Consider the following 230,686-nt stretch of genomic DNA (forward strand, 5'->3'; position numbering starts at 1 on the left):
CTATAGCGAAAACGACGATTTAGAACACCCTAAATCGGTTGCTAAACAAGAGGCCGAAATACCTAAATTTGTAAAGTCAAGTATTAAAGATTTTTCAGATTATTTCGGACATAAAATAGATATTAAAGTCGCTAAAAATGGAAAAGGAAAAATTACTATTCCGTTTCATTCTGAAGAAGACTTTAATCGCATAAAAAAACTAGTACAGAGTGCAAAGTAAATTTTTTATAACTACCCTACTCTCACTTTTTTTTTGTTTAAATAGCCTTGCGCAAGACGACGGAAAAGAACCTTCTGCAGAACCTAAAAAAACTGCCGACTCTTTAGTCGTGGACACTCCAAGCCTTACAAAACCAGTTACAGAAGCTGTTATAGCAACAGACTCTGTACAAACAAAAGCTCCAAAAATAGATTCTAGATTTATAGATCCTTTGGCGCCTGCAAGAGCTGCCTTTTACTCGGCTGTACTTCCTGGTTTGGGTCAGGCGTATAACAGAAAATACTGGAAAATACCTATCGTTTATGCCGCCTTAGGTACGGGGATTTATTTCTATATAGATAATAATAAAGCGTATAATAGTTATCGCGATGCCTACAAACGAAGACTGGCCGGTTTTACAGACGATGAATACTACGGCCGAGTGTCTGACGATGGCTTAATAAACGCACAAGACCAATTGCGCCGTAACAAAGAAATGTCACTACTTATTACCTTTGGGTTATATGCCTTAAATATTATTGATGCCAACGTAGACGCGCATTTATTACAGTTTAATATTGATGACAATTTAACGTTATCACCACATTACAAATACAACGAGATGGAAGACACCTCGAATCTCGGACTCACCTTTAACTTTAAATTTTAAAACATGAAAATTGCATTATTAGGATACGGAAAAATGGGTAAAACCATAGAACAAATTGCCCTAAAACGTGGCCATGATATAGTAATTAAAGCCAGTATAGAAGATCCAGAATACGATATTACCCAAGCCGATATTGCTATCGATTTTAGCATGCCAAATGCTGCTGTTGGAAATATTTCAAACTGCTTAAATAATGGTATTCCTGTGGTTTCGGGAACAACGGGTTGGTTAGAAGATTACGATAAAATGACAGCTTTATGTAAGGAGAAACAAGGTGGTTTCATTTATGCGTCAAACTTTAGTTTAGGGGTTAATATCTTTTTTGAATTGAATAAAACACTTGCAAAAATGATGAGTACTCTAGACCAATATAATATTTCTATGGAAGAGGTGCATCATACTCAAAAACTAGATGAACCTAGCGGTACGGCAATTTCATTAGCAAACGATATCATTTCAGAGCATAAAAGTTATGAAAAATGGGCCTTAAACACCCCAGAAACACATACCATTCCTATTGTGGCAAAGCGCGAGCCCGAAGTACCTGGAACTCATGTTGTGACCTACGATAGCGATGTCGATTCTATTACTATTGAACATAAAGCACACAACCGTCAAGGTTTTGCTTTAGGTGCTGTAATCGCTGCCGAATGGTTATTAGGAAAAACAGGTGTTTACAGCATGAAAGATGTGTTAAATATTGGTTAATACCTTAAAACCGTGTTACATTATCCCCTTTATTTATACTTATTTTTATATTCAGTTTAATACGTGTCGTTAAGACAATTAGTAATACAAAGTAGATTATGACTTTAACTCAGTGGTTCATTTTTTTTATAATTATCCAAATCATCCATGGATTAGGAACTTGGAAACTCTACGTAAAAGCAGGTAGACAAGCTTGGGAAGCCTTTATTCCGGTTTACAATGCCGTAGTTTTAATGAAAATTATAAATAGACCGTGGTGGTGGACCATCCTCCTATTTTTACCTATCGTTAACTTAATTATGTTTCCGGTAGTATGGGTAGAAACCGCTAGAAGTTTTGGAAAAAATACGACTCTAGATACCATTTTTGCCATTGTAAGTCTAGGGTTTTACAATTACTATTTAAACTACGCTGCAGATTTAAACTATATTGAAGATCGTAGTTTAGAACCTAGAACCAGTGCTGGAGACTGGATTAGTTCTATACTATTTGCTGTTGTTGCCGCAACCATTGTGCACACGTATATCATTCAACCATTTACCATTCCTACGTCATCTTTAGAAAAAACCTTGCTTATTGGCGATTTCTTATTTGTAAGTAAATTAAATTACGGACCACGAATCCCGCAAACAACCTTGGCCTTACCCATGGTACATGATTCGATTCCGAAAACCAAACTAAAGTCTTATATCGCCGACGATAATTTGGCGACTAAAGATCACTCTTTAAAAAACAAAACCCTTTTACCTTATTTAAGATTACCCGGATTTCAAAAAATTAAACGTAACGATATCGTGGTGTTTAACTGGCCGGTAGATACTGTAAAAGCTTTTTTCCAAACACCAGACCGCAGCTACTGGAAACCAATAGATAAAAAATCTAATTATGTAAAGCGTTGTGTAGGGATGCCTGGCGACTCTTTAGAGGTTAGAGATGGTTACGTGTTTATAAATGGGAAACAAAATGAATTACCAGATCGCGCTAAGCTACAGTTTAGTTATTTAGTACAACCTAAATCTGTGCAATTCAATCCTAAAGAATTAGCAGACCGTTACGGTATTACAGATCGTTTTGGGATTATTAACGACAAAAACACTTATATGTTTATGTCGATTACAGATAAGGCTGTTGCCCAGTTTAAAAACCATCCAAACGTAGAAAGTATCACACCTATTAAGGAAGAAAAAGGCGCTAGAGATTCTAGAATTTTCCCTCACAACCCAAATTATAATTGGAATAACGATTTCTTCGGCCCTTTATATATTCCTGAAGCTGGAAAAACGATAGACATAAATGTAGATGTTTTACCGCTTTACAAACGCGTAATTACAGAATACGAGGGCAACACACTACAAGTAAAAGGAAATCAGATTTATATTAACGATGCTCCTGCAAATACCTATACGTTTAAGCAAGATTATTACTGGATGATGGGAGATAACCGTCATAATTCGCAAGATGCTAGAACTTGGGGATTTGTACCTTTCGATCACGTTGTGGGAAAACCTGTATTTATTTGGATGAGTTGGGATCAGAACGGGAAACCACGTTGGGATCGTTTCTTTACAACTGTTGGAGGTAGCGGAAAACCTGTATCTTATTTAATTCCTGCGCTTGTTATTTTTGCTTTATTATTCGGATTTAACAGCTATAGAAAACGTAAAAAAGCAAACGCTTAAAAGCAATTTATGAGTTTAAATGTTCTTTTACATCCTACCTATTTCCCCAATATAGCACATATGGCAGCCATTGTACAAGCCGATGGGGTGAGTTTTGAAATGGATGATAATTTTGCTAAGCAAACCTATAGAACGCGAACTTATATTTATGCTGCCAACGGAAAATTATTACTGAATATTCCTGTAATTTATACTCAGAAGAACCGTCAGAAATATCGTGATGTAAAAATTTCGAATACCGAAAATTGGCAAAGTTTACACTGGAAATCGTTGCTTTCAGCTTATAAAACATCACCTTTTTTTGAATATTATGAAGATGATTTGCGTCCGCTTTTCGAAATGAAAGCCGAATTTATTTTAGATTTTAATTTGAAATGTTTCGAAGTCATTTCTGATTGCCTTCAACTTGAAAAATCGATTCAAAAAACAGAAGAATTCAAGCACGATATTGCTGATGCTTCAGATTTAAGATCTTTGGTAAACCCGAAAACTGATCTTAATTTTCAAAACGATGCGTATACTCAAGTTTTTGATGATAAACACGGTTTTATAAATAATTTAAGCATTCTAGACCTGTTATTCAACGAAGGTCCAAACGCTTTAGATTATCTAGAAACCCAAGATCTTTCGCTATAAATGCTACAGAGTTTTATACACTATGGCATCCATTTTTTAGGACCATTATGCGTTGCCCTGTTATTTTATAAATCTCGTTGGAAATTCGCGTATGTAATTATGCTTTGTGGCATGCTTATCGATTTAGACCATTTATTAGCCACACCAATATTTAGCCCTGGACGATGTAGTATAAATTATCATCCGCTTCACTCCTATTGGGCCATTGCTCTATATGTAATCTTATTAGTTCCGAAGAAAACCCGACTCATTGGCTTGGGCTTAGTTATCCACATTATTGCCGATACAATAGATTGTAGTATGATGTAAGATTTCTACCGTATTGAAATTAAAATTTTAAAATACATTAATTTGGATCCGGAGATTGTTCTATACCACAATATGTTTATGTTTTTATTTGTAACTTATATTCTATTTGTCGCAATATGAAACGTAAGTGTCTAGCATTTCAGACCAGTGTTTTAGTCTAAACTTACAAGCTACTTTATGTTCTTTGTCGTAAACTAGGGTTTGCCTATATCCAAAATAGGTGGTTATTTTTACCTTTACATTAGAAATGTATGTCAATATATTGTCCTCTTTTTTGAATTAAATTTTACTTCGAACATCATTTCTATAATAACTTATTGACCATAGGCTTGTTTAAACCCTTCATCAAATAAACCTTGATGATCAAATACTTCGTTTTCTTTTACGTAAGCTTGATAAGCATCAATGAGTTCCTTTCTTTTTTTAGGGTTTGTTTCTGATAAATCGTTTAACTCTGAAGGGTCTTCGGCCAAATTGTACAATTGCCAATCTCCGTTTCCAAAAGGAGCTACAAGGCGCAGTATTTTCCAATCATCTTTGATGTAGGCTTTCATTTCAAACAATTCATAACCAATACCTTTATTACGCTGCTTCTGCGTTTCGCTTCCATTCAATACGGTTTTGAAGGATTCGCCAATAGGTGCTTTTACAGGTGTTCCGTTTACTTCCTTTGGATATTCAATACCTGCATAATCAAGAAGGGTTGGCATAATATCGGAAACATGGAGCAAGCTCTTGTTCATGCCCGGAGATGACTTTTTACCTAAAGGTTTAATAATTAAAGGCGATTTGATTCCGCCTTCGGAAGTGAAACTTTTAAACATTCTAAAGTTTGCAGACGAGGCCTGTGCCCATCCAGCACCCATATCGACAAAAGAATTAGGTAAACCTCTATTGTCTAGATCGTTATTGAAGGTAGAAAGATACTTTCCATCGGCATTTCCAGGGTAAGCAGTTGCTGGAGCACCATTGGCGCCATTATCTGAAAAGAATAGAATAATGGTATTGTCATAGAGATTATTAGCTTTTAGATAGTCTATAACGCGACCTACCGAGACATCTATATAATCTACCATAGCGGCATACACTTCCATGTCTCGGGCCTTTTCTTTTTTTGATTGTTCATCTAAAGTCGCCCAAGGTTGCACCATTACATTTTGACTTAGCACTTCTTGAGCAACATCTTCTGAGATAATTCCTTTTCCTAATAAGGCTTTCACTCGTTCTTTGCGAAGTTCATCCCAACCTTTGTCATAACGTCCTTTGTATTTCGCGATATATTCTGCTGGCGCATGCAGCGGGTCGTGTGGAGCGGTAAATGACAAATAGGCCAAAAATGGTTTTTCGTCTATTTTGTTTTTATCGATGAAATGAATAATGGAATCCGTAAAGTTTTTGGTGGAATAGAAATCTTTGGGAAGTGTAGTAACTGGCTTACCATTGCGTCTATAGGTAACAGAGGTTTCAGCACCTAATGCCCGCATGTCACTCCAATGGCTCGCTGCACCTTCGGCAAAGGAGAAAGTTTCCTGAAACCCTCTGGCAAAAGGGCTTTGGTCATCCGTTTCACCCAAATGCCATTTACCTGACATATATGTATTATAGCCTCCTGCAGCTAAAACCTCAGGTAAGGCAGCTACTTGTTTTGAAAGGTGACCAGCATAACCAGGCAAGCCTTCAATTGCTGGGTAAATGGTTTCACTCATAACTCCAAGCCCTGCAACATGATTGTCGTTTCCCGTCATCAATGACGAACGTGTAGGTGAACACGTAGGTAAAACGTGGAAATTAGTAAACTGTAAGCCTTCCTGAGCTAAGCCATCCAATGTTGGAGTATTAATTTCTCCACCAAAAGCACCTAAATCTGTATACCCTAAATCATCAGCTACGATGACTAAAAAATTTGGACTTGTATTTTTGCTTGTTTCTTGTTTCGTATTTTTTTGTTGGTTAGTACAACCTACCATAAATACGGAAAGAATTCCTAAAAGTTGAATTTTTAATTTCATAATAAGCTTTTATGTCTGTTATTATTTTTTCTATGCTCAGTATAAATAATTTCATTCACTATCTTTTTGAGAGATTAAAAAAGTGAATGGTTATTAACCGATATCTAGCAAAAGCGCACATTTTCTCAGAATTAACTTCCTCTATATTTCTTATTTTTTTTGCTTTATATCGTAAAACAAAAGTAAGCTACATAATCATAAAACTGCTTAAACTAATTTAAGAAATCAATGTTCTTTTTTTAGATTACTAAGCCAAACATCTGAAATCCCCAGAAAGCTAGCGATGTGCTTAGAAGGGATGTTTTGAATGATTTCGGGATAATCACTTACTAAAAAGCTGTAAAATTTCTTTGGAGAGTAGGTTAACAATTTTGTTCTAATTTGATTTTCAACAATCAATCCATCAATTATCATTTTATTGTAATGCCTAGCATATTTTTTGTTCTCATCCACTATTTTTTCTAAATCACTCTTAAAAAACCGCATAACAGTGGAGTCGCTAATGGCTTGTATACATTTTTCACTTACTGCATTTGAGAAATAGGATTCTGGATTCGTTAAATAAGGCAGAAAAGAATCGATATTAAAGTTTATTGTTTTTTCAATTTGCTTCTCTTCGTCCCATGCTTTGGTTATAAAAGCACCATTTAGAATAAAATATACTGTATCGCATTTTTGACCGTAATCCAAAATCACCGTTTTAGATTTTACGTGTTCTATTGTTGATAGATCTATTAATTGTTTAACTACCTTTTCAGTAAGATCATTTTCTTTAGCAGTCTCAAGAAAAAAGTCTAAATTTTCCATTCTATATATAGATACTTTTAATTACTTATATCGTGTAGACCTTACAAAACCAAATTTTAAGTGTAATCTGCGTTTTCAGGCAACTTATTTAGTGTTATCGGTATAGTCTTCTAAAATAAGAAATATATCCTTAATATGGAGAAATAGTGGCTCCAAAAGAGAGTCTATAGCATTTATGTTATACTATTAGAAATTGGGAATATTGTAGCAGAGCCCTTGATTTTAAGTAAAAAAAAAGCCCAAACAAGTTGGACTTTAACTTCCTGTTATAAACTTTAATTACCTTTTTTTATTCTTTCAGGTATACAATTTCGTGCAATCCATCTGTATGATAGGTCTTGGTTTCTCCATTTTGAGTAATTATTAACTCTTCATTAGCAATATAGCGATAGGCGTCTTCACCGGGATGTAATTTAGCTTTTTCAGCCATAACAATTTCTTTAAGCTTAATGTTTGCTATAAAACTAATATCTCCTTTTTTGCCTTTTAATGTAAAATCTTTGGCAAACGTATAGCCCATAGTTTCTTCTGTCATTGTATCATTGATAGTCGCTTCAAATTGCGTTGTTTCAGGTGAATCTGTAGGTGTCATTATTGCATTATTTTTATCTGTTACTAATGCACCTGATGAAACTACTTGGTCGTTGAAGTCTATAAAAATACCGTAGTCAATTGAAATATCTGGCGTATGTATTTTCCCCCAGTACCAGTTTTTAAAGGCTCCAGCAAGCGTTTTTTCTCCCCAATTATGGTCGTGATAACCAACACCTTTTACTGTAATTGCTTCCCCACCTTTATACAATTCTCCTTCTATTGGTCCAGATGGTACTGCAACTGTCCAACCCATTGGAGTATTGGTTCCTTCTGTTGTAAATGGATGGTTTTGTTTTTGCAATCTTAATTTTGCACCATAACCATCAACCATAGTATAAAATTCATAATAGTCGCCACAATCTCTACAGTATTCTTCACCAAATGTGGCGTCACATTTTTCGTAACTGGTGGTAACTTCAGCCTCGGTATATTCCTTTATTTTCCAAATTTCTGGCTTTCCTTTTGGATAAATATTTAGTCTTACAGATGGCTTTCTTGGCTTTAATCTAGTGTCGTTAAGCGAGTACATTACCACAAAATGATCTCCATTATCAAAATGCGCATCAAAGTACCACCATTCAAAATTTTCTTCCCGATTAGTTACGGGAAAATGGATATGTGTTGCATCAGCTTTTTTGTAGTCGATTGTTTTGTTTTCTGCTGTTGTCATAATATTTATTTTATAATTATTATTTACGAGAGTTCGGTTTAAGGAACATCTTTTATGTTTTATAATTTGATAAAACAAAGGTAGACTACATAAAAACGATAACGCTTAAACTAATTTAAGAAAGCCATGTACTACTTTTAAATTATTAGACAAAATATTTAAAAGACCAAGAAAACTAGCTATTTTTTTTAAAGGGTGTATTGCATTATTTAAATGTTTAGCGTTGTCCAAATTATATCGCCGTAAAACATCTGTTGATAAGTAGCCTAAAAATTTAAGTTTCGGGAGAGTTAAATTATTTGCTATATCTGTCATACTGTAATAAGGGAAAATTAGGATTAGTTGTTTGGAACTATTATTTGCAGTGAGATAACTTACTATTAATGAACCTAGCAAAACAAGCAAGCAATTAACTCTGCATATGTCAAATACTTTCAGTTTTTTTATGTTGGATTCGCAAGGATTACTTTTTATTTATTTCTCAGATTATAAATAGCATTTATATCCTTTATAATTTTGTTTCTAAATCCACGATTATTCAACTTACCTGATGACTTTCCATAAAAGGCTATTTCATCCTTATTATAGTCAATAATAAATACATAAATATCACTAGATTCTACAACATATGAAGTTGCCAATGGCCCAGAAACTAATGAGCTCGCATATTGTTCACTATACAATTGTAAAGTGGGTCTTATAAGTGTTAGCATTAAAAATTGAGATTCTTTTAAAGCATAACATTCTTTCGGAATCTCTATTTGTTCTACCGAATTTTGAGATTCTATTTGTTCTATAATTTTGTTTAGTTTTGGAATGAGTGTTGAACTAAATTTTTCTTTATCCCTAAAAACAACTTTTTTATTTGTTTTATATTTTATGTTATCTACTGTAAAAATTGAATCTAGAGTTTGATTTGTAATTGCAATGAAATTTTGACCGGATCCAGAGGTTTTTTTTTCCTCTGAAGCAAATTCATATATAGGTTCTGTATAATTAAAATTTGACAAATTACTAAATGATGCATCAAATGTAATTACGCTCGAGCTACTACAAGAAGTAAACAATATGGCTAAATAAAGAATTAAAAATCTTGTTTTCTTATAAGTATTTTAATATTCGCTTACCCGGTACATCTAAAACAATCCTAAGACATAATGCACTATTTAACAATACTTCGCAATTTTGTGAACTCTTAGTTACGGTGTATCCTTGTCTTATTTCAAACTCACTTTCGTCATTATAGGATAATGGTCGGAGTAGACGGCATCGAAGGTTTTAAAACTGTTTACATTAAAATTCTCGTCGGTAAAAATAAAATCGATTCGAACGGGGAAAAATTTAAAATTATAGGTCCTTCCAAAGCTATTTCCTGCTTCCCTAAAGGTATCGTTTAAATTGCCTTTAATCTTCCGGTACACATAAGAGCAGGCTGTATTGTTTAAATCGCCTGTAATTATCATTTTGTAATTGCATTGTGCCTTATGTGCCAAAAACAGTTCGGCTTGAGACTGTTGCAAAGCAAAGGTATGACCAATGCTCTTTAATAATTGCTTGGTTGTTTGTTTTTTTAACGCTCCTACTTCTGTATTTATTCGAAGCGATTGTAAGTGAATATTATACACTCTAATGGTATCTTGCCCTTTTACAATATCGGCAAAAATGGCATTATTTGGTGTATCTGGAAAAGTAACCGAGCCTTTGTTTATTATAGGGTATTGAGAAAAAATGGCCTGCCCAAATTGCTGTTGTGCCCCTGCCAACTGGATATATTGATAATTATAAAATGAAAAATCGGCCCCTTTATTTTTTGGATGATATTCTTGAATACTCAATATATCGGGGTGTTGTTCTTCTACAAAGCGCGAAATATCGATACCAATATCTGGATTAGGAATCCAATTATAAATATTAAATAACCGGACGTTGTAACTCATTACCGATAGGTTTTCTTCGTCTTCTATTTGCGGCGATGACGTAAATTTGAATAAAGATCCTAAATAGAAATACCCGATACCTAAAACTAGCATAGACAAAATCATTTGCCGTTTTACCTTTAACAACCAATATAAGGCAAACAATGCATTGACTATAATGAGCACAGGCACGGTAAGGCTTAAAACCGATAGCGTAGCAAAGTTTTTAGGCGGAAAAAAAGGTAAAATATACGATAAGAGTAATAAGGTAGCGAGAACCGAATTGACGAAAAAGATTAATTTATCAATAACGTTAAGCTTCTTCATTCTTATTTTCCCGCTTTAAAAAGAAATTCCTTTTCTTCTTTAGTCAAACTATCATAGCCACTTTTACTTATTTTATCTAAAATAATATCTATGCGTTTTTGTTTTGTAAAGGCATCAAACTCTTCTTTATTATAACCGGCCATATCTTTTTTAGTACGTTTATGAACCGTTTTAAGTGGCGATTTTTTTGTTTTAGAAAACCATCCTGTAACGGTATCTACTAACGCTTCGAATCCCTTACCTATATCGTTCCCTTTTTTGTATTGTAAAGCATAAAACAGACCTAATAGAGCGCCTCCTATATGTGCTAAATTTCCACCGGAATTAGGGCCAAACAATCCTACAACATCTAGCGCAACTATGGCTGCACCAACAATCCATAATTTTACATTAAACATAAAAAACCGAAGATCCATTTGCGGCATATAGGCACACATAAACACTAAAAGTGCCCGCACAGCAGCCGAGGCACCCACCAATCGATTTCCTGTATAAAATACATTTGGCAACAACGAATAGCCTAAAACAAACATGGCCGCACCCGCAATAGCGCCTAAAAAATAAACATTGATGGCTAATTTTTTATTAAAAAGATTTAAAAACCATTGCGCAATAAAATATAACCACAGCATATTAAATAGCATGTGGATAAAATCGTAATGCACAAAAGCATAAGTAATAATAGACCAAGGTGCCAATAAAACTTCGGAAAACTGACTTGGTAATTCGAACCACAATAAACTAGAATGACTAGGTAAAGTAGAGGTTAATGCTTGCAATATAAACCCAACAAAAAAGACAACAACGTTAATGGCTATTATCTTTTCTAAAACATTTAAATGTGATAATTTTTGTTTTATATCTTGATTTAACGTGTTCATATATTAATCCCAACGGTTTTTGTTAAATTGTGTTTTTTTCCAATACCACATAATTAAAAATCCGGTTAATGCACCTCCAACATGAGCCACATAAGCGGTGTTACTCGGACTAAAAAAGGACTGACCGGTTAATGCAGAAATAAGATCTAAGGCAATAATTCCCGGTATAAAATATTTGGCTTTAATAGGAATTGGTAAAAAAATCATCATCAATTTAGACTCTGGATATAACATACCGAAAGCTACCAAAACCCCCATAATAGCTCCAGAGGCTCCTACCATAGTACCATTAAACACACTTACAAATTTCCCCAATTGCTCTCCATCTAATACCTGAGCCCAACGGGTATCGTACATGGCATAACCCGAACGTAAGGTTGATAAGGTTTCGGTTTGACTAAATCCTGCAGCATTTAATGCAGACATTCCCGAATGAAACTGGAAATAATAATACCCGAGCATTAACAGTGCTGCTCCTAAGCCCGAGGATATATAAAAAAACAAAAACTTTTTAGTTCCAAACTGTTGTTCTACCGGCGAACCAAACATCCAAAGGGCTAGCATATTAAATGCGATGTGCATAAAACCACCGTGCATAAACATATGCGTAAATATTTGCCAGGGCTGAAATGCTTCATTCTTAGGAAAATGCAAAGCAAACCAATCATAAAACAAAGTTCCGCCACCTACGACCATGGTCCCAATAAACATAATAACATTTATGATTATAAGGTGCTTAACTGTATCGGTAATTCTATTCATAAGATCTATATTGCTGTTAATTTACATAAATTTTTTATCTAATTCATCAACCGTCATGGTAATAAATGTAGGTCTGTTTGTTGGCGAAACATTAGGTTCTTTACAAGCAAACAAACTGTTCACTAAATGATCTTGTTCTATTTGCGTTAGAGACTGCCCAGATTTTATGGCCAAACTTTTTGCTAACGATTTTGCTAATAAATCGGCTGCGCTAAAATTAGCATCGGGAACTTCGTGTTCTACATCGCTAATTAACTGCTCTAATATAATACTTACTTCGCTTTCTGGCACATTAATTGGCAATCCAATAATTTCTACCATGTGGTCTTCAAAATTTTGAAACACAAACCCTGCGTGTTCTAAATCGCTTTTAAGCTGAAAAACGATATCGTGTTCTTGCTTAGACAACTGAATTTGTAAGGGAAATAATAACTGCTGACTGACCGTATCTTTTCCTGTAATAAACTTTAAAAAATCTTCGTATAACACACGCTGATGGGCTCGATGCTGATCGATAACCAACATCCCCGATTTAATGGTATTTAATATATATTTATTTTGAAGTTGATAGGTAGTTTGTTTAGGAGCCATCTGGACTTCATCGAACATAGATGCCGTACTTTCTACACTTTCAAATTGAATTTCGCTGAAATCTTGCTTCGATTTAGTGCCTTTCGATTCCATGCCTACATACAAACTTTCCCATCCTGCAGTAGAAGTTTCTTTGCGTCCAGAATAGGACGATGATCTAGAAGGTGCAGCAGCTTTCTCTGTATTAAACGGATTAAAAGATCTATCCACTTCTATGGTTGGCGTACTTGCCGATTTGTTTGAATAATCGTAAGGCGTATCGAGATTTGCATCTCTTTCAAAATCTAAAACTGGAGCAATATTAAATTGCCCTAAACTATGCTTAACAGAAGCTCTTAAAATGGCATATAAGGTATGTTCATCATCAAACTTAATTTCTGTTTTTGTAGGATGTATATTGATATCGATGGTTTGCGGATTCACTTCTAAATTTAAGAAATAACTCGCATGTGTTCCTTCCTTAATCAACCCCTCGAAAGCAGCGGTAATTGCATGGTTTAAATAGGCACTTTTTATAAACCTTTGATTTACAAAAAAGAATTGCTCGCCTCTAGATTTTTTAGCGTATTCCGGTTTTCCAACAAAACCAGATATTTTTAAAACATCGGTATCTTCGTTTACAGGAACTAACTTTTCGTTTGTTTTTGGTCCGAAAATATTAACAATTCGCTGTCTGTAATTACTTTGTGGCAAATTAAACATTTCTGAACCGTTGTGGTACATTACAAAGCTAATGCTTGGATGTGCTAAGGCCACACGCTGAAACTCATCGATAATATGGCGGATTTCTACAGTATTCGACTTTAAGAAATTACGGCGCGCCGGGATATTAAAAAACAAATGCTTAACAGCTATCGATGTACCTGTAGGCGTCACGACCACATCTTGACTCACAATCTCGCTCCCTTCAATAGTAATTGCCGTACCAACTTCGTCTTGTTCTTGTTTGGTTTTTAACTCTACATGAGCAATGGCCGCTATACTGGCTAAAGCTTCCCCGCGAAAACCTTTGGTATTAAGTTGAAATAAATCTTCGGCCGATCGGATTTTAGAGGTTGCATGACGTTCAAAACTTAAACGTGCATCGGTAACACTCATACCAATACCATCATCTATCACTTGTACTAAAGTTTTACCAGCATCTTTAACCAATAATTTTATAGTTGAAGACTTGGCGTCTATAGCATTTTCTAATAATTCTTTAACTACAGAAGCTGGCCGTTGTACTACCTCGCCCGCAGCAATTTGATTCGCTACGTGGTCTGGTAAAAGTTGAATAATATCTGCCATTTTTTATTTTGGAAGGAATATGGATAAATCGAATTCAATAATGAATAAGAATATAATAACAAGAATCGCAACAATAATTAAAATACGTCTATTTGCTGCTCGGTCTGGGGTTTCTTTTAATTCTTGAAAGGCATTTTTAAATTTAGACTTTATGCCCCCTGTTGGCCCAACGGTCTTTCTAAAATCGTCAAATTTATGTTTAATTTCATACGGACTCCCTTCGCCATCATTTTTAAAATGCCGAGGGGTATATGTAAATTTTTTATTTTTTCTGGTTTTAAAAATCCCCATGGTTCTTGCTACAATTCATAATTATTTAATACATACCATAAAATTACAACCAAAATTAAGATGACGATCCAACCCGTTAGCCGAATCCCTCTTTTACCTTGGTGTTTGCGTGTTTGTTTAAGCTCGTCCCATTTCGAAGACATTTCATTTCCAGACGCTTGGTCATTGTCTTGAAATTTAGGCTTATAATTAAACGCTTTATTCTTTCGTTGATTAAATAAACTCACTATTAAAAAACTAGTCTTTGTTATGCTTCAAATGTACTCAAAATTGAGAAGAAACTCGAATCCCAAATCTAAAAAATTGTTAATAAAACCAACCGAATTCTATGTTTTTAAACCTTTGTACTTAATTAAAACGTTCTTAAAATTCATAAAAAAACACCTCGATTGCAACGAAACACATTTTCAATAGTGACTGGAGTTGACCTGTATAAAATCAAAAAGCGTCCCGTTAAGGACGCTTTTATCGCTATCAATCAATACTAGATACTTACAACCTTTCGGTTTAAATATCACGTTTTATTACTTGAAGTAAGTCCGATTTTTGAACTACTCCAGATTGTCTCCATACTTGTTTTCCCGACTTATATAAAATTAAAGTGGGAACGCCTTTTACATGTAATTGCGACGCTAAGGCTTGGTTTTTATCGACATCTATTTTTAAAATTGAAACCGATTCCCCAAGTGCATCTTTTACTTCCTTTAATATCGGGCTCATCGCTTTACAAGGTCCACACCATGTCGCGAAAAAATCGACTAGCACAGGTTTATCTTGCTTTACAAGTTCTGAGAACTTACTCATATTAAATGCTTTATAAAATTAGCGACTGCAAAAGTACGACCTAAATACAGTTTATCAAATTAATTTGTTAAATTTTAACTTTTACCATTTTTTAATGTAGAAGGACACACAAAATCTGTTAACGGAATACCTGCTTCTCGAATGGCCTTCATCCCGCCTGCGACATCTATTAGATTGTGAAATCCGCGACTTTTTAAAATAGACGCTGCTATTACAGAACGATACCCTCCTGCGCAATGCACATAAAACGGAGCTTCTTTAGGTATTTCTGAAAGGTAATCATTTATAAATTCTAAAGAGGCATTTTTAGCATTTTCAATATGCTCTGATGCGTATTCTGAATCTTTTCGCACATCGAAAACATTAAGATTTTCTGTTTCTAAACGCGATTTAAAAGTCTCTGCTGAAATAGATGAAATAGTATCGTATTCTTTCCCTGCTGATTTCCAAGCTTCAAACCCGCCTTTAAGATAGCCTAAGGTATTATCGAAACCAACACGGGACAAGCGTATAACCGCTTCCTCTTCCATACCTGGGTCTGTAATTAATAAAATAGGTTGTTTTACATCTTTAATAAGAGCTCCTACCCATGGGGCAAATCCGCCTTGTAATCCGATAAAAATAGATCTAGGAATATGTCCTTTTATAAAATCGTCTTGATGTCGCACGTCTAAAACCAAAGCTTCAATACTATTCGCTACAGCTTCAAATTCATCTGCTGTTAACGCTTTAGTTCCTTTTTCAATAATGGTATCAATATTATCGTATCCTTCTTTATTCATTTTTACATTCAACGGAAAATATTGAGGAGGTGGAGCTAAACCATCGGTCACTTCTTTTATAAACTCAGATTTAGTCATATTCTCACGCAAGGCATAATTTACCTTTTTTTGATTGCCTAAGGTATCTACCGTTTCTTTCATCATGTTCTTTCCACAAGCAGAACCTGCACCATGACCTGGATACACAATAACATTATTCGCCAAAGGCATAATTTTTGTGCGTAAACTATCGTATAAATAGCCTGCCAAATCATCTTGGGTTACCTCGCCTTTCTGAGCTAGATCTGGGCGGCCAACATCGCCTAAAAACAAAGTATCTCCACTAAAAATAGCATAATCTTTAGCCGATTCGTCTTTAAGTAAATAGGTTGTACTCTCCATGGTATGCCCTGGAGTATGCAAGACTTTTATTACCACATCGCCCAACTTAAACTCTTGTCCATCTTCAGCAATTATAGCTTCAAATGCAGGATGTGCAGTAGGGCCAAACACAATAGGAGCACCTGTTAATTGAGATAGCGTAACATGCCCACTAACAAAATCTGCATGAAAATGCGTTTCAAAAATATATTTAATTTTAGCCCCCTCTTTTTCAGCTTTAGCGATATAGGGATCGACCTCGCGTAACGGATCGATAATAGCTACTTCACCTTTACTTTCTATATAATATGCGCCTTGCGCTAAACATCCTGTATATATTTGCTCTACTTTCATATCTCTATATATTTACAATTCAAATTTAATACTGTTTTAAATACTTTCTAGTAACTCAGGTTACATAATAAGTTCCTTAATTATAATAAAACACCCCATTACCAAAACAAACCAACCGAATCCTTTTTTAAGTTTTTCACCGGGAATATAATTAGATAGATAGCCCCCTAAATAAATCCCAATAACCGCTATGGACGTAAAACTTAATAAGAATACCCAATCGATATCTATGTTACCTATATCTCCTATAAACCCGATTAAAGAATTTACGGCAATAATAAATAAAGAAGTTCCGACAGCTTTTTTCATGGACAGGTTTCCTAAAATTATTAGCGCTGGAATAATTATAAATCCTCCTCCTGCTCCAACAATACCTGTAAAAAAGCCGATAACTATGGCTTGATTAAAAATTAAAAGATTACTTAATTTTTTATGAGTATGCTCTTCGTCTTCATCCTTTTTAGGCTTTAGCATGGTTACCGATGCAATCACCATCATCACGGCAAACATAACCATTATAAACATGTCTTTTGTGACAACAAAATTTCCTATTTCGAAAATAGATTCTGGAATAGCTGGAATTATAAATTTTCGGGTAATATAGACCATTGTAAAAGCCGGAATGGCAAATACGGCTGCAATTTTTAAATCGACTAAACCCTTTTTAAAATTGGTGTAGGTCCCAAAACTAGAAGCCACACCCACTACAAATAACGAATATGCGGTTGCTGTTACTGGGTTAAGCATAAGGAGATACACCAAAATTGGTACTGTTAAAATAGAGCCACCACCGCCTGTTAGTCCTAAAACTAAACCAACAATTAATGCCCCAACATACCCTATAATTTGTGAAATATCCATGCTTACTATTTCGACAAATGTACAGCTATGTTAACGGTCGTCAAGTAACCTAAGTTACATTCGAATTTAAATTACCGATTATGATGATCTAAATAGGAAAATTATAATCACGTTATAAATCTAACATATGAATTTGATTCCGAGAAAGTTTTAATCGGCCATCGTTTTCTAATTTTTTAAGTAGTCTAGAAATTACAACTCTCGAAGTATGAAGATCTTGTGCAATGTCTTGATGTGTGACCGAAATTATCTCATTATGGTTTACCATAGCCTTATCTTTGAGGTATTTTAAAAGACGTTCATCCATTTTTAGGAATGCAATGGTGTCAATAGATTCCAATAATTCTACCGTCCGTTCATGATAACTTTGAAGAATAAAATTTTGCCAGCTAGAATATTTCCCTAACCATTCTCCCATTTTTTCTACGGGCACCATTATTAAGGTTGTTGGTGTTTCTGCAATAGCCCGAATTTCACTCTTTCCATTACCCATACAACACGAGAAACTCATGGTACAAGTATCTCCTTGCTCTATAAAATAAAGGAGTAATTCATCGCCTTTATCATCTTCTCTAAGAATTTTTATTGCGCCGCTAATCAACAATGGCATATGGGTAATAGTTTGTCCAATATCCATAAGTGAAAAGCCTTCGGGAACTTCCTTAAAAAGTCCGCATTGGTTTATATCCTGAAGTAATTCATCTTCAAACAAATACCCGTAATGCTTTTTTAGTACTTCAATCATAACTTGATAAATAAGACTATAAATATACGGATTAACTCTCCATAAACGGAATTCAAATTAATAGGAATTCTGTTTTCGGACACTTAAAAATCGAAACTATTTGATTACTAAAGCCCTTAAAATTGTGTAAATATTTATTTTACTGAAAATTTAAATATCGTTTTAGAATGATAAGTTTCACCCGGATGTAAAACGGTAGAAGGGAAATCTGTCTGATTTGGGGAATCTGGATAATGCTGAGTTTCTAGGCATAACCCCGTTCTGCGGCCATAGGTTCCGCCTTGTTTTGAGGGTAAAGTATTATTTAAATAATTGGCGGTATACAATTGCACCCCTGGTTGGTCTGTAAAAACTTCTAAAAACCGACCATTGGATTGGTCGTAAACAGTGGCTGCCAAACGTACCCCTTGCTCTGGATTATTAATAACAAAACTATGGTCGTAACCCGCTCCATGTTTAATTTGGATATCGTTGGCTTCAATATCTTTCCCGACTAATTTAGGTGACCTAAAATCGAAAGGTGTGCCTTGTACCGGTGCCAATTCTCCTAGCGGAATAGCATCTTCGTTAACAGGTACGTAACGATCCGCATTAATCATTAATTCGGATTCTAAAACTTGTTTTGTAAAATCTCCGGAAATATTAAAATAACTATGTTGTGTTAAATTTACCACAGTCGTTTTATCTGTTTCTGCTTCGTAAGTCACCTCTAAAGCATTATTTGCTGTTAAGGTGTAAAGTACTGTTGTATTTAAATTTCCAGGGTATCCTTCTTCCATATCTGGACTTAAATAATTGAGTTTTAAAGCTACAGAATCATCATTCTCAATTGGCTCTGCCTTCCAAATTACACTATCAAAACCAACAGTACCTCCATGGAGATGGTTTGGTCCGTTATTGATGGCTACATTATAGGTCTTGCCTTCCAAAGAAAATGTTCCGTTTGCAATCCTATTCCCATAACGTCCTATAATCGCCCCAAAATATGTTGGATTGCTTAAATATGGCTCTAGAGTATCAAATCCCAGTACTACATCTTCAAAAATGTTATCTTTATTTGCTACTTTTAATGTGGTAATGATTCCTCCTAAGGTAATCACTTGCACTTCCATGCCGTTCGTATTTTTAAGGGTATAAAGATCTACCTGCTGTCCGTCTGGACTTGTACCAAATTTAGATTTTGTAATTGATGCCTTATTCATTTTCAGAGATTCTAGATTCGTAATCACATTTTAAAAGTAAATTATACTTTTATTATAAATTCCCATAAAAGTATAAAAAACTTAAATAAATAAGTCTTGTTTTTTGTTAGAATTAACGTCTATTAAAAAATAAATTCTAAAGCATCATTTCATAGTTATAAACCTAAGAACATGTAAAAACACTTGAGTGTCCCCTACTTCAAATCTAATTCTTGTTGTTTCTACAGCACTTCTAGAAAGGATAATATGCATTTACCAAATGTTCTTCTAAAGAAGTAAAATAACATCTACTATCAATTATTTCTACCTACCCCCAATCCCAACGTTTGATTTAGTTAACACATATCAACATCATCTTAGAAAATTAAAAAGAGGCTATCTAAAAGATATTTTAATAATGGATAACACAGTTAAATGTGAAATATCTAAATTTAAAATACGTTTAGGATAGCCCCTTAAATTTATTCCCGAATAATTCCGGAAATATTAAACCTTATAAAAAAATTTTATTTATCGTTAATAATAGTTAATTCATCAACAATATGTTTAGCATTAGAATATTTATCGATTAGCCATAACACATATCTAATATCAACATTAATGGTTCGTTGTAAATCTTTATCGAATATTACATCTCCCGCCATAGCTTCAATATTACCGTCGAAGGCTAAACCAATTAATTCACCTTTTCCATTAATAACAGGAGAACCAGAGTTACCTCCAGTAATATCGTTATCTGTTAAGAAGTTAACCGGTAATTGCCCGTATTCATTGGCATAACGACCATAATCTTTAGTTTCGTACATATCAAGCATACGCTGATCTAAATCGAATTCGCTATCGTTAGGTACATACTTATTAATCATCCCCTCTAAAGTGGTATAATTATTAATATTAGCATCGTTTCTAGCATCTTTTGGCAATGCTCTCACCTTTCCGTAAGTTAAACGTAAAGTAGAATTGGCATCTGGATATTGAATTTTAGATAATCCTGATTCTCTTAAACCTTGTACTAATAAACGATAAGATGCTTGGTAATCGTTTTCTGGTTTAACTAAATTATCAGGCATTTCACGATATTTAGTTAATAACTGAGACGATAAAATATATAAAGGATCTTTATGTAAAGCTTCTACATCTGGGTTTTTAATAAAAGCTTCTACCTGTTCTTTCGATGTAAAAATACTTTTATCAAAACTGTCATTTACATAAGACGTAAAATCGTTATTATTCTTTTTCCCTATTTCTGAAACAATACTAGGAATAGGATAGTTGGATTTAGAAGCATATAAACCTAATTGCTTAGCTAGCATCTCTTTTTCTAAGGGTAGATAGAAGTCTTTATAAGAGGCATCGATAGAAGCTTCTAATTTTGGTAAAACTTCGGCCTTCTTCGCTTCATTTTGAGTCGCATAATACTCTAAACTCTGACCTAAACTAAAAGGTAAGGTTGAAAATTTACTAGTACGCAATAAGCTCACTAAATAATTACTTTGTTTAGATTTCTCGTTTGTTAAATCGTAGTAGGCATTAATATTTGAGATAACATCGCCGTACTTGGCTTTATTTTGTTTTTTGTTAGCCCATTTATTGAATTTCTTTTCGGTTTTGCGTTTTGTCTTTACCGTTTTATGAGCGGTCAAGGCATCAATCATTCCCTGACGGTTTTTCCAATAATTGGCAACACCAGCATATTTTGAAGCATACATAAGGTTTACGTCCTCACTTTGATCCATATACTTCTTCATAACATCCATACCTAACTTAGAACCTTCTACCCAAGCAGGATAAGAATAGTTTATATTTTGCTCGACTCCAGAAGCTGGCATCCAACGATTTGTACGTCCAGGATACCCTAATATCATAGCAAAATCGTCCTCATGAACACCATCTATATTTACAGGTAAATGATATTTAGATTGTAATGGGACATTATTTTTTGAATACTCTGCAGGTTCTCCATTTTTATTAGCATATACACGAAATAACGAAAAATCACCCGTATGTCTTGGCCATTCCCAATTGTCTGTATCTCCACCATATTTCCCAACGTTTTCTGGAGGTGTTCCGACTAATCTTACATCGTTATAATCTTCGTAAACGAAATAGTAATACTCGTTACCCTGGTAAAACGAACGAACAGAAACGGTATATTTACCACCTTCATTATTCTCAGCTTCAATTTTAGCAATTTCTTTATTGATAATGGCCTCACGTTCCTTCTCGCTCATAGTATCATTTACTAATGATAAAATACGTTTAGAAACATCGTCCATTCTTACAAAGAACCTTACATATAAACTTTCTGGCTTCATTTCATCGGCTAAAGAATCCGCCCAGAAACCATTTTTAAGGTGGTTTTGTTCTGCAGTAGAAAGTTCTGCAATCGCATTATAACCACAGTGATGATTGGTTAATACCAAACCACTATCAGAAATAATACTAGCCGTACAACCTCCGTTAAATTGTACAATGGCATCCTTTAAACTCTGATTGTTGATACTATAAATTTCATCAGGGGTTAATTGTAAACCCATTTTTTGCATATCGCGATAATTTAATCGCTCTATATGCATTAAAAACCACATCCCCTCATTAGCCAATGCCGAAGGCAAGGACAAAATAAAGGCCATGATTAAAAGACATAATTTCTTCATTTTTAGCTTATTTATTAAATAAAGCACAAAAATAGGGAAATTTTACATGAAATTTTAGTGATAAATCACTTATAAGCGAATAATGATAATCATAATGAAAAATGTAATTTTTTAAGAATTCTTATAAAAAGAAGGAAGATAATATGATGAATATGTAGGCAAATAATTAAATTTTCAAAAGTCCCATTATTCATAGGAAAAAGAAGATAATTATAAACCAAAAAAAAATCCTCAACAAAACTAATTGTTGAGGATTTCTAAAAAAGGCAACGACCTACTCTCCCACAAATGCAGTACCATCGGCGCTAATGGGCTTAACTTCTCTGTTCGGAATGGTAAGAGGTGAGCCCCATCGCTATAATCACCTTAAATTGTTGGTTGTTGGTTTGTAGTTTTTGGTTGTTGGAGCTTTTTCCAACTAATAACCATGAACTAACAACTAGCAACCGCGCTTCTTAGCGCAAATATTTTAACATATTGAAAAATACCCGAAGGTTATATACATATAAATCCTAATAATAAATCTTGTACTCTTTTAAAAAACAGGCGTACAATAAGCCTATGGGTTATTAGTACTACTCGGCTATGACATTACTGCCTTTACACCTATAGCCTATCAACGTGGTCATCTCCCACGACCCTTTAAAGAAATCTCATCTTGTGGTGGGTTTCGCGCTTATATGCTTTCAGCGCTTATCCCTTCCCAACGTAGCTACTCTGCAATGCTCCTGGCGGAACAACAGATACACCAGAGGTTGGTCCAACTCGGTCCTCTCGTACTAGAGTCAGATCCACTCAAATTTCTAACGCCCACAGTAGATAGAGACCGAACTGTCTCACGACGTTCTGAACCCAGCTCGCGTGCCACTTTAATGGGCGAACAGCCCAACCCTTGGGACCTTCTCCAGCCCCAGGATGTGACGAGCCGACATCGAGGTGCCAAACCCCCCCGTCGATATGAGCTCTTGGGGGAGATCAGCCTGTTATCCCCGGCGTACCTTTTATCCTTTGAGCGATGGCCCTTCCATGCGGAACCACCGGATCACTATGCTCTACTTTCGTACCTGATCGACTTGTAGGTCTCTCAGTCAAGCTCCCTTATGCCATTGCACTCTACGCACGGTTACCAAGCGTGCTGAGGGAACCTTTAGAAGCCTCCGTTACTCTTTTGGAGGCGACCACCCCAGTCAAACTACCCACCAAGCACTGTCCCTTCAATGAAGGTTAGACTCTAGATAAGCAAAGGGTGGTATTTCAACAATGACTCCACAACACCTGGCGATGCCGCTTCAAAGTCTCCCACCTATCCTACACATTACTTATCCAAAACCAATACTAAGCTATAGTAAAGGTGCACGGGGTCTTTTCGTCCCACTGCGGGTAATCGGCATCTTCACCGATACTACAATTTCACCGAGCTCATGGTTGAGACAGTGTCCAGATCGTTGCACCATTCGTGCAGGTCGGAACTTACCCGACAAGGAATTTCGCTACCTTAGGACCGTTATAGTTACGGCCGCCGTTTACTGGGGCTTCATTTTAGACCTTCGCATTACTGCTAAGCCCACCACTTAACCTTCCAGCACCGGGCAGGTGTCAGGCCATATACGTCATTTTTCAATTTAGCATAGCCCTGTGTTTTTGATAAACAGTCGCCTGGACCTTTTCACTGCGGCCCATCCGAAGATGGGCGACCCTTCTCCCGAAGTTACGGGTCTATTTTGCCTAGTTCCTTAACCATGAATCTCTCGAGCTCCTTAGAATTCTCATCCCAACTACCTGTGTCGGTTTAGGGTACGGGCTGCTTCTTTTGCTTTTCTTGGAAGTCGCTACTCTGGATTATCACCTTGACCGTAGTCTCAGTGTACTATCGCCGTGTTACCACTGGCTTCAACGAACTATTCCGTCAGTTCGCACCAAATTTACGCCTCCGTCACTTTTAGTAAGAGCAGGTACAGGAATATTAACCTGTTGTCCATCCACTACCCCTTTCGGGTTCGCGTTAGGTCCCGACTAACCCTCAGCTGATTAGCATAGCTGAGGAAACCTTAGTCTTTCGGAGTGCGGGTTTCTCGCCCGCATTATCGTTACTTATGCCTACATTTTCTTTTCTATACGTTCCAGCATGACTCGCATCACACCTTCAACACCTATAGAATGCTCCCCTACCACTTATAACTTTTGTTATAAATCCATAGCTTCGGTAATATGTTTATGCCCGATTATTATCCATGCCGAACCGCTCGACTAGTGAGCTGTTACGCACTCTTTAAATGAATGGCTGCTTCCAAGCCAACATCCTAGCTGTCTGAGCAGTTCAACCGCGTTTTTTCAACTTAACATATATTTGGGGACCTTAGCTGATGGTCTGGGTTCTTTCCCTCTCGGACATGGACCTTAGCACCCATGCCCTCACTGCTGATCAACATTTTATAGCATTCGGAGTTTGTCAGGAATTGGTAGGCGGTGAAGCCCCCGCATCCAATCAGTAGCTCTACCTCTATAAAACTATAAATCAACGCTGCACCTAAATGCATTTCGGGGAGTACGAGCTATTTCCGAGTTTGATTGGCCTTTCACCCCTACCCACAGGTCATCCGAAGACTTTTCAACGTCAACCGGTTCGGTCCTCCACTGTATGTTACTACAGCTTCAACCTGCCCATGGGTAGATCACACGGTTTCGCGTCTACCACTACTAACTAAAACGCCCTATTCAGACTCGCTTTCGCTACGGATCCGGACCTGAAGCCCTTAACCTTGCTAGCAACGGTAACTCGTAGGCTCATTATGCAAAAGGCACGCCGTCACACGTAAACGTGCTCCGACCGCTTGTAAGCGTATGGTTTCAGGATCTTTTTCACTCCCTTATTCAGGGTTCTTTTCACCTTTCCCTCACGGTACTAGTTCACTATCGGTCTCTCAGGAGTATTTAGCCTTAACGGATGGTCCCGCCAAATTCACACAGGGTTTCACGTGCCCCGCACTACTCAGGATACCACTATCTAATTGTTCTTTACCTATACGGGACTATCACCCTCTTTGGTTCCTCTTTCCAAAGGATTCTAATTCATTACACTTCGAATAACGTGGTCCTACAACCCCAATGTTGCCGTAACAACACTGGTTTGGGCTAATCCGCGTTCGCTCGCCACTACTTACGGAATCACTTTTGTTTTCTTCTCCTCCGGGTACTTAGATGTTTCAGTTCTCCGGGTTCGCCTCCTTACGGATACTATATCTTCAATATAGTGGGTTGCCCCATTCGGATATCTGCGGATCATATTGTATGTGCCAATCCCCGCAGCTTTTCGCAGCTTATCACGTCCTTCATCGCCTCTGAGAGCCTAGGCATTCCCCATACGCCCTTATTTAGCTTATTGTACTTTTTGCTTTTTTAATGAGTTTGTTATTAGTTAAAAGCTCGTAAACTTTAACTAACAACGAATTATTATTGTTTAAAATATATCTTATATAGTATGTGCAATACTACATAAGCTAATATCTTAATTATTTTTATGTATCTTTTTCAATATGTCAATGAACGTGTGGCGAATCGCCACTGATAAATTATTATCAGCAGACAACTTTTGCCGTTGTGGAGAATATCGGAGTCGAACCGATGACCTCCTGCGTGCAAGGCAGGCGCTCTAGCCAGCTGAGCTAATCCCCCAATTACTAGTCGTTAGTAATTAGTAGTTAGTAGTTAGTACTGTTAACTACTACTCTAGCTTCTAGAATTTCCTTTTTTATTATATTAGTAGTCTCAGGCAGACTCGAACTGCCGACCTCTACATTATCAGTGTAGCGCTCTAACCAGCTGAGCTATGAGACTCTACTATAATAGATCATTTAAATTAACAGCTTGAGAATAAAGCATCTCTTTTCCTTGTTACTATCTTACTCCAATAGTCGTCTTTCTCTAGAAAGGAGGTGTTCCAGCCGCACCTTCCGGTACGGCTACCTTGTTACGACTTAGCCCTAGTTATCGACTTTACCCTAGGCCGCTCCTTGCGGTGACGGACTTCAGGCACTTCCAACTTCCATGGCTTGACGGGCGGTGTGTACAAGGCCCGGGAACGTATTCACCGCATCATGGCTGATATGCGATTACTAGCGATTCCAGCTTCACGGAGTCGAGTTGCAGACTCCGATCCGAACTGTGATAGGGTTTATAGATTCGCTCCACCTCGCGGTGTGGCTGCTCTCTGTCCCTACCATTGTAGCACGTGTGTAGCCCAGGACGTAAGGGCCGTGATGATTTGACGTCATCCCCACCTTCCTCACAGTTTGCACTGGCAGTCTTGTTAGAGTTCCCGACATCACTCGCTGGCAACTAACAACAGGGGTTGCGCTCGTTATAGGACTTAACCTGACACCTCACGGCACGAGCTGACGACAACCATGCAGCACCTTGTAAATTGTCCGAAGAAAAGTCTATCTCTAAACCTGTCAATCTACATTTAAGCCCTGGTAAGGTTCCTCGCGTATCATCGAATTAAACCACATGCTCCACCGCTTGTGCGGGCCCCCGTCAATTCCTTTGAGTTTCATTCTTGCGAACGTACTCCCCAGGTGGGTTACTTATCACTTTCGCTTAGCCACTCAATCCGAAGATCGAACAGCTAGTAACCATCGTTTACGGCGTGGACTACCAGGGTATCTAATCCTGTTCGCTACCCACGCTTTCGTCCATCAGTGTCAGTGTATTATTAGTAATCTGCCTTCGCAATTGGTATTCTATGTAATATCTATGCATTTCACCGCTACACTACATATTCTAACTACTTCATAATAACTCAAGACAACCAGTATCAAAGGCAATTTTACAGTTGAGCTGCAAGATTTCACCTCTGACTTAATTGTCCACCTACGGACCCTTTAAACCCAATGATTCCGGATAACGCTTGGATCCTCCGTATTACCGCGGCTGCTGGCACGGAGTTAGCCGATCCTTATTCTTACAGTACCGTCAAGCTCCCTCACGAGGGAGTGTTTCTTCCTGTATAAAAGCAGTTTACAACCCATAGGGCAGTCTTCCTGCACGCGGCATGGCTGGATCAGGCTCTCGCCCATTGTCCAATATTCCTCACTGCTGCCTCCCGTAGGAGTCTGGTCCGTGTCTCAGTACCAGTGTGGGGGATCTCCCTCTCAGGACCCCTATCTATCGCAGTCTTGGTAAGCCGTTACCTTACCAACTAACTAATAGAACGCATGCTCATCTTTTACCGATAAATCTTTAATATAAAAATGATGCCATTTCTATATACTATGAGGTATTAATCTTCATTTCTAAAGGCTATCCCTCTGTAAAAGGTAGATTGCATACGCGTTACGCACCCGTGCGCCGGTCGTCATCTGTGCAAGCACAATGTTACCCCTCGACTTGCATGTGTTAGGCCTGCCGCTAGCGTTCATCCTGAGCCAGGATCAAACTCTTCATCGTTAAATTTTTAAGTGTTTCCACTTGTACTTTTAACAACTAATGGAATTAAATTTTGGTACTCAAAATGGTTTATTCTCTTTTTGTGATACTAACCGTTTCCAGTTAATATCTACGCTGTCAATTCAATATGTTAATGAACTTATTTCTCTTCTTTTCTTAACGCGTTTCCTTGTTAAGCGGGTGCAAATATAAAACCCTTTTTTATTCCTTGCAATGTTTTTTTGAAGTTTTTTTTAGATTGTTTTTGCAAACTTTCTAATCTCTATAAAACACTACTCAAAGAACTTCTCTTGTCTAAAAACGTTGCCGTTTTTAGCGGCTGCAAACTTACAACCTTTTTTGTTCCTACAAAGCTTTTTCTAATCTTTTTTAAAACTTATTTTAAATCCGATTTTTTAACCTGTTAATGAACATTTGCTTACTCTTCTATCATACCCTCTCGCCGTAAGCGGGTGCAAATATACAACCTTTCCTTTTTATAAAACTAACTTTTATGAGGTTTTTTTTGATTTGTTTTTAATATGCAGGTTTGCAGAGTATTGAAAGCGCAAATTAATTTTATGTGATTACTATTTCATTCCAATTACAGCTATAAATTACCTAAATATACTTTACCCTGTTTTACTTCTAAGCCTATTCTCTGTCTATAATATTAGATATAGAGATAACTATATATATAATGGACTTAACTATTTACTTAAATACAATAAAGTAATCAACCAGCATTCTGCAACGCAGCTTCATTATTATATAAGTACTCTTTAACCTTACAGCTGGAAACTAATCAATAAAATACTTTCAACTATTTAAAGGTATAAGAAATTCCGTTTAATAATTGAAACTGAGTTGTTGGTATGCCCTCGACCGGTCTCGTATCGAACTGTAGGATGTAACTTATATTCAATTGTAAATTCTTAATAATTTCAACAGAAAAGGTATTATAAGTATTTAACCTGTAATCATTCAATTCATTAACGACTGGCTGATAAAATGTTGTTGTTTTAAAAGATAGTATAGACAGGAAGTGATAATCGAAAGTGAGATACCCACTAAATCGGACGTCATTATGATATCGAGGCGTAATATCTCCGCGTTCCTTTTCGTATTCGTACATTAATAAGGTACCTAAAAACAATTTTTTCTTTGGCTTATCTACCAACCTAAATCGCGGACCAGCCCCTACTAAATGTCTTTCATCAATATTAGAAATCGCATCTGAATGCGCCTGAATAAAAGCTTCTAGAATTAAAACTGGACCTGTTTCATAATTATACCTTAAATGAAAAGTACCTTTATTAATAATGTCCTCCTCATCTATCGTCTTAAAATCTACATTCCCAATTAATAAGTATAAATGTTTCTTATTTTGATATTGCGCAAACAAACTTGTGTTTAGCGTAAATATATTCCGGGTGTTTTTAATGAAATTAATATTCAACTCTGCTCCTCCAGAAAATCCTGTGGTATCAGAATCTACTCTAAGATTTTCAACATTCAATATTTGTGCCGACAAGGAAGTGTTTATTATAAAAAAAAGTAGTAATAAGTTTAATTTCATTTAAATATTTAAAAAAGTGATTTTATATAGGAGTAGCATGTACTAAGCAACTATATGCTTTTAATATACGGGAGGCAAATATAGTAAAAAAGCTGTTTTACTTTAATCGCTTAAAACAGCTAAATTTTGTTAAAGCTTACTAGGCTTATTACTATTCCATAGTGAATAAAACAATTCATCTTAATATTTACAAAGCATTGAACTTAAAACTAAACTCCATTTAAACCACAAACAGCTCACAGACAAAACTTTAATGACTTAAAAACGAAGTTGCGTTAAATAATAATTAAGTGTATTGTATTAACAAGTTTATACTCTTATCTTTGCAAATTCAATTTTAATATATAATATGATACAGATCACATTACCGGATGGTAGTATAAAATCGTTTGAGCAAAATACGACTCCTATGGATGTCGCTAAAAGTATTAGTGAAGGTTTAGCAAGAAATGTAATTTCTGCAAGTTTTAATGGTAAAACTGTAGAAACCGTTACACCTTTAACCACCGATGGATCTTTAGTATTATATACATGGAATAACAACGAAGGAAAAACTGCCTTTTGGCATTCTTCTGCTCACGTTCTTGCACAAGCGCTAGAAGAATTATATCCTGGTGCAAAACTTACTATTGGACCAGCAATTGACAATGGGTTTTATTACGATGTAGATTTTGGAGATCATGTCGTGTCTGATAAAGATTTTAAAACCATAGAAAATAAGATGCTAGAAATTGCTCGTGGAAAACACACGTTTAACATGAGATCTATTTCTAAAGCCGAAGCTCTAGAAACTTATAAAGATAATGAGTACAAAACGGAACTAATTGAAAATTTAGAAGACGGTACCATTACATTTTGCGACCACTCTACGTTTACCGATTTATGCCGCGGCGGACATATTCCGAATACAGGAATTATAAAAGCTGTAAAAATATTATCGGTAGCTGGGGCATATTGGAGAGGAGACGAAAACAATAAGCAATTAACTCGTGTTTACGGAACCTCGTTCCCTAAGCAAAAAGAGCTTACAGAATATCTTGAACTTTTAGAAGAAGCAAAAAAGCGTGACCACAGAAAATTAGGTAAAGAATTAGAGTTGTTCACCTTTTCGTCTAAAGTTGGCCAAGGATTACCTTTATGGTTACCAAAAGGGGCTGCACTTAGAGAACGTCTTGAAAACTTCTTAAAGAAAGCACAAAAGAAAGCGGGTTACGAAATGGTAGTAACACCACATATTGGTCAGAAAGAATTATACGTAACGTCTGGACATTATGCTAAATATGGAGAAGATAGTTTTCAACCTATCCTAACTCCAAAAGAAGGCGAGGAGTTTTTATTAAAGCCAATGAACTGTCCACATCACTGCGAAATTTATAACAGTGCACAATGGTCTTATAAAGATTTACCTAAACGTTTCGCAGAATTTGGTACAGTATACCGCTACGAACAAAGTGGAGAACTTCACGGTTTAACACGTGTTAGAGGGTTTACTCAAGATGATGCACATATTTTTTGTACTCCAGATCAATTAGATGCTGAATTTAAAAATGTAATAGATTTAGTTCTTTATGTATTTGGATCTTTAGGTTTCGAAAATTTTACAGCCCAAGTATCTGTAAGAGATTTAGATAATCCCGACAAATATATAGGTAGCGTAGAAAATTGGGAGAAAGCAGAACAAGCCATTATAAATGCCGCGACAGATAAAGGTCTAGATTTTGTAGTGGAATCTGGAGAAGCTGCTTTTTATGGTCCGAAGTTAGATTTCATGGTGAAAGATGCTTTAGGCAGACAATGGCAATTAGGTACCATACAAGTAGATTACAACTTACCTGAGCGTTTTGAATTGACGTATAAAGGTAGTGATAATGAATCGCATCGTCCAGTAATGATTCACCGTGCTCCTTTTGGAAGTATGGAACGATTTATAGCTATTTTATTAGAACATACCGGAGGTAATTTCCCACTTTGGCTAATGCCAGATCAAGTTATTATTTTATCTATTAGTGAGAAATATGAAAAATACGCCGAAAAAGTTTTAAATTTGCTAGAAAATCACGAAATTCGCGCCCTCGTAGATCATAGAAATGAGACGATTGGTAAGAAGATAAGGGAAGCAGAAATGAAGAAAATCCCTTATATGATTATCGTGGGAGAGAACGAGGAGCAAGAAAATAAAATATCTGTGCGTCAACACGGTGGAGAGGATTTAGGTAGTATTACCGTTGAAGCCTTCGCCGAAATTGTAGAAACAGAAACGAATAAAACATTAAAACAATTTTAAATAAGTTTAACTAAAATTTTACAGCCATAGCAATACGTAGAAAAAAACAAGCCCCAAGAAGGGTTGAAAAAGAAGATCAGCACAGAATTAACTCCAAGATTAGAGTTGAAGAAGTTAGATTAGTAGGAGACAATATTGAAGTTGGTGTCTATCCAATTAAACAAGCCTTAGCCTTTGCCGAAGAACAAGAACTAGACCTTGTCGAGATATCGCCAAAAGCAGTACCTCCTGTTTGTAAGATTATGGATTATAAAAAGTTTCTTTACGAACAAAAGAAACGTGATAAAGCTTTAAAATCCAAGGCTACTAAAGTTATAGTTAAAGAAATTCGTTTTGGACCTCAAACCGATGACCACGATTATGAATTTAAAAAGAAACATGCCGAAAAGTTCTTACAAGAAGGAGCAAAATTAAAAGCATTTGTATTCTTTAAAGGACGTTCTATTGTATTTAAAGAACAAGGTCAGATTTTATTGTTGCGTTTAGCACAAGATCTTGAAGAGTACGGAAAAGTAGAACAAATGCCAAGATTGGAAGGTAAACGTATGACTATGTTTATTGCTCCAAAGAAATCAAAATAAACCCTGAAAAAATCAGGTTTAAAATAATAAGCGAAATAATTAAAAACTAGGAGAACAAGATGCCTAAAATGAAAACAAAATCTAGTGCCAAAAAACGTTTTAAGTTAACAGGTACTGGTAAGATTAAAAGAAAGCACGCTTTTAAGAGTCACATCTTAACAAAGAAGTCTAAAAAGCGTAAGCTAGCGTTGACACACAGTGGATTAGTTCACGATAACGATGTTAACAGCATTAAAGAACAATTACGTTTAAAATAATAAACGGATTCGTTCTGGTTACAATTATTTAATAACCCTGGAGTTAGGCCAAAATTAAAAGTATCAATTATAGTTGATCGCCTACTACAAAAACACATTTAAGAAATGCCAAGATCAGTAAACTCAGTAGCAAAAAGAGCCAGAAGAAAAAAGGTTCTTAAGCAAGCAAAAGGTTACTTCGGACGTCGTAAAAACGTTTGGACAGTAGCAAAAAATGCGGTTGATAAAGCTATGCTTTATTCATACAGAGACCGTAGAAATAAAAAGAGAACATTCCGTGCCCTTTGGATCACGCGTATTAACGCAGGAGCTAGACAATACGGATTATCTTATTCTCAATTCATGGGTAAATTAAAAGCTAGTCAAATTGAATTAAACCGTAAGGTTTTAGCCGATTTAGCGATGAACAACCCTGAAGCTTTTAAAGCAATAGTAGATAAAGTAAAATAAGGCGTTTCGCCTAATTGTATAACATTTCGCTTATAAAATTAAACCGACTTTAAAAGAGTCGGTTTTTTTATGTCTTTAGTTAAGATTATACATGCTTAAAAACATCCCATTAAAACTACAAGATCTCAATATTCTTTACATAATTTAAGGTCGACTTTAAGCTATAAAATACAATCAAGCTCTTAAATAACACCTTCCATAATACATTTTGTAATTAACTCAGGTGTATTTCTACAGCCCGATTTAGCTAAAATATTCTTTTTATGTGTGCGTACCGTATGGGGAGATATGTATAATTTACCTGCAATATCGATAAATTTATTCCCTTCGGAAATCATTTTAATAATCTCCCGCTCTCTTCCTGTAAACAAGCTTTTCGTCTTCTGTAGACTTAATGTTGTTGAAGCTTTAGGTTCTAAAGCATAATAACAAGGCTTTTCGGAACTTATAAAAGATACTTTTTGATGAAACGGAACTCCTAAATTAGTTACATCTGTATGTATCCCCAATACTTGCTGTATTTTCCCGTCTTCAGAAGCACTCAACACCTTTACTTGATGAAGTATGGTTTTATAGGTTCCATCGGTATGCTGAATACGCATCATATACACCGTTTTATAATGGAAAATATCTTCGATAGTAATTTTATTTAAAAAGAAATCAAAAACCAATTCTTCTTTTAAAGGCATGGTTTGCTGATCTTCTGGGTGCAACCTATCAAAGATCTGTTCAACCACAAAATCTTCTGGATTTATACCTAATATGGACTTTACTCCAGCACTAGCTAATTCTATTTTTAGCGTTTCGAAATTAAACACATAATAGTAGTACGGCCCTAATGAAAATAAGGATGCTATTTGTTCAACAATATTTAATAGCAACTCTTGTCGCTTAGGTTTAAGAATTTTGTTTTGAGACTCCCAAACATTTAAAACATTACTAATGTCGTTGTATGCCATATTTAGAACAATTATCTAACTAAATTTAAATTAAAAAATTCATTTACGGTGAGTTCTTCCTTTATTTTATTGCATCTCAACTTCATTGTATCCAATCTTAGCTTAACAAAAAACCCTTCCAACATTCTAGAATACTGGAAAGGTTTTGTTTAAAACACATTATTTTTTTATCAAGACATAAGATTAATCCCCAGTAATTACAACATCTGGAATGGTAAAAAATTCGTAATCATTAATAGAAATCATTGTATTATCGCTTTCCTTATGAGATTTTAAATCTAAACTTGAATCTTTAGCGAACACTTTATCCCCATCGAACATTATAATGCGCTTTGGGCCTCCTGGTGTAGAAACATGTACCTCAGCTTTATTCATACCTGTTCTTACTACTCCAAAATCGCATTGGGCAGAGCCTTTAGCATCGGTAGCCACCGAACAAGGTACTTTTCCTGTGGCATTATATTTTACGCCTCCAACGTCATGTGCCTTTCCCGAAATCCCCATATTTAGGGTGTAGTTTGCCTTTTCATTACGTCTAGCTGCATTTCGCATTAAGTATACACGAACAATATACGTCCCGTCTTTTGGTAAAACACCAGAGTAATTATTTCCATCCATAGATCCGGTGAATATTGCCGTCTCGGAATGTGGCGGTAAGACATTAAAATAATTAGAAGCATTAGTAGATTTTAAAGCAACCGTCATCTCCTGCCCTTCTCTGGCTCCTAAAGTATAGTCTATTATTTGATCGCCAACCAAAGTTCCTGTTTCTATAGCAGAAGAGGTTCCCTTTTTAAAATGAACAGCTTTAGTTTCTATTTGCGATTGTGCAATACCAACGGTAGACATTGTAAAGAACAAAGCTAAAAGTCCGAATTGAATTTGTTTTATTTTCATACGTATTATAATATTAGTTTACTAGATTAAATTTAGTAAAACATTTCAATAAAAATCATCTTCTTTTGAATATTAAACTGAAGACTCAAATATAAAATAATGTTTCCCTAACACTTTGGGTCTCCTTTAATGGCCTTTAATAAGTCGAAAACAAAGCTTACTAGATGTATAAAAGCAAAAAACGCAACCAAATGAATGATTGCGTTTTTTATTATATGTGCTTATTCTAAAAAATTAAATCTTAATTAAAAAAGCATTTTACTACATCTTGTTTAACAAAATGAGAACTCTGTTTACTTAACTTCTTCGAAGTCTACGTCTTCTACGTCGCTTCCTTCGTTAGCATTTCCTCCTGCGTTTGCATCTGGACCTGCTTCTCCTCCTCCTTGTTGAGCATCTGCTTGTGCTTTGTACATTTCTTCGCTAGCTACTTTCCAAGCTTCATTGATTTTCTCTAAAGCAGGATCGATTACTGCGATATCTTTAGATTCGAAAGCTGTTTTTAACTCTGCTAAAGCATCTTCGATTGGCTTCTTCTTATCGTCTGATAATTTATCACCAAATTCTGCAAGTTGACTTTCTGTTTGGAAAATCATAGCATCGGCAGCATTTAATTTATCTGCTTTTTCTTTTGCTACTTTATCTGCTTCTGCATTTGCTTCGGCATCTGCTTTCATTTTTTGGATCTCATCTTCTGTTAATCCTGATGAAGCTTCAATACGAATATCTTGTGTTTTATTAGTCGCTTTATCTGTTGCTGTTACGTGGATAATACCGTTTGCATCAATATCAAAAGTTACTTCAATTTGTGGCGTTCCTCTTTTTGCTGGTGGAATACCATCTAAGTGAAAACGTCCGATAGTTTTGTTATCGCCTGCCATAGCACGCTCTCCTTGTAACACATGGATTTCTACTGAAGGCTGATTATCTGCCGCTGTAGAGAATACTTGCGATTTTTTAGTTGGGATAGTCGTATTTGCTTCAATAAGCTTAGTCATTACATTACCCATAGTTTCAATTCCTAAAGATAATGGTGTAACGTCTAATAATAATACGTCTTTTACATCTCCTGTTAATACCCCACCTTGGATACCTGCTCCTAAAGATACAACCTCATCTGGGTTAACTCCTTTACTTGGTGCTTTTCCGAAGAATTTTTCTACTGCAGATTGTACTGCTGGAATACGTGTAGAACCTCCTACTAAAATTACTTCGTTAATATCTCCAATTGATAAACCTGCTGCTTTTAAAGCTGTTTTACATGGCTCGATAGTACGTTTTACTAAATCGTCGATTAATTGCTCAAATTTAGCTCTTGTTAATGTACGCACTAAGTGTTTTGGTCCGCTAGCAGTCGCTGTTACGTAAGGTAAATTAATTTCTGTTTGTGCAGAAGATGATAATTCAATCTTAGCTTTCTCAGCAGCTTCTTTTAAACGTTGTAAAGCCATTGGGTCTTGACGTAAGTCAATATCTTCATCTGCTTTAAACTCGTCTGCCAACCAGTTAATAATTTTTTGATCTACATCATCACCACCTAAGTGTGTATCACCATCTGTAGATAATACTTCAAATACACCGTCTCCTAATTCAAGGATAGATACGTCATGTGTTCCTCCTCCAAAATCGAATACAACTATTTTTTGGTCTGTACCTTTTTTGTCCATTCCGTAAGCTAAAGCTGCGGCTGTTGGTTCGTTGATAATACGACGAACTTTTAAACCTGCAATTTCTCCTGCTTCTTTAGTTGCTTGACGTTGTGAGTCGTTAAAATATGCTGGTACTGTAATAACCGCTTCAGAAACTGTTGTTCCTAAATAGTCTTCAGCTGTTTTCTTCATTTTTGAAGAATCATTGCCGATAATTCTTGTGGAGAATATAAACGACCATCAATATCTACTCTTGGTGTATCGTTATCTCCTTTTACTACTTTATATGGTACGCGTTCTGCTTCGTTTTTAGATTCAGAATACTTATTACCCATAAAACGTTTAATTGAAGAAACAGTTTTTGTTGGGTTTGTTACGGCTTGTCTTTTTGCTGGGTCACCTACTTTAATTTCACCACCTTCTACAAAAGCAATAACCGATGGAGTTGTACGTTTACCTTCTGCGTTAGGAATAACTACAGGTTCGTTACCTTCCATCACAGATACGCAAGAGTTTGTAGTTCCTAAATCGATTCCAATAATTTTACTCATAATTATTATATATTTTAATATTGTTGAATTTATTTTTAATTTCTCTTAGTCTATTTCAATCATTGTGCCAACACGTTTTAGTATGACAAGCTGTCAGATACTATTTTAAATCGCAACGCCAATCAACGTTTACTTAACATACCTAACCTTAGCTTTAATGTTTAGTAATCTTTAAATGACATTCTCTACACACACCTCCTCCTAAATTTGTGCCAACTAAAAAATCGTACACATGAAAAAACTATTACTCTTATTTACTCTATCTATTGGAGTTTATTTAAATGCACAAATTAACACAGGCGACATGGCTTTTATTGGCATGAATGCCGATGGAGATGATGATTTTGCCTTAGTCACTTTTGTAGACATTCCTGCAAATACTACCATTTATTTTGCAGATAAAGAATGGACCGGCACCGAATTTAATTCTGGTGAAGCCGCTTACGCTTGGATCAGTGGAAACGAAAAAATTAATGCCGGATCTATAATTACATTTAATACTATTAGCGAAATACCTAGCGTAAATTACGGTATTATTGATGGCGAACCAGGCGGATTATCGTCTGGCAGTGAAGCCATATTTGCCTATTTAGGTACAGATGTAAATACACCAACTACCTTTATTGCTGCCGTTGCTAATGCCATAGGTGCCTTTGGAGATTTAACTAATACTGGTTTAACAGAAGGGCTAACTGCAATTACATACAGTCCAGACGGTGTTGATATTGCTGTTTATAACGGACCACGAACTGGGTTAGATCAAGATGGCTATTTACTTGCCTTAAACGACATGTCAAATTACGACGTACAAGATACCGATGAAGATGACCACAATGACGGTATAGCACCGGAATATGTTTTTAATACTACGGCATTCGTAATGTCTACTCAAGATCTTACTGCGCCTTCTGTGGTTACTATTCAAACTACAGCAAGTACTACAACTGAGGTGGTTTTTTCTGAAAACATCACCCAAACTTCTGCAGAGACTATATCTAATTATATCTTTGCTCCAGCTCTGGCCATTTCAAACATTTCTTATGATGCTACTTCTAACACGGCGACTTTAACTCATGAAGCCTTAACCGAAGGTGTTGGCTATATGCTAACTGTAAGTCATATTCAAGATCTAGAAGAAAACACACAAACATCTAGTTTTACTAGCGATTATTTATTTTACAATACCACGACAGAAGGTCTTATAATTACAGAAATAATGTATAATGCCCCTTCTGATGATTCTGATGCTTTAGAATTTTTAGAGATTTACAATACCACAGCAGATCCAATACATTTAGGAGGTGTACAAGTTAAAGATGAAAGTAACTTTATCTTTACGTTTCCTGAAATGACTTTAGCCCCACAAGCCATTGTATTATTGGCAACTGACAAAGCTACAGCAGATGCCTTTTATGGCGTTTCCTTTTTAGACATGCCACAAGGTATTTCTAATGCTTTAGGTAACGGAGGTGAGGTTTTACAAATTTTAAACACACAAGGTGAAACCATTTTCTCTATGGAATATAGCGACGATGAGCCTTGGCCAACCGCTGCCGACGGAGATGGACCTTCTTTAGAACTAGTAAACCCTGAAGCTAATGTTAACGATGGCACAAATTGGGTTGCGGCTTCTACATTTATTGGAGAATCTTTAGGTGAACAGGTACATGCCTCGCCTGGAACATTTAATGCGATTACTAATGTAACACCTCAGCTTACTTTTGCAAAGTCTACTTATAATGTATCGGAAGACGCTACAGAAGTTAGTATTCTGTTAGAATTATCTGCTGCGTCTACAATTGACATCACTGCAGATGTTAATTTAGTTAGCGAATTAATTACTGCGACTCCAGGAACAGATTTTACATTTTCTACGCAAACTATAACTATACCTGCAAACACGACTAGTTACACTTTAAACATTCCGCTTACAGATGATTCTAATGCAGAAATAGACGAATTATTTATTTTAAAATTGTCAAATCTTAGTAATGCCACACTAGGAGGCTTTGATACTACAGGTGTGTATATTATAGATAACGACCAAGAATTACCTTCTACAACCGATCCTTTAAACATAAATTTTAAAACAAGTTACATCGTAGATGCCGCCGGTTCTGCAGAAATTAGTGCTTTCGATTCTGAAACCCAACGTCTGTTTGTGTTAAATTCTATTGGAAAAACCATAGAAGTCTTAAATTTTTCTAATCCAGAAAATATTTCTACAATTAAGACCATCGATTTATCTTCTTACGGAACAGAAGGTCCTACAAGTGTAGCTGTTTATAATGGATTAGTAGCGGCATCTGTTTCTAATGGCCCAGAAGCAGATGGTGTAGTTGTATTTATGGATACTAACGGAGATAACATCTCTCAAGTAACCGTAGGAAATCTACCTGACAATGTGAGCTTTACTCCCGACGGAACCAAAATATTAACGGCTAATGAAGGACAACCAAACTCAGATTATTCTATCGATCCAGAAGGAAGCATTTCCATTATTACTGCCACACCTGGTTTAGGAAACATCACCCAAAACGATGTACTAACCATAAATTTTAATGCTTTCGATTCGCAATTAAATGAATTAAGAGCCAATGGTGTAAGAATAACAGGACCTGGAGCAACAGTTTCTCAAGATTTAGAACCAGAATATATTACGTATTCAGACAATTCTAAAAAGGCTTGGGTGAGTTTGCAAGAAAATAATGCACTTGCCGTAATCAATTTAGAAACGAATACGATTACCGATGTACTTCCTTTAGGTTTAAAAGATTTTAGTTTAGCAGAAAATCCTTTTGATGCATCAGACGAGACCGATTTTATCTTTATGGCAAATTGGCCGGTTAAAGGAATGTATATGCCAGACGCCATTGCCTACTACGAATTAAATGGTGTAGGTTATGTTGTTACAGCAAACGAAGGAGACGCTAGAGAATATGATGCTTTTGAAGAAGAAGTAAAAGTTGGAGATAACGATTATATTTTAGACCCAATCGCATTCCCTAATGCAGATTTACTAAAATTAGAAGAAAACATAGGGCGTCTTGCGATAACAAATGCAACTGGAGATATTGATAATGATGGTGATTTTGATGAAATTCACATGTTTGGGTCACGTTCATTTAGTATCAGAAATGCAACTACAGGAGCTTTAGTTTACGATAGTGCAGACGATTTTGAACGTATTACTGCAGCCGATCCCATGTATGGCGAGTTATTTAATGCCAGCAATAGTAATAACAATTTTAAAAACAGAAGTGATAATAAAGGGCCAGAACCAGAAGGTATTACAGTAGCCAATATTGCAGGTAAATTCTACGCATTCATCACCTTAGAACGTGTAGGAGGATTTATGACTTACGATATTACAGATCCTTCAAACCCAACATTTATAAAATATATCAACAACCGTACTATAGGTGATTCTGAAGGTAGCGATTTAGGGCCAGAAGGGATTATTTATATTGCACCAGAAGACAATTCTTTAGGTACCGGTTTGGTTGTTTTATCAAACGAAGTGAGTTCTACCGTTAGTGTGTATAGTTTAGATAACATTACATTAAGTATAAACGATAACACTAAAAATTCTGAAGCCCTTAACGTTTACCCTAACCCTGTAGAAATAAATAATACCATCTACTTTAACAAACAAGTAAATGTTAGTTTATACGATTTACAAGGAAGATTAATCGTATCTAAACAAAACATTCATACCCTTAACATTCCAAACGTAGCGAGTGGTACTTATGTACTTAGAACAGACCATGGAGATGTAAAAAAGATTATTATAAAATAGTTATATTAAAATTACATAAATCACAAAAAGAGGTTGTCTAAAAAGGCAGCCTCTTTTTTTGGTTTAGATTTTATCAAAAGTTCAGTTTTTCGTATTTTAAAAGTATGAAAAGCAACATTGTATGGAAGACCAATAGTCAGACACAATTGAGTCTTCTTCCTCCGAGTTATGATGATTTTGTTCCAGAACATCACCCTGTGCGTATTGTAAATAGTATTTTAAATCAGATAGACATTCGTTCTATAGAAAACACCTATAAAGGAGGTGGTACTTCTAGCTATCACCCAAGAGATTTACTCAAAATTTTAATCTACGCCTATCTTCGTAATTTATATTCTTCTCGCAAAATAGAACAAGCCTTGGGAGAAAACGTTCATTTTATGTGGCTTAGTGGTTGTATCCAACCCGATCATAATACCATCAGTAATTTTCGTTCAGGAAAACTCAAAGGGAATTTTAAAAAGATATTTAATCAAGTTGTTATTCTCCTTGCTAAGGAAGGTTACTTGAGTTTAAAAGATATTTATGTTGATGGCACCAAAATAGAAGCCAATGCTAATCGCTATACTTTTGTATGGGGCAAAAGCATTAAAACCTCACGCTCACGTATTGAAAAACAACTCAAAGAACTATGGCGTTATGTAGAGACGGTATATGCAGAAGAAGAACAAAAGCCTAACGAGCCAGATAATTTTAAAGCGATAAATCCTGAGCAAGTCTCCCAAACCATAGATAAAATTAATCAAGCACTCCAAGGAAAAGAGATTGATAAAAAAGTGAAGCAAAAGCTTAACTATGCCAAAAAGAACTGGCCTGGGAATATAGCAAAATATAATACCTACCAGCAGCACATGGGGAGTCGCAACTCAATGAGCAAGACAGATCCTGATGCTACTTTTATGAAAATGAAAGAAGACCATATGCTAAATGGACAGCTCAAACCAGGATATAATTTGCAAGCATCTACCAACAATCAGTTTATTACCAATTACACCCTTGCACAAACTACGGCAGATACCACCACACTTATAGAGCATACAGAAGATTTTATTAAGGGATATGGCAAAGCTCCACAAGCCTTAACAGCAGATGCAGGTTATGGTAGTGATGAAAATTACACCTATCTGGAAGATCAGAATATCGAAGCTTTTGTTAAGTACAATTACTTCCATAAAGAACAGTTAGATGAGAAACGAGGTAAGACTAAAAATCCATTTGCAGCAGATAAACTTTTTTATAACCATAATACAGATACGTATTACTGTCCTATGGGACAACCTATGGAAAATATTGGTAGCTACATAAGACAAACAGCTACAGGATATGAACAAAAAATCGATAGATATCAGGCTAAGAATTGCTTCGGATGCCAGCTCCGGAGTCTCTGTCATCAATCAAAATACAACCGCATTATAGAGAGGAATCACAAATTGGTTAGACTCAAAGCAAAAGCCAAACAAAAATTATTAAGCCCAGAAGGAGTTGCTCATAGAAAACAGCGTTGCTGGGATGTTGAAGCTGTTTTTGGTAATATTAAACACAATATGAACTTCAAAAGGTTTATGTTAAGAGGACTTGATAAAGTAATTACCGAAATAGGACTTATTGCAATGGCACATAACCTTAAAAAAGTGAGTTTAGCCATATAAAATCACAGTGCCTATTTTTAACTAGACTCGAATTACTAAGTAAAAAAGAAAATCCTGATTAAACCCAAAATGTTCAAAAAATAAAAGGTCGCCTAATTGGTTTTTAGACGACCTCTTTTTAATTCTTACCTGTTTATAGTTACAATACAAAGAAGTTCTTATGCTATATTTATAGAATATCGTATTTTTAACAGTCTATGTAATGCTATTAAATATGCAATTAAACCTCTGTAAACCAACACTTAAAATTTTCATCGTCACATTACTGCTTTCAATTTATAGTTGTAAGTCTAAAGAAGAAGACCATCCCACCGAAAAACCTATCGCTGTAAACGTATTAAAAATAGTGAAAAACGATGTTTCAAACGCTATATCCTTAAGCGGAAATGTTGAAGCCAATACGACGCTTAGATTAGGTTTTATGGTTGCAGGGAAAGTGAATTATATTGCCATAAATGAAGGAGAATCTATAAAGAAAGGAACCTTATTGGCTAGCCTAGACGATTCTGACTACCAAATTGGATTAAAAGCTGCCAATGGCAAACTCCTGGAAGTCCAAGACAAATACAACCGTTTAAAAATTATGCACGACCGCAATAGTTTAAGCGATGCCGATTTTGTTCAAGTAGAAGCTGGTTTGCAACAAGCAGAAGCTAACAAAGCCATCAATGCTAAAAACATAAGTCATACCAAACTGTACGCACCCATGTCTGGAGTCCTTCTTAAAAAAGGCGTTTCGGAAGGTGAAGTTATAGATAAAGGCTTACCTATTTTTGGATTAGGAGATATAGACCGTGTTAAAATTAACGCTGCTGTTCCCGGGGATGAAATCAATTTAATTAAAATAAATCAACCAGCCCAAGTCACCATTTACGCTTTAGATTCTATATATAACGGAAAAGTTATCGAAGTTGGTTTAGCTGCCGAAGCTAAAACCAGAACCTACAATGCAAAAATTGAGATTGACAATCCAAATCATAAAATACTTCCTGGAATGATTGCTCAAATTGAAATACAATCAAATTCAAAACAACAAAAATTATTAGTGCCTGGGCATGCCATTTTAAAAGGAACAGATAATAAATCGTATGTTTTTGTAGTAGATCATACTACAAATAAAGTTTTTAAACGTGACATCTCCATAGGAAAACTTCATAAAAACAATATTGAAATTACGAGTGGGATTTCTGAAGGCGAGATTATTGTAACCTCTGGAATTCAGAAATTACAAGACGGAACACCTGTAAGCTACAACTAAGCCCATGAATTTAATTCAATCTTCTTTAAAATATAAACAGGTTACTATTGCCATTTTGGCAATTATTTTTGTGGTTGGAATCTTTTCGTTACTCACCATGCCACGAAGAGAAGACCCAAAAATAACGGTAAGAGAAGGACTAATCGTTGCCTATTTCCCTGGTGCAAACTCAGCTCAAGTCGAAGATCAGTTAACAAAAACGATAGAGAAAACCTTATTTCAATTTTCTGAAGTAAGAAAACGAAAAACATTTTCAACCTCTAGAGATGGATTAATGATAATTCAAGTAGAGCTAGAAGAATGGATTAAAGATCCAGATGTTTTTTGGAATAAACTAACCGTCGCGCTACAAGTTACCAAGCAATTAGAACTTCCTAAAGGCATTATTGGACCAATTATAAATTCCGATTTTGGAGATACCGAGGCCATAGTACTAGGAATTACGGCCAAAAATGGAGGCTATTTAGAGCTACAAAACTATGCTCAAAAAATTGAGGATAAACTGCGAAGCATACGGGCCGTATCTAAAATTAAACGCATTGGCGAACAAAAGCAAGAAATAGTTATTACGGCGAGCTCAGAAAAACTGGCGCAATATGGCGTAAAATTTAACGATGTTATAACCATATTACAATCGCAAAACAATATTTATCCCACAGGAAGTTTAGCTACAGACCAAAATCAGGTGCCATTTTACACCACAAGTTTTTATGCCACCGAAGATGAAATTGCCGAACAAGTTGTAGGTACCGCCCTAAATGGAGATATTATTAGAATTGGCGATGTGGCCGATATTAAACGGCAGTACGAAGAACCCGATTCGTATACCAGTGTAAATGGGGCACCCGCAATTATTCTATCAATACAAATGCAGGAAGGCAACAATATCGTCGACTTTGGCGAATCCGTTCAATTGCTCATCGATGAAGCTCGTGCTCAAATGCCCTCCGATGTTAGCATTGAAAAAATAATAGATCAGCCAACCATTGTAGATCATAATGTAGGTAACTTTATCCGCGAATTTTTTATAGCCATTGCGGCTGTAATCATCGTTATTTTATTACTTCTTCCTTTTAGAATCGCCCTCGTAGCAGCCATGGCTATCCCTATGACAGTAGCAATGACCTTTGCCGTACTTCATGCCTTCGGGATAGAATTACACCAAGTGTCTTTAGCGGCATTAATCGTGGTTTTGGGCATGGTTGTAGATGATGCCATTGTGATTGCCGATAATTATGTAGAACTTCTAGATGAAGGCATACCTCCAAGTACCGCTGCTTGGAAAAGTGCCACCGAACTCATTATACCTGTACTTACGGCCACGGCTACAATAATCGCTGCCTTTTTACCCATGGTAATTTTAAGTGGCTCGGTAGGTGAATTTATTATAGCACTTCCTATTACAGTAACCATAGCTTTAGGCTCTTCCTTTTTTGTAGCGATGCTCTTTACTCCTATTTTATGTAATGCTTTCATAAAAAAAGGTTTACATCAAAAAGATACAACCAAAACAAATAAAAAACCTTCTGTTTTAGATCGCATGCAAACTATGTACGACACTTTAATTGACAAATGTGTTGCGGTGCCTAAACTCGTTATTTTTGGAAGTTTACTAATGATTGCTGTTGGGGTTGCCATGTACTTTATCATTCCTCAGAAATTCTTTCCTGCTGCAGAACGCAATCAGTTTGTTGTAGATTTTTGGATGCCAACAGAAACCAAATTAGATAAAACCCATGAAGGCATAAAAAAAATTGAACGACTAATTGCTACAGACAATCGGGTTACTTCTTATGCCACGTTTACTGGAAAAAGTGCACCGCGATTCTATTATAATTTTTCACCAGAAGTCCCGACTTCAAATTTTGCTCAAATTTTAATTAATACCACAGATGAACATACAGCAGAATCTTTAGCACGCGACCTCAACGAAAAAACAAAAAGCCTCATTCCAGAAGGCCAACCCTTAGTACGATTAATGCAACAAGGAACGCCTTATTTAGCACCAATAGAAGTAAGAATTTCTGGAGAAGATATTAATGTAATTCAAAGCATTGGTGAAGACGTTGCAGAAATCCTGAAAAACACAACGGGAAGTTTAAACGTAAGAAATAACTATCATGAAAATTATTACGGCATCGATATTCAGCTTAAACCAGAAGCAAGTCGTTTAGGATTCACCACAGAAAGTATTGCCAAAACCTTGTATGTAGGGTTCTCGGGAGCACCCATTAGTACCATATATGAAGGCAGTACACCTGTAAATTTAGTGTTTCGATTAAACGAAATAAACCGCGAAAATTTCGACAACTTAGCTAATACTTATTTACCATCGCCAGTAACTGGAGCTTCTGTTCCGCTTAGACAAATTGCTACTCTAACCCCTGAATGGCATACAGGTAGAATTGTTAGAAGAAATGGTGTACGAACCCTATCGGTATTAAGCGATGTTCAAGAGCATTATTTACCAGACGATGTTTTACCTCAGGCCATGAAAGCCATAAAAAATATAACCTTACCTCGTGGGTACAATATTACTTATGGTGGTGAATTTGAAAACAAAAATGAAACCTTCAGCCAAATGATGGTTGCGTTAGGTATAAGTATCGTGCTTATTTTCCTCATATTATTATTTCAATTTAAAAATTTAAAAGAAACCTTTTTGGTTATGGTTACTATTCCTCTAAGTCTGTTTGGCGCGTTTTTAGGATTAGTAATTACTGGAAACGATTTTGGTTTTACAGCCTTTGTTGGACTAATAAGCCTATCTGGAGTAGTTGTAAGAAATGCCATTATTTTAATCGACTATACAAATGAATTAATCCGGAAAGGAGACAGCATTTCTGAAGCCGCCGTAGAAGCCGGAAAGCGACGCTTACGACCTATATTCTTAACCGCCATGGCTGCTGCCATTGGTGTGCTTCCTATGATTTTATCGGGCTCTCCTATGTGGAGTCCGCTAGCCAGTGTCTTAGCTGTTGGTGTTATTTGGTCTATGATTATGGCACTACTTAGCATTCCTGTATTATACATTTGGTTTATTAAACCCAACGATATTTCTCACCTAACTGAAACCGAATCTTGATACTATGACTAAGCTGTTCACATATCGCACTATTTTACTGCCTTTTGTAGTACTCTTTAGCTATTTAGGTCATGCACAAACTTCAGAAGTTCTATCATTAGAAGCCGCAAAACAACGCGCTTTATCTCAAAATAAATTACTTGTTGTTCAGCAAGAAAAAGTAAACGAATTAGGTTTCAAAAAAGATGAAATTGCTTCTAAAAACTTACCTATGCTATATCTTGCAGCGAATTATTTACACTCGTTTAACGAAAATAACTTTGTAATTCCTCAAGGCGGTTTAGGCGATATTTTAAATATTCCTATTCCTTGGAACGATTTCACCTTATACGAAGGAAAACAGGATATGTTTGCCGCTGGTTTGTTTGCCTACCAACCAATCTCGCAATTATTCCGAGTAAATAATGGCGTAAAAGCGATGGAAGCTGAAGTGGATGTAGAACGCTTTAAACTAAAAATGGCAGTTTCAGAAATAGAAAATAGCATTGAAAAATTATATTATGCCATTCGTATTCAAGAGAAAAAAATAAAAACCGCCCAAACCAATATTGCATGGGCAGAATCTCAACTTTACGATGCCGAAAGTGCCCTATTAGCTCAAGAAACCCAGCAGGTAAATGTTATGGGGTTAAAAGCCAATCTTGCCGATAAAAAACATGCATATTTAGTAGAGCAAATTGCTCTAGAAAACTATATCGTCGATTTAAAAACCTTACTTATGATTCCCGATAGCACTGCTATCACTCTAGAACATCAACCAGTAAAGACCTATCATTTAAACTCTAAAAATTACTATGCGATTCAATCGCATAACAATAATGAATTGTTGAGTGCAAAAAAACAAATAGAAGCAGCGAATCACGGTAGTGATGCCTCTAAAAATGCTTATATCCCCGATTTAGGGGTGGTTGGTGGTGTGGCTTATCAAGGGATTATTCCAGAACTTCCCGACATGAACTACTTTCTAGGAGTGAACATGACCTGGAATGTTTTAGGATTTGGTAAAAACAGAGCGCAATTGGGTCAGAGCATTGCAAAACAGAATCAGGCCAAGGCCTATGCCGAATATACGATTTCAAACATTTCTGCAAACATAGATAAAGCCTATCGTAATGCAGTGCAAGCACAACAACTAATGGCCGTTGCCCAAGAAGCCTACACTTTTCGGTTAGAAGAATACAGAATTAAAGAAGATGGCGTAAATACAGGTTTATTAACACAAAAGGAACTCTTAGAAACAAAATCTGCCTTAGATAAAGCCGATGAAGATGCCTTTGCCGCACGCCTAAATTTTAATATGGCGGTATTAGATTTAAATGCATTAATTGGAAAGTAAAATAACCCTAAAGGTTTTAAGTTTTATTTAAAATTATACCCGAATCTCGTATAAAATCAAGGTATAATCACAAAATCGTAGTATATTTAATACTTAAAAAACGACCCTTCTCTATGAAAAAAATTATACTCCTAGCTATTTTTTCAGTTTGTTGTCTTGCTTCTAGTATAGCACAAGAAACTATCGAAACCATAGAACAAGCAAATGATACTGCTAAAGTAAAGAAAGTAGAATTCAGTGTTATGCCTTTTTTAAGTTATAATAGAACTCTAGATTTTATGTTTGGAGCCATACCAATGGTCATGTACAAAACCAACCAAAAGGATACCATATCTCCAAAATCTATATCGGGTGTTTCTGCAGTGTATACCACCAATAAATCTTATTTTATAGCTGTATTCAACAAATGGTTTTTTAAAGAAGATACCTGGCGGGCTAAGTTATTTATGTTTACTGGCGATTACAATTCGCAATTTTATATGGATGACGATGCGGTTCCTGGGTTTTACGATTACGGAACAGATGTGTTTGTAATTAGTACTGGGGTACAGCGAAAAATCATTAATCATCTATACGGAGGATTAACATATACGTATGCACATTACGACACCGTTTATGAAGACGAAGTACAGCCAGAAGATATTACGCAAACCAATGGTTTAGAGTTTAATTTGCTTTACGATTCTAGAGACGCCATTTATTACCCTACCACGGGAATTAAATCTATAGTAAAATTTGTAACCTTCCCTACATGGATTGGTAACGACGTAAAAGCTCAAAAATTAACAACCGAATACAACACCTATTTTCCTATGAAAAAAGGCCGCGATGTTTTGGCAGCGCGATTTTCTGGAACTTTCGGTTTAGGAGATATTGCATTTCAACAACAAGAAACCATAGGAAATAAAGATATTAGAGGATATAGCGAAGGAAAATATCGAGGCGATGGTGTTTTGGCTATTCAAGGTGAATATCGTTATAATTTTAATGATAAAATGGGAGTTGTAGGTTTTGCTGGCTTAGCCACCTTATACGGTTCAGATACTGAAGATTTTAACTGGAAAGCCTATCCTGGAGTTGGTGTAGGATATCGTTACCGTGCCTTTAAAAAGGTGAAATTTAATATTGGTTTAGATGGTGCCGTAGGTAAAGACGATTGGAGTATTAATTTTAGAATAGGCGAAGCTTTTTAATTTTATAGAACTACAGAATTTACCAACATCCTTACATGTTAAACTTTATAAAAGACACTATTTTATACTCTGCTTAAAATTAAATGGAGTTTATATCTTGCAATTATCCATAAACTGCCAAAAGATTACATAAAGGATATTAAAATTGTAAGACTATAAAACATTTCAAGACCCAATAAAAAAGCATCTTTTTACATGGTTAAATGTAGAAAGATGCCTTTTTTTTATTATCATGTTATTAGCCTTTTTCAACATTTTATTTTTTTAAGACTATCAGTTCACTAAATATTTATATTTCTTTTTACGAAAAACAGAATGAATCTCTACTCAGAATATCAAATGCACAATACTTATGTAGAGCTTTATCTCCTATACAAATATGTCTTATTTTTACTCAATTCTTATTTGAATACATAAGGTTTAAAAATTATTAATTCCGACAAATAAAAAATAATATATGAGCAATAAAACTCAGGAAGCAGAAAGATTAGACGTTTCTGATGCTTATAAAAATTGGAAGAAATGGGGGCCATATCTTGCCGAAAGACAATGGGGAACTGTAAGGGAAGATTATAGTGAACATGGAAATGCTTGGGATTTTATAGACCACGAAAAAGCACGTAGTAATGCTTACAGATGGGGTGAAGAAGGTATTGCAGGGTTTTGCGATTCTCGCGAAATTTTGTGTATAGCACCTGCGTTTTGGAACGGTAAAGACCCTATCCTAAAAGAACGTTTGTTTGGTTTAACCAACAACCAAGGAAACCATGGTGAAGATGTAAAAGAGCTCTATTTTCATCAAGTGTCATCGCCCACCCACTCGTATTGCAAATACTTATATAAATATCCACATAACGAATTTCCTTACGCCGATTTAGTTAATACACATCGTAGCCGTGAAGAACCAGAATACGAATTATTAGATACCGGAATCTTTAAAGATAATGCCTATTTTGATTGTTATACAGAATACGCAAAAGCCGATGTTGACGATATTTTAATGAAAGTCACGATTGTAAATAGAGGTGATAAAGCTGCCGACATTCATGTGCTTCCGCACTTATGGTATCGAAATTTTTGGAAACATAATAAGCGCTTTAACCGCCCGAGTATAAAATCTATTTCAGACGACTGCGTTGAGGCAAAATGTGGAAGAAATGGACGTTATTTCTTATATCACGAAAACGGAGCTCAACTATTTTGTGAGAATGAAACAAATAACAAACGTATTTATAATGTCCCTAACGAAGTAGAATATGTTAAAGACGGTATAAATAACTTTGTTGTAAACGCTGAACCTACCGTAAATCCTGAAAAAAAGGGGTCTAGAATGGCGGTTTGGCATAAATTTACCTTAAAAGCGGGCGAAGAAAAAAGCATACGAGTGCGTCTTAGCAAAAAACCGATTTCTACCCCTTGGTCTGATTTTGACAAATTATTTGCCACAAGAGTTGAAGAGTGCGAGACGTTCTACCAAGATATAATCAAGAAAGATCTTCCAGAAACACATCAAGAAATTGCAAGAAAAGCATTCTCAGGTTTATTATGGACCAAACAATTCTATTATTACGATGTGTTTAAATGGCTTTTTGGAGGTCCAGGAGAAAAACCTAGTTACCGTGCTTCTGCTAGAAATTACAACTGGCAACATTTAACAAACAGGCATGTAATTTCTATGCCAGATAAATGGGAATATCCGTGGTATGCCGCCTGGGATCTTGCATTTCACATGGTTTCTTTTGTCGAAATAGACCCCTATTTTGCCAAAGAGCAACTGCTGTTGGTATTACAAGAAAATTATATGCATCCTAATGGACAGATTCCTGCTTACGAATGGAATTTTAGCGATGTTAATCCACCGGTACACTCTTCTGCCGTTTGGAGTGTTTACGAAAAAGATAAAGAACGTAAGGGAGAAGGCGACTTGTCCTTTTTAGAAAAATCGTTTCAAAAACTACTCGTTAATTTTACGTGGTGGGTAAACCAAAAAGATAAAAATGGTACCGATTTATTTGAAGGTGGTTTTCTTGGCTTAGATAATATCGGGGTTTTCGACCGAAACCATATGCCAGAAGGAATTACGCGAATGCAGCAGGCAGATGCCACCAGTTGGATGGCCATGTTTACGCTAAATATGCTGCGCATGTCCTTAGAGTTAGCAAAAACCAATAAGAATTACGAAGACTTTGCTGCCAAATTTTTCAGACACTTCTTAAACATTGCTTGGGCTATGCATCATATCGGGCAAAAAGACATCTCGCTATGGGACAACGAGGATAGTTTTTATTATGATGTTGTAGAAATGTCTTCGGGCATGACAGACCGTTTAAAAGTGCGCTCTTTAGTTGGTATTATACCTATGTTTGCTGTAGAAATAATTCATAAAGATTTATTTGATGCTCTTAAAAGTTTTAAATTTAAGGTGGCCGAAATTGTAAGAACACGTCCAGATTTAGCCTCATTAATTTCCAGAATCGAAGAAGCCAACGAAAATGGAGATTATCTATTTTCTATAATGCGAGGTTTCCGGTTAGAGCATCTCTTAAAACGCTTACTTGACGAAGAGGAGTTCCTTTCAGATTATGGTATTCGTTCATTGTCTAAATATCACGAAAAACACCCCTTTGTCTTTCAATATCATGGGCATCATCAAATTCAATACGAACCAGGTGAAAGCCGATCGAATATGTTTGGAGGAAATTCTAATTGGAGAGGTCCAATCTGGATGCCTCTAAATTATATGATTATCCAATCGCTTAGAAAATACTATAAATATTACGGAAAGGAATACACTTACGAATTCCCTACCGGATCTGGCAACAAACTCAACTTAAACGAGATTGCAAACGAACTTACAAAACGATTAGTAAAATTGTTTGAGCCTAATAAAGATGGAAGATTCCAATATCATACAGATGATGAAGACAAGGTGTTTACCACAGACGAGCACTTTAAAAACCAACATTTGTTTTATGAGTTTTTCGATGGTGATAATGGCCGCGGATTAGGAGCATCTCACCAAACAGGATGGACCGCTTTAATCGCGAATTTAATCATGGAAATGGAAGCTCAGAAATAAGCTCTAAAACATACAAAAACTTGACTAATTAGAGCTGTCAGTCTCTCTATTAGTCAAGTTTTTTTTATTCATTTTATTTTACATTTTATACCCCATTCGCCTACTTTTCACCAGAAACTTCTTGTATCTTTGCAGCCATTTTAAAACGTTTTCGTAAATGGAAATAATTTCTGTATTTGACATGTTAAAAATCGGCGTTGGTCCTTCTAGTTCTCACACTTTGGGCCCTTGGCGTGCTGCCGAACGTTGGATTAAAGAACTTAAAGATTCTGGTAAATTTAATAAAGTAGAGAAAGTTACCGTAGACCTTTACGGATCTTTATCGTTAACAGGAAAAGGACACGCTACAGATTTCGCCCTAATTCTGGGTTTAAGTGGCGCCGATCCGGAACGTATTCCTACAGAAGATATTAACGAGATTATTTCAACCATAAAAAACACCAATACCCTTGTTTTTAATGCTGAAAATAGCCTCCCATTTAACGTGCAAACAGACATTGTTTTCAACAGAAAATTTCTTCCGTTTCACTCTAACGGCCTTTCGTTTTCGGCTTTAATAAATGGTAGACAATACAAATCGACATTCTACTCTATTGGTGGTGGTTTTGTTGTAAAAGAGGAGCGTAAAAACTCTAAGGCCAATAAAATTATATTTTACTGTACGCTACCCTATCCTATTGAAACTGGTGTACAACTATTAGAGTTTTGTCATCAGCTTAATTTACCTATTTCGGGAGTTGTGCTAGAAAACGAGAAATCCCTACGCGATGAAGCTACTATCGATTTCGAAATGAAACGCGTTTGGAATACCATGCTAGAATGCATGTACACGGGTTGCCATACAGAAGGGAATTTACCAGGCGGATTAAATGTGCGTCGTCGTGCTTTCGATATGCATAAAAAATTACATGGTGATATTCCGTATAACAATCCGCAAGAATGGTTAGAATCTATCCGAAATACCGAAGTTAAATTCAGACAAATTTTAAAATGGGTAAGTTGTTTTGCTTTAGCGGTTAACGAGGTGAATGCCTCGTTAGGACGAGTAGTAACAGCTCCAACCAATGGAAGTGCCGGTGTAATTCCTGCTGTTTTAATGTATTATTTGGTAATTGAAAATCACGATGCCGGATTCGAGGACATTAAAAAATTCTTATTGGTGGCTGGCGAAATTGGAAGTATTTTTAAAAAAGGAGCTACTATTTCTGCAGCTATGGGTGGTTGTCAGGCCGAAATTGGCGTATCGTCTGCTATGGCGGCCGGTGCATTAACCGAATTATTAGGCGGAACCCCAGAACAAGTTTTAGTAGCTGCCGAAATTGCTATGGAACATCATTTAGGTTTAACCTGCGACCCTATTGGTGGTTTGGTGCAAATCCCGTGTATAGAGCGCAATTCTATGGGGGCTATTAAAGCAATAAATGCCGCAGAACTCGCCATAGAAACAGACCCGAACAACGTAAAAGTGCCTTTAGATAAAGTTGTTTCTACCATGTGGGAAACTGCGAAAGACATGAATTCTAAATATAAAGAAACATCGGAAGGCGGATTAGCCGTAGGTGTACACTTATCCGATTGTTAAACTCCTAACTAAGTTTGATTATCTTTATAGGACGCAATATATTTACAACATATTAGTTGTTATAAAAACGCCCTGCTTAAACCCGTATGAATTATAGTCCCTTAAAAATATGCTTCAGCATTTGCATCACCTTATTAATTTTGTTGGGGATAACGTATTTAAGTTCGTCTAACACTCTACCTAACGGAAAATCTCAGGACGGTTTTGCTGTTTTGGGGACTACCATAAAGTATCCTACTTCAGAATCTTTTTGGAATACAGAATCTACTTCAAAAGAAAAAATAAAAGCGGTAGATAGTATTGTAAATAATATTGAAGTTTTGGTCGAGCCCGAAGAAGACATAGAGAAACTGGTTATAGAAGAGGCGCCTATTGTTGAAGAAAAAAAAGCGTTTGTTCCTAAAATTCCGAATCTATCAAAAATAGATACCTCAAAAATTGAACGCATCACCTACCCTAAAAATAAGGATGAATTTATTTCGCAATTAAAAGCTCACCTTACGGCTTCTAAAAGTCGTATTATTCATTATGGCGATTCTCAAATTGAAGGCGATAGAATGTCATCGTATATCCGAAATAAACTTCAAAATTTATATGGCGGAAATGGTCCTGGCTTCACCCCTATTGCCCAAGTATACGAAAACATAAGTGCTGTAGTAACGACCTCTGAACATTGGACGAGACACGCAGCTTTCGATCCGTCTAAAAAACGATTTGCACATAAAAAATATGGTGCATACACAACCTTATCGCGATTTACACCGTATTACGACATCGTTGCCGATAGTATTAACAGCGATACTTTACAACTGGTTAAAGCTAGTTTTACGGTTAAACCATCTACTAAAACCTATGGTCGTATGCGTAATTATACAACTATAGGATTTCATTACGGCAATGCGCAATTACCTGTAAATTTAAAAGTGTTTAACAGCGGTTCGTTAATAAAAGAAACCGAATTAAATACCGATGGTAATTATCATGAAATAGAAATTAATCTGCCTAACACACCAGCCATACTTACGTTTGAATTGGAATCTAAAATGAGTCCCGATATCTACGGCATTACTTTAGATGGCAATGAAGGTATATCGTTAGACAATGTAGCTATGCGTGGTTCTGCAGGAACTATTTTTGCTGGATTAAATAGTGAGAATTTCGCCCAAATGTATAAGACTTTAGATCCTAAAGTTTTAATTTTTCAATATGGCGGAAATTCGGTGCCTTACGTTAAAGACTCTTTAGAAGTTGAGCAATACACGAGGTATCTTAAAAATCATATCAATTGGGTAAGACGCAAAACCAATAATGCGAGTGTTATTTTTATTGGCCCTACAGATATGACGACAACAGAAAACGGACAAATGAAAACGTACCCGCTATTACCTTATTTAAACCATACTTTACGCGAAATGTGTAACGATAACAACATAGCGTATTGGAGTACTTTTAATGCCATGGGTGGCGAAAACTCGATGCAACATTGGGTAGATCAAAAACTGGCAGGAAGCGATTACACACATTTTTCACTTACGGGAACACGAATAATTTCAGAATTATTCTTTCTCTCTTTATACATGGATTTAATACACGACGAATGAAATTTAAAATTTTAGTACTTTCCCTCATCTTATCACTCCCTGTTTTTGGGCAACATTATGTGTTGGACAGTATTACGCCAGAATACGGCCATTTAATTAATTTTGAAGCCAACACCTTTCAATACGCTTCAGAATCTCCCTATTTTCAAAAATTCTTTGCCGATTTAGATAGTGTTTACCTCGGAAAAAAGAAGAAAATTCACATTTTTCATATTGGAGGGAGTCATATTCAAGCAGACATATATTCAAATAAAATTAGAACCTATCTTCAAAATATAAACGATGTCTCTTTAGGGCAACGTGGTTTTGTATTTCCGTATCATTTGGCACATACCAACAACCCAACAAATTACAGAATTGAAGCCGATAAAAGTCAGTGGAAAGGTTACCGTTGCTCAGTTTCAAAAGACAGCGTAGCTTGGGGATTATCGGGTGTAAGTGCAGCTTTTCGTGGTGTTGAAGACGAAATTTATGTAAAATCTAATTACAGAAACTACACAAAAAAGCCATATACTTTTAATAAACTTCGAGTGTTTTATAATACTTGGTTAGAGGATTACGATATTAATATTGCTGATAGTACTTTAGTGACTTTAGACACCATAAATTATGCGGGCATGTACAGAGAATACCGATTTAATCGAACCTTAGACTCTGTCGCATTAAATCTTAAAATTAAAGATACAGCCTGTGTTTCGCCAGAATTTTTATTGATGGGAATGGAATTTATGAACGACGATCCCGGTATAGAATACACAAGTATTGGTGTTAACGGGGCTAGTTTTGCCTGGTATAATCGCTCGGCATATTTTGAAAAGCAATTACAGCTTTATAAGCCCGATATGTTTATAATTTCGGTAGGTACAAACGATGCCTATATGCCAAAATCCAGTTTTAAACCTGAAGAATTTAGAGCCTATTACGAAGATTTCATTCAGATGATTCAGCGGGCAAATCCAGATTGTGCCATTTTATTAACGGTACCAAACGATGATTATTACAAGAAAAGTTTTCCTAATCCAAATACCGCCGTACAGCAAAAAATAATAATGGAACTAACAAAAAAATACAATATGGCTGTTTGGGATTTATATAGTATTATGGGCGGATTAGGATCGTCTAACAAATGGTACAAAGCAAAACTAATGCCTCGCGACCGCATACATTTTACCAAATTAGGATACAGTATTAAAGCCGATTTATTTTTAAAAGCACTTGTTGATGCATGGGCAGAATCGACCCACCAAGACAAAGATTTGTTATTAACGCATTTTAAAAATTTAGATGAATAGGTTTTACGATATTTTCACCTTTTCGGAAGATTTTCCGTTAATCTTTACCCAAGCCAATTTTTGGATATTTTTTGCGGTAGCCTATTTTATTTTCGCTTTAGTTTATAAAAAGGTCCCGCTTCGTAATTCGTATTTATTCTTTATTTCGTTATTCTTCTATTATAAAACAAGCGGATTATTTATAGGTATTTTAATTTTTAGCACCCTGGTCGATTTCTTTATTGGCCGCACTATTTATAGAAGTGAACATAACAACAAACGCTTAGCTTTAGTTACGCTAAGTGTATGTATTAATCTATTTGTGCTTTGTTATTTTAAATATGCTTATTTCTTTACAGATGCCTTTAACACCCTTTTCAGCACCAACTATCAGGTTTTAAATGTGTTGGCTCAATGGGGAAATAGCTTTAGTAATCAAAATTATTTTACGGTCGATAAAATTATTCTTCCTGTAGGTATTTCGTTTTACACCTTCCAAACTATAAGTTACAGTGTAGATATTTACAGAAAAAAATTAAAGCCTTTAAATTCTATACTAGATTTTGGGTTTTATGTAAGTTTCTTTCCGCAATTAGTGGCAGGACCTATTGTTCGCGCAGAAAGTTTTGTTCCGCAAATATCTAAACCAACATTTTTAACCAAGCATAATTTTGATGCCGGTACCTTTTTAATATTAAAAGGATTAATTAAAAAAATGTTGTTTGCCGATTTTATAGCCATGCATTTTCTTGACCGAGTTTTCGACACTCCCGAAATGTTTTCTGGTTTTGCCAATATTATGGCCATGATTGGATATTCGCTTCAAATTTATGGCGATTTCTCGGGATATACAGATATTGCTATTGGATTAGCCTTACTTATGGGATTCGAATTGCCCGTCAATTTTAATTCGCCATATAAAGCCACTAGTGCTGGCGATTTTTGGAAACGTTGGCACATTTCGCTATCTACTTGGTTGCGCGACTATTTATATATTCCGTTAGGCGGAAATAGAAAAGGAAGTACGGCGTCTTATATTATTCTAGCTGTTATTTTACTAGGTGTAATGCTTGCTTTTAGAGATATGTACATAGTATGTATCATCCTACTAACCTCGCTTACCTTCTTTATTTTATCTATTTACAACCACAATGTAAGAAACCAAATCAATACCAATATCAACTTAATGCTTACCATGTTAATTGGCGGCTTATGGCATGGTGCGTCCTGGAAATTTGTAATTTGGGGAGGTTTAAACGGATTAGGAATTGTGGTTTATAAGTTCTGGCGTAAAATAAGCCCCTACGAATATAAAAACCAGTGGTATGTTCGTTGCTGGAAAATTCTAGTCACTTTTATTTTTATAACATTTACTCGAATTTATTTCCGAGGTGAAAGTATGGGGCACATTTCGCGTTGGTATTCGCAAGTAGCAAATAATATGGATTGGGCACATGCCATAGATATCTTGGTACATTATCAAGCCGTATTTTGGGTGATGCTTGTTGGATATATAACGCACTGGTTACCGCAATCCTTAAAAGATCAAATTGAGAATTTGTATGCTAAAAGTCCGGTGTTTGTAAAAATTACGGCTGCTGTTTGTACAGGTGTTATCTGTTATCAAGCATTTTCTAGCGATTTTCAACCCTTTATTTACTTCCAATTCTAATACAATCAGCGTTCTAAAAGTTACAATTAGATAATTTAGGAAATTTTAACCGTTTAGTTAGTGTGGTTATTGTTCTCCAATTCCTTATTTAACAAGCGTATTATTAAGCTGTTTTTAAGGAATTAATAGCAATATCCTTTATAAGTTCTTAAAAACTCAGTATTTTTGCAGCCTAAATTCTATAAGATATGTCTGTCGCACAGAAAGATTACAAAAAAGTTACTGTAAAAACATTGCAAGATATGAAGGTTAATGGTGAAAAAATATCGATGCTTACCGCATACGATTACACCATGGCCAGGATTGTAGATGGAGCTGGCGTAGACGTTATACTTGTGGGCGATTCTGCTAGTAATGTTATGGCGGGGCATTTAACAACCTTACCCATTACTTTAGATCAGATGATTTATCATGCATCTTCTGTTGTTCGTGGTGTTTCTCGAGCTTTAATAGTTGTTGATTTACCTTTTGGAAGTTATCAAAGCGACCCTAAAGAAGCCTTGCGTTCTGCTATTAGAATTATGAAAGAAAGTGGTGCGCACTCTATAAAAGTAGAAGGTGGTAAAGAAATAAAAGAATCTATAAAACGAATTTTAAATGCTGGAATACCTGTTATGGGGCATTTAGGATTAACACCACAATCTATTTATAAATTTGGAACATTTACCGTTCGTGCTAAAGAAGAAGAAGAAGCTAAAAAATTAATTTCTGATGCGTTAATGCTTCAAAAAGCAGGATGTTTTGCCGTTGTTTTAGAAAAAATCCCTGCAAAACTGGCTAAAAAAGTTGCCGAAAAATTAACCATTCCGGTAATAGGTATTGGAGCTGGAAACGGTGTAGATGGTCAAGTTTTAGTATTGCATGATATGATTGGAATGACCCATGAATTTAATCCGCGTTTTTTACGTCGCTATTTAAATTTATATGATGAAATGACAACCGCCTTATCACAGTATGTAACCGATGTAAAATCGTTAGATTTCCCTTCTGAAGATGAGCAATATTAATTTAAACCCCTTGGCTTAGTTAGATATTGAAAACTTTAGAACGTCAATGATAATTTCATAGAATTAGAGATTTGAAAAAACAGGAGCCTTTCTCCTGCCGTACACGCATCTACTTCTAAAAGCTCTTGATTTTGAAACATTTTATTGATATCTTCTTATAATCCGCTAACGATCTAGATATAATGAAAATACTTTCCAACAAATCTAACCTGCAAATTTTATTTGAAGACAATCATATGATTGTTATCAATAAGCGCACGGGAGACATTGTTCAAGGCGATAAAACTGGAGACGAACCATTAAGCGAGGTTATAAAAGCCTATATAAAAGACAAATATAATAAGCCCGGAAATGTATATTTAGGTGTGGTACATCGGTTAGATCGGCCTACTACAGGCTTGGTTATTTTTGCAAAAACAAGCAAAGCCTTAACACGATTAAATGCCATGTTTGCCGAGAAAAAGGTAAATAAAACCTATTGGGCCCTAGTAAATAATGCACCTCCAAAACAGCAGGACACTTTAATAAACTGGCTGAAAAAAAATCCGAAAAACAATAAATCTACAGCCTATCCAAAAGAAATTAGGGATAGTAAGAAAGCAATTTTACACTATACCGTCCTAAAAAAATTAGACCGATATGTCTTGTTAGAAATAGCATTAGAAACGGGCAGACACCACCAAATTAGATGTCAGTTAGCCCAACTAGGCTGTAAGATTAAAGGCGATTTAAAATATGGCGCCCATAGGAGTAATAAAGATGCGAGTATCCATTTACATGCTAGACATATTCAATTTACGCACCCCGTTACTAAAGAAGATATACTTATTACCGCCCCATTACCGCAAGATGCCCTTTGGGATGCTTGCCTTTAAACCTTCCGATACGGATATTTTAATTGCAGTGAAACTCCTTGATCTGGTTTAGATTTTAATTTAAAATGAGCGTTTATAAGCGCTGCCCTACTCTCCATATTTATTAAACCAGAACCCTGTTCTATTTTATTGATATCGAAACCTACGCCATCATCTTCCGCATAGAGCATTAAACAGTTTGGCGTATAATTAATTCGGGTCTTTAAATGGGACGCTTCCGAATACTTTAAAGTATTCGATAAAAACTCTTGAAAAATACGGAATAGAATCATGCCATCTTTTTTATTTTCTAGTAGGCTTGAATCGCCTTCAATAATAACTTCAGCATCAATTCTACCCAGTTTATTGAATCGTTTTATTTCATTATTTATAGAATCTTGAAATCCGCGATGCATAACCACTTCACCATTTAAAGATTTAGAGATGGCTCGTAATTCATCTAAACTTTCTTTAACTAAATCTTTATTTTCTGAAACATAAGGCTCCAATTCTGGATCTATTTGTTTGCCCAACATTCCTAATTGTATAAATGCTACAGACAGTAGTTGCCCGACATTATCGTGGAGTTCTTGCCCAATATGTTTTAATGTTTGTTCCTGAATTTCTATTTGAGTCCTAGAAATTTCTTCGTCAAAAATTCGTTGTTGTTCAATTTTATCGCGCAACAATTTATTTTTCCGCTTCTGAAACGTAATAAAAAATATTATAATAAGTGTACAAACAACTAACAACACAGCTGTCATATACACCAATAGATAGCGTTCTGCTGCGGTACTTACTATTTGTTCTGCGGGTTGCACCATACTAAGGCTATACTGAAAGATAAATACATTAATAAATTAGATGTTAATCGAATTAAATCTTTTAAATGTACATATTCTATGTCGGATTGAGAATTATACGTATCAAAAAATATAAGCGGCTGAGTTACTAAAAAATATAATAATATTATAGCACTGATGTAAAAATTTAACGATTTATGGAAATTTAAAATCTTATCGGAACGCAATACCTCTAGAAAATAAAAGGTGATACAACAAACTATTAAGGTCATTCCACTAATATTTATTGTATTTACAAAGCCTTCAAAAAACACGTTATAATCTAGAACGATATAAACTAATATAATTGCTAAAAACGCCCAAGTTGCTATTTTAATCCATTTTTTATAGCGTGAATCTGAAATAATTTGTCGGTAATAAAACGAAAAAAATAAGGGACTCCCTATACACCAACATAAATTATAGAACCAATAATTACGTTGAAACAATGTGCCTTCTATACTATAATAAATTCCCCAATCCCTAAAATATCTTGGGTAAAACCCTATCAGTTCCATAAAAAACACGGCAATTAAGTACCAGATAAAGTAAACCCCCACCGTATTCTTATAACTTCTATAAAAATACAAACCAGTTATGGCGGCAAAGGCGATAACTGATTTGGTTAAAAAACTGTAATTACTTAATAAAAATTCTTTCAATTCAGGAAATTATACATTATTATTTAAAATTACTGAGGATAAGTAGCTTCTGGCGGATGTCCAGCTCCTCCTAAATTTAAGGGATCTGCTCCCGTAAAATCGCTAGAACCTTGCTGAATTACACTAAAAGGCATACCACTTTTCGACTTCGAGTTATCTATGGTAGGCACAATAAAAACAGTGGTTAAACCTGGTTGTTCCGGATCTTTTTTATTTTTAACATAGGCCGCTAAATACACCCGTAATCCGTTAATGGCATGTTCTGAAAGTCCTTTCGAATGGGCTTGCTTTTTAGCATACCAAATATAGTTTTCTATTTCTGACAGTGAAAACCAAACAGAGCGATTATCAAATTTATTCTTTTCAAAATGAGATGCATTTATGGCATCATATCGCGATTGATACGCTTTCGACATTTCTTCTGCTAACTGAACAGATATCAATCCATTTGGATTTGAAAACGTGTTATCGGATTCCGATGGTGCTACCGACTCTGAGGTTGGAGGTTCCCGCTCTAAATTAATTTCCTTTTCATCTGTTTTGGTTTCCAGCAATTGGGAACCAACGACGCCTATTAAAACGCCTAATAAAATTAATGCTAGTTTCTTCATTTTTGTTTTGGTTTTTATTGATTATACTTAGTTAAAAATAATAGGTTAGCCCAACCAGCCTTCGCGATCTAAACTTCTATACTGAATAGCTTCGCTAATATGCGCCCCCAAAACAGCTTCAGAGCCTTCTAAATCTGCAATGGTTCTTGAAACTTTCAAAATACGGTCGTAAGCTCTGGCCGATAAGTTTAAACGCTCCATAGCTGTTTTTAATAAATGCTTCGAGGTATCATCTAGTTTGCAAAACGTACGAATGTGTTTCGTATTCATTTGGGCATTATAATGTACATTTTCAAAATCTTTAAAGCGTTCGGTTTGCAAGGCTCTGGCTTTAGAAACTCGTTCTCTAATAACGACAGACGATTCTCCTTTTCTGTCTTCAGAAAGTTTTTCGAAAGGTACAGGAGTGACTTCAATATGAATATCAATCCGATCTAATAAAGGGCCCGACACTCTACTTAAATAGCGTTGCATTTCTGCCGGTGAAGAGGTTACAGGTGCATTCGGATCGTTAAAAAATCCGCTCGGACTCGGATTCATACTCGCAACCAACATAAAACTACTCGGATAAGTTACCGTAAATTTTGCTCTAGAAATGGTAACCTCTCGATCCTCTAATGGCTGACGCATCACCTCTAAAACATCACGCTTAAATTCTGGAAGCTCATCTAAAAATAAAACGCCATTATGCGATAATGAAATTTCTCCTGGTTGCGGATAACTCCCGCCGCCTACAAGGGCGACGTTAGATATTGTGTGATGTGGACTTCGAAATGGTCGTTGCGACATTAAACCTAAATGCGCTTTTACACGCCCAACTACCGAATGAATCTTAGTAGTTTCTAAAGCTTCATGCAAAGTCATTGGTGGTAAAATAGATGGTAATCGTTTGGCTAACATGGTTTTTCCAGATCCTGGCGGACCAATTAAAATAATATTATGACCGCCAGCAGCAGCTATCTCCATACAGCGTTTTATACTTTCTTGGCCTTTAACATCGGCAAAATCGAATTCTGGGAAATCTAAATTTTTATAAAATTCTTCTCTGGTATTTATAACCGTTTGCTCAAGCGGAGTGCCATCTTTAAAAAAATCGATAACTTCTTTTATAGAAGCCACACCATACACTTTTAAATCGTTAACAATAGCAGCCTCTTTAGCATTTTGTCCAGGCAGAATAAAACCTTTAAATCCTTCCGATCGTGCTTTTAACGCTATAGGTAACGCGCCTTTTATGGGTTGAAGTGTACCGTCTAAAGACAACTCGCCCATAATAATATAATCTTCTAAACCTTCGGCGGGAATTTGTTTTGTGGCAGCCAAGATTCCAAGTGCTAAAGTTAAATCGTATGCAGAACCTTCCTTTCGCAAATCGGCTGGCGACATATTTATTATAATTTTCTTACCTGGAATTTTAAAGCCATTGTTTTGCAAGGCGGCTGCAATCCTGAAATTACTTTCCTTAATGGCATTATCTGGAAGGCCTACCAAATGATACCCAATACCCGAGTCTACATTTACTTCGACGGTAATGGTTGTGGCATCGACACCAAAAACAGCGCTTCCAAATACTTTTTTAAGCATAAAATGGTTAGTTTACTTAAAAGTAATAAAAATACACTAACCACCTGAATGAAAACAAATTAAATTCTAATTTTCAATCAAAGAACACCATAAAAACTAGAATTCCGGCTCTATAAAAAGTTAAACGCAAGCTATTTTTAAAATCTGTTTTGTTTCGGCTGTCACTTTAAATTGATTATCACTTCTACGATTAATTACCCAAACAATCTGATTTCCCGAACACAATACCCAAACTTGTTCTTTTTCTAAAAGCGATAATTTTTCATCTTTAAAATACTTACTTAATTTCTTTTTCCCACGCATACCCAACGGATAGAAAACATCGCCTTGTTCCCATTTTCGTACGGTTAATGGATATTGAAGTAAATCCTGATCTACAAAAATGGTTTGGTTTCCAGATACTTTAAGTTCGGAAACGGTTTCAAAAACTAATGTTCCAAAGTTGGTTTCTAGCGATTTTAAATCTTTAGGAATTTTATATTGTGCTTCAACTATGGCGTCTTGGCTAGTGTTCGAACTTAAAATTAAATACTCGCGATCTTTAAGCAAACGATGGGTTTCTGAAAACACTTGCTTTCCCGATTGCGATTTTAACAACTTAAGAATATCCTCCCAAGCCGTAAAATTATACGGTTTTAAGAGTTCGTATAAATACGGTTTCGGATCTGGAAATTTCAATAATTTAGAAACATCAAATTTTATAATATCGCCATCAAAATGCACAACGTCTTTATAGACTTGGGTCATATAATCGTCAATTAAAACTTTAGAGTCTTGTAAATGATCTTGGGTATTTTTAAAATTTTGAAGCCATTGCGGATTAATAGCTTTTAACACCGGAATAACATCGTGTCGCAATTTATTTCGCAAATATTTCGTGGAGCTATTACTACTATCTTCTCGCCAAGAAATAGTATTTAATTTGGCATATGCCTCTATATCTGTACGCGAAAATGGGAGTAACGGACGAACAATATAATCGTTAATTTCGGGAATACCGGTTAATCCATCCAATCCCGTTCCGCGAGATAAATTGATTAGAAAGGTTTCTAAATTATCATCGGCATGGTGTGCGGTTAACACATAATCGAATTTTAGCAAGGCTATTAACTCTTCGAACCAGCGGTAACGTAATTCGCGTGCCGCCATTTGGATAGACAATTTCGTGTCTTCGGCATATTGTTTAGTATCGAAACTTTCAATAAAAAGCTCCACATCTAGAGCTTCGGCTAAATTTACTAGAAACGCTTCATCGGCATCACTTTCTGCTCCTCTTAAATTAAAATTACAATGTGCTAATGCTATATTCAACCCTAATTCATGGCATAAATTTGCCAATACCACACTATCTATTCCACCAGAAATAGTGACTATAAGTTTCTTATCTTTTAAAAACGGAAGGGTTTCCGAAATGTGGGTTTTAAACGTTTCGATCATACTACAAAGATACACTTTTAAAAAAACGGATTTCAAAATTCATGTATCGTTAAAATCAGTCTGTTAACATTTATTAACGCTTAAATTCATTAACTTTAGAACAACCGACATTAAGACTTTAAGCATGAAAACACAACAGCAAATTAACGACGACACCGCCCAAAAAGCTTTTAATAAAAAAGTAGTTGCCATAACTTCTAGCCTACAATCTTATGTAAAACACCGTTTGCATATCGCCGAATCTGTAGGCATAATACGCAAAAATTTATATCATTCTAATGGCGTTATAGACGATTGCATTGTACGTTTATACGAGAAAGGTTACGATACCGATATGTCTGCTCACGATTTAAAAATAAAACTATTCAGGATTTTAGATATTTACTTAGAAGAACTTTTTATTAAAGAAGGACAACACCAAAATACAGTAAGTACGAATAGTATCTTACAAGAAGAATTGAATCGGTTAGACGAACCCTACTCCATAGATGGCGATATGGATTTTGTTATGCTAGAAGATCTTGATGATATTTCTTACAAACAAAACAGACATGAAAAAGGAGTGTTTTTATACGATGAAAACAACCAAAAAATAGTAAATGCTTTGGAGTTAGGAGACCACCAAAATACCACAAACAGAAAAATAGTGAGTAAATTTTATGGTTGGTTACCCATAAGAATTTCGAATGTTGTCGATTTATATGTATTCGCAAATTTGCCTTACGAAGATATTTCTAGAATAAAAAAGATTGAAGTAAAACGGATTGAAAACATTTTAATTAATGTAAAAAAACGGTTCCGAAAGCATTTAACTTAATGCTCTAAAGCTTGGCGCATGGCTTTAGCCTTTACCAAACATTCCTCGTATTCACTTAACGGGTTGCTTTTAGATGTAATAGCACCTCCTACAGAATATGACACATAATGTTTACTCTGGTTATATAAAATGCTTCGTATAATGACATTAAAATCGAAATCTCCTTCGGGAGTAAAATATCCCACTGTACCGGAATACAAACCACGTTTAGTTTCTTCTAATTCTTCAATAATTTTCATAGCCGAAAGCTTGGGAGCCCCCGTCATGCTTCCCATTGGAAAAGTTGATTTTAAAACATCGATAGCCGAAGTATTTTCGGAAATCTGAGATGTTATCGTAGAAATCATTTGATGCACCTGTGGAAAAGTGTACACTTTACATAATTCCTCGACAGTTACACTCCCTTTTATTGCGGTTTTAGATAAATCGTTTCGCACTAAATCCACAATCATAATATTCTCACTGCGTTCCTTTTCGTTAGCTTCTAGTTCCCGTTTTAACAGAGCATCTTTTTCAGGATTACTGGACCGTTTTGCTGTGCCTTTAATTGGTTGTGAGATAATAGTATTTCCTACTTTTTTAATATACCGTTCTGGAGATGCAGACATTAAAAATTTATCTTGTTGTTTTAAAAAGGTAGCGAAAGGTGGTTTAGATAAATCGTTAAGCTTTTGATAGGTTTCTAGCGGATTAATTTCGGCATTTTCGGCATAAAACTCTTGGCAAAAATTCGCTTCGTAAATATCGCCACGATGAATATGTGCCAACATACTATTCACCTTTTCAAAATACGCGTCTTTATGAATGCGTAATTTTATTTTTATCGGGTGTGAGGCCTCCGAATGCGATTCTAATACGGTATTGGTTATGGCGATAAAATCATCTTCAACCTCATCTTCAACCACATTTAAATACCTAATCTCAACCTGATTTCCCTTAATAAGAAAGATTTTTTTAGGCTGAAAGAAGAACACATCAGCAAATTCTAATCCATCAAAATTATTAGATTGTAATTGTTCTAAGCCATTTTTTACATCGTAGGTTAAATAGCCAAAAATCCAGTCATTAGTAGACTCTTGGTATGCTTTTAAAGATTCAAATGCATCAAAATAATCGGTTTGCATGCTCGTAAAAGCATCTACAGCTAGAATGGCATCGAAACTTGAATACGAGGTATTGTACTGGTTAGAATCCATCCAAATCACTTCCTCATACTGCTGACTCCAATGCAAAAGTTGCTGTTTAAACACAGCTAAATCTTCAATATTTCTTGATTTTGAAATGCGCAAATTGTAAAAAATTTAGCTGTAAAGTTAGTTAGTTTCTTTAAAAAAGTATCTAATTTGTATATTAGTTTAAATCTTTTTTCAATGTATACATTACAAAATAAATCTTTAAAAATTGCGGTAAATCCTGTCGGTGCAGAACTTTCGGAAATAAGCGCAGTTCAAAACACCAATCAGTTTATGTGGAATGCTAATCCCGATGTTTGGGGAAGCTTTGCTCCTAATCTTTTCCCTGTAATTGGGGCTATAAAAAATAATAGTGCCATAATTGATGGTGAACATTATGCCGTTCCTAGACATGGGTTTGTAAGGCATAATACCGATATAATATTAGAGGAGCAAACCGAATCTAAACTGGTGTTTTCCCTACTTTACAATACAGATTTACTAAAAATATATCCTTTTAAATTTAAATTTACAATACAATTTGAATTGATTGAGTACGCTGTAAAAGTGACTCATATTGTTGAAAATTTAGACGATAAACCTATTTATTTTTCTATTGGAGGGCATCCGGCTTTTAAATGTCCGGTTTTCGAAAATGAAACATACACCGACTATTATTTAGAATTTGATACTGAAGAAAATTCGGAGTCTTACGCCTTAAATACAGCTTTAGGTTTAATTACCGACCGTACATTTCCCGTTATTTCTGAAGCCAACACAATTTCGTTGCATTACGATTTGTTTACTGAAGATGCCTTAGTGTTCAAAGATTTAAAATCGAAAAAAGTTGCTTTAAAAAGTCGTAAAAACGGTACCATTTTAACCGTAGATTTTCCCGACTTTCCATATTTAGGAATTTGGGCAAAACCAAAAGCAGATTATGTGTGCATAGAACCTTGGCTTGGCGTTGCCGATCATGAGCATCATAATCAAGATTTTAAAACTAAAGAAGGTATTATTATGTTACCCACAAAACAAACATTTAAAGCGGCTTATACTATTGAAATAGACCCAAAGCATTTAGTTTAAAAGGAATAATAGCCTTAACTTTGTAGCCTAAATTACTATAAGTGACTTTTCAAAATTTAAATTTAAACACCCCACTTTACAACGCTCTAGACGATCTAGGCTTTACTACGCCAACCCCTATTCAAGCCGAGGCTTTTAGTGTGGTTAGCTCTGGTAAAGATGTCGTTGGTATTGCACAAACAGGTACAGGAAAAACCTTTGCCTACATGCTTCCTATTCTTAAAGAACTAAAATTCTCTAAACAAGAAGCACCAAGAATTTTGGTTTTGGTTCCAACTCGAGAATTGGTTGTGCAGGTGGTCGATGAAATTGAAAAACTTTCTAAATACATTAATACCCGCATTTTAGGCGTATATGGTGGCACCAATATAAACACCCAAAAACAACAGGTTGCACAAGGCATCGATATATTGGTAGCCACTCCTGGACGTTTATATGATTTGGCTGTAAGTCGTGTTTTAAAATTAAAATCGATTCAAAAGTTAGTGATTGATGAAGTAGATGTTATGCTAGATTTAGGGTTTAGACATCAGTTAATTAATATTTTCGATATCCTTCCAGAACGTCGCCAGAACATCATGTTTTCGGCCACCATGACACAAGATGTCGATGCCTTAATCAACGATTTTTTTATAACTCCAGAACGTGTTTCTATAGCAGTTTCAGGAACACCTTTAGAGAATATTCGACAAGAACGTTACAATTTACCCAACTTTCACACCAAAGTCAACCTGCTAAACGCTATGCTTCAAGATAAAGAAGCTTTTAATAAAGTATTGATTTTTGTGGCGCTTAAAAAAATGGCCGACCGGCTATTTGAAGCTTTAGACGAAACTTTTAGCGAGGAAAGTTGTGTGATTCACTCCAATAAAACACAAAATTACCGACTTCGAAGTATAGAACAATTCAGAAACGGAGACAATCGTATACTTGTTGCTACCGATGTTATGGCCCGCGGATTAGACATAGATAATGTATCGCATGTTATTAACTTCGATACTCCAGATTTCCCTGAAAATTACATCCATAGAATTGGTAGAACCGGACGTGCCGAACGCGAAGGCCATGCCATTTTGTTTTCTACTAAAAAGGAAGCAGAAGCCGTTGAGCGTATTGAAACCCTAATGAAAATGGAAATTCCTTTAAAAGAAATTCCAGAAGACATTGTCATTTCTACCGAATTATTAGAAGAAGAGCGTGATAAAATAAAGGAACGATATAATCCCTTAAAACGCCGAGATGAAGATGCTCCTGGTCCTGCATTTCATGAAAAGAAAGAAAAAAATAGCAAAGAAAACTTAGGCGGATCTTACCGTCGTGAAATTGCTAAAAAATACAAAAAGCCTAAAACGCGAGGCGATAAAAATTATAATAAACGCAATAAAAAGAAATAACAACTATTTTACATTTCCCCCTATGAAACTTAACTATATTCTACTACTTTGTTTTAGTCTATTTTTACTGCAACCTACGCATGCCAACGCTCTACCTAGTTCTGCTCCAGAATGGGGTCCTACGGGACATAGAACAGTAGGAAAAATTGCAGATTCTTATTTAAAAGAAGTACAAAACGCGCCGTTAGCAAACTATTAAACAGACATACGTTGGCCTTTGTATCGACTTACGGAGATGAAATAAAATCGGATGACCGATATAAAAAATTCTATGCTTGGCACTTCGTAAATATGAAAGCAAATGAAACGTATGAAGCTTCCACTAAAAATCCAGAGGGTGACATCGTAACGGGATCAGAATACTGCATTCAAGTGCTTAAAGACAAAAATGCTAGCGATGCTGACAAAGCTTTTTATTTAAAATTATTAATTCATTTAATAGGCGATATCCACCAACCTTTACATGTCGGTTTAGAAGAAGATAAAGGCGGAAACGACATTAAAGTAAAATGGATGGGCAAAAGTACAAACTTACATCGTGTTTGGGATAGCGACATGATTAACGGGTATAATATGAGTTATACCGAATTAGCTGAAAATGCCGATGCCTTAACCAAAGCTCAAGTAAAAGCCATACAAGAAGGCAGTATTACAGATTGGGTAAACGAATCTCACGTTTTGGCCAACGATATTTATAAGGATGTACAGGCTAATGACAACTTAAGTTATAAATATGCCTACCTACATTTTACAACAGCACGAACTCAGCTTCAAAAAGGAGGAATCCGTTTGGCTAAAATTCTAAACGATATATTTTAATCCTGAATTATAATAATATATGTTGGCGGTGTAGATATCTACATCGCCTTTTTTATTTCAAGTAGTTTCAAAAATAAATTGTAACCGATTACCGTTAAGCGAAGATAACGGTAAATACAGCTAATATTTTAAAAATAGAGCACGCTAACTATTTTATATTCATACTTTTGCATCCCCAAATAAAAATAGGAAACAATTTTTTAATTTTTTGGAATGACGATGAAACGGTTAATTACAAATGAATTTGGAACGCTTAAACTATACGAAAAATATGTTTTTGCACAAATGAATGAAGGTATTACAATTACTAAAGATTTGAATAACATCTTACTTCAAATTGCCAACACATATTATAAAGACTCACCATTTGTATATATTACAAATAGAAAAAATTCTTACTCGGTAGATCCTGCAATATATTTAGAAACCTCTAAAATTAAAAACCTAATAGGATTCGCTATTGTATCTAACATCCCTTTAGCGCTAAGTAACGTTAAAATAGAACGCATGTTTTTAGATAAACCTTGCGAAACTTTCGACGTTATTTCCGACGCAAAACAATGGGCAAATACACTCGTAAAACAACATCACAAATTAAAAGATGGCAAGCCAATAAAAATGGCTAGCTTATAATTACTTAAACAACGGGTCTTTTATAAAACAATAGATTTCCTGTCATGCAACAAACAAGAAGGCAAATAAGAACCATTTTTCCAACTTATTTCCATTAATGCTTTTAAAGGTCGTGACCAGAAAAATTTCTTTCCCTATAAAAAAAAAGCCGCCTAAAAAGTATGAAAATACATCATTCTGAATTTATTTCAGAATCTCCTCATATTGAAAACCAAATATGTGAGAACCTGAAATAAATTCAGGTTGACGAAAACTCAACTTTTTAGACGACCTTTTCTAAATATAATTTAAATCTGTGTTTTAAACATGTAAAGCACGATCTCCGGTTGCAGCTAAAGCCGCTTCTTTAATCGCTTCAGTAAATGTAGGGTGTGCGTGAGACATTCTAGACACATCTTCGGCACTTGCTCTGTACTCCATTGCTACAACGGCTTCAGCAATCATATCGGCAGCACGAGCACCAACCATATGTACACCTAAAATTTCATCGGTAGTTTTATCTGCTAGAATTTTTACAAATCCATCTAAATCCATACTAGCTCGACTTCTACCTAAAGCACGCATTGGGAACGATCCTACTTTGTATTCTACACCTGCTTCTTTTAATTGCTCCTCAGATTTACCTACAGTAGCAACTTCTGGCCAAGTGTAAACTACACCTGGAATTAAGTTATAATCGATATGTGGCTTTTGTCCGGCCAAAGTTTCGGCAACAAATACACCTTCTTCTTCAGCTTTATGCGCTAACATCGCACCTTTTACAACATCACCAATAGCGTAAATGTTAGAAGCACTTGTTTGTAAATGATCGTTTACTTCAATTTGTCCGCGGTCTGTAAGTTTAACTCCGGCAGCTTCGGCATTTAAACCATCTGTGTATGGACGACGTCCAACAGATACTAAGCAGTAATCTCCTTTAAACTCTACTTCCTCTCCTTTTTTATTGTCTGCTTTTACTATAACTTCATCACCAACACGCTCCACAGATTTTACTTTGTGAGACACATTCATTTTGAATTTTTGCTTCTTTAAAACTTTATTAAGTTCTTTAGACAAACCAGCGTCCATAGTAGGAATAATTCGGTCCATATATTCTACAACAGAAACCTCTGCTCCTAAACGTTTGTATACTTGACCCAATTCTAAACCAATAACACCTCCACCAATTACGATTAAATGTTTAGGGATTTCTTTAAGTTTTAAAGCTTCGGTAGAGGTAATAATACGCTCTTTATCGATATTGATAAATGGTAAACTAGACGGTTTACTTCCTGTTGCTATAATTGTGTTTTTAGCTTCAATTTCGGTAGATTCTTCTCCTGAAATTGTAATGTGAGTAGCATCTTTAAACGCTCCTACACCTTGGTACACATCTATGTTGTTTTTCTTCATTAAAAAGTCAATCCCTCCAGTAGTTTGATCGACCACCGATTGCTTACGCGCAATCATTTTTTCTAAATTTACTTTAACATCGCCTGGAATTTCAATACCGTGCTCTTCAAAATGCTTAATCGCATCTTCGTAATGGTGAGACGAATCTAGTAAGGCTTTACTAGGAATACAGCCTACATTTAAACAGGTTCCTCCAAGTGTTGCGTATTTTTCTATAATTGCAGTTTTCATGCCTAGTTGTGCGCAACGAATCGCTGCTACATATCCTCCAGGCCCTGAGCCGATAACGGCTACATCGTATGAATTCATAAGGTATTTTTTGGTTCTTTCATTGTAATGGTTAACAAAAATACAAATTTAGAAAGGTTAAGTAAGTCAACATTATTAAAATTTTAGGCTTTTTTTTGAGAATTCGTCAATCCTTAACCGAGTTAAACGGGGATAATTGTGCTGTGTTTCACCTCGTTAATAACAAACATACTGTGTGTACTTCCTATATGATTAATCGTTGTGAGTTTATTCACCATAAATTCTCGAAAGGCTACCATATCTGTCACCAACACTTTTAGCAAGTAATCATAATCGCCACTAATGTGATAACATTCCATAACTTCGTTTAAATTGGTTACTTCCTTCTCAAATTGCACGACATAATCTTGACTGTGCTTTTCCAGTTTTATATGGCAAAAAGCAACAAACGATTTCTGAACTTTGTCCTTATTAACCAAAGCCACATACTTGCCTACAACACCTTGTTGTTCTAATTTCTTAATGCGTTCGTAAACGGCTGTTACCGATAAATTTAATTGCCTTGACAGGGCTTTATTGGTTTGTTTACTATCTGTTTGAAGTAATTTAATGAGTTGTTTATCGATGGCATCAAAAGTCATAGTGATAGATTTTCTATTAATAGGAATAAATTTAAGTTAAATTCAAAATTTAAACTATTAATTTAAATTATATTAGATAATAAATCTAAATTAATCGACAACCATTGATTATCAATCTAATTATTATCAATTTTGATTAATAAAATAAATACAAATTATGGCTTTTAAACCCGCGAACAACATACAAGATTTACAATATTTTGGCGAATTTGGAGGTGTGAATCCGTCTATTTCAGACTCTTCAACCTATACCTTTATCTCGGCAAAAACCATGTTCGACACCTTTGAAGGTAATGCCGAAGGGTGTTATTTATATTCTCGCCACTCCTCACCTTCTAATCTTTACTTAGGAGAAGCTTTGGCGGCTATGGAAGGTACCGAAACAGCAAATGTTTACGCCTCTGGTATGGGTGCAATTACTTCCGTTTTACTTCAAAACTGCAGTGCAGGCGATCATATTGTATCGAGCAGAACTATTTATGGAGGAACCTATGCTTTCTTGAAAAACTTCACACCTCGGTTCAATATTGACACAACATTTGTAGACATTACAAAATTGGATGTGGTTGAAGCTGCCATTACACCCAATACCAAAATGATTTTTTGTGAGTGTGTAAGCAATCCGCTTTTAGAAGTAGCCGATATTGAAGGTTTGGCCAAACTTGCAAAAAAACACAACTTACAATTAGTGGTAGATAACACCTTCTCTCCTTTAAGCATTTCGCCGGCCAAATTAGGTGCCGATGTGGTAATTCATAGCTTAACAAAATTTATTAACGGGAGTAGCGATACCGTTGGAGGTGTTGTTTGTGGTACACAAGAGTTTATAGATCAATTACGAAATGTGAATGATGGAGCCGCTATGTTATTAGGATCGACTATGGATAGTATGCGATCTGCCTCGGTACTAAAAAACCTCCGAACGCTACATATTCGTATGCAGCAACACAGTAAAAACGCATTGTATCTCGCTGAAAAATTTGAAGCCGATGGTTTAAAAACGGTGTATCCAGGATTAGCTTCACATCCGTCTCACAACATATTTAAAAACATGATGAATGCACAATATGGTTATGGAGGCATGCTAACTATAGACGTGGGTTCTATTGAAAAAGCAAACGCTTTGATGGAGCTGATGCAACACAAAAACTTAGGATATTTGGCTGTAAGCTTAGGGTTTTATAAAACTTTATTTTCTGCACCAGGAAGTTCAACATCTTCCGAAATCCCAGAAGACGAACAAAAAGCGATGGGATTAACCGACGGGCTTATTCGTTTTTCAATTGGCCTAGATGCCGATATAGAACGTACGTATACCATGATGCATGAATGCATGAAATCGTTATCCATTTTGTAACTATATATATTTTTAAACAGAAACACCTCCCGATAAGAGGTGTTTTTTTTGTTTCTAGAAGTTTGCAATAGGCCTAAATTTCTTCATTTGCAGAAAAGCATCTAAAATCGTAACATTACAAATATAATTCTAAACGTAACAATTCCCTATGGAAAGCCAAGACATTAAGCCTGAAACACCACAAGACGATCCTATTGTAGAAAACAGAGAACTAAGCATTTGGGAAGCTTTAATTCCTGTTTTAGCCTTAGTAATCATGTTATTTTACAATGTAAAATATGCCTTTGGCGACGATGCTTTAAGTGGGAGTAATCAGTTTATTTTATTACTTGGTGCCGCCGTTGCCGCCATTGTTGGATTTCTAAACAAGGTAAGCTACGACCAAATGCTAGAGGAAGTTGCTCAGAATATTAAATCGACTACAGGAGCTTTACTGATATTATTATTTGTAGGATCGCTGGCAGGAACTTGGCTTATTAGTGGTATTATCCCCTCGATGATTTACTACGGATTACAAATATTAAATCCCACAATTTTCTTACCCGCCTGTGTTATAATTTGTGCCATAATATCTATTGCTACCGGAAGTAGTTGGACAACCTCTGCTACCGTTGGTATTGCACTAGTTGGTATAGGAAATGCTTTAGGAATTTCGCCCGGAATGACTGCTGGAGCCGTAATTTCTGGAGCATATTTTGGAGATAAAATGTCGCCCTTAAGCGACACCACCAATCTTGCGCCAGCCATGGCTGGAGGTGAATTATTTTCGCATATAAAGTACATGACCTATACAACCATACCCACCCTTGTTGTAACCCTAATACTCTTTGTCATTATAAGTTTGTCGCTAGATGTTCATGGTACTACAGACACCTCTGCAATGTTAGCATCTATAGATGAGGCATTTAATATTTCGCCTTGGTTATTCCTTGTGCCCGTATTAGTTATTTTTATGATTATTAAGAAGGCTCCGCCACTTCCTGCCCTTCTTGTAGGAACCCTTTTAGGAGGTATATTTGCATTAATATTTCAACCAGAAATTGTTAAACAAATTACAGGAGCAACAGAACTCAATTTTCTTTCGGCATATAAAGGTGTAATGACTGCGATAACGGTAGATACTTCTATCGCTACGTCTAGCAAAGAATTAAACGATTTATTCTCGTCGGGAGGCATGTACGGTATGCTAGGAACCATTTGGCTAATTGTTTGTGCTATGGTTTTTGGAGGTATTATGGATGCTATTGGGGCCTTAGCCAGAATTAGTAAAGCTGTTCTTGGTCTTTTCGATTCTGTATTCGGTTTGTTTGCAAGTACTGTTATAAGTTGTATTGGATTAAATGCCATTGCCAGCGATCAGTACTTAGCAATTGTAATCCCGGGAAGAATGTACAAGAAAGCTTTTGAGGACAAGGGACTTGCGCCAGAGAATCTAAGTAGAACACTTGAAGATTCAGGAACCGTAACCTCGGTATTAGTGCCCTGGAATACCTGTGGTGCCTACCAAAGTAGTGTTTTAGGAGTAGACACTTGGTCGTATGCGGGGTATGCCTTTTTTAATTATTTAAGTCCGTTTACCACCTTGTTATTTGCGGCCTTTCGTATTAAAATCAAGCAACTCGGCGACAAATAACACAAATCTATCGTTCTTATTTTTTATCATAAAAAAATCTTATACAACCATAAAATTTTAGAATTTAATTCACATTATAAATCTATATAGTGCCATATATTTGCAGAAGAAAATTAATAACAAAAAACACATATATTATGGCATTTGTAGGTAAAAAATTTCCAGATTTAAACGTTGACGCAATGAACGATATGGGCGATACTTTTAAAGTAAACGTTCTTGAAGAAGCAGTTAACAATAAGAAAAAAGTAGTTTTATTTTGGTACCCAAAAGATTTCACTTTTGTATGCCCAACAGAATTACACGCATTCCAAGCAGCAGTTAAAGAATTCGAAAAAAGAAATACCATTGTAATTGGTGCATCTTGCGACACTCCAGAAGTACACTTTGCATGGTTAAGTACTGCAAAAGACAACGGCGGAATTGAAGGCGTAACTTACCCAATTTTAGCAGATTCTAACAGAAACCTAGCATCTACTTTAGGTATCTTAGATATTACTAACGAAACTTTTAACGAAGAAACAGGTGTTGTACTTGTAGAAGGTGATAATGTAACTTACAGAGCTACTTATATTATTGACGAAGATGGTATTGTACAACACGAAAGTATTAACAACATGCCTTTAGGTAGAAATGTTGGAGAATATTTACGTTTAGTTGATGCTTTAACTCACGTACAAGAAAAAGGTGAAGTTTGTCCAGCAAACTGGGAAGAAGGAAAAGATGCTATGCAAGCTAATGCTAAAGACACAGCGTCTTATTTAGCAACACACTAAACCCTAGTATTTACCAAATTTAAAATTCCAGATTCTAAAAAGAATTGGATTGGAGTCTGGAATTTAAATTATTTAACCTTAAAGATATGGTACAAGAATTAGAACAAGATAATTTAAACGATATTGTTGCAAACAACGATACTGTTGTGGTACAATATTCAGCAACTTGGTGTGGTAATTGCAGAATTATGAAACCAAAATTCAAAAAATTAGCTACCGAAAACGAAAACATTACTTTCGTTATTGCTGATGCTGAAAAATTTACAGAATCTAGAAAATTAGCGAATGTTGATAACTTACCAACTTTTGCTACATTTAAAAAAGGTGAATTCGTAAATCAGGTACAAACAAATAAGTTTGATCTTTTAAAAGATTTAGTAAATGAAGTTACCAGTAATTAAACACCTTACTCAATTTATTGAGGAGAACGACGAAGATTTCGTAAACGAAACTATTGAAACTTTAGAGGCACTAACAGAAGTATCGTCATTAAAAGACGAAGAATTAGATGTTATTGGAGAATTAATCTCTAATATGTATGGTGCAATTGAAGTGAATAAAATGATAAAAGAAGGTACACCACAAAAGGAAGCTTTAAATACCTTTATGAAACGTGTTTTAGGTTCTATTGATAAATAAAAACCTTACCTAATTTCAAATAAAAATCCCCTTACCAACTGCTGATAAGGGGATTTTTATTTCATGTATTTTTTGTTCAACAACGCTTAAAATTGATTTTATTCTGATTTACATCTGAACCAAATTTTAATAAAGAAGAAAACAGCTTTGCAGATTATAATATACTCCATAAAGCTGATTCCTTGGCCAACATTTGAAAAAATACTATTTTAAATCAAATCGATCTAAATTCATCACTTTATCCCAAGCTAAAATAAAATCGTTTACAAATTTCGATTTAGAATCTGCACAAGCATATACTTCTGCAATAGCTCGTAATTCAGAATTAGAACCAAAAATTAAATCGGCACGTGTTCCTGTCCATTCTAATTCACCAGTCGTTCTATTTCTACCTTCGTAAAGACCTTCTTTTTCTGAAACAGGTGTCCAAACCGTTTTCATATCTAATAAATTCACAAAAAAGTCGTTAGTTAAAGCTTCTGGATTGTTTGTAAATACCCCATGTTTAGAATCATCCCAATTGGTATTTAAAACACGCATACCTCCTATTAACACCGTTAATTGTGGTACACTTAAGGTTAATAATTGTGCCTTATCTATTAATAAAGATTCTGTAGACACGTCAAATTTTGTTTTTCTATAATTTCTAAAACCGTCGGCATAAGGTTCTAAATAGGTAAACGAATCGACATCGGTTTGTTCTTGAGAAGCATCCATTCTACCTGGTTTAAAGGGCACATGGCCAGAAAACCCTGCCTTTTTAGCTGCCATTTCTATACCAACACATCCTGCCAAAACAATTAAATCGGCTAGAGACACTTTAGACCCTCCATCATTAAATTCCTGTTGAATACCTTCAAGAACAGTCAAAACCTTTTGCAATTGCTCTGGTTTATTTACCTCCCAATCTTTTTGAGGTGCTAATCGTATACGAGCACCATTTGCACCACCACGCTTATCTGAACCTCTAAATGTTGATGCCGAAGCCCAAGCTGTAGACACTAGTTCTGATACGCTTAAACCAGAATTTACTATTTTATCTTTTAAAATTTGGGTACCGTGAATTGTTATTAAAGGGTGATCTACTTTTGGTATTGGATCTTGCCAAATCAATTCTTCTTGAGGGACTTCATTTCCTAAATACAAATCACGAGGTCCCATATCTCGGTGTGTTAATTTATACCAAGCGCGTGCAAATGCATCGGCAAATTGATCTGGGTTTTCTAAAAATCGTTTAGATATTTTTTCGTATTCAGGATCGAAACGCAAAGACAAATCTGTGGTTAACATTCTTGGCTTATGTTTTATCGTAGGGTTGTAAGCATCGGGAATTGTAGCTTCTGCATTTTTAGCTTCCCATTGTTTTGCTCCCGCCGGACTTTTGGTCATTTCCCATTCATATCCGAATAAATTTTCAAAGAAATAATTACTCCATTTTGTTGGGGTTTGCGACCAAATAACTTCTGGTCCGCCCGTAATACAATCTGCACCAGCTCCTGTACCAAAGCTATTTTTCCAACCAAAACCCTGATCTTCAATAGGTGCTGCTTCTGGCTCTGCTCCTACATATTCTCCCGGATTTGCTGCACCATGCGTTTTACCAAAGGTATGCCCACCTGCTATTAAAGCCACTGTTTCTTCATCGTTCATAGCCATACGCTTAAAGGTTTCCCGAATATCTTTGGCTGCAGAAATAGGATCTCCATTTCCGTTTGGCCCTTCTGGATCTACATAAATTAAGCCCATAACCACAGCTGCTAACGGATCTTCTAAATCGCGCTCTCCAGAATAGCGATTATCTTCTAGCCAATTTTTTTCTGACCCCCAATACACATCTTCTTCCGGCTCCCAAACATCTTCTCTTCCGCCTGCAAAACCAAAAGTTTTAAAACCCATAGATTCTAAAGCAACGTTTCCCGAAAGCACAAGCAAATCGGCCCAAGAAATCTTTTTACCATATTTCTGTTTTATCGGCCAAAGCAATCGTCTTGCTTTATCTAAACTTGCGTTATCCGGCCAACTATTAAGCGGAGCATAACGTTGTTGTCCCGAACCTGCACCACCACGACCATCTCCAATTCTGTAAGTTCCTACACTATGCCATGCTAGTCGAATAAACAATCCACCGTAATGTCCAAAATCTGCTGGCCACCAATCTTGAGAATCTGTCATTAATTCTGTTAAATCCTGTTTTACAGCCTTTAAATCTAAGCTCTTAAACGCTTCTGCATAATTAAATTTCTCACCCATGGGGTTCGATTTTGAAGCATGCTGACGTAAAATATTTACATTTAATTTATTAGGCCACCAATCTTGATTTCTAGAACCTCCTCCAGCACTCGCTTTAGGTGCTCCTCCCGAAAACGGACATGTTCCTCCAGATGTGTTTGATTGTTTATTACTATCCATCATTTCACTATAATTTAATTATTTACAATATTCTAAAAATACAAAATACTCCACAAAATATTGCAAAACTAACAGCGAAGATGTTCGTTTTTATTAAAATGTTAAAAAGGACAAAACATCTAGATGATAATCTTCATAAGCTTTTTGTTCCCTTTTAAAAATAGCAACTACAAATTCAATACTTCTTCTCTAAAAACAGATACCCATTATTTAAAAACTTGTAATAATTCCACTATTTGAGTAAACTCCTTTTCTGTAGCATAAGCCAAAGCAGTTTTTCCTGTTTTGTCTTTAATTTGAGTGTTTGGATTATATTTCAACAAAACTTTCACCACCTCTATTTGATTATACATGGTAGCAAAAATTAAGGCTGTTGTTCCGTTTATATTGGCCAGATCTATTTGTGCACCATGCTCTAAAAAATATTCAACGAGTACCACACTCCCTTTAAACGACACGCCAATAAGTGGCGTATTACCCGAGGCGTCTGCTGCATTTATATCGGCATGTTGTGCTACCAAGTACTTTACAATATCTAACTTATCGAAATAAGAAGCTAATACTAATGGCGTGAATCCTCTAGCGTCTTTTACATGTATAAGCTCTGGGGTAGTTTGCAATGCGCTTTTAACCGCTACAAGATTCCCCGCTTGGATGGCTCCGAAAAAACTATCTTTATCTATCATATCTCTTATTTAAAATTAATAAGGGCAAGTTTTCACTTGCCCTTATAGTTACTTAAAAATACTTAATTATTATATATCGAATCGTCCTGCATTCATCATTTTGGTCCATGCAGCAACAAAATCGTTTACAAATTTCTCTTTACTATCATCTTGCGCATAGAGTTCTGAATAGGCACGTAAAATAGAATTAGATCCGAACACTAAATCTACTCGAGTTGCGGTAAATTTAACCTCACCTGTTTTACGGTTTGTTACTTCGTAAACACCATTATCTACTGGTTTCCATTCGTAAATCATATCGGTTAAATTCACAAAGAAATCATTCGTTAGAGCACCTTCATTATCGGTAAACACACCATGTTTTGTTCCTCCGTAGTTAGTACCCATAACACGCATACCTCCAACGAGTACTGTCATTTCTGCAGCGGTTAAACCTAATAATTGCGTACGGTCTAGCAATAATTCTTCCGGACTTACAACATAATCCTTCTTTTGCCAATTTCTATAGCCATCGGCAAGTGGTTCTAGAGATTCAAAAGATTCTACATCGGTCATGTCCTGACTTGCATCTCCACGCCCTGGAGTAAACGGAATACTTAAGTGCATCCCTGCATTTTTCATCGCTTTTTCCACTCCTACATTACCTGCTAATACAATGGTATCGGCAAGACTAATTCCAAATTCCGTTGCAATAGGCTGTAACACCGATAGCACTTTAGCAAGACGTTCTGGCTCGTTACCTTCCCATTGTACTTGAGGCTCTAATTGAATTCGTGCCCCATTGGTTCCCCCTCTAAAATCTGACCCTCTATAGGTTCTAGCACTATCCCAAGCTGTAGAAACTAATTCAGATATACTTAAATCTGTACTTGCTATTTTACCTTTTACAGCATCGGCATCGTAACTAGAATTTCCTTTAGGCACTGGATCTTGCCAAATTAAATCTTCTTGAGGTATATCTGGTCCAAACCAACGGTCTTTTGGCCCCATATCTCTATGTGTTAATTTAAACCAGGCACGAGCAAAAGCATCAGAGAAAGCTTCAAAATCATTTTTAAATTTTAATGAAATCTCTCTATAAATAGGATCTACTTTCATCGCCATATCGGCATCTGTCATCATTGGGTTATGTCGCGTCGTTAAGTCTTCAACATCTACAGGCATATCTTCTTCTTTAATAGAAACCGGTTCCCATTGATGTGCTCCTGCTGGACTTTTACGTAATTCCCATTCGTGATTAAACAACATTTCAAAGAAACCATTATCCCATTTTGTAGGGTTAGTTGTCCAGGCACCTTCTAAACCACTCGTTACGGTATATCGTCCTTTTCCTGACTTCGTTGGATTCGCCCAACCTAAACCTTGAGCTTCCACTCCGGCAGATTCTGGATCTGGACCTAAAATACTTGCATCGCCATTTCCATGTGTTTTACCTACGGTATGACCACCGGCAGTTAAGGCCACTGTTTCTTCATCGTTCATAGCCATACGCTTAAACGTTTCTCTTACTTGTGCTGCTGTTTTTAAAGGATCTGACTTACCATTAACCCCTTCTGGATTCACATAAATAAGTCCCATTTGTACCGCCGCTAGAGGATTCTCCATCGTATCTGGGCTATCTACATTAGCATAACGCTCGTCACTTGGTGCTAACCATTCTTTTTCTGCTCCCCAATACACGTCTTTTTCTGGATGCCAAATATCTGGACGACCAAAGGCAAAACCATAGGTTTTTAATCCCATACTTTCGTAAGCGATAGTTCCTGCTAATATAATAAGGTCGGCCCAACTTACTTTATTACCATATTTTTTCTTGATAGGCCAAAGCAAACGTCTGGCTTTATCTAAACTCACATTATCCGGCCATGAATTTAGCGGAGCAAAACGTTGGTTTCCTGTTCCACCACCACCACGACCATCGGCTAATCTATAAGTACCAGCAGCATGCCAAGACATTCTAATCATTAATCCACCATAGTGACCCCAATCTGCTGGCCACCAATCTTGGCTATCGGTCATAAAATCATGCAAATCTTTCTTAAGTGCCTCAACATCTAGTTTTTTCAATTCCTCTAAATAATCGAAGTCATTTCCTAACGGATTTGTCTTACTATCGTGTTGATGTAAAATATCTAAATTTAGAGCATTTGGCCACCAATCGGTTACCGATTTATCTGCAGCAGTATTAGAACCATGCATAAACGGACATTTTCCAGAACTTTGAGATACACTTCCGTTTAACTCTTCATTTTCTGCATGTATAGATCCTGCTGTATCTGCATGCCCTTCTTGACTAGAATGTGGGCATTTGCCTTGTGTTTCGTTTTCCATGTTATATGTTATTTAAAAAAATTAATGTCGTACTCACAAATATATAGCCTAATGTTTAACCGCTTATTGATAGCTAATTTTTATAATTTATAATGAAATCAATAAATTTTATCGATATGTTTCGGCGCACATTTCACCACAATAAAGTTAAAAAAAACAGCACAATCCTTTTAACTCCCTTCTGTTAATAAAGACTTAAGATTTTGCATTATTACAAGGTATTTTAGTCAAAAAATTTAGATTCCCTTAACATCAATACTCCTAATTATTCTTATTTTTATAAAAATTAAAAATTCAATTATGGCAACAGTAACCTTAAAAGGCAATGCAATAGAAACTTCTGGAGAACTTCCTAAAGTAGGAACAAAAGCTCCAGATTTTACATTAACCTCTACAGACTTAGGGTCTAAATCTTTAAAAGATTTTGCAGGGAACAACGTTATTTTAAACATTTTTCCGAGTGTAGATACTGGGACTTGTGCCCAATCTGTAAGACAATTTAACAAAGAAGCTAGCAGCTTAGACAACACTAAAGTGTTATGTATCTCTCACGACCTACCATTTGCTCAAGCGCGTTTTTGTGGCGCAGAAGGTTTAGAAAATGTGATATCTCTATCTGATTATAAAGATGGTAGTTTTGGAAAAGCCTATGGTTTAAATTTTACAAACGGCCCTTTAGAAGCTTTACATTCTCGTTGTGTGGTTGTTGTTGACGCCAATGGAGATGTAAAATATACAGAGCAGGTAGCAGAAACTGTAGACGAACCAAATTATAAGGCTGCATTAGACGCTATAAAAAATGCCTAAAAAAGAAACGTTTCTTGTAAACAGAATTAAAAGTGTAGGATATGCGTATAAAGGCGCTATCCTACTCTTAAAAACAGAATCGAGTATTAAAATCCAGTTTGTAATTGCACTTTGCATGACTGCAGCTGGTTTTTATTTTGATATATCCCCAACAGAGTGGATTTTTCAAACCTTAGCCATTGGTTTAATAATGACTGCCGAAGGTTTAAACACTGCTATTGAAGCCATTGCCGACTTTATTCACCCCGAACACCACAGTAAAATAGGCTTTATAAAAGACGTCTCGGCAGGAGCTGTTTTTATAGCAGCTATAGCCGCAATTATTATTGGTTTTATTATTTATCTGCCAAAATTATTTTAAATACTATACCTTTAGGATAAACGTTAGTAATTTGTATTTTTGTTCAAATTAACAACTGCGCGTTGATGGCTAAAAAGAAACCCAAAACTAAACAACCTAGTACTCCTAAATTTAAAAAACCAAGTCTTAAATTAACAAACCAACAAAAGTTAATTTTTGGTAGTTTACTCATTATATTAGGTGTTCTTTTAGGTACAGCATTCTTATCTTATTTCTTCACAGGCAAAGCCGACCAAAGCATATTAAATGAATTTTCTTTACGCGATGCTAAAGCAGAAAACTGGGTAAAAAAATCTGGAGCTTGGTTAAGCGATATTTTTATTTACCGCGGATTTGGTATTGCTGCTTTTATTTTTGCTTGGTTACTTATAAGGTCGGGATTGCATGTACTATTAAATGTAAATCATGACAAATTAAGACGCCATTGGTTTTGGGGACTATATCTAATCATTTGGTTTTCTATATTCTTCGGATTTTTCGGAACCAAACATGCCATACTAGGAGGTATCGTAGGTTATGAAACCAATACTTTTTTACAGGATTATATCGGGATTCTTGGTGTATCGCTACTGCTTTTCTTCGGATTGATAGTGTATCTCGCTACCCGATTTAAAATTACAATTCACAGTTTTATAGCCTTATTCAAATCGGCTAAAAAAGATATTTCAGACGAGTTAAAATCGGCGAAAGAAGATGCGTTTACTTTTGACAATAATTTAACTGAAGAAGCTGAGGCCATTAAAAAAGCTTATGAAATTCCTGTAGAAGACAAACCACAAACACCAAAACCAGTTACTCCTCCTCAACCAGAGCCATTACCTGTTCCGGAACCTAGTATAGAGTTAGAACCTATAGTTAAAGCACCTACCCCTTCTGTTAAATCTTTCGAGGTAGAAACGCCAAAAGAAGAACCCCTTGAAGCCGACATAGAAATGGAGGTTGAACAGGTAGAAGAAGAAATTTCTGAAACAGATAATTTAGCAAATAAATTAGTAGCCGATTTTGGTTTATTCGACCCTACTTTGGAGCTAGGCAAATATCAATTTCCTCCTTTAGATTTATTAAAAAAATACGACAACGAAGGCATTTCTATCAACCAAGAAGAACTCGAGGATAACAAAAATAGAATTGTGGAAACCCTTAATAACTATAAAATAGGTATTGCGAGTATTAAGGCAACCATTGGACCAACAGTAACACTTTACGAAATTGTACCAGAAGCCGGAATTCGAATTTCTAAAATTAAAAACCTAGAAGACGATATTGCCTTATCTCTATCGGCATTAGGGATTCGTATTATCGCACCAATTCCAGGAAAGGGAACTATTGGTATTGAAGTTCCGAATAAAAACTCGACCATTGTTTCTATGCGATCTGTTATTGCATCACAAAAGTTTCAAAAAACAGATATGCAATTACCTATTGCTTTTGGAAAAACTATTAGTAACGAAACCTTTGTGGTCGATTTAGCAAAAATGCCACACATGCTTATGGCCGGAGCAACAGGACAAGGAAAATCTGTTGGACTAAACGCCGTGCTTACTTCGTTACTTTATAAAAAACATCCAGCAGAAGTTAAGTTTGTTTTAGTCGATCCGAAAAAAGTTGAATTAACACTTTTCAATAAAATAGAACGCCACTACCTTGCTAAATTACCAGACGAATCTGATGCTATTATTACCGATAATACTAAAGTAATTAACACGCTTAACTCGCTTTGTATAGAAATGGATAACCGTTACGAAATGCTTAAAAATGCATTATGCCGTAACATTGTAGAATATAACACCAAATTTAAAGCACGTAAATTAAACCCTAACGATGGTCACGCCTTCTTACCCTATATTGTATTGGTAGTCGATGAGTTTGCCGATTTAATAATGACGGCTGGTAAAGAGGTAGAAACTCCTGTAGCCCGTTTAGCACAATTAGCGCGTGCCATAGGTATCCACTTAATTATTGCTACGCAACGTCCGTCGGTTAACGTAATTACAGGTATCATAAAAGCGAATTTCCCTGCCAGAATTGCGTTTAGAGTAACAAGTAAAATAGACTCGAGAACCATTTTAGACGGGTCTGGAGCCGACCAACTTATAGGTCGTGGAGATATGTTGTACACACAAGGTAACGAATTAGTGCGTATTCAATGTGCCTTTGTAGACACGCCAGAAGTAGAGCGAATTGTCGATTTTATCGGGGATCAAAAAGCATTTCCAGATGCCCATTTATTACCAGAGTATGTGGGCGAAGAAGGTGGCACAAATCTTGATATTGATATCTCTGATAGAGATAAATTATTTAGAGAAGCTGCCGAAGTTATTGTAACTGCACAACAAGGATCTGCTTCATTATTACAACGAAAATTAAAATTAGGTTATAATCGCGCTGGGCGTTTAATCGATCAATTGGAAGCAGCTGGAATAGTTGGCCCGTTTGAAGGTAGTAAGGCCAGACAAGTATTAGTGCCCGATTTTATTGCGTTAGAACAATTATTAGAAAATGAAAAGAATAACTAGAATGAAAACATGTTTACTTGCACTAACCTTATGCTTTAGCCTTGTAGGTTTTAGCCAAAGCGATGCAAAAGCCAAAGCCCTATTAGATCAGGTTTCAAAAAAAGTAAAATCTTACGACAATATTTCTTTAGATTTTAAATACGTCCTTCATAATGAAGCCGAAAACATTAACCAAGAAACCCGTGGCGATGTGGTTATGGAAGGCGAAAAATACATTTTAAACATCTTGGGCATCACGCGTATATTCGACGGAAAAACCCTATACAGTATTAATCCTGAAGATGAAGAAGTAACCATTTCTACGGAAGATCCTAACGACGAAAACAGTATTACCCCTAGCAAAATGTTATCGTTTTACAGCGAAGGTTATACGTTTAAAATGGACAAAGAGCAAAACATTAAAGGAAGAAAAATTCAGTACGTAAAATTAATTCCGATGGATTCTAATTCCGAAATTAATCATGTGCTATTAGGAATCGATCCGCAAACAAACCATATTTACAATTTAATTGAAGTTGGTAAAAACGGAACACAAACCACCCTTACTGTTACTGCTTTTAAAACTAACGAAACCTTATCTAAAGCCTTATTTACCTTTGATAAAAACAAATACAAAAATTACTACATCAATAAATTAAACTAGGTACTTGAAAATATTAGACCGATATATATTAACCACATACCTTAAAACATTCATCAGCGTATTTGTAATACTCATGATGATTTTTGTGTTGCAAACCATTTGGCTTTTTATAAAAGAATTGGCCGGAAAGGATTTGGATGTTATCGTTATTTTAAAATTTTTACTGTACTATTCCCCTAAATTAATTCCGTTAGTATTACCGCTTACTATTTTACTAACTTCTATTATGGTTTTTGGAAGCTTTGCCGAAAACTATGAATTTGCGGCCATGAAATCGACAGGAATTTCGTTGCAACGTGCCATGGCTGGGCTTAGTGTATTTATTGTTATACTAGGAATTGTTACCTTTTTCTTTGCCAACAATGTTATTCCTTGGGGAGAATACGAGTCTTATAATCTTCGTAAAAATATTGCGAAACTAAAACCCGCAATGGTTATTGCAGAGGGCCAGTTTAACGATTTTGGATCACTTAATATTAAAGTCGCAAAAAAAACAGGAGATCAAGGCCAATATTTACACAACGTTATTATTCATAAAAAAGCGGAAAACGGTCTAGGAAACTACACCACAATAGTTGCTAAGGAAGGTGAATTGCTTAGCCAGGAAAAATCTGATGTTTTAAAACTCATCTTAAAAGATGGAAATTATTACGATGATACACCTCCAAAAAAAGCAAACGAAAGACGACGCCGCCCGCTAACAAAAAGTGCATTCGATACTTATACGCTTAATACCGATTTATCGCAATTTAATGATGTCGATTTAGACGACAAAAATGTAAGCGACAAGTATAATATGTTGAATGTTACAGATTTAGATTACACCATAGATTCTCTTACCACAGAACGCTCTAAAGATTACAATTCGTTCTCGAATAACATATACAATCGCTACGGAATTAAAGGTTTAGAAACAACCATTAAACCGAAAAACGACAGCGTATTTACGGGCAATCTATTAGATTTATTCGACTCTTATAAACGTATTCAAATTGTAGAATTATCTATCAATAATGCCTCAAGCACGCAACAAATTATTAGAACTAACGAAAAATCGTTTAAAGCAAAATCATCTTGGATAAACAAGCACGTTATTGCTTTACACGAAAAATTATCTTTAGGATTTGCCTGTATCATTCTCTTTTTTGTGGGAGCGCCATTGGGTGCTTTAATTAGAAAAGGGGGATTAGGTTTACCTATGATTATTGCCATTTTATTATTTTTAACCTACCACTTCATCGGGATATTTGCTAAAAACAGTGCTAAAGACGGAACGTTTAGTCCTATTTTAGCCTCTTGGTTTTCAACCTTAATTATGTTTCCTTTAGGTGTGTTTTTAACGCGTCGCGCTACAGCAGACAAAGGTTTATTCGAGTTCGATCATATATTAATTCCGCTTAAAAAACTATTACCTTTTAAAGATCACTCTAAAGACACTTTTCCAGATGGTTTAAGTAGAGATTTTACCGACTTTAAACGCTATAAAGAAGATAAGCTACTAGAGCTTATAAAAAATCCAACAAGCTATAATTACCATGAATCAGGAAAAATTGAAGCTTTGTATACCTTGCAAGAACGCAATTTAAGTTTAGAGGCCATTAAAGCAAAAGGCGTTAAAATAGATTCGAAATTCGAAACGTCTTTACATCTGGTATCCCTATTCAAAATTCATTCTAAAATCGCTTTAATTTTTAATGCCATTGGTATTGTATTACTCATATTATTTTTCATTTTGAAAAACAATAAAATGCCAGAATTTGCATTTATATCCGTACAATTAAGCATTATATCTTTTGTCGTATTTATAATCTATTATATTGCTCAACAACTAAATATAATGGCTTTAAAAAAGCATTTAAAGCAGAAAAACAAGACTTCGAGTATTCCTATGCTTATTTTAGGCATCTTTCTATTTCCTATTGCCTTTATTTTTAACAAACATAAAGCAAATGCAGACTTAAGTAAAGATGCTATACTACATTTAAACTAAAAGCAATATCTTTGCAATATGATGACAGATACCAAAGAAAAGACTCCTCTATCTTTTAAATTACACAGTATTAAAGAAGCCATTGACGATGTTAGAAATGGTAAAGTAATTATTGTTGTAGATGATGAGGATCGCGAAAATGAAGGTGACTTTGTTGCCGCAGCTTCAAAAGCTACGCCAGAAATGGTAAATTTTATGGCAACTCATGGTCGCGGATTAATTTGCGCCCCACTAACAGAAAGTCGTTGTAAAGCATTAGATTTACATATGATGGTTAGTAATAATACAGACCACATGGAAACCGCTTTTACCGTGTCTGTAGATTTACGCGGAAAAGGTGTAACCACCGGAATTTCGGCTGCAGATAGAGCACTCACTGTACAGGCCCTTATAGATCCGAAAACTAAATCGTTTGACTTGGCAAGACCTGGTCATATTTTTCCTCTTGTAGCAAAAGACGGTGGTGTATTAAGACGTACCGGCCATACCGAAGCGGCAATAGATTTTGCTAGATTAGCAGGTTTAGACCCGGCAGGAATGATTGTTGAAATCATGAACGAAGATGGTACAATGGCGCGTTTACCTCAACTTATAGAAGTTGCTAAAAAATTCGATTTAAAAATCGTTTCTATTGAAGATTTAGTAGCTTATAGAATGCAACACGATTCTTTAATAGAGAAAAAAGAAGATTTCGATATCGAAACGCGATTTGGAAAATTTAGATTGCGCGCTTATAAACAAACCACAAATAACCAAGTGCATATTGCACTTACCAAAGGGCAATGGAAAGCAGATGCTCCCGTATTAACGCGTATTAACTCGACTCTAGTAAACAACGATATTCTAGGTACGCTTACCAATAATGCCGACGCTAAATTAGACAGCATGTTTAAAGTAGTTAACGAAGCTGAAAATGGTGCCATTATTTTTATAAACCAAGAACCTAAAGCCATGAACATTTTAAAACGTTTATCGGTTTTAAAACAGGAACAAAAACCTAATACAGTAACCAAAGCACCTAGTGTAGCTATGGATAACAAAGACTTCGGAATTGGAGCTCAAATATTACACGATTTAGGGATTCATAAACTGCGATTAATATCGAATAGTGAACACACTAAACGTGTAGGAATGATTGGTTACGGATTAGAAATTATTGATTACGTTAATTACTAAGCCAAAATTTCACTATAAAACATAGAGAAGGCTGTTTAAAAAGTTGAGTTTTCATCTACCTGAAATAAATTCAGAATGACGGTGCTTTATACTTTTAAATAGCCTTTTTATTTTAGCTGATTCTAGAATTTTTAATCTTTATAACTATTCAAGATTTGGCGCAGTACCAGGACCAACTTTGGCGTCTTTAAACCACACCTCTGTATAACAGCCATTATTATATTGTTTTTGAATATCGCCATCATAAGTTTCAGATCCTGTATACCAAACAATATTATCTTCAGGGCTTTTTCCATTCGTTTGATTATAGGCTCCTTGCTTAAAATATTGTATTTCGCCAGCATAAGCATTTTCACGCTCTACCCCATCACGACCTATCGCGGCATACAAGGTCCAGATTTGTTCTGGAATATCTGAGGTTTTAGCAAAATCCGATTGCAATAAATTTTTAGTAAACGTTTTTGTGTCGTGTCCTTTGCTTTTAAACGTAAGGTACATGGTTCCTTTATAAACATTTATTTCGTAACTAAATTCTTCTCCCAAGGCAATTCCATCCTTAGGTTCTTCCGGATAAGATGATGGACTATCTCCTACTACAGACATATCGTATCCCCAAATAGCCGTAGAGTAATCCCAGCGTTTAGCATTATCTCCTTCAGTATTTATTTCGTAATTCCAAAACACAGATCCTTTTGTATGACCTGGAAATTTTTTATAAAATATTTTAATCGGCTCGTTTTCATGCCCTTCATGACTATGAATTTGACCAACCACCACAGAATATGAAGCTGCAACTCTAGCATCGCCCGAGGTAGAAACATGTTGTACCTTTAAAGTCCCGTTTAACTTGCCTCCCACTTCTGGAATCCAATGTTTTTTCTGACCTAATTCGGTTCTTGTATTACTCGAGGTTCTAGAAGTTACCCCAGAATTTGGCGTTTTATAAACGACCCAGTCTGTATCCCCATCGTTAGTAACATAAAAGAAATCTTTGTTTTCATAATGCTCTAAGTCTTCTAGATGCGTACCATCGCCTAAAAGAATTTTCCACTGATCCATAAATGGAATAACATCACTCGGATATTTTGTTTCTGCGACGCTCTTTTCTACCGGTTTATTTTTAGATTCCTTACAAGATACTAGGCCTATAGACATCCCTAAAGCAACAACCGATAATCGTAATAATGATTTACTAAATTTTATATTCATGCTTAAAATTATTTAGCACCATAATAAGCATTTGTTTTGAAATTTTCAAAGATCTTACAGGAATTGTTTTTATAAATTATGAGATATCATGTGCTTATTAACACCCATAATTAACAGGTAAAAGGGCATAAACTTAAATATAAAATAAGAGCTTTGGATAAAAAAATAACTTAGTATCGTTATTTCAGTAAGGGACAAGATTCTATAAAAAACTAAATCCTACTTGAAAAAATCAAGTAGGATTTACTAACTAAACCGCTATTCCCTTAACCTATATAGAAATAACTATCTTGAATGACATATTTTAAAATGTAAGGATTATGCTATTAATCTTAATCTATGAAGAATTATGTCATCCTTATTTTATATACGAACAGATTTTAATCTTGGACTTTTTATATTTGAAATAAATTAAAGTTTTTTTGCTTCTTCCCAAAACACATCCATTTCGGCAAGTGTCATATCTTGTAAAGATTTGTTTAATAACGCGGCTTTACCCTCTAAATATTGAAACCTTTTCTTAAATTTTTTATTAGTTCGCTCTAAAGCATTTTCTGGATTAATTTTTAAAAACCTAGCATAATTGACTAAAGAAAATAGAACATCTCCAAATTCATCTTCTATGGCTTCCTGGTTTTTATTAGAAATTTCGACATTTAACTCATCTAATTCTTCTTGCACTTTTTCCCAAACCTGCTCTGGCTTTTCCCAATCAAATCCTATGCCTGCTACCTTTTCTTGAATACGACTTGCTTTTACTAAAGCAGGCAAACTGTTAGGCACACCTTGCAATACACTCTTATTACCTTCTTTTAATTTTAACTTTTCCCAATTACGTTTAACATCGTCTTCATTTTCTACAACAACATCGCTATAAATATGAGGATGCCTCTCTATTAATTTGTCGCAAATAGAATGACAAACATCTGCAATATCGAAATCGTTTGTTTCGCTGCCTATTTTGGCATAAAATACAATGTGAAGCAATACATCGCCCAACTCTTTTTTAATTTCATGAAGATCGTTGTCTAGAATGGCATCGCCAAGCTCGTAGGTTTCTTCTATAGTTAAATGGCGTAAGGTTTCCATGGTCTGCTTTTTATCCCACGGACATTGCTCACGAAGTTCGTCCATAATGGTTAATAATCTATCGAAAGCTTGAAGTTGATCTGCTCGTGTATTCATAAGTAAATTTTAAAATAAAAACTGTATGCTACCAAAGGTAGTAAAAACGAAAGTCCGACTCGAGGTCGGACTTTGATATATATGTATTCAATTACATTTATTCTTTTTTATCTGCAACAGGCTCTTCGGTCGCTTCTTCTTCAACTTCTTCAGATTCAGTTTCGAAATTTAATAAATCGTTCTTCTGAAGTAAATTATACCATTGAATCACTTTTTTAATATCGCTTGGGTATACACGATCTTCATCGTAATCTGGTAAAACTTCAAAGAAATACTCTTCTAATTTATCTTTACTGTCTTTATGACTTACACTAGAAGGCTCATTATTTTCTTTTGTTGCAATAGTTTGAAGCACTGTTTTTAAAGGCACTTCTTCTGTTAAGGTATAAATGGCTATTTCGCTTAACACGCTAACATTATGGTTCATGGTAACAGATAGTCTTTTATTATCTAATAAAGATTCTGCTATAAACCCGTTGCGCGTTTGCATGATTAATTTGTATAATCCTGGTTTTCCTGAAATAGCTAATATTTTATCTAAGCTCATAAATTATTTTTTAAAAGATGGCAAATATCTTGTGTTTAAAAGTGTAATACAAATATTATCGTTTCTTTTTTTGATTTGGAAAACGCATTTTGTAATCTACCTTAATTTTTCCTTTCGAGATATTATCTAATCGTCCTTTTATTAATCGTTTCTTTAATGTAGATAGTTTTTCGGTAAATAAAATACCGTCAATATGGTCGTATTCATGCTGAATAACACGTGCTATAAGTCCGTTGTAAGTTTCTACTTTCGGCTCAAAATTTTCATCTAAATATTCGATGGTAATTTTAGACTTTCTAAACACATCTTCACGCACATCTGGGATACTTAAACAACCTTCGTTAAAAGCCCACTCATCCCCTTCTTCTGCAGTAATCTTAGCATTTACAAATGCCTTTTTAAAACCTTGTAATTCTTTTTGTTCTTCTTCGGTAAGGTCTTCGTCTTCAGAGAATGGTGTTGCATCCACTACAAATAACCGAATTGGCAAACCTATTTGTGGCGCCGCTAGACCAACACCAAAGGCATTATACATGGTTTCATACATATTCTCGAGAAGCTCAACAAAATTAGGATATTCTGGAGTAATATCTTGTGCAACCTTTTTTAAAACGGGATCGCCATAAGCGACAATTGGTAATATCATTTGTGTACGTTGTAAAAATTGAAATGCAAAAATACAATTCTTACGGTTAATAGCCTATAATAAAAAAACTCCTTTGTTAAGGAGTTTTAAATTTTAAGAGTATTTTATGTTTTCTAACAATGTACTACGTCTTTTTGTATAACAAATAAATCTATATTACATTTAATTTTAGCCTTTACTAAGGCATTTATTAAATCGCGATGCCTGTTTGCTAATTGGATAGACTTTTTTAAATTGATGTTCTGAATTCGTACAGGAGTCACCTCTCTTATTTCTGTTTTTATTAGTTGCTGTTGCACCTCTCCTTCTCCGTTTTGCGCCCTAAGTTGCATAGTCCCAAAACACAGCATTACCACTAAAAACATTAACTTACTAAAATTCATCACTTTACTTATTTAAACCAAATATAGAAGCAAAGTACCGATCTCGTAAAAAATTTAGTTGAACACCAATTAATTCTCGATAACTAGTTAAAACCAAATAAAACAAGGTTAAAAACCAAGCTTATTTAGAGTATAAATAACTCTGTAATATTAAGGTTGCGCTAATTTCGTCTATAAGTGCTTTATTTTTACGTTGTTTCTTTTTTAGTCCACCATCAATCATGGTTTGAAATGCCATTTTAGACGTAAAACGCTCATCGACACGTACCACAGGAATATCGGGTATAGCTTTTGCCAATTTTTCTAGGAATGGAACAATCAAAGCTTCACTTTCTGAGGCTGTGGCATCCATTTGCTTAGGTTCACCCACCACAAAAAGCTCGACAGATTCTTTAGAAATATAATCTTTTAAAAATGGAATAAGTTGCTTAGTTTCAACCGTTGTAAGCCCAGAAGCAATAATTTGCAATTCATCTGTTATAGCTAAACCTGTTCTTACTTTTCCAAAATCGATTGCTAAAATTCTTGCCATTATATTAAGTTTTAGGCAAAGTTACTGTTATTAGCTGTTACAGCTAAAATTTGACTCCAAAAAATTGATTTGAGAATGGATTAATTTAAGATGAGATTTCTCCTTTTGTTGAAATGACCATTCTTAGAAATATGTTGAACTAGTTTCAGCTTCTAAGTACTATTAGGAAGTGTACTTACACAATGAAACCCTAAAAATTCAGGATGATGCTATGAATAACAGACTACCATTAACGAAATCCTGTGCAAAGTTTTCTTAATTTTTATAGAATCCATTTTAAGGTAATAAATTATAAAAGTATCTTTGATGAAAATTTTAAAATTACAATGAAAGAATTACAATCTATCATAGAACAAGCTTGGGAAAACCGAGCGTTGTTATCTGAAAACAACACCATTGAGTCGATTAGAAAAGTAGTTTCTCTTTTAGATGCTGGAGAATTACGTGTAGCAGAACCAACCGAAAATGGATGGCAAGTTAACGAATGGGTAAAGAAAGCCGTAGTCCTTTATTTCCCAATTCAGAAAATGGAAACTATAGAATGTGGACCATTAGAATTTCATGATAAAATTCCATTAAAAACAGGTTATGCAGAAAAAGGAATACGTGTTGTTCCTCATGCTGTTGCCCGTCATGGTGCTTTTATTGCTTCTGGAACTATTTTAATGCCTAGTTATGTTAACATTGGTGCGTATGTAGATTCTGGATCTATGGTTGATACTTGGGCTACCGTAGGTAGCTGTGCACAAATTGGTAAAAATGTTCACCTTTCTGGTGGTGTTGGTATTGGTGGGGTGTTAGAACCATTACAAGCTGCTCCGGTTATTATTGAAGACAATGTATTTATTGGTTCTCGTTGTATCGTTGTAGAAGGTGTACATGTAGAAGAAGAAGCTGTGTTAGGTGCAAACGTAGTATTAACTATGAGTACCAAAATTATAGACGTAACGGGAGACACACCGGTAGAAACTAAAGGTAGAATTCCAGCACGCTCTGTTGTTATTCCTGGAAGTTATACTAAAAAGTTTCCAGCAGGAGAATTTCAAGTTCCATGTGCTTTAATTATCGGAAAACGTAAAGAAAGTACAGATAAAAAAACCTCTTTAAACAATGCACTTCGCGAAAATGATGTTGCAGTTTAAATGAAAATTTTAGTTATACAACAGAAGATGATTGGTGATGTGCTTACAAGCAGTATTTTGTTTGAAGCACTTAAAAAAGAATATCCCGGTGCAGCATTGCATTATCTTATTAATTCCAATACATTTTCTGTTGTAGAACATAATCCTTTTATAGATCATTTTGAAGTCTTTCCTAAAGTTGCCGAGCAAAATTCTGCAGCTTTAATTACTTATGCAAAAACGCTTCAAACCCAAAATTTTGATGTTGTTATAGATGTATATTCTAAACTATCTAGCAATATTATTACCTATTATTCTAAAGCCAAAACTAAAATTTCTTACCACAAATGGTATTCCAATTGGCTTTATACAGAAACCATTAAACGGTCTAAAACACCTCAAACCGAGGCGGGTTTAGCCATAGAAAACAGACTTCAATTATTAGGTCCGTTACTACATAAAGTACCAAGAGTTTTAAAACCTAAAATTTATCTTGCACCTTCAGAAAAAGAAGCGAGTAAAGTGTTTTTAGAATCTCATGGTATCGATTTACATAAGCCCTTATTTATGATAGGTGTTTTAGGCAGCGATGAATCTAAATCTTATCCGTTAAATTATATGGCTAAAGTTTTAGATCAGGTTGTAAAAACCACCAACGGACAACTTTTATTTAACTATATCCCCTCGCAATTAGAACAGGCGCAGCAGATTTATAATTACTGTAAACCTGAAACGCAATCTCATATATTTTTTGAGGTTTATGGGAAAAGTTTACGCGAGTTTATCACTATCCTTTACCATTGTCAGGCTATTATTGGTAACGAAGGTGGCGCCATAAATATGGCGAAAGCTTTGCAAGTAAAAACATTTACTATTTTTTCGCCGTGGATAGATAAAAATACCTGGAGCATTTTTGAAGATGGTACCAATAATATATCGGTGCATTTAAAAGATTATTGCCCGGAATTATACCATTCTAAATCGGAGAAAGAAATGAAAAAAGACAGTCTTTCTCTTTATAAAAAGTTTGAACCTCACTATTTTTCAGACGAGCTAAATTCTTTTTTAACCGCAAACCTATCACAGTAACAATGCCCATGAACAAACTCACTGCTATTATTCCTACAGGAAACGAAATACATAATATTGAAGCCGTTATTGCTTCGGTAGATTTTGCCGATGAGATTTTAGTAGTCGATAGTTTTAGTACAGACGGTACCTATGAGAAAGCTTGTGAATTAGCTACGAGAGTAATTCGAAGAGAATATGAATATTCTGCTTCTCAGAAAAATTGGGCAATTCCGCAAGCCAAATACGAATGGATTTTACTTGTCGATGCCGATGAGCGTGTTACACCCGAATTAAAGGCTGAAATTTTAGAGGTTCTTAAACAGCCAAAACCCAATGTGGTTGCCTATTGGATTGGTCGTATGAATCATTTTATGGGCGAACGTGTTCATTATAGTGGTTGGAGAAACGATAGTGTAATACGTTTATTTAAACGTGATTTTTGTACTTACCAAGATAAACATGTACATGCCGAGATTATTACAAATGGTGACGTAGATCGGTTAAAAAATAAATTTTACCACAATACGTATATTACGTTCGATAAGTATTTAGAAAAAATGAATCGTTATGCGTGGTGGCAAGCTAAAGATTACGATAAAAAAACAGGAAAAATTACCCCATATCACTTCGTTATAAAACCGTTTTGGGGCTTTTTTAAACATTACATCGTTCAGTCTGGATTTAGAGATGGCGTTGTTGGCCTAACCATTGGTTATATACAAGGTTATGTTATTTTTATGCGTTATGTAAAACTTTGGTTGTTGCGAAAAGGACGCGAATAATTTATTATTTTTTCCAGAATTTAAGTTGCTTTTTAAGGCGTTGCTTTCTGTGGTATTTTTCTTGAAAAGCCTCCGTTTCTCGCCACATCGCTTGAAACACTTTATCGGCATCTAACCCTGAACATTTTGCATATTCATCGCTCATCGTTTTAACCATAAATTTATGCGTGGTTAAGCGAGCAAAATTTTTCATACGAGCCTCGAAATTCATAGGATTAAATTCCATTCTATTTAAATCTACCAAAAAATATTCATAACCCGTTGGTGTTTTTTTAATCAAAGTGTTTCCTGGAGAATGATCTAAAAAATTAATGTTTTTCTCGTGTAAATCGTAAGTAAAACGCGTGAATCCTCTTAGAATTTCCTCGTGATCTGGAATTTCAAAATCATGGCATAATTCACGATAAGTTAAATCGCATTTTAAATGATTGCTCACATAAAAGCTATTTTTAAACAAGAAAGGCGAAGAGAATTCGTAATACGCAATAGGTTGTGGCGTACCTACCCCTAAAGACTTTAATTTATTCGCATATTCAAACGAACGCTGTGCTTTACTTTTTCTGAAAAATTTATAGGCAACTTGATTAAATATATTAGGAATTTTAAACGATTTTATATTTAAAGTTTCATTTTGCAATGGAAATAGCTTAATCGTATTTCTATCTTGGTGCCCTAGCTCCTCCCCCGAATTAGAAAAGTTTTTAATAAACCCTTCTATTTCTTTTTCATATTTCCTATAGCTGTCTTGGAACATAGTTGTCATTTAACGAAATTACATTTTTTTAAGAAATTGTTCTAATTGTAGGTTTTAAATCTTGTTGGCATTTACGCATTTAGTTCATCTATGCCATTAATTTTAGTTTTCCAAAAATCAACGACATGCTTTTTAGTAAACCCATGGCAACCAAATGGTAAGGTGTTATTGGTTAACGTAAACCCTATTTTAGGTCTTCTATCTATAGAAAAATAAACGGCTTCCTTATAATCTGGTATTCTAAACATTTTATTTAAAAATGGTGCTTTTAGCGACCAAAACACATCTTCCATTAATCGGAAATCGTCGGTTGGCAAATTTAAATGTTCCTGTATCACATCTTGGTGGTTTTCAATAATATCAATAAATGATGACACTTTACGTATAGATAATCCCCCATTGCCTACTTTAAAAAATATTTGCTCCCGTTCCTTCTTCTTTTCAGACATTAAATTGTGCTTAATATTTTTTAGAATATTTGGTTTGCTAGACAACCATGGCGACCCTATATAATCGTAGTCTTTATTACACCAAGCTTTTAATTCATTTTTAAAGACATAAGCATCTAATTGATGTATTAATATATAGTCGTAATTTTTAAAACGATTATAAAACTCCGACGATAACATTAATTTATTATACCCAAGTATACCTTTAAAAAAATCGTTATTAAATTTTTCTACTTTAATCTGTGCTGCCTCTTTTCTGATAGTCGTAGTATCGATGCTTTCGGGTTCACAAAAGTAAGTGTCGAAGGTATTTAAAACCCTAAGACATTGCTTTAAGGCAATAGCTTCGTTTTTTGTAATAGCACTTTTATAAACAGGTATAACCACACAAATTTTCATAACCCTACTTTATATTTAAAATTATAAATTTAAATCTCATTATAATCAATGTAATATTAAGCATGTATTAATACTGCATGTTCTAGGTATTCTGTATTTTAAAATATATGTTCTCACCTTTATTCCTATAATTTAAAAACTGTTTTTACCCAGTTCGAAATATGATATTTCATTAATACCGATTCTTCTAGTTCATGATAAGGGGAGTTTAAAAATTCTTGCGGAATCTCTATCATTTTCATATCGATAACCAGAATATTATTCGGGTGATAAAAATCGTAGTTCACCACCGATTTATTCGTGGTAATTAATTTTTTCTGTTTCCCTAAAGCTTCAAAAACTCTAAACGACAAACCTTCTTGTTTAGGGCGCTGTAGGTCTAAAATCATTTTAGAATCATCTGCTATCTTTAGCATATCTTCTATAGAAATTTTTTCCTTAATATAATCGACTCCTTTTATGCGTTTTTTAAGTGGCTTTTCGGAGAACGCTATAAGTTTGGCCTTTAGCTGATGTGTAGAAAAATAATGTTGCAATTTAGGTAAAGTACTAGACCGTTTACCAAGAGAACTAATATTAAAAACGTCGTACAAATACGGTTTGTGGTCTTTCTGAGATTCTAAAGGAAAATAAATATAATTCGATATAAAATTAAAACCGAAACGTTGTACATCTACTGGTTCAAAAGAATACACCTCATCAAAGGCATCTTGAACCTTTTCCATTCTAGGGTATCGCGAAAAACTGTCGTTAAAAAAAGCGATTAATTTATCGCAATATTGTTCGCGGATTATTCCTAAAGTATCTATAGACAAGTTATCGCCTTTTATAACTAAAATTTGATCTTGTTTTCCTAAAAATTCAAAACGCTTTAAAATATGATTGTTAAGGTGTTGCCTCTTAAAATTATAATTAAAAAAGGTTTTCATAACGAAGTTTAGCGATTTATGGAAATTACTAGGATATTTGTATTTAAAGGCATCAAAATTCATATGATACACTTCTACGCCTTGCTGCTCCAACGCTTTAGCAATAAAGCTATTAAACCCCCAATTATCTAGACTAATTATAGTTACTTTCATATATTCTATGAATCAAATCTAAGGAATTTTTTAAACTTAATCTTGAACATTTTAAAACGATAATTTTTTCTATGAGAAATGGTACAAAACCAAGAATTACCTGTACGCACGTCTCCTGGAATATATTTAAAACTAGTAAAACCCAATTTCCATGCGGTGTAATTAAAACTTAATTGATCGCGTTTGCTGCTATTTAAAACCATGTGCCACCAAGATTCCATAACCTGAATAATTTCTGGATCGAAATGTTTTCGTATTAATACAGAACCCGTAATTAATCCGTTATGTTCTGGGTAACCTTCTTTTCTAAATCGATCAATTTGGCGTTTCATGACTTCTGGATCGTCTCTAAAAAACCCTTCTTTTTCACCTTTAATTAAAATAGCTTCATACTCATCGTAAATACAATCACGCTTATCTGCAAAATTCTGATTATGATCGAAACACGCCATTTTTGCCGTTTCTAAGTACTCATTTACCAAAGGTCTTATATCTTTTAAAACCCAAATATTAGCATCAATATATATGCTAACATCGTATGCTTTAGAAAGACACTTATGAGGTAACAGTTTATAATACCTGTTGCTTCGCGTATTATCGTTTGGTATTGGAGCCTCTACACGTTTAATTGTCCAATGTTTAGAAGTTATATTTTGATCGGTAAAACACACCAAATCTACACCCTTAACATGTCTCTGAGGTATTAGTCCGCCATACTTACCAAATATTGCTGTATAAACAATAATACGGTGACTCATAGAATTCTGTTTTAAAATGCAAAGGTACGTTTATTCTATGTATGCTTTAACTAATTCCTTTCAAAGTTCAAGAAGAAGAATATTATAACTTTAGCATATAAAACATTATATTTCCAAATAATTTTATAATTCCCTTTACCTAATAGCAACCAAAAAACCATGAGTATATCCGAATTCTTAAAAAGAAACTTGTCTACTTTTAGTCGAGCTCAACACAAGAAACGGACATTAAATTCCATATTGGCAGCACCACAATATGAACATAATGTTGTAAATATTTATAGAAAAGACGAAAACAATATTGGCGATTTTTACTGTGCTCCGCATTTATATTTTGATGAACTAAAAAATAAATCTCTAGATATTTTCGATTATAAAAGTAGTAATCCAGAAGTTCGAGAGCATTTTATTCAATCGGTTAACAATAATGCATTAATTATTGGTGGCGGCGGTTTATTAAAACGAAGCAGTTTTAAACAACAACTAAAAACCTTTGAAACTCTAGCCAAAAGAGGAAAAAAATCGGTGCTATGGGGAATCGGCCATAATGATAAAAACAAATCTAACTTTGGAAAAACGGTACCCTACGAAATAGACACCTCTGCATTTGGTTTAGTTGGTGTTCGAGATTATAACAGAGCAGAATCTTTTGTGCCTTGCGTAAGTTGTATGCATCCTATTTTTGACCAACACTACTCAAATTCTCAGGAAATAGGATTGGTTTTTCATAAAAACAGCATAAAAAACAAATCATTATTAAAGACCTTATCTCACTACCCTTACACTTGTAATACGAAAGATTTAGATAATATGATATCTTTTATAGGAGCTTCCGAGACTGTAGTTACAGACAGTTATCACGCCATGTATTGGGCTATGCTTCTCGAGAAAAAAATTATTGTTATACCTAATTCTACTAAATTTTTCAATTTTAAATATAAACCCGAATTTTCAACATTTAATGAGTTTGAAACTCGGGTAAAAAAAGCCCCAAGATATACAGGCCTTTTAGAAGAATGTAGAGCTTTAAACATACAATTTTCTAATCGGGTGTTTAACTATCTAAACCTGTAGGAGCAATTCCTAATACATGTTCTACCCAACCATTTAAAGTATACTTATAAAGGATGTTTAGAGGAATTTCTTGGTAAGGTGTATCAAAAAATGTGCGTGGAATATCAATTTGGTTTACATCTAAAACATAAATATTATTCGGATTATAAAAATCGTAATTTACAATATCGGCATTGGTGGTAATTAACTTTTTATGATATCCCATAGCTTCAAACACTCTAAAACTTAATCCCTTCTGCCCTTCTTTCTGAATGTCTAAAACCACACTGGATTCTAGAGTTTTTAATTTAACATCTTGTAAGGACAAAAACCCTGAAAACATAGTTACTAACGGATCTGGTTTTGCCCGTTTTCTACTCACCATTATAGTATATCCTATTCCTTGAGATTTTAAATACGCCGCTACTTGTTTTAAATCTTTAAAGCGCTCATCGAAAGAGCTTACATTAAACACCTTTGGTGTAGTTACAGCTGGGACTTTAGCCTGATAATCGTAAATATAATTGGTGATAAAGTGTAATTTATACGTTTTTACGTCTTGCTGTTCATAACTAAATACTTTATCGAAAAGCTGGACCAAATCGGCTTGTTCAGGAACTTTTTTAGTACTGTCGTAATAAAATGCGTATAATTTTTTAGTATAAGCACGCATTTCAACTATATCCTTCCGCTTTAAACGATCTGGTCTAACAATAAATATAATGTCTTGTTCGGGATTACTAATAACATTAGACATTAAGCAATTTGATTTATATTCCTCTTTAATATTCTTCTTAAAAAGGAGTTTATTAAAAGCATTTTTCACCTTCTCTGATGCCGATTTGTACTTGTATCTAAATGAAGAATAATTAATATAAGTAACCTCAACATTTGGATAGGTTTTTAGGTGATCAATGATATAATTGACATACCCTAAAGGACTTGTTGAAATAATGGTTACTCGTTTCATAAATTGATCGCTATGAGACTATGGTTTTTAATTGTGTTTCTATGGTTTTTAGCGAATAGGGTGCTATAAACTGTTCCGATTTCGCACTTATATTTGTCCATAAACCTTCTTCAATTACTATTTGAATAATAAGTTGTGCGATGTGTGCTGCAGAATTACCAACCATGTCTTGTTTAAATGGAGAAAAGTTAAAACCTTCTGCTCCAACATCGGTTGTAATTACGGGTAAACTATACTCAAAACTCTGACCAATTTTACCTTTCACCCCTGCCCCAAATCGCAGTGGTGCAACAAATAATTTCGCTGTTTTATAATAGCTCGAAATATCGTCTACAAATCCTATAACCTTGAATTTTTCCGAATTCAAATCCAATAGGTCTTGTGGCGGATGGCTCCCTACAATATTTATTTTTAAATCTGGTAGACTTTCCCAAACGATGGGCATAATCTCCTGGTTTAACCATATTACCGCATCGATATTAGGTTTATGTCCAAAACCGCCTACAAACAACAGTTCCGATCTTTCAGCAAAAGGCACAAAGTCTTTCCCTTTAGGAAGAAATTCATGAACATTCCCCAAGGTTACCATTTTAGAAGTGTCTTTATAATATTCGGACAAAGCGACTTTATCTTTATCTGAAATGACTACTATTTTATCTGCATTCTGGCAATTTTCGAGTTCTAATTTCAGATATTTTTCAGCTTTAACTTTTAGTTTCTCCTCTTTATTTAATTCCCATTCACGCAGGTTTCGTAAATAATGGAAATCTACCATATCGTAAACCAACAAGGCCTTTTCAGTAATCGATTTTACAAGCTTATAATAGGTATTAAACGTTTCTGGCCGGTGTAACCAAACAACATCTAAATGTGGTGCTAATAAAGTTAAAAAGGCGTTTCGGGTAATCAACTCACCCTGCGCATCCAAACTAGGTTCGTATACGTGCACCCCCATATTTTTATAAAATGAAATATAATCAGATTTGTATTTATATTCCTTTAAGTCGGCCATTAAATACACATTGTAGCCTTCTTTGAGTAAGATTTTCATTAACTCTAATAAACGACGAGAGCCCGAATCTTTATTATATTCTGGAATATTCCCGTCTATAATCAATATACTTGGCCCAGATTTAGACCAAACACTCGAATCTAAAAAACGTTTCTGAGATTGAAGTTTCTTTTTTAGAGTCTGTAATCTGAATTGATGTTTTATTTTCTTAAACACGTGATATGATTAAAATTTCAATTTGGTTTTTAACATGCTTGTCTTTACCTCTAAAGCCGCTACAATTTTATTTAAAGTTTCGGGAGAAGACAATCTAAAATCGATGGTATCATGATGTTCTAACCGCCTGCAAACTTTTTTTAAATCTTTAAATTTCAACATTGGTTTTAGCAAATTTTTAAATCCTTTTTTAGGTTTTAAAGTAGCATCAATAAACGTATTTTCAGAAAACCCGATGGATAAAAGCCAATCATTCCATTTCCATTCTGATACTTTTTCACCTTCATAAACATGAGCATAAAACCGGCATCGTTTCCATGGCACCCGTAACACATCAGCTAAAATTGTGCCATGCATGGCTTCGCTAATCACAGATTCACTAGCCGCGACTTCTAGAATAAACTCTTCTACCGATAAATGTGTTGGCGAAATTAAATGCCATCCTAACATATCGCAAATCTTTTGCCAATTAACTTTATCTAAGGATTTAAAATACGGAATAAAACTAATTTTATAGGCTTTTGGAGTTGCCAAATAACTATTATATTTAGGCAACAAGGCCAAACAATATGCGGCATCGGCTATATAATGATCTAAATCGCCCATCAATTTTAAAGAACTATAAGGGCCTCTTAAAAACATAACCTCCCAAGAATCGTTTAAAACAACAGACTCGTTAACAGAACGCACACCTGTACCAAAAATTACTTTATGTTTAAAGGTATTTGCCTCATCAATAAATTTAGAATTTGCAATTAAAATAGAGCCTACACCAAAAAACGCACAGTCGGAATCTGTATCAAAAAAATGGTCTCCAAAAAGCTGTGGCCACAACCAAACATTTAAATCATCTCCAAAATTTCCATTATCCGATTTATAATAAATTAATTTCATTTATTTTTGTTTGAATTTCAAAGATATTACAAAATTGCAACAACAATTAACACAAGCGCTACAAACCCTTAAAAACGGTGGCCTAATTCTTTACCCAACAGATACGGTTTGGGGAATTGGTTGCGATGCTAGCAACGAAGAGGCCGTAAAAAAAATTTTTAAACTTAAACAACGCGAAGACAGTAAAGCCTTGATATGCTTGGTTGCCGACGATAGGATGCTAAAAAAGTATGTAAAAAAAATTCCTGAAGCCGCGTTTAGTATTTTCGATATAGAAGATTCGCCCATTACAATTATTTACGACGAACCACAAAATCTAGCTCCAAATTTAATTGCAGACGATAATACCATCGCGATACGTATTCCAGACCACGATTTCTGTTTTCAGTTATTACGCAGATTTAATGGCGCCATCGTATCGACCTCTGCCAATATTAGCGGAGAACCCACGCCAAAATCATTTAAAGAAATAGCACCCGATATTTTAAAAGGTGTAGACTATGTCGTAAATTTGCAGCACGAAAAAAAGAACGCAAAACCATCGTCAATTATTAAGTTAAGTAACAATGGCGTTGTAAAAGTTATACGAGAGTAACATCTCAAATTTCAAGCACTAAATTCCAAACTACATTTACAGGGATTTGGAATTTGAAAATTGGAACTTGATAAATGAATTACAAAGAAGCATTACAGAACCCTATTTTTAAAATCATTTCGCAATCGGCAAAAGAACTTCAATTAGATAGTTATGTTATTGGTGGTTTTGTTAGAGATTTTATCCTGAAACGTGGTTCTGCCAAAGATATCGATATTGTTGCTATTGGTAGTGGTATTGCACTAGCCAAACAAGTTGCTAAAAACCTACCTAACAAACCTAAAGTTCAAGTTTTTAAAACCTATGGCACGGCCATGTTGCGTTATAAAGACATTGAAATTGAATTTGTTGGCGCAAGAAAAGAATCTTATAATGAAGATAGTAGAAATCCTGTAGTTGAAGATGGTACGCTTGAAGACGACCAAAACCGACGAGATTTTACTATAAATGCTTTGGCTCTCGATTTAAACGCAAATCGTTTTGGCGATTTATTAGATCCCTTTGGTGGCATTCAAGATTTAGTGCACAAAATAATTCGTACGCCATTAAATCCTGATATTACCTATAGCGATGACCCCTTACGTATGATGCGTGCTATACGTTTTGCGACGCAACTCAATTTTAAAATTGAAGACGAGTCTTTACAAGCTATTACAAGAAATAATACACGTTTAAAAATTATTACCAAAGAGCGTATTATTGTTGAACTCAATAAAATTCTTGAAAGTAAAGTGCCATCTATCGGATTTCTATTACTTGAAAAAACAGGGCTTTTAGAATTTATTTTACCAGAATTAACCGCCTTAAAGGGTATAGACGAAGTTGAAGGACAACGCCATAAAGACAATTTTTACCACACCTTAGAAGTGGTAGATAATATTGCCGAAAACACCGATAATCTATGGTTACGTTGGGCCGCGCTGCTACATGATATAGGAAAAGCTCCAACTAAAAGATTTAGTAAAAAAGTGGGTTGGACATTTCACGGGCATGAATTTGAAGGTTCTAAAATGGCCTATCATTTGTTTAAACGACTAAAATTACCACTGAATGATAAAATGAAATTTGTTCAGAAAATGATATTTATGAGCTCTCGCCCAATCGTCTTAGCTCAGGATATTGTTACCGATTCTGCCGTACGCCGTCTCGTTTTCGATGCTGGTGATGCTGTAGAAGATTTAATGACCTTATGTGAAGCTGATATTACAACCAAGAATCCGAAAAAATTCAAAAAATATCATAACAATTTTAAAATTGTTAGAGATAAAATTGTTGAAGTAGAAGCTCGCGATCATGTTAGAAATTTCCAACCTCCAATTTCGGGAGAAGAAATCATGGCGGCATTCAATTTAAAACCTTCAAAAGAAATAGGACTTATTAAAGACGCTATAAAAGAAGCCATTTTAGAAGGCGATATCCCTAACGAACACGAGGCAGCATTCAACTTAATGCTTAAAGAAGGCGAGCGTTTAGGGTTGAAAGCAGCAAAGTAGTATAGCTAGAAAGTTGACGCGTTGCAGCACAAATAAAACTTCAACATTTTGAAGACCTTTATGAAGACTCAAGGGAAATTGAACGTATGATATCAGGTTCGATTAATAAAATAAAAACATCACAATAAAAAGAAGCTTCTACCCTTTGAAAATCTGAAACTTAACAAAATAAAATAAATGAAAACTAAAGACAATAAAAATGTCATCTATTGGCTATTCACCGGATGTTTTTTAATTTTTGTAATGGTAATAATTGGTGGTATTACACGCCTTACCGATTCTGGCCTTTCAATTTCAAATTACAAACTTATTACCGGAACCATCCCCCCAATTGGAGATGCCGAATGGCAAAAAGCTTTTGAATTATACCAACAGCACCCAGAATTTAAACATTATAATTCGCATTTTAATATAGACGATTTTAAAAGTATTTACTTTTGGGAATGGTTGCACCGCCTTATAGGTCGCCTTATTGGTTTAGTCTTTTTAATTCCGTTTGCATATTTTTTAATTACAAAACAGCTTACTAAACCAACTATAAAAAAATGTATAGTGCTTTTAGGACTTGGTGCGTTTCAAGGATTTTTAGGTTGGTATATGGTGAAAAGTGGTTTGGTAGACATGCCAGATGTTAGCCATTTTAGATTAGCGGCTCATTTAACTGCTGCCTTTTTAACTTTTGCTGCCACGCTATGGGTGGCCTTAGATTTAATATACCCGTCTAAAAAACTCATAAATAAAAAATACAGAAACCTCATTATAGTGACTTATGTGGTGCTTTTAATTCAGATTATTTATGGGGCATTTATTGCTGGTTTAAAAGCTGGACTAATACATAACCACTGGCCTTTAATGAACGATGGCCAATTTATGCACGACACCGTTCTTGTTTTAAAACCACTTTACATTAACTTTTTAGAAAACCCGAGTGGGATTCAATTTGTACATCGTATACTAGCTTTTGTGGTTGCTACACTTATTGGTTTATTGTGGTTTAAATCTAAAAAAATAGACCTTACAAAACCTCAAAGCTATGCCATTCAATCGCTCGTAATATTAACTGTCGTTCAATTTGCATTAGGCGTTTTTACCTTAATTTTACACGTCCCTTTATGGTTAGGAGTTTTACATCAAGTAGGTGCATTTTTCTTATTAACAGCTATGACATTTATGTTGCATCGCTTTAGCAAATAACCATTAAAATAGTATATTTACCCTTAAATTTTCAGCATGATTTTTAGATTTAGAGTTATCTTAGACAACGACACAGAAGAGGATGTTTTTCGCGATTTAGAAATTCGACGAACAGATACCTTAGAAGATTTACACAATTCCATTACTCAAGCTTTTGGTTTTGATGGTGCTGAAATGGCATCGTTTTATTTGAGTGATGACCAATGGAATCAAGGTGAAGAGTTTTCTTTATTCGACTTAAGCGACGGACTTGACGCTGTAAGTTTAATGAACGAAACGGCTCTTGATGGTATTTTAAGCGAACAGCAAACAAAACTAATCTATGTATACGACTTCTTTAATATGTGGACGTTCTTCGTGGAGCTTGCCGAAATTGTTGACGAAGTTGAAGGCGTAGATTACCCAAACCTCATGTTTGTTCATGGCCAAATCCCAGATGATGCTCCAGAAAAAACATTTGAAGCCGACGATGATGACTTCGACGACTTCGATGAATTTGATGACGATTTAGATTTGGAAGACTATGATGGTTTAGATTTTGACGAAAACTGGAACTAGTTATAACAGTTTTTTCAAATTAACATCTTCGTAGTTTCGTTTTACAAAATCTAAGGCAAACTTTAAGATTTCTCCCATACCCTTGCTATGTTTAATATGCATATCGAGCGTATAGTCGTATATACTATTAGATAGTTGTTCTACATTTTCGGGAGTAGATAAGTTATCTTTTATCATACAATTAATTAATTTACCTATGCGTTTTTGGTAACTAATTAAACGTTTTGCAATAATAGAACGCTCTTCGATTTTATACTGATCTATAGAGTCTTTAGATATTTTTTCCTTTACCAATTGTACCATGGTATAGTTTTCTTTAAAAAACTGCGGACGATAAATATTTAATTTCCCTTCATAACTTTGCTGGTCGAAATCTATGGCACGAACACGATATACCACATGATCGAAATCATGCGTGGGAATAACCACATAGTTATAAGAACGCATATCGCCTAATAACCTAATCATACATCGTTCGTTAAACTTTACAAACTCTTTCGCTATTTGTGCTTTTTCTGCCGATGTACATTCAGGCAACATATCTTTAATAAAAACATCGCCAGGAATACCAGCAATATGTTCTTCTATCAGCGTATCCTTATAGACCAAGAAATTCAGGTTATAAGGAGATAACATATGCTCCAATTCTAAGCCGTAAATACGAGAAGCATCGGCTTTCTTTACATAAAAATAAGTATAATTATCGTTTAAAACATTACGTACTTTAATACGAAAGGGTTGCGAATTACCAAACGTACAGAAGTCTATACAGTCTACATTTAAATACTGGAAAATCTTTTCATTACCATCAGACACCAAATTAGAATAAACCCGTTTTAAACTTAAATCTATTTCATCGCGTTCATAATCGTTATAATATACCCTTAACCACAACGTATCTTCGTCATCCTTATCGAAAACTGTAATAGCCCCCTGAAACCGCAGCAAATCGTCATAGAAAATTGGCAATTCAAAATTTCTATTATACTCGCTTAAGTAGCCGTGTAATTTCTCGCTAATTGGGTAAGACGGCTTTTTCTTTGATATCTTTAAATCATCCATAGTTACAAAATTACTCAATTTAAAGGTTTAATTTAGTAGCTTGTAACAAATTTAATCGATTTTCGTCTTACTTACATAACCACAAAACCATCCATTTTGGCAGACATACTTACAATTAATAATCTCACAAAAAAATTCGGATCCCTTACTGCAGTAAACAATTTGTCCTTCACCATTAAAAAAGGGAATGTGTACGGCATTTTAGGACCTAACGGAAGTGGAAAATCTACAACTTTAGGTATTGTTTTAAATGTAGTTAACAAAACATCTGGCGATTTTAGTTGGTTTAACGGCAGCTTATCTACCCACAATGCTTTAAAAAAAGTTGGTGCAATTATAGAACGCCCAAACTTTTATCCGTACATGACGGCTTATCAGAATTTAAAACTAGTTTGTAAAATTAAAGAAATTGATTACAGCAAAATTGATGAAAAATTAAATATTGTTGGCCTTTTAGACAGAAAACACGGCAAGTTTCAGACCTATTCTTTAGGTATGAAACAGCGCTTAGCCATTGCATCTGCCCTATTAAACGATCCTGAAATTTTAATTTTAGACGAACCTACAAACGGGTTAGATCCGCAAGGAATTCATCAAATTAGAGAAATAATTAAACAAATTGCACAAAACGGAACTACCATTTTACTGGCTTCGCATTTATTAGATGAAGTTGAAAAAGTATGCTCGCATGTGGTCGTTTTAAGAAAGGGTGTAAAATTATATTCTGGTCGTGTAGACGAAATGATTTCGAGTCACGGTTATTTTGAATTGAAAGCTGATGATAATACAGCCTTACGTAACTTCTTAGAAACCCATGATGCTTTTGGTAAAATAACTGAAGACCATTCTATTTTAAAAGTTTTTTTAAACGAACCTTTAGAAGCTCTAGAATTTAACAAACTTATGTTCGAGAAAGGCATCGTATTATCGCATTTGGTAAAACGGAAACAAAGTTTAGAAGAGCAATTTTTACAATTAACCGACAAGCAATAAGCCCATAAAAATCACACCTATGTTTCGACTATTAAATTTAGAATTACAAAAACTTCTTTTAAATCGTGCTAGTAAAGTACTGATTTTTATCTCTTTCATTTTACCTTTTACGGTTTTAATATTATCATCTATAAAATTAAATTTCTTTGGCTTGTTTACTTTAGAATTAGGCGAATTGGGCATATTTAATTTTCCAATAATATGGCATATCACCACATTTTTTGCATCGCAATTTAAATTCTTCTTTGCCATTGTTGTAGTAAGTATGATTGGTAACGAATACAGCAATAAAACTATAAAACAGAATTTAATAGATGGGTTAAGCAAAAAAGAATTCATCTTATCTAAATTTTACACCATAGTTTTCTTCTCTTTAATAGCAACAATCCTTATTGGGTTAGCAACATTTGGTATAGGAATGTATTATTCGAGCTACACCGAAACCAGTATCATTTTTAGAGAAACTAGCTTTTTACTTGCCTACTTTGTAAAACTGGTCGGTTTTTTTAGTCTGTGTTTATGCTTGGCGATGTTGGTTAAACGCTCTGCATTTGCCCTAGGAGCACTTTTTGTTTTGTATATCGTAGAATGGATTGCTTTCGGGGTAATGGCTTGGCAAATAAATCCCGATATCGCTGAAAAGATTCAAGGTTTCTTTCCTCTTAAATCTATGTATAACCTAATAAAACAGCCATTTCAAAGAGTAATGATAACCAAATTTCCGGATAAAACCGAAATGATGTACGATTATGCAGTGCATAGTTCCGATGTACTAATCGTTTTAGTTTGGACCGGGATTTTTATATTTTTATCGTACCGATTATTAGAAAACAGAGATTTGTAATATATTTAAAACATAATAGTAAACTGCGTTCTAATTGATGAAACAATGGCTAACCGCCATGGTCTTTTTAGTCTATGGTTATATTTTTGCTCAATACGAAGCCGCTAATTGGTATTTCGGTGAAAACGTAGGAATCAATTTTAACTTTAATACAGGCCAGGTTTCTACCTTATCAGACGGTCGTTTAAACACCATTGAAGGCTCGTCATCTATCTCCGACAGTCAAGGAAATCTTTTGTTTTACACAGATGGCACTACCGTTTACAATAGAAACCATCAGGTTATGACAAATGGTAATGGACTGTATGGAAATTCCTCTAGCACACAATCTGCCGTTGTAATTCCAAAACCAAATAACGATGATATCTTCTACGTTTTCACGGTAGGCTCAAGTGCACTACAAGCTACAAATCACGGATTTAATTATTCGGTTGTAGATATCACTGGAGACAATGGTTTGGGCGAAGTAACTTCAGAAAAAAACAAAAATTTACTGGCTTTTAGTTCAGAAAAAATAAGTGCTGTAGTAAAAGATTGTAACACCCAAGCTATTTGGGTAATCACCTTATCAACAGCTTCAGGAGAAAGCGATGAGCGGTATATTTTTAATACATATTACGCGTACGAAATTACAAGTTCAGGCATTAATACAACACCCGTTAAATCAACTTTTATTTCCAATATTCAAGATGCTAGAGGGGCTTTAAAATTCTCTCCAGATGGCACAAAAATGGCTGCAGCAAACATGATTGATGGACTCTATTTATATGATTTTGATGCGGATACCGGTATCGTAACCAATCAGCAAGCTTTACGAATAAATTCTATTGATAGTAATAAGCCATATGGCGTAGAATTTTCTTCGAACAATCAATTTTTATACATTCATGCCTCTAACGATCTTAATGGTCGCGAAGGTAATATTGTATCTGATCATCGTTCTTCGCTTATTCAGTATGAATTGGATGCTCCTAATATTTCAGATTCCCAGGTTATTTTAGACCAAAGAACTTTATTTCGTGGAGCCTTACAACTCGGACCCGATGGAAAAATTTACAGAGCACTAGCAGCAACTTACGATTTAGGAACGCCTTATTTAGGTGTCATAGAAAATCCAAATGCCAAAGGATCTGCTGCAAATTACCAACATAACGCAATTCGTTTAACGAGTAATTCCACACAAGGCTTACCTCCATTTATACAGTCTTTTTTCAATCAGAAAATTGATATCATTAACAACGCAAGCGGAATAAAAACAAACATACTTCCATTATGCGATAACGAAACCTATACCCTACAAGCCACCGATATTCCCAACGCCACTTACCTTTGGACGCTCGATGGTGTAGATTTAAACAACAATTCGAGTCAGCAAACCGTTACCAAGCCAGGAGGATACTATAAAGTAATTATTACACCTCCAAATTCTACCGTTTGCGACATTTCTGAAGGTGAAGCGTATGTTAGCTATTACGATTTACCTATTGCATATCCTCCAAACCCTGATCTAAATTTTGTTTGCGATGTTAATAACGATAATGTTGAGCGTTTCGACTTAACACAACAAAACAATACTATTTTAGGATCTCAAACCCCTTCCGATTATAACATTCAATATTTTAAAAATCAGAGGGATGCCGACTCCAATAACAATGCTATTTTAAACCCAAACAGTTATGAGGTAGACAGCCAAAACCAAACCATATACGCGAGAATTCAACATATAAGTAACCCGAATTGTTATAGTCTTACCAATTTCGAAATTGATTTAATTCCTACGCCTACATTAGTAGTGCAGGATTTAAGCTCCTGTGATAAACTCACACCCTATTCCGACGGTAAAACGGCATTCAATTTAAACAATGCTATTTTAAACACAAATACAGATGTTACGTTTTATACTTCAGACCCTGCAATTGTATCTACTGCTACCCCAATTTTAAATCCTTCATCTTACCAAAGCACACAAAACAATCAAACACTTTACGCCAAAGCCACGAATGGCACGACAGGATGTTATACGGTTGCATCCTTTAAACTCGTTACTATTGATGCTCCTGTAACCACCCAGACAAGCTATTTCTGCTCCGGATTTGACACCATTTTAGAGGCCAACATTCCGATATCGAGTCCTGCAAATTACAACTTTGCTTGGCTTGACAGTTCTAATACCGTTCTTGGAACATCTCCTACGCTTACCGTCGGTTCGGAAGGCCTTTTTAGAGTTATAATTACCGACAATACCAGTGATTGTATAGAAGTAAATGAGTTTAATGTTATCGAGAGCACAATGGCCACACTAGCAGAACCGATAACGACACATGCTTCTGAAGACAATACAATAACCGTTAACGCTACTGGAAATGGCAACTATGAATATGCTCTATTTAATAACCATGGCGAGTATATAAATTATCAAACATCTCATATTTTTACCCATGTTTCTCCCGGGATTTATACCATTAAAGTAAGAGAGGTGCTTAATAATTGTGGCACTGCAGAACAAACTGTTCATATTATTGGTTTCCCTGCGTTTTTTACACCTAATGGAGATGGGTATAACGACACTTGGCAAATTCAGGGGACATCGGAAACGTTTCAGCCTAATAGCAAAGTTTTAATTTTTAATAGGTTTGGAACATTGATAAAAGAAATAACACCTCTTGGCTCCCCTTGGGACGGCACAATAAATGGCGAGCGACTACCGGTCGATGATTATTGGTTTAGAGTCACCCTTGAAAACGGAAAAGTTTTTAATTCTCATTTTACATTAAAATATTAATTAAAAAAGTATATGCCTTAATCCCCACTCCGAATAAACCCCTAACTATATTCAATTAAAACAATGATATCTGTTCCAAACTTTATTTCGTATCAATTGGACTAATTCTCCCAACCTAAGCTTATTTTTGTCAAACAAAAAAACTAAGTAGCCTAATACCAATATCTTCACAGCCAAATGTTAATATTCTTATTTTCCTACAATTAAAGATGTATTTTACCGTTTAAGTCCTTGATTTTAACTAAAAACAATATATTTGTGCCTCTCTATTTTAGGTAACTTTTTCTTCTAGTATATTAACATAACTAATTTGATTTTTAAGGACTTTATGAGACCATTATTTTTTGCATTATGTATTTTTTTATTGCTTAGTAATACATTGGTTGCGCAACAGATAACTGTCTCTGGAGGACATACACCAGAAAATTTAATTACTGATTTAATAGATGGCTGTGTCTCTATTTCAAATGTTAACTCTCCTATAAATGGCTCTGCCGACGATCCTGCCATAACGAGTTATGGTTATTTTGAAAAAGGAACCTCAAACTTCCCGTTCGAAAATGGTATTGTTTTATCTACTGGTAGTGTTACTTCTATTGGGAATACTACCATTGCATCAGATTTAAATGAAGGGACTTCCCGCTGGGGAACAGATCCAGATCTAGAAACCTATACTACAGCCACGAACACACTTAATGCTACAACCATAGAATTTGAATTTGAATCGGTTTCCGATCATATTTCATTCAATTATATTTTAGCCTCAGAAGAGTATGGTACCCCATTTATTTGCGAATATGCAGATGGCTTTGCCTTTTTAATTAAAGAAGTAGGTAGCAGTTCTTATAGAAACATTGCTCTTTTACCAGACGAATCTACTCCAGTAAACACTTTTAATGTTCATGGTGGTTATCCTGGAAAATGTACTCCTAAAAATCCTGATTATTTTGATGGTATCAATCTTGGAGACACAAACTTTAACGGGCGTACAAAAGTATTAACAGCATCTGCAGCTATTAGGCCAAATACAACATACCAAATCAAATTAATTATAGCCGATCAAGGTGATCATAATTACGACTCTGCTGTTTTTATACAAGGTAATAGTTTTAATACCTCGGTAGACTTGGGGCCTGATGAAGTTACTACCTGCGAATCAAGCTACAGCCTAGATGCCGATTTAGGAAATCCAACCGCAAGTTATTCCTGGTTTAAAGATGGTGTACAACTTCCTGATACGAGTACCACTTTAGAGGTTACTGAAAGCGGAATTTATAAAGTAGAAGTCAATCTTTCTGTTAGCAGCGGTGGTTGTGAAGCAATTAATGATGAAATCAAAATTAATTTCAATCCTGAAATCGATATTACAGACACCTGGGAAACACTACTGTGCGATGAAAACAATGATGGCAAAGAAACCTTCAATTTAACCGATTACAATGGTCAAATAGAAACTATTGCTAAAAATTTAATATCTGACACCGCCTTTAATATTACATACCACGAAACAAAAGATGGAGATTTAATTCCCTCCCCGACAGATGTACAATTAAACTCAGGCGATTCAAAAACTATTTACGCTAGGATTGAAGGCCAAACCTATGGCTGCTTAGGCTTTCTTCAATTTAATTTAAAAGTCAATAAAAAACCAGATATAAACACGAATCAAACAGCTACGCGTTGCGACAACGACATTACCTTTAGTTTAAATAGTTTAGACCATCTATTTACGAGTAATCCAGATTTCACTGTAAGTTATCATTACACAGAAGAACAGGCAAGATTAAATAAAAGACCAATTACAACCTCCTATAGAAATATTAATGCTACAGATACTTTGTATGTGAGAGTTGTAGACAATACCACAGGATGTTTTAGCACAACTACACTTAAAATTTCTGAAACAGAAAGTCCCCAAATTAATAATTCGAATAGCTCGGTAATTGGAGGGTGTGAAACAACGACAGGTGATCACACTTTTGATTTAACAGAAAGCCTCGACAACATATTAGGTGACTTAAATGAAAATAATTTTAATTTTTCATATCACCACACTTATGCAGATGCAGAAACTATTACAAACCCCATTGCAGACCCTACTGATTACACGACAAACCTCTTATCCGTTATCTTTTTGCGCGTAGAACCCAAAACTGGAGGTTGTCCATCCATCGCTCAAATAGATATCTATCCTAATATTATTTTAGATTTTCAAAATGAAATTATAGATTACGGAAACTGTGGAGGAAGTACATTCGATTTATTTATAATCGCTAACGACATTTCAAAAGGAACCGATGGTTTTAATGTTTCCTTTTATTCCGACCCTTCTCATCTAAATGAAATTACTAAAGTTGATAATTATGAAATACCTGATGGTGCAGATAGACAAACATTTTATGTAGAGTTAAGTTTTGATGACTGTCCAACTCAAGTCTTAAAAACTAATTTTGATATTTATGAGGCCGACCCATTAGTTTTTAGTGTGCCTACCAACCTGAAACATTGTAGCGACTTGCCCACTATCGATTTAAAAGGGGATATCGATCCTAAGATTGACTACAATAGTAATGGTTATACCATAAAGTATTATTTATCTGAAGAAGATCGGGATAACGACAAAAATCTATTACCTCCATTTTTCGATTACGATAAAACCCAAACTACCATTCAACTTTGGGCACGCGTGATACAGCATATACCTAGTGGCGTTCTAAGTGCCGGGAGTTGCTATGTTCCTATAAATTTTGAAATAGAAATTACAGAACTACCTGTAGTAGATATTACTCAAGAAAATTTTAGTTATTGTGTAACTAATCCAGAACTTCAAATATCTATTCAAGATATTATCGACGAAATTGATTCGCATACGTCTCCAGATGATGCAGATATTAAAATTTATGCAAACCTAAGTGATGCAGAATTAGACACTAATTCCTTAAACGCCACAGATCTAACAACCACAGCTACGCTTTATAGCCGTGTAACAAATGCCAGAAATTCGTCATGTGCGATTTTAGATGCTATAGATGTTAGAGTATTTTTACAACCTGTTTTTACTGAAAAAGATGATTTCTTTGCCTGTGGTGATTCCGAATTTAATTTAAATACTATTGACAGAAGCAAGCTCTTAGTACAGGATTCACCAAACATACTATTGACATTTTTTGATTTAAATGGAAATGAACTATCAGGGATTATTAATGTACCAGAAGGTTCTCCCGTTTCAATTACTGTAAAAGCGAATAATATAAACAGTACCTCATGTGTTGAACAAAAGAATATTATTTTGGCAACAGCAAACTATCCTACTTACGAGCAACCAACAGATTATTATATTTGTTTAGCAAATGCTAGCAAAGTTAGCCTAGACTTAAACACTAAAATCACAGAAATTAGTCAAGGCCATCCTAACTTAAACATTACCTTTTACGAGACACAACGGGATGCAGAAAACAGAGAAAACATACTGCCTTTACTTTATGAAAATTCGCTGAATCTTTTCGAGTTACACGCACGTATAGAAAATGAAGGTAATACAGATTGTTATGACATTGAAACTTTTGGTGTTTATGCTGCACAAGTACCAAGTGTTACAGATGCCACACCCTTACAAGCCTGTGCCACAAATTATACAGGAGAAAATTTAAATTTTAATTTAAGGGAGAGTACGTACACCATTAACGATGTAAGACAACAAGATTTAATCGTGCATTACTTTAAATCCTTAACCGACATCCCTGAATCTAAAATTTTAAGAGAACCTACAAGTATTAACACACACATTCCTAACCCTGAAACTTATATTAAAGCTTCCGGGGAAGACGAAACCGTATATCTTACTGTTATAAATACAACCACTGGGTGTTATGATGCGAAACCGATTGTGTTATCATCCATACTCCCACCTCCAACAAAAGACCTAGCCGAATACTTATTTTGTGAGTCACCAGATAAAACACTTAACGTACTAGAAATTAACAATCGTTTGGTTACAGATTTAAATGCTGTTACAATTACCTATCATAATTCACAAGGCGACGCTGATTCTAATAGCAATCAACTAGACAATAATTATGATTATGTAGCTAATGGTTTAATCATTTATGCCCGAGTGGAAAGCAACGGCACAGGCTGTTATATTGTTAAGCCCATAACTTTAAATCCGCAATCAAATTCGTTTTCAAGTACCTTAAATTTCACTACAGACAACCCGGCTTTTAATTCACCTAATTCGGTTACCGTTAATGCTACTGGCGGAAGCGGAAGTTATATGTACAGCATAGATCAAGGGGCGTTTCAAACCTCTCATATTTTTAATGATGTGACTATAGGAATTCACACCATTACAGTTAAGGATAATGGCGGTTGTGCCGAAATCACTAAATCTATTGTAAACATTGATATCCCTAAGTTCTTTACTCCAAATGCAGATGGCTTTAACGATACCTGGCACATTACCGGTGTTGAAAACCTAGATAAAGCTGACATCTATATATACGATCGCTTCGGAAAACTTTTAAAAATGTTAACTCAAAGTTCTCCGGGATGGGATGGTACCTACCGTGGCGAACCTATGCCTACAGACGATTATTGGTATGTAGCCAATGTGACTATAAATAGTGAGGCTATAGAACGTAAAGGTCATTTCACTTTAAAACGCTAATAAATACGAGTTCATCTTTTATTTTTCATACGCGCAAAATAGTTTAAATTTACAGTATGAAATTTAAAATAAAATCAGATTTCGAACCTACTGGCGATCAACCTTCAGCTATAAAACAACTGACTGAAGGGATTAATTCTAACGAAAAATATCAAACTCTTTTAGGTGTTACGGGTTCAGGAAAAACCTTTACTGTAGCCAACGTTATAGAAGAAGTGCAGCGCCCTACTTTGGTTTTAGCTCATAATAAAACCTTGGCAGCTCAGTTATATTCTGAATTCAAACAATTTTTCCCAGATAATGCTGTCGAATATTTTGTGTCGTATTACGACTATTATCAACCAGAGGCCTATATTCCCGTTTCCGGAACTTATATAGAAAAAGATTTATCTATAAACGAAGAAATTGAAAAGTTACGTCTAAGTACAACCTCTTCTCTGCTTTCAGGACGTCGAGATGTCTTGGTTGTGGCTTCGGTATCTTGTTTATATGGTATTGGAAATCCCGTAGAATTTCAGAAAAATGTGATTACTTTAGAACGCGATCAGGTCATTTCTCGAACCAAATTATTGCATCGTCTTGTACAAAGTTTATACGCCCGAACAGAAGCCGATTTTAATCACGGAAGTTTCAGAATTAAAGGAGACACGGTGGATGTGTTCCCTAGTTATGCCGATGATGCTTTCAGAATCCATTTTTTTGGTGATGAAATCGAAGATATCGAAGCTTTTAATGTACAAACCAACGAAGTGATAGAGAAATACGAACGTCTTACCATCTATCCGGCGAATATGTTTGTAACCTCTCCAGACGTGTTGCAAAATGCCATAAAAGATATTCAAGACGATTTGGTTAAACAACACGATTATTTCAGGAAATTGGTAAACACCTAGAGGCAAAACGCCTAAAAGAACGTACAGAATTCGATTTAGAAATGATTCGCGAATTAGGCTATTGCTCCGGTATAGAAAACTATTCGAGATATTTAGATGGCAGACAACCTGGCACCAGACCGTTCTGTTTATTGGACTATTTTCCAGATGATTTTTTAATGGTAGTAGATGAGAGTCATGTTACCATTTCGCAAGTTCATGCCATGTATGGAGGAGATAGAAGTAGAAAGGAAAACTTGGTAGAATATGGCTTTAGATTACCTGCTGCTATGGACAACAGACCACTAAAATTTGAAGAATTTGAATCGCTTCAAAATCAAGTCATTTACGTTAGTGCAACCCCTGCAGATTACGAATTAGAAAAATCTGATGGTATTTATGTTGAACAAGTTATTCGTCCGACAGGACTTTTAGATCCGGTAATTGAAGTAAGACCGAGTTTAAACCAAATAGATGATTTAATAGAAGAAATTCAGCAAAGAATAGAAAAAGACGAGCGTATACTGGTAACCACACTAACCAAACGTATGGCAGAAGAGCTTACCAAATACCTCGATCGTATTCAGATTCGTTGTCGTTATATTCACAGTGATGTAGATACTCTAGAGCGTGTAGAAATCATGCAAGATTTAAGAAAAGGTCTTTTTGATGTGTTGGTTGGTGTAAACTTATTACGTGAAGGTCTAGATTTACCAGAAGTATCTTTAGTTGCTATTTTAGATGCCGATAAAGAAGGTTTTTTACGTTCGGCAAGATCATTAACCCAAACGGTGGGTAGAGCGGCTAGAAATTTAAATGGGAAAGCTATTATGTATGCCGATAAGATTACTAAAAGCATGCAAAAAACGATAGACGAAACCAATTACAGACGCGAAAAGCAAATTAATTATAACACGAAGCATAATTTAGTTCCTAAGGCGCTAAATAAAAGTTTAGATAGTGCATTGGCTAAAAACTCTGTAAGCACCTACAGCTATGAGCTAGAAGCCATGAAGGCTGCCGAACCTGAAAGCGAGTATTTAACAAAACCACAATTAGAACAAAACATACGCGATAAACGTAAGTTAATGGAAGCAGCCGCAAAAGAATTAGACTTTATGCAAGCTGCCAAATATCGAGACGAGATAAAACATTATCAAGATAAACTAGAGCAATTAAAGCAATAATTTAATTATATTGAACCTTAAAAATATCGATAAGAACATCTGGAGGAACAATTTTATTTGGAAAACCGTCCATTAAATAAAGTACTTTATTGATAGACTCATGACTTAAGCCCATGCGCAGTCCAAAATCAAAAAGCTTTATTATATCTTTTTCTTTAGGTTCGTTATCCAAGTTCATTAACAACACTAAACGGTGAAACTGTACAATACGCTCACTATACGATTCAATATGTCTATATGCAATAGGATGTTGCATTAAATAATCAAAATCTTCTCTAGAAATATCTAATTGCTGAGATACGCCTAAAAGAAAATTATATTCTATGGATCTTATTGTTGCGTCTGTTTTAGCAAATGCTATCATTTCAGACAACAAACTCAATTTTTCTACACGATTTATCATAAGAGAGGGAGTACTAATTATTAATATTATAAAGTTAGTTATATTAGATATTTTATAATCGTGGATATAATGTAACTTGTCGAAAAGTCACTTGTATTTAGTCGGTTTTTCCGAACTTTTATCTATTGCAAACAGTTAAAAATGTGCTAGTTACACCGACATTTGTAAGATTAGAATGTAATTTAACCTTAAATTCATTTGACATAAATAATTGACAATCAATAAATTAAACAATCTTTAAAATTTCAAAAAAGAGGTATAAAATTGTAAGAAAATACAACACAAAATAATAAGACGATAAAAATCTATAAAACGCAATTTTTAAAAATTTTTAAAGTCATTTTATAACAATTTATAAATTAAAATTTAAAAAAATATTAATATGACAAACAATGACATTCTTAAAAAATTACGTGTCGCTCTAAAGCTAAGAGATGAAGATATTGTAAAGATTTTAGAATTAGTAGATTTTAGAATAAGCAAAAGTGAATTAGGTGCTTTTTTTAGAAAGGAAGATCACCCTAAGTATATGGAATGTGGCGATCAAATTCTACGAAATTTCTTAAACGGATTAGTGATTCATTTACGAGGCCCAATGCCTAAAAAAGAAGACAAAAAACCACCTATTTCTGAAAACCCGAAATCTAAAAAAACAGATGTAAAGAAATCTGCTGCTAAAAAGTCTGGAGCTAAAAAGAATTCCAATAAAAAAGCGTCTAACAATTAAGTTAGACGCTTCAGTTTTTTATTTTAAATACAGGGTTATTAGCTTATGCTAAAACTTGTTGTACTTTATCTGCAGCTTCTTGGAATTCTGTAGCACTCATAACGTCTAATCCAGAATTGTCAATTAATTCTTTAGCGATATCGGCATTTGTTCCTTGTAAACGTACAATAATTGGCACATTAATAGTTCCCATGTTTTTGTAAGCATCAATAACGCCTTGCGCTACTCTGTCGCAACGTACAATACCTCCAAAAATATTAATAAGAATAGCTTTTACATTAGGATCTTTTAAGATAATTTGGAAAGCTGCCTCTACACGTGCTGCATCTGCAGTACCTCCAACATCTAAAAAGTTAGCTGGCTCACCACCTGCTTGCTTAATTAAATCCATTGTTGCCATTGCTAAACCAGCACCATTAACCATACAACCAACGTTTCCGTCTAAGTCAACATAGTTTAAACCTAAAGCACCTGCTTCAACTTCAATAGGATTTTCTTCACGTAAGTCACGTAAATCTTTATAATCTTTATGTCTGTATAATGCATTATCGTCTATAGTTACTTTCGCATCTACAGCCATAATTAAGTCATCACTTGTTTTAAGTACAGGATTAATTTCGAATAAAGAAGCATCAGACTTTACATACGCTGTATATAGGTTAGTAACAAACTTCGTCATTTCTTTAAAAGCAGTACCCGATAAACCTAAGTTAAAAGCAATACGTCTTGCTTGAAAAGCTAACAATCCGTCTGCTGGATCAACTTCTTCAGTAAAAATTAAATGAGGTGTTTCTTCTGCAACAGTTTCAATATCCATTCCACCTTCTGTAGAATACATAATCATGTTACGTCCGGTTGCTCTATTTAGTAAAACAGAGATATAAAACTCATCTGGTTCATTAGCGCCTGGATAGTATACATCTTCAGCAATTAATACTTGGTGTACTTTTTTACCTTCTGCAGAAGTTTGCGGAGTAACCAATTGCATTCCTATAATTTGACCTGCAATGGTTTCTACTTCTTGTAAATTCTTAGCTAGTTTAACACCGCCACCTTTACCACGTCCACCAGCGTGAACTTGAGCCTTAATGACATGCCATCCAGTACCTGTCTCTGCTGTTAATTGTTTTGCAGCTGCTACAGCTTCATTAGCATTTTGTGCTACCAAGCCACGTTGAATACGTACGCCAAAGTTGCTTAATATTTCTTTTCCTTGATATTCGTGTAAGTTCATTAGAATTTTAATTTATTGCCTCACAAATGTAAACAACCCGATGCTTTTAACCAATATTTTTTATCATCTAAATCTAGATATTATTAATACTGTATTGTTTTCCTTGATTTTTTGATAAATAATAGGTCTTAAACTGATAAAAACTTTATAGATTTGCGGCGAATTTAATTTAACTAAAAATGAATAATAACACTTTATTAAAAATTGCAAGCGACTTTGGAAGTCCGGTGTATGTATACGACTCTGAAAAAATAGTGTCGCAGTATAAACGTTTAACATCTGCATTTAATAAGGTGAAACAGTTAAAGGTAAATTATGCTGTTAAAGCGTTATCTAATATTTCTGTATTAAAATTGATGAAATCACTTGGTGCGGGGCTAGATACGGTTTCTATTCAGGAAGTTCAATTAGGTTTAAAAGCTGGATTTTCTCCAGATCAAATTATCTTTACCCCTAACGGAGTTTCTCTTGAAGAAATTGAAGAAGCTACTAAATTAGGTGTTCAAATAAATATTGATAATCTTTCTATTTTAGAACAGTTCGGAACAAAACATCCAAAAGTTCCTGTTTGTATTCGTATAAACCCACACGTCATGGCCGGTGGTAATGCAAATATTTCTGTAGGACATATCGATTCTAAATTTGGTATTTCGGTACATCAAATTCCACATATCTTAAGAATCGTAGAAAACACAGGCATGCATATTAACGGTATACACATGCATACTGGTAGTGATATTCTAGACATTGATGTATTTTTATATGCAAGTGAAATATTATTTGATACGGCTAAACATTTTAAAGACTTAGAATTTTTAGATTTTGGATCTGGTTTTAAAGTGCCTTATGCTAAAGGTGATATTGAAACCAATATTGAAGAATTCGGAACAAAATTATCTAAGCGTTTTAACGAGTTTTGTAAAGAATACGGAAAAGAATTAACCCTAGGTTTCGAGCCTGGCAAGTTTTTGGTAAGCGAAGCAGGTGTGTTTTTAGCAAAAGTAAATGCCGTAAAACAAACTACTTCAACTGTTTTTGCTCAAATAGATACTGGTTTTAACCATTTAATTCGCCCAATGCTTTACGGGTCGCAACATGTTATTACAAATATTTCTAACCCTAAAGGCCGTGAGCGTTTTTACTCTGTAGTGGGTTACATTTGTGAAACCGATACGTTTGCAAACAATCGCAGAATTAATGAAATAACAGAAGGAGACATCTTAGGTTTCCAAAATGCAGGAGCTTACTGCTACTCTATGTCCTCTAACTATAACTCTCGCTACAGACCAGCAGAAGTACTTTGGCATAAAGGCAAAGCTTTACTAATTCGAGAACGAGAAACTTTCGATGACATTATACGAAATCAAATCGAAGTTACTATATAAAGTACAAAGCGTTAACCTCAACAGTTAACGCTTTTTTTTGGTTCTTATTTAACGAAGACCCCTCGTAGAAAAGTCTTAGATTTCAACGGTCCTACCTTGAAATAGACTTCAATCAAAACTAACCTTCTTTGTTTTAAGGATTGTAATACCACTACCCATATTCAGAATACTACAAGATTATGCTTATCTTTAAATTATTAGTTATGCATCTCATAAAAGGTATATTTTTAAAAATTTAAAATTCGAAATTATGGACACAATAAATTGGACTTCATTCACAAAACGGATTTTTATAAAAGCGTCTATAGAACAATTATTTTGGTGCTGGACCACCGAAGATGGCATAACGTCTTGGTTTTTAAAATCTGCCGAATTTTTAAGAGAGGACTTAAAACTACCTCCTGCAACTACTATTGTTAAAGGTGATCGGTATATCTGGAAATGGTTTAACTGGGATGGTAAAGAAACCGGAAACATATTAGCTATAGAAAACAACAAAACCATTCATTTTTCGTTTGCTGGAAAAACTGAAGTTAAAGTAACTCTCGAGCAACATGACCTTGCTGTGTTAGTGACTCTTACCCAATTTAACATAGCAAAAGACGAAAAAAGCAAACACGATATTTATTATGGTTGTAGTAATGGTTGGACCTTTTGGTTAACCAACCTAAAAGCCTATCTAGAACATAATATCCTGCTAAATGAAACAGAAGTTGATGTAAGTCCGTTTCAATTAGCAGGATATGAATTTGTAAATATGTAAGTTTTAATCGGCTTGTACCAAGTCTGAATTATAAAACCCACCCATGTTTGTTTTGCGTTTTTCCGATTGATCTACAATTAAGTTCGCAATCGTGTTTAAGTTACGTAGTTCACAAATCTGAACCGATAACTTAGAGCCCACGTATAATACTTGCGTAGAATCTTCAACATATCGTAAATGCTTAGCAGCTTCTTTTAGTTTACTATTTGTTCTTACAATAGCAACTAAATCGGACATGATATGCTGAATTGTATTTCTGTAATGGGTTATTAAAATGAGTTCCTTTGGTGTAGAGGTTCCATCATCATTCCAATCGGGAGCCTTTGCATTAAAAGGTTTTTCCTCCTCTGCATAGGTAATAATATGGTCTGCAATATGGTTAGCATATACCAAAGCTTCTAGCAACGAGTTCGAGGCTAAACGATTTGCTCCGTGTAAACCTGTGCTCGTACATTCTCCTGCAGCATATAAATCTTGTATCGTTGTTTCTCCATCGGTATTTACTTCTACCCCACCACAAGCATAATGACAAGCTGGAACAACAGGTATCATATGTTTTCTAATATCGATTCCTATAGCTAAACACTTATCGTTAATATTCGGGAAATGTTTAATAAAAGCATCATAATCTAGATGCGTACAATCTAAAAACACATGGCGCTCTCCTGTGGTATGAATTTCGTTATCTATAGCTCTTGCAACAATATCACGAGGGGCTAATTCGCCACGCTCATCTATAGCAAGCATAAAACGTTCTCCCTTTTTATTTTTAAGATATGCTCCAAATCCACGAACAGCTTCCGAAATTAAAAAAGACGGACTTTGTTCTGGTTCAAATAAAGCTGTAGGATGAAACTGTACAAACTCCATATCCTTAATATTAGCTTTAGCGCGATATGCCATCGCAATACCATCGCCTGTGGCAATTAATGGATTAGTGGTAGAGGCGTACACCTGACCAATTCCACCTGCACATAAAATGGTTTTAGCCGCAATATAAGGCTCTATAGCATTTGTTTTCTGATTCATGATATAAGCACCGTAGCACTTAACATCGCCTTCATGTGCTTCGGCATCTCCACCTAATTGGTGGTCTGTAATTAAGTCGATAGCAAAATGATAAGGCAAAACTTTAATATTATCAAGACTTGCTACTTGATCTAATAAGGTGCGCTCAATTTCTAAACCTGTAATATCTTTATGGTGAATAATACGATTGGCTGAATGCCCGCCTTCCTTACCCAAATCGAATTCTCCCGATCCATCAAAATCAAAATCGGCTCCCCAAGACATCAGTTGTCTCATACAATCTGGAGCTTCCTCTATCACCATTTTTACAACATCAGGATCATTATGATATTCTCCTGCAATCATGGTATCTTTAATATGATCTTCAAACGAATCTAATTTATCCCAAACTACGGCAATTCCACCTTGAGCATATTTGGTATTCGATTCACTTTTATTCGCTTTAGTTACAACTAAAATTTCTTTATTTGGTAAAGCTTTTGCCAAACGAATGGCTGTAGTAAGACCAGCAACTCCCGATCCTAATATTAAATAATCTGTATTATATTGACTCATTACTTTTTTGATGAGATGTCTAGCATGCGTTGAATAGGAATTAAAGCTTGTTTCTGGATGGCTTCATCAACATGTATTTCTGGTAATTCATATTTTATACATGTATATAATTTTTGAAGCGTATTCATTTTCATATAAGCACATTCGCTACACGCACAAGTGTTATTTTCCTTTGCTGGCGCTGGAATTAATCTTTTATTAGGAACCTCCTTTTGCATTTCGTGCAAGATTCCTGCTTCGGTAGCAACAATAAATTCTGTTGCCGGATTTGTTTTTACGTAATTTATAAGCCCAGATGTAGACCCTACATATTCTGCAACTTTTAATAAATGTGCTTCTGATTCTGGATGAGCAATAATTTTAGCTTTCGGGTGCTCTTTGTGTACTGCTAATAATTTATCCATAGAAAAAGCCTCGTGTACTATACACGCACCATCCCACAACAACATCTCGCGACCAGTTACCTTTTGAATCCATGCCCCTAGATTTCTATCTGGAGCAAAAATTATAGGTGTTTCTAAAGGTACCGAGTCTACTATTTGTTTCGCATTAGAAGACGTACAGGTTAAATCGCTTATCGCCTTTACTTCTGCAGATGTATTTACATAAGTAATAACAATATGGTCTGGATGTTTTTTCTTAAATGCGGCTAAATCTTCTGCACTACAAGAATCTGCTAAAGAACAACCTGCATTTAAGTCTGGTAAAACTACTTTCTTAGTCGGATTTAAAATTTTTGCTGTTTCGGCCATAAAATGAACTCCGGCAAAAACAATTAAATCGGCATCTGTTTCTGCTGCTTTATAAGATAATCCTAAACTATCCCCTACATAATCTGCCAAGTCTTGAATAACTGGTTCTTGATAATAATGTGCTAAAATAACAGCATTCTTCTCCTTCTTCAATCTCTTAATCTCAGCGATATAATCTATATCCTTAGCATCTTCCGATACTGGAATATATCCCAACTCCTTTATACTCTCTTTTAAAGAATCCATAATATTTTTATTGAATTGTAAAATTAATGAATTTTATAATGTTTATTTAAACTTTTAATATAGTATTTAATTTTTAATTTCATTATTCTTTCTTTTTTAAGCTATCTGTATCAGCTATTTTATTTAGATTTTTTTAATTTCAAATTAAAATAGAAACGACTTTAAACCTAATTAAACAGCCTGATTTAAATGTATTTACTTAGCTGTTCCTCTAAAATGATTCACTTTAGGATTTATTGGATTCCCGGATGCTCTTCTAAACGATGCTAGTTGCCCACAATGCCAAATAGAATCTGATATTGGGCCATTAATAGCATTCCAAAACGGGACTTCGCGATTTCCATCAGGAGATTTAAAAATCATATTATACTGACCTAAATCTTGGACTGTTTTAAAAATATCGGAAGCTGTTTTTAAATTATTTAAAGTGAATTCCCTTAACTCACCGTAAGTTAAAGGTTTCTTGAAAGTCTCCTTACTATGTGGCACTTGTAATGCTGCATCGCGAATTATAGTGGACAAATCGTAAATATGTTCTAGAGTTTCTAAAGTAGAGCGGCCATCGTCATTTAATTTAAAGTCTAAATTTTTAGGCTTTAAATCGGCTGATGCCCAATAATAGCGAAATCCTAATCCATCAATTAATCTAGAAACCACCGTGCCTGCGGTATATGTTTCTGCTGGTGTTGGAATTTCAGAATATGGTAATTTAGATGCTTGTTGTGCGGTTGCTGTCATGCTAATAACTATTAAAAATAGAGGTAAGACCGTTTTCATTATATGAAATTTAATGTCGTAAATATCAAAATATAGAAGTTCTAGGCTTCTGTATTCTGAAATAATAAAACCTGTAAGGTTTCGAAAAACATCACAGGTTTTTATTTTTATAATTTTTTAAATTTTAGAACATTCATCTGTATTCTAGATCCTATAAACCGTGTGTGTCGAACAAATACACTAAGGCCGCCATAGAGGCTGCTCCTAATTCTAACTCCCGTTTATTAACGGCATCAAAAGTATCATTAGCCGCGTGGTGATGATCAAAATAACGTTGCGAATCTGGGCGCAAACCAGCTGTTGCATTCGTAGAAGTTTTTAACGGACCAACATCTGCTCCAGTTCCTCCTTTTTCGAAATAATGAATTAAATATGGTTTAAATAAAGGTTTCCAACTTAATACTTTATTAAAAGTGGCATCGGTACAATCAAAAGAAAATCCTCTTGGTGTAAATCCTCCCGAGTCACTTTCTAAAGACATAACATGAGTTTCTCCTTTTTCTGTGGCAGCTTTTGCATAGGCTTTAGCGCCTCGTAATCCGTTTTCTTCATTCATAAACATCACGACGCGAATACTGTGTTTTGGTTTTATTTTTAACAGTTTAAATAATCGCAACACTTCCATAGACTGAACAATTCCTGCCCCATCATCGTGAGAACCATCACCTAAATCCCATGAATCTAAATGTCCGCCCACAATAATATAATCATTTGGATATTGAGACCCTGTTATTTCTCCTATAACATTATACGACTTAACATCGTCTAACTGTTTACAGTTTTGTTTGAAATAAAACTGAAGGCTACTATCTAAATTTAACATACTACTTAACAAATTAGCATCTTTAGTACTAATAGCTGCAGAAGGAATACGTTTAGATACCGGCAACTCGCCATAGGTCATACTACCCGCATGTGGCAAATTATCTATATTTAAGGTCATTGACCTTACAATTACTCCAGCTGCACCATATTTGGCAGCCTCTACAGCTCCCATATAACGCTGATCTACACAACCGCCATAAGCCTCGAACGTATTAATTAAATCGGCCTGCATGGGTCTGTTATAAAATACGATTTTACCTTTTAGCCCTGCTTCTCCAAGTGCTTTTAGCGCTTCAAAATTTTTAACCTCTACTACATTAGCAGTCACTCCTAGTGGATTTGTAGCTACAGATCCGCCCAAGGCACAAATATTTACATTTGTAGTTTCTCCGCTACTCGCTTTTATATAAGCGAATTCCTTGGCTCCTCTCACCCATTTCGGTACCATAACCGGCTGAAGCCATACTTTATCTAAACCTAATTCGTCTAATTCTGCTTTTCCCCAATTTACGGCGCGTTCTGCATTTAACGACCCCGATAAACGACCACCAATATCGACAGACAATGTTTTTAACCAATCATAGCTTTTACCTTCTAGTAATGCCGATTTATAAATTTGTTTTAACATCTCTTCGTCTGTCTGACCGAAGCCGTGACAACTTAACCCTAACATAATTAGGAATATAATTTTCTTCATATAATTTTGGATACTTGTAATAATATTGAGCTAAATATAATGGTTAACACTTGACACTTTTCTGAAAACTATCATAAATTTCTAACAATAATCAGAATACAAACCTTTATTCATTTCTTAACTCCGCCTTGTAATGTTCTAAATTTTCTTTGGTTTTATCGTCTAATTCTGGCTCTTTAATATCTGTATATTCCTTTAGCGTTTTATAAAGTATTTCGGCAACAAGCAATCGCGCTGTTGGTTTATCATCTGCTGGAATGTTAAACCAAGGGGCATGTGGTTTCGATGTTCTATTTATGGCATCCTCGTAGCAGGCCTGATAGTTATCCCAAAGTTCACGCTCTTTTAAATCTCCTGCCGAAAATTTCCAGTTTTTATTTGGCTTATCTAAACGACGTAGCAATCTGTCGCGTTGTTCGTTTTTAGATAGATTTAAAAAGAACTTAAAAATGATGGTTCCGTTATCGGCTATATGCTTTTCAAAATTTAATATTTCATTAAAACGTCTATCCCAAAAGGCATCGTTTACATCAGAAACATCGTTGATTGATGGAATATTCTCACTTAAAATATATTCGGGATGTACGCGTGTTACCAATACATTTTCGTAATGCGTTCTATTAAAAATTCCGAATTTACCACGGGCTGGCAGACAAACATAATGACGCCACAAATAATCATGCTTTAACTCTAACTCTGTTGGCGATTTAAAACTATGAGCCACAATACCTCTAACATTGAAATCTTTAAAAACTTCGCGGATTAAGCTGTCTTTTCCGGCCGTATCCATACCTTGAAAACAAACTAAAACTGAATATTTTCCGTGAGCATACATGGTATCTTGTAACTCTCCTAGCTTCCTCCTAACCTTCTCTAATTTCTTTTCAACTTTCTTTTCTGAAGCCTCTAAATCAACTTTAGTTTTAATATTTTTTAATAATACCGGAGTATCAATTTTAAAATCTTCAATGTTTATATCTTTCATAATACGAGTAATGGTTTTAGGTTTTAAAGCTACTAAAAAACAAAATTGCTTTTTATTAACCGCACAAATCGTATTTTTTTTCTATTTTTAGCTCACCTAAATTAATAACCAACCTACTATGAAACTGTACTACACCCTTGGTATTGCGCTTTTCGCATGCCTATCATTTAAAGGATTTTCTCAATGCTCAGACGTGCAACCTGATGTAAATTATGCCTATTCTCATGTGAAATCGGCTTTTGAAGCGAATAACCTTACACATCTTCAATATTTTGCAGACCGCTCGCTAAAAGCTTATGAACGGGCTCAAGAAAAATTTAAAACTTGTGATTGTGAAGGGGCAACAAATTTTACTTATGAAAACATTCAATATTTAAAAAAAGTAGATCGGTCGGAAACCTTTGAAGATGCACGATATTATATAAAACAATCTGTAGAAGGGGCTAAAAATATTTTGGCTGCTTTAGATGAATGTACTGCTAAAACTTATATCGCCCCTCCGGCAATAGAAGATGAGGCCGATCTAGCATCTAACACTACAGAACCTACCGTAATGCCTACACAAACGGTTAGCACCACGAACTATTCTGCAGCTGCAACCACTTCGAGTGCAGACCCGATTCAACTTGCTGAGCAAAAAGAACGTGAATTATTGGCGATTAAAAACATGCTCATCTCAAAAAACAAATCGGTTTTAAACACGAATGTTTCGGCTTATAATGAGGCCTTAGCCCTGTGTAACTGCAATACTGAACCTATTACTGTTACACCTTCTCCCGAAGACCAAGTTTTACAATATAAAAGTATTGATGGTATTCGATCGCATTATTTAAATGCCTTAAAAACCTTAACTTCAACATATTTATCAAAACTGAATGCTTGTGCTACGGTAGAATAAGCACTACAATACAACGCATAAAAAGAGGCTTTACATCGATAATGATGTAAAGCCTCTTTTTTTGAAGTAAACGGTATATTATTTCGTAGCGTATAACTTTACATCGCCTTCTTCTACTGTAGCTCCGCTTAAAATTATTAATCGCTCTACAACATTTCTCAGCTCTCTAATATTTCCTGTCCAATCGTAAGTTTTTAAAAGTTCTAAAGCTGACTTAGAAAATGTTTTTGTGGCATTACCATGTTCTTTAGCAATCTTTTCTGAGAAATAATTTACCAACAAAGGAATATCCTCTTTTCTATCATTCAACGAAGGTACTGCTATTAAAATCACAGCCAGTCTGTGGTATAAATCCTCTCGGAATCGCCCTGCTTCAATCTCCTTTTTTAAGTCTTTATTCGTTGCCGCTATAACACGAACGTCTACTTTAATATCTTTATCGCTACCTACGCGTTGCACTTTGTTTTCTTGAAGCGCTCGTAACACTTTAGCTTGCGCAGACAAACTCATATCTCCTATTTCGTCTAAGAATATAGTTCCTCCGTTAGCAGCTTCAAATTTCCCTGCACGATCTTTATTTGCACTTGTAAACGCCCCTTTCACATGACCAAAGAGTTCACTTTCTATCAATTCGCTCGGAATCGCAGCGCAGTTTACTTCTACCATAGGTCCAGAAGCACGTTCGCTCTTTTCGTGTAACCAATGCGCTACTAGCTCTTTACCAGTACCGTTAGAACCAGTAATTAAAACACGAGCATCTGTTGGTGCTACTTTTTCTATAATCTCTTTTATGGTGGCAATAGCAGGACTCTCACCTATCATTTCGTAATTCTTACTGACTTTCTTTTTCAGAATTTTATTTTGAACCACAAGCTCTTTTTTATCTAAAGCATTTCTAACCGTATTTAACAAACGATTTAAATCTGGTGGTTTAGAAATGTAATCGAAAGCCCCTAACCGCATGGTTTGCACTGCTGTATCTAAATCGCCATGACCTGAAATCATGACAATTGGAATTTCTGGCTTTATTAATTTGGCAGCCTCTAAAACTTCGACCCCATCCATTTTTGGCATTTTAATATCGCATAAAACCAAATCGTAATCTTCGCTTTTAATCTTCTCGATTCCCATTAAACCATCTTCAGCTTCTTCTACTTGATAGGTTTCATTTTCTTCGGAAAGGATTTTAACCAAGACTCTTCGAATGGCAGCTTCATCTTCTACAATTAAAATTTTTGGCATATCTATGTTTTTATATCCTTGCTTTTATTAAAACAAGTGGTTGTCGTTTTTTATTAATTAACAGGTATGTTCGTGTTATTGGACACCAAATGTAAATCTCGTTGCGGAAATGGAATCGCAATATTGTGCTCTCTAAATAATCTTTCTATTTTAAACCGCACATGACTGCGAGGAATTTCGCCTAAAAAGCTATTCTCTACAGTAAATACAACGCGAAACACCAATGCATTATCTCCAAAATCCATAAAATCTACGCGAGGTGCTGGTAAATCTATAATATTTTCTTGACCAGCTACAGATTCTAATAGCAACTTTTTAACCAAATCTACATCGCTTCCATAAGCCACACCAACCGTTACCGAGTCGCGTGTCGCTTCACCATTTTGGGTCCAATTATACAAACTATTAGTTAAAAATATATGATTTGGAATTATTACAACGCGATTATTAATAGTTATTGCACGTGTTGTTCTTAATTTTATTTCGTCTACACGGCCAACTTTACCGTTAATTTCTATGATATCGCCAACATGCACCGATTGATCTACGAGTATAAAAACTCCTGAAATAACATCTTGAATTAAGGTTTGTAACGCCAAACCTACCCCAATAAGTAGCGCCGCCGAAGCTGCAAACACAGCCGTTACATTAATTCCAATGGTTTGAAACGTGATTAGTAAAATTATAATATAAACGATCCAACTTCCGTAAGAAAAGAGAATATTAAACTTAATCTTATCGTCATCGGGCAGTTTTTTTGAAATTAATCGATTTAAAAATTTCAATAAAATTGAAGTCGCAATTATGGCAATAATGATCACGATAAGTCCCCGAAACGTAACAGAAATATCGCTCGTAAACTGAAAATTATAATCTAAAATTGCTTTTATTTTCCGCATATTAATATTTAATCCATTTAATCAATTCCTTATAGGTTGGCTTTTTACCATACATTAAAATCCCGACCCGATAAATTTTTGCTGCAAACCATACCGTTAATAAGAATGATGCAATTAAAATTAGTAGAGATAAAATTTGTTGCCAAATGGGTACACCAAAAGGAATTCGCATTAACATGACCACTGGAGATGTTAAAGGTATAAACGAAAAAATAGTAGAAACTGTACCATGAGGATCTTCGATAACTGTAAAAAACCCGATATAAACAGATAATACCAATGGCATTAAAATAGGAAATACAAATTGCTGGGTGTCGGTTTCGTTATCTACAGCAGCACCAATAGCCGCATACATAGAACTATACAGTAGATATCCTGCGACGAAAAACAAAACAAATGCGATAATTAAATTGGTTAGCGGAAGATGATAGAATCCTGCTAAAACAGTTTCTACTTGTCCGTTTAATTGCTGATCTGTTATAGACTGTTGCACCACTTGACTTTGTGGAGTTTGACTCATATCTATTCCAAATATAAATCCAACTAAAGCGGTTAAAATACCTCCTAAAATTATCCAAATGATTATTTGAGTTATACCTGCTAACGAGGTTCCTATAATTTTACCAAGCATTAATTGTATGGGCTTTACAGATGAAATAATAACCTCGATAACGCGACTTGTTTTTTCCTCGATAACACTTCGCATAATCATATTTCCATAAATAATGATAAACATAAAAAGAAGATATCCGGCGGCTCCTCCAAAAGCAAGCTTTATAATACTTTCTACTTTAGATGTTTTTTCTCCCGAAAAGTTTTCTTGAATAATATTGACATCTATTTTTGCCGATTCAATTTTATTTAAATCGACACCCACTTGTAATAGTTTTACATCGGTAAGCGATTTTTCTAACTGACCTTCTAATCCTGAAACGATAGACAATGAAGGTGAATCTTGCGAATAAAACTTCACGTGATTTTCTAAATAATTAACGTCTAGACTTTTTTCAACATGTAATAAGCCGTAGTCTTCTTGGGCTACAACCAAAACCTTAGCGGCCTCTAAATCTATATTTGTTAAGTATTTATATTTTGTGGTTTCGGTATCTTTAAACACATTTTTCACCAATCCGGATTCGTCTAGAATAGCAATAGTTCTTACTTTATTATTACTTATTTGAGATAAATAGGCTACCGTTGCTATAAGTGCAATTAATACAATTGGACTTAAAATAGTCATCACGATAAAGGCTTTGTTTTTAACTTTCGTTAAATACTCTCTTTTAATTATGAGTGGTAAATGATTCATGATTAACTATTATTCTGAATGGCTTTAATAAAAATATCGTTAGTGCTCGGCAACAATTCTACAAAGTGAGACACTTCTCCCCGAGTTGTTAAATATTGTAATAAATCGTTTGACTTTTCGCTGTCTGCTAATTTAATATTGAGTTTTAACTGTTCGTCTATCGTTTTAAATTGGGCAGGAGACACTTCAAATTTCTGAGTTAGTTCTTGATGAAGAGCAGCTATTTTATCGGTTTTAATTCCTACTTCGTAAGTATTGCTTTTAAATTGCCTTTTAATATCGGTTAATTTCCCATCTAGAATTTTATTCGACTTGTTAATCAATGCAATATGGTCGCATAACTCTTCTACCGATTCCATGCGGTGTGTTGAGAAGATTACGGTTGACCCGTTATCTCTTAATCGCAAAATTTCATCTTTTATAAGATTTGCATTTATAGGATCGAAACCAGAAAAAGGTTCATCAAAAATCAACAGTTTTGGTTCGTGCAACACGGTAACTACAAACTGAATTTTTTGCGCCATTCCTTTAGATAGCTCCTGAATTTTCTTATTCCACCAATCTCCAATCTCTAAACGATCGAACCAAAAAAGAAGTCGCTTTTTAGCCTCTGCTTTACTCAGGCCTTTTAACTGCGCTAAGTAAAGCGCTTGTTCACCTACTTTCATAGACTTATACAAGCCACGTTCTTCGGGTAGATATCCTATATCCTGTACATGGTGATTTTTTAAAGGTTCACCATCTAGAATAACATGCCCAGAATCTGGCATTGTAATTTGGTTTATAATACGAATTAAAGTGGTTTTTCCTGCGCCATTTGGTCCTAATAAACCAAAAATACTACCTTTAGGAACTTCGATAGAAACCTGGTTAAGCGCTGTAAAATCTCCAAATTTCTTAGAAATATCATGCGCTTCTAAAATGTTATGCATTCGTGGGTTTGATTGAGTTTTGAGCTGTAAAGATATTAAATGTTAGAGAACAACATTTACATTCATAAAAAAAGTGAGCTGAAGACTACTTTTTTATATTAAAATACGTTTTTTCTTAAACCTACTTCAGATAGGTTTCTTTTAAGAAGCTATAAAATTGACACCATTTACAGTTAAGTATAAAATTTGAGAACTAGTGGTTCTTGAAATTCCTTCACAACAAATCTCTAAATCCGAACTATTAGAAAAAGCCATGTATTCAGGAACAGCACAAGATTTACATTTATTAAAAAAGCCCCTTTAAAAACACAAAACCCACCCTTAAAAAAACCAAGGATGGGAAAAAAATTGCTATGAAAAAGAAAAATTATCACTAACTTAATTAGTAATAAACCAAATATAGTATTTTAAATTAAATATCCCGTAATTTTTTAATATAAATTTTAGGAATTGCACAAAACTAAAACATCCACCAGATTTTGGCGGATGTTTTAAGTTGTAATATTCTAGTTATTTTTAAGAAAACATATCTTTTACTTTCTCAAAAAATGACTTATCTGAACTTTCTGGTTTAGGCGAAAAATGATCGTCTGTACGCATGGTTTCAAAAAATTCTTTTTGTTGCTTACTTAGAGTTTTTGGAGTCCATACATTAACGTGAACTAATAAATCTCCTTTTGCATAACCATTAATATTTGGAATTCCTTTTCCGCGTAAGCGTAAAATTTTACCAGATTGTGTACCGGCTTCAATTTTAATACGCACTTTACCCGTAACCGTTTCAATTTCTTGAGATGTCCCTAAAACGGCATCAGGAATACTTACATATAAATCGAAATGCAAGTTATCGCCTTCACGCTGTAAGCTGCTGTGTTCTTCTTCTTCTATAGCTACTAAAAGGTCTCCAGAAATACCATTCGCTCCTGGTGCTTCATTACCCTTTCCTGTTACTTTAAGTTGCATACCATCTACAACTCCTGCAGGAATTTTAATAGAAACGGTTTCTTCTTTTACTATTAACCCTTGTGCATCTGCATCGTTAGGTTTTTTATCGATCGTTTGCCCAGAACCACCACATGCATTACAAGGAGCAGCAGTTTGCATACGCCCTAAAATGGTATTGGTAATTCGTGTAACTTGTCCGGATCCTTGACAGGTAGAACAGGTATTATAAGTTGTTCCCGGTGCTTGAACTTTACGTCTTACTTTAACTTTCTTTTCTACACCGTTAGCGATTTCTTCTAAAGTTAACTTTACACGAATTCTAAGGTTGCTACCTTTTACACGACGTTGGCCGCCTCCGCCACCACCGAATCCTGAAAAGCCACCACCAAAGCCGCCTCCAAAAATATCTCCAAATTGGCTGAAGATGTCGTCCATATTCATATGGCCGCCACCGAAACCTCCGCCTCCTTCGAACGCTTGGTGACCAAACTGGTCGTAACGTGCTTTTTTATCGGCGTTGCTTAAAACTTCGTAAGCTTCTGCAGCTTCCTTAAATTTAGTTTCGGCTTCCTTGTTATCTGGATTTTTGTCAGGGTGGATCTCAATAGCTTTTTTTCTATATGCTTTTTTAATTTGCTCTGGAGAAGCATTTTTATCGAGTCCTAATATTTCGTAATAATCTCTCTTCATTGTGTGTGTCACTTTCGACCGTTAATATTGTTTACGCATTTAAATTTTAACTGCGTGTTATTGTCCGATTACAACTTTAGGAAAACGAATAACCTTCTCTCCTAGTTTGTAACCTTTTTCAACAACGTCTATAATTTTTCCTTTTAAATCTGGGGTTGGAGCTGGTATTTGTGTAATCGCTTCATGATGATCGGCATTAAAAACATCGCCTACATTAGCTTCCGCTTCTTCTAAACCTTTACTTTGTAACAGATTTTTAAATTTGTTTCTAATTAACTCTACACCTTTTAAAAGTTCTTCTTCGTTACTTTTAGAAAGCTCTGTATAAGCACGATCAAAATCGTCTAAAACTGGTAACAACGCGATCATGACATCTTGATTGGCAGTTTTAAATAATTCGATACGCTCTTTTGAAGTTCGTTTTTTATAATTCTCGAACTCAGCAAACAACCTTAAAAACTTATCCTTTTCTTCCTTCAGTTGAATTTGCAATTCTTCTTCTACAGATACTTCTTGATTTTCAACTACTTGTTCTTCTATATTATCGTTTTCAACGTCTTTTTCAATTTCTTCTTTACTCATGTCTTTTCTATTTAAATAAACACTATCGATTAATAACAAAAGTACTGCCATCTTTAATAAACTTGTCAAAATGTCACAATTAAATTTTATCTTTACTTCAATAGACATTCAATTTTATTTATTTTTGAATTCAACTAAAAACAAGACATTATGAAAAAAAGAATTTTATCTCTTATGTTTATCGCTGCTTTAGGAGTCACTTTAAATGCATGCAAAAACACCTCTAAAGAAGCAAGTACCACAGAAGCGGAACCTGTTGCAGAAAGCGTTGATGCTACGGCCAAATACAAAATAGATGTTGAAAATTCTACCATAGAATGGAAAGGTTTTAAACCAACAGGAACACATAATGGCACCATAAATATTGACTCTGGTGTGCTTACTACCGAAGGAAATACTATACAAAGCGGAACGGTTATTATAGATATGAATACCATTGTAGCCTTGGATGTTGAAGGCGACAAAAAAGATAATTTGGAAGCCCATTTAAAGGGTACCGTAGAAGGTAAGGAAGGCGATTTTTTTAATGTAACACAGTTTCCTAGTGCAGCATTCGAAATTACTGGTGTTTCTACAAATGATGCCGGTAAAACAATGTTATCTGGAAATTTATCTATTAGAGGAATTAAGAAAAACGTATCGTTTCCTGTAACTGTAAGTACGACAGATTCAACGCTATCTATTGTAAGTGACTCTTTTTCTATAGACAGAACATTATGGGGTGTAAATTACGGATCGAAATCTGTGTTTGATAATCTTGGAGACAAGTTTATAAACGATGATATAGAATTAAAAATAAATGTTACGGCTAATAAGTCTTAATTAAAAACCACTTTTATTTTAAAAGACTATCTAAACAGGTAGTCTTTTTTTATTCTAATAATTCTGATAAAGCGGGTTGTAAATTATGATACTTAAAGACAAACCCTTGATCTTCTAATTTCTTACTACTTACACGCTGACTAGAAAATAATAAATGATGCATTTCTCCTAAAACCACTTTCATAATGACTTTTGGAATGTTTGGTAAAAGCATGGGTTTATCTAAGGTTTTTGCTATAGATTTTATTAACTCGCTTTGCGTTACGGGGTTTGGAGCAACGGCATTAAAAGTACCCTCTCCGCAATATTTTAGAAGAAACATAAATACCCGAACCACATCGTCTATATGAATCCATGATTGCCACTGTTCTCCATTCCCGAACACGGCGCCCATTCCTAATTCTGTTGGTTTTTTAAATTCAGGCAAAGCCCCGCCTTCATTAGACAATACAAGTCCAATCCTGACTTTGGCAATTTTTAGATTCAAACCAAAAAAAGTATCGACTTCTGCTTCCCAGGCTTTCACAACTTCACCTAAAAAGGAATCATCTATTTCGGTTTCCTTTTCGTTATAATACCGAGTTAAAGAGTCCGGATATATATTAATTCCGCTTGCAGAAATAATTTGAGTCACCGTATGCTTAGGTAAAGATTTTAAACCGCGATGTAAAACACGTGTAGACAATACGCGACTATCTAAAATATCTTTTTTTACTGAAGACGTCCAGCGCTTAGAAATACTACCACCGGCTAAATGGATTATAACTTCTACATTCTTGAAACAATCGGTATCGATTTCATTATTTTCCGGATTCCAATAAAAACCTTTATAATTTTTTTGAGTTACTATTTTTTCCTTTCTGGTAGTTAAATACTTTACACTAACATCCTTCTGGAGACAAAGTTCCACTATTTTAGTTCCTAAAAGTCCGGTAGCGCCAGTAATTAAAACCCCCATTAGTTTGTATTTTAAGGCAAAAATACCAAATACAAGAGTGCTTATTACTTACATTAAGTTAGGTTTAACAGTAAACCGAACAAACTTTAGCAAATAATTATAATTTACCTTAAGTAATATCGAGATTGTATTTCTTTAACAAACCTTCTAGGTACTGACTAGAAAAACTAGCTCCTTTCATTTTATTCTGCTCGGGGTCGATTATAAAATCGTAAGCGTCTTTAAAATTTGCTAATTCTAAATTACAATTTGTAAAATAAGTATGTTGAAGGTTGCAATCTGTAAAATCTGCTTTAAATAAATCTACCTCAAAAAAAGAAGCCTGTTGTAATTCGCAATTTATAAACGCGGTATGTTTCAATTTCAAATAATCGAATTGTGCCATTTGCAGATTACAATTATTAAACTTTAAACGCAATAAAAAGGTAGACACAGTTTTAAATTGTAAACCTAATAACTTACAATTATTAAAAGTAACATCGTTAAAAGTTGTGTTTTTTATGTTGGTATTACTTAAATTACAATCTATGAATTCGCAGTCTGTAAATACCATTCCCGAAAGATTACCATTAGAAAAATCACATTGCTCGAACGAGCAGCCATAATAATCTGCACGTTCTAAAGACCCGGTTTTGTAGTCTTCATTTTTAAACAACTGATCCTCTATAATTGTATTCATAATGTTAGTTTAAACAGGTTTACGCGCTCTCAACATTTCTCTTTTCCCAGGAGGTCCAGGAATGCGTTCTACCACGAATCCTGCTGCCTGCATTGCCCGTCTCGCATTACCTTGAGCGGAATAGGTTACCAGAGTACCGTTTTCCTTTAAAGCATTAAACATAATTTTAAACACAGCTTCGCTCCATAATTCGGGTTGTACTCGCGGCCCAAAAGCATCAAAATAAATAAGATTATAAAGACCTTTATCTGCTATATCTGTAAAACTTTTCTGTTGTTTTAACAGGGAGAATCGACTAGATATTGTGTTTTTTTCTTCCCAAGGACAATCATGAAGCGCTTTAAAAATCATGTCTTTAGACCCCGATGCAATAGCATTTGCATAGTTGATATGTTGCAAATCCTGAGAAGTAATAGGATAGGCCTCAACGCCAGTATAATCAATTTTACAATCTAAACCTTCAATTTCTAAACAGGTTAAAAACGCATTTAATCCTGTACCAAAACCAATCTCTAAAATTGAGATTTCCTTTAAATTGGGTTGAGTAGAAATCGTAAAATGTAGTCCTTCTTTAATAAAAACATGCATCGCTTCTTGAATAGCGCCATGTCTAGAATGGTAAGTTTCATCTAAATCTGGTAAATAAATGGTTGAAGAACCATCTGCAGTAGTTATATAATTACGTTTCAAAATTATGGATTTCGTAAAAAATGAGTAATTAAATTAGAATCTAAAAACAGCTTTTAAGTATCTTTATTTCCTGAAATAGAAAGAGGTAAATATACACGATTTTTAAAACATTTTTAGAAATTTTATACTACTTTTAGGCTATATTTAAATACTGTTTAATTTAGTAAATTGTAATATTTTGACAAATACTATTGAAATTACAAAGGCAAAAACAAGTAAGATACAGGATGTTGATTTTGAAAATTTGTCTTTTGGAAAAGTTTTTACAGATCACATGTTTACCTGTGATTTTAAAAACGGAGCTTGGCAAAAACCTGAAATTACGCCTTATGCTCCCTTAACATTAGATCCTTCTGCACGCGTGTTCCATTATGGACAAGCCGTCTTTGAAGGTATGAAAGCGTATAAAGACGATGCCAATAAAGTCTGGTTATTTAGACCCGAAGACAACCTTAAACGTATAAATAAATCTGCTGAACGTTTGGCAATGCCTGCATTTCCTCAAGATGTATTTATGGAAGGCTTAAAAGAACTTCTAAACTTAGATGAAGCATGGGTTAAACCTGGTTTTGGAAATTCGCTTTACATTAGACCATTTGTCATTGCAACAGAACCTGCTATTGCAGCATCTCCAGCCTTAGAATATAAATTTTTAATTATATGCTCTCCTGCACAATCATATTATTCTGGAGATGTACGTGTTTTGGTTGCCGAAAAATTTAGTAGATCGGCTAACGGAGGTGTGGGATATGCAAAAGCCGCTGGTAATTATGCAGCCCAATTTTACCCAACAGATTTAGCCAATAAAGAAGGGTTTCAACAAATTATTTGGACGGATGCCGACTCTCATAAATACTTAGAAGAAGCTGGTACTATGAATGTCTTTTTTAGAATAAACGACACTTTAATAACAGCGCCTACAAGCGAACGTATTCTTGACGGAATTACACGTAAAAGTATAATTCAAATAGCACAGGATGCTGGAATAAATGTAGAAATTAGACCAATTCTTGTTAGTGAAATAGAGGAAGCAAGCAGAAATGGTTCATTGAAAGAAATTTTCGGATCTGGAACTGCTGCAGTTGTAAGTCCTATTTCCGCCTTTTCTCATAAAGGTGAATTGTTCGAAATCCCGAAACAAGAGACGAGTTTTTCTTCAATATTTAAAGAGAAATTACTTAATATTCAATACAACAAAGCTGAAGACCCTTACGGTTGGAGACAAAGTATATAACACGAAAAAGAGGCTATCTAAAAAGTTAAATTTTCGTCAACCTGAACGTGATTCAGGTTCTCACATAATTGGTTAACAATGTGATGAGATTCTAAAATAAATTTAGAAAGACGGTTTTTAATACATTTCAGACAGCCTCTTTTTTTATCCTTTTAATATAGCGGCTATATCGGGTTTAAAATAATTTGGTCCCTTTAACACCTTACCATCAGCTCTATAAATAGGTTCGCCTTTAGCATCTAACTTACTCATATTACTACGCTGAATTTCGTTAAATACAGCTTCTATTTTATCCTGCAAACCATGTTCAATTATAGTACCACATAATATATACAACATATCTCCTAAAGCATCTGCAATTTCTACAAGATCATTATTATTTGCAGCTGCTAAATATTCTTCATTTTCTTCTTTCATTAAATCGAAACGCAGTTTGTTTTTTTGCAAGCCTAAATCGGCTTTTGGAGTTTCGCTATAACCTAATTTATAAGCCGTATGAAATGCTTTGACTGATTCTATTTTATTCTTCATGTTATAAAAATATTATTTTTTTGTTTACATTTACAAACTTATTAATTTAACAAACAATGCTCAGTATTAAACCAAAATATTGAGGTTTTAAAATTTTTAAGCCAGTATTTTTAATTAATTCGTACAACGCCCCATGTTTACAAACGGTCAAATTATTTTCGGGATTCTATTTTTTATAGTTTTTGCACTCTCTATCGTGTATACCTATAAAAAAGATTTCGCACTTCATAAAAAATATTACAACGGAAGTATCTGGGTATTAATTGGTTTTATAGCTTTTTTATTATTTATTATCAGCATAAAATTAATATTTAAAAGCTAACAGTCCATTCCCTTTTTAAATACTATTCAAATTATTTTAGTTTAGCTCAAGCATTTTAACTCTAAAAATAATATTGCGGTTGCCCAGATTAAATTCTTATTCTTATCTCTACATGTTACCATAATCTATGACTTACATCTAAAATAGGTCGCTTTTTTAAAGAAGAAATACGCATTTTAAAAATTTGATATAAATTTGTTTATCTTTGATTTTATCCAATTTTAGACTAATGAATTTCGCCAAATATATACTCTTTTTATTATTGATTGCTTTTATAGGTTCTGCTATTTATGTAGCCGTACAACCGAGTCAGATACACTTTTCTCGATCTAAAACAATTCACGCTCCACAAGAAGTTATTTTTAAATATGTTGAAAACTTAAACAATTGGAAATCGTGGTCGCCATGGAAAAAAACAAATGCCGAAGATTCCATTTTAAATAGTAAAGAATATACTTGGCTACAAGATAATTCTATAGGAAGAATTACAAATACTGCGGTTGTTAAACCAAGTAATATTCAGCAAGAAATTGTATATCCAGATTATCCAAAATCTGAGTTGGAGTGGCAAATAGATTCTCTTTCCGAGAGAACTTCTACTGTAACTTTTAGTATGAATAGTGATAATATTCCGTTTAAGAAAAAAGCGTATTATGCTATATTTGGAACACCAGAACAAGACTTAGCGCCTAAATTTGAAACAAGCTTAACGCAACTTGACTCTGCAATTACAGCGAGTATGAATGTTTATAGCATTACCATAGACGGCATTACCAATCATAGCGGAGGATACTATTTGTACAATACGACCTCTTGTAAAATTGAAAATTTCCAGGATAAAGTAAAAACGATGATGCCAGAAGTAACCAATTATGTTGCCGACAACCATATCCCAATGGCTGGTTTTCCATTTGTATTGTACCATAAATGGGACGTAGAAAATAATGCCGCTATTTTTTCGTATTGTGTACCAACTAGCACGCAAGTACTCACTACTAAAGGCGATATATTAACCGGATTTCTTCCGCCTTTTAAAACTCTAAAAACAACTTTAAAAGGAAATTACACCTATTTAGAAAAAGCTTGGAAAACAACTACCGAGTATTTAGAAACAAACGGTTTAGAAAAAGCTGACAGTAATATTATGCTACAAACCTTTGTTACAAATCCGAAATACAAAATTAATCCGGCAGACTGGATTACAGAAATATACATTGCCTTAAAAGAGGATACCGACTCCATTTCTCAAGAATTACAAGATTTAAAATTACCTTTAAATTAATCCTAAAATAAGACCTTAATCGTTCATGAAACAATTGGTATTAATTTTTATTGGAGGTGGCTTTGGCAGTATTTTGCGATTTACCATAAGTAAATACCTAAATAGTGTTCATGCCAACCTTCCGTACGGTACGATGCTTGCTAATATTTTAGGGAGTTTACTAATTGGAATTATACTAGGTTTAGCGGCTAAAAATCATTTTATTACACAAAATCACACCTTATTATTAGCAACGGGTTTTTGTGGAGGCTTAACAACTTTTTCTACATTCGCTTTTGAGAATCATATGTTTATTAAAACAGGAGATTTTCTAAATTTTGCTATCTATTCTATTTCAAGTTTTGTTCTTGGCTTTCTTGCTGTTTTTTTAGGCATGTATTTAATTAAAGATTTTTAATCTTTTACAAAAGCCTTTACCCCTGCCTTAATTTCTGTATTCAGGAAATTTTCTCTTGGCACTATAGGGCAAGAATAATCTTCGTTATAAGCACAATACGGATTAAACGCGGTGTTAAAATCGATGGTTATAATACTATCATTCTCTTTATCGTGTAACCCTACTTCAATATATCTTCCTCCTCCATAAGTAGAGTCTCCGTTAGTTAAATCTAAAAAAGGTAAAAACAAATAATCTTCATAACCTTCTTGCTCCATTAAATCCTGACTTTCATAAATTTTAAGACTAAAATCTTCATTCTTAATTTTAAAATTTACGATTCCAAAAACACGTTCTTTAGCCTTTCTGTCTGTAGTTGTTGGCATTTCAAAAAATTCGGTATTTGGCGTGCGTTCTAATCGTGCCTGGACTATATATGTAGAATCTACATCAAAAAAATCTAAACTCTTAAACACTTTACGATCCTTCTTTTTTAAAGGAGATGTACTGGCATCCTTAAAACTAGCATTTAAAGACCTTTGATAAGGTGTGTCTCCTAATAAGGGTTCTTTCTTCTGAAAACATGAACACATAATTAAGAGTAAGATGAAGTATAGAAATTTTTGCATTTAAATTTTTTTGAATATCAAAAATACAACTTATCATTTTTTTATTTAGATTTGAACTTGAAAAATTAAGCATTCATGTTATCTAGAAAAATGTCATATAAACTTACCCGAGTATCTTTCTTAAGATGCAGGACTGTCTATATGTAACATTCAACCTTATATTATATAGAAAAACGTCCAACCCATCAAGTTGGACGTTTTTTTTTGTACCAACCAAACCAAAAACCATTATGAAATTACTATTTCAAAACTATATAAACACTTTTAAAGGCCTCTCTACCGAAGTATGGTGGTTGGCTTTAATTACCTTAATTAATAGAGCAGGAACCATGGTTATTCCGTTTCTATCTCTATATCTTACAGAAAATTTACACTTTTCACTCATTCAAGTGGGATGGATTATGAGTGCTTTTGGTGCTGGATCTGTTGTGGGATCTTGGCTGGGAGGACGATTAACCGATAAAATTGGTTACTATAAAGTTATGGTAATTAGTCTAATTACCTCTGGCTTTTTGTTTATTGGGTTACAATTCCTAAATACATTTGTTAGTATAGCCGTTGGGGTTTTCGTGTTGTTAATTGCTGCCGATATGTTTAGACCTGCCATGTTTGTAGCACTTAGCGCATACAGTAAACCAGAAAACAAGGTAAGATCGGTTACCTTAATTCGATTGGCCATTAATTTAGGATTCTCTGCTGGCCCTGCTATTGGCGGACTTATTATTGTAACCTTAAGCTATGGCGGATTGTTTTGGGTAGATGGTATAACTTGCTTTTTAGCGAGCATCTTATTACTAAATGTTTTACATCCAAAAAAGGCCAGAATTGCAGATGAGATTGTAGTAGAACACCCAAAATCGGCGTATAAAGATATTAATTACATTATCTTTCTATTTGCCATGTTACTGTTTGGCGTAGCTTTCTTACAGTACTTCTCTACAGTGCCCTTATTTTATAAAGACATCCATCATTTAAGCGAATTTCAAATAGGACTTTTAATGGGGCTAAATGGTTTTATTATTTTTGCTTTAGAAATGCCTCTCGTAAAATATTTCGAAAAGTCATGGTATTCTAAAACTGGATTAGTCCTTTTAGGTGCCATACTTTTAGGCCTAAGTTTTCTTGTATTAAACTTAAGCAATTGGACAGGTATTTTAGTGATTGGTATGATTTTTATGACAGTGGGAGAAATGATAGCCTTCCCATTTTCGAATGCCTTTGCTCTAGAACGTGCCAAGAAAGGCAACCAAGGCGAATATATGGCGCTTTATAGTATATCCTTTTCTATTGCACATATCATAGCTCATAATTCTGGCATGCATGTAATTGCAAATTACGGATATAAAGTAACTTGGTATACTAGTGTTGCTATAATGCTAATTTGTATTTCAACCTTATATTACCTAAAATTAAGAATGATAAGACAAAAAGATAAGCAATAAATTAACGTGTAGATTCGCGCAAAACAATATCGGTTTCTATAATTTCTGTAGAAAATGAGCTAGCCTCTTCACGCTGTTCTAGCTTTTCTATTAATTTTTTAGTTGCGGCAGCTCCCATAATTTCACCATGCTGACTCACACAGGTTAGTCTTGGGTTAGAGTTACGTGCTAACAATCCGTTTGCAAAAGAAATAACAGCTAAATCTTCGGGTAACTTATACCCATTTTCTTTAGCTAATTTCATAGCTGAAATTGCAGAAGATTCATTCGTTGAAATAATACCATCTATTTTATGCTTAAATAACGGACGAATCATTTTTTCGTACTGCTTATAATCTGGTTCGCTAGTATTAATAACCAAATTATCATCAAAGGTTAAATCGTTCTCAATTAATCCCTTTTTATAACCTTCAAATCGTAAACGACCAATGCTAAGATTTTGTAAAGGCGACACAAAAGCAATACGTTTGCACCCTTGTTTTACAAGAAAACTCACCGCCTCTGCTGCTGCATTTAAGTCATCAATAATAATTTTATCACATTCTACATGTTCAGAAACACGATCGAACATCACTATTGGAAATCCAAATTTCATGGTGTCTTCAAAATGACTAAACTCGCCGTTTTGCTCTGTTTCTTCAGATATAGCTAGCAAAAAACCATCAATACTTCCTGTAGATAGCATATCGATAATTTCAACTTCCTTTTGGTAAGACTCATTAGAAATACATGTCATAATACGATACCCATTCTTAGCAGCTTCCTTTTCTATACCTTGCAAAACTTGCATATAGAAATAGTTAAGCATATTCGGAATAATTACGCCTATACTTTTTGTTCTTCTGTTTTTTAAACTTAAAGCATTATAATTGGGTCTGTAATTTTTTTCCTTGGCGTAGTTTTGGATTAAAATCCTAGTTTCTTCGCTGATTTCTGGAATATCATGAAGCGCTTTAGATACTGTTGAAACGGATACATTTAATGCTTTTGCAATATCTTTTAAGGTCGTTTTTTTCATGAATATTGTATTAATATGTGTATGTGATATAAGAGATAAAATTATAATAAATTTTTGAGACTAAAAAACCTATATTTTTAATAATAATGAAATATAGCGTAGAGATATTAGGATTTTATGGTAGTATCCTTAACCAAGGGGTTGTTTTCTACAACATTAGACAACACAATTTGGGTTTTAGTTTCACCGTATGTTATGAGTTGGTCTATAAACATACCTAAATGTTTTTGATTTTTTAACACAACCTCCATAACTATGTTTTCATTTCCTGTAACTCTATAGCAATTTACAACTTCTTTAAAGGTGGTTACTTTTTCTAAAAAAGGCTTTAATCGTCCCATAAATACCCGAAGGGTAATAATCGTTTTTAGCTGATGTCCTGTTTCGTAATATGAAATTTGTGTATTATAACCTTCAATAACACCGGCATCTTCCATTTTACGAATACGCTCGGCAACAGCTGGAGAACTTATGCCTACAAATTTGGCTATTTCGGTATTGGATTGCCTTGAGTTTTTTTGCAAACATTCTAATATTTTCCAATTTACAGCATCTAACTGCATGCTTAAAGTTTTTAAGGATTAAAGTTTAATATTTAATCAAAAATACACTTTAAACTTTAATTATTAAATACATCTTTATCAATTAGTCCCTAATTTTGTATTAATTGCTAAGAAAATGACGAATTCACACCGTACCAACATAAAAGATTTAATTATCTATCAAAAATCTTTGGATATTTTTAAATTATCAAGGCATATCGCTTCATATATTACTTATGACAAAGATATACTGTCTATGCATCATTCAAAAAATATGTCAGATCGGTATGCAGATAAATTAGTTATGGATGCTTTTGGTTTGGTTCCTAAAATTGTTGAAACAGAGAATGAAACCAATTATATACAGAAATTAAAATACGCAAAATCTTTACGTTTTTTTATAGATAGACTTTATCATAACACCAGGCATTTAGAACACAACAAGTCTAATGGCTCCGATTTTATAAAATTACTTCGTATAGAACTTAGAAAGCTTAGAATCATTCACAGACATTATGTAAGGTCTTTAATACAACAAAATTAAATACCCTTCTTTTCACATTAATTATATTTGAAATTCAACACCTTCTAAAATTCGTGTTTATTACTGCAACATATTTTTAGAATTTAAAGCGTCTAAAACCAAACGAATCTCGCCATAACTATAAACATCATCTAATTGATTTTTTAAGTCGGATAGATTTTCAAAAGTTATTTTCGGAATTAATTCAGTTAATTTTTCATACGTCTCTACGGCCATTACATCTGTAATTTTTATCTCTCCAGAAGGAATAAAACTAGCCAAGTGACTAAAAATTGTATTTTCATTTAGCTCTCGTTCAAACGCAATGTCTTCAATAGTTTTTCCAGATTTAAATAAATTTAAAGATTGTGTTTTAGTATCAATCTTATTCTTTTTCGTTGTGACATCTTCAAATATTTCATCTTCCTTATGCGTTTGAATATCATGTTCATAACAATAATCTCGAATAACCCCTAGAATAGCACTTCCATATTTATCTACTCTAGTTTTCCCCATACCTCCAATACTAAGAAGTTCTTGCTTTGTTAAAGGTAGAACCTCGCAAATTTCGTATAATGTTTTCTGTGAAAATACCTGAAAGTGAATTAAATCATTTTCTGTAGCAATTTCATTTCTAAGCACCCGTAATAATTCAAATAATTCCACATTTACGGTACCGTCGACAACAGATTTCCTAGATTTTTTTGGTTTCTCCTTAGCAATAAATACGGCTTTTGCTCTTAATTCTAAGAGTTTCTTTGTTGTAAAATTATATGCTAAACTATTAAAATAAAATAGTTTGGTGTCGTGCAATTCTTCAAGTGTATCTAAATGTTTGGTAATATCACTCCTTACAGCTTGATTATCGGTTGTAAACGCAAGTTCCTTTAAAGGCTTCCCAATATTATTTTCCGTTTCTGTTTTAAAATATACTATGGCCTTGTTAAATCGGTCTTGTATAATACTATTGCCTTCTGGCAATTGATCGGTATCAGAAAGTTGCTTAAGCTGTGTATTAAACGCATTACTTACTTTAAGTAAATTAGTAACCGTAGTCTTTATGAGAAGCATTTGCGACTCCATATTACCTTGAAGGTTGTTTCTGTTTTTATAAAAGATATCCAAAATCCGATTTATCGGATATAAAAACTCATAAAACCCAAAAATTTCAGCAATTAACTCCAGTTGAAATTGTTGTTGCGAAAGGTGAAGAATAGAAGTATCCGGTTCATTAGCTTCTGCCTGTTTATTAAAATTTAATACATGACTGTCGGTAATTATTTGGTTGGCATTAATTTTACTTCTTAACACTAATCCTTCTAAGGATTTGCATCGGCTTAAAGCAACATACGTTTGGCCATGAGCGAAGGCTCCAGCTGCGTCTATAATAGCTTTCTCAAAGGTTAAACCTTGACTTTTGTGTATCGTAATAGCCCAAGCTAATCGCAACGGAATCTGAGTAAAGGCTCCTATTTTATCTTCGGTAATATCCTTTGTTTCGGGATCTACATTATAATTAATATTTTCCCAAACTTCGGCTTTGGTATTAATATTAAAGTCGTCACCTTTACAGCGTACAGTAACTTCATCTTTTGAAAGCTGAACAATTTTCCCAATCTTACCGTTAAAATACCGTTTCTCCCCACTACTATCATTCTTAATAAACATAACTTGAGCCCCAACTTTAAATTCTAATTGCTCGTTATTAGGATATGAAAATTCAGGAAACTTACCTTCTATTTTTGCCTTATAGGTAAACAATTTGGTGTCAAGCTTCTCCAACTCTTCACTATTGGTAGTTTCTGCTTTACTATTATGGGTCGTTAAAGATATAAAACCTTCATCGGGTTCTGGTTTAAAATCTGCGATGTATCTTTTGTTGAGCACATCAGCAGCAGCAGCACTTAGGGTATTATTTCTTATTTCATTAAGAATTTCAATAAATTTCGGATTCTCCTGTCTATAAATATGTTTTAACTCTATTGTTACAGCTTCACATTGTTGGTAAGCATGACTACTAAAAAAAAATCCATTAGCATAAACCGACTTTAGGAGCTGCCATTCATTGTCCCTAATTACGGGAGACAATTGTTGCAAGTCACCAATCATGAGTAGTTGCACGCCTCCAAACACTTTGGTTTTATTCCTAAAACGACGTAAAGTTTTATCTATACCATCAAGTAAATCTGCCCGAACCATACTAATTTCATCAATAACTAAAACATCCATCGATTTAATAATATTGATTTTAGCTTTACTAAACTTCCTATTAAATCCTGAAGCATTATCCAAATCTGAATTTGGAAGTATCGGCCCAAAAGGTAATTGGAAAAAAGAATGTATAGTAACGCCTTTAGCATTAATAGCAGCAACACCTGTAGGTGCAACAATAACCAGTCGTTTTAAACTATTTGCTTTTAATTTGTGTAAGAACGTTGTTTTTCCTGTACCAGCCTTTCCTGTTAAAAAGATAGAACGATTAGTGTTGTTTACAAACTCCCAAGCAAGGTCGAGTTCTTTATTGACAGCCATTATTATGCTTTTAAAAAATAGAATTGAAGATACTGATTTATTTCCTTTTGAATAAAAGAAAAGGGGAATTGATTCATAGGAAAAGGAAGATGAGTATAAACCCAAAAAAAAAATCCTCAACAAAAAAATTGTTGAGGATTTCTAAAAAAGGCAACGACCTACTCTCCCACAAATGCAGTACCATCGGCGCTAATGGGCTTAACTTCTCTGTTCGGAATGGTAAGAGGTGAGCCCCATTGCAATAATCACCTTAAATTGTTAAGCTAGTATTGAGATTTTAGTAATTAGTATTGAGTGTAATCTCAATGCTAATTTCTCACTACTTACTTCTAATATTTTAACATATTGAAAAAGGACGATTTACGTCTTGAACATAAATAATAATATAATAAATCTTGTACTCTTTTAAAAAAACAGGCGTACAATAAGCCTATGGGTTATTAGTACTACTCGGCTATGACATTACTGCCTTTACACCTATAGCCTATCAACGTGGTCATCTCCCACGACCCTTTAAAGAAATCTCATCTTGTGGTGGGTTTCGCGCTTATATGCTTTCAGCGCTTATCCCTTCCCAACGTAGCTACTCTGCAATGCTCCTGGCGGAACAACAGATACACCAGAGGTTGGTCCAACTCGGTCCTCTCGTACTAGAGTCAGATCCACTCAAATTTCTAACGCCCACAGTAGATAGAGACCGAACTGTCTCACGACGTTCTGAACCCAGCTCGCGTGCCACTTTAATGGGCGAACAGCCCAACCCTTGGGACCTTCTCCAGCCCCAGGATGTGACGAGCCGACATCGAGGTGCCAAACCCCCCCGTCGATATGAGCTCTTGGGGGAGATCAGCCTGTTATCCCCGGCGTACCTTTTATCCTTTGAGCGATGGCCCTTCCATGCGGAACCACCGGATCACTATGCTCTACTTTCGTACCTGATCGACTTGTAGGTCTCTCAGTCAAGCTCCCTTATGCCATTGCACTCTACGCACGGTTACCAAGCGTGCTGAGGGAACCTTTAGAAGCCTCCGTTACTCTTTTGGAGGCGACCACCCCAGTCAAACTACCCACCAAGCACTGTCCCTTCAAAAGAAGGTTAGACTCTAGATAAGCAAAGGGTGGTATTTCAACAATGACTCCACAACACCTAGCGATGCCGCTTCAAAGTCTCCCACCTATCCTACACATTACTTATCCAAAACCAATACTAAGCTATAGTAAAGGTGCACGGGGTCTTTTCGTCCCACTGCGGGTAATCGGCATCTTCACCGATACTACAATTTCACCGAGCTCATGGTTGAGACAGTGTCCAGATCGTTGCACCATTCGTGCAGGTCGGAACTTACCCGACAAGGAATTTCGCTACCTTAGGACCGTTATAGTTACGGCCGCCGTTTACTGGGGCTTCATTTTAGACCTTCGCATTACTGCTAAGCCCACCACTTAACCTTCCAGCACCGGGCAGGTGTCAGGCCATATACGTCATTTTTCAATTTAGCATAGCCCTGTGTTTTTGATAAACAGTCGCCTGGACCTTTTCACTGCGGCCCATCCGAAGATGGGCGACCCTTCTCCCGAAGTTACGGGTCTATTTTGCCTAGTTCCTTAACCATGAATCTCTCGAGCTCCTTAGAATTCTCATCCCAACTACCTGTGTCGGTTTAGGGTACGGGCTGCTTCTTTTGCTTTTCTTGGAAGTCGCTACTCTGGATTATCACCTTGACCGTAGTCTCAGTGTACTATCGCCGTGTTACCACTGGCTTCAACGAACTATTCCGTCAGTTCGCACCAAATTTACGCCTCCGTCACTTTTAGTAAGAGCAGGTACAGGAATATTAACCTGTTGTCCATCCACTACCCCTTTCGGGTTCGCGTTAGGTCCCGACTAACCCTCAGCTGATTAGCATAGCTGAGGAAACCTTAGTCTTTCGGAGTGCGGGTTTCTCGCCCGCATTATCGTTACTTATGCCTACATTTTCTTTTCTATACGTTCCAGCATGACTCGCATCACACCTTCAACACCTATAGAATGCTCCCCTACCACTTATAACTTTTGTTATAAATCCATAGCTTCGGTAATATGTTTATGCCCGATTATTATCCATGCCGAACCGCTCGACTAGTGAGCTGTTACGCACTCTTTAAATGAATGGCTGCTTCCAAGCCAACATCCTAGCTGTCTGAGCAGTTCAACCGCGTTTTTTCAACTTAACATATATTTGGGGACCTTAGCTGATGGTCTGGGTTCTTTCCCTCTCGGACATGGACCTTAGCACCCATGCCCTCACTGCTGATCAACATTTTATAGCATTCGGAGTTTGTCAGGAATTGGTAGGCGGTGAAGCCCCCGCATCCAATCAGTAGCTCTACCTCTATAAAACTATAAATCAACGCTGCACCTAAATGCATTTCGGGGAGTACGAGCTATTTCCGAGTTTGATTGGCCTTTCACCCCTACCCACAGGTCATCCGAAGACTTTTCAACGTCAACCGGTTCGGTCCTCCACTGTATGTTACTACAGCTTCAACCTGCCCATGGGTAGATCACACGGTTTCGCGTCTACCACTACTAACTAAAACGCCCTATTCAGACTCGCTTTCGCTACGGATCCGGACCTGAAGCCCTTAACCTTGCTAGCAACGGTAACTCGTAGGCTCATTATGCAAAAGGCACGCCGTCACACGTAAACGTGCTCCGACCGCTTGTAAGCGTATGGTTTCAGGATCTTTTTCACTCCCTTATTCAGGGTTCTTTTCACCTTTCCCTCACGGTACTAGTTCACTATCGGTCTCTCAGGAGTATTTAGCCTTAACGGATGGTCCCGCCAAATTCACACAGGGTTTCACGTGCCCCGCACTACTCAGGATACCACTATCTAATTGTTCTTTACCTATACGGGACTATCACCCTCTTTGGTTCCTCTTTCCAAAGGATTCTAATTCATTACACTTCGAATAACGTGGTCCTACAACCCCAATGTTGCCGTAACAACACTGGTTTGGGCTAATCCGCGTTCGCTCGCCACTACTTACGGAATCACTTTTGTTTTCTTCTCCTCCGGGTACTTAGATGTTTCAGTTCTCCGGGTTCGCCTCCTTACGGATACTATATCTTCAATATAGTGGGTTGCCCCATTCGGATATCTGCGGATCATATTGTATGTGCCAATCCCCGCAGCTTTTCGCAGCTTATCACGTCCTTCATCGCCTCTGAGAGCCTAGGCATTCCCCATACGCCCTTATTTAGCTTATTGTACTTTTTGCTTTTTTAATGAGTTTGTTATTAGTTAAAAGCTCGTAAACTTTAACTAACAACGAATTATTATTGTTTAAAATATATCTTATATAGTATGTGCAATACTACATAATATAATATCTTAATTATTTTTATGTATCTTTTTCAATATGTCAATGAACGTTTATCAATGTAGCTATTATTTAATCTAGCAATGTACCAATTGGTAGATTGTTAAATTGATTAATTTTTACATTAATTCGTGGAGAATATCGGAGTCGAACCGATGACCTCCTGCGTGCAAGGCAGGCGCTCTAGCCAGCTGAGCTAATCCCCCAATTACTAGTCGTTAGTAATTAGTAGTTAGTAGTTAGTACTGTTAACTACTACTCTAGCTTCTAGAATTTCCTTTTTTATTATATTAGTAGTCTCAGGCAGACTCGAACTGCCGACCTCTACATTATCAGTGTAGCGCTCTAACCAGCTGAGCTATGAGACTCTACTATAATAGATCATTTAAATTAACAGCTTGAGAATAAAGCATCTCTTTTCCTTTTTACTATCTTACTCCAATAGTCGTCTTTCTCTAGAAAGGAGGTGTTCCAGCCGCACCTTCCGGTACGGCTACCTTGTTACGACTTAGCCCTAGTTATCGACTTTACCCTAGGCCGCTCCTTGCGGTGACGGACTTCAGGCACTTCCAACTTCCATGGCTTGACGGGCGGTGTGTACAAGGCCCGGGAACGTATTCACCGCATCATGGCTGATATGCGATTACTAGCGATTCCAGCTTCACGGAGTCGAGTTGCAGACTCCGATCCGAACTGTGATAGGGTTTATAGATTCGCTCCACCTCGCGGTGTGGCTGCTCTCTGTCCCTACCATTGTAGCACGTGTGTAGCCCAGGACGTAAGGGCCGTGATGATTTGACGTCATCCCCACCTTCCTCACAGTTTGCACTGGCAGTCTTGTTAGAGTTCCCGACACTACTCGCTGGCAACTAACAACAGGGGTTGCGCTCGTTATAGGACTTAACCTGACACCTCACGGCACGAGCTGACGACAACCATGCAGCACCTTGTAAATTGTCCGAAGAAAAGTCTATCTCTAAACCTGTCAATCTACATTTAAGCCCTGGTAAGGTTCCTCGCGTATCATCGAATTAAACCACATGCTCCACCGCTTGTGCGGGCCCCCGTCAATTCCTTTGAGTTTCATTCTTGCGAACGTACTCCCCAGGTGGGTTACTTATCACTTTCGCTTAGCCACTCAATCCGAAGATCGAACAGCTAGTAACCATCGTTTACGGCGTGGACTACCAGGGTATCTAATCCTGTTCGCTACCCACGCTTTCGTCCATCAGTGTCAGTGTATTATTAGTAATCTGCCTTCGCAATTGGTATTCTATGTAATATCTATGCATTTCACCGCTACACTACATATTCTAACTACTTCATAATAACTCAAGACAACCAGTATCAAAGGCAATTTTACAGTTGAGCTGCAAGATTTCACCTCTGACTTAATTGTCCACCTACGGACCCTTTAAACCCAATGATTCCGGATAACGCTTGGATCCTCCGTATTACCGCGGCTGCTGGCACGGAGTTAGCCGATCCTTATTCTTACAGTACCGTCAAGCTCCCTCACGAGGGAGTGTTTCTTCCTGTATAAAAGCAGTTTACAACCCATAGGGCAGTCTTCCTGCACGCGGCATGGCTGGATCAGGCTCTCGCCCATTGTCCAATATTCCTCACTGCTGCCTCCCGTAGGAGTCTGGTCCGTGTCTCAGTACCAGTGTGGGGGATCTCCCTCTCAGGACCCCTATCTATCGCAGTCTTGGTAAGCCGTTACCTTACCAACTAACTAATAGAACGCATGCTCATCTTTTACCGATAAATCTTTAATATAAAAATGATGCCATCTCTATATACTATGAAGTATTAATCCAAATTTCTCTGGGCTATCCTCCTGTAAAAGGTAGATTGCATACGCGTTACGCACCCGTGCGCCGGTCGTCATCTGTGCAAGCACAATGTTACCCCTCGACTTGCATGTGTTAGGCCTGCCGCTAGCGTTCATCCTGAGCCAGGATCAAACTCTTCATCGTTAAATTTTTAAGTGTTTCCACTTTTACTTTTAACAACTAATGGAATTAAATTTTGGTACTCAAAATGGTTTATTCTCTTTTTGTGATATTAACCGTTTCCAGTTAATATCTACGCTGTCAATTCAATATGTTAATGAACTTATTTCTCTTCTTATCTTAACGCGTTTCCTTGTTAAGCGGGTGCAAATATAAAACCCTTTTTTATTCCTTGCAATGTTTTTTGAAGTTTTTTTTAAATTGTTTTTGCAAACTTTCTAATCTCATTAAAACACTAGCCAAAGAACTTCTCTTGTCTAAAAACGTTGCCGTTTTTAGCGGCTGCAAACTTACAACCTTTTTTGTTCTTACAAAGCTTTTTCTAATCTTTTTTAAAACTTATTTTAAATCCGATTTTTTAACCTGTTAATGAACCTTTGCTTACTCTTCTTCCTAAACCCTCTCGCCGTAAGCGGGTGCAAATATACAACCTTTCCTTTTTATAAAACTAACTTTTTATAAGGTTTTTTTTGATTTGTTTTTAATATGCAGGTTTGCAAATTGTTAAGTTTACAAAAACATTTAATTAAATGGAGGTTTCTATCTAAATCCATTCTTAAACAACGACGCCATTTAATACACGTGATTCATTTTACCTTCCATATACCCTCATTTCATTTACTATTATACATAGTGTAATTATTGCGATTTGATAAATTGTACAACCTCATCGTTAGTAAATTCTGGATTTGCTCCGCTCCTACCCGCCACCAAAGCGCCCACGGCACAGGCATAATTAATAGCATCTTGAGGAGAGGCATCGTGAAACAACTTATTAATTAATGTTGCTAAAAAAGAATCTCCTGCACCAACTGTGTCTATAACTTTAATTTTATACCCATCATTATAATAAAACGTATCGTTAATAGATAAGATAGCTCCATGCGCACCTCTAGTAACACATATCGATGTAGTGTTTGTTTCTCTTGCTATAAACCGAATATTTTCCTCTAGGGTCTCGGCATTAAACTCAAGCGACTTACTTATTTCGAAAATTTCATCATCATTAAATTTTATAAAATCTGCTTCATTCATCAATTTCTTAAGCACTTCTATAGTATAATGAGGGGGCCTTAAATTAACATCGAATATTTTATAGTCTGCTAATTTCAAAAGTGCATAAAGTGTTTCACGAGACACCTCATCTCTAGCAATCAAACTTCCGAAGATAAAAGCATCCGATTCTTTTATAATAGACTTCGCCATTTCTGTTACTTGGATATTATCCCAGGCTCTAGGAAACAAAATATCGTAAGATGCCGATCCGGCTTCATTAAGCATAACATTTACTTCCCCCGTTTTAAATTCCTGATCCACCTGAACTCCTTCAGTACGGATAGTTCCCTCTTTCAAAGTATTTAAAATTTGCGCTCCATTTTTATCATCGCCAACACGACTTATAATAGATACGTTATTATTAAACGCGCTTAATCTGTTAGCCACATTTAAAGGAGCTCCTCCAATTTTTCTATGATTTGGAAATACATCCCAAAGCACTTCCCCGAAACAAACTACATTTATCATAATATATATTTTTTACTCCTCCAATTCCTGCCATACCACACATTCTTAAATTTTAAGCAGACTAAAAAGGAATTTTATCATTTTAAAAGCCTCGGCTTAACCACAATATTAAACCTTCACACTACCTTTCAAATGTATAAAAAAACGATCACAACCAAATCCTAACACTTATTACACAAAAGCTATGGAATTGTTTCTTACTATTAGTATTTTTAGTGTTGAAAATATGTACTAGTAAATAACAATCGAACCCCTAAACATTTTTGCTTTTGACTTGTAAAAAAGACATTCTAATTATTGGAGCTGGCCCTATAGGCATTGCGTGCGCTATGGCATGCGAAGAAAAAAACTTGAATTATGTAATCATTGAAAAAGGTACGCTTACAAATTCCATTTTCAACTACCCCTTAAACATGACCTTTTTCTCGACTTCGGAAAAATTAGAGATTAACGACATTCCTTTTATAAGTAATAATCCGAAACCTAACCGAACTGAAGCTTTAGAATATTACAGACGGGTTGCAACGTCTAATAATTTGCATATTCATTTATATGAAAGTGTTCAAGACGTACAAAAACAAAAAGATATTTTTGTGGTAAAAACATCCAAACAGGAATACCAAGCTAAAAAAGTAATTATAGCTACTGGGTTTTACGACATTCCGAAATATTTAGGAGTACCTGGCGAACAGTTACCAAAAGTAAGCCATTATTATAAAGAAGCACACCCTTATAGTATGCAGGATGTTATTGTAGTTGGTGCGAGCAATTCGTCTGTCGATGCTGCTTTAGAAATTTGGAGAAAAGGAGGACGTGTTACTATGGTGATACGCGGAAATGCTATTGGCGAACGTGTAAAGTATTGGGTTAGACCAGATATTATTAACCGCATTGAAGAAGGATCGATTACGGCATATTTTAATTCTGAAATCCTTGAAATAAAAAAAAACGACGCCATCATATCTACTCCCAAAGGGACGCTTACTCTACCCAACGATTATGTTTTGGCACTTACGGGTTATCAGCCTAACTTTCAATTATTAGAAAGTGCCAACATTACTTTCTCCGATGACGAAAAACGAATTCCCGATTACAATAAGGAAACCATGGAAACAAATATTGAGGGCTTATATCTTGCAGGTGTTATTTGTGGTGGCATGGAAACCCATAAATGGTTTATAGAAAACTCCAGAATTCATGCCAAAAAAATCGTCGATCACATTTCAGACCTTTTAAAATAAACAGCTCTCATAAACCTTTACAAAAGTGTAAAAGAAATCAGGTCCTACCCTGCACAATTGAGTTAAACCCTATTAAGGTTGACTTATAAATTCTTCAGCCTAGAATATTGTTGTGTTATGAATTGTATTGAACAACATAATTAACTAATAGCAGGCTTATAAACTATAGGAAAGGCACATGAATTTGCAATAAAACAAAGTTTTGATGCCTCGTCGTGAAGTGTAATTGCTAAATCTCGCTGACTAATATCGTGCAAAATTACTGTAGGTTTTAAAGTGATTTTTGTAAAAGCTCCACTACCATCGGCATTCAAAACTAAAACGCCTTCAACCTCATCTTTATACCCTTTAATCAAAATTCCCGCCTTATCGCATACATATTTATAAGACATGAAATGACAAGAGGATAAAGCAGCCATGAGCAATTCTTCCGGATTATATTTAGACGCATCTCCTTTAAAGGGTTTTGCTGCCGAAACTTCCATGTGTTTTCCATCTTCTAAAAACACCTGATGTGTTTTTAGAGATCCGCCAGCTTTCTTTTCATCCTGAGCAGATTCTGAATTCCATTGGTTGTAAATCTTGAATTGAAAGGTTGAGGACATGGTTTAGAATTTTGTTTTAAATATTGTGGTTTTTATATGGTCTTTATAGGAGTATGGCTTCGATACGATTTTCTATGAAAATCACTCAGCCACCAGAGTAACACATAATAGAATGTTACACTAAAATTAACTTAGAAACTCAATCAGGCCGTGGCTTCGATACAATTTTCTACGAAAATCACTCAGCCTTCATTTGAGATGAAAATCAAAGGTTGCTGAGTGATTGCAATGCGCAGCGAGAGCAATTGTATCGAAGCACCGGTTATTCATCTTTTCGAAATATCTTTTTTGCTAATATAGGAATCAAATCTACTGCTCCAGACATCAAGGCTTCTTTCTTTTTTCTACTCCAACCTTGGATTTGTTTTTCACGATAGAAAGCGTCGTCGATACGTGAATATGCTTCATAATACAATAGTTTCACAGGCAGTCGTTTGGCTGTATAATTTGCTCCTGTACCAGAATTATGCTGAGAAAATCGCAATTCCAAATCTTTGGTACTTCCCGTATAATAGCTACCATCTGAACATTCTAAAATGTACATATAACCTTTAATCATGACATTGTATTTTTAAATAAATACGCATTCATTTTAATAAGATTGTGGCTTCGATACGATTTTCTATGAAAATCACTCAGCCACCAGTTGAGATGAAAATCAAAGGTTGCTGAGTGATTGCGATGCGCAGCGAGAGCAATTGTATCGAAGCACCGGTTAATGAATTCCTAAAACAAAAATCTTAACAATCATAATAAGCATTCCTACAATTCCACCTACAATCGCTCCGTTTAAACGGATGTATTGTAAATCTTCGCCAACCTTACTTTCTATTTGTTTTACAAGTTCTACATTAGATAATTTTTGCAAACTTTCTCCTACCAATTCCCCTATTTTATGATGATGCGTTTCTATAAGTTGCATTAAAGTCGATTTTAACCATAGGTCGGTTTGCTCTAATTTTGATGCGTCGTCATGAAACGATTGTAGGGCCAGGTTAACCTTATCTTTAATAAGCAATGTATACTCGTTTTCACTTTCGAACAAGTGTTCGTGGATAATAGATTTTAATCGGGTTAAGGCTTGTTTTACTATTCCAGAGTCTAATAAACGCTCTAAAAACTGCTCTCCAAATTGATTCACATCAGATTGTGCTTTTTCATCACCAGAAGTTAGTCGTTCTCCATAAGCATACAGTTGCTCATCTAAAGCGATAATTATTTTATGATGCTCTGGATCTGACTGTATATCTTCAATAAGCTGAATTAATTGATCTTGAATGCCTTCGGCAATACGTTGCGGTTTTATGGCTCCTAAAACTTGTCCGGCCCCAACCAACAACCCTTTTAAAGGCGAGCCTCCTTTTTGTTTATTTACAAGGATTCTTACTTCTGTAGTTAAAAAATCTAAAGTAGAGTCTGAAGCTACTTTATCTTTCAAAACGTCTAAAAACACTTGAAGTATACCATAATGATCTTTATGTTTAACCGTTTGCTTTAATAAATTCCCCAGCGGTTCTGCTAAATTATTACCTTTAATCGCTGGTTTAATGATGCCGTCTAAAGTATGAACAACATCTTGATGATCTAATTTTAAAACCAACTTTTCGAGTTCTGGCTTTAAGGTTTTTCGAATGGTTTCTTGATTGTCTTCATTCAACAAATATTCTGCAATGGGTTTTGCTAGAGATACTGCCGAAATTTTATCGCGAATCATATCTTTAGACAACCATTCGTTATTTACTAAATCTACAATTCCGGCCGATAATTTCTCTCGACTTTTTACAATTATATTGGTATGTTTTTTTACAATGGGAATAGGAATTTCTTGAAACAAGGCCCTTACAGCAAACCAATCGGCAACACCACCTACAACGGCTGCTTCAAAACCTGCCAATAATATTTCTAAAGTATTACCTTCATAAAGATTGAAATATTTTAATAGTATACACCCCGTCATACAAATTACGGCGATGGCAAGGGATCGATTTCCTAACTTATTCTTTTTCATTATAAAAATCTATTTACCAGACAAGGTTATAAAAAAATTGAGAATTAGAATCTTTATCCAATTAAAAACGGATGATATTAGTTTAAAAGAAAACCAACATGATCATTGCTATGTCCAAATACAGCTAACTTTATACCTTAAATTTATAGGCATCGAACATAAAAGCTTCCTCGAAACGTTCTAAACGTGCATCGAATTTATCTGTAAACACTGCATATTGACATTTGTTTACACTCTCTGCCAAACGCAATACCTCGTTATACGTATTCTGACGGATTAAAAACTCGGCATCTTCTATACAAATTAATTGCACATCGGTTAAATGAATACTATTTAAAAAGTAAAGTTTATTCAGGCGTTTTACCGTGGCTATCAAAATATCTGTCCCCATGTAAATTTCGTCACGTTGTGCATCAATTTTATGTTCATCGTAAATACAATACACGCGTAAATCGGTAGGTCTAGTAAAGACTTCAAATTTTTCTTTTAAAGCCAAGGCTTCAGCTTTATCTTTTACCAAAACTATTGCTCGTGGTGCATCTCCTTTAGCTTCACCTTTTAACTTCTGAATCACACTGAGTATAATCGCCGTTGTTTTTCCACTTCCCGTTGCTCCTATTCCGAATACATTCGCACCACTTTTAATGGTTGAAAGTACTTTTTTCTGAAGTGGAGTTGTGGTTTCATATCCTAAATCATCAAGCGTTTCTTTAAGAACAGGCAGTATTTTTTTAAAAGACATACATCGTAAAATTATAGAAAAACAAAGTTCCGATTAAAATCTGTATTGCCCTAACAAAACGGATGGTTTCCTACTTTTAGTGATTCGTCTTTCCTTTTTTATTCTGAAGGAGAAGCCTTATTTTTGAAGGATGAAGCAAGAGCAATTACCAGAATCGACGAACAAAGAAACGGCCTTACAATTACAAATTACTATAGAAGCTTTAACTCAAGAACGCGATGGGATCATGCATAGTATTGAAGCTTTTGAAGCCATTCTAAGACAACATCTTACAGAATACATTATTGAAACCCAAGAGCTGAACATCCTTTACAAAGCACAAAAACGATTAAAAAAGACAAGCGTTTAGCTCAGAAACGTCGTGGGAAAAATTATCAAGAACCTAAAGGACTTAAAACAACACCTCAGCCATCGGCACCTGAAAGCAAAGACTCAACAGAAGCGCTTCAACTAAAAAAAGACTGTATCGAGAGGCCATGCTACACGTTCACCCCGATAAGTTTTCGTTAGCCGCTAACGAGCAAGAATCGGCTACAGATATAACTACACAACTCATCGAAATTTATAAAAATGGAACTTTACAAGAATTACAAGCTTTCCATACGCATATATTTACAGATCAAACTCAAATTAAAACCTCGAAAAACTCTAAAGCAAACATAGCAATTACAACAGAGCCATTAGCACACCTAAAACAAGTAATAAAGTCTTTAGAACTTGAAATAAAAACCTTACAAGCTTCGCAATTATATCATATCTTAACCACTTATAAAAAACCTCTAACTTTTGTAGATGAATTGATAATCTATTATAAAGACAAAATTGAAAAATTGAAAAAACGTACACGTACAAAATAGCTTTAAAAATTGGACATTTAGTTTATATTTACACACAAAACATGATTATTATGAAAAAACAATATCTTTTTTTTATTGCCTTTACACTTATTAGCACTTTAGGATTTGCTCAAGATTTCAACATTAATCTATATGGTTCTTATGCTTTTAAAGACAGTTTCGATTCGTATTATGATTACAATGCCTATTACAATGGCCAAATACAAGATGGTTTTCAATGGGGAGCTGGTTTAGAATTTAAAGTAAGACCTAGTACAGGTATTGAATTATTATACTTACGTCAGGATACCAATGCACCAACTTACTATTTAGACCAAGGATTTTTCAATAATGAAAGATATACAAATTTCGATTTAGGAATTAATTACATCATGATTGGAGGTAATCAATATTTCAGATCTGCAGGGTCTCCTTTAGAAGGATTTTTTGGATTAAACGCAGGTATGGTGATTGCAAACATGGAAAATCCAGATAACGGAAATAGCGAAACAGCCACGAAATTTGCTTGGGGAGCAAAACTAGGAGGAATCTACTGGATGTCTGACCGCGTTGGTTTAAAAATGCAAGCTCAATTATTATCGGCTGTTCAAACTATGGGAGGTGGATTCTACTTTTCTGGATATGGACCCTCTGCTGGCTTAAGTGCATATTCTACAATTTACCAATTTAGTTTAGGAGGCGGTTTAGTCTTTAAAATGAATTAAACCTTTATTCTAATCAATTATTGGATATAAGCAAACACCCCGAGAAGCACTTCTCGGGGTGTTTGCTTTTGAACTCCATTTTTAATTTCAATTTTAATTTGTGAATTCTTTATCGGTTAAACTTTTCATAAAGGCGACTAAACTTTCTTGTTCGGCTTTAGTTAAACCTAAATCATCAAAAGGTAAGGTTTGATATTCCTGCTGAATGCCGATTCCTTTTCCTCCTCCACGATTATAAAAATCGACTACCTCTTCTAAAGTTTGGTAAACACCGTTATGCATATAAGGTGCTGTTTTTTCAATATTACGTACTGTTGGTGTTTTAAAGAAATGCTTCCGTTCTTCAGTTTTAAACACATCGTACCTACCTAAATCGGGACTAATAATGGCATTTATTGTATCTGCCGTTTGGGGCACGCCTAAAAGTTCTATTTCGGTATCCTTAAAATGTGGCGGCACGGTTCCGTTAAATAAAGGCGGAAAATGACAAGTTGCACAGGCAGCTTTTCCCATAAATAAATTAAAGCCTTCAACTTCTTGCTGCGTAATGGTATTACTTTCTCCATTAATATTGCTATCGAATTTAGATCTAAAGGCATTTAATGTGCGCACATAAGAGGCTATGGCATGTCTTATATTAAAATCGGGTCTTTTACTGTTGTAAAGTGAATCTAACTGCTGTTTGTATTTCGGATTGCGTAACACACGAGCCACAATAGAATCCATAGGTAAATTAAATTCATCATGATTTTCTGCAACACCAACCACTTGTCCTTCTAAACTTCCTGCTCTCCCATCCATAAAATACGATTGCTGATAGGCTGAATAAGTTAATGTTGGTGTATTTCTTAATTGCATAGCGTTAAACGTTCTTCTGCCATCTGTAAAAGCTTTTTCTTTAATATGGCACGTCGCACAAGCCATATTTTTCCTTTTAGAAAGTATAGAATCATTAAACAATTCTTTCCCAAACTGTTCCTTTTGTTTTAATCGAATAGTATCACTTTTATAATCTGTAAAATAAAACACATTTACCGTTTGTGCATCGAAAAGAGATTTGGCGGTATTAGAAATGCCCATTTCGAAAGGAAAAGACACCTTCCAGTCGTCTTGAGTTTTAAGGAGTGCTTTTAATTGTACATCGGTGTTATTCTTTATAAAATGATACCGATCGAAAGTATCAAAATCGGAGTCTAAATCTTTAATCCCATGTTCTAAAGATGCAATTAGATCATTATAAACCGGTTTTGAAGCAAAATGCGCTTTAAAAATTTTTACGATTTCAATTAAGGTTTTGGTGGTAATCTGACTTTCCTGTAACGACTGACCTAAAACTGGAGAATCGAAACCCGTAATTCCAGTTGTAGCGGTTCGAATTATTTGATCTCTAAGCAACCAAATAACATGATGATCTTGTAACTGAATATTTGTATTCGCTTTTAATAATTTTAATCGGTTACTAGTAAGCGATACCGTATTTTTAAATGTTAGCGTATCGATCTCTGGTTCGTGAAGCATTTCTTCTATAACCTGAAATCCAAAAGGCTGTCTTATTTTTATATCTGTCGCATCTTCCTCTTGAACTTGTAAAATATTTGGGGCATTTAACGACTTAAAGTTATTCTTATCTATGGCCGCCAAAATAGGTTCTATAGCTTTAAAATGAGCTCTCGCCGCTTTGTAATAATTTATATTTTCCAGATTAGGATTTTCAACAGAAATAGAATCTAAGTTTGCTATACAACCTTCTAGTTCTGAAATATAAAAAGCTTCTATTTGAGCATCTGTAGAGTCAACCGTTTTAATTCCAATGGTTTCTGGTTTGTTATTACACGAGACTGTAATTAAAAGCAAAAGACATATACTTAAAGTATATGCCTTAGCTTTAACAACTAATATGTTAGTATTCATTCTTTTTAATTATCTATCTAAGCCTTTTATTACATAAAGCATTGAACCTTCTTTATTATTTGCTAAGTCTGCGTTAGCTAATGGATCTGTAAACGAGGTACCATCTGCAGGAACCCAACCGTGGTTTTGTGTCATTAATAAAAAGGTGTTTACTCCAGTATTTACCACATCGGTAACATCAATCATTCCTGTTAACTCCCATGTGTTAGAAGTTGTACCGTAACCTAAGCCTTCTGCTCTGTTTTGGTCGCATTCTAAAACTGTTTTTAATGTTCCTGTTTGTAAGTTATATTGATATACTTTAGCAAAACCGTTCACAGAAGTATCTAAATATCCATTAGGATCTTCTTGAATATACGCGTAGTTTTCTGTAACTAAAATGTTGTCTGGAGAATGAAAACCTTCAGCTTTTCCGCCTACTTTATCACCATCTAAAACACAAGTAATTTTTGCTGCTCCAGTTGGATCTGTTTCATTTAATTCTACTTTGTATATACGACCTAAAGCAGAACCTTTTCCTGATAAACTAGCAGATACACGACCAGTTACACAAAAGTAAATTTCTCTTTGGTTAGCTGCAGAACCTCTTCTCCAGTCGATATCTTCTAATCTAGAGAATCCCATTACGTTTTTAGATTTCGCTTCGGCATCTAAAGCATCGATTTCTCTTTCTGTTAATTCAACAAATTCAGCCGTGTAAGACACACCTTCTTCCATATCCATTTCAAAATCTACACCTGCTGTAGTTACTTTTAAACCGTATAATTTTCCGCCGTCTAAATCACCTCTATTTCCAACATACATTCCTAATTGACCCGATGGCACAGAATTGTCTGAATGGTCATCACCAATAAATACAACCGTTTTATCTGGATAAGCATCTTTACCAATTGGCACAGCATTTTCTGTAGACCATTGTCCTAAGGCTGGTAAAACTTCTCCAATGCTAGCATCATCTACACTTTTGTATGGATCTACAGCAAAAACGGCTTTAGAAGCTCCTCCCCATTCACCACCCGAAAGGTATAAAGGTCCGAATCCGTGCTCTTCTTGAGTTATTAAAGTTCCTGAACACATCGCTGTTTGGGCAGTTGCTTCAGCATTTAAAATATACTCGCCATGATATGGACGTAAATTTTCGTTTAATAAGATACGTGCAATAGAATAATCCGCTTCCAAATTATTAATTAAAGTAAAGGTATTATCGCCATTGTTAATTAATCCAGCACCGTCTGCCATAGAGCCATACACGAAGTCTGGAGAATTAGGAATGATATCTTCTGAAGATAAAAGCGTAGAAATTTTTAAGTTCACGAATTCATCTGAAACCTTTAATAAGGTTGGAGATTGTGAAGCGATTAAAAACACAGAAGCATCTTTTCCATCTTCGCCGTCTTCCCCATCTACACCATCTTTACCATCTGTTCCATTTACTCCGTCAACACCATCTTTACCGTCTTCCACATCACAGCTAGTTACTAGCACCGTTGGTACCGTAAGAATTAATAATAAAAGAGAGAGTTTAAAAAATTTGTTCATAATTTTAGTTTTAGTTATTTAATGATGAACAAATGTATGGCAGCGCTTCTGTAATTTTGTTAAGGGTAAATGGTGCTTAGGTAAACTAATCTCTCCCTAAATGTTAATAAAATTAACTAAAGGTTATGCACAGCCGAGGGAATGTAAAGACTAAACTTTTTTTACACGAAACAATCTGTTTTTCGTTAATGCTAAACATCACAAGTTTAATTAGTATAATTGAAAATAGTGATTAAGATTTACTCAACTTACCTTTATTATGAAAGAATTATTCGCGATTTTTCGATAAAAGCAGAACGAGTAGAATAAGTACAGAAAGTACCAATCCTAAAATAGAAACACCTGTCCATTGGTAATGTTGCCAAGCTAAGGCACCTAAAGTTGTTCCAACGGCACCACCTATAAAAAAGGACACCATATAAATGGTATTAACCCTATTTCTACCTTCCGGGTTTTTTGAAAAAATAATACTCTGGTTGGTAATATGTAAGGCTTGCATTCCTAAATCTACCAAAACAACGCCTAATATTAATCCGAAAATAGCATGTCCTGATACTAAAAAAATACACCAAGATATAATGAGCAGCAGCGTAGAAAATAATAGTATGCGTTGTTTCGGTAATTTGTCATTTAATTTTCCGGCTACAGTTGCTCCCATAGCTCCTACCATACCGAGTAAACCAAATAATCCCGTAACCGTGCTGCCATATCCGAAATTATCCTCCATCAAAAAGACTAAAGTGGTCCAAAACACACTTAAGCCGGCAAAGGCCAAGGCACCCCGAAGCGAGGCTAAACGTAATTCGGGTTCGGTTTTAAAATAATGAATCATGGACTGCAACAAGGCGGCGTAACTTCCTTTAAATTGAGGTTTCAGTCTTGGTAATTTAAAGCGGAGTAGTGCAAAAAGCAACACCATTAATCCAGAAGCAGCATAATACATGGTTCTCCAACCAAATTGCTCTCCTACAAATCCACTAATTACCCGACTTCCTAAAATTCCTATTAAAAGCCCACTCATCACAATTCCAATAGCACGCCCCCGATGTTCGTCGTCGCTTAATTGCGCAGCCATCGGGACAAAAAGCTGGGGTAAGGCCGAAGTGAATCCTATAAAAAAACTACTCACAATAAGAAGCCATAGCGAACCTGCTGTAGCGGCTACTAATAAAGAAATAACCATAAGCACAAAATCGAACTGTAATATTTTGTGGTTAGAAAGTTTATCGCCCAGCGGAATAATAAAGAATAAACCAAAGGCATAACCTAGCTGAGTACTTAAAGCCACATGGCTTACCTGAGATTCTGTCACACCAAAATCTACCGCTATTTGATGCAGTAACGGCTGGTTGTAGTACAAATTTGCTACTACTAAACCAGCCGAAAAACTCATTAAATATAATACCGAATTGCTAAGTTTATTCATATAAAATTTTGTCAGAACAAATTACGCAAAAATATATTACATCTTTATCTCACTGATAGGGATAAACAAAGTATCCCTTGATTTACATATTTCTTCTATACTGTCCGCCAACTTCAAATAAGGCTTCAGTAATTTGTCCCAATGAACACACTTTACAAACATCCATAAGCGCCTCAAAAATATTTTCATTTTGAATGGCTTTCTGCTGAAGATCTTTTAACAAGGCTTCAGTGTCGTTTCCTTTGTGAAGGTTTTCTAACGTTTTTATCTGAAACTGTTTCTCTGCCTCGGTAGCACGAATTACTTCTTTGGGGATAACGGTTGGAGAACCTTTAGAACTTAAGAAGGTATTTACCCCAATAATTGGAAAATCTCCATTATGCTTCAACGTCTCGTAATACAAACTTTCTTCCTGAATTTTAGAACGCTGGTACATCGTTTCCATAGCACCTAACACGCCACCACGTTCTGTAATTCTGTCGAATTCTAAAAGTACAGCCTCTTCAACTAAATCGGTTAATTCTTCAATTATGAAAGATCCCTGAATTGGATTTTCATTTTTAGCTAAGCCTAATTCTTTATTAATGATTAACTGAATCGCCATAGCACGACGCACCGATTCTTCGGTTGGAGTCGTAATAGCTTCATCGTAAGCATTAGTGTGAAGAGAATTACAATTATCGTAAATGGCATATAGCGCTTGCAGCGTAGTGCGAATATCGTTAAAATCTATTTCTTGAGCATGCAAACTACGGCCAGAGGTTTGAATATGATATTTCAACATTTGTGCTCTAGCGTTGGCTCCGTATTTTAATTTTAAAGCCTTTGCCCAAATTTTTCGAGCCACTCGGCCAATAACAGCATATTCTGGATCGATACCATTCGAAAAGAAGAACGATAAATTTGGTCCGAATTTATTAATATCCATACCGCGACTTAAATAATACTCCACGTAAGTGAATCCATTAGATAAAGTCAGTGCCAATTGGGTGATTGGATTAGCACCTGCTTCGGCAATATGATATCCAGAAATAGACACCGAATAAAAGTTACGCACATTATTATCTATAAAATATTCTTGTACGTCGCCCATTAAACGCAATGCAAATTCTGTTGAAAAGATACAGGTGTTTTGCGCCTGATCTTCTTTTAAAATATCGGCTTGTACCGTACCACGAACTTGCGCAATGGTTTTGGTTTTAATGTCTAAATACACATCGGCATCTAAGACCTGATCGCCTGTAACGCCCAATAAGAACAAACCTAATCCGTCGTTTCCTTCCGGCAACTCTCCATTATAACTTGGTCTAGCGACTCCTTTTTCTTTATAAATTTGAGCGATTTTAGCTTCAACCTCTTGTTCTAAACCGTTTTCCTTAATATAAATCTCACATTGCTGATCGATGGCGGCATTCATAAAAAATCCTAGTAACATAGGTGCCGGACCATTAATGGTCATACTTACAGACGTCATAACATCGGCTAAATTAAAGCCCGAATATAATTTCTTAGCATCGTCTAAACAGCAAATACTTACCCCAGCATTTCCAATTTTCCCGTAAATATCTGGACGTAAATCCGGATCGTTACCATATAATGTCACACTATCGAAAGCTGTAGATAAACGCTTTGCTGGTAATCCTGCACTTACATAGTGAAAGCGGCGGTTGGTACGCTCTGGCCCACCTTCGCCAGCGAACATTCGCGCCGGATCTTCGCCTGTACGTTTAAACGGATATAAGCCCGAAGTATACGGAAATTCTCCTGGCACATTCTCTTGTAAACACCAACGTAAAATATCGCCCCAAGCCTGATACTTAGGCAAAGCTACTTTTGGAATTTGTAAATGAGAAAGCGACTCGGTATGCGTTTCAATTTTTATTTCTTTATCGCGAACCTTAAAAGAATAAATTGGGTTTTTATATTTACTAACTTTTTCGTTCCAATTTAAAATGACTTCCCAATTATAAGGATCAAGGTTTAATTTTACCTTATCGAATTGAGCGACTAGTAATTTTACAAACGGTTTGTCGTCGGTAGTAACTTGATTCAGAATTTCATCCTGATTTAATCCTGCCTTTGAAAGTTCTGGTAGTACATCTGTTAGCGTTGTTACAGTTTTATAAATACCGTATAATTTTTGAGCTACCTCTACTTGAGTATTTGCTTTTTTATCGTACGCTCTGTTATTCTCGGCTATTTCAGATAAATAACGTGTTCGAGCTGGTGGAATAACAAATACCTTTTCACTCATTTCTTTAGAAATGGTGAAAGTAGATTGCAAATCGGCCGAAGTTTTTTCAACCAAACCATCCATCACGGCTTTGTAAAGCGTGTTCATTCCTGGATCGTTAAACTGGGAAGCGATAGTACCAAAAACTGGCATGGTATCTGGATCGGCGTGCCACATATTATGGTTACGCATGTATTGTTTTTTTACATCGCGAATGGCATCTAGTGCCCCACGTTTATCGAATTTATTTATAGCTACCAAATCGGCGAAATCTAACATATCGATTTTCTCTAACTGTGTGGCAGCACCAAATTCAGGCGTCATTACATACAAAGACAAGTCGCTATGTTCTATAATTTCGGTATCCGATTGACCAATTCCAGAAGTTTCTAAAATAATTAAATCGTAAGCTGCAGCTTTTAAAACTTCTATGGCTTCATTAACGTGTTTTGATAAGGCCAAATTAGATTGTCGCGTTGCCAAACTACGCATATACACACGTGGATTGTTAATGGCATTCATGCGAATACGATCGCCTAAAAGTGCACCTCCTGTTTTTCGTTTAGAAGGATCTACAGAAATAATTCCAATGGTTTTTTCAGGAAAATCGATTAAAAAACGACGTACAAGCTCATCGACTAAAGACGATTTACCCGCACCACCGGTACCTGTAATGCCTAAAACTGGAGTGCTAGAATTACTATTTACATCATGGATATCTGCTAAGGTCGCTTTAGCAACTTCAGGAAAATTTTCGGCCGACGAAATGATTCTTGCTATAGCTTTCGGATTTTTACTAGTTAACAATGCGGTTTCCCCATTTAGCTTGTCCCCAATCGGAAAATCGGATTGTTGTACCAAATCGTTAATCATGCCTTGCAATCCTAAATCGCGACCATCGTCTGGCGAATAAATTCTTGCAATACCATAATCCATTAATTCTTTTATTTCTGAAGGTAAAATAACACCACCGCCGCCACCAAAAATCTTGATGTGCTCTGCACCTTTTTCCTTCAATAAATCGTACATGTATTTAAAATACTCGTTATGTCCGCCTTGGTACGATGTCATACAAATGGCATTAGCATCTTCTTGAATCGCGGTATTCACCACTTCTTCTACACTACGGTCGTGCCCAAGATGAATGACTTCCACACCGGTGGACTGGATAATACGACGCATAATATTAATAGATGCATCGTGGCCATCAAAAAGTGAAGCGGCCGTTACAATACGTACTTTATATTTTGGTTTATAGGGTGCTATTTGTTCCATTCTTAATAAAATCAGTTTTATGGTCGGCAATTTACGGAATATTCAAAAAAAACACTCTATTAACTTAATTTATCTAAAAGCATTTAAAAGTATGTCTTGTTCCTTTTTTCTGTTTATTTTTAATCCTTTATTGGATTTTTAGATTATGAATAAAATTACACTTATGATGCATTGCAATGACCAACCTGGAATCATTGCATCTGTATCAAATTTTATCGCTCAAAACGGAGGTAACATTGTATATATCGATCAGCACGTAGATCGCGAACAAAACATTTTTTTCATGCGATTAGAAAGCGAATTTGAAAAAGACATTTTAGATCTCGACGCGTTAAAGGAAGCTTTTAAAAACACATTGGTAAAACAATTTGTAATGAAGTGGCGTATTTATACTTCGGAAGTTAAACCTCGTATGGCGCTTTTTGTTTCGAAATACGATCATTGTTTATACGATATTTTAGGCCGATATAATTCGGGTGAACTCAATGCTGAAATCCCTTTTATACTAAGTAATCATTTAGATTTAAAACCCATAGCCGACAGCTTCAACATTCCGTTTTATCATGTACCCGTTACTAAAGATACCAAGGCTGAAGCAGAAGCTAAGCAATTAGAAATTCTGAAGAAATACAAGATTGACTTTATCGTGCTTGCGCGGTATATGCAAATTATTTCACCTAAATTAATTAGTGAATACCCAAACAAAATCATTAACATTCACCACTCCTTTTTACCTGCTTTTGTGGGTGCTAAACCTTATCATTCGGCATACAAACGCGGTGTGAAAATTATTGGAGCTACTAGCCACTATGTCACCGAAGATTTAGATGCTGGGCCTATTATAGAGCAAGATGTAGCCCGTGTTTCTCATACACATGCCATAGAAGATTTAATTGCAAAAGGACGGGATTTAGAAAAAATAGTACTCGCTACAGCCATTAAATTACATATTAACAGAAAGGTTATGGTGTTTAATAATAAGACTCTTATTTTTTATTAAGCCTTATAAATATTAATTACGATGTTCTACATCTAATGCCGATTTAATTAAATCTTGAAGTTCGGGTTTACAAGATTGTTGTACATAAGTAAATTGTAAACGCGACAAAAAAGACCGCAAAACATAGACTTGCATGTCGGTATTATTTAAATGCAATAATTCATCTTGCCAAATGGCAAACAAGGTTTGGACGATGTTTGGACTATCGCTATAATGTAAATTTAACTGGCGACATAAACTCTTTGAATAATTTTTAAATAACAACGGATGTTGAATGAGACGTTTAAAATAAATATGCGTTTTTTTAACGAGTTCTGCTTTAGAATTTAATTCATGAATAAAAAAATCGAGGACAGACATCTTTTTCTTTGCCAATAATATAAGTATGGCATCAATTATAAGCTCCTTGTTCGGGGTTTCATGCTCATAATACACATCTAACCCTACATTAGTATTGATAACCAAGACTTCGCAACGCATACTATCTACCAAAAACTGACGTAACACATCGGCTTCATGAACCGAAATTATAAGTTGTTTTTTAAACCCTTTACTAGAAAAACTAACTAATTTAAGCTGAAAAGTTTTCATGAATCTTATATTATAAAAGCATTATAGTTAAGTTTAGTATGCCATAACATCCTATTAGGACCAATAAACTCAGGCTTCTTTAAAAGAAAGCATTGCAACAGCAAGTTAAAAATTATCGTTCTAATTTTTTCTCAAATTCACATAACTTTATGCTATTCTTCTAAAATATACATATATTTTTGCCAATCAAATCTTTAAAAATTAAAAAATTGAAACGAATTATTTTAGCAGCCCTACTTCTGGTATCCTTAAACACTTCTGCACAATCCTTAAGAGATATCGCTAATTCCATAATTGGCGGAAAGTCTAAAAACATAAGTACTACAGATATAGCTTCTGGACTTAGAGAAGCCTTAAACTTAGGAATAGAAAAACAAGTAAATTCACTTACTCAAGAAGATGGTTTTTATAAAAACGATTTGGTTAAAATTGTAATGCCAGAAGAACTTCAAAAAGTGGATCTTGCTTTAAGACGTGTAGGCTTAGGAAGTTTGGCAGACGAAGGTATAAAAGTTTTAAACCGAGCTGCCGAAGATGCTGTAAAAGAAGCCACTCCAATTTTTGTTGATGCAGTAAAAGACATAACTTTCGATGATGCAAAAAGCATACTTCTTGGGAATGACGATGCTGCAACTTCCTATTTAACCACGAAAACACAATCTGCACTTTACGACAAATTTCATCCTGTAATTAACGAATCGTTTACTAAAGTAGGTGCAGACAAAGTTTGGAGCAACCTAATTTCTAAGTACAACAGCTTACCGTTTATATCGAAAGTAAACCCTGATTTAACAGACTATGTAACTTCTGAAGCATTAGAAGGTGTATATACTATGATTGCCGTTGAAGAAAAAGAAATTAGAACGTCTGCAGCCGCAAGATCTACAAAACTATTACAATCTGTATTCCAATTACAAGACTAAAGTTATACCATTATAACTTTTAATTGATTTAGTAATAATGTTAGTTTAACACAACATATCGCATTATAATCGAACTTCGCAAATAGTTAGTTAGAGTTTCTTCTTAGTTACTTTATAGTTTGGTTAGTTTGTCTAAAAAAAGCAGTTCGATTGGAATTGCTTTTTTTTTGAAAATTTTATGATTTTACGGTTTTCTGTTTAGTTTTTTTTAGTGTATATTTAAAACACTAAGTTTCAATAAGATGGACCGTACAGATATAATTTCAAAAAACCAAAAAAGCTCAATAAACGCTACAAGCAACTTATTGAACAGGCGTATAATTTTCGCCAGACCGATTCCGCAATGAGCGATATCTCTGAATATCAAGCTATTAAGTTATTAAATAAAATTAATCGTTTAAAATACTTATACAGAGGAGATTCGCCTCTACCTTTACAATAATAAATTATCATATTATTAACGTTATCCGCACAACCTTTGGCATGATTTTTACGTAATTATATGCAAATACGTTAATATTATGAGTAAACAATTTTGTAAAGTCGGACAAGTTAAGCCTAACCTTAAAAGGCTATTAAAAATAGAAGAATTACAAAGCCTATATAATGCTTTTATAGAAGAAGCTTACAATGTTATGCAAACTGATTGCAGCTTAAGCGACTATTTATATTTTGAAGCTTCGAAATTAAGAAAACAAATGATTACCATTGAAGCTACTAACGAAGACAAGTTTCGTTCAGCGCTTTAAAATAATCGAACGCTTTTGTTAAGTGAGATCCATACCAAGAGAACATTTCTCCATCGACTAATATAATTTTAGAATTTGGAAAAAATGATTCAAACTCATTGATATGCTCTTTTGTAAAAGGATAAGGTTCACTAGATAAAAAAACCAGGTCGGGATTTTTATCTGTGTGTTCCACAATTATTTCTGGATAACGTTCTTCTGCACTAAACACGTTATCTAATTTATTTTGCTGCAATATGTAATTAATAAACGTATTGTTTGCGGCTACCATATATGGCGATTTCCAAATAAAATACGCCACACTCAAATTTATTTTATTTTCAAGGTAATCTTGAAATGCCTCTTGTTGTTGCGCTATACTCTCTTGTAATTCTTTTGCAACCATTTCTTTATTAAACAGCTCACCATACATAGCGATGAGTTCCTGACTATCGCCTATTGTAAATATATCGGAGATATGAACCTGAGCTATAGCCTCAAGATCGGCAATCATAGCTTTAGAATTCTCTTCCTTATTACATAAAATGATGTCGGGGTTTAAGGCTGCAATTTTATCTAGATGTACTTGCTTGGTACCACCAACTATCTTTTTGGCTGAACGTAAATGATTGGGATGAACACAAAATTTAGTAATCCCTACAATGTCTTTTTCTAAACCTAAATCGCATAACAATTCTGTCTGACTAGGCACGAGGCTAACAATGCGTTTAGGGACAGCATTTAATTGAAGTTTTCTATGTAACTGGTCAATAAAAACGGGCACAATACTATTATTGAGCTTTTAAAATAGCTTCCATATCTCGCTGAAGTATTGCTGCATTTTTTGCTGCTGCCTCGGCAAAATCGGTTCCATTTGAAGCGTAAATAATTCCGCGAGACGAATTAATTAACAAGCCTATATTGTCTGTCATACCGTATTTACACACTTCTTGTAAGCTTCCGCCTTGAGCTCCAACTCCAGGAACTAACAGAAAACTCTCTGGAATTATTTTTCTGATGTCTGTTAAATATTCGGCTTTGGTAGCACCTACAACATACATTAATTGCTCTGCATGTTCCCATGTTTTAGAGGTTTCTAGTACCTGCTTATATACTTCTTTGCCGTCTATAGTTTTGGTCTGAAAATCGAATGCCCCTTGATTAGAGGTTAAAGCCAACAAAATGGTATGTTTATCTTTAAAAGCTAAAAATGGCTCCACAGAATCCTTTCCCATATACGGTGCTACTGTTACACTATCGAATGCTAGATCTTCTAAAAAGGCTTTAGCATACATGGTACTTGTATTCCCTATATCTCCTCGTTTAGCATCAGCAATAGTAAATATTTCGGGGTGATTGTCATTTAAATAATTAATAGTTTTCTCTAAAGCTCTCCATCCTTTTAAACCATAAGCTTCGTAAAAAGCGGTATTGGGTTTATAAGCCACACACAAATGATGCGTAGCATCTATAATAGCTTTATTGAATTCGAAAATAGGGTCTTCGGTGTCTAATAAATGTTTTGGAATTTTATTTAAATCGACATCTAATCCAATAGTTAAAAATGAATTCTTTAATCGGATTTGTTCTATAAGTTCTTGTGTAGTCACGCTTAAATCGTTTAAAAAGTGAAATGCTTAACCCGCATTTTTATATAAAAAAGCCTCTAAAAAAGAGGCTAAAAATTTAAATTACATCATCGTTAGCTTTTAACTTTTCAGTGTTTTCTGCTAACATTAATTCGTCTATAATTCGTTGTATATCGCCGTTTACAATATTAGATAAATCGTAAAGCGTTAATCCAATTCTATGATCGGTTACACGCCCTTGCGGATAGTTGTAAGTTCTAATCTTAGCACTACGGTCTCCAGAAGTTACCATCGTACCACGTTTAGCTGCATCTTCGGCATTCTTTTTAGCAAGTTCCATTTCGTATAAACGAGAACGCAACACCTTAAATGCCTTTTCCTTATTTTTGTGTTGTGATTTCTGATCTTGACATTGGGCCACCAAACCTGTTGGAATATGCGTTAAACGCACAGCCGAATATGTTGTGTTTACCGATTGTCCTCCTGGCCCTGACGAACAGAAAAAGTCAATTCTTACCTCTTTCGGATTAATTTCAATATCAAATTCTTCTGCTTCAGGAAAAACCATTACAGTTGCTGCACTTGTATGAACACGCCCTTGAGTTTCTGTTTGTGGCACACGTTGTACACGATGCACACCGGCTTCAAATTTCAAAGTACCGTACACATCTTCTCCAGAAACTTCAAACTGAATTTCTTTAAAACCTCCGTTTGTACCTTCACTAAAATCTACTGTGCTTACATTCCATCCTCGACCTTCGCAGTATTTGGTATACATTCTAAATAAATCTCCTGCAAAAATACTGGCTTCATCTCCTCCTGTTCCTGCACGTAGTTCTACAACGGCATTTTTAGTATCTTCCGGATCTTTTGGAATAAGCATAAACTTAATTTCCTCTTCTAAAACTGGTATACGAGACTTGGCTTCATCGTATTGCATTTTGGCCATATCGACCATTTCTGCATCACTACCATCGGCTATAATATCTTCAGATTCTTTAATATTTTCCATTAAGGTTATATATTCCTCACGTTTATCCATTAAAGCTTTTAGATCTTTATACTCCTTATTTAATTGCACGTAACGTTTTTGATCTGTAATAATATCAGGCTGAATGATTAAATCACTCACCTCATCAAAACGTTGTTTTACTATTTGTAACTTGTCTAACATCTACCTTATTAAATTGTGGGGCAAAAATACGATAATTTATGAATTCTACACAGCGATATTTAAATGCATAATTTCGATATTTTTTATATCAGATAAATTTGGTTGATTAAGCTTCTACGAGTTCTTCGTCGTATACCGCTTCCTTCTGCACAGGCATAATGGCATAAAGCGTAAATAGTCCTAAGCCTAAACTATAAAAAAGCGAGTTGGGTAGTAAAATAAAGGTAAATTGGAATAATAAGAAAGTGCCGCAAACAAATCGGAAACCACAAATGAAAAAATAAAACATAAGCAGTATAGAGATTTTGTAGTGTTATACCTGAAGAAATAATTCCCTCCTAAAACCAATAATCCTAATAAAACTAACGAATATAAATAATACAAATAGCGATGTAATTCACTTTTTAAAGATTGAGACATTAATCCAATCACTTCGTAAAACACATAAGCACTAACAAGCAAAATACCAGAAAAAGCAACTTTCAGTCCTATATGCATATTTTTAATACTAAAACGAGGAATTAAATAACTCGCTAAAACCAAATACCCCAAGGTAGAGAGTATAGAAGTTGCATTATTATAAAGCAATTCGTCATATCTTAAAATAAAGACATCCGAAATACAGAATAAAATTAAAACAATAAACAACTTTACATTTTTCAACCCTCCTAGAATAGCAAAAAACACTAAAAAAATTGTAGAAGTACACAAGCGAACCAACCTCAGGTTATCTACAGAAAAATTATAAATAGCCCATACGTTGATCGCTAGCAACGTTATTGAAACTATTAATATAATCTTCTTTTTTAAAGCCATTTTGTTTTCTATTAAGCTTTTACAAATGTAATTACCCAAATTGATTTTTAATAGTAAAATTAAAATTACATCAAAAAAAGGAGTGAACAACATGTTCACTCCTTTTATAATTTAATAACTCAAATGCTATTATCCGCATTTCGAAGATCCACAATCTTTACAAGTAAGACAACCTTCTTGATAGATTAAATTTTCAGAATCACAGTTACTACACGTTTGTCCTTTAGCATGAGTACCATCGGCTACAAATCGTTTTAAAGCTCTAACTACACCATTTTTCCAGGTATTAATAGATTCGCTATCTAATTGTAAACTATTAATTAAGTCTACAATTTTATCTATTGGCATGCCGTGACGTAAAGTACTTGAAATTAACTTAGCATAATTCCAGAACTCTGGGTTAAATTTATGCGATAAACCTTCAATAGTGGTTTTATACCCTCTTTTATTTTTATACTGAAAATCGTAACGTGAACTGCCGTCCTCATTTCTATTTTTAATAATTAATCCTTCATTCACCCAACGCGGAATTAAAATACCGTCCTCATCATCTGTTAAACCAGTAAATACTTCGTAAGGCTGATCGTCGATTAAACCAATAAAAGCAATCCATTTTTCTTTATTATTCTGAAAACGAACAACATCTGCCTCTAAAATTTGAGGTCGTTTTGTTGGGAATGTGGTTAACTTCTCGTTGTCTTCTTCTTTCTTATCATCGTTAGAAATTAAAACGCCCGAACGTGAACCGTCGCGATACACCGTAACTCCTTTACAACCAACTTCCCAAGCTTTTAGGTATAATTGACCAACTAATTCCTCTGTAGCATCGTTTGGTAAATTAATGGTTACACTAATAGAGTGGTCTACCCATTTTTGAACAGCACCTTGCATGGTTACCTTACTCAACCAATCTACATCGTTAGACGTTGCTTTATGATAAGGCGATTTTGCTATTAAGTCGTCTATTTCTTTCTGAGAATAGTTTACAGACAAGTCGAAACCGTTAACTTCCATCCATTGTTTGAATCGGTGATGAAACACAACGTACTCTTCCCATGAATCTCCAACCTCATCAACAAAATCTACACGAACATCTTTATCGTTAGGGTTTACTTTACGTCTACGTTTATATACTGGCATAAACACAGGTTCTATTCCAGAGCTTGTTTGCGTCATTAAACTCGTTGTCCCGGTAGGCGCTATCGTTAATAATGCAATGTTACGACGACCATATTCTAGCATGTCGTAATACAATTTACTATCGGCTTCTTTTAAACGTAAGATAAATGGATTATTTTTTTCTAATTCTGAATCAAACACGCCAAAAGCACCACGCTCTTTTGCAGTATAAACAGAAGCTCTATAAGCTTCTATCGCTAATTTTTTATGTACTTCTACTGAAAAAGCATTTCCTTTTTCGCTTCCATATTGAATGCCTAAAGCCGCTAACATATCGCCTTCTGCTGTGATTCCAATACCTGTTCTTCTTCCTTCTTCTGCTTTATGCCTTATGTTTTCCCAAAGATTTCTTTCTGTAGCTTTCACAACTGCTAATTCTGGATCGGCGTCAATTTTAGCTAAGATTCCATCGATTTTTTCCAATTCTAAATCGATAATATCATCCATGATACGTTGTGCTACCGCAATATGCTTGCTGAATAATTCGAAGTTGAAAGCTGCTTTTTTTGTAAACGGATTTTCTACGTAAGAAAATAAGTTAATAGCTAGCAATCTACAAGAATCGTAAGGACATAAAGGAATCTCTCCACAAGGGTTTGTCGACACGGTTTTATAACCAAAATCGGCATAACAATCTGGAACCGATTCATTAATAATGGTATCCCAAAATAAGATCCCTGGTTCTGCAGATTTCCAAGCATTGTGTACAATTTTTTTCCAAATTCCATCGGCTTGAATAGTTCTAGTAAACTGAGGATTCTTACTGAAAATTGGATATTTCTGAGTGTACTCGCTATTTAATTTTACAGCATTCATAAAATCATCATCGATACGCACAGATACATTTGCACCAGTCACTTTACCTTGCTCTAATTTTGCATTGATAAAATCTTCTGAATCTGGATGATTAATAGACACCGATAACATTAAAGCACCACGGCGACCATCTTGAGCAACTTCTCTTGTAGAATTTGAATATCGCTCCATAAACGGCACTATCCCTGTAGAAGTAAGTGCTGAGTTTTTTACTGGCGATCCTTTAGGACGAATGTGAGATAAATCGTGACCTACTCCTCCACGACGTTTCATTAATTGTACTTGCTCCTGGTCTATTTTCATGATTCCTCCATAAGAATCTGACTCTCCTTCATTACCAATTACAAAACAATTGGAAAGTGATGCAATTTGAAATGGATTTCCTATTCCTGCCATCGGACTTCCTTGAGGTACGATATATTTAAAATCTTTAATTAAATCGAAAATCTCATCTTCTGATAACGGGTTCGGATAACGCGCTTCTATTCTAGCAATTTCCTTTGCTATTCTACGGTGCATATCGTTTGGCGTTTGCTCGTAAATATTTCCATCGGAATCTTTAAGTGCATATTTATTTAACCAAACTCTTGCTGCTAAATCATCGCCTTTAAAGTAGGCTAACGCTGCTTGAAAAGCTTCATCTTGAGTAAATGTTTTTTGTGGAATAGGTAAGGAATCTACATTCATTGTCTTGCTTATTTTTGTTGTTACTAGAATAATTTTGAGACTGCAAATATAGGCAAGATTTTAAAACAAAACCTAAATAAAAAATTAAAAAGTTTTCAAGAAAAATCACTAAGCATCTGATTTTTAGAGTGTTAAAAATTTATCAACATAAAAAAGTTAACAAATAAATAAATTTTATTTTTGAAGCTAAAATTAGAAATCTACGACAAAACCAATACCTAAAAGCTGACGCCACTGTACTTTAGCTCCTGCTTCGGCATACTCATCTTCGTCTTCATTAATAACAACCTGCGTTTTCACATCGTTATCGTATTTAAGATGCGACCCTAAAGATGCCTTTATAAAGTTATTCACTTTAAACCCGATAAAAACTTCCCAATCTACATCTATATTTCCAAAACTGTTTAAATAATCAGTATAAAAACTAGCTGTACTTTTTAAAGTGACATTTTTAGCAAGTTCTGCTTCGTAATAATTGGTGACCAATATACCTAATTCCTCTCTCACCTTGTCTCCAGGAATTAAAATATTTCCTTCATCATCGTAAACGGCTGGCGTAACCCCAAAAGCTCCCGAATTAGCTAAATTATCGTCTAAAACAAAGGTTGCTTTAAACGTTAAAGGCGATATATAAATAGATAGTTTTTTTATATCCTTACCATATTCCATACCACCCCCGAAAAACATATAACCGGGTGCCATAAAACGAGAAATTGGATTCGAAGTGTCTGGATAAGAATATCCGTTTGCAAATTGCGTTTTAAAATTTAATCGCGCGGAATAATACCACTTGGATTTCTTAGACCGTTTATACCCTACAGATGAATTTAATTCAAACAAATCATCGGTCTTTTTTAAAGGCTCACTCTCTTGTTGGTTAATCCCGTATCTTGTATTTAAGGTACTATTCCAAATAAAATCATGATAGGTATACACCAGAGAAGACTTACCATGAAATATAGCTGAAATAGAATTACTACCCCCCGAGCTCCAATTCACAAAAGCTACCTCGTTTAAATCTATACCCGCTTTGTTTTTATTAACCCATCTCGGCGTAGCCGTAGAGTCTATGACCACTAATTTTTTCTTTATAAATAATGAATCGGGCTGAGCTATAGCAAACTGAATACTAAAACAAAAAAGAATTAAAATATAATATTTCATACCTAACTAAACGCGATTTGATCTTTACAACTTTTATTTACTCATATTCAAATTGGCCAAACTCACTTTTTATAGTTAAATGTTTACGATCTGAAGCTTCAACGCGACCAATAATTTGAGCATTTACATTAAAGGATTTCGAAATTGAAATGATATCTTCTGCAATTTCCGGTGAGACATAAATCTCCATACGATGACCACAGTTAAACACCTGATACATTTCTTTCCAATCTGTTTTAGATTGCTCCTGAATTAATTTAAATAACGGTGGAATAGGAAACAAATTATCTTTAACCACATGAAATTGATTAATAAAATGTAATATTTTAGTTTGCGCACCCCCAGAACAGTGTACCATTCCATGAATTTCGGCTTTTGTATATTTTGATAGAATTGCTTTTATAATAGGCGCATACGTACGCGTTGGCGATAATACCAATTTACCAGCGTCTAAAGGAGCATCTTGTACCGCATCTGTTAATTTCATCTGTCCAGAATACACCAAATCACTTGGCACAGCGGCATCAAAACTTTCCGGAAACTTTTCGGCTAAATAGCTATGGAACACATCGTGTCTTGCAGATGTTAATCCGTTACTACCCATACCGCCATTATATTCCTTTTCGTAAGTTGCTTGTCCAAAAGACTCCAGTCCCACAATTACATCGCCTGCCTTAATGTTTGCATTATCTATAACATCTTCGCGTTTCATTCGTGCTGTAACTGTTGAATCTACAATAATGGTACGGACCAAGTCACCTACATCGGCAGTTTCCCCTCCTGTAGAATGAATAGTAACTCCGAATTCTTTTAAATCTTCAATCAATTCTTCGGTACCATTTATAATTGCTGAAAGCACTTCGCCTGGAATAACATTTTTATTACGTCCTATGGTTGAAGACAACATAATATTATCTACAGCACCTACACATAACAAATCGTCTATATTCATAATCAAGGCATCTTGTGCGATCCCTTTCCAAACAGAAATATCTCCTGTTTCTTTCCAATACATATAAGCTAACGCACTTTTTGTACCTGCACCATCGGCGTGCATAATTAAACAATACGCCTCATCTTGCGATAAATAATCTGGTACTATTTTACAAAATGCATTAGGAAACAATCCTTTATCAATATTTTTTATAGCATTATGTACATCCGATTTTGAAGCCGAAACTCCTCGTTGTGCATATCGCTTACTGACTTCTTGACTCATATGAATTTTAAGTTGAAATGATTTACAAAAGTAAGCATTGTAAATTAGTTTTTTATGATAAAAAGAAGGAAAATAGAAAGCAAAAAAAATATCTTCAAGCATCTCTTTTTTATAGATATCTGAAGATATATAGATTGTAAATTTAATTTACTGCGATAGTAGGGTTACTTGTAAACCACTTCTGCAATCGCTTGTTCCTTTTGTACAGGTTGCTCGTTCACAGCTTCATTCGTCGCACTTTTATCCTGCGAATAGGTTTCCGCCTGAGAAAAAACAAATGTAGCAATTAACAGCAACAGCACACTTACAATGAGCCGTTTCATAATTAAATTGTATAGATTAATAGCACTGTAAATATATTGAAATTATCTATAACAAACTCAACAACAACATTCTAATTTTAGTAATCACCACGTCTTTTCGACCACCCACGATTTTGATAGACAAAATGTAATTTAATGTCAAAAAACCCGATGAAATTCGTAAGAAAATTCACCTTAGAATTAATCAAAAAAACGGAATAAAACTTAACACACTATAATACACCCCTTACAACAGCTGTTTTTAAGGTGTTTTGCACAAAAAAAGCTACCCGAAATCGGATAGCTTTTAAATATTTTATAGGCATCTTTAATTTATCTGGTAAACAATAGCTCTCTATATTTAGTAAGTGGCCACAACTCATCATCAACCAACAATTCGAGCTTGTCGCAGTGGTAACGAATATCTGTAAACATAGGCTTTACATTATAACAGTATGCTAGTGCTTTCTTTTCAATGTCGGTTTCTTGATTCACTGCTTTACGCTCGCCTATCATTTTAGTCACTTTAGAATTAATAGACTCGATATGCCCCGAAATTTCTTCTATAAGCGCCAACTGTTCTTTAGCAACCGTTTTAAACGTATCGCCATAAATCTCTTTTAATCCTTTTACATTTTCAATTAAGATATTTTGGTAACGTACAGCTGTAGGCACAATATGATTTCTAGCAATATCGCCCAGAATACGTCCTTCTATTTGAATACGATGCACGTAATCTTCCATCTCGATTTCGTAACGCGCTTCAGACTCCACTCTATTCATAACCCCTAAACTTTCAAAAAGATCTAAAGATTTTTTAGATACTCTTACTTTTAAAGCTTCTGGAGTCGATTTATTGTTACTTAACCCACGTTTTTTAGCTTCTTTCTCCCAAGCTTCACCGTAGCCATTTCCTTCAAAAAGGATATTTTTAGACTTCTTTATATACTCTCGTAACACATTAAATACAGCATCATCTTTTTTCATATCCTTCTTATCTATAAGGATATCAACTTCAGCTTTAAAATCGATAAGTTGTTTTGCGACTATAGAATTTAATACCGTCATAGGGTTAGCACAATTTGCTTTAGACCCCACTGCACGGAATTCAAATTTATTTCCTGTAAAGGCAAACGGAGAAGTTCTATTTCTATCGGTATTATCGAGCATAATCTCTGGGATTTTCCCTACCACATTAAGCTTTAATTCCGTTTTCTCTTCGGGCGATAATTTCCCGCTAGTCACATTTTTAAGCTCGCTGAGCACATTGGTTAATTGCTCGCCAATAAATACCGATATAATAGCCGGAGGTGCTTCGTTAGCCCCTAACCTATGATCGTTACTTGCCGAAGCAATGGCAGCACGAAGTAATTCTTCATTATCGTGAACCGCTTTTATCGTGTTAATAAAAAAGGTTAAAAATTGAAGGTTACTCATTGGCGTTTTTCCTGGCGCCAAAAGATTTACACCTGTATCTGTGCTTAAGCTCCAGTTATTGTGTTTCCCAGATCCATTTACACCGGCAAACGGCTTTTCATGAAAAAGCACTTTAAAGTTATGATGCTCTGCAATTCTATCCATTAAATCCATTAACAGCGAATTATGGTCTACAGCCAAATTAGCTTCTTCAAAAATAGGTGCTAACTCAAACTGATTAGGCGCAACTTCGTTATGACGTGTTTTAACAGGAATCCCTAACAACATACATTCGTGCTCTAAATCCCGCATAAAAGACATAGCACGTTTAGGTATGGTCCCAAAATAATGATCGTCTAATTGCTGTCCCTTTGCAGAAGAATGTCCTAATAAGGTACGTCCGGTAACTACAATGTCTGGACGCGAAGCCACCAAAGCTTTATCTATTAAAAAATATTCTTGCTCCCATCCTAACGACGCATTTACCTTTTTTACATTCTTATCAAAATACTTACACACCGCTACAGCTGCACTATCTACCGCTTGCAAAGCTCGTAAAAGCGGAGTTTTATAATCTAATGCTTCACCGGTATACGACACAAAAACGGTTGGAATACAAAGTGTAGTACCATATATAAAAGCCGGCGAAGTTGGATCCCAAGCCGTATAACCACGAGCTTCAAATGTATTTCTTATTCCACCGTTAGGAAAGCTAGATGCGTCTGGTTCTTGTTGTACTAACTCACCTCCACCAAATTTTTCAATGGCAGAACCATCTCCAATAGTTTCAAAAAAAGCATCGTGTTTTTCGGCCGTAGCTCCTGTTAAAGGCTGAAACCAATGCGTATAATGTGTCGCGCCTTTAGATATTGCCCATTCTTTCATTCCTGTAGCAATATGGTCGGCGACCAAGCGATCTATCTTCGAACCTTTAACACTAGCATCCATAACTTGATTAAAAGCTGCCTTGGTTAAATATTGACGCATAGAGGCTTCATTAAAGACATTTAGACCAAAAATACTTGATCGTCTTTCCTTTTCTTCTATATAAATAGGTACTCTATTTAATGTTTGCTTTAACGCATGAAATCTTAATATGGCCATTTCCTCATTTTTTTTTACAAATATAAAAATTCAAACTGTGACATTTTACACAAAAAGCAAATACCCCTAAAAAAGATGGGGGATTACTAATAATTTCATAAAAATATAGAATCCACCCTACTATTTTACATGGTAACTCAAAAATTAATTTATATTTGTTACTGACATTAATAACTATTACTTAATAAAATTATGGCTAAGATTAAATTAGAGTACCTTTGGTTAGATGGGTACTTTCCAACTCAAAATTTGAGAAGCAAAACTAAAGTAGAAGAGCACGAAGACTTTAAAGGGACTTTAGAAGAAATAGGAAACTGGTCTTTCGACGGTTCTTCAACAAGACAAGCAGAAGGAGGATCTTCTGACTGTTTATTAGTGCCTGTTGCCATTTACCCAGACCCAGATCGTATTAACGGTTACTTAGTAATGACCGAAGTTATGAACGCAGACGGAACACCTCACGTGTCTAACGGTAGAGCTACTATTGATGATGAAGATGATGATTTCTGGTTTGGTTTTGAGCAAGAATACTTTATTATGGATACTAAAACACAACTTCCTTTAGGATTCCCTATTGGTGGTTACCCTGCTCCTCAAGGTATGTACTACTGTTCTGTAGGTGGAAAAAACACTCACGGTAGAGACTTAGTTGAAGAGCACGCTGATTTATGTATCGAAGCTGGCTTAAACTTTGAAGGTATTAACCAAGAAGTTGCTTGTGGACAATGGGAATTCCAATTATTCGCAAAAGGTGCTAAAAAAGCTGGAGATGAAATTTGGATTGCTAGATATTTATTAGACCGTTTAACTGAAAAGTATGGCTACTATATCGAGTATCACCCAAAACCTCTAGGTAAAGATATGGACTGGAATGGTTCTGGTATGCACGCAAACTTCTCTAACAGTACATTAAGAACTTGTGGAGATAAAGAAGTTTACGCTGCTATTTGTGAAGCTTTCCGCCCAGTGGTTAAAGAACACATTGCTGTTTACGGAGAGTTTAACGACCAACGTTTAACAGGTTTACACGAAACTGCTGCTATTACAGACTTCTCTTGGGGAGTTTCAGATAGAGGAGCTTCTATCCGTATTCCATTAATCGCTGTTGAAAAAGGATACAAAGGATGGTTAGAAGACCGTCGTCCAGCTTCAAACGCAGATCCATACAAGATTGCTGCTAGAATTATAAAAACAGTTAAGTCTGCAAAATTATAATTTAAGAGTATATAACTTTATACAAAAACCGTCTGAAATGTATTTCAGGCGGTTTTTTTAGTTGTAGTCGGTAGTGTAGTTGTTAGGATCAAGTCTAAAAGTTGTGGGATTTATATATTACGCATAAATAGATGCTAGTCTAAATAAGAAAAAATCTATATTTCTGACACCTCTAAATTGTGCTCTAAAAGCTTTTATTTTAGCATTGAAAGATTCAGCCGATGCGTTTGTACTTCTGTTATCGAAATAATTTAGTATATTTTTGTAATGAATAGACATGGTTCTTGCTATTGTATTAAAGCTTTTAAACTCCGCTTTTCTTACTTTTTCATCCCATTTCGCTAGTCTAATTAATGCAGATGTTTTATCTTTTGAATTATTAAATATCCATGATAAGTTCTGACATAGATTATATGCCTTTTCTAAATCTGGATATCTCTGAAATAGAACTTCCGCTCTTTGAGATTGATTTTTAGTCCATTTTGAACTTGATTTGTATAGTAAATATCTGCTTCTAGCGAGTAACTGTTTGAGTGTATCTCCATTTTTAAGGAGTTCAGGGGTAAACTTCAGGGATTTACTTCTTGCTTTTTCTATAGCATCGTTTTCTAGGTCTATAGCATCCCATCTATGCTTAATTCTAATCTCTTGTAATGCATCTAGTGCTAATTTTTGAACATGGAAACGATCTATAACCAATGTCGCATTGGGGAATGATTTCTTAACTATCAGTCCCATATTTCCAGCCATATCTAAAGTTACTTCCTTAACCTTACTTCTTTGTTTTAGAGGGATTTTGCGTAGTATATTAATAACCGTTTCAGCTTTGGTTCCTTTTACCATTGCTATTATAGCTCCTGTCTTTCCTTTTGCGGATTTATTTGTTATTATGGTATATAAATCACCATTGGAGAAAGCTGTTTCGTCCAATGAAAGGTAACCCCCGATGTTTTGAGGAAATAACATCCAATTTCTTGCATGCGACTTTTGATCCCAAGATTTAAAGTCACTTAAATAATCTTTATATTGTCTTTGCATACTTCTAGGGTTTACTCCATAGAATTTAGCGACCAGAGTTGTGCAAGAAGCATTATTACTAATAGAGTTCTTTTAAAAAAGCAGCAAATTCACTAGTCATTCTAGTGCCTTTTGCTACTAATTTCCAATCCCTTGTAACCACTTTATTAGTGTCTTGATTAATCCATCTTCGTCTAGTGATATGTAAGAAAACATTCTTACCTCTTATGGGGAAATCCTGAATACTAGCTTCTGGAAAAAAACCTTTAGAGTGTAGTTTTTCATCTTTATGATCCAATGGTGCATTGTTTAGTTCTGTGAAATAAAAATGAATTTCTTCAGCTTTAACCTCATGCTTAGTTAAGTCAAAATAGGTTACTAAAACTTCTGGAAGTAATAAATTAGCAATTGATAATAGAGTGTCTGAGGACATGTATTTCTTTTATTCAAAGGTCTTCCAATTTTTTGTACTCCACAACTTTTTGTGTTGAGCCAGTTGTTAGTTATTAGTTGGTAGTTGGTAGTTGGTAGTAAAGTTAACAGTTGAATTGAAACCTTTACAATCTAAACTCTTGACTCTATATTCTTGTTTCTAATTTTAAGATTGAATAATTCCTACATAAATGTGGTGTATAAAAACACCAAATAGGCTACAAAAATAAAAGCACCTTTTAGTCGGCTTAACTCAAAACGTTTAGGTAAAAACACGAGGGGAATTAGAATGGCCGAGAAACCTAACATCCAAAAAATATCTGTAGTAAGAATTGCTGGGCTATTTACATTTATAGGCTGAATCATAGATGTAATGCCCAATACACAAGCAATATTAAAAATATTAGAACCAATTAAATTCCCTAACGAAATAGCTTTTTCTTTCTTTAAAGCCGCAATAACCGAGGCCGCTAATTCCGGTACACTTGTACCAATGGCTACCATGGTAACAGAAATTACACGCTCGCTAACACCTAAAGCAGTAGCCATTTCTATAGCGCCCTTTACAAGCCATTCACTACCATAATATAGTGCAGCCCCACCTATTAACAACCATAAAAATATTTTAAAATTTGACGTACTCTGTAACGTATCATCTACATCTTCAACAGCAATTTTATCTTTTGCAGAGCTTTTAATTAATACCACTAAGAAAATAACTAACGATACAAAAAGCGCTGCTCCCTCCCATAAATCAAGGACATTTCCACTTTTCAAGAAGAAATAAAGCACTACAGACAGCAACATCATAACCGGCCAATTTAATTTATAAAAGCCGCGATCTACGGTAAGCGGAGAAATAATTGCCGTGATTCCTAGCACCAATCCTATATTGGCGATGTTCGATCCAATTACGTTTCCTAATGCAATATCTGAAGCTCCGTCTAAGGCCGCTTGTAAGCTCACTAAAAGTTCGGGTGCCGATGTCGCAAAAGACACCACCGTCATACCTATGACTAATTTTGAGATTTTTAATTTAAACGATAATGCTACCGACGAGCGCACCAGAAACTCACCCCCTACAACCAATAACAATAATCCTAAAATAACCCAAAGTAAACTCATAGCTCTACATATTTTATGCGAATATACTACAGAAATACCAATTCTATAAAGCGTATTATAAATTCGATTAAAATAAATTTACCAGCCAAAAACCAAAAAAATAGTTAAATAACTAATTTGATAGTTATATAACTACAAAAATAGTTATATATTTGAATCAGATCAATATTTAGAGAATTACACATGCAAAAACTCACCAATAAAGAAGAAGAAATAATGCACATTTTATGGAAGCTAGAGCGTGCCTTTGTAAAAGATGTGTTACACGAAATAAAAGAAGACAAGCCGCATTACAACACCCTATCTACTATAATTAGACATTTAGAAGAGAAAGGATATGTGGGATATACTGCCTACGGAAAAACCCATCAATACTATCCATTGGTAACTAAAGAAGCTTATAGAAAACGATTTATGAATAATGCTATTGAACATTATTTTAATAATTCGTATAAAAATGTAGTGTCATTTTTTGCGAAGGAAGAAAAAATTAGCGTCGAAGAACTAAAAGAAATAATTAAAGTAATAGAAAAAAACAATTAGCATGGAATACTTACTTAAAGCATCGGCCGTACTGGGTATGTTCTATTTAATTTACATGCTATGGCTTCAAAAAGAAACCTTTTTTAATAGTAACCGTTGGTTTTTACTTTCAGGCCTTATACTATCCGCAGTATTACCTTTAATTATAATTCCTATTTATGTTGCTCAAGAACCTACGACTTTAGATTTAAGTCAGTTTATAACCTCAGAATCCACCGCCCCAGAAGAAGCTATTTCATATTTTTCTTGGCTAAACCTAGCCATAGTGGTATACCTATTAGGTGTGCTCTTCTTTTCAATACGTTTTATAATTGAATGTATTTCACTTAAAACGTTTATAAATTCTCAAAACATCAAATTAGATCATGGATTTAAAATTTCGGAAACCAACCAAGAGGTCTCTCCTTTCTCTTTCTTTAAAACCATTGTTTACAACCCAAGTCAGTTTACAGCATCAGAGCTAAACCATATTATTAACCATGAAAAAGTTCATGCCCGAGACTATCATACTATCGACATATTACTTTCAAAACTAGCAACTATAGCATTTTGGTGCAATCCGCTAGTATGGTTATACAAAAATGCCCTGATACAAAACTTAGAATTTTTAGCAGATTATAAGTCCATACCAAAAACTAAAAACGCTACGGTAACTTCTTATCAAAACATATTATTAAAAACATCGGTGCCTTCTCATCAACTGGCACTTACTACCAATTTTTACAATTCATTAATCAAAAAACGAATTCTTATGTTAAACACTTCAAAATCGAAACCCATTCATGCTTTAAAATACATGGTTATTGCGCCGTTATTAGCAGCCTTTTTAATGAGCTTTAATACGAAAACGGTGTATACCCAAGTTCAAAACCAAGAGCTTGAATCTGCTACAATTAAAAGCGAAATAAACACCATCATCAACAAAGATACTCCAGACAGTACTTTTGAATCTCTAGAAAACATGTTTGAATCAATGGATGTAGATTTAAAAATCAATAAAGTAAAGCGTAATACAGCTAATGAAATCATTGCTATTTCAATCAAATCAAAAACTGAAACTGATGAAGTAAATTATAAAACGGATGCTGACACCCCTATTTCACCCATAAATATTTCATATCAATATGAAACAAAATTGATGAGTATCAATGTAGTTCAAAACAACAAGGAAGTCATGTTTACATCCTCTAAAAACGCTTCACAGGTAAATCATAAAAATTCATTTATAATCCCTACTAGTGATGGCTCAAGTATTGTAATAAAATCTTCTGGTGAAGAGTATAACGATGAAAATGTAATGTTTATTAGCGAAGATGGAAAAACAACATATGTTACCTTAAAAAATACGGATCAATCTTCTCAACAAGACAAAAAAACTTACGGTATAAACAGTGTTACATTTACAGATGAAGACGGAAAAACAACTGACTTAACGGATTCAACCAAAGCTAGGATGAATTCTAATAGAAAAGAAGGATACGAATATCATATTTCTGAAACCGTTTTTATGGATGAGGACGGTACAACAACTAGAACGGTCTATCCACCTCAAGGGAATCCATCTACTTATACACTTACAGATCCTATATATATTTTAAATGGAAAAGAAATTTCAAAAGATGAAATGAATAAAATAGCTCCCGAAAACATTGATTCTGTATTTGTTCTTAAAGGAGAAAAAGCGATTGAAAAGTACGGCGAAAAAGGTAAACATGGTGTTGTGGTTATTACTACTAAACCTAAAGATGCCATTAAAGTTAGAGCAACTAAAGCGAGTCCTAAAACAGTTCTCGAATCCAGTTCCAAGAATCCACCATTAGCCTTTCTAAACGGAAAGGAAATTTCAAGAGAAGAAATGGAAGCCATAGACCCAGACACAATTGATAATATTATGGTTTTAAAAGATGAAAAAGCCATTGAAAAATATGGAGATAAAGGTAAACATGGTGTTTTAGAAATTACTACCAAGTCTAGTAAAACCAATTCAAATCCTTGGGAAATTAGTGCTGGAGTAACAGAAGTATTTACTATAGAACATTCGGAAAATCCAATCTATTTTATTGACGGTAAAGAAGCTAAAGGAGTTAAAATAGAGGATATTGATCCGGGTACAATTGAATCCGTAAACGTTTTAAAAGATGAAAAAGCAATTGAAAAATATGGAGACAGAGCTAAAGATGATGTTATAGAGATTACACTTAAAAAATAACACCAATCTATCTCTTTCAAATTATAAAAAACAAGGGCCTCTTAAGTTGTAACAAACGTGGGGCCTTTATTATTTTTTCACAATATATTTCAAATTTAAAGGCTAACCAAGGATACAAAATCTGTGCTAATTTAAGATATCGTATTATCTTTGAAGCATGAGAATATACAACCCAAAGGAATGGTTTAAAGCCGTTTTTTACATAAGAAGGTCCGACACCTTAAAAAAACTATATCCGTATTTATTAATCACCGCTGCATTTTCTGGTGGTATTGCTTATTTAGAGCTAGAGTATTTAAATTTATCTGCAAAAAGTTGGGTAAAAAATATCACCATTGTTCATAGTCTTTTGGGTTTTGCGCTATCCCTCTTACTAGTTTTTAGAACCAATACAGCGTACGACAGATGGTGGGAAGCCCGAAAGCAATGGGGTTCATTAACCAATGTAAGTCGAAATTTAGCATTAAAAATCAATGCTTTTTTAGAAGATGATGATGCCGCCTTACGCCATTTTTACCGAAAAGCAATCCCCATGTATTCACAGAGTTTGTTTGCCTTTTTAAAGTCTGATTACACCACGTTTATGTTAGATGAAAATGAACATCCAGAACTTGGTGATGCCTTTAGTCGAAAAAAACACGGTCCGAATCATGTCGCTGCTTTAATCTTTAAAAAAACGAATTTACTTTATAAGCAACATAAAATTTCTGGAGAACAATTACTCGTTATTAACAACGAACTTGAAGGTTTAACGAATATTTGCGGAGCGTGCGAACGCATTAAAAACACCCCTATTCCGCATTCCTATAGCACATTTATTAAAAAATTCATTGTGCTTTATGTAGCCACACTGCCTATAGGCTATGTGTTCTCTTTAGGATATTTTGTTGTTCTGGCCGTACCGTTTATTTTATATGTTTTAGCGTCTTTGGAGTTGATTGCCGAAGCCATTGAAGATCCGTTTGGAGATGATTTTGACGATTTACCATTAGATAAAATGGCCGAAAACATAAAGAAACACACACAGGAAGTGTTACATCCTTAGTTTGAAAACTAGGAATAAGAATAGGGAGTCCAGAGTAAAGATTATAAAGGTTTCAAATCAACAGTTTGTTCTACTTATAACTACCGACTAAAAACTAAAGACTAATATCCCATTTCGATACTCTGTAATTCTGTTGCTCTTCATTACAGCACTCAATGGCCAAGCGGATAATGTAATAATTATTTAATGTAACGATTAATCAATTTGAAAATTAGAAACAAGAATAGGGAACCAAGAGTAAAGATTATCAAAGTTTCAATCCAACTATTCACCTTACTACACACTAAAGACTAAGGACTATTAACTACCGACTAAAAACTAAAGACTAATAACTACCAACTAAGAATCAATATCTACTTTTTGGAGCAGTAGGGTTTAACCAATCAGATTTACTAAGGTCTTTTGGTTTAGATTCCAATTCCGCTTTATGGTATTGTAAATACGTTGTTCTAGCGGCTTCTAAATCTTTTTTAAAGGCAGAAGCATTATATGTACTTGAACTAGCTTCTAACACCCGTTTCTCTAACTGCTGATAGTTTCTTAAAGCATCTGGCGTGCCATAGCGTTGAAGAAAGGCTTCCATACTAGGGATCTCCGGATTCAGTTTTAACAACCAAATCTTTAAGGCATTTAATACAGCATAATTGGTATCGTGATGTATAGCTAGAACTACTTTTTTAAAGGCATAACGCTCTGAAACTTTATAGGCTTTATGGCGTTTAATAGCTGTAGTAATGGCCCAACGCAAGAACGTAAACAATAAAAATAAAGCAACGAGACAAAATAACAGATACTTAATAAATGTTTTTACAGGTAAGCCTAAAATTAAGAATGGTTTATCTTCTTCAGACTCTGCAACAGTTTCGGCCTCCAATTGCTTTTTAATTCCCGAAAGCATCTTTAAATCTGGATTAGGTGCCACATTTATGGTTACAGAATCGATTATCTTTTTATAAAATTTATGCGTATTATAGTTCCAATGTACAAACTCAATTCTTGGTAAGGTTACAGGTCCTTCTTTTTCAAACAAGTAATTAGCTCCTTCGGTTCTGCTGGCAGATACATAAGTCTTCGTTTTATTCGTGTTTACCGATGGTCGTTTAGGGTAAATACTCACCCCGGCCACACTATCCCAAGCTACAGCTGGAATAAATTCGCCTAAAGTTCCAGATGCCGTTCTACTAATGGTACGTTGCAATACATCGCCTACTTTTACGTGCTTAATATCTGAATTCCATTTTTCGTTAATGGTTAAATTACCACACACCAACCAATTGTCTGGACTATAGCCAAGCGGCACGCCCTTTACTGTAATTGATTTCGGTTTGGTATGTATGACATGCTTAATCCCTTTATACCCTCCTGTTTGTGGCGATTCCACATTTATTTCTAAAGCAGGAATGGTAATCGTTCCTTCCTGAGTAGGAAAAACGTTATATATAAAATCGACACCAGAATACTGTTTTCCGCTAAAGGTTTTGTTACTACTTACCGATCTAAAATAAACAGTTAAAGCCCCATCTACTTGAATGTTCCCCAAGTTAATTCCCGAAGTAAACCAAGTACTCGTGTATACAGAAACCGTCATTTGCACCGGCTGACCAATATACGCCTCGTTATGATTCGTGGTAACATAACTCACCAAATGCTGACTGTAACCTAAGGCACTACACAACAAAAACAATACCGCTGTTAATTTTAATTTAGCTACCATGTTGTTTGAGTTTGTTCAACATTTACTTGATTTTTTTTAACTTGATATTTAAACTTTCGAGTTAAAAATAATGCAGGATCATCATCTACTTTACGCATTAATATATTGTTTGGAATCCCGCCTTTTCCAGATTTAAAATCATCTGGTAATTCATCTAACTCCTTACCTTTACGTTTTCCAGTAGCCACCTCTTCCTCCATACGTTGTCTTTCCATTTGCTTTTTAGTCGCTTTTTGTCCGCCACCACTAAAATCTTCCATAGAATCATTTTTTTCATTCTTAGCGCTTGGCTTACCATCTTCAACTTTGCTTTCTTCTGCCGACATACCAGACTTTTTAGACATAGCTTCTTGAACGCTAGTTAAGTTTTTCTGGGCTTGTGTATTCGTAGAATCCTTAGAAACTATAGTTTCAAAAACTGCTTTCGCTTTGGTTAAATCGCCGAGCTTCGCGTAAGTTACTCCTAAATTATACTGTCCGTTCGAGGTGGTGTCTTTCTGAAACTCTTCTCTTGCTTTTGCATAATCTCCAGCTTTATAATACGCTACTCCTTTTCTTAGGGGATCGTCGAAATCTTTGGCTGCGGCTAAATAATTTCCAGCATCATATTCTTGCTGGGCTTGATAGGCTTTGGTGTACCATAGATCTTTAAAATGAAAAGACTCTTCGTTTTCTTTTGATTTCGGATCGTCTGAAGAATTACAGGATGATAAACCAACAAATAACAATACAGCCAACAAACTCCATCCTTTTCTAAAGCTGAATAAAAACAGAGCCATTAACGGAATTAATAACCAAAATCCATTGTCTTGCCAATTTTCCTCCTCTTTTTTAGGTTTCTCTTCAAAAATAAGGTGGTCGCTAATATCTTCTGCAAAAAGAGTAACATCACTTTTATCTAAAGTCATATCTAATACTTTTACACCTTCAATACCTTGTAAAGCAATAACCTTATCGGTTTGAAGCGCGGAAGACACTACTTTTTTATCGTGTTTTAAAGCCACTTTATGATTATAAAAAGACGGTACCTCTCCACCAGACTCCGTTGCCAACGGGTAAATACTTAATACGGCATTGTGCTGTTGTACAAAGGCACTAACTGCCGGTGTATCCATCCCCACCAAATCATCTGTAAATAACAAAATTTTACCTGGAGCCTTATTATCTGTAAACAAGGTATCTAATTTCTGAAACAGCATTTTAAATCCTGTCCCTCGTTCTGGCATCATGTGTGGTTGTAAACCATCTAAATTGTCGGTAATAATTTTATAATCTGTAGTAAAAGGAATAACCGTATGCGTAGAAGCGGCAAACACTAAAAGGGCTGTTTCTGCTCTCGGATTAGCTTTTAATAAGTCGTTAATTTTAAATTTAGCCCGTTCTAATCGGTTTGGCGATACATCTTCGGTAAGCATACTTTGCGATAAATCTAAAGCTATCACTAATTTTGAAGCTACCTTTTTTGCAGGAGCCTTTTGTTCGTTCCAGGTCGGACCTAAAAAAGCAATAAACCCAATGGCAAAAACAAGCATAACAAACAGGTAAAGCAGACGCGATTTCCAGGTCGTTCCCTTTTGAATCACATAAGGTTGTAAGTGCTTGGCAATATGTTTTTTCCACGCATTATTTTCACCATAAACTAGGATACACAACAACAATAGTATAGCTACAGGAAGTCCGTACCATAAATATTCGGCTCGTAAAAAATGGAATTTATCCCAATCTATGTCTTTCCAAACCTCCATATTTAAGTCGATTTAAATCGTTTTACAATTAAAATAATAAGGCTAACTGCAATAGATAACGCTCCTAGAGCCAATGCTATTCCTAACGGGATATAATATAATAGTGTTTTTGGCGTAAAACTTTCTTCTTCATATTCTATAGGTTCTAGCGTGTCTAATTCCTTATAAATATTCTGAAGTGCTTCTGTGTCTATCGCTCTAAAATACTTACCATTGGTCATTTCGGCGATATCCTTTAGGGTGCGTTCATCTAAATCTGAATCTTTAGATGTCGGGTCGCCAATACCAATAGTATAAATTACTGTCGAATCTTTTTTGGCCAAGTTAGCAGCATCTAATGGTAAAATTTCCATTCCAGAATCTACACCATCGGTTAAAATTAACATCACCTTATGTGGAATCGTATCGCGCTTAAACATGTCCATGCCCTTTACAATAGCTTTCCCAATATTCGTCATTTGCCCGGCCATCCCCACATCGGCCTCGTCTAACATCGTACTAACCGTTTTTAAATCGGAAGTAAAAGGGGCTTGTATATAGGCATTAGATGCAAAGAATAGCAAACCTAAACGGTCACTTTTTCGTTCCTTTACAAAATCTTTCATGATATGTTTTACGGCAGACCAACGGGTTGTACGTTTGTCGTCTATATACCAATCGGTATTGGCCATACTAAACGAAATATCGGCAGCGATTAAAAAGTTTCGTGCTGTTTTTATTTTCTTTTCTGGTTTCCCAACCAATTCTGGCGAGGCTAAAGCCACTACTAATAATCCCCAGATACTATACATGACCAACCAAGCAAACCAACTACGTTTTTTTACCTGAGATGCTTTTTTAGGTTTTTGATCGGATACCGTCGCGGCTCTATTAAAATAAGGATACCGCAAAGCACTACTTCGGTTTTTTATAGCTGGTAACAACCAATATACCAAGAGCGGTAATGGTAGTAACAGTATAACCCACGGATATTCGAAATGGAAATTATCTGGCATGCTTTCTTATCCAATTAATGCTTTTATTACTAAATAATTCTCTATTGAATGAGGCCGAATCTGACACCTCATGCTTATATACAGCCGCTAAAATTAAAGCTTCATCGCCTTTATAATTTGAACCTTGTACCTTATCATCTAAAAACTGTAACCAATCTGCACCATGCAAACCGGCCACTTGCTGTCTTCCAAAAGTTTGTAAGGCCGTTTGTTTTAATTGAAACATTACGGCATTTATAAAAGACACGGCATCTAAATCTGTTTGGTGTTGTAAGACTTGTATTTGTGCAATAGCCTCCCTTAAATACTGCTTCTTTTTATAATGCTTGTATATCTTATACCCTATAAAAACTAACAATAGAATCATTAAGGCAAATACTATTTTCCAACCTATCGTATCGAACGTAAATGGCACTGGTGCTGGTTCAATAATATCTCCCATAGCCAAATCGGAAGCTGTAGTAGCATCTTGAAGTACTATTAAATTATATAATTTGAATACTAGCATATATTACTTCGATTCGTATTGGGTAAACACTTTTATTAATTGATCTTCCACAGGGTCGACCGTATTAATTTTAAAAAGTGTAATATTATATTTTTCTATTTCTTGTTTAAAGCCATCGTAATTGGTTTTAAAATCTTCTTTTAAATCCTTTACAATACGTTTTCTGTTTTTTGAAATACTAATTTGTTTCTCGTTATTGGTTAGTGTAATTTTTTCCTTCGGAAGTGATTCTTCCATCGGGTCGAACACCTTTACCAAAACCACATCATTATGTTCAGATAGTAAACTTAAATACTGTATGGTTTCTTTATTATATCTAAAAAAATCACTGATTATAATCACTAAAAAATCGTGTGTAATGATGTTTTGAAGTTTAGAAATAACACCTTTTAAAGCTTCAGAAAAATCGAAAGGTTTATGTTCGTAAATGCTATTATTAGCATCTACAATATGCTGAAAAAACTGTAGCATGTTTCGCTGATCGCGCTTAGGCGTTGTTAAATCATAGCTATCGCCTTTAAACACTAAACCCCCAACGCGATCGCCACCTTTCATTATTTTGTAGGCCGAGATTGCTGCCAATTCTCCTGCAATTACCGCTTTAGTTTTATTAACCGACCCAAATCCCATAGTTGGCGACTGATCGACAAAAATAAACGCCGGCTTTTCTTTTTCTTCTGTAAATACTTTGGTGTGGGTTACGCCGGTTTTGGCTGTTACTTTCCAGTCTATATTTCTAATATCATCGCCAATAACATAAGGGCGAGCTTCTTCAAAATCTAAACCTCTTCCTCGTAAACGCGAGGCATATCTACCAGACAATACGCTATTCGATTTTTGCGTACCTACTTTAAAATTAAGCACGGTGTTAAGCCACTCGTATTTTAACAAATGTTCGAGGGTTAAAAAAACAGAATCTGTTTGTGATTTTGAAGCCATGTTTTTCGTTTTAACTATTATGCAACAACGGCTACCACTTCTAAAATCTTTTCGATAACTTGATTTACGGTTATTCCTTCTGCTCTGGCTTTATAACTAAGTGCTATACGATGTCTTAATACATCTTTAATTACAGCTTGAATATTATCTGGAGACACAAAATCTTTACCACTCATCCAAGCATTAACACGGCTACAACGGTCTAGAGCAATGGTACCACGCGGGCTCGCTCCAAAATCGATCCATTCGGCTAAACCTTTATCAAAACGGTCTGGGTAACGTGTTGCTGAAATTAAACTCACCATATACTTTTCGAGTTCTTCAGTTACTTTTATAGTATTAATTTCATTTCGAGCATCAAAAATATGCTGTTGTGAAATGGTCTCAGGTTTTACTTTATTTTCTTTTGAAACCACAGATTGTTCTTTCTTATTTAAACGAAGAATTCCTAATTCTGAAGCATCATCTGGATAATCAATCACCACATGCATGATAAAACGGTCCATTTGCGCTTCAGGCAATGGGTATGTTCCTTCCTGTTCTATCGGGTTTTGGGTGGCCATAACCATAAATAGAGGCTCCATAGGATAGGTTGTTCCTGCAACCGTAACTTGGCGTTCTTCCATCGCTTCTAAAAGTGCCGATTGCACCTTCGCTGGCGAACGGTTTATCTCATCGGCCAAAATAAGATTACTAAAAATTGGTCCTTTTTGAAAAGAGAACTTCTCTTCTGCATCGGGCTGATAGATTTCTGTTCCGGTTATATCGGTAGGTAATAAATCTGGTGTAAATTGTATTCTGCTTAAATCGCAATCTAAATACTTAGATAAGGTTTTTATAGCACGTGTTTTTGCTAAACCTGGTAATCCTTCTAATAGCATATTACCATCGGCCAACAAAACCAATACAATACGGTCTATTAAATTATCTTGCCCAATAATTGAGACTGACATTTCTTTTTTTAAGGTGTTGATGGCTTCTAATGCTGTCATGCGTTTTGAATTAAATTTCCTATAAAGTTAATAAAGCAAATGGAATAAAAAAAACACTATAGCATATTAAAATCTGTACTACAAATTACTTCTGATTTTAAGATTTTCCATAAAAGAGACATAAAGTAGACAGGATTACAAAATTGGACACTATTTTTAATCGAAGCTCACAACTATGGCCAAACTAGATGTCTTAAACAAAAAAAAAGAGCACCTATTAAGATGCTCTTTTACTGTATTAAATGAGGTATTACAATTAACCTCCAGTACTTTCCGAAAGTTTACGCATTACTTCTTCTAAGTTAAAACTTGCTGGTTTTTGTCTAGGTGGGAATTCTTTAAATGTTTCTAAGAATTTAGCTGCTTCTTTTTGTGCTGGCACAATTAAAAAGGCATGACGTAATACAAAATCCCAGTACGTATTAGATGTAATATCTGCTTGCTCGTATGGATCTGCTCTTAAATCGAACATTTTTGGTAAACGTAACGGTGTAAATGGCTCTGCCCAAATTTTTAATGTTCCTTCTTGTCTTTGCTCCAAGAATACTAGTTTCCAGTTTTCGTAACGAATTCCTGTTAACTGCGTATCATCGTTAAAATAGAAGAATTCTCTTCTTGGCGAACGCTCTTCTTTACCTGTTAAATAAGGTAAAATGTTATATCCATCTAAATGTACTTTAAATGTTTTACCATTGGCTTTATGACCACCTTTTTTCAATTCTTCAGAAATATTAGGTTCTCCTGCAGCTGCTAATAAGGTTGGTAACCAATCCATACCACTTACAATTTCGTTAGAAATTTGTCCTGGCTTAATATGACCTGGCCAACGTATCATAGCAGGCGAACGGAAAGCTCCTTCCCAGTTTGTTTCCTTCTCACTTCTAAATGGGCTATTCCCAGCATCTGGCCATGAGTTTTTGTGTGGACCATTATCAGACGTATAAATTACAATAGTATTATCTGCAATTCCCATATCTTCTAACGATTTAAGCATTTTTCCAACATGGTTATCATGCTCAATCATACCGTCGGCATACTCTGTTCTAGCAGTTAAACCTGGTTTATCTCTATGCTCTTCTTTTACGTGTGTATATAAGTGCATACGAGTCGTGTTAAACCACACAAAAAATGGTTTATCTTGGTTTACTTGCTTTTTCATAAACGCAATGGCTGCATCAGATGTTTCATCATCTATAGTTTCCATACGCTTTTTAGTTAAAGGTCCCGTATCTTCAACTTTACCATCAGACGTAGAGTGAATAACCCCTCTTGGGCCGAATTCCTCTTTAAATTTAGGATCTGTTGGGTAGTTTCTGTTTTCTGGCTCTTCTTCTGCATTTAAGTGGTATAAATTTCCGAAGAACTCATCGAAACCATGGTTTGTTGGTAAGAACTTATCTAAATCTCCTAAGTGATTTTTACCAAATTGTCCTGTTGCATACCCTAGTGGTTTTAATAACTCGGCAATAGTTGGATCTTCTTTTCTAAGTCCGATGTCAGATCCAGGTAATCCTACTTTAGACATCCCTGTTCTGTAAATGGATTGTCCTGTAATGAACGACGAACGTCCTGCAGTACAACTTTGCTCTGAATAATAATCTGTAAAGATCACCCCTTCTCTACCAATACGGTCGATATTAGGTGTTTGGTACCCTACAATACCCATACCGTAAGCACTTACGTTAGTGGTACCAATGTCATCTCCAAAAATCACCAAAATATTTGGCTTTTTCTGGGCAAAAGCTCCTACGACAAAGCCGCAGACTAATGCTAAAGTTAAAAGTTTGTTTTTTCTCATGAACTTGATTTAAAAAATTAATGTAAAATTCTGAATGTTAAGTTAATTGATTAAAAGCGATTTTTAAATCGTTTTTTTAATAAACTAATCAAATGTAATAAAACCTAAGTATACGATAAAAGGACAAATAGTGGACACTAAATCTTACTTATGTAACTTTCTATACTCTCAGTATTTTTTAAATCCAGTTTTCGTTTTAAACGATAGCGTTTCTTTTTTAGCCCTTCTCTAGTAATATTTAAAGTATTACAAACTTGTTCACTATTCATGTGTAATTTAATTAAAGCGCAATAATACTGTTCAGACTTTGTTAGGCTGGGGTGCTTAATTAATAACTGCGCATAAAAATTCTTGTGAATATTATTAAATAACATCTCGAATTCCTGCCAGTTATCATCAGAGAACATTAAAGACGCATTAATCTCATTGGTTAGTTTCGATATGTTTTGTGCAACCTCAGCACTTTTTGTATTAAGTAATATTTGATCGAGCTTTTTAGATATGGATGATAGTACATCCTCCTTTTGCTTATCCTTTAAAGTTAAAGCTAAAAGTTCTTTCTCTTTAAGTTCACGCTGAAGTCGTTCGTTTTTCAAGTCCTGATGGGCTTGAGCCAAATCGCTAATATTGGTACCCACGCCCATAAAGTAGTGTTCGCAATCATACTCAAAACCATAGCCTTCAAACACATAGGGTATTAATTTTCCTTTTTTAGTTAAGAAACTACCGTATACTTGTTTTACATAATTTTGAGTCTTTATTTTACTTAAACCCTGAGCAATAGCATCTACTGAAGCATTATCGATAAAGAAAAAAGGTTCTTGTTTAAAAGATTCTTCGGCACTATAACCAGTAACTCTTAAATGCTGTTCGTTACATGTAAAAAGTTTATATACGCCGTTGTACTCCTTATAGACGTAAAACACGCCAGGGATATTATCTACTATTTGTCTACTAAAAAAATCTTGCTGAACAAAAAGGTCTAAATTATTAACTAAAACATCGCTCATAATTCTGGTATTGAAAATAACTAAAACCTAAATATAAAGTATATTTTTACGTTCTCATAACTTAAATAGCAAACCTTAAAATTCTAGCTCATAGAAAATCTAAAAAGCACCAGACTTTAAATACCTTAAAGCTATAACTTATTTTTTTTTGATATAAACATCCTTTTAGTTACCTTAGAAAGAGTAAGCACTTTACACCAAACACTTACAACAATCTATTTATCAACAAATAGCTTATCACGAAAAACAACCAGTTCGCAACACCATACCTTATGAAAAACCTAAAAACCATTGTTTGCTTAATTCTATTAACACTACCACAACTTTCTTCTGCTCAGGCTGCAATAATTGCAATGATTTTTGGTGATAAAGTGGCTTCAGAAAATTTCAATATTAGTATGGAAATAGGAGTGCCCTTTAACTCGTTTTCAAATTTAGAACACTCTAAAATTAAAAACGGAATTAATTTCGGGATTGCCGGTAATATAAAATTTTCAGACAATTGGTTTCTAAGTCCAACGGTTTACTTTTTATCGTCTAGAACCACCAACCTATCTTCGGCTAGTTTAATGTCCGAGGATGCGTATTTAAATGCAATATATCAAGATGTTCCGGCTACATATAAACTAAACTATACCGATGTAAATGTGTTAGTTGCGTACCAACCAACGGGATCTAATTTTAGATTCGGATTAAGTCCGCAGATCTCATTTTTAGGTAAGGCACGAGCAGAATACGAAGGGTCTGAAGGTGACTTCTCTCAAAATATAAAATCGTATACCAACAAAACAGATTACGGAATAATTGCTAATCTAGGTTATTATTTAAAGGCTGGAAATGATGGTAAAGGCATTATTTTTAATTTAAGATATTACCAAGGGTTTACAGATGTATTTAAAGACAGTTTTGCTGCAGGCAACAACCGAAGCAGTTATTTTGCTGTACACGTAAGTTTACCTTTTATTACCGATGCGCTGGCTCAAAAAAACTTAGATGAAGTAGAGTTAGAGAAAAAATAAATGTACAATTCCTTAATGAGGTTTTAAAACAACATTTTAACTCCGGTATACAACATGGCTCGTGTATTCACTACATCGTACTGCGGTTCAAAAAACACATTAACAACGGGGCCGTTTGTGTTAAATATTTTACCTACCCCAGCACCTAAAGGTACCTCGTGATTTCCGGTTTCAAAATTAAAAAGCATACGCGGGTGACTTCTAAAATACCAGCCCTTATTAAAATCGTGATATAATCCTGGTTGAAATTCCATCATAAAAATATCATCTCCGCCTTGCAACGTGGTTAGTGTGATAACTTTCCATGCACCGAATTTACTAACCGACACAAAGTTAACCCCACCGGCCCATCCGGCATGATTTATATAACTTACAACCCCACCAACACCAAATTGATGCTTTCCATTTTCAGATTGAAACAAGCGTGCTGCTAAAAAATTTGTACTTGTAAACTCGCTATCTTCATGGTAATTCGCTTCAAACTCGGTTGTAAATCTCACAAACCATTTCCCGTTAATGGTCATATTTCCTAGTAATTGAATTCGAGAAAAATCGTCGCCATAAAAGCGATTCCAGATACCTAATGTTGGACTAGGATCTATAGGATTATTGGCATCTTGAGCGGTAGCCATAAACGTAAATAGGCTACAAAAAATTATTAAGGTTATTTTTTTTATCATATTAAAATTTTTAGTCTTGGGTTTCGTGTTTGTTTGTAAAGACCTAATAGCACACATTTAAACAAGATACAAATTATGACGTGCATAAATTAACTCTAAAACATAAATCTATGCTTTGTCCAGACAGTATAAAGAAACATGTAAATTAAAACAATACTTATAAGACGTGTAAAAGTCCATGTATCGCAAATATTGATATTTAAAAAGCTTCCAATTATAAACCGGAAGCTTTTCTTAAAAAATGTAAATGCTATTAATTACTTTTAATTTTGAGCAGGAGTTTTTAGTTGTTCCATTACCTTATCTAAACTAAAACTTGCAGCCTCCATTCTTGGCGGATATTCTTTAAACGATTGTAAGAAATTTGCAACATAGTTTTGCGCTGGAACTAATAAAAACAAGTGATCGATCATCCAATCATAATAGGTATTAGATGTTATTTGAGCAAACTCATACGGGTCTCTTCTTAAGTTAAATAACAAAGGCACACGTAATGGTGTAAAAGGATTCGCCCATACTGCTAAGGTCCCTGGCATTCTTTGTTCCATAAAAATTAATTTCCAGTCGTCGTAGCGTAAAGCCGTTAAATCGCCATCATCAGAAAAATAGAAAATCTCATGTCGTCTTCCCTCTTCTTCTTGTCCGGTTAAATAAGGCAACATATTATACCCATCTAAATGCACTTTAAAGGTTTTACCTGCTGCTTTATACCCCGTTAATAATTGATCCTTAACTTTATCATTTCCTGCGGCTGCTAAGAACGTCGGCATCCAGTCCATACCAGAAACAATTTCGTTAGAAACCATTCCGGCCGGAATTTTACCAGGCCATCTTACCATGGCAGGCACACGCCAACCACCTTCCCAGTTGGTATTCTTTTCTCCTCTAAACGGATTTAAAGCTGCATCTGGCCATGAGTTTTTATGTGGTCCATTGTCTGTAGAATACATTACAATGGTATTATCTGCAATATTCAATTCATCTAACAAATCTAAGAACATACCAATATGCATATCGTGCTCTATCATACCATCGCCATATTCACCTTGTCCAGATTTTCCGCGAAGTGATGGTTTTACGTGAGTTCTAAAGTGCATCCGGGTTCCGTTCCACCAGCAAAACCATGGTTTTCCTGCTGCATTTTGTTTTCTAATCCAATCCATGGCCGCTTTCGATGATTCATCATCTATAGTTTCCATACGCTTTTTGGTTAGGGGTCCCGTATCTTCAATTTTACCATCGGCGGTAGAGTGAATCACACCTCTTGGACCATATTTTTTTCTAAAATCTGGGTATTTAGCTGGATCTGGATAATCCTCTAATTCTGGTTCTTCTTCGGCATTTAAATGGTATAAATTCCCGAAAAACTCATCAAATCCATGATTGGTTGGTAAATGCTCATCGCGATCTCCTAAATGATTTTTACCAAATTGCGCTGTAGAGTAACCTTGCGGTTTTAATAATTCTGCAATAGTAGGATCCTTTTCCGAAATTCCTTCTTTAGCACCTGGCATACCTACCTTACTTAAGCCTGTACGAAATACACTCTGGCCTAAAATAAACGAGGAACGTCCTGCTGTACAACTTTGTTCTGCATAATAGTCTGTAAAGAGTACACCTTCTTTGGCAATTTTATCGATATTTGGTGTACGATAACCAACGAGTCCCATGGTATAGGCACTAATATTAGATTGCCCAATATCGTCTCCCCACAAGACCAAGATATTTGGTTTTTTTTGTGCAAAAGCCCCGACAACTAAACCGCAGGTTAGCACTAAAGTCAATAGATTGTTTCTTTTCATGTAACTGGTTTTTATAAATTAATATTGATTCTTAGACAGAAAATAAGCTCATAAAATCCTGATTTTACAAACCTTATCTCCTTGTCTTAAATATAAATAAACCTCAGCACAATAAAAAGGTACATTTTGGGTACATTAAAATCTAATAATGTACTGCTCTAATTTTGTATGTTTTTCTAAATTCAATTTTTTCTTTAATCGAAACTTTTTCTTTTTTAACCCTTCTCTAGATATATTTAGGGTATTACAAATCTGTTCCTTACTCATACGTAATTTTAATAAGGCACAATAAGACATTTCTGTTTTGGTTAAATTGGGATGACTCAATAACAGGTTTTTATAAAACGTGCCATGCAGGTTTTTAAATAACAATTCAAATTTCTGCCAATTATCTTTAGAAAACGCTAAAGACGCCTTAACATCTTTAGTTAACTTTAATATATCCTTAGCAACCCCTTCACTTTTACTTTGCTGTAATATTAAATCTAGCTTTGAAGAAATTGAGGATAACACCGCTTCTTTTTTTGTGTTACTTAATGCTAACGCTATAAGTTCTTTCTCATTCTTATCACGTTGAAGTCGTTCATTTTTTAAATCGACATGAGCTTTAGTCAAATCGGAAATATCCGTACCTACACCCATAAAATATTCCTCATCTCGATATGTAAAACCATAACCCTCGAACACAAAAGGTATTAATTCCCCTTTTTTAGTTAGAATATTAGCATAAACCTGTTTTGCATAATTCTGATTCTTTATATCCTGGACACCTTCATGAATCGTACGCATAGAAGCCCTATCAACAAAAAAAAACGGTTCTTGATTGATTGATTCTTCTGCAGTATAGCCTGAAACATCTAAATGGTGCTTGTTACAAGCAAAAAGTTTAAATACATCGTCGTGTTTCTTGTAAACATAGAAGGTCCCTGGGATGTGATCTATTATTTTTCGGCTAAAAAAATCCTGTTGTACAAAAAAATCTAGATTACTAACTAAAACATTATTCATGGGTCTGGGAGTCATTTAAAAATTGAATTTAAACATATTATATTTCATTATTAATTCAAAGCTTAAATTCATTTATTATTGACTTAAATAAGAATCTAATTAGACATCTTGCCTATCTTTTTTATCCAATTATATTTTAGCTTATAGCAACTCCAAAATTTCATAAAAGAATAAGACTTTAACATTTAAATGCGATACCTTAAATTCAGATGATTACATGTATCTAACCATCATAACATTCAATAAAAAAAGCTTCCTATATCTCATATAAGAAGCTTTTTAATCTAGTATTAAACTGTATTATTACTGTCTAGGTGTAAAACTTCCTGGCTCTTGGCGCGTAGGGAAATCTTTAAAAGTACCCATAAAATTCTTTACCATATCTTGTACTGGTACAAAAGCATACATATGTCTTACTAACCAATCGCCATAATACGAAGACGATTCTGGAGCTTGTTCGAACGGATCTGCATATAAATCTATTAACAATGGTGCTTTTCTAGGAGATTGTGCTTGTAACCAAGCATCTAAGCCTTCATGTTCTTGAGTTGAGAAATGAAACTTCCATCTCGTATAACGCAATGCTCCTAAAGTACCATCGTCTACAAAAGCAAAGAATTCTTTACGAGGTCCTTCTTTTGCTGCACCTGTTAAATATGGTAAAAAGTTATAACCATCTAAATGTACTTTAAACCCTTTATACCCTGATAATAACTTTTCTTTTACATCAGACACACCTGCTGCGGCAACGATAGTAGGTAAACAGTCTTCTAAAGATATAATCTCGTTAGACACTCTTCCCGCTTCAATTTTACCCGGCCATCTCATAGTAAATGGTATACGAATACCACCTTCCCAAGTGGTTGCCTTTTCACCTTTAAACGGACTAGTACCCCCATCAGGCCATGAGAATTTCTCAGCGCCATTATCGGTAGTATAAATAACTATGGTATTATCTGCAATCCCTAATTCGTCTAATAAATCAAGTAATTCTCCTACTTGTAAATCGTGTTGCTTGTAACCATCTGCTACGATACCAAGTCCTGTAGATCCGGCATACTCATCGCTTAAGTGCGTAAAGATGTGCATTCTTGTAGAGTTAAACCAAGTAAAGAACGGCTTTCCTGCTTTAGCTTGCTTGGTAATGAAAGTTTTGGTTGCTGCCAAAAACTCATCATCTATCGTTTCCATACGCTTTTTCGTTAGTGGTCCCGTATCTTCTACTTTCCCATCGGCAGTAGATTTAATTACCCCTCTAGGACCAAACTTTTTTCTAAACGCTGGGTCTTTTGGATAATCTGAATTTTCTGGCTCTTCTTCTGCATTTAAGTGATATAAATTCCCGAAAAACTCATCGAATCCGTGATTGGTAGGTAAAAATTCATCTAAATCTCCTAAGTGATTTTTACCGAATTGTCCAGTAGCATACCCTAAAGGTTTAAGCATTTCTGCAATGGTTGGATCTTCTTTTTGAAGTCCTATAGGATCTCCTGGCATACCTATTTTTAGTAATCCCGTACGCTTTGGTGACTGCCCTGTAATAAAGGCCGAACGCCCTGCTGTACACGATTGTTGTCCGTAAGCATCGGTAAAACGAATACCTTCTTTAGCAATTCGATCTATATTTGGAGTTGTATACCCCATCATACCGCTATTATACGCGCTGGTATTAAACCAGCCAATATCGTCACCCATTATCACCAAGATATTGGGCTTTTTCTGTGCATAAACACTACTCACCACACAAAAGGCTAGTAGAGCTTTAAATAGTCCATTTTTTCTCATAAAAAACTTAAATTTAATAGTTAATTGATTAACACTAAGTACACATACTATTGATGTAAGCATGTTGACACTTTAAACTTACAAAAAATTTGGCTACCTTTTGCTAATCTGAATGTTATATATAAAAAAACAGGCATTGTTAAATAACAATACCTGTTTTAATATGTTTAGCATTAAGACCTAGTTTCTTGTAGGTGTTTGTAAAGTTTGGATTACTTTATCTATACTTAACGAACTTCCTTTTCTTGGAGGGAATTCTTTAAATGTACCTAAGAATTTACCAACATAATCTTGAGCTGGTACCATCATCCACATTTGGTCTGCATAATTTCTAATGTATAATGCAGCGTCCATAGATACTTCAAACGGATCGTTTCTTAAGTTTAAGATAATTGGCCAAGATGGTGATTTTCTATACGCTTCGTTAATAGACCCTTCCATAATAGAGAAGTGTAATTTCCAATCGTCGTAACGTAATGCATTTAAGTTTCCTGCAGCATCAAAATAGAAAATCTCGTGTCTTAAACCTTCACCTTTTTTAAGCTCTCCTGTTAATAATGGTAATTGGTTGTAACCATCTAAGTGTGCTTTAAAAGTTTTACCAGCGTAAGACTTACCTTTTAATAATTCCTCTTTAACGTTAGGATTTCCAGCTGCCGCTAATAAGGTAGGCATCCAGTCTTCTTGAGAGAAAATATCGTTAATGACCGTTCCTGGCTTAATATGACCTGGCCATTTTACCATAGCAGGCACTCTAAATCCACCTTCCCAAGTTGTTCCTTTTTCTCCTCTAAATGGAATTGTTCCACCGTCAGGGAAAGTAAACTTCTCAGCACCGTTATCTGTAGAGAATACAACAATCGTGTTATCTTCTATACCTAATTCGTCTAATTTATCTAATACACGACCAACACCATCGTCTAATTCCATCATAGCATCAGCATATAAACCGTAACCAGATTTGTGTAAGTACTTGTCAGATAAGTGTGTCCATACGTGCGTACGTGTAGAGTTTACCCAAGCAAAGAATGGTTTTTTAGCTTTAGCATTCTTTTCAATAAACTTTAAAGCGGCATCGATAAATTCTGTATCGGCAGTCTCCATACGCTTAACCGTTAATGGCCCTGTATCTTCTACTTTACCATCGGCAGTAGATCTAAGCACACCTCTTGGCCCGTATTTTTTTCTAAATTCTGGGTTTTTAGGATAGAATTCTGTTTCTGGCTCTTCTTCTGCATTTAAGTGATATAAATTTCCGAAGAATTCATCGAAACCATGATTTGTTGGTAAGTGCTCGTCGCGATCACCTAAGTGATTTTTACCAAACTGTCCACTTGAGTATCCTAGTGGTTTTAATAATTCAGCAATAGTTGGATCGGCAGAGTTAATACCATGTTTAGATCCTGGCATACCAATAGTTAATAATCCTGTTCTAAATGGGTGCTGTCCTAAAATGAAAGATGCACGCCCCGCAGTACACGATTGTTGTGCATAGTGGTCTGTAAACAGAGCACCTTCATTAGCAATACGGTCTATGTTAGGTGTTGTACCACCCATCATTCCATTGTGGTATGCGCTAATGTTCCACATACCTACATCATCCCCCCAAAATACTACTATATTGGGTTTGTTTTGCGCAAAAGCATTCCCCACAACGAAGAAGGCTAAGAGCGCTTTAAAAAAATTGATTTTCCTCATAAAGGTCTTAATTTTAAATGATTAAACTGATTAAATACACATTGTGTTCCGACTAATATACAAAACTTACTAAGTATACTTAGCAATTTGACGGAAAAAAATTCCTACAAATGCTTTATTTCTACTCAAATTAAGTTTGAGTTTCGACTTAGTAAAAATTTACTTAAATATTCTATTTCCCTTCTCCAATGTTCATAAACGACGCCATAACTTCATCTAAATTAAATGAAGCAGGTTTTTGTCTTGGTGGATAATCCTTAAAAGAGGAAATCATTTTTCCAGCATAAGCTTGAGAAGCTCCTCCTAAAAATTGAATATGTTCTTCTAACCATGTGTAATAGTTATTAGAATTATGTTGAGCGCGCTCGAACGGATCCATACGTAAATCGAAAATTAAAGGTACACGTAACTGCACGAATGGATACATCCACACGCCAAATTTAGATGATTGCTGCTCCATAAATACTAATTTCCAACGGTCGTAACGCATGGCTACTAACTGTCCATCATCATTCCAGTAATAAAATTCTCGTCTTGGCCAGTTTGTGGCACCGTATTCGTTCTTAGATTCTTTTTTCTCTCCAGTTAAAAATGGCAATAAATTATAACCGTCTAGATGCACTTTATACCCTTTATATCCTGAAGCTAATTTCTCTTTAATATCGGTTACACCTGCAGCCGCCATTAAAGTAGGTACCCAGTCGTTCCCTGCCACTATATTGTTAACAACCGAACCAGCCGGAATTTTATTAGGCCATTTTACTATACATGGTACTCTATATGCACCTTCCCAGTTTGTGTTTTTTTCACCTCTAAATGGCGTTATACCACCATCTGGCCACATATTAAAGTGCGGACCGTTATCTGTAGTATACACTATAATAGTATTTTCTTCTAGCCCTTTGTCTTTTAAATATTGTAAAAGTTGTCCTACCTGATCGTCGTGCTGAATCATACCATCTGCATAAAAATTCAACCCTGATTTCCCTTTATATTCTTCTGGCGGATGCGTTACATAATGCATTCTAGTTGTATTAAACCATAAGAAAAATGGCTTACTTGCATTTTTATCGACAAACTTTTTGGCTGCATCTAAAAACTCTTGGTCTACAGTTTCCATACGTTTTTTAGTTAATGGCCCTGTATCTTCTACTTTTCCATCGGCTGTAGATCTAATAACGCCTCTTGGCCCAAACTGCTTACGAAACTCTGGGTTTTTAGGGTAATCGTCTAATTCTGGCGTTTCTTCTGCATTTAAATGGTATAGGTTTCCATAAAACTCATCGAAACCGTGATTGGTAGGTAAAAATTCATCTAAATCCCCTAAGTGATTTTTACCAAACTGACCTGTTGCATACCCAAGAGGTTTTAACATTTCGGCCAAGGTTGGATCTTCTTTTTGAATCCCTAATTTAGATCCTGGAATGCCCACTTTTGTCATTCCCGTTCTTACAGGCATTTGTCCTGTTATAAAAGCAGCTCGTCCTGCTGTACATGATTGCTCTGCATAATAATCTGTAAAAATTGCTCCTTCGGCGGCAAGTTGATCTAAATTTGGAGTTTTAAACCCCATCATTCCACGATTGTTATAGCTTAAATTCCAATACCCTACATCGTCTCCCATTATTACGACGATATTAGGCTTTTTTTGCGCATTTGTAACTAATGGCACTAGCAATAAAACACCAATTAGTTTTAAAAGTAAATTGTTTTTCATAGGTTTTAATTGATTTTAGTGTTGAAGAATTGTATTAAAATACGAAAAATTAGATAATTACACTTAATTAAACTATAAACAGCAAAAAAATGTGTGTAACTGGAATAAATTCGCTTGAAACACAAAAACAAACATAAAAACTAATGAGAAAACCACCTTAGTTTGCGTGTTACCAATAGGTTAAATCGGAAATTTTAAACATTTAATATCGGTGATACACCTTTAGTATATTATCGACGATCAGTACAAAAGTAATTTCCTAGGAAACAACGCCACTGAACCGAAAAAAACACCAACGTATTGTATTGGATGTACCTAAAAAATTTGACACATGGTGACACACTATGACACAAACTGACCTGTTATGACCGGGTATGGTTGCCCCGGACTTAAAGTTGGTTCGTAAAGGAGGTTTTGTTCGAGTCTTGTTCGAGTCTCCTTCGGGAACGGTTCGGGTTTATATACCAAAATAGGGACCTCTTCCGAACAAAACACGAACCAAGCACGATTTAAACCCCAATAACAAGGCTCCAGACAAATCTATAACCCGATAAAAAATTAAAAAAACAAGAGTTGAAACTACAACCTAGACCTCACCATAGCTTATTGTTTTTCAGTAGAATAAACCAAAACATGTAACAATATAGAATAGACCATCTATTCCTTCAAAAACACAAAAAAATTAATACCGCAAAACCGAACGTACAACGTGAGGCTCTAAACGATCTTTACCATTCAAAAAATCTAATTGCATAATAAAATTACACTGCACAATTTCTCCACCCAAACGTTCTACCAATTTACAAACGGCTTCTGCCGTACCTCCAGTGGCCAGCACATCGTCGTGAATTAAAACGCGATCGCCTGCTTTAATAGCATCTTCATGAATCTCTAAAACATCGGTTCCATATTCTAAAGCGTAAGTTTCAGAAATAGTTTTACTTGGTAATTTCCCTGGTTTTCTAACCGGAATAAATCCTGCATTTAATTTCTGTGCGAGTAAAGTCCCGAAAAAGAATCCCCGAGCTTCCATACCCACAACTTTGTCTACAGGCTTGTCTCCTATTTGTGCTAATAAAGCGTCTAAACACAAAGCAGTAGCTTCTGGATTGTTTAATAAGGGTGTTAAATCTTTAAACACTATGCCTGGTTTCGGAAAATCCTGAATATCTCGAATGTAAGCTTCTATAGTTTTCATGTTTCAAATATAAAAAAAGGGTTTTAGTTTAATTCATAGAAAAGCCAACAGTTTCCATTTACTACATTTACTTTCTTATTTTTGTGTGAATTCTATAAAATCACCATGAATAAAATCACTTTAATCTGCTCTCTATTTTTATCTACCCTGCTTTTTTTCTCTTGCGAAATCCAAACTGATTTCAAATTACAAGAAGGCGATTTGCTGTTTCAAGATAGCGACTGCGGTCCGTTTTGCGACGCTATAGAAGCCGTAACGCAAAGTGTAGACAATTATAACTTTTCGCATGTTGGCTTAGTAATGAAAGATGAAAATGGCGATTTAAAAGTGATGGAAGCCATCTCGGCAGGTGTGGTATTAACATCATTAGACTCGTTTTTAAACCGAAGTTTTGATGCTCATAACAAACCCAAAGTTTTAGTTGGCCGATTAAAACCAAAATATAAAGCGCTTATTCCTGATGCGATTGCCTTTATTCATTCTAAAATGAATGCCCAATACGATGCTGTTTTCGATATTAACAACGATCGGTATTATTGCTCCGAATTGATTCATCTAGCCTTTAAAGCGGCTAACCATAACACACCTATTTTTAAAGAACAACCCATGACATTTAAAGCGCCAGACACGAAAGAAACCTATAAAATTTGGGAAGACTATTTTAAAGATTTAGGCCAACCCATCCCAGAAGGCGAACCCGGATTAAACCCCGGAGGCATGTCGCAATCACCATTTATAGACATCGTGCACCATTTTGGAGAGCCGAGTAAGACGTTGTTTTAATGTAACAATAGGTTGATGTAACAATGGTTTAATGTAGCAATGTAATAATTTGAAGATGAGATTCCTCATATCGTCGGAATAACAATCGAAGTGTCATTCAGAACGAAGGGCAGCGGAGTGAAGAATCTCCTTTTAGATGCAAGATTTTAGAACCCGGATTAAAGACGGATTGTTGTTTTGAAAATGGATTAATGTAGTAATTTGGATACATTAGATCAAAACGTCATGCTGAACTCGTTTCAGCATCTCATCCTGATTATTACACGTGCTCACATAATGAGACCTTGAAACGAATTCAAGGTGACGATTTGGGTTAATTTGAAGATTTGAAGATAAGGTTCCTCCTACCGTCGGAATAACAATCGAAGTGTCATTCAGAACGGAGCGCAGTGGAGTGAAGAATCTCTTTTTTTAGAAACAAGATTTTAGAGCAAGGATTAAAGACGGATTGGTTGATTTGAAAATGGATAAATGTAGTAATTTGGATATTTTAGATCAAAACGTCATGCTGAACTCGTTTCAGCATCCCATCCTGATTATTACACGTGCTAACTCAGTGAGACCTTGAAACGAGTTCAAGGTGACGATTTGGGTTAATTTGAAGGTTTGAAAACTAGATTCCTCCTATCGTCAGAATAACAATCGAAGTGTCATTCAGAACGAAGCGCAGCAGAGTGAAGAATCTTTTTTTTTAGAAACAAGATTTTAGAGCAAGGATTAAAGACGGATACGTTAATTTGAAAATGTATTAATGTAGTAGTTTGGATATATTAGATCAAAACGTCATGCTGAACTCGTTTCAGCATCTCATCCTGATTATAACACGTACTCACTCAGTGAGACCTTGAAACGAGTTCAAGGTGACGATTTGGGTTAATTTGAAGGTTTGAAAACTAGATTCCTCCTATCGTCGGAATAACAATCGAAGTGTCATTCAGAACGAAGCGCAGCAGAGTGAAGAATCTTTTTTTTTAGAAACAAGATTTTAGAGCAAGGATTAAAGACGGATACGTTAATTTGAAAATGGATTATTGTAGCAATTTGGATATGTTAGATCGGAGCGTCATGCTGAACTCGTTTCAGCATCTCATCCTGATTATAATACATGCTCACGTAATGAGACCTTGAAACGAGTTCAAGGTGACGATTTGGGTTAATTTGAAGATTTGATGATGAGATTCCTCCTATCGTCGGAATAACAATCGAAGTGTCATTCAGAACGCAACGCAGTGGAGTGAAGAATCATTTTTTAGAAACAAGATTTTAGAGCCAGGATTAAAGACAGATTAGTTGATTTGAAAATGGATTAATGTAGCAATTTGGATATATTAGATCGAAGCGTCATGCTGAACTCGTTTCAGCATCTCATCATGATTTATAACACGTACTCACTCAGTGAGACCTTGAAACGAGTTCAAGGTGACCATTTGGGTTAATTTGAAGATTTGAAGATAAGATTCCTCCTATCGTCGGAAGAACAAATCTAAGTGTCATTCAGAACGAAGCGCAGCGGAGTGAAGAATCTTTTTTTTTAGAAACAAGATTTTAGAGCCAGGATTAAAGACGGATTGGTTGATTTGAAAATGGATTAATGTAGTAATTTGGATACATTAGATCGGAACGTCATGCTGAACTCGTTTCAGCACCTCATCCTGATTATTACATGTGCTCACATAATGAGACCTTAAAACGAGTTCAAGGTGACCATTTGGGTTAATTTGAAGAAAAGATTATTTCTTTACAAGATACGATGAACCGCTTTACCTGAAAACAGAAAACCAAAATTGTCGAATAACAACAACAAATAAATAACAATGCAAACAGAAATTTACCCATGCTTATGGTTTAATACCGAAGCCAAAGCAGCTGCCAATTTTTACTGTACCGTGTTTAATGACTCCGAAATCCTTTCGGAAAACGATATGCTCGTAAATTTCAAAATCAACGGGAAGCGTTTTATGGGGTTAAATGGCGGTCCGAAATTTAAAATTAACGAATCTATTTCATTCTTTGTCTATTGCGGTTCCGATGCCGAAATAGAACGCCTTTACAAACAGTTAACTGTAGATGGCTCTATCCTCATGCCTTTAGGAGCCTACCCATGGAACCAAAAATATGCTTGGGTAAAAGACAAATTTGGCGTGTCTTGGCAATTAGATGTAGACCCAATTAATTCAACTCAAACCATAGTACCTGCTTTATTATTTACCGGCACTAAATTCGCTAAGCTTGAAGAAGCTTCTTCTTTTTACCAATCGGTTTTCCCGAATTCCATGCCCTTAATGTCTGCACCCTACGAATCACAATCTCCCGAAATTCCGGAAGACACAACCCTATTTACTCAATTTAAACTAAATGGCAATATTTTCAATGCCATGAGTAGCCCTGAAAAACACAACTTCGATTTTAATGAAGCGCTATCTTTTGTAGTTAGTTGCGACACACAAGAAGAAATCGATTTTTTATGGGATTCCCTTACAACTCAAGGCGGAGAGGAGAGTCAGTGTGGTTGGTTAAAAGATCAATACGGAGTGTCTTGGCAAATTGTACCAACGATTTTAGAATCTTTAATGCAGGATCCGGAACGCGCTCCTAAAGTAATGGAAGCCTTTCTAAAAATGAAGAAGTTTAATATTGAAACCTTGTTGAAAGCGTAGTTTTTATTTAAAAGAAACAAGATTGGTTGAATTGAAAATGAAATTTCTCCTTTTCTCGTAATAACAATCGGAGCGTCATGCTGAACTCCTTTCTGCATCTCATCCTGATTTATAACACGTACTCACGTTATGAGGCCTTGAAACGAGTTCAAGGTGACCATTTGGGTTAATTTGAAGTTTTAAAGATGAGATTCCTCCTATCGTCGGAATAACAATCGGAGCGTCTTACTGAATTCCTACATTCCACTAGGCATAATGTTCCATGATCCCATAACCCCAGTTCCTATCAATAGACTAAAAAAAAAGAACTCTTTACTTTTTGGCATTGCCCCAAAAAGTAACAAAAAAGTCTAGGATTACGAAACAGCATCTAAATGATATACTTGCATCCTAAATTTTAGGAACTCGCCTAGAATGATTAAAACTACATACAAAATACGTTTGGCTCAAACAGCCTAAAATTTTACGGATACTGCGTTGCTCATTTTACGATACTTTTTCGATGGACCATATTAAAACCAACTAATAGTTAACGCTTTGGTTGGTTTAAGACCATATCCCGAAGTGTCATTCAAAACGCAGCGCAGCGGAGTGAAGAATCTTTTTTTTCTAGAAACAAGATTTTAGAGCCAGGATTAAAGACGGATAAATACAAGTTTAACAATCTCATGAAAAATGAAAACTGAGAACTAACAAATGGCATCAATCAACTAACAACCAAAATTTGTAGTTATGGTTCTCATTTAAACACTTCACTTTATTCTTCAACAGATGTCAGTTCTACTTTCCCTGTTTTTAAACCCTTTCCTTTTACCTCTAGAATAATATCTCCCGGGTTCTGTGTGGCTTGAACAAGCACTACTAATTTCCCACTAAACAATTTCATAGTTGGTAAATGAAACTGTTCTAAAGAAGTGGCGTCCCCATTGCAGGAAGCGCGATAAACTCCGCCTTTACCTTTAACTTTAAATTGTAATTGATTTGTAGCTGTCGGACATGGGATACCGTTTTTGTCGACAACAGAAACCTCAACATAAGACAAATCTTTTCCATCTGCTTGAATGGTTTTACGATCTGGAGTCAATACAATTTCATAGGGCTTTCCAGAAGTATGTATTTCCTTTTCCGCCACCGCATGTCCTGATTTATCAAAAGCCACAACTTTTACCGTTCCTGGCTCGTAAGTAACATCCATCCACATTAAACGGTACCGGTTTTGTGGTGTGCTTTTATTTTTGGTTTGTACGCCCATACTTTTTCCGTTGACAAATAATTCGGCACTATCGTAATTCGTATAGACAAACACCGGTGTTATTTCCCCTTCTCGTCCTTCCCAATTCCAATGCGGTAAAATATGTAAGGTTTCTGCGTCAGTATTCCATCGACTTCTATATAAATAAAACCGATCTTTTGGCAACCCTGCTAAATCCGAAATTCCGAAGTAAGAACTCCGAGACGGCCATACATGATCGTAAGGCGTTGGCTCTCCCAAATAATCAAAACCTGTCCAAACAAATTCACCAATAACCCAAGGTTTATCGTCTTGCATGACAAAATCATCATCGGGCACATTCGACCAACTGCAATATTCTAAATCGTAAGATGAACTTTGAAAATCAAGATACATTTTCATCGCTGCCTTTTCTACTGGAAATTTATAAATACCACGCGAACTAACCGTTGAAGCGGTTTCTGACCCTAAAATAAACCCTTGCGGAAACTTCTCGTAAGCTTCCTCGTATAAATGCACACGATAATTTAAGCCTGGCACATCTAAAAGTGATGCAAATCCAGATTCCATAACTGCTTTTACCTGATCCATACCTACGGTAACGGGACGTGTAGGATCTTCACGATGAAAAATCTCTTGCAACCATTTCGCGCGCTTGACACCTTCCGCACCCCATTGGTCTGGCACTTCATTTCCCGAACTCCACATTACTACACTTGGATGATTTCTTGTAGCATGCACTAAATTCACGATATCTTTTTCTGCATAGTCATCAAAAAAACGATGGTAACCATGCTCTACTTTTGGTTTTTTCCACTCATCAAAACTTTCAGCTAAAAAAAGGAATCCCATTTCATCGCATAACTCTAATTGCTCTAAAGACGGCATATTATGCGAACTTCGAATTGCATTAGCTCCCAAATCCTTTAAAATTGTTAACTGTCGCCGTAAAGCTGCTGTGTTTATTGCAGTCCCCAACGGACCTAAATCGTGATGCAAACACACGCCTTTAAACTTTGTAGTTTTTCCATTTAACTGAAATCCGTGCTCGGCAGTATAATCTATTTCTCTAATACCAAATCGTGTAACTACTTCATCTTTTAATACCTTCCCAACATAAATTTGAGATACCGCCGTATATAAATATGGTGTTTCTGGGCTCCATAATTTTGGATTAGATACTTTTATATTCTGATCGAATTGATTTCCAAATTGCGTAGTACTGTTATTCGCTCCTACTTCATTTTTATCGGCATCATAAACTTTGGTTACCAAAGAAATACCATCACCCGAAGCTTTTGTTTTAACATTCACCTGAGCTTCAGTTTTACTAACGTAAGGGGTGGTTATAAATGTTCCCCACTGGTCTATACTTTCTTTGTTTTTAACAATTAGAGATACTTTTCTGTATAAGCCCGCACCTGGGTACCAGCGCGAAGAAAACTCTGGATTAGAGACTTCTACAGCTAAGGTGTTTTCTCCTGTACTTAGATCTTCTGAAATGTCGAAATAAAAATAGCTATACCCATACGCCCACTCACCAATTTTCTTTCCATTTAAATACACTCTAGGTTCGCTCATAGCCCCTTCAAAGAGCAAAATCACCTTTTTACCTTTTTCAAAATGAGGCACAGAAAATGTATTTCTATACCAGGCTGTTCCTATAAAGGGTAAAGCTCCAGTTCGTCCTGTTTTCTCGGCTGCCTCTTTTTCACCATTTTGAATTATGGCTACATTTTGCTTATCTATAGACTTATCAAACGGACCATAGATTGCCCAATCGTGAGGCACAGTTACACTTTCCCATTTTGAATCGTTGAACTCGATTTTATAAGCATTTGTTTGATGCCCTTTATTAAATTTCCAACCCTGTTCTAAAACTTGAATTGTTCGTGTTTGTGCGTGTATTAAGACCTGAAAACTAAAAAACAATACTAAAAATGCTCTAAAACTTTTCATAATTAGAATCTTTTATGAGTGAAAAACAAAGATATAACTTCCAAATTTGCTTCGTCTTTAAAACATCAAAATAGTATTAAATCAAACGATTTCATGCTAAAAAAACCGCCTTTTTAGTTATTTATTCATTAAAACTGTTTAAAATGCCTCTAGTTCGTTGTATTTTTACTTGATAATTTCTTAAACATCGAAATCATGGATATCGCGAAATACATAGATCATACGCTTTTAAAATCGTCTGCAACCGAGGAAGATATTACAAAACTTTGTAATGAAGCTCTTAAATATAATTTTTACTCGGTGTGCGTTAATAGTTTTTATGTACCCTTTGTAAAAAGCTTATTAAAAGGCTCTGATGTAAAAGTGTGTGCGACTATCGGATTTCCGCTAGGTGCCGTAACCACAGAAACTAAGGTATTCGAAACTAAAATGGCAATAGACCAAGGTGCCGAAGAAATTGATATGGTTTTACAGATTGGCATGTTAAAAGGCAAAGATTTTGAAATGGTACTCGAAGACATTAAAGCCGTAAAAGCTTGTATGGGAACAGTACCTTTAAAAGTAATTTTTGAAATTAGCGAATTGTCTGATGCCGAAATTATAAAAGCCAGCGAACTTAGTATTAAAGCACATGCAGATTTTATAAAAACCTCAACTGGATTTTCTGCTAGCGGTGCCACCTTGTCTGCAGTAAAACTTATGAAAGAAACGGCAAACGGCCGAGCTAAAGTAAAAGCTTCTGGCGGTATTAGAGATTTAGAAACTTGCTTACAATTTATTGAAGCGGGTGCCGACCGTATCGGAACCTCGTCTGGTGTAGATATAGTTGAAGCCTACAATGCCCAACAATAAATTAATTTGTATTTTAAGGAATCTAAGTAATATTTAAACTATGAGCATACATATTGAAGCCGAAAAAGGAGCTATTGCCGAAACCATTTTATTACCAGGAGACCCTTTGCGTGCCAAATGGATTTCTGAACATTATTTAGAAAATGCCGTATGTTTTAATACGGTTAGAAATATGTTTGGATACACAGGAACGTACCAAGGCAAACGTATTTCGGTGATGGGTACAGGTATGGGTATCCCGAGCATATCAATCTATGCTACAGAACTTATTACCGATTTTGGTGTTAAAAATTTAATCCGTGTAGGAAGCGCCGGATCGTATCAAAAAAATATAAACATTCGCGATATTGTTATAGCCATGGCGGCATCGTCGTCTGGAATTAATAAAACTCGTTTCCTAGGAGCAGATTTTGCCCCAACTGCAAGTTTCGAATTGTTTCAACGGGCTGTAGACGTTGCTAAAAACAAAAACATTCCTATAAAAGCCGGAAATGTATTATCGAGCGACGAATTTTATGCCGACGATTTCGATTCGTATAAAAAATGGGCAGATTTTGGAGTACTATGTGTAGAAATGGAAGCTGCCGGATTATATACCGTGGCCGCAAAACACAAGGTGAATGCCTTGGCCATACTAACCATTTCGGACTCCTTAGTTACCGGAGAACATACCACCGCTAAAGAACGTGAAACCACGTTTAACGATATGATTAAAATTGCATTAGACTTAGCTTAAACATGGCTTATGAAACGGATTCTAGTTACAGGAGCGACAGGAAATATTGGACGCGAAGTGATTCATTTTCTAAGTGAACCACCTCGAGACTTTACAGTTATTGCAGCAGTACGCTCTATTGAAAAAGCCAAACAACAGCTTGCTACCTATCCGGAATTAGAATATTCGGAATTCGATTTTGAAACAGAAGCCACTTTTAACGCTGCTTTTAAGAATATCGACATCCTGTTTCTATTAAGACCACCTCAAATTTCGGATGTGAATGCTGTGTTTAAACCGCTGTTACAAGCTGCCAAATCACAAAATATTAGCAATATCATTTTTTTATCTGTACAAGGTGTGGAGAGCAGCAAAGTGATTCCGCATCATAAAATTGAAATGCTAATTAAAGCCTTTAATTTCAATTATATCTTTGTGAGGCCGAGCTATTTTATGCAAAATCTAATCACGACCTTAAGCCCCGAAATCCAAGCTACTAACTCTATCACCTTACCTTCGGGAGATGCAAAATTTAATTGGGTCGATGTAAAAAATATTGGAGAAGCCGTGGCTTGTTTTGCTAAATCTTTCGAGGAGTATGCCAATCAGGCTTTCGACATTACTGGGACTGAAAACAAGAGTTTCCCCGAGGTTATCTCGAAAATCAATAGCCTTACAAATCAAGGTTTAAAATTCATTTCAGTTAACCCCTTTCGGTTTTATTTCAAAAAACGAAAAGCAGGGCTTCCTAAAGATTATGCGATAGTTATGACGCTTTTGCATACATTACCCCGATTCCAAAAAGCACCACAACGGTCTGACACCTATTTTAAACTCACGGGAAAACAACCAACACTTTTAAGTGATTTTATTAAAAGAGAACGCGCTCAGTTTGTAAATTTTTAGTAAATTAGTAGAGGACAAAAATGTGGATAGTTATGGTTGCAACTCTAAATAAATGGATAAAAACCCCAACTAAAAAACAAGTAATATTATTTACTTCGTTTTGGCTACTAGGGGTACTTTTGTTAGTGCTTTCTGTTACTGATAATTTCCAAGCGAGTATTATTCAAAAGAAAATATTGCGATTTCTGTGTTAATTTTAGTTTCGTTTTCAAAATTATTTCAAGTCTATAAAAACTATTTTTCGCCTTCTAAGTAATCGGTTATTCCTTATTTAAATGATTACAATAAACCACAAGAAAAAGCGATTTAACTTTAACTTACTTTCAGGGATTGTTTGGGCACTTTTCTTTATAGTGAAACTTATATTTTCTGAAGACAACTCCTTAAACCTACTGGAATATGGTTGGTTAATACTGTCTTTATTATATTTTTTTATATACTATTTCGAGCGATTTAAGCCGTATATTACTATTGATAATGATGTTATTTGCAGGTATGCACCTTTCCCGAAACGTATAAACATTCCGGATATTATTAAAGTGAAACATTTTGCAGGAGAATATAGTATTGAGACAACTTCTACATCTATGAAAATTCAGCTGTCATCAATAAGCGAATCAGACCTATCTAAACTTAAGTCGGTTATAGAACAACTTCAAATAAAAACGAACTTAGTTTAAAATTATGAACCGTATTCACTTCATTCGAATCGATAAAAACCCAATACATTTAACGTTAACTATAACTTTAGTTATTTGTCTACTTATTGCCGTAATAGAACCTTTCCATCTAGAAAACCCTAAACTTTATAAAACCTTTTATTTAATTGGAATGTTTCTGCTAATGGTTTTAAATGGACGATTATTTTGGTTTAAAAACGCTGTACAATGGAACAAAAAAGGGATTGTTATAAAACTCAACACGGTCTTTAAGCATAAGAGTATAGCTTTTGAGCAGATTACCGGTGCTGAAATTATTAAGAACACCTTAATTATTTCTAGGCAAAGCAAAAAATCCGCGGGCTTTAACTTACAAAACATTGATTCTTCGGACACGGAAAAACTCTTAGACATTTTACATAGGCATAGTGAGATACCAGCTTAGAGTTACCAAAAACCTAATAGCAGGTTACAACCTGCTACTAAAAACTTCATGCCACTTTAATTTAAATTATACTACTTATCTTAAAGTAGTTTAAAAAACAAAAACATGGTATATAAAACTTGATTTAAAATTGATTGGTTAGAAATGATTATTATCTTGTTCTCAACAATTTTTGCTGGAGTAATGTCTTCCAGTGATTTAGAAAACAACTCTATCTACTGTGGTCTATTATTAATAAGTGCAGCGGGTATTTTAATAAAAAAGAGGACAAAAACACCTAGTAAGAACCAAAGAAGTAAATGATTATGCTTTACATTTTTGATTATATTTTACAGGAATTGCCTTAAAAACATCATTGAACCTCAATGAATCACCATATTTAACTATCTCATACAATGCAGACTGAAAATTTAATCACGAAATTCTACACTTCTTTTTCTAACGGAGACATAAATGGCATGTTGGCATGTTACCATAAGGAGGTTGTTTTTCAGGACCCTGTTTTTGGAAAGCTAAAAGGAGAAAGAGCTTTTAAAATGTGGGAGATGTTACTGTCTCAGAAAAAAGAAACCACCATAATTACCTTTCAAGATGTGCAAGCCACTACAGAATGTGGTTCTGCCAATTGGGTTGCGACCTATCTTTATGGTGATAAAAAACGGAAAGTCACAAATCGTGTCCATGCCAATTTTAAATTTAAAGATGGTAAAATTATAGAGCATATAGACACGTTCGACTTGTGGACTTGGACCAAACAAGCTATGGGTGTACCAGGATATTTACTAGGATGGACGGCCTTTATGAAACATAAAATTCAAGAAACGACGAACAAAAACCTAGATCGATTTATCGAGAAAACTTCAAAGTAAGTTCAGTTTAATTTACATCAAATTTTTCAGCCTAAACCCATGTCATTTGAACACACCATGTTCTAATGATTCCCTTAAGAAATAGACAAACACTCAAGGATTCTCCATTAGTCTTCAATCTCTTTACTATCGACTCCTAAATATTTAACAATATCTGAAGGATTTGTAATAAGCACACTTTCCTTACCATTAATAACAATGCAGCCCGTTAAAACTTCAGGCTGATTTTGCAAAACTTTAATCCAGTCTTCTTCACTAAGGTTGACATAGTCATCTCCGTAGTTTTTTACAAAGTTAGGATGTTCTTCATCTACTAAACTTGGTATAGTTGTACCCAAATGCGATGCAATTTCTGCCCACTGCGTGCCAGTAATTTTTGTTTTCGAAATATCTATACTCAATAATTTTTTATCGGATGCTTCGGCATAAGCCAAGGTTTGTTTCCCGATAGAGGTTTCCGAATTATAAATTAATGTCATTTGCTTTTCATCTTCTGCTAAAACTCCCATAATGTTCATAATTTAATGTTTTTATATATTTTACTTTAATTTGTTAATTTTTCAAGCCAATTCTGCTACTAACCTCATTTTCTACGGTATTAGAGAAAGCAAGTATTTTGTACAAAATAGAGACTTCTCTTCTATGCCCTCTGCGCTAAATAACAGATCTCGTTTATAATACGAATCGTCACCTTGAACTTGTTTCAAGGTCTCACTGAGTGAGCACGTATTATAATCAGGATGAGATGCTGAAACACGTTCAGTATGACGCTCCGATTAATTATTTTCAACCCAACGAATCCGTCCTAAATCCTGGTTCTAAAATCTTGTTTCTAAAAAAAAGATTCTTCACTCCGCTGCGCTTCGTTCTGAATGACACTTCGTTTTATCATTCCTACGAAAGAAGGAATCTCATCTTCAAATCTTCAAATCTTAACATCTTCTAATTAACCCAAATCGTCACCTTGAACTTGTTTCAAGGTCTCACTGAGTGATCACGAATTGTAACCAGGATGAGATGCTGAAACACGTTCAGCATGACGCTCCGATTAATTATTTTCAACCCAACGAATCCGTCCTAAGTCCTGGTTCTAAAATCTAGTTTTTAAAATAAGATTCTTCACTCCACTACGCTTCGTTCTGAATGACACTTCGATTTGTCTTTCCGACGGCAGAAGGAATCTCATCTTCAAATCTTCAAATCATAACATTTTCAAATCTACCAACCCGTCCTTATTCCTGACTCTAGACTCCTGACTCCAAAAAACAAACCAACCCATCCTCTTCTATCGTTTTAACGTGAGTACCGTAATTTCTGGTCGCATTCCTAATCGTCCTGGAAACCCTAACCAGCCCAAGCCCCTGGTGACATATAAATACTGATTTGTTTCTTTATATAAGCCTGCCCAATGTTTGTATTTATACTTTATTGGACTCCATTTTTTATTCCTAATTCTAATTCCTGCCTGCATCCCGTGCGTATGGCCAGCGAGTGTTAAGGCAATATTGGTATGCGCTACAACTTCTTCGCTCCAATGTGTAGGGTCGTGAGACATCAATATTTTAAAATCGGATTCGGTTACATGTGCTAAACTTTTCTCTAAATCGCCATATTGCTTAAATGGCGGAATTCCCCAATTTTCGACACCTACAATATGAATATGTTCGTTATTTTTTGAAATCACATCAGATGTATTCAAGAGCAACTTAAA

At 35.2% G+C, this 230,686-nt stretch carries 187 protein-coding genes, 4 tRNA genes, 6 rRNA genes and 2 pseudogenes (2 of these 199 running past the window's edge); 83 read left to right on the forward strand and 116 right to left on the reverse strand.

All coding sequences use genetic code 11. The annotated features are described in order from the left end of the window. From A9D35_RS06165 to A9D35_RS18350, 6 genes are all read left to right on the forward strand, one after another. Positions 1 to 220: the end of a ParB/RepB/Spo0J family partition protein gene (locus tag A9D35_RS06165; protein WP_066220431.1), read on the forward strand. It extends 695 nt beyond the left edge of the window; only the last 220 of its 915 coding nucleotides appear in the window; its start codon lies beyond the left edge, outside the window; the stop codon is at positions 218 to 220. Further along, on the forward strand, positions 210 to 869 hold the full coding sequence (locus A9D35_RS06170; RefSeq protein WP_066220435.1) for a DUF5683 domain-containing protein: 660 nt from the start codon (positions 210 to 212) through the stop codon (positions 867 to 869). Before A9D35_RS06165 ends, A9D35_RS06170 begins: the two co-directional genes overlap by 11 nt. 3 nt (positions 870 to 872) lie before the next feature. Then, positions 873 to 1,577, forward strand: a complete 705-nt coding sequence (gene dapB, locus A9D35_RS06175; RefSeq protein ID WP_066220437.1) for a 4-hydroxy-tetrahydrodipicolinate reductase — start codon at positions 873 to 875, stop codon at positions 1,575 to 1,577. A gap of 98 nt (positions 1,578 to 1,675) precedes the next feature. After that, a complete protein-coding gene (gene lepB / locus A9D35_RS06180) occupies positions 1,676 to 3,256 on the forward strand; it encodes a signal peptidase I (protein ID WP_066220439.1) in 1,581 nt (526 codons plus the stop codon). Positions 3,257 to 3,265: 9 nt separating this feature from the next. Further along, positions 3,266 to 3,892: a WbqC family protein gene (locus A9D35_RS06185; RefSeq protein WP_066220444.1), complete on the forward strand. Its 627-nt coding sequence runs from the start codon at positions 3,266 to 3,268 to the stop codon at positions 3,890 to 3,892. Beyond that, positions 3,893 to 4,201 carry a DUF6122 family protein gene (locus tag A9D35_RS18350; RefSeq protein WP_083191644.1) on the forward strand — a complete coding sequence of 103 codons (309 nt, stop codon included), beginning with the start codon at positions 3,893 to 3,895 and terminating at the stop codon, positions 4,199 to 4,201. A 314-nt stretch (positions 4,202 to 4,515) separates the two neighbouring features. On the opposite strand, the gene A9D35_RS06190 is transcribed toward A9D35_RS18350, so the two are convergent. The 22 genes from A9D35_RS06190 to A9D35_RS06300 all read right to left on the reverse strand — a co-directional run bounded on the left by A9D35_RS06190 (position 4,516) and on the right by A9D35_RS06300 (position 29,107). Beyond that, the gene (locus A9D35_RS06190; RefSeq protein ID WP_083191645.1) at positions 4,516 to 6,210 is read right to left on the reverse strand and encodes an arylsulfatase; all 1,695 of its coding nucleotides are present in this window, start codon (positions 6,208 to 6,210) and stop codon (positions 4,516 to 4,518) included. Positions 6,211 to 6,435: 225 nt separating this feature from the next. Then, the gene (locus A9D35_RS06195; RefSeq protein WP_066220447.1) at positions 6,436 to 7,017 is read right to left on the reverse strand and encodes a Crp/Fnr family transcriptional regulator; all 582 of its coding nucleotides are present in this window, start codon (positions 7,015 to 7,017) and stop codon (positions 6,436 to 6,438) included. Between the two features lie 289 nt (positions 7,018 to 7,306). After that, positions 7,307 to 8,281, reverse strand: a complete 975-nt coding sequence (locus A9D35_RS06200) for a hypothetical protein (protein WP_066220450.1) — start codon at positions 8,279 to 8,281, stop codon at positions 7,307 to 7,309. Positions 8,282 to 8,751: 470 nt separating this feature from the next. Further along, positions 8,752 to 9,291, reverse strand: coding sequence for a hypothetical protein (locus tag A9D35_RS06210; protein ID WP_141675489.1), 540 nt, complete (start codon positions 9,289 to 9,291; stop codon positions 8,752 to 8,754). Positions 9,292 to 9,498: 207 nt separating this feature from the next. Next, a complete protein-coding gene (locus A9D35_RS06215) occupies positions 9,499 to 10,524 on the reverse strand; it encodes an endonuclease/exonuclease/phosphatase family protein (RefSeq protein WP_066220459.1) in 1,026 nt (341 codons plus the stop codon). Between the two features lie 2 nt (positions 10,525 to 10,526). Continuing rightward, on the reverse strand, positions 10,527 to 11,405 hold the full coding sequence (locus tag A9D35_RS06220) for a rhomboid family protein (protein WP_066220461.1): 879 nt from the start codon (positions 11,403 to 11,405) through the stop codon (positions 10,527 to 10,529). Between the two features lie 3 nt (positions 11,406 to 11,408). Next, positions 11,409 to 12,167 (reverse strand): rhomboid family intramembrane serine protease, encoded by a 759-nt coding sequence (locus A9D35_RS06225; RefSeq protein WP_066220464.1) that lies wholly within the window; start codon positions 12,165 to 12,167, stop codon positions 11,409 to 11,411. 21 nt (positions 12,168 to 12,188) lie between these two features. Further along, positions 12,189 to 14,048 (reverse strand): DNA mismatch repair endonuclease MutL, encoded by a 1,860-nt coding sequence (gene mutL / locus A9D35_RS06230; RefSeq protein WP_066220467.1) that lies wholly within the window; start codon positions 14,046 to 14,048, stop codon positions 12,189 to 12,191. Positions 14,049 to 14,051: 3 nt separating this feature from the next. Next, a complete protein-coding gene (locus A9D35_RS06235) occupies positions 14,052 to 14,339 on the reverse strand; it encodes a riboflavin synthase subunit beta (RefSeq protein WP_066220471.1) in 288 nt (95 codons plus the stop codon). Between the two features lie 8 nt (positions 14,340 to 14,347). Then, positions 14,348 to 14,566 (reverse strand): hypothetical protein, encoded by a 219-nt coding sequence (locus A9D35_RS18905; RefSeq protein WP_066220474.1) that lies wholly within the window; start codon positions 14,564 to 14,566, stop codon positions 14,348 to 14,350. A gap of 280 nt (positions 14,567 to 14,846) precedes the next feature. Next, on the reverse strand, positions 14,847 to 15,143 hold the full coding sequence (trxA, locus tag A9D35_RS06245) for a thioredoxin (protein WP_066220482.1): 297 nt from the start codon (positions 15,141 to 15,143) through the stop codon (positions 14,847 to 14,849). A gap of 74 nt (positions 15,144 to 15,217) precedes the next feature. Continuing rightward, on the reverse strand, positions 15,218 to 16,639 hold the full coding sequence (locus tag A9D35_RS06250) for an MBL fold metallo-hydrolase (RefSeq protein ID WP_066220485.1): 1,422 nt from the start codon (positions 16,637 to 16,639) through the stop codon (positions 15,218 to 15,220). A gap of 60 nt (positions 16,640 to 16,699) precedes the next feature. Next, on the reverse strand, positions 16,700 to 17,500 hold the full coding sequence (locus A9D35_RS06255; protein ID WP_066220488.1) for a sulfite exporter TauE/SafE family protein: 801 nt from the start codon (positions 17,498 to 17,500) through the stop codon (positions 16,700 to 16,702). 112 nt (positions 17,501 to 17,612) lie between these two features. Continuing rightward, entirely contained in the window at positions 17,613 to 18,245 is a 633-nt protein-coding gene (locus tag A9D35_RS06260; protein WP_066220491.1) for a Crp/Fnr family transcriptional regulator, read from the reverse strand. A 134-nt stretch (positions 18,246 to 18,379) separates the two neighbouring features. Further along, positions 18,380 to 19,447 carry an aldose epimerase family protein gene (locus A9D35_RS06265; protein ID WP_083191646.1) on the reverse strand — a complete coding sequence of 356 codons (1,068 nt, stop codon included), beginning with the start codon at positions 19,445 to 19,447 and terminating at the stop codon, positions 18,380 to 18,382. A 506-nt stretch (positions 19,448 to 19,953) separates the two neighbouring features. Next, positions 19,954 to 22,104: a S46 family peptidase gene (locus A9D35_RS06270; protein ID WP_066220500.1), complete on the reverse strand. Its 2,151-nt coding sequence runs from the start codon at positions 22,102 to 22,104 to the stop codon at positions 19,954 to 19,956. 261 nt (positions 22,105 to 22,365) lie between these two features. Beyond that, positions 22,366 to 22,473 (reverse strand): 5S ribosomal RNA (gene rrf, locus A9D35_RS06275). Positions 22,474 to 22,653: 180 nt separating this feature from the next. Beyond that, positions 22,654 to 25,486 (reverse strand): 23S ribosomal RNA (locus A9D35_RS06280). 216 nt (positions 25,487 to 25,702) lie between these two features. Next, a tRNA-Ala gene (locus tag A9D35_RS06285) sits at positions 25,703 to 25,776 on the reverse strand. An 88-nt stretch (positions 25,777 to 25,864) separates the two neighbouring features. Continuing rightward, positions 25,865 to 25,938 (reverse strand) — tRNA-Ile (locus A9D35_RS06290). Between the two features lie 91 nt (positions 25,939 to 26,029). After that, a 16S ribosomal RNA gene (locus tag A9D35_RS06295) occupies positions 26,030 to 27,549 on the reverse strand. The 16S, 23S and 5S rRNA genes sit together here with 2 tRNA genes alongside, the layout of an rRNA operon. 802 nt (positions 27,550 to 28,351) lie before the next feature. Continuing rightward, positions 28,352 to 29,107 (reverse strand): DUF481 domain-containing protein, encoded by a 756-nt coding sequence (locus A9D35_RS06300; RefSeq protein WP_066220503.1) that lies wholly within the window; start codon positions 29,105 to 29,107, stop codon positions 28,352 to 28,354. Positions 29,108 to 29,456: 349 nt separating this feature from the next. Between A9D35_RS06300 and thrS the strand changes: the two genes are divergently transcribed. The 4 genes from thrS (at position 29,457) to rplT (ending at position 32,679) form a co-directional block, all read left to right on the forward strand. Then, on the forward strand, positions 29,457 to 31,391 hold the full coding sequence (gene thrS / locus A9D35_RS06305; protein WP_066220507.1) for a threonine--tRNA ligase: 1,935 nt from the start codon (positions 29,457 to 29,459) through the stop codon (positions 31,389 to 31,391). A 32-nt stretch (positions 31,392 to 31,423) separates the two neighbouring features. Further along, positions 31,424 to 31,972, forward strand: coding sequence for a translation initiation factor IF-3 (gene infC, locus A9D35_RS06310; RefSeq protein ID WP_083191647.1), 549 nt, complete (start codon positions 31,424 to 31,426; stop codon positions 31,970 to 31,972). 59 nt (positions 31,973 to 32,031) lie between these two features. Then, a complete protein-coding gene (rpmI, locus tag A9D35_RS06315) occupies positions 32,032 to 32,229 on the forward strand; it encodes a 50S ribosomal protein L35 (protein ID WP_066220511.1) in 198 nt (65 codons plus the stop codon). A gap of 105 nt (positions 32,230 to 32,334) precedes the next feature. Then, complete coding sequence (gene rplT, locus A9D35_RS06320) at positions 32,335 to 32,679, forward strand: 50S ribosomal protein L20 (protein ID WP_066220513.1); 345 nt, start codon at positions 32,335 to 32,337, stop codon at positions 32,677 to 32,679. Positions 32,680 to 32,861: 182 nt separating this feature from the next. On the opposite strand, the gene A9D35_RS06325 is transcribed toward rplT, so the two are convergent. From A9D35_RS06325 to dnaK, 3 genes and pseudogenes are all read right to left on the reverse strand, one after another. Continuing rightward, a complete protein-coding gene (locus A9D35_RS06325) occupies positions 32,862 to 33,638 on the reverse strand; it encodes a LuxR C-terminal-related transcriptional regulator (protein ID WP_066220516.1) in 777 nt (258 codons plus the stop codon). A 183-nt stretch (positions 33,639 to 33,821) separates the two neighbouring features. Then, positions 33,822 to 34,535, reverse strand: a complete 714-nt coding sequence (locus A9D35_RS06330; protein ID WP_083191648.1) for a hypothetical protein — start codon at positions 34,533 to 34,535, stop codon at positions 33,822 to 33,824. Positions 34,536 to 34,828: 293 nt separating this feature from the next. Further along, a pseudogene (gene dnaK / locus A9D35_RS06335) lies at positions 34,829 to 36,735 on the reverse strand (molecular chaperone DnaK). 232 nt (positions 36,736 to 36,967) lie between these two features. Here dnaK and A9D35_RS06340 point away from each other — a divergent pair. From A9D35_RS06340 to A9D35_RS06400, 13 genes are all read left to right on the forward strand, one after another. Beyond that, positions 36,968 to 40,534: a choice-of-anchor I family protein gene (locus tag A9D35_RS06340; RefSeq protein ID WP_066220518.1), complete on the forward strand. Its 3,567-nt coding sequence runs from the start codon at positions 36,968 to 36,970 to the stop codon at positions 40,532 to 40,534. A 104-nt stretch (positions 40,535 to 40,638) separates the two neighbouring features. Beyond that, positions 40,639 to 42,183 carry an IS1182 family transposase gene (locus tag A9D35_RS06345; protein ID WP_066217549.1) on the forward strand — a complete coding sequence of 515 codons (1,545 nt, stop codon included), beginning with the start codon at positions 40,639 to 40,641 and terminating at the stop codon, positions 42,181 to 42,183. A 214-nt stretch (positions 42,184 to 42,397) separates the two neighbouring features. Further along, positions 42,398 to 43,441: an efflux RND transporter periplasmic adaptor subunit gene (locus tag A9D35_RS06350; RefSeq protein WP_066220521.1), complete on the forward strand. Its 1,044-nt coding sequence runs from the start codon at positions 42,398 to 42,400 to the stop codon at positions 43,439 to 43,441. Positions 43,442 to 43,445: 4 nt separating this feature from the next. Next, the gene (locus A9D35_RS06355; protein ID WP_066220524.1) at positions 43,446 to 46,526 is read left to right on the forward strand and encodes an efflux RND transporter permease subunit; all 3,081 of its coding nucleotides are present in this window, start codon (positions 43,446 to 43,448) and stop codon (positions 46,524 to 46,526) included. A gap of 4 nt (positions 46,527 to 46,530) precedes the next feature. Then, a complete protein-coding gene (locus tag A9D35_RS06360) occupies positions 46,531 to 47,862 on the forward strand; it encodes a TolC family protein (RefSeq protein ID WP_066220527.1) in 1,332 nt (443 codons plus the stop codon). Between the two features lie 113 nt (positions 47,863 to 47,975). Further along, positions 47,976 to 49,055 (forward strand): BamA/TamA family outer membrane protein, encoded by a 1,080-nt coding sequence (locus A9D35_RS06365; protein WP_066220530.1) that lies wholly within the window; start codon positions 47,976 to 47,978, stop codon positions 49,053 to 49,055. A gap of 457 nt (positions 49,056 to 49,512) precedes the next feature. After that, positions 49,513 to 52,134: an MGH1-like glycoside hydrolase domain-containing protein gene (locus tag A9D35_RS06370; protein WP_066220533.1), complete on the forward strand. Its 2,622-nt coding sequence runs from the start codon at positions 49,513 to 49,515 to the stop codon at positions 52,132 to 52,134. A 157-nt stretch (positions 52,135 to 52,291) separates the two neighbouring features. Next, positions 52,292 to 53,716, forward strand: coding sequence for an L-serine ammonia-lyase (locus tag A9D35_RS06375; RefSeq protein ID WP_066220535.1), 1,425 nt, complete (start codon positions 52,292 to 52,294; stop codon positions 53,714 to 53,716). An 86-nt stretch (positions 53,717 to 53,802) separates the two neighbouring features. Beyond that, on the forward strand, positions 53,803 to 55,317 hold the full coding sequence (locus A9D35_RS06380; RefSeq protein WP_066220538.1) for an SGNH/GDSL hydrolase family protein: 1,515 nt from the start codon (positions 53,803 to 53,805) through the stop codon (positions 55,315 to 55,317). After that, on the forward strand, positions 55,314 to 56,609 hold the full coding sequence (locus A9D35_RS06385; RefSeq protein ID WP_066220540.1) for a GDSL-type esterase/lipase family protein: 1,296 nt from the start codon (positions 55,314 to 55,316) through the stop codon (positions 56,607 to 56,609). Before A9D35_RS06380 ends, A9D35_RS06385 begins: the two co-directional genes overlap by 4 nt. Then, complete coding sequence (locus A9D35_RS06390; protein ID WP_066220548.1) at positions 56,602 to 58,260, forward strand: MBOAT family O-acyltransferase; 1,659 nt, start codon at positions 56,602 to 56,604, stop codon at positions 58,258 to 58,260. The genes A9D35_RS06385 and A9D35_RS06390 overlap by 8 nt, the downstream gene beginning before the upstream one ends. A gap of 188 nt (positions 58,261 to 58,448) precedes the next feature. Beyond that, entirely contained in the window at positions 58,449 to 59,267 is an 819-nt protein-coding gene (panB, locus tag A9D35_RS06395; protein WP_066220553.1) for a 3-methyl-2-oxobutanoate hydroxymethyltransferase, read from the forward strand. A 182-nt stretch (positions 59,268 to 59,449) separates the two neighbouring features. Beyond that, positions 59,450 to 60,142 carry an RluA family pseudouridine synthase gene (locus A9D35_RS06400; protein WP_066220558.1) on the forward strand — a complete coding sequence of 231 codons (693 nt, stop codon included), beginning with the start codon at positions 59,450 to 59,452 and terminating at the stop codon, positions 60,140 to 60,142. Here A9D35_RS06400 and A9D35_RS06405 read toward each other — a convergent pair. The 5 genes from A9D35_RS06405 to tilS form a co-directional block, all read right to left on the reverse strand. Then, entirely contained in the window at positions 60,139 to 60,945 is an 807-nt protein-coding gene (locus A9D35_RS06405) for a sensor histidine kinase (RefSeq protein ID WP_066220559.1), read from the reverse strand. The two genes, A9D35_RS06400 and A9D35_RS06405, sit on opposite strands and share 4 nt — an antisense overlap. Continuing rightward, entirely contained in the window at positions 60,921 to 61,625 is a 705-nt protein-coding gene (locus tag A9D35_RS06410) for a hypothetical protein (RefSeq protein WP_066220562.1), read from the reverse strand. The genes A9D35_RS06405 and A9D35_RS06410 overlap by 25 nt, the downstream gene beginning before the upstream one ends. A 29-nt stretch (positions 61,626 to 61,654) precedes the next feature. Then, a complete protein-coding gene (locus A9D35_RS06415; RefSeq protein ID WP_066220565.1) occupies positions 61,655 to 62,236 on the reverse strand; it encodes a hypothetical protein in 582 nt (193 codons plus the stop codon). 45 nt (positions 62,237 to 62,281) lie between these two features. After that, on the reverse strand, positions 62,282 to 63,820 hold the full coding sequence (locus A9D35_RS06420; protein ID WP_066220568.1) for a YifB family Mg chelatase-like AAA ATPase: 1,539 nt from the start codon (positions 63,818 to 63,820) through the stop codon (positions 62,282 to 62,284). A 120-nt stretch (positions 63,821 to 63,940) separates the two neighbouring features. After that, the gene (gene tilS, locus A9D35_RS06425; protein WP_066220570.1) at positions 63,941 to 65,257 is read right to left on the reverse strand and encodes a tRNA lysidine(34) synthetase TilS; all 1,317 of its coding nucleotides are present in this window, start codon (positions 65,255 to 65,257) and stop codon (positions 63,941 to 63,943) included. A 124-nt stretch (positions 65,258 to 65,381) separates the two neighbouring features. On the opposite strand from tilS, the gene A9D35_RS06430 reads away from it, so the two are divergent. Continuing rightward, the gene (locus A9D35_RS06430; protein ID WP_066220573.1) at positions 65,382 to 66,074 is read left to right on the forward strand and encodes a hypothetical protein; all 693 of its coding nucleotides are present in this window, start codon (positions 65,382 to 65,384) and stop codon (positions 66,072 to 66,074) included. On the opposite strand, the gene pabB is transcribed toward A9D35_RS06430, so the two are convergent. Then, on the reverse strand, positions 66,071 to 67,363 hold the full coding sequence (pabB, locus tag A9D35_RS06435) for an aminodeoxychorismate synthase component I (RefSeq protein WP_066220578.1): 1,293 nt from the start codon (positions 67,361 to 67,363) through the stop codon (positions 66,071 to 66,073). The two genes, A9D35_RS06430 and pabB, sit on opposite strands and share 4 nt — an antisense overlap. An 81-nt stretch (positions 67,364 to 67,444) precedes the next feature. Here pabB and A9D35_RS06440 point away from each other — a divergent pair, with 81 nt between their 5' ends. The 5 genes from A9D35_RS06440 (at position 67,445) to A9D35_RS06455 (ending at position 71,181) form a co-directional block, all read left to right on the forward strand. Continuing rightward, complete coding sequence (locus tag A9D35_RS06440; RefSeq protein ID WP_066220580.1) at positions 67,445 to 68,335, forward strand: aldose 1-epimerase family protein; 891 nt, start codon at positions 67,445 to 67,447, stop codon at positions 68,333 to 68,335. A gap of 41 nt (positions 68,336 to 68,376) precedes the next feature. Beyond that, on the forward strand, positions 68,377 to 69,729 hold the full coding sequence (locus A9D35_RS06445) for a DEAD/DEAH box helicase (RefSeq protein ID WP_066220583.1): 1,353 nt from the start codon (positions 68,377 to 68,379) through the stop codon (positions 69,727 to 69,729). A 22-nt stretch (positions 69,730 to 69,751) separates the two neighbouring features. Next, a complete protein-coding gene (locus tag A9D35_RS19175; protein ID WP_235817863.1) occupies positions 69,752 to 69,928 on the forward strand; it encodes a hypothetical protein in 177 nt (58 codons plus the stop codon). A gap of 11 nt (positions 69,929 to 69,939) precedes the next feature. Further along, complete coding sequence (locus A9D35_RS06450; RefSeq protein ID WP_235817864.1) at positions 69,940 to 70,548, forward strand: S1/P1 nuclease; 609 nt, start codon at positions 69,940 to 69,942, stop codon at positions 70,546 to 70,548. Between the two features lie 219 nt (positions 70,549 to 70,767). Further along, the gene (locus A9D35_RS06455) at positions 70,768 to 71,181 is read left to right on the forward strand and encodes a hypothetical protein (protein WP_066220586.1); all 414 of its coding nucleotides are present in this window, start codon (positions 70,768 to 70,770) and stop codon (positions 71,179 to 71,181) included. Between the two features lie 300 nt (positions 71,182 to 71,481). On the opposite strand, the gene lpdA is transcribed toward A9D35_RS06455, so the two are convergent. Together lpdA and A9D35_RS06465 are read right to left on the reverse strand one after the other, a co-directional pair. After that, complete coding sequence (lpdA, locus tag A9D35_RS06460; RefSeq protein ID WP_066220588.1) at positions 71,482 to 72,882, reverse strand: dihydrolipoyl dehydrogenase; 1,401 nt, start codon at positions 72,880 to 72,882, stop codon at positions 71,482 to 71,484. A gap of 122 nt (positions 72,883 to 73,004) precedes the next feature. After that, positions 73,005 to 73,463 (reverse strand): Lrp/AsnC family transcriptional regulator, encoded by a 459-nt coding sequence (locus A9D35_RS06465; RefSeq protein WP_066220591.1) that lies wholly within the window; start codon positions 73,461 to 73,463, stop codon positions 73,005 to 73,007. A 157-nt stretch (positions 73,464 to 73,620) separates the two neighbouring features. On the opposite strand from A9D35_RS06465, the gene A9D35_RS06470 reads away from it, so the two are divergent. The 5 genes from A9D35_RS06470 (at position 73,621) to A9D35_RS06490 (ending at position 77,868) form a co-directional block, all read left to right on the forward strand. After that, positions 73,621 to 74,820 carry an aminotransferase class I/II-fold pyridoxal phosphate-dependent enzyme gene (locus A9D35_RS06470; protein ID WP_066220593.1) on the forward strand — a complete coding sequence of 400 codons (1,200 nt, stop codon included), beginning with the start codon at positions 73,621 to 73,623 and terminating at the stop codon, positions 74,818 to 74,820. Between the two features lie 148 nt (positions 74,821 to 74,968). Next, the gene (nhaC, locus tag A9D35_RS06475) at positions 74,969 to 76,453 is read left to right on the forward strand and encodes a Na+/H+ antiporter NhaC (RefSeq protein ID WP_066220595.1); all 1,485 of its coding nucleotides are present in this window, start codon (positions 74,969 to 74,971) and stop codon (positions 76,451 to 76,453) included. A 137-nt stretch (positions 76,454 to 76,590) separates the two neighbouring features. Beyond that, positions 76,591 to 77,229: a peroxiredoxin gene (locus tag A9D35_RS06480; protein WP_066220598.1), complete on the forward strand. Its 639-nt coding sequence runs from the start codon at positions 76,591 to 76,593 to the stop codon at positions 77,227 to 77,229. A gap of 86 nt (positions 77,230 to 77,315) precedes the next feature. Next, positions 77,316 to 77,630, forward strand: coding sequence for a thioredoxin family protein (locus A9D35_RS06485; protein ID WP_066225877.1), 315 nt, complete (start codon positions 77,316 to 77,318; stop codon positions 77,628 to 77,630). After that, positions 77,611 to 77,868, forward strand: a complete 258-nt coding sequence (locus A9D35_RS06490) for a DUF6952 family protein (protein ID WP_066220601.1) — start codon at positions 77,611 to 77,613, stop codon at positions 77,866 to 77,868. Before A9D35_RS06485 ends, A9D35_RS06490 begins: the two co-directional genes overlap by 20 nt. Before the next feature lie 204 nt (positions 77,869 to 78,072). On the opposite strand, the gene katG (A9D35_RS06495) is transcribed toward A9D35_RS06490, so the two are convergent. From katG (A9D35_RS06495) to katG (A9D35_RS06510), 3 genes are all read right to left on the reverse strand, one after another. After that, positions 78,073 to 80,277 carry a catalase/peroxidase HPI gene (gene katG, locus A9D35_RS06495; RefSeq protein WP_066220604.1) on the reverse strand — a complete coding sequence of 735 codons (2,205 nt, stop codon included), beginning with the start codon at positions 80,275 to 80,277 and terminating at the stop codon, positions 78,073 to 78,075. A 206-nt stretch (positions 80,278 to 80,483) separates the two neighbouring features. Beyond that, complete coding sequence (locus tag A9D35_RS06505; RefSeq protein ID WP_066220611.1) at positions 80,484 to 80,963, reverse strand: ankyrin repeat domain-containing protein; 480 nt, start codon at positions 80,961 to 80,963, stop codon at positions 80,484 to 80,486. 69 nt (positions 80,964 to 81,032) lie between these two features. Continuing rightward, positions 81,033 to 83,294 carry a catalase/peroxidase HPI gene (gene katG / locus A9D35_RS06510; protein WP_083191650.1) on the reverse strand — a complete coding sequence of 754 codons (2,262 nt, stop codon included), beginning with the start codon at positions 83,292 to 83,294 and terminating at the stop codon, positions 81,033 to 81,035. Between the two features lie 300 nt (positions 83,295 to 83,594). Between katG (A9D35_RS06510) and tpx the strand changes: the two genes are divergently transcribed. The 6 genes from tpx to ribB all read left to right on the forward strand — a co-directional run bounded on the left by tpx (position 83,595) and on the right by ribB (position 90,787). Further along, positions 83,595 to 84,101, forward strand: a complete 507-nt coding sequence (gene tpx, locus A9D35_RS06515; RefSeq protein ID WP_066220613.1) for a thiol peroxidase — start codon at positions 83,595 to 83,597, stop codon at positions 84,099 to 84,101. Beyond that, the gene (locus tag A9D35_RS06520) at positions 84,094 to 84,462 is read left to right on the forward strand and encodes a diacylglycerol kinase (protein WP_066220616.1); all 369 of its coding nucleotides are present in this window, start codon (positions 84,094 to 84,096) and stop codon (positions 84,460 to 84,462) included. Before tpx ends, A9D35_RS06520 begins: the two co-directional genes overlap by 8 nt. Positions 84,463 to 84,527: 65 nt before the next feature. Then, positions 84,528 to 86,978 (forward strand): DNA translocase FtsK, encoded by a 2,451-nt coding sequence (locus tag A9D35_RS06525; RefSeq protein ID WP_066220618.1) that lies wholly within the window; start codon positions 84,528 to 84,530, stop codon positions 86,976 to 86,978. 1 nt (position 86,979) lies between these two features. Further along, on the forward strand, positions 86,980 to 87,621 hold the full coding sequence (gene lolA1, locus A9D35_RS06530; RefSeq protein WP_066220620.1) for an outer membrane lipoprotein periplasmic chaperone LolA1: 642 nt from the start codon (positions 86,980 to 86,982) through the stop codon (positions 87,619 to 87,621). A 4-nt stretch (positions 87,622 to 87,625) separates the two neighbouring features. Continuing rightward, positions 87,626 to 89,611: an LptF/LptG family permease gene (locus A9D35_RS06535; RefSeq protein ID WP_083191651.1), complete on the forward strand. Its 1,986-nt coding sequence runs from the start codon at positions 87,626 to 87,628 to the stop codon at positions 89,609 to 89,611. Positions 89,612 to 89,629: 18 nt separating this feature from the next. Then, positions 89,630 to 90,787 (forward strand): 3,4-dihydroxy-2-butanone-4-phosphate synthase, encoded by a 1,158-nt coding sequence (ribB, locus tag A9D35_RS06540; RefSeq protein ID WP_066220626.1) that lies wholly within the window; start codon positions 89,630 to 89,632, stop codon positions 90,785 to 90,787. Between the two features lie 144 nt (positions 90,788 to 90,931). Here the strand turns inward: ribB and A9D35_RS06545 are convergent, their stop codons facing one another. The 6 genes from A9D35_RS06545 to ruvX form a co-directional block, all read right to left on the reverse strand. Continuing rightward, positions 90,932 to 91,996 (reverse strand): polysaccharide lyase family 7 protein, encoded by a 1,065-nt coding sequence (locus A9D35_RS06545; RefSeq protein ID WP_066220629.1) that lies wholly within the window; start codon positions 91,994 to 91,996, stop codon positions 90,932 to 90,934. 411 nt (positions 91,997 to 92,407) lie between these two features. Then, on the reverse strand, positions 92,408 to 93,181 hold the full coding sequence (mazG, locus tag A9D35_RS06550; protein ID WP_066220630.1) for a nucleoside triphosphate pyrophosphohydrolase: 774 nt from the start codon (positions 93,179 to 93,181) through the stop codon (positions 92,408 to 92,410). Positions 93,182 to 93,278: 97 nt separating this feature from the next. Further along, positions 93,279 to 93,728: a DUF5606 family protein gene (locus A9D35_RS06555; protein ID WP_066220633.1), complete on the reverse strand. Its 450-nt coding sequence runs from the start codon at positions 93,726 to 93,728 to the stop codon at positions 93,279 to 93,281. A 55-nt stretch (positions 93,729 to 93,783) separates the two neighbouring features. Beyond that, on the reverse strand, positions 93,784 to 94,374 hold the full coding sequence (gene def, locus A9D35_RS06560; RefSeq protein WP_066220635.1) for a peptide deformylase: 591 nt from the start codon (positions 94,372 to 94,374) through the stop codon (positions 93,784 to 93,786). A gap of 113 nt (positions 94,375 to 94,487) precedes the next feature. Continuing rightward, complete coding sequence (locus A9D35_RS06565; protein ID WP_066220637.1) at positions 94,488 to 94,757, reverse strand: hypothetical protein; 270 nt, start codon at positions 94,755 to 94,757, stop codon at positions 94,488 to 94,490. Between the two features lie 121 nt (positions 94,758 to 94,878). Continuing rightward, positions 94,879 to 95,289 (reverse strand): Holliday junction resolvase RuvX, encoded by a 411-nt coding sequence (gene ruvX / locus A9D35_RS06570; RefSeq protein ID WP_066220640.1) that lies wholly within the window; start codon positions 95,287 to 95,289, stop codon positions 94,879 to 94,881. Positions 95,290 to 95,615: 326 nt separating this feature from the next. Between ruvX and A9D35_RS06575 the strand changes: the two genes are divergently transcribed. The 3 genes from A9D35_RS06575 to A9D35_RS06585 are packed head-to-tail and all read left to right on the forward strand — an operon-like array spanning position 95,616 to position 98,263. Further along, entirely contained in the window at positions 95,616 to 96,431 is an 816-nt protein-coding gene (locus A9D35_RS06575; protein ID WP_066220644.1) for a 2,3,4,5-tetrahydropyridine-2,6-dicarboxylate N-succinyltransferase, read from the forward strand. Beyond that, positions 96,432 to 97,499: a glycosyltransferase family 9 protein gene (locus A9D35_RS06580; protein WP_066220647.1), complete on the forward strand. Its 1,068-nt coding sequence runs from the start codon at positions 96,432 to 96,434 to the stop codon at positions 97,497 to 97,499. Positions 97,500 to 97,507: 8 nt separating this feature from the next. After that, positions 97,508 to 98,263 (forward strand): glycosyltransferase family 2 protein, encoded by a 756-nt coding sequence (locus A9D35_RS06585; RefSeq protein WP_066225882.1) that lies wholly within the window; start codon positions 97,508 to 97,510, stop codon positions 98,261 to 98,263. A 4-nt stretch (positions 98,264 to 98,267) separates the two neighbouring features. Here the strand turns inward: A9D35_RS06585 and A9D35_RS06590 are convergent, their stop codons facing one another. The 4 genes from A9D35_RS06590 to A9D35_RS06605 form a co-directional block, all read right to left on the reverse strand. After that, positions 98,268 to 99,026 carry a lipopolysaccharide kinase InaA family protein gene (locus A9D35_RS06590; RefSeq protein WP_066220650.1) on the reverse strand — a complete coding sequence of 253 codons (759 nt, stop codon included), beginning with the start codon at positions 99,024 to 99,026 and terminating at the stop codon, positions 98,268 to 98,270. Between the two features lie 62 nt (positions 99,027 to 99,088). Then, the gene (locus A9D35_RS06595) at positions 99,089 to 99,865 is read right to left on the reverse strand and encodes a DUF5672 family protein (RefSeq protein ID WP_066220653.1); all 777 of its coding nucleotides are present in this window, start codon (positions 99,863 to 99,865) and stop codon (positions 99,089 to 99,091) included. 125 nt (positions 99,866 to 99,990) lie between these two features. Continuing rightward, entirely contained in the window at positions 99,991 to 100,947 is a 957-nt protein-coding gene (locus A9D35_RS06600) for a WaaS/CpsH family glycosyltransferase (protein ID WP_066220656.1), read from the reverse strand. A 5-nt stretch (positions 100,948 to 100,952) separates the two neighbouring features. Further along, positions 100,953 to 101,705: a glycosyltransferase domain-containing protein gene (locus A9D35_RS06605; protein ID WP_066220659.1), complete on the reverse strand. Its 753-nt coding sequence runs from the start codon at positions 101,703 to 101,705 to the stop codon at positions 100,953 to 100,955. Between the two features lie 159 nt (positions 101,706 to 101,864). Here A9D35_RS06605 and A9D35_RS06610 point away from each other — a divergent pair, with 159 nt between their 5' ends. Further along, positions 101,865 to 102,779: a polysaccharide pyruvyl transferase family protein gene (locus tag A9D35_RS06610; RefSeq protein ID WP_141675490.1), complete on the forward strand. Its 915-nt coding sequence runs from the start codon at positions 101,865 to 101,867 to the stop codon at positions 102,777 to 102,779. On the opposite strand, the gene A9D35_RS06615 is transcribed toward A9D35_RS06610, so the two are convergent. From A9D35_RS06615 to A9D35_RS06625, 3 genes are read right to left on the reverse strand one after another with little or no spacing between them, the layout of a single operon-like run. Next, positions 102,760 to 103,728 (reverse strand): WaaS/CpsH family glycosyltransferase, encoded by a 969-nt coding sequence (locus A9D35_RS06615; RefSeq protein WP_066220666.1) that lies wholly within the window; start codon positions 103,726 to 103,728, stop codon positions 102,760 to 102,762. The genes A9D35_RS06610 and A9D35_RS06615 overlap by 20 nt on opposite strands. 10 nt (positions 103,729 to 103,738) lie before the next feature. Continuing rightward, a complete protein-coding gene (locus A9D35_RS06620) occupies positions 103,739 to 104,956 on the reverse strand; it encodes a glycosyltransferase family 4 protein (RefSeq protein WP_066220669.1) in 1,218 nt (405 codons plus the stop codon). A 9-nt stretch (positions 104,957 to 104,965) separates the two neighbouring features. After that, positions 104,966 to 105,850 (reverse strand): polysaccharide pyruvyl transferase family protein, encoded by an 885-nt coding sequence (locus tag A9D35_RS06625; RefSeq protein WP_066220671.1) that lies wholly within the window; start codon positions 105,848 to 105,850, stop codon positions 104,966 to 104,968. Positions 105,851 to 105,884: 34 nt separating this feature from the next. Here A9D35_RS06625 and A9D35_RS06630 point away from each other — a divergent pair, with 34 nt between their 5' ends. The 4 genes from A9D35_RS06630 (at position 105,885) to A9D35_RS06645 (ending at position 109,690) form a co-directional block, all read left to right on the forward strand. Then, positions 105,885 to 106,445: an L-threonylcarbamoyladenylate synthase gene (locus A9D35_RS06630; RefSeq protein ID WP_066225887.1), complete on the forward strand. Its 561-nt coding sequence runs from the start codon at positions 105,885 to 105,887 to the stop codon at positions 106,443 to 106,445. 74 nt (positions 106,446 to 106,519) lie between these two features. Then, a complete protein-coding gene (locus tag A9D35_RS06635; protein WP_066220674.1) occupies positions 106,520 to 107,938 on the forward strand; it encodes a CCA tRNA nucleotidyltransferase in 1,419 nt (472 codons plus the stop codon). Positions 107,939 to 108,115: 177 nt separating this feature from the next. Beyond that, positions 108,116 to 109,132, forward strand: a complete 1,017-nt coding sequence (locus tag A9D35_RS06640; protein ID WP_066220676.1) for a COX15/CtaA family protein — start codon at positions 108,116 to 108,118, stop codon at positions 109,130 to 109,132. Between the two features lie 36 nt (positions 109,133 to 109,168). Then, positions 109,169 to 109,690 carry an IS1096 element passenger TnpR family protein gene (locus A9D35_RS06645; RefSeq protein ID WP_066220681.1) on the forward strand — a complete coding sequence of 174 codons (522 nt, stop codon included), beginning with the start codon at positions 109,169 to 109,171 and terminating at the stop codon, positions 109,688 to 109,690. On the opposite strand, the gene A9D35_RS06650 is transcribed toward A9D35_RS06645, so the two are convergent. Beyond that, a complete protein-coding gene (locus A9D35_RS06650; RefSeq protein ID WP_066220684.1) occupies positions 109,691 to 110,752 on the reverse strand; it encodes a hypothetical protein in 1,062 nt (353 codons plus the stop codon). It abuts the gene before it with no gap. Between the two features lie 96 nt (positions 110,753 to 110,848). Between A9D35_RS06650 and A9D35_RS06655 the strand changes: the two genes are divergently transcribed. From A9D35_RS06655 to uvrB, 5 genes and pseudogenes are all read left to right on the forward strand, one after another. Continuing rightward, positions 110,849 to 111,745 carry an ABC transporter ATP-binding protein gene (locus A9D35_RS06655; RefSeq protein ID WP_066220687.1) on the forward strand — a complete coding sequence of 299 codons (897 nt, stop codon included), beginning with the start codon at positions 110,849 to 110,851 and terminating at the stop codon, positions 111,743 to 111,745. A gap of 19 nt (positions 111,746 to 111,764) precedes the next feature. Beyond that, the gene (locus A9D35_RS06660; protein WP_066220691.1) at positions 111,765 to 112,589 is read left to right on the forward strand and encodes an ABC transporter permease; all 825 of its coding nucleotides are present in this window, start codon (positions 111,765 to 111,767) and stop codon (positions 112,587 to 112,589) included. Between the two features lie 37 nt (positions 112,590 to 112,626). Next, positions 112,627 to 115,371: a T9SS type B sorting domain-containing protein gene (locus A9D35_RS06665; protein ID WP_066220694.1), complete on the forward strand. Its 2,745-nt coding sequence runs from the start codon at positions 112,627 to 112,629 to the stop codon at positions 115,369 to 115,371. Between the two features lie 328 nt (positions 115,372 to 115,699). Further along, complete coding sequence (locus A9D35_RS06670) at positions 115,700 to 120,037, forward strand: T9SS type B sorting domain-containing protein (RefSeq protein ID WP_066220697.1); 4,338 nt, start codon at positions 115,700 to 115,702, stop codon at positions 120,035 to 120,037. 56 nt (positions 120,038 to 120,093) lie between these two features. Then, positions 120,094 to 122,096: pseudogene (gene uvrB, locus A9D35_RS06675) on the forward strand (excinuclease ABC subunit UvrB). 1 nt (position 122,097) lies between these two features. Here the strand turns inward: uvrB and A9D35_RS06680 are convergent. After that, positions 122,098 to 122,499: a hypothetical protein gene (locus A9D35_RS06680; protein WP_066220702.1), complete on the reverse strand. Its 402-nt coding sequence runs from the start codon at positions 122,497 to 122,499 to the stop codon at positions 122,098 to 122,100. 382 nt (positions 122,500 to 122,881) lie between these two features. Here A9D35_RS06680 and A9D35_RS06685 point away from each other — a divergent pair, with 382 nt between their 5' ends. After that, positions 122,882 to 123,226, forward strand: coding sequence for a DUF1456 family protein (locus A9D35_RS06685; RefSeq protein ID WP_066220704.1), 345 nt, complete (start codon positions 122,882 to 122,884; stop codon positions 123,224 to 123,226). Positions 123,227 to 123,269: 43 nt separating this feature from the next. Here A9D35_RS06685 and sucC read toward each other — a convergent pair whose 3' ends face one another. Further along, positions 123,270 to 124,460: an ADP-forming succinate--CoA ligase subunit beta gene (sucC, locus tag A9D35_RS06690; protein ID WP_066220707.1), complete on the reverse strand. Its 1,191-nt coding sequence runs from the start codon at positions 124,458 to 124,460 to the stop codon at positions 123,270 to 123,272. Between the two features lie 179 nt (positions 124,461 to 124,639). On the opposite strand from sucC, the gene lysA reads away from it, so the two are divergent. Further along, on the forward strand, positions 124,640 to 125,845 hold the full coding sequence (gene lysA, locus A9D35_RS06695; RefSeq protein ID WP_066220710.1) for a diaminopimelate decarboxylase: 1,206 nt from the start codon (positions 124,640 to 124,642) through the stop codon (positions 125,843 to 125,845). A 250-nt stretch (positions 125,846 to 126,095) separates the two neighbouring features. Then, positions 126,096 to 126,608, forward strand: coding sequence for an SRPBCC family protein (locus A9D35_RS06700; protein WP_066220712.1), 513 nt, complete (start codon positions 126,096 to 126,098; stop codon positions 126,606 to 126,608). Between the two features lie 3 nt (positions 126,609 to 126,611). Here A9D35_RS06700 and nadB read toward each other — a convergent pair whose 3' ends face one another. From nadB to A9D35_RS06725, 5 genes are all read right to left on the reverse strand, one after another. Then, entirely contained in the window at positions 126,612 to 128,192 is a 1,581-nt protein-coding gene (gene nadB / locus A9D35_RS06705; protein ID WP_066220714.1) for an L-aspartate oxidase, read from the reverse strand. After that, entirely contained in the window at positions 128,192 to 129,190 is a 999-nt protein-coding gene (gene nadA / locus A9D35_RS06710) for a quinolinate synthase NadA (protein WP_083191652.1), read from the reverse strand. Before nadA ends, nadB begins: the two co-directional genes overlap by 1 nt. 195 nt (positions 129,191 to 129,385) lie before the next feature. Continuing rightward, positions 129,386 to 129,928: a DinB family protein gene (locus A9D35_RS06715; protein WP_235817865.1), complete on the reverse strand. Its 543-nt coding sequence runs from the start codon at positions 129,926 to 129,928 to the stop codon at positions 129,386 to 129,388. A gap of 190 nt (positions 129,929 to 130,118) precedes the next feature. Then, a complete protein-coding gene (locus tag A9D35_RS06720; RefSeq protein WP_066220720.1) occupies positions 130,119 to 131,489 on the reverse strand; it encodes a M20/M25/M40 family metallo-hydrolase in 1,371 nt (456 codons plus the stop codon). Positions 131,490 to 131,595: 106 nt separating this feature from the next. Continuing rightward, on the reverse strand, positions 131,596 to 132,474 hold the full coding sequence (locus A9D35_RS06725; RefSeq protein ID WP_066220724.1) for a PPK2 family polyphosphate kinase: 879 nt from the start codon (positions 132,472 to 132,474) through the stop codon (positions 131,596 to 131,598). Between the two features lie 118 nt (positions 132,475 to 132,592). Here A9D35_RS06725 and A9D35_RS06730 point away from each other — a divergent pair, with 118 nt between their 5' ends. Next, positions 132,593 to 133,372, forward strand: a complete 780-nt coding sequence (locus A9D35_RS06730) for a hypothetical protein (protein WP_066220727.1) — start codon at positions 132,593 to 132,595, stop codon at positions 133,370 to 133,372. A gap of 78 nt (positions 133,373 to 133,450) precedes the next feature. On the opposite strand, the gene A9D35_RS06735 is transcribed toward A9D35_RS06730, so the two are convergent. The 6 genes from A9D35_RS06735 to A9D35_RS06760 form a co-directional block, all read right to left on the reverse strand. After that, positions 133,451 to 134,614 (reverse strand): sigma-54-dependent transcriptional regulator, encoded by a 1,164-nt coding sequence (locus A9D35_RS06735; RefSeq protein ID WP_066220730.1) that lies wholly within the window; start codon positions 134,612 to 134,614, stop codon positions 133,451 to 133,453. A 53-nt stretch (positions 134,615 to 134,667) separates the two neighbouring features. Further along, the gene (locus A9D35_RS06740; protein WP_066220733.1) at positions 134,668 to 135,513 is read right to left on the reverse strand and encodes a mechanosensitive ion channel family protein; all 846 of its coding nucleotides are present in this window, start codon (positions 135,511 to 135,513) and stop codon (positions 134,668 to 134,670) included. A gap of 1 nt (position 135,514) precedes the next feature. Further along, positions 135,515 to 136,822 carry an ABC transporter permease gene (locus A9D35_RS06745; RefSeq protein ID WP_066220736.1) on the reverse strand — a complete coding sequence of 436 codons (1,308 nt, stop codon included), beginning with the start codon at positions 136,820 to 136,822 and terminating at the stop codon, positions 135,515 to 135,517. Between the two features lie 2 nt (positions 136,823 to 136,824). After that, positions 136,825 to 137,754 carry an ABC transporter ATP-binding protein gene (locus A9D35_RS06750; RefSeq protein ID WP_066220740.1) on the reverse strand — a complete coding sequence of 310 codons (930 nt, stop codon included), beginning with the start codon at positions 137,752 to 137,754 and terminating at the stop codon, positions 136,825 to 136,827. A gap of 516 nt (positions 137,755 to 138,270) precedes the next feature. Beyond that, entirely contained in the window at positions 138,271 to 139,389 is a 1,119-nt protein-coding gene (gene dnaJ / locus A9D35_RS06755) for a molecular chaperone DnaJ (RefSeq protein ID WP_066220743.1), read from the reverse strand. 57 nt (positions 139,390 to 139,446) lie between these two features. Beyond that, on the reverse strand, positions 139,447 to 139,971 hold the full coding sequence (locus A9D35_RS06760) for a nucleotide exchange factor GrpE (protein ID WP_083191772.1): 525 nt from the start codon (positions 139,969 to 139,971) through the stop codon (positions 139,447 to 139,449). 150 nt (positions 139,972 to 140,121) lie between these two features. On the opposite strand from A9D35_RS06760, the gene A9D35_RS06765 reads away from it, so the two are divergent. Beyond that, entirely contained in the window at positions 140,122 to 140,793 is a 672-nt protein-coding gene (locus A9D35_RS06765) for a YceI family protein (protein ID WP_066220746.1), read from the forward strand. Positions 140,794 to 140,842: 49 nt separating this feature from the next. On the opposite strand, the gene A9D35_RS06770 is transcribed toward A9D35_RS06765, so the two are convergent. The 3 genes from A9D35_RS06770 to mnmC2 all read right to left on the reverse strand — a co-directional run bounded on the left by A9D35_RS06770 (position 140,843) and on the right by mnmC2 (position 143,120). Continuing rightward, positions 140,843 to 141,751: a TIGR01777 family oxidoreductase gene (locus tag A9D35_RS06770; protein WP_066220749.1), complete on the reverse strand. Its 909-nt coding sequence runs from the start codon at positions 141,749 to 141,751 to the stop codon at positions 140,843 to 140,845. A gap of 109 nt (positions 141,752 to 141,860) precedes the next feature. Next, a complete protein-coding gene (locus tag A9D35_RS06775; protein ID WP_066220751.1) occupies positions 141,861 to 142,430 on the reverse strand; it encodes a pentapeptide repeat-containing protein in 570 nt (189 codons plus the stop codon). 9 nt (positions 142,431 to 142,439) lie between these two features. Beyond that, the gene (mnmC2, locus tag A9D35_RS06780) at positions 142,440 to 143,120 is read right to left on the reverse strand and encodes a tRNA (5-methylaminomethyl-2-thiouridine)(34)-methyltransferase MnmC2 (RefSeq protein ID WP_066220754.1); all 681 of its coding nucleotides are present in this window, start codon (positions 143,118 to 143,120) and stop codon (positions 142,440 to 142,442) included. A gap of 178 nt (positions 143,121 to 143,298) precedes the next feature. On the opposite strand from mnmC2, the gene A9D35_RS06785 reads away from it, so the two are divergent. Then, complete coding sequence (locus A9D35_RS06785) at positions 143,299 to 144,354, forward strand: branched-chain amino acid aminotransferase (RefSeq protein ID WP_066220756.1); 1,056 nt, start codon at positions 143,299 to 143,301, stop codon at positions 144,352 to 144,354. A 144-nt stretch (positions 144,355 to 144,498) separates the two neighbouring features. Here the strand turns inward: A9D35_RS06785 and A9D35_RS06790 are convergent, their stop codons facing one another. Further along, positions 144,499 to 144,885 carry a pyrophosphohydrolase domain-containing protein gene (locus tag A9D35_RS06790; RefSeq protein ID WP_066220759.1) on the reverse strand — a complete coding sequence of 129 codons (387 nt, stop codon included), beginning with the start codon at positions 144,883 to 144,885 and terminating at the stop codon, positions 144,499 to 144,501. Positions 144,886 to 145,436: 551 nt separating this feature from the next. Here A9D35_RS06790 and A9D35_RS06800 point away from each other — a divergent pair. Continuing rightward, positions 145,437 to 146,489 carry a hypothetical protein gene (locus A9D35_RS06800; protein ID WP_066220766.1) on the forward strand — a complete coding sequence of 351 codons (1,053 nt, stop codon included), beginning with the start codon at positions 145,437 to 145,439 and terminating at the stop codon, positions 146,487 to 146,489. Positions 146,490 to 146,514: 25 nt separating this feature from the next. After that, positions 146,515 to 146,886, forward strand: a complete 372-nt coding sequence (gene crcB, locus A9D35_RS06805; protein WP_066220768.1) for a fluoride efflux transporter CrcB — start codon at positions 146,515 to 146,517, stop codon at positions 146,884 to 146,886. Here crcB and A9D35_RS06810 read toward each other — a convergent pair. Further along, a complete protein-coding gene (locus A9D35_RS06810; RefSeq protein ID WP_066220771.1) occupies positions 146,883 to 147,494 on the reverse strand; it encodes a DUF1684 domain-containing protein in 612 nt (203 codons plus the stop codon). The two genes, crcB and A9D35_RS06810, sit on opposite strands and share 4 nt — an antisense overlap. Positions 147,495 to 147,724: 230 nt before the next feature. On the opposite strand from A9D35_RS06810, the gene A9D35_RS06815 reads away from it, so the two are divergent. Then, complete coding sequence (locus tag A9D35_RS06815; protein WP_066220773.1) at positions 147,725 to 148,936, forward strand: MDR family MFS transporter; 1,212 nt, start codon at positions 147,725 to 147,727, stop codon at positions 148,934 to 148,936. 1 nt (position 148,937) lies between these two features. On the opposite strand, the gene A9D35_RS06820 is transcribed toward A9D35_RS06815, so the two are convergent. After that, positions 148,938 to 149,954 (reverse strand): LacI family DNA-binding transcriptional regulator, encoded by a 1,017-nt coding sequence (locus A9D35_RS06820; RefSeq protein WP_066220776.1) that lies wholly within the window; start codon positions 149,952 to 149,954, stop codon positions 148,938 to 148,940. Positions 149,955 to 150,061: 107 nt separating this feature from the next. Then, on the reverse strand, positions 150,062 to 150,517 hold the full coding sequence (locus tag A9D35_RS06825; protein WP_066220779.1) for an Lrp/AsnC family transcriptional regulator: 456 nt from the start codon (positions 150,515 to 150,517) through the stop codon (positions 150,062 to 150,064). A gap of 115 nt (positions 150,518 to 150,632) precedes the next feature. On the opposite strand from A9D35_RS06825, the gene A9D35_RS06830 reads away from it, so the two are divergent. Then, positions 150,633 to 151,040 carry a hypothetical protein gene (locus tag A9D35_RS06830; RefSeq protein WP_066220782.1) on the forward strand — a complete coding sequence of 136 codons (408 nt, stop codon included), beginning with the start codon at positions 150,633 to 150,635 and terminating at the stop codon, positions 151,038 to 151,040. Between the two features lie 60 nt (positions 151,041 to 151,100). Here A9D35_RS06830 and A9D35_RS06835 read toward each other — a convergent pair whose 3' ends face one another. The 7 genes from A9D35_RS06835 to A9D35_RS06865 form a co-directional block, all read right to left on the reverse strand. Beyond that, positions 151,101 to 153,551 carry a helix-turn-helix domain-containing protein gene (locus tag A9D35_RS06835; protein ID WP_066220785.1) on the reverse strand — a complete coding sequence of 817 codons (2,451 nt, stop codon included), beginning with the start codon at positions 153,549 to 153,551 and terminating at the stop codon, positions 151,101 to 151,103. Between the two features lie 145 nt (positions 153,552 to 153,696). Further along, positions 153,697 to 153,804 (reverse strand): 5S ribosomal RNA (gene rrf, locus A9D35_RS06840). A gap of 167 nt (positions 153,805 to 153,971) precedes the next feature. Then, positions 153,972 to 156,805 (reverse strand): 23S ribosomal RNA (locus A9D35_RS06845). 244 nt (positions 156,806 to 157,049) lie between these two features. Further along, positions 157,050 to 157,123 (reverse strand) — tRNA-Ala (locus A9D35_RS06850). An 88-nt stretch (positions 157,124 to 157,211) separates the two neighbouring features. After that, positions 157,212 to 157,285 (reverse strand) — tRNA-Ile (locus A9D35_RS06855). Between the two features lie 91 nt (positions 157,286 to 157,376). After that, positions 157,377 to 158,896, reverse strand: a 16S ribosomal RNA gene (locus A9D35_RS06860). Positions 158,897 to 159,571: 675 nt separating this feature from the next. Then, a complete protein-coding gene (locus A9D35_RS06865) occupies positions 159,572 to 160,456 on the reverse strand; it encodes a carbohydrate kinase family protein (protein WP_066220788.1) in 885 nt (294 codons plus the stop codon). Positions 160,457 to 160,725: 269 nt separating this feature from the next. Between A9D35_RS06865 and A9D35_RS06870 the strand changes: the two genes are divergently transcribed. Further along, positions 160,726 to 161,697, forward strand: a complete 972-nt coding sequence (locus A9D35_RS06870; RefSeq protein WP_066220791.1) for a YpdA family putative bacillithiol disulfide reductase — start codon at positions 160,726 to 160,728, stop codon at positions 161,695 to 161,697. Positions 161,698 to 161,837: 140 nt separating this feature from the next. Here the strand turns inward: A9D35_RS06870 and A9D35_RS06875 are convergent, their stop codons facing one another. The 4 genes from A9D35_RS06875 to A9D35_RS06890 form a co-directional block, all read right to left on the reverse strand. Further along, positions 161,838 to 162,302: an OsmC family protein gene (locus A9D35_RS06875; protein ID WP_066220794.1), complete on the reverse strand. Its 465-nt coding sequence runs from the start codon at positions 162,300 to 162,302 to the stop codon at positions 161,838 to 161,840. Between the two features lie 262 nt (positions 162,303 to 162,564). Further along, positions 162,565 to 162,861: a GIY-YIG nuclease family protein gene (locus tag A9D35_RS06880; RefSeq protein WP_066220798.1), complete on the reverse strand. Its 297-nt coding sequence runs from the start codon at positions 162,859 to 162,861 to the stop codon at positions 162,565 to 162,567. A 156-nt stretch (positions 162,862 to 163,017) separates the two neighbouring features. Next, positions 163,018 to 164,310, reverse strand: coding sequence for a DUF445 domain-containing protein (locus tag A9D35_RS06885; protein WP_066220803.1), 1,293 nt, complete (start codon positions 164,308 to 164,310; stop codon positions 163,018 to 163,020). 130 nt (positions 164,311 to 164,440) lie between these two features. Next, entirely contained in the window at positions 164,441 to 165,052 is a 612-nt protein-coding gene (locus A9D35_RS06890) for a DEAD/DEAH box helicase (RefSeq protein WP_066220806.1), read from the reverse strand. A 130-nt stretch (positions 165,053 to 165,182) separates the two neighbouring features. Between A9D35_RS06890 and A9D35_RS06895 the strand changes: the two genes are divergently transcribed. The 3 genes from A9D35_RS06895 to A9D35_RS06905 all read left to right on the forward strand — a co-directional run bounded on the left by A9D35_RS06895 (position 165,183) and on the right by A9D35_RS06905 (position 166,613). Beyond that, a complete protein-coding gene (locus tag A9D35_RS06895; protein ID WP_066220809.1) occupies positions 165,183 to 165,401 on the forward strand; it encodes a hypothetical protein in 219 nt (72 codons plus the stop codon). A gap of 127 nt (positions 165,402 to 165,528) precedes the next feature. Further along, positions 165,529 to 165,909: a hypothetical protein gene (locus A9D35_RS06900; protein WP_066220812.1), complete on the forward strand. Its 381-nt coding sequence runs from the start codon at positions 165,529 to 165,531 to the stop codon at positions 165,907 to 165,909. A 50-nt stretch (positions 165,910 to 165,959) separates the two neighbouring features. Then, entirely contained in the window at positions 165,960 to 166,613 is a 654-nt protein-coding gene (locus A9D35_RS06905; protein ID WP_066225894.1) for a hypothetical protein, read from the forward strand. Between the two features lie 93 nt (positions 166,614 to 166,706). Here A9D35_RS06905 and A9D35_RS06910 read toward each other — a convergent pair whose 3' ends face one another. From A9D35_RS06910 to A9D35_RS06925, 4 genes are all read right to left on the reverse strand, one after another. Then, entirely contained in the window at positions 166,707 to 168,524 is a 1,818-nt protein-coding gene (locus A9D35_RS06910; RefSeq protein WP_066220815.1) for a cytochrome-c peroxidase, read from the reverse strand. A gap of 9 nt (positions 168,525 to 168,533) precedes the next feature. Further along, complete coding sequence (locus A9D35_RS06915) at positions 168,534 to 170,063, reverse strand: PhoX family protein (protein ID WP_066220817.1); 1,530 nt, start codon at positions 170,061 to 170,063, stop codon at positions 168,534 to 168,536. 268 nt (positions 170,064 to 170,331) lie between these two features. Continuing rightward, the gene (locus tag A9D35_RS06920; protein WP_066220820.1) at positions 170,332 to 171,489 is read right to left on the reverse strand and encodes an MFS transporter; all 1,158 of its coding nucleotides are present in this window, start codon (positions 171,487 to 171,489) and stop codon (positions 170,332 to 170,334) included. 82 nt (positions 171,490 to 171,571) lie between these two features. After that, positions 171,572 to 174,997, reverse strand: a complete 3,426-nt coding sequence (locus tag A9D35_RS06925; protein WP_066220823.1) for a methylmalonyl-CoA mutase family protein — start codon at positions 174,995 to 174,997, stop codon at positions 171,572 to 171,574. 145 nt (positions 174,998 to 175,142) lie between these two features. On the opposite strand from A9D35_RS06925, the gene purU reads away from it, so the two are divergent. Next, entirely contained in the window at positions 175,143 to 175,997 is an 855-nt protein-coding gene (gene purU, locus A9D35_RS06930) for a formyltetrahydrofolate deformylase (RefSeq protein WP_066220826.1), read from the forward strand. 12 nt (positions 175,998 to 176,009) lie between these two features. Here the strand turns inward: purU and A9D35_RS06935 are convergent, their stop codons facing one another. After that, on the reverse strand, positions 176,010 to 176,588 hold the full coding sequence (locus A9D35_RS06935; RefSeq protein WP_066220829.1) for a hypothetical protein: 579 nt from the start codon (positions 176,586 to 176,588) through the stop codon (positions 176,010 to 176,012). Between the two features lie 278 nt (positions 176,589 to 176,866). On the opposite strand from A9D35_RS06935, the gene A9D35_RS06940 reads away from it, so the two are divergent. The 3 genes from A9D35_RS06940 (at position 176,867) to A9D35_RS06945 (ending at position 178,260) form a co-directional block, all read left to right on the forward strand. Beyond that, entirely contained in the window at positions 176,867 to 177,511 is a 645-nt protein-coding gene (locus A9D35_RS06940) for a DUF4197 domain-containing protein (RefSeq protein ID WP_439951252.1), read from the forward strand. Between the two features lie 304 nt (positions 177,512 to 177,815). Beyond that, on the forward strand, positions 177,816 to 177,953 hold the full coding sequence (locus A9D35_RS18530; protein ID WP_141675594.1) for a Lacal_2735 family protein: 138 nt from the start codon (positions 177,816 to 177,818) through the stop codon (positions 177,951 to 177,953). 79 nt (positions 177,954 to 178,032) lie between these two features. Further along, on the forward strand, positions 178,033 to 178,260 hold the full coding sequence (locus A9D35_RS06945; RefSeq protein ID WP_066220831.1) for a Lacal_2735 family protein: 228 nt from the start codon (positions 178,033 to 178,035) through the stop codon (positions 178,258 to 178,260). Here A9D35_RS06945 and A9D35_RS06950 read toward each other — a convergent pair. From A9D35_RS06950 to A9D35_RS06985, 9 genes are all read right to left on the reverse strand, one after another. Continuing rightward, a complete protein-coding gene (locus A9D35_RS06950) occupies positions 178,229 to 179,023 on the reverse strand; it encodes an ABC transporter substrate-binding protein (protein WP_066220833.1) in 795 nt (264 codons plus the stop codon). The genes A9D35_RS06945 and A9D35_RS06950 overlap by 32 nt on opposite strands. A gap of 7 nt (positions 179,024 to 179,030) precedes the next feature. Beyond that, a complete protein-coding gene (gene pyrF / locus A9D35_RS06955) occupies positions 179,031 to 179,849 on the reverse strand; it encodes an orotidine-5'-phosphate decarboxylase (protein ID WP_066220836.1) in 819 nt (272 codons plus the stop codon). A 76-nt stretch (positions 179,850 to 179,925) separates the two neighbouring features. Continuing rightward, positions 179,926 to 181,002, reverse strand: coding sequence for a peptide chain release factor 1 (prfA, locus tag A9D35_RS06960; RefSeq protein WP_066220837.1), 1,077 nt, complete (start codon positions 181,000 to 181,002; stop codon positions 179,926 to 179,928). A gap of 186 nt (positions 181,003 to 181,188) precedes the next feature. Beyond that, positions 181,189 to 181,818, reverse strand: a complete 630-nt coding sequence (locus tag A9D35_RS06965) for a hypothetical protein (RefSeq protein WP_141675491.1) — start codon at positions 181,816 to 181,818, stop codon at positions 181,189 to 181,191. Between the two features lie 129 nt (positions 181,819 to 181,947). Further along, entirely contained in the window at positions 181,948 to 184,500 is a 2,553-nt protein-coding gene (locus A9D35_RS06970) for an adenosylcobalamin-dependent ribonucleoside-diphosphate reductase (RefSeq protein ID WP_066220842.1), read from the reverse strand. A 192-nt stretch (positions 184,501 to 184,692) separates the two neighbouring features. Then, a complete protein-coding gene (locus A9D35_RS06975) occupies positions 184,693 to 185,664 on the reverse strand; it encodes a DUF3078 domain-containing protein (protein WP_066220843.1) in 972 nt (323 codons plus the stop codon). Positions 185,665 to 185,701: 37 nt separating this feature from the next. Beyond that, a complete protein-coding gene (locus tag A9D35_RS06980; protein ID WP_066225900.1) occupies positions 185,702 to 186,883 on the reverse strand; it encodes an AIR synthase related protein in 1,182 nt (393 codons plus the stop codon). Positions 186,884 to 187,047: 164 nt separating this feature from the next. Further along, positions 187,048 to 187,206 (reverse strand): hypothetical protein, encoded by a 159-nt coding sequence (locus A9D35_RS18675; protein WP_159427047.1) that lies wholly within the window; start codon positions 187,204 to 187,206, stop codon positions 187,048 to 187,050. A 312-nt stretch (positions 187,207 to 187,518) separates the two neighbouring features. Next, on the reverse strand, positions 187,519 to 189,705 hold the full coding sequence (locus tag A9D35_RS06985) for a glutamine synthetase III family protein (protein ID WP_066220845.1): 2,187 nt from the start codon (positions 189,703 to 189,705) through the stop codon (positions 187,519 to 187,521). A gap of 192 nt (positions 189,706 to 189,897) precedes the next feature. On the opposite strand from A9D35_RS06985, the gene A9D35_RS06990 reads away from it, so the two are divergent. Then, positions 189,898 to 190,920 carry a glutamine synthetase beta-grasp domain-containing protein gene (locus tag A9D35_RS06990; protein ID WP_066220848.1) on the forward strand — a complete coding sequence of 341 codons (1,023 nt, stop codon included), beginning with the start codon at positions 189,898 to 189,900 and terminating at the stop codon, positions 190,918 to 190,920. A gap of 117 nt (positions 190,921 to 191,037) precedes the next feature. Here the strand turns inward: A9D35_RS06990 and A9D35_RS06995 are convergent, their stop codons facing one another. The 3 genes from A9D35_RS06995 to A9D35_RS07005 form a co-directional block, all read right to left on the reverse strand. Continuing rightward, positions 191,038 to 191,958, reverse strand: a complete 921-nt coding sequence (locus A9D35_RS06995) for an ISAon1 family transposase (protein WP_218017731.1) — start codon at positions 191,956 to 191,958, stop codon at positions 191,038 to 191,040. 58 nt (positions 191,959 to 192,016) lie between these two features. Next, the gene (locus tag A9D35_RS07000) at positions 192,017 to 192,370 is read right to left on the reverse strand and encodes an ISAon1 family transposase N-terminal region protein (protein ID WP_066220852.1); all 354 of its coding nucleotides are present in this window, start codon (positions 192,368 to 192,370) and stop codon (positions 192,017 to 192,019) included. Positions 192,371 to 192,552: 182 nt separating this feature from the next. After that, entirely contained in the window at positions 192,553 to 193,494 is a 942-nt protein-coding gene (locus A9D35_RS07005) for a calcium/sodium antiporter (RefSeq protein ID WP_066220855.1), read from the reverse strand. A 183-nt stretch (positions 193,495 to 193,677) separates the two neighbouring features. Between A9D35_RS07005 and A9D35_RS07010 the strand changes: the two genes are divergently transcribed. The 3 genes from A9D35_RS07010 to A9D35_RS07020 all read left to right on the forward strand — a co-directional run bounded on the left by A9D35_RS07010 (position 193,678) and on the right by A9D35_RS07020 (position 197,291). Then, positions 193,678 to 194,037, forward strand: coding sequence for a BlaI/MecI/CopY family transcriptional regulator (locus A9D35_RS07010; protein WP_066220858.1), 360 nt, complete (start codon positions 193,678 to 193,680; stop codon positions 194,035 to 194,037). 1 nt (position 194,038) lies between these two features. Further along, positions 194,039 to 196,246 carry a M56 family metallopeptidase gene (locus tag A9D35_RS07015; protein ID WP_066220863.1) on the forward strand — a complete coding sequence of 736 codons (2,208 nt, stop codon included), beginning with the start codon at positions 194,039 to 194,041 and terminating at the stop codon, positions 196,244 to 196,246. A 157-nt stretch (positions 196,247 to 196,403) separates the two neighbouring features. Beyond that, entirely contained in the window at positions 196,404 to 197,291 is an 888-nt protein-coding gene (locus tag A9D35_RS07020) for a bestrophin family protein (RefSeq protein ID WP_066220865.1), read from the forward strand. A gap of 346 nt (positions 197,292 to 197,637) precedes the next feature. Here A9D35_RS07020 and A9D35_RS07025 read toward each other — a convergent pair whose 3' ends face one another. The 8 genes from A9D35_RS07025 to A9D35_RS07060 form a co-directional block, all read right to left on the reverse strand. Next, positions 197,638 to 199,005, reverse strand: coding sequence for a BatD family protein (locus A9D35_RS07025; RefSeq protein WP_066220868.1), 1,368 nt, complete (start codon positions 199,003 to 199,005; stop codon positions 197,638 to 197,640). After that, entirely contained in the window at positions 198,999 to 200,750 is a 1,752-nt protein-coding gene (locus A9D35_RS07030) for a VWA domain-containing protein (RefSeq protein WP_066220872.1), read from the reverse strand. The genes A9D35_RS07025 and A9D35_RS07030 overlap by 7 nt, the downstream gene beginning before the upstream one ends. Positions 200,751 to 200,752: 2 nt before the next feature. Continuing rightward, positions 200,753 to 201,745 (reverse strand): vWA domain-containing protein, encoded by a 993-nt coding sequence (locus tag A9D35_RS07035; RefSeq protein WP_066220875.1) that lies wholly within the window; start codon positions 201,743 to 201,745, stop codon positions 200,753 to 200,755. Next, positions 201,735 to 202,253, reverse strand: a complete 519-nt coding sequence (locus A9D35_RS07040) for a DUF4381 domain-containing protein (protein WP_066220878.1) — start codon at positions 202,251 to 202,253, stop codon at positions 201,735 to 201,737. Before A9D35_RS07040 ends, A9D35_RS07035 begins: the two co-directional genes overlap by 11 nt. Positions 202,254 to 202,256: 3 nt before the next feature. Then, positions 202,257 to 203,192 (reverse strand): DUF58 domain-containing protein, encoded by a 936-nt coding sequence (locus A9D35_RS07045; RefSeq protein ID WP_066220881.1) that lies wholly within the window; start codon positions 203,190 to 203,192, stop codon positions 202,257 to 202,259. Positions 203,193 to 203,209: 17 nt separating this feature from the next. Continuing rightward, on the reverse strand, positions 203,210 to 204,184 hold the full coding sequence (locus tag A9D35_RS07050) for an AAA family ATPase (protein WP_066220884.1): 975 nt from the start codon (positions 204,182 to 204,184) through the stop codon (positions 203,210 to 203,212). A 256-nt stretch (positions 204,185 to 204,440) separates the two neighbouring features. Further along, complete coding sequence (locus A9D35_RS07055) at positions 204,441 to 205,982, reverse strand: arylsulfatase (protein WP_066220885.1); 1,542 nt, start codon at positions 205,980 to 205,982, stop codon at positions 204,441 to 204,443. Positions 205,983 to 206,119: 137 nt separating this feature from the next. Then, on the reverse strand, positions 206,120 to 206,992 hold the full coding sequence (locus A9D35_RS07060) for a PAS domain-containing protein (protein ID WP_066220888.1): 873 nt from the start codon (positions 206,990 to 206,992) through the stop codon (positions 206,120 to 206,122). A 272-nt stretch (positions 206,993 to 207,264) separates the two neighbouring features. Here A9D35_RS07060 and A9D35_RS07065 point away from each other — a divergent pair, with 272 nt between their 5' ends. Further along, positions 207,265 to 208,011 carry a porin family protein gene (locus A9D35_RS07065; protein WP_066220890.1) on the forward strand — a complete coding sequence of 249 codons (747 nt, stop codon included), beginning with the start codon at positions 207,265 to 207,267 and terminating at the stop codon, positions 208,009 to 208,011. A gap of 23 nt (positions 208,012 to 208,034) precedes the next feature. Here the strand turns inward: A9D35_RS07065 and A9D35_RS07070 are convergent, their stop codons facing one another. From A9D35_RS07070 to A9D35_RS07100, 7 genes are all read right to left on the reverse strand, one after another. Next, entirely contained in the window at positions 208,035 to 208,691 is a 657-nt protein-coding gene (locus A9D35_RS07070; RefSeq protein ID WP_066220892.1) for a hypothetical protein, read from the reverse strand. Between the two features lie 263 nt (positions 208,692 to 208,954). Further along, positions 208,955 to 210,493, reverse strand: coding sequence for an arylsulfatase (locus A9D35_RS07075; protein WP_066220895.1), 1,539 nt, complete (start codon positions 210,491 to 210,493; stop codon positions 208,955 to 208,957). 135 nt (positions 210,494 to 210,628) lie between these two features. Beyond that, the gene (locus A9D35_RS07080) at positions 210,629 to 211,501 is read right to left on the reverse strand and encodes a PAS domain-containing protein (protein ID WP_066220898.1); all 873 of its coding nucleotides are present in this window, start codon (positions 211,499 to 211,501) and stop codon (positions 210,629 to 210,631) included. A gap of 303 nt (positions 211,502 to 211,804) precedes the next feature. After that, entirely contained in the window at positions 211,805 to 213,286 is a 1,482-nt protein-coding gene (locus A9D35_RS07085) for an arylsulfatase (protein WP_066220900.1), read from the reverse strand. 180 nt (positions 213,287 to 213,466) lie between these two features. Further along, positions 213,467 to 214,984, reverse strand: coding sequence for an arylsulfatase (locus A9D35_RS07090; RefSeq protein WP_066220902.1), 1,518 nt, complete (start codon positions 214,982 to 214,984; stop codon positions 213,467 to 213,469). Between the two features lie 172 nt (positions 214,985 to 215,156). Continuing rightward, on the reverse strand, positions 215,157 to 216,701 hold the full coding sequence (locus A9D35_RS07095; protein WP_066220907.1) for an arylsulfatase: 1,545 nt from the start codon (positions 216,699 to 216,701) through the stop codon (positions 215,157 to 215,159). Positions 216,702 to 217,383: 682 nt separating this feature from the next. After that, on the reverse strand, positions 217,384 to 217,899 hold the full coding sequence (locus A9D35_RS07100) for an adenine phosphoribosyltransferase (RefSeq protein ID WP_066220909.1): 516 nt from the start codon (positions 217,897 to 217,899) through the stop codon (positions 217,384 to 217,386). 105 nt (positions 217,900 to 218,004) lie between these two features. On the opposite strand from A9D35_RS07100, the gene A9D35_RS07105 reads away from it, so the two are divergent. Beyond that, positions 218,005 to 218,682, forward strand: a complete 678-nt coding sequence (locus A9D35_RS07105) for a YiiX/YebB-like N1pC/P60 family cysteine hydrolase (protein WP_066220911.1) — start codon at positions 218,005 to 218,007, stop codon at positions 218,680 to 218,682. 1,814 nt (positions 218,683 to 220,496) lie between these two features. Continuing rightward, entirely contained in the window at positions 220,497 to 221,339 is an 843-nt protein-coding gene (locus A9D35_RS07110) for a VOC family protein (RefSeq protein WP_066220914.1), read from the forward strand. Positions 221,340 to 222,096: 757 nt separating this feature from the next. On the opposite strand, the gene A9D35_RS07115 is transcribed toward A9D35_RS07110, so the two are convergent. Further along, the gene (locus tag A9D35_RS07115; RefSeq protein ID WP_066220917.1) at positions 222,097 to 224,529 is read right to left on the reverse strand and encodes a glycoside hydrolase family 2 TIM barrel-domain containing protein; all 2,433 of its coding nucleotides are present in this window, start codon (positions 224,527 to 224,529) and stop codon (positions 222,097 to 222,099) included. 195 nt (positions 224,530 to 224,724) lie between these two features. Between A9D35_RS07115 and deoC the strand changes: the two genes are divergently transcribed. The 5 genes from deoC (at position 224,725) to A9D35_RS07145 (ending at position 228,975) form a co-directional block, all read left to right on the forward strand. Then, the gene (gene deoC / locus A9D35_RS07120) at positions 224,725 to 225,381 is read left to right on the forward strand and encodes a deoxyribose-phosphate aldolase (protein ID WP_066220919.1); all 657 of its coding nucleotides are present in this window, start codon (positions 224,725 to 224,727) and stop codon (positions 225,379 to 225,381) included. A gap of 40 nt (positions 225,382 to 225,421) precedes the next feature. Beyond that, positions 225,422 to 226,117 (forward strand): purine-nucleoside phosphorylase, encoded by a 696-nt coding sequence (deoD, locus tag A9D35_RS07125; protein WP_066220922.1) that lies wholly within the window; start codon positions 225,422 to 225,424, stop codon positions 226,115 to 226,117. A 9-nt stretch (positions 226,118 to 226,126) separates the two neighbouring features. Next, a complete protein-coding gene (locus tag A9D35_RS07130) occupies positions 226,127 to 227,002 on the forward strand; it encodes an NmrA family NAD(P)-binding protein (protein ID WP_066220925.1) in 876 nt (291 codons plus the stop codon). A 275-nt stretch (positions 227,003 to 227,277) separates the two neighbouring features. Then, complete coding sequence (locus A9D35_RS07135) at positions 227,278 to 227,682, forward strand: hypothetical protein (RefSeq protein ID WP_066220928.1); 405 nt, start codon at positions 227,278 to 227,280, stop codon at positions 227,680 to 227,682. A gap of 819 nt (positions 227,683 to 228,501) precedes the next feature. Beyond that, entirely contained in the window at positions 228,502 to 228,975 is a 474-nt protein-coding gene (locus A9D35_RS07145) for a nuclear transport factor 2 family protein (RefSeq protein WP_066220933.1), read from the forward strand. 107 nt (positions 228,976 to 229,082) lie between these two features. On the opposite strand, the gene A9D35_RS07150 is transcribed toward A9D35_RS07145, so the two are convergent. Next, positions 229,083 to 229,493: an arsenate reductase family protein gene (locus tag A9D35_RS07150; protein WP_235817866.1), complete on the reverse strand. Its 411-nt coding sequence runs from the start codon at positions 229,491 to 229,493 to the stop codon at positions 229,083 to 229,085. Between the two features lie 767 nt (positions 229,494 to 230,260). Continuing rightward, positions 230,261 to 230,686 carry the 3' portion of a metallophosphoesterase gene (locus A9D35_RS07155; protein WP_066220936.1) on the reverse strand. The gene runs 789 nt beyond the window's last position, so the window shows 426 of its 1,215 coding nt (coding positions 790-1,215); its start codon lies off the right edge, out of view; its stop codon occupies positions 230,261 to 230,263.

The organism is Formosa haliotis (genome assembly GCF_001685485.1).
In the GTDB taxonomy this organism is placed as follows: domain Bacteria; phylum Bacteroidota; class Bacteroidia; order Flavobacteriales; family Flavobacteriaceae; genus Formosa; species Formosa haliotis.

Coding starts and splice junctions, on each gene's coding strand:
- dapB (WP_066220437.1), top strand. CDS start 873: ATGAAAATTGCATTATTAGGATACGGAAAAATGGGTAAAACCATAGAA.
- lepB (WP_066220439.1), top strand. CDS start 1,676: ATGACTTTAACTCAGTGGTTCATTTTTTTTATAATTATCCAAATCATC.
- A9D35_RS06185 (WP_066220444.1), top strand. CDS start 3,266: ATGAGTTTAAATGTTCTTTTACATCCTACCTATTTCCCCAATATAGCA.
- A9D35_RS18350 (WP_083191644.1), top strand. CDS start 3,893: ATGCTACAGAGTTTTATACACTATGGCATCCATTTTTTAGGACCATTA.
- A9D35_RS06190 (WP_083191645.1), bottom strand. CDS start 6,210: ATGAAATTAAAAATTCAACTTTTAGGAATTCTTTCCGTATTTATGGTA.
- A9D35_RS06195 (WP_066220447.1), bottom strand. CDS start 7,017: ATGGAAAATTTAGACTTTTTTCTTGAGACTGCTAAAGAAAATGATCTT.
- A9D35_RS06200 (WP_066220450.1), bottom strand. CDS start 8,281: ATGACAACAGCAGAAAACAAAACAATCGACTACAAAAAAGCTGATGCA.
- A9D35_RS06215 (WP_066220459.1), bottom strand. CDS start 10,524: ATGAAGAAGCTTAACGTTATTGATAAATTAATCTTTTTCGTCAATTCG.
- A9D35_RS06220 (WP_066220461.1), bottom strand. CDS start 11,405: ATGAACACGTTAAATCAAGATATAAAACAAAAATTATCACATTTAAAT.
- A9D35_RS06225 (WP_066220464.1), bottom strand. CDS start 12,167: ATGAATAGAATTACCGATACAGTTAAGCACCTTATAATCATAAATGTT.
- mutL (WP_066220467.1), bottom strand. CDS start 14,048: ATGGCAGATATTATTCAACTTTTACCAGACCACGTAGCGAATCAAATT.
- A9D35_RS06235 (WP_066220471.1), bottom strand. CDS start 14,339: ATGGGGATTTTTAAAACCAGAAAAAATAAAAAATTTACATATACCCCT.
- trxA (WP_066220482.1), bottom strand. CDS start 15,143: ATGAGTAAGTTCTCAGAACTTGTAAAGCAAGATAAACCTGTGCTAGTC.
- A9D35_RS06250 (WP_066220485.1), bottom strand. CDS start 16,639: ATGAAAGTAGAGCAAATATATACAGGATGTTTAGCGCAAGGCGCATAT.
- A9D35_RS06255 (WP_066220488.1), bottom strand. CDS start 17,500: ATGGATATTTCACAAATTATAGGGTATGTTGGGGCATTAATTGTTGGT.
- A9D35_RS06260 (WP_066220491.1), bottom strand. CDS start 18,245: ATGATTGAAGTACTAAAAAAGCATTACGGGTATTTGTTTGAAGATGAA.
- A9D35_RS06265 (WP_083191646.1), bottom strand. CDS start 19,447: ATGAATAAGGCATCAATTACAAAATCTAAATTTGGTACAAGTCCAGAC.
- A9D35_RS06270 (WP_066220500.1), bottom strand. CDS start 22,104: ATGAAGAAATTATGTCTTTTAATCATGGCCTTTATTTTGTCCTTGCCT.
- A9D35_RS06300 (WP_066220503.1), bottom strand. CDS start 29,107: ATGAAATTAAACTTATTACTACTTTTTTTTATAATAAACACTTCCTTG.
- thrS (WP_066220507.1), top strand. CDS start 29,457: ATGATACAGATCACATTACCGGATGGTAGTATAAAATCGTTTGAGCAA.
- rpmI (WP_066220511.1), top strand. CDS start 32,032: ATGCCTAAAATGAAAACAAAATCTAGTGCCAAAAAACGTTTTAAGTTA.
- rplT (WP_066220513.1), top strand. CDS start 32,335: ATGCCAAGATCAGTAAACTCAGTAGCAAAAAGAGCCAGAAGAAAAAAG.
- A9D35_RS06325 (WP_066220516.1), bottom strand. CDS start 33,638: ATGGCATACAACGACATTAGTAATGTTTTAAATGTTTGGGAGTCTCAA.
- A9D35_RS06330 (WP_083191648.1), bottom strand. CDS start 34,535: ATGAAAATAAAACAAATTCAATTCGGACTTTTAGCTTTGTTCTTTACA.
- A9D35_RS06340 (WP_066220518.1), top strand. CDS start 36,968: ATGAAAAAACTATTACTCTTATTTACTCTATCTATTGGAGTTTATTTA.
- A9D35_RS06345 (WP_066217549.1), top strand. CDS start 40,639: ATGAAAAGCAACATTGTATGGAAGACCAATAGTCAGACACAATTGAGT.
- A9D35_RS06350 (WP_066220521.1), top strand. CDS start 42,398: ATGCAATTAAACCTCTGTAAACCAACACTTAAAATTTTCATCGTCACA.
- A9D35_RS06355 (WP_066220524.1), top strand. CDS start 43,446: ATGAATTTAATTCAATCTTCTTTAAAATATAAACAGGTTACTATTGCC.
- A9D35_RS06360 (WP_066220527.1), top strand. CDS start 46,531: ATGACTAAGCTGTTCACATATCGCACTATTTTACTGCCTTTTGTAGTA.
- A9D35_RS06365 (WP_066220530.1), top strand. CDS start 47,976: ATGAAAAAAATTATACTCCTAGCTATTTTTTCAGTTTGTTGTCTTGCT.
- A9D35_RS06370 (WP_066220533.1), top strand. CDS start 49,513: ATGAGCAATAAAACTCAGGAAGCAGAAAGATTAGACGTTTCTGATGCT.
- A9D35_RS06375 (WP_066220535.1), top strand. CDS start 52,292: ATGGAAATAATTTCTGTATTTGACATGTTAAAAATCGGCGTTGGTCCT.
- A9D35_RS06380 (WP_066220538.1), top strand. CDS start 53,803: ATGAATTATAGTCCCTTAAAAATATGCTTCAGCATTTGCATCACCTTA.
- A9D35_RS06385 (WP_066220540.1), top strand. CDS start 55,314: ATGAAATTTAAAATTTTAGTACTTTCCCTCATCTTATCACTCCCTGTT.
- A9D35_RS06390 (WP_066220548.1), top strand. CDS start 56,602: ATGAATAGGTTTTACGATATTTTCACCTTTTCGGAAGATTTTCCGTTA.
- panB (WP_066220553.1), top strand. CDS start 58,449: ATGTCTGTCGCACAGAAAGATTACAAAAAAGTTACTGTAAAAACATTG.
- A9D35_RS06400 (WP_066220558.1), top strand. CDS start 59,450: ATGAAAATACTTTCCAACAAATCTAACCTGCAAATTTTATTTGAAGAC.
- A9D35_RS06405 (WP_066220559.1), bottom strand. CDS start 60,945: ATGGTGCAACCCGCAGAACAAATAGTAAGTACCGCAGCAGAACGCTAT.
- A9D35_RS06415 (WP_066220565.1), bottom strand. CDS start 62,236: ATGAAGAAACTAGCATTAATTTTATTAGGCGTTTTAATAGGCGTCGTT.
- A9D35_RS06420 (WP_066220568.1), bottom strand. CDS start 63,820: ATGCTTAAAAAAGTATTTGGAAGCGCTGTTTTTGGTGTCGATGCCACA.
- tilS (WP_066220570.1), bottom strand. CDS start 65,257: ATGATCGAAACGTTTAAAACCCACATTTCGGAAACCCTTCCGTTTTTA.
- A9D35_RS06430 (WP_066220573.1), top strand. CDS start 65,382: ATGAAAACACAACAGCAAATTAACGACGACACCGCCCAAAAAGCTTTT.
- A9D35_RS06440 (WP_066220580.1), top strand. CDS start 67,445: ATGTATACATTACAAAATAAATCTTTAAAAATTGCGGTAAATCCTGTC.
- A9D35_RS19175 (WP_235817863.1), top strand. CDS start 69,752: ATGAAACTTAACTATATTCTACTACTTTGTTTTAGTCTATTTTTACTG.
- A9D35_RS06455 (WP_066220586.1), top strand. CDS start 70,768: ATGAAACGGTTAATTACAAATGAATTTGGAACGCTTAAACTATACGAA.
- lpdA (WP_066220588.1), bottom strand. CDS start 72,882: ATGAATTCATACGATGTAGCCGTTATCGGCTCAGGGCCTGGAGGATAT.
- A9D35_RS06465 (WP_066220591.1), bottom strand. CDS start 73,463: ATGACTTTTGATGCCATCGATAAACAACTCATTAAATTACTTCAAACA.
- A9D35_RS06470 (WP_066220593.1), top strand. CDS start 73,621: ATGGCTTTTAAACCCGCGAACAACATACAAGATTTACAATATTTTGGC.
- nhaC (WP_066220595.1), top strand. CDS start 74,969: ATGGAAAGCCAAGACATTAAGCCTGAAACACCACAAGACGATCCTATT.
- A9D35_RS06480 (WP_066220598.1), top strand. CDS start 76,591: ATGGCATTTGTAGGTAAAAAATTTCCAGATTTAAACGTTGACGCAATG.
- A9D35_RS06485 (WP_066225877.1), top strand. CDS start 77,316: ATGGTACAAGAATTAGAACAAGATAATTTAAACGATATTGTTGCAAAC.
- A9D35_RS06490 (WP_066220601.1), top strand. CDS start 77,611: ATGAAGTTACCAGTAATTAAACACCTTACTCAATTTATTGAGGAGAAC.
- katG (WP_066220604.1), bottom strand. CDS start 80,277: ATGGATAGTAATAAACAATCAAACACATCTGGAGGAACATGTCCGTTT.
- A9D35_RS06505 (WP_066220611.1), bottom strand. CDS start 80,963: ATGATAGATAAAGATAGTTTTTTCGGAGCCATCCAAGCGGGGAATCTT.
- katG (WP_083191650.1), bottom strand. CDS start 83,294: ATGGAAAACGAAACACAAGGCAAATGCCCACATTCTAGTCAAGAAGGG.
- tpx (WP_066220613.1), top strand. CDS start 83,595: ATGGCAACAGTAACCTTAAAAGGCAATGCAATAGAAACTTCTGGAGAA.
- A9D35_RS06520 (WP_066220616.1), top strand. CDS start 84,094: ATGCCTAAAAAAGAAACGTTTCTTGTAAACAGAATTAAAAGTGTAGGA.
- A9D35_RS06525 (WP_066220618.1), top strand. CDS start 84,528: ATGGCTAAAAAGAAACCCAAAACTAAACAACCTAGTACTCCTAAATTT.
- lolA1 (WP_066220620.1), top strand. CDS start 86,980: ATGAAAACATGTTTACTTGCACTAACCTTATGCTTTAGCCTTGTAGGT.
- ribB (WP_066220626.1), top strand. CDS start 89,630: ATGATGACAGATACCAAAGAAAAGACTCCTCTATCTTTTAAATTACAC.
- A9D35_RS06545 (WP_066220629.1), bottom strand. CDS start 91,996: ATGAATATAAAATTTAGTAAATCATTATTACGATTATCGGTTGTTGCT.
- mazG (WP_066220630.1), bottom strand. CDS start 93,181: ATGAATACACGAGCAGATCAACTTCAAGCTTTCGATAGATTATTAACC.
- A9D35_RS06555 (WP_066220633.1), bottom strand. CDS start 93,728: ATGAGCTTAGATAAAATATTAGCTATTTCAGGAAAACCAGGATTATAC.
- def (WP_066220635.1), bottom strand. CDS start 94,374: ATGATATTACCAATTGTCGCTTATGGCGATCCCGTTTTAAAAAAGGTT.
- A9D35_RS06565 (WP_066220637.1), bottom strand. CDS start 94,757: ATGAATTTTAGTAAGTTAATGTTTTTAGTGGTAATGCTGTGTTTTGGG.
- ruvX (WP_066220640.1), bottom strand. CDS start 95,289: ATGGCAAGAATTTTAGCAATCGATTTTGGAAAAGTAAGAACAGGTTTA.
- A9D35_RS06575 (WP_066220644.1), top strand. CDS start 95,616: ATGAAAGAATTACAATCTATCATAGAACAAGCTTGGGAAAACCGAGCG.
- A9D35_RS06580 (WP_066220647.1), top strand. CDS start 96,432: ATGAAAATTTTAGTTATACAACAGAAGATGATTGGTGATGTGCTTACA.
- A9D35_RS06585 (WP_066225882.1), top strand. CDS start 97,508: ATGAACAAACTCACTGCTATTATTCCTACAGGAAACGAAATACATAAT.
- A9D35_RS06590 (WP_066220650.1), bottom strand. CDS start 99,026: ATGACAACTATGTTCCAAGACAGCTATAGGAAATATGAAAAAGAAATA.
- A9D35_RS06595 (WP_066220653.1), bottom strand. CDS start 99,865: ATGAAAATTTGTGTGGTTATACCTGTTTATAAAAGTGCTATTACAAAA.
- A9D35_RS06600 (WP_066220656.1), bottom strand. CDS start 100,947: ATGAAAGTAACTATAATTAGTCTAGATAATTGGGGGTTTAATAGCTTT.
- A9D35_RS06605 (WP_066220659.1), bottom strand. CDS start 101,705: ATGAGTCACCGTATTATTGTTTATACAGCAATATTTGGTAAGTATGGC.
- A9D35_RS06610 (WP_141675490.1), top strand. CDS start 101,865: ATGAGTATATCCGAATTCTTAAAAAGAAACTTGTCTACTTTTAGTCGA.
- A9D35_RS06615 (WP_066220666.1), bottom strand. CDS start 103,728: ATGAAACGAGTAACCATTATTTCAACAAGTCCTTTAGGGTATGTCAAT.
- A9D35_RS06625 (WP_066220671.1), bottom strand. CDS start 105,850: ATGAAATTAATTTATTATAAATCGGATAATGGAAATTTTGGAGATGAT.
- A9D35_RS06635 (WP_066220674.1), top strand. CDS start 106,520: ATGAATTACAAAGAAGCATTACAGAACCCTATTTTTAAAATCATTTCG.
- A9D35_RS06640 (WP_066220676.1), top strand. CDS start 108,116: ATGAAAACTAAAGACAATAAAAATGTCATCTATTGGCTATTCACCGGA.
- A9D35_RS06645 (WP_066220681.1), top strand. CDS start 109,169: ATGATTTTTAGATTTAGAGTTATCTTAGACAACGACACAGAAGAGGAT.
- A9D35_RS06650 (WP_066220684.1), bottom strand. CDS start 110,752: ATGGATGATTTAAAGATATCAAAGAAAAAGCCGTCTTACCCAATTAGC.
- A9D35_RS06660 (WP_066220691.1), top strand. CDS start 111,765: ATGTTTCGACTATTAAATTTAGAATTACAAAAACTTCTTTTAAATCGT.
- A9D35_RS06665 (WP_066220694.1), top strand. CDS start 112,627: ATGAAACAATGGCTAACCGCCATGGTCTTTTTAGTCTATGGTTATATT.
- A9D35_RS06670 (WP_066220697.1), top strand. CDS start 115,700: ATGAGACCATTATTTTTTGCATTATGTATTTTTTTATTGCTTAGTAAT.
- A9D35_RS06680 (WP_066220702.1), bottom strand. CDS start 122,499: ATGATAAATCGTGTAGAAAAATTGAGTTTGTTGTCTGAAATGATAGCA.
- A9D35_RS06685 (WP_066220704.1), top strand. CDS start 122,882: ATGACAAACAATGACATTCTTAAAAAATTACGTGTCGCTCTAAAGCTA.
- sucC (WP_066220707.1), bottom strand. CDS start 124,460: ATGAACTTACACGAATATCAAGGAAAAGAAATATTAAGCAACTTTGGC.
- lysA (WP_066220710.1), top strand. CDS start 124,640: ATGAATAATAACACTTTATTAAAAATTGCAAGCGACTTTGGAAGTCCG.
- A9D35_RS06700 (WP_066220712.1), top strand. CDS start 126,096: ATGGACACAATAAATTGGACTTCATTCACAAAACGGATTTTTATAAAA.
- nadB (WP_066220714.1), bottom strand. CDS start 128,192: ATGAGTCAATATAATACAGATTATTTAATATTAGGATCGGGAGTTGCT.
- nadA (WP_083191652.1), bottom strand. CDS start 129,190: ATGGATTCTTTAAAAGAGAGTATAAAGGAGTTGGGATATATTCCAGTA.
- A9D35_RS06715 (WP_235817865.1), bottom strand. CDS start 129,928: ATGACAGCAACCGCACAACAAGCATCTAAATTACCATATTCTGAAATT.
- A9D35_RS06720 (WP_066220720.1), bottom strand. CDS start 131,489: ATGAAGAAAATTATATTCCTAATTATGTTAGGGTTAAGTTGTCACGGC.
- A9D35_RS06725 (WP_066220724.1), bottom strand. CDS start 132,474: ATGAAAGATATAAACATTGAAGATTTTAAAATTGATACTCCGGTATTA.
- A9D35_RS06730 (WP_066220727.1), top strand. CDS start 132,593: ATGAAACTGTACTACACCCTTGGTATTGCGCTTTTCGCATGCCTATCA.
- A9D35_RS06735 (WP_066220730.1), bottom strand. CDS start 134,614: ATGCCAAAAATTTTAATTGTAGAAGATGAAGCTGCCATTCGAAGAGTC.
- A9D35_RS06740 (WP_066220733.1), bottom strand. CDS start 135,513: ATGCGGAAAATAAAAGCAATTTTAGATTATAATTTTCAGTTTACGAGC.
- A9D35_RS06745 (WP_066220736.1), bottom strand. CDS start 136,822: ATGAATCATTTACCACTCATAATTAAAAGAGAGTATTTAACGAAAGTT.
- A9D35_RS06750 (WP_066220740.1), bottom strand. CDS start 137,754: ATGCATAACATTTTAGAAGCGCATGATATTTCTAAGAAATTTGGAGAT.
- dnaJ (WP_066220743.1), bottom strand. CDS start 139,389: ATGAAGAGAGATTATTACGAAATATTAGGACTCGATAAAAATGCTTCT.
- A9D35_RS06760 (WP_083191772.1), bottom strand. CDS start 139,971: ATGAGTAAAGAAGAAATTGAAAAAGACGTTGAAAACGATAATATAGAA.
- A9D35_RS06765 (WP_066220746.1), top strand. CDS start 140,122: ATGAAAAAAAGAATTTTATCTCTTATGTTTATCGCTGCTTTAGGAGTC.
- A9D35_RS06770 (WP_066220749.1), bottom strand. CDS start 141,751: ATGGGGGTTTTAATTACTGGCGCTACCGGACTTTTAGGAACTAAAATA.
- A9D35_RS06775 (WP_066220751.1), bottom strand. CDS start 142,430: ATGAATACAATTATAGAGGATCAGTTGTTTAAAAATGAAGACTACAAA.
- A9D35_RS06790 (WP_066220759.1), bottom strand. CDS start 144,885: ATGAAGAATAAAATAGAATCAGTCAAAGCATTTCATACGGCTTATAAA.
- A9D35_RS06800 (WP_066220766.1), top strand. CDS start 145,437: ATGAATTTCGCCAAATATATACTCTTTTTATTATTGATTGCTTTTATA.
- crcB (WP_066220768.1), top strand. CDS start 146,515: ATGAAACAATTGGTATTAATTTTTATTGGAGGTGGCTTTGGCAGTATT.
- A9D35_RS06810 (WP_066220771.1), bottom strand. CDS start 147,494: ATGCAAAAATTTCTATACTTCATCTTACTCTTAATTATGTGTTCATGT.
- A9D35_RS06815 (WP_066220773.1), top strand. CDS start 147,725: ATGAAATTACTATTTCAAAACTATATAAACACTTTTAAAGGCCTCTCT.
- A9D35_RS06820 (WP_066220776.1), bottom strand. CDS start 149,954: ATGAAAAAAACGACCTTAAAAGATATTGCAAAAGCATTAAATGTATCC.
- A9D35_RS06825 (WP_066220779.1), bottom strand. CDS start 150,517: ATGCAGTTAGATGCTGTAAATTGGAAAATATTAGAATGTTTGCAAAAA.
- A9D35_RS06830 (WP_066220782.1), top strand. CDS start 150,633: ATGACGAATTCACACCGTACCAACATAAAAGATTTAATTATCTATCAA.
- A9D35_RS06835 (WP_066220785.1), bottom strand. CDS start 153,551: ATGGCTGTCAATAAAGAACTCGACCTTGCTTGGGAGTTTGTAAACAAC.
- A9D35_RS06865 (WP_066220788.1), bottom strand. CDS start 160,456: ATGATAAATGTAGTTTGTTTCGGGGAAGTGCTTTGGGATGTATTTCCA.
- A9D35_RS06875 (WP_066220794.1), bottom strand. CDS start 162,302: ATGTCCTCAACCTTTCAATTCAAGATTTACAACCAATGGAATTCAGAA.
- A9D35_RS06880 (WP_066220798.1), bottom strand. CDS start 162,861: ATGATTAAAGGTTATATGTACATTTTAGAATGTTCAGATGGTAGCTAT.
- A9D35_RS06885 (WP_066220803.1), bottom strand. CDS start 164,310: ATGAAAAAGAATAAGTTAGGAAATCGATCCCTTGCCATCGCCGTAATT.
- A9D35_RS06890 (WP_066220806.1), bottom strand. CDS start 165,052: ATGTCTTTTAAAAAAATACTGCCTGTTCTTAAAGAAACGCTTGATGAT.
- A9D35_RS06895 (WP_066220809.1), top strand. CDS start 165,183: ATGAAGCAAGAGCAATTACCAGAATCGACGAACAAAGAAACGGCCTTA.
- A9D35_RS06900 (WP_066220812.1), top strand. CDS start 165,529: ATGCTACACGTTCACCCCGATAAGTTTTCGTTAGCCGCTAACGAGCAA.
- A9D35_RS06905 (WP_066225894.1), top strand. CDS start 165,960: ATGAAAAAACAATATCTTTTTTTTATTGCCTTTACACTTATTAGCACT.
- A9D35_RS06910 (WP_066220815.1), bottom strand. CDS start 168,524: ATGAATACTAACATATTAGTTGTTAAAGCTAAGGCATATACTTTAAGT.
- A9D35_RS06915 (WP_066220817.1), bottom strand. CDS start 170,063: ATGAACAAATTTTTTAAACTCTCTCTTTTATTATTAATTCTTACGGTA.
- A9D35_RS06920 (WP_066220820.1), bottom strand. CDS start 171,489: ATGAATAAACTTAGCAATTCGGTATTATATTTAATGAGTTTTTCGGCT.
- A9D35_RS06925 (WP_066220823.1), bottom strand. CDS start 174,997: ATGGAACAAATAGCACCCTATAAACCAAAATATAAAGTACGTATTGTA.
- purU (WP_066220826.1), top strand. CDS start 175,143: ATGAATAAAATTACACTTATGATGCATTGCAATGACCAACCTGGAATC.
- A9D35_RS06935 (WP_066220829.1), bottom strand. CDS start 176,588: ATGAAAACTTTTCAGCTTAAATTAGTTAGTTTTTCTAGTAAAGGGTTT.
- A9D35_RS06945 (WP_066220831.1), top strand. CDS start 178,033: ATGAGTAAACAATTTTGTAAAGTCGGACAAGTTAAGCCTAACCTTAAA.
- prfA (WP_066220837.1), bottom strand. CDS start 181,002: ATGTTAGACAAGTTACAAATAGTAAAACAACGTTTTGATGAGGTGAGT.
- A9D35_RS06965 (WP_141675491.1), bottom strand. CDS start 181,818: ATGGCTTTAAAAAAGAAGATTATATTAATAGTTTCAATAACGTTGCTA.
- A9D35_RS06970 (WP_066220842.1), bottom strand. CDS start 184,500: ATGAATGTAGATTCCTTACCTATTCCACAAAAAACATTTACTCAAGAT.
- A9D35_RS06975 (WP_066220843.1), bottom strand. CDS start 185,664: ATGAAATATTATATTTTAATTCTTTTTTGTTTTAGTATTCAGTTTGCT.
- A9D35_RS06980 (WP_066225900.1), bottom strand. CDS start 186,883: ATGAGTCAAGAAGTCAGTAAGCGATATGCACAACGAGGAGTTTCGGCT.
- A9D35_RS18675 (WP_159427047.1), bottom strand. CDS start 187,206: ATGAAACGGCTCATTGTAAGTGTGCTGTTGCTGTTAATTGCTACATTT.
- A9D35_RS06985 (WP_066220845.1), bottom strand. CDS start 189,705: ATGGCCATATTAAGATTTCATGCGTTAAAGCAAACATTAAATAGAGTA.
- A9D35_RS06990 (WP_066220848.1), top strand. CDS start 189,898: ATGGCTAAGATTAAATTAGAGTACCTTTGGTTAGATGGGTACTTTCCA.
- A9D35_RS06995 (WP_218017731.1), bottom strand. CDS start 191,958: ATGCAAAGACAATATAAAGATTATTTAAGTGACTTTAAATCTTGGGAT.
- A9D35_RS07000 (WP_066220852.1), bottom strand. CDS start 192,370: ATGTCCTCAGACACTCTATTATCAATTGCTAATTTATTACTTCCAGAA.
- A9D35_RS07005 (WP_066220855.1), bottom strand. CDS start 193,494: ATGAGTTTACTTTGGGTTATTTTAGGATTATTGTTATTGGTTGTAGGG.
- A9D35_RS07010 (WP_066220858.1), top strand. CDS start 193,678: ATGCAAAAACTCACCAATAAAGAAGAAGAAATAATGCACATTTTATGG.
- A9D35_RS07015 (WP_066220863.1), top strand. CDS start 194,039: ATGGAATACTTACTTAAAGCATCGGCCGTACTGGGTATGTTCTATTTA.
- A9D35_RS07020 (WP_066220865.1), top strand. CDS start 196,404: ATGAGAATATACAACCCAAAGGAATGGTTTAAAGCCGTTTTTTACATA.
- A9D35_RS07025 (WP_066220868.1), bottom strand. CDS start 199,005: ATGGTAGCTAAATTAAAATTAACAGCGGTATTGTTTTTGTTGTGTAGT.
- A9D35_RS07030 (WP_066220872.1), bottom strand. CDS start 200,750: ATGGAGGTTTGGAAAGACATAGATTGGGATAAATTCCATTTTTTACGA.
- A9D35_RS07035 (WP_066220875.1), bottom strand. CDS start 201,745: ATGCCAGATAATTTCCATTTCGAATATCCGTGGGTTATACTGTTACTA.
- A9D35_RS07040 (WP_066220878.1), bottom strand. CDS start 202,253: ATGCTAGTATTCAAATTATATAATTTAATAGTACTTCAAGATGCTACT.
- A9D35_RS07045 (WP_066220881.1), bottom strand. CDS start 203,192: ATGGCTTCAAAATCACAAACAGATTCTGTTTTTTTAACCCTCGAACAT.
- A9D35_RS07050 (WP_066220884.1), bottom strand. CDS start 204,184: ATGACAGCATTAGAAGCCATCAACACCTTAAAAAAAGAAATGTCAGTC.
- A9D35_RS07055 (WP_066220885.1), bottom strand. CDS start 205,982: ATGAGAAAAAACAAACTTTTAACTTTAGCATTAGTCTGCGGCTTTGTC.
- A9D35_RS07060 (WP_066220888.1), bottom strand. CDS start 206,992: ATGAGCGATGTTTTAGTTAATAATTTAGACCTTTTTGTTCAGCAAGAT.
- A9D35_RS07065 (WP_066220890.1), top strand. CDS start 207,265: ATGAAAAACCTAAAAACCATTGTTTGCTTAATTCTATTAACACTACCA.
- A9D35_RS07070 (WP_066220892.1), bottom strand. CDS start 208,691: ATGATAAAAAAAATAACCTTAATAATTTTTTGTAGCCTATTTACGTTT.
- A9D35_RS07075 (WP_066220895.1), bottom strand. CDS start 210,493: ATGAAAAGAAACAATCTATTGACTTTAGTGCTAACCTGCGGTTTAGTT.
- A9D35_RS07080 (WP_066220898.1), bottom strand. CDS start 211,501: ATGAATAATGTTTTAGTTAGTAATCTAGATTTTTTTGTACAACAGGAT.
- A9D35_RS07085 (WP_066220900.1), bottom strand. CDS start 213,286: ATGAGAAAAAATGGACTATTTAAAGCTCTACTAGCCTTTTGTGTGGTG.
- A9D35_RS07090 (WP_066220902.1), bottom strand. CDS start 214,984: ATGAGGAAAATCAATTTTTTTAAAGCGCTCTTAGCCTTCTTCGTTGTG.
- A9D35_RS07095 (WP_066220907.1), bottom strand. CDS start 216,701: ATGAAAAACAATTTACTTTTAAAACTAATTGGTGTTTTATTGCTAGTG.
- A9D35_RS07100 (WP_066220909.1), bottom strand. CDS start 217,899: ATGAAAACTATAGAAGCTTACATTCGAGATATTCAGGATTTTCCGAAA.
- A9D35_RS07105 (WP_066220911.1), top strand. CDS start 218,005: ATGAATAAAATCACTTTAATCTGCTCTCTATTTTTATCTACCCTGCTT.
- A9D35_RS07110 (WP_066220914.1), top strand. CDS start 220,497: ATGCAAACAGAAATTTACCCATGCTTATGGTTTAATACCGAAGCCAAA.
- A9D35_RS07115 (WP_066220917.1), bottom strand. CDS start 224,529: ATGAAAAGTTTTAGAGCATTTTTAGTATTGTTTTTTAGTTTTCAGGTC.
- deoC (WP_066220919.1), top strand. CDS start 224,725: ATGGATATCGCGAAATACATAGATCATACGCTTTTAAAATCGTCTGCA.
- deoD (WP_066220922.1), top strand. CDS start 225,422: ATGAGCATACATATTGAAGCCGAAAAAGGAGCTATTGCCGAAACCATT.
- A9D35_RS07130 (WP_066220925.1), top strand. CDS start 226,127: ATGAAACGGATTCTAGTTACAGGAGCGACAGGAAATATTGGACGCGAA.
- A9D35_RS07135 (WP_066220928.1), top strand. CDS start 227,278: ATGATTACAATAAACCACAAGAAAAAGCGATTTAACTTTAACTTACTT.
- A9D35_RS07145 (WP_066220933.1), top strand. CDS start 228,502: ATGCAGACTGAAAATTTAATCACGAAATTCTACACTTCTTTTTCTAAC.
- A9D35_RS07150 (WP_235817866.1), bottom strand. CDS start 229,493: ATGAACATTATGGGAGTTTTAGCAGAAGATGAAAAGCAAATGACATTA.